Source organism: Mycobacterium botniense (assembly GCF_010723305.1).
In the GTDB taxonomy this organism is placed as follows: Bacteria; Actinomycetota; Actinomycetes; order Mycobacteriales; family Mycobacteriaceae; genus Mycobacterium; species Mycobacterium botniense.
Window position 1 is genome coordinate 1893116 of the sequence record NZ_BLKW01000002.1, and the last position, 187737, is coordinate 2080852.

219 protein-coding genes, 4 tRNA genes and 4 pseudogenes (1 of these 227 running past the window's edge) are annotated in these 187737 nt (G+C 64.3%); 104 read left to right on the forward strand and 123 right to left on the reverse strand.

The features are described from left to right. The 45 genes from G6N08_RS08820 to G6N08_RS09025 form a co-directional block, all read right to left on the reverse strand. On the reverse strand, positions 1-2730 hold the 5' portion of the coding sequence (locus tag G6N08_RS08820; protein WP_163756177.1) for a phage tail tape measure protein. Its footprint begins 2187 nt before the window's first position; only the first 2730 of its 4917 coding nucleotides appear in the window; it begins with the start codon at positions 2728-2730; its stop codon lies beyond the left edge, outside the window. 51 nt (positions 2731-2781) lie between these two features. After that, a complete protein-coding gene (locus tag G6N08_RS08825; protein WP_224112138.1) occupies positions 2782-3288 on the reverse strand; it encodes a hypothetical protein in 507 nt (168 codons plus the stop codon). Further along, positions 3236-3721 carry a hypothetical protein gene (locus tag G6N08_RS08830; protein WP_033711323.1) on the reverse strand — a complete coding sequence of 162 codons (486 nt, stop codon included), beginning with the start codon at positions 3719-3721 and terminating at the stop codon, positions 3236-3238. The genes G6N08_RS08825 and G6N08_RS08830 overlap by 53 nt, the downstream gene beginning before the upstream one ends. A gap of 87 nt (positions 3722-3808) precedes the next feature. Next, the gene (locus G6N08_RS08835; RefSeq protein WP_163756179.1) at positions 3809-4855 is read right to left on the reverse strand and encodes a fibronectin type III domain-containing protein; all 1047 of its coding nucleotides are present in this window, start codon (positions 4853-4855) and stop codon (positions 3809-3811) included. A gap of 72 nt (positions 4856-4927) precedes the next feature. Continuing rightward, a complete protein-coding gene (locus G6N08_RS08840; protein ID WP_011723771.1) occupies positions 4928-5350 on the reverse strand; it encodes a hypothetical protein in 423 nt (140 codons plus the stop codon). After that, positions 5347-5868, reverse strand: a complete 522-nt coding sequence (locus G6N08_RS08845) for a hypothetical protein (protein ID WP_033711325.1) — start codon at positions 5866-5868, stop codon at positions 5347-5349. The genes G6N08_RS08840 and G6N08_RS08845 overlap by 4 nt, the downstream gene beginning before the upstream one ends. 94 nt (positions 5869-5962) lie before the next feature. Continuing rightward, entirely contained in the window at positions 5963-6400 is a 438-nt protein-coding gene (locus tag G6N08_RS08850; protein WP_062893249.1) for a hypothetical protein, read from the reverse strand. Then, complete coding sequence (locus G6N08_RS08855; RefSeq protein WP_011723774.1) at positions 6393-6875, reverse strand: hypothetical protein; 483 nt, start codon at positions 6873-6875, stop codon at positions 6393-6395. The genes G6N08_RS08850 and G6N08_RS08855 overlap by 8 nt, the downstream gene beginning before the upstream one ends. Position 6876: 1 nt before the next feature. Further along, positions 6877-7209: a hypothetical protein gene (locus G6N08_RS08860; RefSeq protein WP_011723775.1), complete on the reverse strand. Its 333-nt coding sequence runs from the start codon at positions 7207-7209 to the stop codon at positions 6877-6879. Then, the gene (locus tag G6N08_RS08865) at positions 7209-8246 is read right to left on the reverse strand and encodes a phage major capsid protein (protein WP_163756182.1); all 1038 of its coding nucleotides are present in this window, start codon (positions 8244-8246) and stop codon (positions 7209-7211) included. The genes G6N08_RS08860 and G6N08_RS08865 overlap by 1 nt, the downstream gene beginning before the upstream one ends. 108 nt (positions 8247-8354) lie before the next feature. Then, positions 8355-8753, reverse strand: coding sequence for a capsid cement protein (locus G6N08_RS08870; RefSeq protein ID WP_033711329.1), 399 nt, complete (start codon positions 8751-8753; stop codon positions 8355-8357). A 1-nt stretch (position 8754) separates the two neighbouring features. After that, positions 8755-10029 carry a DUF6582 domain-containing protein gene (locus tag G6N08_RS08875; protein WP_224112137.1) on the reverse strand — a complete coding sequence of 425 codons (1275 nt, stop codon included), beginning with the start codon at positions 10027-10029 and terminating at the stop codon, positions 8755-8757. Beyond that, entirely contained in the window at positions 10026-11447 is a 1422-nt protein-coding gene (locus G6N08_RS08880) for a phage portal protein family protein (protein ID WP_050593683.1), read from the reverse strand. The genes G6N08_RS08875 and G6N08_RS08880 overlap by 4 nt, the downstream gene beginning before the upstream one ends. A gap of 137 nt (positions 11448-11584) precedes the next feature. Next, positions 11585-13042, reverse strand: a complete 1458-nt coding sequence (locus tag G6N08_RS08885) for a terminase large subunit domain-containing protein (RefSeq protein ID WP_011723780.1) — start codon at positions 13040-13042, stop codon at positions 11585-11587. A 43-nt stretch (positions 13043-13085) separates the two neighbouring features. Further along, positions 13086-13445, reverse strand: a complete 360-nt coding sequence (locus G6N08_RS08890; protein WP_062906489.1) for a hypothetical protein — start codon at positions 13443-13445, stop codon at positions 13086-13088. 559 nt (positions 13446-14004) lie between these two features. After that, positions 14005-14238: a hypothetical protein gene (locus G6N08_RS08895; protein ID WP_104123797.1), complete on the reverse strand. Its 234-nt coding sequence runs from the start codon at positions 14236-14238 to the stop codon at positions 14005-14007. Continuing rightward, a complete protein-coding gene (locus G6N08_RS08900) occupies positions 14235-14645 on the reverse strand; it encodes a hypothetical protein (protein ID WP_011723784.1) in 411 nt (136 codons plus the stop codon). The genes G6N08_RS08895 and G6N08_RS08900 overlap by 4 nt, the downstream gene beginning before the upstream one ends. Then, entirely contained in the window at positions 14635-15045 is a 411-nt protein-coding gene (locus tag G6N08_RS08905) for a hypothetical protein (protein WP_033725626.1), read from the reverse strand. Before G6N08_RS08905 ends, G6N08_RS08900 begins: the two co-directional genes overlap by 11 nt. A 269-nt stretch (positions 15046-15314) precedes the next feature. After that, entirely contained in the window at positions 15315-15911 is a 597-nt protein-coding gene (locus G6N08_RS08910) for a hypothetical protein (RefSeq protein ID WP_163756186.1), read from the reverse strand. Continuing rightward, complete coding sequence (locus tag G6N08_RS08915) at positions 15911-16210, reverse strand: hypothetical protein (protein ID WP_218033353.1); 300 nt, start codon at positions 16208-16210, stop codon at positions 15911-15913. Before G6N08_RS08915 ends, G6N08_RS08910 begins: the two co-directional genes overlap by 1 nt. A 75-nt stretch (positions 16211-16285) precedes the next feature. After that, a complete protein-coding gene (locus tag G6N08_RS08920; RefSeq protein ID WP_163756188.1) occupies positions 16286-16684 on the reverse strand; it encodes a hypothetical protein in 399 nt (132 codons plus the stop codon). Positions 16685-16782: 98 nt separating this feature from the next. Then, positions 16783-17151 carry a hypothetical protein gene (locus tag G6N08_RS08925; RefSeq protein WP_011723789.1) on the reverse strand — a complete coding sequence of 123 codons (369 nt, stop codon included), beginning with the start codon at positions 17149-17151 and terminating at the stop codon, positions 16783-16785. Then, positions 17148-18020: a hypothetical protein gene (locus G6N08_RS08930; RefSeq protein ID WP_142276894.1), complete on the reverse strand. Its 873-nt coding sequence runs from the start codon at positions 18018-18020 to the stop codon at positions 17148-17150. The genes G6N08_RS08925 and G6N08_RS08930 overlap by 4 nt, the downstream gene beginning before the upstream one ends. Next, entirely contained in the window at positions 18020-18208 is a 189-nt protein-coding gene (locus G6N08_RS08935) for a zinc finger domain-containing protein (RefSeq protein ID WP_084037705.1), read from the reverse strand. The genes G6N08_RS08930 and G6N08_RS08935 overlap by 1 nt, the downstream gene beginning before the upstream one ends. After that, positions 18205-18453: a hypothetical protein gene (locus tag G6N08_RS08940; protein ID WP_163756190.1), complete on the reverse strand. Its 249-nt coding sequence runs from the start codon at positions 18451-18453 to the stop codon at positions 18205-18207. The genes G6N08_RS08935 and G6N08_RS08940 overlap by 4 nt, the downstream gene beginning before the upstream one ends. 268 nt (positions 18454-18721) lie before the next feature. After that, positions 18722-18907, reverse strand: coding sequence for a hypothetical protein (locus G6N08_RS08945; RefSeq protein ID WP_033711055.1), 186 nt, complete (start codon positions 18905-18907; stop codon positions 18722-18724). Positions 18908-19198: 291 nt separating this feature from the next. Further along, the gene (locus tag G6N08_RS08950) at positions 19199-19609 is read right to left on the reverse strand and encodes a DUF8820 family protein (RefSeq protein WP_003921296.1); all 411 of its coding nucleotides are present in this window, start codon (positions 19607-19609) and stop codon (positions 19199-19201) included. Positions 19610-19651: 42 nt separating this feature from the next. Beyond that, positions 19652-21076 carry a DUF6745 domain-containing protein gene (locus tag G6N08_RS08955; RefSeq protein WP_163756192.1) on the reverse strand — a complete coding sequence of 475 codons (1425 nt, stop codon included), beginning with the start codon at positions 21074-21076 and terminating at the stop codon, positions 19652-19654. Positions 21077-21255: 179 nt separating this feature from the next. Next, entirely contained in the window at positions 21256-22368 is a 1113-nt protein-coding gene (gene recT, locus G6N08_RS08960; RefSeq protein WP_033725645.1) for a recombination protein RecT, read from the reverse strand. A gap of 15 nt (positions 22369-22383) precedes the next feature. Next, a complete protein-coding gene (locus tag G6N08_RS08965; RefSeq protein WP_163756194.1) occupies positions 22384-23238 on the reverse strand; it encodes a PD-(D/E)XK nuclease-like domain-containing protein in 855 nt (284 codons plus the stop codon). After that, positions 23231-23359 carry a microaggregate invasion protein MIP1 gene (gene mip1 / locus G6N08_RS21055; RefSeq protein ID WP_011723797.1) on the reverse strand — a complete coding sequence of 43 codons (129 nt, stop codon included), beginning with the start codon at positions 23357-23359 and terminating at the stop codon, positions 23231-23233. Before mip1 ends, G6N08_RS08965 begins: the two co-directional genes overlap by 8 nt. After that, on the reverse strand, positions 23356-23616 hold the full coding sequence (locus tag G6N08_RS08970; protein WP_011723798.1) for a hypothetical protein: 261 nt from the start codon (positions 23614-23616) through the stop codon (positions 23356-23358). The genes mip1 and G6N08_RS08970 overlap by 4 nt, the downstream gene beginning before the upstream one ends. Positions 23617-23692: 76 nt before the next feature. Then, positions 23693-24679, reverse strand: a complete 987-nt coding sequence (locus G6N08_RS08975; protein WP_163756196.1) for a DNA-methyltransferase — start codon at positions 24677-24679, stop codon at positions 23693-23695. Further along, the gene (locus tag G6N08_RS08980) at positions 24672-24866 is read right to left on the reverse strand and encodes a hypothetical protein (protein ID WP_141245661.1); all 195 of its coding nucleotides are present in this window, start codon (positions 24864-24866) and stop codon (positions 24672-24674) included. The genes G6N08_RS08975 and G6N08_RS08980 overlap by 8 nt, the downstream gene beginning before the upstream one ends. Next, positions 24863-24997, reverse strand: a complete 135-nt coding sequence (locus G6N08_RS21060) for a hypothetical protein (protein WP_257000164.1) — start codon at positions 24995-24997, stop codon at positions 24863-24865. The genes G6N08_RS08980 and G6N08_RS21060 overlap by 4 nt, the downstream gene beginning before the upstream one ends. After that, positions 24994-25254 carry a hypothetical protein gene (locus G6N08_RS08985; protein ID WP_163756198.1) on the reverse strand — a complete coding sequence of 87 codons (261 nt, stop codon included), beginning with the start codon at positions 25252-25254 and terminating at the stop codon, positions 24994-24996. Before G6N08_RS08985 ends, G6N08_RS21060 begins: the two co-directional genes overlap by 4 nt. Continuing rightward, complete coding sequence (locus G6N08_RS08990) at positions 25251-25901, reverse strand: DNA-methyltransferase (protein ID WP_163756200.1); 651 nt, start codon at positions 25899-25901, stop codon at positions 25251-25253. Before G6N08_RS08990 ends, G6N08_RS08985 begins: the two co-directional genes overlap by 4 nt. Further along, complete coding sequence (locus G6N08_RS21065) at positions 25898-26029, reverse strand: helix-turn-helix domain-containing protein (RefSeq protein ID WP_081262996.1); 132 nt, start codon at positions 26027-26029, stop codon at positions 25898-25900. Before G6N08_RS21065 ends, G6N08_RS08990 begins: the two co-directional genes overlap by 4 nt. Beyond that, positions 26026-26340: a hypothetical protein gene (locus tag G6N08_RS09000; protein ID WP_062899781.1), complete on the reverse strand. Its 315-nt coding sequence runs from the start codon at positions 26338-26340 to the stop codon at positions 26026-26028. Before G6N08_RS09000 ends, G6N08_RS21065 begins: the two co-directional genes overlap by 4 nt. A 62-nt stretch (positions 26341-26402) precedes the next feature. After that, positions 26403-26690, reverse strand: coding sequence for a hypothetical protein (locus G6N08_RS09005; protein ID WP_003921311.1), 288 nt, complete (start codon positions 26688-26690; stop codon positions 26403-26405). Further along, positions 26687-26839, reverse strand: a complete 153-nt coding sequence (locus tag G6N08_RS20155) for a hypothetical protein (RefSeq protein ID WP_170301271.1) — start codon at positions 26837-26839, stop codon at positions 26687-26689. Before G6N08_RS20155 ends, G6N08_RS09005 begins: the two co-directional genes overlap by 4 nt. Beyond that, positions 26836-27627 (reverse strand): phage antirepressor, encoded by a 792-nt coding sequence (locus tag G6N08_RS09010; protein WP_011723803.1) that lies wholly within the window; start codon positions 27625-27627, stop codon positions 26836-26838. The genes G6N08_RS20155 and G6N08_RS09010 overlap by 4 nt, the downstream gene beginning before the upstream one ends. Next, positions 27624-27965: a hypothetical protein gene (locus G6N08_RS09015; protein ID WP_163756202.1), complete on the reverse strand. Its 342-nt coding sequence runs from the start codon at positions 27963-27965 to the stop codon at positions 27624-27626. Before G6N08_RS09015 ends, G6N08_RS09010 begins: the two co-directional genes overlap by 4 nt. After that, positions 27962-28138: a MerR family transcriptional regulator gene (locus tag G6N08_RS09020; protein WP_081215562.1), complete on the reverse strand. Its 177-nt coding sequence runs from the start codon at positions 28136-28138 to the stop codon at positions 27962-27964. Before G6N08_RS09020 ends, G6N08_RS09015 begins: the two co-directional genes overlap by 4 nt. Positions 28139-28524: 386 nt before the next feature. Then, positions 28525-28600: transfer RNA gene (locus G6N08_RS09025), tRNA-Lys, on the reverse strand. A gap of 120 nt (positions 28601-28720) precedes the next feature. On the opposite strand from G6N08_RS09025, the gene G6N08_RS09030 reads away from it, so the two are divergent. The 4 genes and pseudogenes from G6N08_RS09030 to G6N08_RS20625 all read left to right on the forward strand — a co-directional run. After that, positions 28721-28794, forward strand: a tRNA-Glu gene (locus G6N08_RS09030). A gap of 34 nt (positions 28795-28828) precedes the next feature. Further along, positions 28829-28902, forward strand: a tRNA-Asp gene (locus tag G6N08_RS09035). A gap of 29 nt (positions 28903-28931) precedes the next feature. Next, positions 28932-29005: transfer RNA gene (locus G6N08_RS09040), tRNA-Phe, on the forward strand. Between the two features lie 105 nt (positions 29006-29110). Beyond that, a pseudogene (locus tag G6N08_RS20625) lies at positions 29111-29289 on the forward strand (type IV toxin-antitoxin system AbiEi family antitoxin domain-containing protein); the annotation flags it as partial. A gap of 413 nt (positions 29290-29702) precedes the next feature. On the opposite strand, the gene G6N08_RS09045 reads toward G6N08_RS20625, so the two are convergent. Further along, positions 29703-30050: a hypothetical protein gene (locus tag G6N08_RS09045; RefSeq protein WP_163756204.1), complete on the reverse strand. Its 348-nt coding sequence runs from the start codon at positions 30048-30050 to the stop codon at positions 29703-29705. Between the two features lie 306 nt (positions 30051-30356). Here G6N08_RS09045 and G6N08_RS09050 point away from each other — a divergent pair, with 306 nt between their 5' ends. Both G6N08_RS09050 and G6N08_RS09055 read left to right on the forward strand, forming a co-directional pair. Beyond that, positions 30357-30629, forward strand: coding sequence for a DUF433 domain-containing protein (locus G6N08_RS09050; RefSeq protein WP_163756206.1), 273 nt, complete (start codon positions 30357-30359; stop codon positions 30627-30629). Between the two features lie 15 nt (positions 30630-30644). Continuing rightward, positions 30645-31177: pseudogene (locus G6N08_RS09055) on the forward strand (DEAD/DEAH box helicase family protein); the annotation flags it as partial. Positions 31178-32005: 828 nt separating this feature from the next. Here G6N08_RS09055 and G6N08_RS09060 read toward each other — a convergent pair. Both G6N08_RS09060 and G6N08_RS09065 read right to left on the reverse strand, forming a co-directional pair. Next, the gene (locus tag G6N08_RS09060) at positions 32006-33550 is read right to left on the reverse strand and encodes an amidase (protein WP_163756208.1); all 1545 of its coding nucleotides are present in this window, start codon (positions 33548-33550) and stop codon (positions 32006-32008) included. Between the two features lie 49 nt (positions 33551-33599). Next, positions 33600-34187: a DoxX family membrane protein gene (locus G6N08_RS09065; RefSeq protein ID WP_281352718.1), complete on the reverse strand. Its 588-nt coding sequence runs from the start codon at positions 34185-34187 to the stop codon at positions 33600-33602. Positions 34188-34457: 270 nt separating this feature from the next. On the opposite strand from G6N08_RS09065, the gene G6N08_RS09070 reads away from it, so the two are divergent. The 5 genes from G6N08_RS09070 to G6N08_RS09090 are packed head-to-tail and all read left to right on the forward strand — an operon-like array spanning position 34458 to position 38943. Next, positions 34458-36035: a methylmalonyl-CoA mutase family protein gene (locus G6N08_RS09070; RefSeq protein WP_163756865.1), complete on the forward strand. Its 1578-nt coding sequence runs from the start codon at positions 34458-34460 to the stop codon at positions 36033-36035. Beyond that, positions 36036-36473 carry a cobalamin-dependent protein gene (locus G6N08_RS09075; RefSeq protein WP_163756212.1) on the forward strand — a complete coding sequence of 146 codons (438 nt, stop codon included), beginning with the start codon at positions 36036-36038 and terminating at the stop codon, positions 36471-36473. Next, the gene (locus tag G6N08_RS09080) at positions 36458-37414 is read left to right on the forward strand and encodes a TIGR03564 family F420-dependent LLM class oxidoreductase (RefSeq protein WP_163756214.1); all 957 of its coding nucleotides are present in this window, start codon (positions 36458-36460) and stop codon (positions 37412-37414) included. Before G6N08_RS09075 ends, G6N08_RS09080 begins: the two co-directional genes overlap by 16 nt. Then, complete coding sequence (locus G6N08_RS09085; protein ID WP_163756216.1) at positions 37411-38463, forward strand: CaiB/BaiF CoA transferase family protein; 1053 nt, start codon at positions 37411-37413, stop codon at positions 38461-38463. Before G6N08_RS09080 ends, G6N08_RS09085 begins: the two co-directional genes overlap by 4 nt. 6 nt (positions 38464-38469) lie before the next feature. Further along, positions 38470-38943 carry a VOC family protein gene (locus G6N08_RS09090; RefSeq protein ID WP_163756217.1) on the forward strand — a complete coding sequence of 158 codons (474 nt, stop codon included), beginning with the start codon at positions 38470-38472 and terminating at the stop codon, positions 38941-38943. Between the two features lie 50 nt (positions 38944-38993). Here G6N08_RS09090 and G6N08_RS09095 read toward each other — a convergent pair whose 3' ends face one another. Further along, positions 38994-39998 carry a ferredoxin--NADP reductase gene (locus G6N08_RS09095; protein ID WP_163756220.1) on the reverse strand — a complete coding sequence of 335 codons (1005 nt, stop codon included), beginning with the start codon at positions 39996-39998 and terminating at the stop codon, positions 38994-38996. A 112-nt stretch (positions 39999-40110) separates the two neighbouring features. On the opposite strand from G6N08_RS09095, the gene G6N08_RS09100 reads away from it, so the two are divergent. From G6N08_RS09100 to G6N08_RS09115, 4 genes are read left to right on the forward strand one after another with little or no spacing between them, the layout of a single operon-like run. Beyond that, entirely contained in the window at positions 40111-41514 is a 1404-nt protein-coding gene (locus G6N08_RS09100; protein WP_163756222.1) for a class I adenylate-forming enzyme family protein, read from the forward strand. Next, positions 41492-42394: an acyl-CoA dehydrogenase family protein gene (locus G6N08_RS09105; RefSeq protein ID WP_163756224.1), complete on the forward strand. Its 903-nt coding sequence runs from the start codon at positions 41492-41494 to the stop codon at positions 42392-42394. Before G6N08_RS09100 ends, G6N08_RS09105 begins: the two co-directional genes overlap by 23 nt. After that, complete coding sequence (locus G6N08_RS09110) at positions 42381-43469, forward strand: acyl-CoA dehydrogenase family protein (protein WP_163756226.1); 1089 nt, start codon at positions 42381-42383, stop codon at positions 43467-43469. The genes G6N08_RS09105 and G6N08_RS09110 overlap by 14 nt, the downstream gene beginning before the upstream one ends. A 1-nt stretch (position 43470) precedes the next feature. Continuing rightward, complete coding sequence (locus G6N08_RS09115; protein WP_163756228.1) at positions 43471-44238, forward strand: enoyl-CoA hydratase/isomerase family protein; 768 nt, start codon at positions 43471-43473, stop codon at positions 44236-44238. A gap of 113 nt (positions 44239-44351) precedes the next feature. Here G6N08_RS09115 and G6N08_RS09120 read toward each other — a convergent pair whose 3' ends face one another. After that, positions 44352-45113, reverse strand: coding sequence for an SDR family NAD(P)-dependent oxidoreductase (locus G6N08_RS09120; protein ID WP_163756230.1), 762 nt, complete (start codon positions 45111-45113; stop codon positions 44352-44354). 76 nt (positions 45114-45189) lie between these two features. Here G6N08_RS09120 and G6N08_RS09125 point away from each other — a divergent pair, with 76 nt between their 5' ends. From G6N08_RS09125 to G6N08_RS09145, 5 genes are all read left to right on the forward strand, one after another. Further along, positions 45190-46329 carry a thiolase family protein gene (locus tag G6N08_RS09125; protein WP_163756232.1) on the forward strand — a complete coding sequence of 380 codons (1140 nt, stop codon included), beginning with the start codon at positions 45190-45192 and terminating at the stop codon, positions 46327-46329. A gap of 7 nt (positions 46330-46336) precedes the next feature. Then, positions 46337-47224, forward strand: a complete 888-nt coding sequence (gene meaB, locus G6N08_RS09130; RefSeq protein ID WP_163756234.1) for a methylmalonyl Co-A mutase-associated GTPase MeaB — start codon at positions 46337-46339, stop codon at positions 47222-47224. Between the two features lie 119 nt (positions 47225-47343). Then, on the forward strand, positions 47344-47562 hold the full coding sequence (locus G6N08_RS09135; protein WP_246216649.1) for a PIN domain-containing protein: 219 nt from the start codon (positions 47344-47346) through the stop codon (positions 47560-47562). Between the two features lie 156 nt (positions 47563-47718). Then, on the forward strand, positions 47719-48375 hold the full coding sequence (locus G6N08_RS09140) for a TetR/AcrR family transcriptional regulator (RefSeq protein ID WP_246216650.1): 657 nt from the start codon (positions 47719-47721) through the stop codon (positions 48373-48375). A 76-nt stretch (positions 48376-48451) separates the two neighbouring features. Beyond that, complete coding sequence (locus G6N08_RS09145; protein ID WP_163756236.1) at positions 48452-49342, forward strand: SDR family oxidoreductase; 891 nt, start codon at positions 48452-48454, stop codon at positions 49340-49342. Between the two features lie 82 nt (positions 49343-49424). On the opposite strand, the gene G6N08_RS09150 is transcribed toward G6N08_RS09145, so the two are convergent. Further along, positions 49425-50042 carry a TetR/AcrR family transcriptional regulator gene (locus tag G6N08_RS09150; RefSeq protein WP_163756238.1) on the reverse strand — a complete coding sequence of 206 codons (618 nt, stop codon included), beginning with the start codon at positions 50040-50042 and terminating at the stop codon, positions 49425-49427. 450 nt (positions 50043-50492) lie between these two features. Here G6N08_RS09150 and G6N08_RS09155 point away from each other — a divergent pair, with 450 nt between their 5' ends. From G6N08_RS09155 to G6N08_RS09220, 14 genes are all read left to right on the forward strand, one after another. Beyond that, complete coding sequence (locus tag G6N08_RS09155) at positions 50493-51431, forward strand: PucR family transcriptional regulator (RefSeq protein ID WP_218033355.1); 939 nt, start codon at positions 50493-50495, stop codon at positions 51429-51431. Between the two features lie 275 nt (positions 51432-51706). After that, positions 51707-52984 (forward strand): MCE family protein, encoded by a 1278-nt coding sequence (locus tag G6N08_RS09160; protein ID WP_371868975.1) that lies wholly within the window; start codon positions 51707-51709, stop codon positions 52982-52984. Further along, positions 52981-54009, forward strand: coding sequence for an MCE family protein (locus tag G6N08_RS09165; protein ID WP_163756242.1), 1029 nt, complete (start codon positions 52981-52983; stop codon positions 54007-54009). Before G6N08_RS09160 ends, G6N08_RS09165 begins: the two co-directional genes overlap by 4 nt. After that, positions 54002-55093 carry an MCE family protein gene (locus G6N08_RS09170; RefSeq protein ID WP_163756244.1) on the forward strand — a complete coding sequence of 364 codons (1092 nt, stop codon included), beginning with the start codon at positions 54002-54004 and terminating at the stop codon, positions 55091-55093. The genes G6N08_RS09165 and G6N08_RS09170 overlap by 8 nt, the downstream gene beginning before the upstream one ends. Next, positions 55090-56487 (forward strand): MCE family protein, encoded by a 1398-nt coding sequence (locus G6N08_RS09175; protein WP_163756247.1) that lies wholly within the window; start codon positions 55090-55092, stop codon positions 56485-56487. Before G6N08_RS09170 ends, G6N08_RS09175 begins: the two co-directional genes overlap by 4 nt. A gap of 32 nt (positions 56488-56519) precedes the next feature. Then, entirely contained in the window at positions 56520-57674 is a 1155-nt protein-coding gene (locus G6N08_RS09180) for an MCE family protein (protein ID WP_246216719.1), read from the forward strand. Continuing rightward, on the forward strand, positions 57674-59464 hold the full coding sequence (locus G6N08_RS09185) for an MCE family protein (RefSeq protein ID WP_163756251.1): 1791 nt from the start codon (positions 57674-57676) through the stop codon (positions 59462-59464). The genes G6N08_RS09180 and G6N08_RS09185 overlap by 1 nt, the downstream gene beginning before the upstream one ends. A gap of 42 nt (positions 59465-59506) precedes the next feature. Beyond that, the gene (locus G6N08_RS09190; RefSeq protein ID WP_163756252.1) at positions 59507-60280 is read left to right on the forward strand and encodes an Rv1363c family protein; all 774 of its coding nucleotides are present in this window, start codon (positions 59507-59509) and stop codon (positions 60278-60280) included. Then, complete coding sequence (locus G6N08_RS09195) at positions 60277-60924, forward strand: Rv1363c family protein (RefSeq protein ID WP_246216651.1); 648 nt, start codon at positions 60277-60279, stop codon at positions 60922-60924. Before G6N08_RS09190 ends, G6N08_RS09195 begins: the two co-directional genes overlap by 4 nt. Before the next feature lie 29 nt (positions 60925-60953). Next, positions 60954-61439, forward strand: a complete 486-nt coding sequence (locus tag G6N08_RS09200; RefSeq protein WP_163756253.1) for an Rv2253/PknI dimerization domain-containing protein — start codon at positions 60954-60956, stop codon at positions 61437-61439. Positions 61440-61723: 284 nt separating this feature from the next. Then, positions 61724-62437: a hypothetical protein gene (locus G6N08_RS09205; protein WP_163756254.1), complete on the forward strand. Its 714-nt coding sequence runs from the start codon at positions 61724-61726 to the stop codon at positions 62435-62437. Then, positions 62434-63261, forward strand: coding sequence for a hypothetical protein (locus G6N08_RS09210; protein WP_163756255.1), 828 nt, complete (start codon positions 62434-62436; stop codon positions 63259-63261). Before G6N08_RS09205 ends, G6N08_RS09210 begins: the two co-directional genes overlap by 4 nt. Before the next feature lie 95 nt (positions 63262-63356). Then, the gene (locus G6N08_RS09215) at positions 63357-63878 is read left to right on the forward strand and encodes a cytochrome c oxidase subunit 3 (protein ID WP_163756870.1); all 522 of its coding nucleotides are present in this window, start codon (positions 63357-63359) and stop codon (positions 63876-63878) included. Positions 63879-63881: 3 nt separating this feature from the next. Continuing rightward, positions 63882-64175: a cytochrome C oxidase subunit IV family protein gene (locus tag G6N08_RS09220; protein ID WP_163756256.1), complete on the forward strand. Its 294-nt coding sequence runs from the start codon at positions 63882-63884 to the stop codon at positions 64173-64175. Between the two features lie 225 nt (positions 64176-64400). Here the strand turns inward: G6N08_RS09220 and G6N08_RS09225 are convergent, their stop codons facing one another. Beyond that, positions 64401-65063: a TetR family transcriptional regulator gene (locus tag G6N08_RS09225; RefSeq protein WP_163756257.1), complete on the reverse strand. Its 663-nt coding sequence runs from the start codon at positions 65061-65063 to the stop codon at positions 64401-64403. 64 nt (positions 65064-65127) lie between these two features. Between G6N08_RS09225 and G6N08_RS09230 the strand changes: the two genes are divergently transcribed. The 6 genes from G6N08_RS09230 to G6N08_RS09255 all read left to right on the forward strand — a co-directional run bounded on the left by G6N08_RS09230 (position 65128) and on the right by G6N08_RS09255 (position 68985). Further along, on the forward strand, positions 65128-65565 hold the full coding sequence (locus tag G6N08_RS09230; RefSeq protein ID WP_163756258.1) for a nuclear transport factor 2 family protein: 438 nt from the start codon (positions 65128-65130) through the stop codon (positions 65563-65565). After that, complete coding sequence (locus G6N08_RS09235) at positions 65562-66371, forward strand: SDR family NAD(P)-dependent oxidoreductase (protein WP_163756259.1); 810 nt, start codon at positions 65562-65564, stop codon at positions 66369-66371. The genes G6N08_RS09230 and G6N08_RS09235 overlap by 4 nt, the downstream gene beginning before the upstream one ends. Before the next feature lie 2 nt (positions 66372-66373). Continuing rightward, positions 66374-67390, forward strand: a complete 1017-nt coding sequence (locus tag G6N08_RS09240; protein ID WP_163756260.1) for a zinc-binding dehydrogenase — start codon at positions 66374-66376, stop codon at positions 67388-67390. After that, entirely contained in the window at positions 67387-67917 is a 531-nt protein-coding gene (locus G6N08_RS09245) for a VOC family protein (protein ID WP_163756261.1), read from the forward strand. Before G6N08_RS09240 ends, G6N08_RS09245 begins: the two co-directional genes overlap by 4 nt. 225 nt (positions 67918-68142) lie before the next feature. Further along, a complete protein-coding gene (locus G6N08_RS09250) occupies positions 68143-68562 on the forward strand; it encodes a nuclear transport factor 2 family protein (RefSeq protein ID WP_163756262.1) in 420 nt (139 codons plus the stop codon). A 108-nt stretch (positions 68563-68670) separates the two neighbouring features. Continuing rightward, positions 68671-68985: a hypothetical protein gene (locus G6N08_RS09255; RefSeq protein ID WP_163756263.1), complete on the forward strand. Its 315-nt coding sequence runs from the start codon at positions 68671-68673 to the stop codon at positions 68983-68985. Here the strand turns inward: G6N08_RS09255 and G6N08_RS09260 are convergent. Then, positions 68982-70598: an FAD-dependent oxidoreductase gene (locus G6N08_RS09260; protein WP_163756264.1), complete on the reverse strand. Its 1617-nt coding sequence runs from the start codon at positions 70596-70598 to the stop codon at positions 68982-68984. The genes G6N08_RS09255 and G6N08_RS09260 overlap by 4 nt on opposite strands. Positions 70599-70612: 14 nt before the next feature. Then, the gene (locus G6N08_RS09265) at positions 70613-71278 is read right to left on the reverse strand and encodes an IclR family transcriptional regulator (protein ID WP_163756265.1); all 666 of its coding nucleotides are present in this window, start codon (positions 71276-71278) and stop codon (positions 70613-70615) included. 137 nt (positions 71279-71415) lie between these two features. Between G6N08_RS09265 and G6N08_RS09270 the strand changes: the two genes are divergently transcribed. The 19 genes from G6N08_RS09270 (at position 71416) to G6N08_RS09360 (ending at position 91903) form a co-directional block, all read left to right on the forward strand. Beyond that, complete coding sequence (locus G6N08_RS09270; RefSeq protein ID WP_163756266.1) at positions 71416-72279, forward strand: alpha/beta fold hydrolase; 864 nt, start codon at positions 71416-71418, stop codon at positions 72277-72279. After that, positions 72279-73958: a bifunctional 3-(3-hydroxy-phenyl)propionate/3-hydroxycinnamic acid hydroxylase gene (locus G6N08_RS09275; RefSeq protein ID WP_163756267.1), complete on the forward strand. Its 1680-nt coding sequence runs from the start codon at positions 72279-72281 to the stop codon at positions 73956-73958. Before G6N08_RS09270 ends, G6N08_RS09275 begins: the two co-directional genes overlap by 1 nt. Then, positions 73906-74823: a 3-carboxyethylcatechol 2,3-dioxygenase gene (locus G6N08_RS09280; RefSeq protein ID WP_246216653.1), complete on the forward strand. Its 918-nt coding sequence runs from the start codon at positions 73906-73908 to the stop codon at positions 74821-74823. Before G6N08_RS09275 ends, G6N08_RS09280 begins: the two co-directional genes overlap by 53 nt. Continuing rightward, positions 74820-76571, forward strand: coding sequence for an FAD-binding protein (locus G6N08_RS09285; RefSeq protein ID WP_163756271.1), 1752 nt, complete (start codon positions 74820-74822; stop codon positions 76569-76571). Before G6N08_RS09280 ends, G6N08_RS09285 begins: the two co-directional genes overlap by 4 nt. After that, positions 76568-77887 carry an LLM class flavin-dependent oxidoreductase gene (locus tag G6N08_RS09290; protein WP_163756273.1) on the forward strand — a complete coding sequence of 440 codons (1320 nt, stop codon included), beginning with the start codon at positions 76568-76570 and terminating at the stop codon, positions 77885-77887. Before G6N08_RS09285 ends, G6N08_RS09290 begins: the two co-directional genes overlap by 4 nt. A 14-nt stretch (positions 77888-77901) precedes the next feature. Beyond that, positions 77902-78732: a coniferyl-alcohol dehydrogenase gene (locus G6N08_RS09295; protein ID WP_163756276.1), complete on the forward strand. Its 831-nt coding sequence runs from the start codon at positions 77902-77904 to the stop codon at positions 78730-78732. Continuing rightward, a complete protein-coding gene (locus G6N08_RS09300) occupies positions 78729-79709 on the forward strand; it encodes a cyclase family protein (protein WP_163756278.1) in 981 nt (326 codons plus the stop codon). Before G6N08_RS09295 ends, G6N08_RS09300 begins: the two co-directional genes overlap by 4 nt. A gap of 8 nt (positions 79710-79717) precedes the next feature. Then, entirely contained in the window at positions 79718-80290 is a 573-nt protein-coding gene (locus G6N08_RS09305) for an NADPH-dependent FMN reductase (RefSeq protein WP_163756280.1), read from the forward strand. A gap of 11 nt (positions 80291-80301) precedes the next feature. Beyond that, the gene (locus G6N08_RS09310) at positions 80302-81120 is read left to right on the forward strand and encodes an alpha/beta fold hydrolase (protein ID WP_163756282.1); all 819 of its coding nucleotides are present in this window, start codon (positions 80302-80304) and stop codon (positions 81118-81120) included. 331 nt (positions 81121-81451) lie between these two features. Beyond that, on the forward strand, positions 81452-82273 hold the full coding sequence (locus G6N08_RS09315) for an SDR family NAD(P)-dependent oxidoreductase (protein WP_163756284.1): 822 nt from the start codon (positions 81452-81454) through the stop codon (positions 82271-82273). Positions 82274-82495: 222 nt separating this feature from the next. Then, positions 82496-83137 carry a TetR/AcrR family transcriptional regulator gene (locus tag G6N08_RS09320; RefSeq protein WP_163756286.1) on the forward strand — a complete coding sequence of 214 codons (642 nt, stop codon included), beginning with the start codon at positions 82496-82498 and terminating at the stop codon, positions 83135-83137. Positions 83138-83149: 12 nt separating this feature from the next. Then, the gene (locus G6N08_RS09325) at positions 83150-83344 is read left to right on the forward strand and encodes a ferredoxin (RefSeq protein ID WP_163756288.1); all 195 of its coding nucleotides are present in this window, start codon (positions 83150-83152) and stop codon (positions 83342-83344) included. 62 nt (positions 83345-83406) lie between these two features. Further along, positions 83407-84588, forward strand: a complete 1182-nt coding sequence (locus G6N08_RS09330) for a cytochrome P450 (RefSeq protein WP_371869009.1) — start codon at positions 83407-83409, stop codon at positions 84586-84588. A 75-nt stretch (positions 84589-84663) separates the two neighbouring features. Continuing rightward, complete coding sequence (locus tag G6N08_RS09335) at positions 84664-85839, forward strand: amidohydrolase family protein (protein ID WP_163756290.1); 1176 nt, start codon at positions 84664-84666, stop codon at positions 85837-85839. 6 nt (positions 85840-85845) lie between these two features. Next, positions 85846-87087: a M24 family metallopeptidase gene (locus G6N08_RS09340; RefSeq protein ID WP_163756292.1), complete on the forward strand. Its 1242-nt coding sequence runs from the start codon at positions 85846-85848 to the stop codon at positions 87085-87087. Next, positions 87077-88198 carry a M24 family metallopeptidase gene (locus G6N08_RS09345; RefSeq protein WP_163756294.1) on the forward strand — a complete coding sequence of 374 codons (1122 nt, stop codon included), beginning with the start codon at positions 87077-87079 and terminating at the stop codon, positions 88196-88198. The genes G6N08_RS09340 and G6N08_RS09345 overlap by 11 nt, the downstream gene beginning before the upstream one ends. A gap of 4 nt (positions 88199-88202) precedes the next feature. After that, positions 88203-89156 carry an enoyl-CoA hydratase/isomerase family protein gene (locus G6N08_RS09350; RefSeq protein ID WP_163756296.1) on the forward strand — a complete coding sequence of 318 codons (954 nt, stop codon included), beginning with the start codon at positions 88203-88205 and terminating at the stop codon, positions 89154-89156. A 3-nt stretch (positions 89157-89159) separates the two neighbouring features. Beyond that, entirely contained in the window at positions 89160-91565 is a 2406-nt protein-coding gene (locus G6N08_RS09355; RefSeq protein WP_246216654.1) for a CaiB/BaiF CoA-transferase family protein, read from the forward strand. Positions 91566-91732: 167 nt separating this feature from the next. Further along, on the forward strand, positions 91733-91903 hold the full coding sequence (locus G6N08_RS09360) for an SDR family oxidoreductase (RefSeq protein WP_163756298.1): 171 nt from the start codon (positions 91733-91735) through the stop codon (positions 91901-91903). Positions 91904-92012: 109 nt separating this feature from the next. On the opposite strand, the gene G6N08_RS09365 is transcribed toward G6N08_RS09360, so the two are convergent. From G6N08_RS09365 to G6N08_RS09375, 3 genes are all read right to left on the reverse strand, one after another. Next, the gene (locus tag G6N08_RS09365; protein ID WP_163756300.1) at positions 92013-92849 is read right to left on the reverse strand and encodes a mycofactocin-coupled SDR family oxidoreductase; all 837 of its coding nucleotides are present in this window, start codon (positions 92847-92849) and stop codon (positions 92013-92015) included. 21 nt (positions 92850-92870) lie between these two features. Then, on the reverse strand, positions 92871-94073 hold the full coding sequence (locus tag G6N08_RS09370; protein WP_163756302.1) for a cytochrome P450: 1203 nt from the start codon (positions 94071-94073) through the stop codon (positions 92871-92873). A 297-nt stretch (positions 94074-94370) separates the two neighbouring features. Continuing rightward, the gene (locus tag G6N08_RS09375) at positions 94371-95036 is read right to left on the reverse strand and encodes a TetR/AcrR family transcriptional regulator (RefSeq protein ID WP_174813266.1); all 666 of its coding nucleotides are present in this window, start codon (positions 95034-95036) and stop codon (positions 94371-94373) included. A gap of 232 nt (positions 95037-95268) precedes the next feature. On the opposite strand from G6N08_RS09375, the gene G6N08_RS09380 reads away from it, so the two are divergent. Next, the gene (locus G6N08_RS09380) at positions 95269-96453 is read left to right on the forward strand and encodes an acyl-CoA dehydrogenase family protein (RefSeq protein ID WP_163756306.1); all 1185 of its coding nucleotides are present in this window, start codon (positions 95269-95271) and stop codon (positions 96451-96453) included. A 110-nt stretch (positions 96454-96563) separates the two neighbouring features. Here G6N08_RS09380 and G6N08_RS09385 read toward each other — a convergent pair whose 3' ends face one another. The 7 genes from G6N08_RS09385 to G6N08_RS09415 are packed head-to-tail and all read right to left on the reverse strand — an operon-like array spanning position 96564 to position 102225. Next, positions 96564-97361, reverse strand: coding sequence for an acyl-CoA dehydrogenase family protein (locus G6N08_RS09385; RefSeq protein WP_163756308.1), 798 nt, complete (start codon positions 97359-97361; stop codon positions 96564-96566). Continuing rightward, positions 97358-98446 carry an acyl-CoA dehydrogenase family protein gene (locus tag G6N08_RS09390; protein WP_163756309.1) on the reverse strand — a complete coding sequence of 363 codons (1089 nt, stop codon included), beginning with the start codon at positions 98444-98446 and terminating at the stop codon, positions 97358-97360. The genes G6N08_RS09385 and G6N08_RS09390 overlap by 4 nt, the downstream gene beginning before the upstream one ends. Beyond that, on the reverse strand, positions 98443-98862 hold the full coding sequence (locus G6N08_RS09395; protein ID WP_163756311.1) for a nuclear transport factor 2 family protein: 420 nt from the start codon (positions 98860-98862) through the stop codon (positions 98443-98445). The genes G6N08_RS09390 and G6N08_RS09395 overlap by 4 nt, the downstream gene beginning before the upstream one ends. Continuing rightward, a complete protein-coding gene (locus tag G6N08_RS09400) occupies positions 98846-100060 on the reverse strand; it encodes a metal-dependent hydrolase family protein (RefSeq protein ID WP_163756313.1) in 1215 nt (404 codons plus the stop codon). Before G6N08_RS09400 ends, G6N08_RS09395 begins: the two co-directional genes overlap by 17 nt. A 3-nt stretch (positions 100061-100063) precedes the next feature. Continuing rightward, positions 100064-100399 (reverse strand): hypothetical protein, encoded by a 336-nt coding sequence (locus G6N08_RS09405; RefSeq protein WP_163756315.1) that lies wholly within the window; start codon positions 100397-100399, stop codon positions 100064-100066. Continuing rightward, complete coding sequence (locus tag G6N08_RS09410) at positions 100371-101660, reverse strand: aromatic ring-hydroxylating oxygenase subunit alpha (protein ID WP_163756317.1); 1290 nt, start codon at positions 101658-101660, stop codon at positions 100371-100373. The genes G6N08_RS09405 and G6N08_RS09410 overlap by 29 nt, the downstream gene beginning before the upstream one ends. A gap of 22 nt (positions 101661-101682) precedes the next feature. Further along, positions 101683-102225 (reverse strand): carboxymuconolactone decarboxylase family protein, encoded by a 543-nt coding sequence (locus G6N08_RS09415; protein ID WP_163756319.1) that lies wholly within the window; start codon positions 102223-102225, stop codon positions 101683-101685. A gap of 260 nt (positions 102226-102485) precedes the next feature. Between G6N08_RS09415 and G6N08_RS09420 the strand changes: the two genes are divergently transcribed. The 12 genes from G6N08_RS09420 (at position 102486) to G6N08_RS09475 (ending at position 112921) form a co-directional block, all read left to right on the forward strand. Beyond that, entirely contained in the window at positions 102486-103766 is a 1281-nt protein-coding gene (locus G6N08_RS09420) for an amidohydrolase family protein (RefSeq protein WP_163756321.1), read from the forward strand. Positions 103767-103873: 107 nt separating this feature from the next. Next, on the forward strand, positions 103874-105052 hold the full coding sequence (locus G6N08_RS09425) for an acyl-CoA dehydrogenase family protein (protein ID WP_163756877.1): 1179 nt from the start codon (positions 103874-103876) through the stop codon (positions 105050-105052). After that, positions 105052-105819: an SDR family NAD(P)-dependent oxidoreductase gene (locus G6N08_RS09430; protein WP_163756323.1), complete on the forward strand. Its 768-nt coding sequence runs from the start codon at positions 105052-105054 to the stop codon at positions 105817-105819. The genes G6N08_RS09425 and G6N08_RS09430 overlap by 1 nt, the downstream gene beginning before the upstream one ends. 34 nt (positions 105820-105853) lie before the next feature. Continuing rightward, on the forward strand, positions 105854-106423 hold the full coding sequence (locus tag G6N08_RS09435; RefSeq protein ID WP_281352719.1) for a CoA transferase: 570 nt from the start codon (positions 105854-105856) through the stop codon (positions 106421-106423). Continuing rightward, complete coding sequence (locus G6N08_RS09440) at positions 106423-107229, forward strand: enoyl-CoA hydratase/isomerase family protein (protein WP_163756325.1); 807 nt, start codon at positions 106423-106425, stop codon at positions 107227-107229. The genes G6N08_RS09435 and G6N08_RS09440 overlap by 1 nt, the downstream gene beginning before the upstream one ends. Then, a complete protein-coding gene (locus G6N08_RS09445) occupies positions 107222-108367 on the forward strand; it encodes a thiolase family protein (protein ID WP_163756327.1) in 1146 nt (381 codons plus the stop codon). The genes G6N08_RS09440 and G6N08_RS09445 overlap by 8 nt, the downstream gene beginning before the upstream one ends. 18 nt (positions 108368-108385) lie before the next feature. Next, positions 108386-109534: an acyl-CoA dehydrogenase family protein gene (locus tag G6N08_RS09450; protein WP_163756328.1), complete on the forward strand. Its 1149-nt coding sequence runs from the start codon at positions 108386-108388 to the stop codon at positions 109532-109534. A 95-nt stretch (positions 109535-109629) separates the two neighbouring features. Continuing rightward, positions 109630-110244, forward strand: coding sequence for a TetR/AcrR family transcriptional regulator (locus G6N08_RS09455; RefSeq protein WP_163756330.1), 615 nt, complete (start codon positions 109630-109632; stop codon positions 110242-110244). Further along, positions 110241-110747, forward strand: coding sequence for a hypothetical protein (locus G6N08_RS09460; protein WP_163756332.1), 507 nt, complete (start codon positions 110241-110243; stop codon positions 110745-110747). The genes G6N08_RS09455 and G6N08_RS09460 overlap by 4 nt, the downstream gene beginning before the upstream one ends. 379 nt (positions 110748-111126) lie before the next feature. Beyond that, positions 111127-112413 (forward strand): cytochrome P450, encoded by a 1287-nt coding sequence (locus G6N08_RS09465; RefSeq protein WP_371868976.1) that lies wholly within the window; start codon positions 111127-111129, stop codon positions 112411-112413. Next, positions 112410-112598, forward strand: coding sequence for a ferredoxin (locus G6N08_RS09470; protein ID WP_163756334.1), 189 nt, complete (start codon positions 112410-112412; stop codon positions 112596-112598). Before G6N08_RS09465 ends, G6N08_RS09470 begins: the two co-directional genes overlap by 4 nt. 17 nt (positions 112599-112615) lie before the next feature. Beyond that, positions 112616-112921 (forward strand): DUF1330 domain-containing protein, encoded by a 306-nt coding sequence (locus tag G6N08_RS09475; protein ID WP_163756336.1) that lies wholly within the window; start codon positions 112616-112618, stop codon positions 112919-112921. A gap of 111 nt (positions 112922-113032) precedes the next feature. On the opposite strand, the gene G6N08_RS09480 is transcribed toward G6N08_RS09475, so the two are convergent. From G6N08_RS09480 to G6N08_RS09505, 6 genes are read right to left on the reverse strand one after another with little or no spacing between them, the layout of a single operon-like run. Further along, a complete protein-coding gene (locus G6N08_RS09480) occupies positions 113033-113824 on the reverse strand; it encodes an NAD(P)-dependent oxidoreductase (protein WP_163756338.1) in 792 nt (263 codons plus the stop codon). Next, positions 113821-114636: an NAD(P)-dependent oxidoreductase gene (locus G6N08_RS09485; protein WP_163756340.1), complete on the reverse strand. Its 816-nt coding sequence runs from the start codon at positions 114634-114636 to the stop codon at positions 113821-113823. Before G6N08_RS09485 ends, G6N08_RS09480 begins: the two co-directional genes overlap by 4 nt. Further along, the gene (locus tag G6N08_RS09490; protein WP_163756342.1) at positions 114636-115553 is read right to left on the reverse strand and encodes an alpha/beta fold hydrolase; all 918 of its coding nucleotides are present in this window, start codon (positions 115551-115553) and stop codon (positions 114636-114638) included. The genes G6N08_RS09485 and G6N08_RS09490 overlap by 1 nt, the downstream gene beginning before the upstream one ends. Then, entirely contained in the window at positions 115550-117205 is a 1656-nt protein-coding gene (locus G6N08_RS09495; RefSeq protein WP_163756344.1) for a thiolase C-terminal domain-containing protein, read from the reverse strand. The genes G6N08_RS09490 and G6N08_RS09495 overlap by 4 nt, the downstream gene beginning before the upstream one ends. Beyond that, the gene (locus G6N08_RS09500) at positions 117202-117501 is read right to left on the reverse strand and encodes a ferredoxin (RefSeq protein ID WP_163756883.1); all 300 of its coding nucleotides are present in this window, start codon (positions 117499-117501) and stop codon (positions 117202-117204) included. The genes G6N08_RS09495 and G6N08_RS09500 overlap by 4 nt, the downstream gene beginning before the upstream one ends. Positions 117502-117509: 8 nt before the next feature. Next, positions 117510-118817: an NADH-ubiquinone oxidoreductase-F iron-sulfur binding region domain-containing protein gene (locus G6N08_RS09505; RefSeq protein WP_163756346.1), complete on the reverse strand. Its 1308-nt coding sequence runs from the start codon at positions 118815-118817 to the stop codon at positions 117510-117512. Between the two features lie 33 nt (positions 118818-118850). Between G6N08_RS09505 and G6N08_RS09510 the strand changes: the two genes are divergently transcribed. Further along, a complete protein-coding gene (locus G6N08_RS09510; protein ID WP_163756348.1) occupies positions 118851-119324 on the forward strand; it encodes a hypothetical protein in 474 nt (157 codons plus the stop codon). Positions 119325-119329: 5 nt separating this feature from the next. Here the strand turns inward: G6N08_RS09510 and G6N08_RS09515 are convergent, their stop codons facing one another. From G6N08_RS09515 to G6N08_RS09530, 4 genes are read right to left on the reverse strand one after another with little or no spacing between them, the layout of a single operon-like run. Continuing rightward, positions 119330-120196, reverse strand: coding sequence for an alpha/beta fold hydrolase (locus G6N08_RS09515; RefSeq protein ID WP_163756350.1), 867 nt, complete (start codon positions 120194-120196; stop codon positions 119330-119332). 17 nt (positions 120197-120213) lie between these two features. Then, positions 120214-120606, reverse strand: coding sequence for a Rieske (2Fe-2S) protein (locus G6N08_RS09520; protein ID WP_163756352.1), 393 nt, complete (start codon positions 120604-120606; stop codon positions 120214-120216). Continuing rightward, positions 120607-121752: an amidohydrolase family protein gene (locus G6N08_RS09525; RefSeq protein ID WP_163756354.1), complete on the reverse strand. Its 1146-nt coding sequence runs from the start codon at positions 121750-121752 to the stop codon at positions 120607-120609. Positions 121753-121773: 21 nt separating this feature from the next. Then, on the reverse strand, positions 121774-122862 hold the full coding sequence (locus tag G6N08_RS09530; protein WP_163756356.1) for an amidohydrolase family protein: 1089 nt from the start codon (positions 122860-122862) through the stop codon (positions 121774-121776). A gap of 520 nt (positions 122863-123382) precedes the next feature. Between G6N08_RS09530 and G6N08_RS09535 the strand changes: the two genes are divergently transcribed. Both G6N08_RS09535 and G6N08_RS09540 read left to right on the forward strand, forming a co-directional pair. Continuing rightward, complete coding sequence (locus G6N08_RS09535; protein WP_163756885.1) at positions 123383-124381, forward strand: acyl-CoA dehydrogenase family protein; 999 nt, start codon at positions 123383-123385, stop codon at positions 124379-124381. Beyond that, positions 124365-125540, forward strand: a complete 1176-nt coding sequence (locus tag G6N08_RS09540; RefSeq protein WP_163756358.1) for an acyl-CoA dehydrogenase family protein — start codon at positions 124365-124367, stop codon at positions 125538-125540. The genes G6N08_RS09535 and G6N08_RS09540 overlap by 17 nt, the downstream gene beginning before the upstream one ends. A 206-nt stretch (positions 125541-125746) precedes the next feature. Here the strand turns inward: G6N08_RS09540 and G6N08_RS09545 are convergent, their stop codons facing one another. The 4 genes from G6N08_RS09545 to G6N08_RS09560 all read right to left on the reverse strand — a co-directional run bounded on the left by G6N08_RS09545 (position 125747) and on the right by G6N08_RS09560 (position 129023). Next, the gene (locus tag G6N08_RS09545) at positions 125747-127120 is read right to left on the reverse strand and encodes a cytochrome P450 (protein WP_163756360.1); all 1374 of its coding nucleotides are present in this window, start codon (positions 127118-127120) and stop codon (positions 125747-125749) included. Further along, entirely contained in the window at positions 127117-127359 is a 243-nt protein-coding gene (locus G6N08_RS09550; RefSeq protein ID WP_163756362.1) for a ferredoxin, read from the reverse strand. The genes G6N08_RS09545 and G6N08_RS09550 overlap by 4 nt, the downstream gene beginning before the upstream one ends. A gap of 64 nt (positions 127360-127423) precedes the next feature. After that, the gene (locus G6N08_RS09555) at positions 127424-128284 is read right to left on the reverse strand and encodes a mycofactocin-coupled SDR family oxidoreductase (RefSeq protein ID WP_163756364.1); all 861 of its coding nucleotides are present in this window, start codon (positions 128282-128284) and stop codon (positions 127424-127426) included. Between the two features lie 37 nt (positions 128285-128321). Next, positions 128322-129023, reverse strand: coding sequence for an SDR family NAD(P)-dependent oxidoreductase (locus G6N08_RS09560; protein WP_163756366.1), 702 nt, complete (start codon positions 129021-129023; stop codon positions 128322-128324). 255 nt (positions 129024-129278) lie between these two features. Here G6N08_RS09560 and G6N08_RS09565 point away from each other — a divergent pair, with 255 nt between their 5' ends. The 10 genes from G6N08_RS09565 to G6N08_RS09610 all read left to right on the forward strand — a co-directional run bounded on the left by G6N08_RS09565 (position 129279) and on the right by G6N08_RS09610 (position 141800). After that, the gene (locus G6N08_RS09565) at positions 129279-130811 is read left to right on the forward strand and encodes an aldehyde dehydrogenase family protein (protein WP_163756368.1); all 1533 of its coding nucleotides are present in this window, start codon (positions 129279-129281) and stop codon (positions 130809-130811) included. Beyond that, positions 130808-132013: a CaiB/BaiF CoA transferase family protein gene (locus G6N08_RS09570; protein ID WP_163756370.1), complete on the forward strand. Its 1206-nt coding sequence runs from the start codon at positions 130808-130810 to the stop codon at positions 132011-132013. Before G6N08_RS09565 ends, G6N08_RS09570 begins: the two co-directional genes overlap by 4 nt. 257 nt (positions 132014-132270) lie before the next feature. Next, entirely contained in the window at positions 132271-133080 is an 810-nt protein-coding gene (locus tag G6N08_RS09575) for an MlaE family ABC transporter permease (protein WP_163756371.1), read from the forward strand. Positions 133081-133090: 10 nt separating this feature from the next. Next, a complete protein-coding gene (locus G6N08_RS09580) occupies positions 133091-133948 on the forward strand; it encodes an ABC transporter permease (protein ID WP_163756373.1) in 858 nt (285 codons plus the stop codon). Positions 133949-134047: 99 nt separating this feature from the next. Beyond that, a complete protein-coding gene (locus G6N08_RS09585) occupies positions 134048-135220 on the forward strand; it encodes an MCE family protein (RefSeq protein ID WP_246216720.1) in 1173 nt (390 codons plus the stop codon). Continuing rightward, positions 135220-136245 (forward strand): MCE family protein, encoded by a 1026-nt coding sequence (locus G6N08_RS09590; RefSeq protein WP_371869010.1) that lies wholly within the window; start codon positions 135220-135222, stop codon positions 136243-136245. The genes G6N08_RS09585 and G6N08_RS09590 overlap by 1 nt, the downstream gene beginning before the upstream one ends. Continuing rightward, positions 136245-137363, forward strand: coding sequence for an MCE family protein (locus G6N08_RS09595; RefSeq protein WP_163756377.1), 1119 nt, complete (start codon positions 136245-136247; stop codon positions 137361-137363). The genes G6N08_RS09590 and G6N08_RS09595 overlap by 1 nt, the downstream gene beginning before the upstream one ends. Continuing rightward, positions 137360-138763, forward strand: coding sequence for an MCE family protein (locus tag G6N08_RS09600; RefSeq protein WP_163756379.1), 1404 nt, complete (start codon positions 137360-137362; stop codon positions 138761-138763). Before G6N08_RS09595 ends, G6N08_RS09600 begins: the two co-directional genes overlap by 4 nt. Then, positions 138760-140067 (forward strand): MCE family protein, encoded by a 1308-nt coding sequence (locus G6N08_RS09605; RefSeq protein WP_163756382.1) that lies wholly within the window; start codon positions 138760-138762, stop codon positions 140065-140067. The genes G6N08_RS09600 and G6N08_RS09605 overlap by 4 nt, the downstream gene beginning before the upstream one ends. Next, on the forward strand, positions 140067-141800 hold the full coding sequence (locus G6N08_RS09610; RefSeq protein WP_163756384.1) for an MCE family protein: 1734 nt from the start codon (positions 140067-140069) through the stop codon (positions 141798-141800). The genes G6N08_RS09605 and G6N08_RS09610 overlap by 1 nt, the downstream gene beginning before the upstream one ends. A gap of 55 nt (positions 141801-141855) precedes the next feature. On the opposite strand, the gene G6N08_RS09615 is transcribed toward G6N08_RS09610, so the two are convergent. The 3 genes from G6N08_RS09615 to G6N08_RS09625 form a co-directional block, all read right to left on the reverse strand. Continuing rightward, entirely contained in the window at positions 141856-142377 is a 522-nt protein-coding gene (locus tag G6N08_RS09615; protein ID WP_163756386.1) for an Rv2253/PknI dimerization domain-containing protein, read from the reverse strand. 133 nt (positions 142378-142510) lie between these two features. After that, positions 142511-143122, reverse strand: coding sequence for a hypothetical protein (locus G6N08_RS09620; protein WP_163756389.1), 612 nt, complete (start codon positions 143120-143122; stop codon positions 142511-142513). Further along, positions 143119-143979, reverse strand: coding sequence for an Rv1363c family protein (locus tag G6N08_RS09625; protein WP_174813233.1), 861 nt, complete (start codon positions 143977-143979; stop codon positions 143119-143121). The genes G6N08_RS09620 and G6N08_RS09625 overlap by 4 nt, the downstream gene beginning before the upstream one ends. Before the next feature lie 232 nt (positions 143980-144211). On the opposite strand from G6N08_RS09625, the gene G6N08_RS09630 reads away from it, so the two are divergent. Next, positions 144212-144589 (forward strand): hypothetical protein, encoded by a 378-nt coding sequence (locus G6N08_RS09630; protein ID WP_174813267.1) that lies wholly within the window; start codon positions 144212-144214, stop codon positions 144587-144589. Here the strand turns inward: G6N08_RS09630 and G6N08_RS09635 are convergent. From G6N08_RS09635 to G6N08_RS09645, 3 genes are read right to left on the reverse strand one after another with little or no spacing between them, the layout of a single operon-like run. After that, positions 144586-145410: an SDR family NAD(P)-dependent oxidoreductase gene (locus G6N08_RS09635; protein WP_163756391.1), complete on the reverse strand. Its 825-nt coding sequence runs from the start codon at positions 145408-145410 to the stop codon at positions 144586-144588. The two genes, G6N08_RS09630 and G6N08_RS09635, sit on opposite strands and share 4 nt — an antisense overlap. Positions 145411-145420: 10 nt before the next feature. Then, a complete protein-coding gene (locus G6N08_RS09640) occupies positions 145421-146617 on the reverse strand; it encodes a cytochrome P450 (protein WP_163756393.1) in 1197 nt (398 codons plus the stop codon). 2 nt (positions 146618-146619) lie between these two features. Further along, positions 146620-147663 carry an LLM class flavin-dependent oxidoreductase gene (locus G6N08_RS09645; RefSeq protein WP_163756395.1) on the reverse strand — a complete coding sequence of 348 codons (1044 nt, stop codon included), beginning with the start codon at positions 147661-147663 and terminating at the stop codon, positions 146620-146622. Positions 147664-147896: 233 nt separating this feature from the next. Between G6N08_RS09645 and G6N08_RS09650 the strand changes: the two genes are divergently transcribed. Together G6N08_RS09650 and G6N08_RS09655 are read left to right on the forward strand one after the other, a co-directional pair. Further along, entirely contained in the window at positions 147897-148568 is a 672-nt protein-coding gene (locus G6N08_RS09650; RefSeq protein WP_308494704.1) for a TetR/AcrR family transcriptional regulator, read from the forward strand. 197 nt (positions 148569-148765) lie between these two features. Then, positions 148766-149698, forward strand: a complete 933-nt coding sequence (locus G6N08_RS09655) for an LLM class flavin-dependent oxidoreductase (RefSeq protein ID WP_174813268.1) — start codon at positions 148766-148768, stop codon at positions 149696-149698. Positions 149699-149832: 134 nt separating this feature from the next. Here the strand turns inward: G6N08_RS09655 and G6N08_RS09660 are convergent, their stop codons facing one another. After that, positions 149833-151110 carry a cytochrome P450 gene (locus G6N08_RS09660; protein ID WP_163756399.1) on the reverse strand — a complete coding sequence of 426 codons (1278 nt, stop codon included), beginning with the start codon at positions 151108-151110 and terminating at the stop codon, positions 149833-149835. Between the two features lie 175 nt (positions 151111-151285). On the opposite strand from G6N08_RS09660, the gene G6N08_RS09665 reads away from it, so the two are divergent. Then, positions 151286-151876, forward strand: coding sequence for a TetR/AcrR family transcriptional regulator (locus G6N08_RS09665; RefSeq protein ID WP_163756401.1), 591 nt, complete (start codon positions 151286-151288; stop codon positions 151874-151876). Positions 151877-151884: 8 nt separating this feature from the next. Here G6N08_RS09665 and G6N08_RS09670 read toward each other — a convergent pair whose 3' ends face one another. Both G6N08_RS09670 and G6N08_RS09675 read right to left on the reverse strand, forming a co-directional pair. Beyond that, on the reverse strand, positions 151885-152271 hold the full coding sequence (locus tag G6N08_RS09670; RefSeq protein WP_163756893.1) for an Rv2576c family protein: 387 nt from the start codon (positions 152269-152271) through the stop codon (positions 151885-151887). A gap of 49 nt (positions 152272-152320) precedes the next feature. Next, positions 152321-153046 (reverse strand): enoyl-CoA hydratase/isomerase family protein, encoded by a 726-nt coding sequence (locus G6N08_RS09675; RefSeq protein ID WP_163756403.1) that lies wholly within the window; start codon positions 153044-153046, stop codon positions 152321-152323. Positions 153047-153163: 117 nt separating this feature from the next. Here G6N08_RS09675 and G6N08_RS09680 point away from each other — a divergent pair, with 117 nt between their 5' ends. From G6N08_RS09680 to G6N08_RS09695, 4 genes are read left to right on the forward strand one after another with little or no spacing between them, the layout of a single operon-like run. After that, positions 153164-154702 (forward strand): AMP-binding protein, encoded by a 1539-nt coding sequence (locus G6N08_RS09680; RefSeq protein ID WP_163756405.1) that lies wholly within the window; start codon positions 153164-153166, stop codon positions 154700-154702. 36 nt (positions 154703-154738) lie between these two features. Then, positions 154739-155917, forward strand: coding sequence for an amidohydrolase family protein (locus tag G6N08_RS09685; protein ID WP_163756407.1), 1179 nt, complete (start codon positions 154739-154741; stop codon positions 155915-155917). 32 nt (positions 155918-155949) lie between these two features. Then, complete coding sequence (locus G6N08_RS09690) at positions 155950-157353, forward strand: FadD3 family acyl-CoA ligase (RefSeq protein ID WP_218033368.1); 1404 nt, start codon at positions 155950-155952, stop codon at positions 157351-157353. Next, positions 157350-157976 carry a fatty-acid--CoA ligase gene (locus G6N08_RS09695; protein WP_163756411.1) on the forward strand — a complete coding sequence of 209 codons (627 nt, stop codon included), beginning with the start codon at positions 157350-157352 and terminating at the stop codon, positions 157974-157976. The genes G6N08_RS09690 and G6N08_RS09695 overlap by 4 nt, the downstream gene beginning before the upstream one ends. Positions 157977-158064: 88 nt before the next feature. Here G6N08_RS09695 and G6N08_RS09700 read toward each other — a convergent pair whose 3' ends face one another. Continuing rightward, positions 158065-159744, reverse strand: coding sequence for an alpha-keto acid decarboxylase family protein (locus G6N08_RS09700; RefSeq protein ID WP_163756413.1), 1680 nt, complete (start codon positions 159742-159744; stop codon positions 158065-158067). A 188-nt stretch (positions 159745-159932) separates the two neighbouring features. Next, positions 159933-161108, reverse strand: coding sequence for a pyridoxal phosphate-dependent aminotransferase (locus tag G6N08_RS09710; protein WP_163756414.1), 1176 nt, complete (start codon positions 161106-161108; stop codon positions 159933-159935). Positions 161109-161311: 203 nt separating this feature from the next. Here G6N08_RS09710 and G6N08_RS09715 point away from each other — a divergent pair, with 203 nt between their 5' ends. The 8 genes from G6N08_RS09715 to G6N08_RS09745 all read left to right on the forward strand — a co-directional run bounded on the left by G6N08_RS09715 (position 161312) and on the right by G6N08_RS09745 (position 166151). Then, a complete protein-coding gene (locus G6N08_RS09715) occupies positions 161312-162160 on the forward strand; it encodes a tyrosine-type recombinase/integrase (protein WP_246216656.1) in 849 nt (282 codons plus the stop codon). Further along, a complete protein-coding gene (locus G6N08_RS09720) occupies positions 162160-162465 on the forward strand; it encodes a hypothetical protein (protein ID WP_163756416.1) in 306 nt (101 codons plus the stop codon). Before G6N08_RS09715 ends, G6N08_RS09720 begins: the two co-directional genes overlap by 1 nt. A 109-nt stretch (positions 162466-162574) precedes the next feature. Further along, on the forward strand, positions 162575-163231 hold the full coding sequence (locus G6N08_RS09725; protein ID WP_163756418.1) for a DUF6932 family protein: 657 nt from the start codon (positions 162575-162577) through the stop codon (positions 163229-163231). Beyond that, a complete protein-coding gene (locus tag G6N08_RS09730) occupies positions 163224-163958 on the forward strand; it encodes a hypothetical protein (RefSeq protein ID WP_163756420.1) in 735 nt (244 codons plus the stop codon). The genes G6N08_RS09725 and G6N08_RS09730 overlap by 8 nt, the downstream gene beginning before the upstream one ends. 200 nt (positions 163959-164158) lie before the next feature. Continuing rightward, positions 164159-164941 carry a DUF732 domain-containing protein gene (locus G6N08_RS09735; protein ID WP_163756422.1) on the forward strand — a complete coding sequence of 261 codons (783 nt, stop codon included), beginning with the start codon at positions 164159-164161 and terminating at the stop codon, positions 164939-164941. Between the two features lie 37 nt (positions 164942-164978). After that, the gene (locus tag G6N08_RS20160; protein ID WP_170301272.1) at positions 164979-165140 is read left to right on the forward strand and encodes a hypothetical protein; all 162 of its coding nucleotides are present in this window, start codon (positions 164979-164981) and stop codon (positions 165138-165140) included. Between the two features lie 13 nt (positions 165141-165153). After that, positions 165154-165375, forward strand: coding sequence for a hypothetical protein (locus G6N08_RS09740; RefSeq protein WP_163756424.1), 222 nt, complete (start codon positions 165154-165156; stop codon positions 165373-165375). 476 nt (positions 165376-165851) lie between these two features. Next, complete coding sequence (locus G6N08_RS09745) at positions 165852-166151, forward strand: hypothetical protein (protein ID WP_163756426.1); 300 nt, start codon at positions 165852-165854, stop codon at positions 166149-166151. 441 nt (positions 166152-166592) lie between these two features. On the opposite strand, the gene G6N08_RS21430 is transcribed toward G6N08_RS09745, so the two are convergent. The 15 genes and pseudogenes from G6N08_RS21430 to G6N08_RS21320 form a co-directional block, all read right to left on the reverse strand. Then, on the reverse strand, positions 166593-167420 hold the full coding sequence (locus G6N08_RS21430) for a PPE family protein (protein ID WP_443093839.1): 828 nt from the start codon (positions 167418-167420) through the stop codon (positions 166593-166595). Further along, on the reverse strand, positions 167333-167692 hold the full coding sequence (locus G6N08_RS20645; RefSeq protein WP_246216723.1) for a DUF7427 family protein: 360 nt from the start codon (positions 167690-167692) through the stop codon (positions 167333-167335). The genes G6N08_RS21430 and G6N08_RS20645 overlap by 88 nt, the downstream gene beginning before the upstream one ends. Further along, positions 167689-167838 (reverse strand): hypothetical protein, encoded by a 150-nt coding sequence (locus tag G6N08_RS09755; RefSeq protein ID WP_163756431.1) that lies wholly within the window; start codon positions 167836-167838, stop codon positions 167689-167691. The genes G6N08_RS20645 and G6N08_RS09755 overlap by 4 nt, the downstream gene beginning before the upstream one ends. Before the next feature lie 9 nt (positions 167839-167847). Beyond that, the gene (locus tag G6N08_RS09760; protein ID WP_083129664.1) at positions 167848-168183 is read right to left on the reverse strand and encodes a DUF2746 domain-containing protein; all 336 of its coding nucleotides are present in this window, start codon (positions 168181-168183) and stop codon (positions 167848-167850) included. Continuing rightward, positions 168183-168410 (reverse strand): hypothetical protein, encoded by a 228-nt coding sequence (locus G6N08_RS09765; protein WP_083129665.1) that lies wholly within the window; start codon positions 168408-168410, stop codon positions 168183-168185. The genes G6N08_RS09760 and G6N08_RS09765 overlap by 1 nt, the downstream gene beginning before the upstream one ends. Beyond that, positions 168388-169428, reverse strand: coding sequence for a PE-PPE domain-containing protein (locus G6N08_RS09770; RefSeq protein ID WP_163659740.1), 1041 nt, complete (start codon positions 169426-169428; stop codon positions 168388-168390). Before G6N08_RS09770 ends, G6N08_RS09765 begins: the two co-directional genes overlap by 23 nt. Next, positions 169425-169760, reverse strand: a complete 336-nt coding sequence (locus G6N08_RS09775) for a hypothetical protein (RefSeq protein ID WP_083129667.1) — start codon at positions 169758-169760, stop codon at positions 169425-169427. Before G6N08_RS09775 ends, G6N08_RS09770 begins: the two co-directional genes overlap by 4 nt. Continuing rightward, a complete protein-coding gene (locus G6N08_RS09780; protein ID WP_163756433.1) occupies positions 169760-170599 on the reverse strand; it encodes a GH25 family lysozyme in 840 nt (279 codons plus the stop codon). Before G6N08_RS09780 ends, G6N08_RS09775 begins: the two co-directional genes overlap by 1 nt. 13 nt (positions 170600-170612) lie before the next feature. Beyond that, positions 170613-170960: pseudogene (locus tag G6N08_RS09785) on the reverse strand (C40 family peptidase); the annotation flags it as partial. A 71-nt stretch (positions 170961-171031) separates the two neighbouring features. Beyond that, on the reverse strand, positions 171032-171304 hold the full coding sequence (locus G6N08_RS20650) for a hypothetical protein (protein WP_246216657.1): 273 nt from the start codon (positions 171302-171304) through the stop codon (positions 171032-171034). Next, entirely contained in the window at positions 171252-171860 is a 609-nt protein-coding gene (locus G6N08_RS09790; RefSeq protein ID WP_246216658.1) for a hypothetical protein, read from the reverse strand. The genes G6N08_RS20650 and G6N08_RS09790 overlap by 53 nt, the downstream gene beginning before the upstream one ends. Before the next feature lie 9 nt (positions 171861-171869). Continuing rightward, positions 171870-172127, reverse strand: coding sequence for a hypothetical protein (locus G6N08_RS09795; protein WP_003921248.1), 258 nt, complete (start codon positions 172125-172127; stop codon positions 171870-171872). After that, positions 172127-172672 (reverse strand): phospholipase D-like domain-containing protein, encoded by a 546-nt coding sequence (locus tag G6N08_RS09800; RefSeq protein ID WP_163756435.1) that lies wholly within the window; start codon positions 172670-172672, stop codon positions 172127-172129. Before G6N08_RS09800 ends, G6N08_RS09795 begins: the two co-directional genes overlap by 1 nt. A gap of 117 nt (positions 172673-172789) precedes the next feature. Then, positions 172790-173026: a hypothetical protein gene (locus G6N08_RS21315; protein WP_371868978.1), complete on the reverse strand. Its 237-nt coding sequence runs from the start codon at positions 173024-173026 to the stop codon at positions 172790-172792. A 256-nt stretch (positions 173027-173282) separates the two neighbouring features. Beyond that, positions 173283-174086 carry a glycine-rich domain-containing protein gene (locus G6N08_RS21320; RefSeq protein ID WP_371869011.1) on the reverse strand — a complete coding sequence of 268 codons (804 nt, stop codon included), beginning with the start codon at positions 174084-174086 and terminating at the stop codon, positions 173283-173285. On the opposite strand from G6N08_RS21320, the gene G6N08_RS09810 reads away from it, so the two are divergent. Further along, the gene (locus G6N08_RS09810; RefSeq protein WP_163756439.1) at positions 174004-174297 is read left to right on the forward strand and encodes a hypothetical protein; all 294 of its coding nucleotides are present in this window, start codon (positions 174004-174006) and stop codon (positions 174295-174297) included. The genes G6N08_RS21320 and G6N08_RS09810 overlap by 83 nt on opposite strands. A gap of 11 nt (positions 174298-174308) precedes the next feature. Continuing rightward, positions 174309-174452, forward strand: coding sequence for a hypothetical protein (locus tag G6N08_RS09815; RefSeq protein WP_157139267.1), 144 nt, complete (start codon positions 174309-174311; stop codon positions 174450-174452). Here the strand turns inward: G6N08_RS09815 and G6N08_RS09820 are convergent. The 11 genes and pseudogenes from G6N08_RS09820 to G6N08_RS09870 form a co-directional block, all read right to left on the reverse strand. Beyond that, positions 174433-175336: pseudogene (locus G6N08_RS09820) on the reverse strand (glycine-rich domain-containing protein). The gene G6N08_RS09815 and the pseudogene G6N08_RS09820 overlap by 20 nt on opposite strands. Before the next feature lie 123 nt (positions 175337-175459). Beyond that, positions 175460-175945, reverse strand: coding sequence for a hypothetical protein (locus tag G6N08_RS09825; protein ID WP_163756443.1), 486 nt, complete (start codon positions 175943-175945; stop codon positions 175460-175462). Then, on the reverse strand, positions 175905-176639 hold the full coding sequence (locus G6N08_RS09830; RefSeq protein WP_163756445.1) for a hypothetical protein: 735 nt from the start codon (positions 176637-176639) through the stop codon (positions 175905-175907). The genes G6N08_RS09825 and G6N08_RS09830 overlap by 41 nt, the downstream gene beginning before the upstream one ends. Before the next feature lie 147 nt (positions 176640-176786). Further along, complete coding sequence (locus G6N08_RS09835) at positions 176787-177575, reverse strand: hypothetical protein (protein WP_163756447.1); 789 nt, start codon at positions 177573-177575, stop codon at positions 176787-176789. Continuing rightward, a complete protein-coding gene (locus G6N08_RS09840) occupies positions 177563-177781 on the reverse strand; it encodes a hypothetical protein (RefSeq protein ID WP_163756449.1) in 219 nt (72 codons plus the stop codon). Before G6N08_RS09840 ends, G6N08_RS09835 begins: the two co-directional genes overlap by 13 nt. 170 nt (positions 177782-177951) lie before the next feature. After that, a complete protein-coding gene (locus G6N08_RS09845; protein WP_163756451.1) occupies positions 177952-179499 on the reverse strand; it encodes a Gp37-like protein in 1548 nt (515 codons plus the stop codon). Positions 179500-179590: 91 nt separating this feature from the next. Continuing rightward, the gene (locus G6N08_RS09850) at positions 179591-179809 is read right to left on the reverse strand and encodes a hypothetical protein (protein WP_163756453.1); all 219 of its coding nucleotides are present in this window, start codon (positions 179807-179809) and stop codon (positions 179591-179593) included. A gap of 129 nt (positions 179810-179938) precedes the next feature. After that, a complete protein-coding gene (locus G6N08_RS09855; RefSeq protein WP_163756454.1) occupies positions 179939-180349 on the reverse strand; it encodes a hypothetical protein in 411 nt (136 codons plus the stop codon). A 319-nt stretch (positions 180350-180668) separates the two neighbouring features. Then, positions 180669-180971 (reverse strand): hypothetical protein, encoded by a 303-nt coding sequence (locus G6N08_RS09860; protein ID WP_163756457.1) that lies wholly within the window; start codon positions 180969-180971, stop codon positions 180669-180671. 168 nt (positions 180972-181139) lie between these two features. Continuing rightward, positions 181140-181847, reverse strand: coding sequence for a hypothetical protein (locus tag G6N08_RS09865; RefSeq protein WP_163753154.1), 708 nt, complete (start codon positions 181845-181847; stop codon positions 181140-181142). After that, a complete protein-coding gene (locus G6N08_RS09870) occupies positions 181840-183339 on the reverse strand; it encodes a C40 family peptidase (protein WP_163756459.1) in 1500 nt (499 codons plus the stop codon). Before G6N08_RS09870 ends, G6N08_RS09865 begins: the two co-directional genes overlap by 8 nt. A 49-nt stretch (positions 183340-183388) precedes the next feature. On the opposite strand from G6N08_RS09870, the gene G6N08_RS09875 reads away from it, so the two are divergent. Continuing rightward, entirely contained in the window at positions 183389-183643 is a 255-nt protein-coding gene (locus G6N08_RS09875) for a hypothetical protein (RefSeq protein WP_163756461.1), read from the forward strand. A 57-nt stretch (positions 183644-183700) separates the two neighbouring features. Here the strand turns inward: G6N08_RS09875 and G6N08_RS09880 are convergent, their stop codons facing one another. The 8 genes from G6N08_RS09880 to G6N08_RS09910 form a co-directional block, all read right to left on the reverse strand. Beyond that, entirely contained in the window at positions 183701-184042 is a 342-nt protein-coding gene (locus G6N08_RS09880; protein ID WP_163756463.1) for a hypothetical protein, read from the reverse strand. A gap of 85 nt (positions 184043-184127) precedes the next feature. Beyond that, complete coding sequence (locus tag G6N08_RS09885) at positions 184128-184295, reverse strand: hypothetical protein (RefSeq protein ID WP_163756465.1); 168 nt, start codon at positions 184293-184295, stop codon at positions 184128-184130. A gap of 124 nt (positions 184296-184419) precedes the next feature. Then, the gene (locus G6N08_RS09890; protein ID WP_163756467.1) at positions 184420-184977 is read right to left on the reverse strand and encodes a phage tail tape measure protein; all 558 of its coding nucleotides are present in this window, start codon (positions 184975-184977) and stop codon (positions 184420-184422) included. Continuing rightward, positions 184866-185360 (reverse strand): hypothetical protein, encoded by a 495-nt coding sequence (locus G6N08_RS09895; RefSeq protein ID WP_163756469.1) that lies wholly within the window; start codon positions 185358-185360, stop codon positions 184866-184868. Before G6N08_RS09895 ends, G6N08_RS09890 begins: the two co-directional genes overlap by 112 nt. An 88-nt stretch (positions 185361-185448) precedes the next feature. Beyond that, positions 185449-185775 (reverse strand): hypothetical protein, encoded by a 327-nt coding sequence (locus tag G6N08_RS09900; protein WP_246216659.1) that lies wholly within the window; start codon positions 185773-185775, stop codon positions 185449-185451. A gap of 39 nt (positions 185776-185814) precedes the next feature. After that, the gene (locus tag G6N08_RS20660) at positions 185815-186120 is read right to left on the reverse strand and encodes a hypothetical protein (RefSeq protein ID WP_246216660.1); all 306 of its coding nucleotides are present in this window, start codon (positions 186118-186120) and stop codon (positions 185815-185817) included. Between the two features lie 279 nt (positions 186121-186399). Then, complete coding sequence (locus tag G6N08_RS20665) at positions 186400-186657, reverse strand: hypothetical protein (protein ID WP_246216661.1); 258 nt, start codon at positions 186655-186657, stop codon at positions 186400-186402. After that, positions 186654-187412 (reverse strand): hypothetical protein, encoded by a 759-nt coding sequence (locus G6N08_RS09910; protein WP_246216662.1) that lies wholly within the window; start codon positions 187410-187412, stop codon positions 186654-186656. The genes G6N08_RS20665 and G6N08_RS09910 overlap by 4 nt, the downstream gene beginning before the upstream one ends. Positions 187413-187737: the final 325 nt, after the last annotated feature.

Consider the following 187737-nt stretch of genomic DNA (forward strand, 5'->3'; position numbering starts at 1 on the left):
GGTGGCCGCGCCTTCCCCGTACAGGGTGGGCAGGAACATGTGGTGGTCGAACTGGGAGCTGGCCGCGCCGGCCGCGCCGGCGCCGATCACGAAGTTGCCGTGGCTGCCGCCGGCTTCGGCGTTCTCCCCGTTGGACAGGGTCATCGCGGCGTGCCCGTCGTTGGGGTTAGGGCCATGGTCGTACCAGCCCACGCTGATGGAGCCGGGGCCGCCGATGCCGGGCTGGAAACCCAGCGCGGCCAGCCACTGGCCCATGTTCTTCGTCGTCGGCAGGTTCGTCGCCGGCAACCCCATCGCCCCGAGAATGACCCGGCCGACCATCCCCGAGCAGTCGTCCCGGGCGCCCTGGCTGTAGGGGGTTCCGGCCAGCGACGAGGCGACCGCAACGTCGGGGGCCATGCCGCCGTAGCCGAGCGCGCCGCCGCCGGCGCGGCCGAGCACGATGCGGCCGTTCATCAGATCGGAGCGGAACTTGTACACCTCAGAGTGGCCGCCCATCTTCTGCACCTCCTGGTGGGTCAGGACGTGCTCACCGTCGGCGCCCCAAAACAGCGCGGAGTCATGGCCTTTCGGGCCGGGCGCGTGCAGCGGGCCGCCCTCGGCGTGACTGGTCAGCTGGTTATACAGGCCGACAGCGAAACCACCTGCGGCACCAACACCGGCGCCGATCGCGGTGCCGACGCCGGGAATGATCGAACCAGCGGCCGCGCCGAGCGCCGCACCAGTTGCGGTATCGGTGCCGACCACGGCCGCGCTGTGCAAGAAGCTGTTCGGGTCGGTGTGATCCTGGGCCCACTGGCCGCCGAGCTGCGCCCCGATACCGAGGATGCCGGCGGCCTTCAACCCCGACAGCGCGGTGCTGAGTCGGCTCGTGGCCACCTCGGCGCCTTCCTCCTGGGCGATGATCGTGCCCAGTCCGGACGCGATGGGACGAAGGATGGTGCCGACGATGTCGATCGCCTTGAACGTCAACCACGCTCCGCCGAGGCCTTCGAGCGCAGTGATGACGCCGTGCGCTATGCCCGGGTGCTTGGCTAGTTCGTCACCAACCCACTTCGCATCCTTCGCGACCTCGGTCATCACCGGGACGAAAGCGCTGCCGATCTCTGCTTCGGCGGCGCCGAACGCCGCATGGGCGTCACGCATCTTCGCGTTGAGCGTGTCCTGGGACTCGTGGAAGCCCTTTACCGTTCCGTCGGCTTCGGTGTACGTGGTGGCAATCGCCTTGATGCGGTCGTTCGTCTCTTGCGCGTGATCGCCGGAAACCTGCAGTGCCACAGACTGGCCCGCGACCGTGCCGGTCATGTCACGCATCGCCTTGCCGAGCGTCTCAATCGTGTCGCGCCCGATACGCAACGCCTTGCTGTAACCGTCGACTTTGTCGTTGAGCTGCGCAAACTCCATGAGCTTTGCCCGGTCCTCGGCGACGCTGTCCCGCGCGGCCTTGGTGTAATCCTTGACGGTTATCTCGTTGTTCTTCAACGCCGTCGCCAACTGCGCGGCGTGCGGCGACATCTGCGTGATCATCTCGTCGAGATCGGCAGCGGCCTGCGAACTCTTGAAAAGCTCACCCTGATTGAGCTTCATGCCCGGCAGCAACTTCGACTGCACCGTGTCGAACAGGTACTGCATCGTCCCGGCCAGACCGCGCTCCGAAAACTTCTGACTCACCTCGTCGGCGTTGATTCCGAACTGCGCCATAGCATCCCGCGCGGGCTGAGACTGCCCGGTGAACGCGTTGATCGCGTTGCGCATGTTCTCGGTCGCCTGCTCCGGTGATGTACCGGATTGGGTGAGCTGCGCAAGCGTGCCCCACACGTCTTCGAGCTTGAGATGCGCTGCGGCAGCGACAGGTTCGACCGAATGCAACGCGCCAGCGAAATCCTGGAAACTGGTTTTCGCCGATCCGACAGCGGTCACCATCTGCGACATCAGCCGTGCTGCTTGCTCCGGTTTGACGTTGAAGTCGGTCATGGACGTGGTGAGGCCGTTGACCACTTCCATCAGGTCGGCTTGTTCCGAGCCGGCCCCCTGGGCCGCGGCGTCGAGCACCTTCAGGGCGTCGGCCCCCCGGAAACCGGCCTTCTCGATGGTGTACATCGCGTTCATCAGCTCAGTGGTGGTGTAGCCGACCTTGCCGGACATCTGCAGTACGCCGTCAGAAATCGTCTTCAGGTTGCCGCTGAACTGGCCGCCGATCATCTCGCCGGTCTCGCCGGCAGCGGCATGCAGCTTCATCAACTGCTGCTCGAGATCGCCTGCTTTGCGGGTGGTGAGATCCATCGCGATTCCAACGCCGGCCACCGAGCCGATGCCGGCGGCGTTGAAGATCGGGTTCGCCCCGAGCTTCTGCAGCCGGCTGACCGAGTCCGCGGTCTCGTTGCCGGCCTTGGCCAGCCGGCCGTGCGCGGCTTCGGCCGCGATCATCGCGTCGATATGGTCGCGCTGCGAGCGGGCGAGCATCGCCTGCGCCGCCGCGGTGCGGCTGCTGTCGTCCCCGTACTTCACGGTGGCCTCGGCGAGCCGGCGCTGATCGCGGATCATCCGGGCGGCCGCATCCGCTTCCACGTCCGCGGCGCGCCGCCACTCCTGCTGCAGCGCCAGCAATTCCCGCCGGGCGGCGGTGCCGTCCACCGCGGCGAACGCCTTCGACAGCGACCCTCCCAGACCGTGGGAGATGTCGTTGCCGACGCGGGCGAAGTGATCGACCAGCGCCCGGGAGGTCGCCATGAGCGCGCGCTGGTCTATCCGAGATTCAACGTCGAGGTATACAGGCACGGCTCACCGCCTCTCGTATGAGTAAGCGCCTCGGTGGACATGGGCTCTGGCTTTGGCGACCAGGTCGGCGCGTTTCTGGCGCTCCCGCTGCGCGAGCACCTCGTGCAGCGGCTCGTACAGGCCCGCGAGGTCCGGGGTGGTGTCGCGGCCGTCGTTGCGCAGCATCACCAGCTCACGCACGTTGCGGGCCGCGATCTTGCGGTCGAGCGTCCAGTCGACGTATTCGCCCACCACGGCAACGTCTTTCGGCAGTTTGCCGTAGCCGGGGATCAGCAGCAGCTGGTCCTTCAGGTTCGGGTCGGGGCCGCGGTATTCGACGACCCGGAAGGTGCGCTCGGCGGCCTCTTTGAACCGTGAGGTCTCCGGCAGCTCGGCCAGCAGCTCGAGCAGCTCCCGGCTGGACATGCGGCCTTGGTGCCAGTCGCGGATGTGACAGCCGGGGTAGTAGCGGCGAAGGTCAGACGCTATCTGGGTCGGGAACAGCCGCCACAGCTTGATCGCTTCCAGCACTTTTGGAATCGGCGGCCCGCTTGTTCGCGATGACCCGGTTCATCTTGGCCCAGATGAACGACACGTCGTTGGCGCGGCCGCCGGCGGCCTTGAACGCTTCGTAGCGGTCACCGAAGATCGCTTTGGCCAGCTGGATGCTGTAGTTCTCCACCAGCACCGTGTTGCCGTCTGCGTCGGTCTTGCGTGCCGGATCCTTCAACGCGCCACGGGTTTTCACGGTGCCGTCGTCGTTGAGGACGTCGGGGTGGCGGTCCCAGGACTCGACTTCGAGCTGCAGGGCGTCGTAACGCTGCTGCTGGTCGTCGTCGAGCAGGGACGGGTTGGGGATCTCGAACACGTCACCGCGGGGTGTGCGGATCTTCTCGCTGGCGACGTAGCCGAGGTAGTCGGCGGCTTGTTCGCGGGCGGCCTCGAACGAGTCGTATTCGGACACGAGGGTTTCCTTGCTGCGTGGGCGGTTGCGTAGGCATCGCCGGGGCGAGCGGCCCACGCAAGCGGTCGCCCCGGCGATGGATGGGTGTTACGAGGCGGTCGAGGTGAACGCGTTGGACACCGGCGACGTCACCGTGGTCTCACCGCTGGTCGCCGTCACCTGCACACCGCCGTACGCCGTGGAGGCGGTCAGGCCGGTGAGCTGGATCGTGGTGAAGCCGCCGGCGACCGTCGGGGAGGGTGCGACGGTGGCCGCCGCCCAGGTGGTGCCCTGCTGGATCTGCGCGGTGTAGACGGGGCTGGCCACGTCGGTCGGCGTCGGGAACTGCACGTTGGCCGTCAGCCCGGTCACCGGCGTGGCGAGAGGCGCGAAGGTCTCGAACTCGAAGTCACCCGAGGCGTTCCACTGCGACCCGGCGTAGCACGTCCACTCCGCCTGCTTGGAGAACGGGTCGGGCAGCACCTCGTAGGTCAGCTGCGAGCTGTACGGGTTCTTGCGGGCGAGGTCTTCCTTGCCCTTCTTGTCGGTGATCACGTGCGGCAGCACCCGGGCCAGCAGCTGGCCGTCGGTGTCGACGATCATCGCGATGATGATCCGGTCGACCGGCACATCGGTGTTTCCTCGCGGGATGATCAACCCCGGAGTGCCCAGCGCGGGAACACCGTTGACGAGCGGCAGCTCGTACTTGAGGTAGCGGGTCAGCGGCGTCTCCTCGAGCGGCTCGAACACGATCTTGTCGTCGAGCTTGGTCAGCACGTTGCGCGCCGAGCGGACCTGCTGGGCGCTCGGGGTCTGCTGCATCGTCTGATCCGGGGTGATCGACGTCGAGTCCTCTTTCAGCAGCCCGACATGGTGGAAGCCCAGGTTCTCGCCCGGCGCGGTCACCAGCAGGTCGGGCCGGATCGACACACCATCGGCGGCGAACGGCGTGAACAGGTTGACCACCTGGCCGTTGGGCAGCGTGGCCGGGCCGAGGCCCTTGGCCGGGTCGGCGAGGTTGAACACGCTGCCGTCGGCGTTGAAGTAGTCCCGGATGAAGATGTCGGTGATCTGGCCGTAGCGGATCGCCAACGGGTTCAGGCCGGGCTCGATCATCTGAGCCCAGCTGGCACCGGTTGCGGGCAGTCCAGTCATTGCGATGGTTTCCTCTCATGCGAAACTGCCCGCACCTGAAATCAGGTGGGGCTCAACAGGGTTCGTTGCTAATTACGTGGTCGGTGTGAAACGCAGCAGCGCATCGTAGCGCGCCACGTACCGCTTGATGTGGGGGTCGCGGTATTCGGCGAACACCGGCGGCATGTGCGGGCAGATCCACGCCCCGGCCGGCCGGCCGTCGGGCATGATCACCACATCGCCTGGGGTTTGGGACAACAACAGCTCGTCGGCGTTCCAGGCGGCGTCGCTGGCCGCCGCGCGGCCTTCCGCTTGGTTGGTGCCCTTGGCGTAGGTGTGCACCGACACGGTCGCGTCCAGCACGTATTTGTCGGACTTGTTGACCACCGAGGTCACCACGTAGCACGGCAGCGGCGTCTCCTGGTCGCGCTCCGGGCCGACCGGCAGCCCCAGCGGTTCCAGCTTGGCGATGAAAAACGCCTCCGGGGCCGCGGGGCGCCCGTACTTGAGGGTCATCGGCGACCCCGCCGGCCGCGGCCGCGGGCGGCTTTGAACGCCGCCGACCGCGCCGTCCGGGCCTGCTCCACAGCGCGGCGCTGCGCCGCGATGTGATGAGCGCCGGCGCCGGCCGCGGCCAGCTTCTCCAGGCGCTCCAGCTCGCCGCGCAGACGCCCCTGCGCGTGCTGCACGCCCTCGTCGATGATCGGCCCGGTGCCGCCGAAGTACTTGGCGGTCTTGGCGAAGATGGCGTCCTCGGGAAAGTGGCGGGTGCCGACCTCTTGCCACAACGCGATCGGGCTGTTCGACCCGACCCGCAGATGACCGGGCTTGCCGGTCGTGCGGACCTTGATCGACTCGCGGAAGTCCCCCGGCGCGCCCTCCGGCGGGGCGGTGCGGCGATCATCACGGCCGGTCTCACCGAACACCGGCGCCAGGTCGCGGGCGTAGTCGCGGACCTTCTCGGCGAACTTGTGCAGCTCGTGCTCAATCTCCACCGAGTGCAGCCCGGCGGCGATCTCCGCTTCGATGGTCATCGGTAGAGTCCGTCCGTCCACGAGATCCGCGTCCAAGGGCGGCGCCAGCCCATCCACGTCCGTCCTGGACGTCGGCGATCGCGCTTGCTGGTTCTCATCCGGCCTGCCATTCGCACACGATCCACGCGTACGACGGAGAGCCGTCGATGTCGTACTCGATCTCCGGCAGCCCTTGGACCTTGTAATTGCGTTGCGCCAGAGCGTCATTCGGGCGCTGAGGCTGGATCCACATCGAGTTGTCGATCGCCACGGGGATCGGATCGTCGTTGCTGTCGAGAAGCGGGTTGCCGGACTGGTCGAACGTCGGAATGCCGAACCCGGCCACGTACGGCAGGAACGCCCACGCCCGCTCGTGGCTGGTGATGGTGTCGGATTGCTCCTCGACCGGGCCGCGGGTGTAGGGCTCGAACGCGCAACCGAACACCCAGGCCACCACCGTCGGCGCCTTGACTGGCTGGAACAGCGAGTCTGTCGCGCCGGTGGGCTGAAACTGCACGACCGCGAGGGTTTCCCCGCCGGGATAGTCACTCATTGTTGACGTCCCAGTAGTCCCAGCCCTGGTTGCCGAATTGGTCGGACCACCAGGTGGGCCAGCCCTGATCCGGGTCGTCGGCGTCGAAGTCGTTCGGGCAGCACGACGTCATCGGCACCGCTTCGAGGGGAATGCCCAAGAGCTGCTTGTGGACGTTGGTGAACTCCAACGCCCGCATCGGGTCGCTGAAGCTGCCGCCGTCCATGCGGTGGCCGGTGGTGCGGGAGAACGACGCGAGCTTGCTGTACCGCTGATAGCGCACAGCGCTCGATACGACGTCCCACACGACGAACTGCGCCGACGGATCATCGGCCGGAAGGTTGGCGCCCTGCGGCCCGTTGTTGTAGATCCAATTCGACGCCACCTGCAGCAGCAACGTGACGATCGCCCGCTGCTGGACGGTCAGCGGCGGCCCGTCCCACAACGCCGTGAACCCGGCCAGATCGAGAAACGGCGTCGGCGACGGCGCGGTCATCTCACCCGAGCAGGTCGATGAGCTCTTGCTTGTTCTGCTTGCCCAGGGCGAGCAGCTCATCGCGGTCATGGCCGAGCGACGCCCCGTAGTCCGCCCACTTCTCGACCGGGGCGGTCTTGGCGGGCTTGGCCGGCCCGGCGCCCCCGGCCGCGGGGCTGTCGGCGGCGGCCGCAGCGGGGGGCGTGTCGTCGATCTCCTCGACCAGGCCGAGCCGCAGCCAGCGGTCACGCTGCTCGGGGCCGAGCCAGTGAATGATCGCGCCGGCGTAGCAGTGGTGGTTTCGGCCTTCGCGGTCCTTGGCGACGACCAGCGGGGCGGTGACGCGGTAGGCCATCACACACCCTCGATCTGCACGATCGCCTTGGGCTCGATGATGATCGGGGTGGTGACGCGCCGGGCCCGGATGCGCCACCGGTCATTCTTGTCCTCGCGCATCGTCTTGACCTGGATCATCGAGCGGCCGTCGTCGTTGGCTGAGCCGTCGGACTGTGAGCCGACGTATCCGGGGGCGGGCAGCTCCTCGTCGACGAACGCGCCGAAGATCGTGGCGTCGAGGACCGCGGCGAACGGCTCGAACGGGCCGCCGGGAAGGTTCGGCGTGGACAGCCACGTCTTGCCCAGCATCCGCACCGCCAAACCGGTTTCGATGCCCTCGAAGATCGGGTTCTTCGTCACGCCCTGGGCACCCATGTCCTCCCGCGGCAGCGCGGCGGTGATGTTGGGGTCGCCCATGACCGCGGCGAAGGTCTGCAGGTCCAGCACGACGGTGTTGGCGCGGTAGCCCTGCTTGAGGGAGCGCATCAGCTCCTCGGCGAACATGACGTCACGCAGGATCTTCGGCGGGTTGCTGCCCGAACCGTTCCAGTTCGCGCCGCCGGCCGGGCTCGAGCCGCCGATGGTGGATGCGCCGGCGTTCACCGACTGGGTGATCGCGGCGACCATCGCCGACATGACCACCGAGTCGATCTGGGCGACCATGCTGTTGACGATCTTGATGAACGCCCGCGCGACCACGTCGAAGTTCTGCCGGGCGATCGACTCGTCAGTGATCGGCGTGTCCAGGCCCCACTTGACGACGTTGGCCATCTGCGCGGGACCGGTCGGGACCGGGGTCAGCGGGTACTCGTCGCCGGGCTGCACCGCTTGCGGGGTGTTGGCCGCGAAGATCGACTCGATCTGTTCGTAGATGACCGACCCGTCTTTGGTGTAGAACTGCCCGGTCAGCACCTTGTTGCCGATGAAGATTTGGTCGGCGATCAGGCGCAGCGCGCGCAGCACGGTCGTCGGGTCGTTAAGGTAACGACTGATCGAGTAAACGTCTTGCGTGGCAAGGTTTCCGGTGGGAAAGCCAGGAGGCTCGAGAATGGGCATCTCGACCTAGTCCTTTCTGGAAGTGCTGCGGCGCAGCGGGTTTCGGGGTTGAAAAAACCCCGACCCACTACGGGAGTCGGGGTGCGTGTGGCTGGTGCTGGCGGCCGGTCAGAACTCGCCGAGCCGGACGGCGACCTGGCCGTTTGCGGCCGCGCTCCACGCGTGGCCGATCACCTGGTCGTAGGTGGTGCCGTCGCCGAGGTCGGCGACTGCGCCGTTCGCGGCGGCCACGACGGGGTCTCCGGCGTTGATCGCGCCGGCGGCGGCCAGCAGGTGCACGCCGCCGAAGTACACGCTGACCGGGGCGCCGGAGGCGGCGCTGGCCGCGGCCACACCGACCTGGGCTGAGGTCGCCGCTGAAGTCGGTACGACGGTGGGGTTCACCCCGCCGCCGACCAGCGTGCCGCCGGTGATCACGACCAGCTGACCCTGGGTGATCGCCGCACCGGCGATGCAGGATGCCTGGGTGCCGGCGAGATAGAGGGGGACGTAGTCCTGTCCAGCCATGTCAGTTCACGCTGCCTTTCGTGGTGGGGAATCCGAGACGGGCCATGACCCTGCCGTGGGCGTAGTCCTTGGCCTGCTGCTCGGGGTCGGGGGCGCCCTCGAAGCCGATCTGGCCGGCCACGCCCTGGTGGCCGACCTCATTGACGGGGATCAGGCCGGCCGCCAGGCTGGCCAGCACCTGCTTGGTGCCGTCGCGGTCGGCCTTGAGCGCGGCCAGCCAGTGGTCCTTGCGGGCCGGGGCGATCTTGCCCTGGCCGATCGCGGCCATGACGGTGCGCTCGTCTTCCTCGGCGATCTGACGGGCGCGCGCCTCAACACCTTGCGCGGCAGCGGCTTTCAGCTCGTCGAGGGTGGCCTGCTCGATCTGCACCAGCCCGTTGACCACGCCGGCGGCCGCCGCGACCGGCGCGGGCTGCGGCTCGGGTTCAGGTTCGGCCGCGGGCGCCGGAGGCTTGAGCTCGGCGATCTTGGCCAGCACGGTGTCCTCGTCGGCGGATGCGTCGATACCGAGCGCTTCGGCGACCTTTTCGGGTAGAGCCACGATGGCCCCTCCTTCTGTTTCGGAAGCCTCGCCGGCTTCGATCTTGATTCCGAACTTCTTCGCAGCAGCCTTGATGCGGTCCTTGATCTGGGCCAATTCTGCTGCGCTGTAATCCTTTTGGTTCTTCGGCATGTTGATGTACGACCACGCCGCGCGAACATGCTCAGCGGTGTCGATCGGGTACTTGCCGTTCTTCGGGTCCGCATACTTGACGTCCCCGTACGGCTTCGGGGCGTCGGCGGCTTCGATGGTCAGCTCGATCGCCTTGCCGCCGACCTGGCCGGCCGCGGCGATGTCGTACAACCGGGCCACATCCTGCAGGCTCTGCAACGACTCCACACCCGGGCGGGTGGCCCCGAGCAGCGCCAGCCCGGTCAGCACGAACTCGTGCTCGCTGCCATCCGGCGCGGTGTAGTCATACAGGCCTTCGATCGAGCGCGACGGGTACGCCGACGGCAGGATCTCGGCCAGCCACTCCGGGACGCCGACCATGTCACCGATCAGCGCCTGCCCGTCCTCGGAGGCCCGCAGGTTATCCAGCCAGCCCACCGCCGGGTCACCGGAGAAGCGGGGGTCGTTGTGGCCCAACCGGATCACCGGCTTGCGCAGCAGCCCCTTGTCGTGCGCGTCGATCGCCGCGGCGATCTCCTTGGTCGTGCATTCCCACTCGCCGGTCGACAGATTCCACTTGCCCACCCGCATCAGCTCGACGCCGGGCACGGTCACGAGGTTCACCACAGTGTCAGCTCTCCTCTTTCGGCATTGATGGTCAGCCGGCGGCCGCGGCGCCCGGCCGAGGCGTTGGCCGCGCCCTTGTACGGCAGCGCCGGCAACGCGGTATCAACCGGCTCGGTATCGGCCGGCACGTCCGGCTCAACCACCGACGACGGGGGCTTGGGGAACTGGGCCGGGTTCTCGGCCTGCAGATCCGGGTCGGCGGCCGGCAAACCGAGCTGCTGACGCTCGAACGCCTCAAGCTCGGGGTCCGCGGTGAGCAGCCCGGCGTTGACCAGCATCTGCAGCGCCGCCGCGGAGGCGTCTTGGCGGGAACCGATCTCGTCGACCACGAGCATCGGGCAGCCCGCGTCGACACCGAAGTTGATGTCCACCAGATCCTCGACCACGTGGGCCTGGGCGGTGTCGCGGATGTCGTCGGCGACCTGCTGCACACCCTGGGTGAACGTCGACTCCTGCACCGACGCGAGCGCATATGAGCCGCCGCGGTCCAGGTTCAGGAAGTGCGCCAGGGCGCACAACGCCATCTGCTTGTCGTGGTACTCGATGGCCATCCGGATGAACCCCGACGGCAACTGTCCCTGCACGCCCATCAGTTCCATCTCGGCGCCGAACGGCAACGCCACACCGGCCGTGTTGCCGCCCCGGAACTGCCGCGCGATGTTCAGATACGGCTGCAGATCCGAGCTACCGATACTGGCCTCAGAAACCGACTGCGGGGCAATGACTTTCGGGACACCGACACCGTTGCGGCGCGCCGCGGTCGCCTCGATGCGGATCAGCTCGTCCTTGAGCAGCCAGTGCTTGTAGGCCGGCCGGAACAAGCTGTTGCCGATCCACTGCCCCGGGTCCGGGTCACGCACATACACGACGAGCCGCGACACCGGGATCTGCAGCTGCAAACCACTCATGCCGCCCTGCATCGTCCCCATCGGAGCCCCGAACGCCGTCCCGGGCGGGTACTGGGTGATGCCCACCAGGCCCCCGTCGAGGGCGACGTCCCAGTAGGCGATCGTCGAGGACGGCCTGGGCGCCAACTTCCGCAGATAGGCTCGCCCGTCATCACCGATCCGGTACACCTGCTCGAACACCTGATGCCCGAACTGCTGATGCCGCAACGCGAGTTTCAGGTGCTTGGTCCACGAGAACCGGTCCCTGGTGCGCGGTTTCGGCTGGGGGTCGTTGTCGCCGACGATCGGCAACCCCAGGTTCGTCGCGACGAAGTCGACGATCTCGTCCTCGGCACCGTTCGGGTCGATCCGCCACGGCGTGCGCAGGATCGGCAGCGCGATCGCGTAATACACGCTGGCCAGCCGGGAATCCTCACGCCACATCCGGGTGTAGGTGCGAACACTGTTGGGCCACAACAGCTCCGGAACCTGCTCGAACTGGTCCCACTGGCTGAACGCCGACAGCATCCCCGGGAACGGGTTCGCGAACCCTGTCTCGGTGACCGGCGCCGCGGTCTTGGTGTTGTGCCCTGCAACCTTGCGTGGTAGGCGCTGCCTAACGGCCGGTACGCGCGTGTTCGGCGCCACTCAGCCTCCCTAACAGGTCAAAACGGAGCGTTCATGGCGTCGAATTCACGCTCAAAATCGGCTCCGGATGTCTCAATTTCGTTGTCCGCCAACGGCGCAGCCGACCGCGTCGGCGGCGCAGAGAACGTCAGCAGACCCCAATGCGCCAACGTCGCGGCCATCAGCTGCACGATCTGCCCGCCCGGCTTGCGGTCCCACGCGAACCGGTCGCCCGGCAGGTCTCGTTTCGACGCCGAGATCACCGCTTCGTTCAGCACGGCCTGGTTGGAATGGGTGATCTGGGCCGCTTCGACAGCCTCGACGATGCCTTCGCAGGCCAACGCCAGCTCGGAGGTGTTCGTCATCACCGGCTCGATGCCAGCCTCGATCAGATACGGCTTGAGGACCGCCGCCGGCGACCGGGACTCGATCACCAACGCTGCCGGGTCAGCCTGGGTGACGATGTCGACGAGCTTCTCGACCACCTCAGTCGCCGACGCCGCCTGGTTGTAGCCGATCTCGATATGGGCGTGCCCGTCAGCAGTGCGCGTCGCCCCGGCGATCGCCCACAGCTTCGTTACCGGATCGCGGTCCACCGCAATCACCTGCGGATAGATGTTCACCAGATCCGGCGATCCGTCCCCTAGCGCGTCCCACTTCTCGATCGGGAAGATGTGGACGTCGGTGATGTCCTTCGGCCACCGGCCGACTGAGAGCCGCTCGACCTCCCATTTCGCTAGATCACGCCGGAACGCCGCCAACTCATCTTCGATGTACTCCTCGGTCACCAGGTAGTCCATCGACGGATTCGCGGCAGCCCAATTCGCGCGGTCCTCACGCCAAACCCGACGCGCCGCCGGATCTTCCGGCGGCTCTGGCGCCGACCATTCCAGCCACAACAGCTTCGGATCATCACCAGCTAGCGCGCGGGCCCGCAGCGACGCCCACTTGCCGCAATACTCGTGCGTCTCCTCATCAGCCGCGGAACCCAGATACCAGATCTGCGGGTTCTTCGCCGTGGTCAGCAGCGGCATGATCGCCGCCTGCGACGCCGGCGACCAGATCATCGCCTCGTCGATCACCAGCCGGTCCACCGAGAAGCCACGGCCACCGGATTTCGTGCGCGTCCGGAACCGGATGATCGACTCGTTCTTCAGCCGAATCGACTCCCGGCCGTTCCCGCGGCGGATCTGCGCGACCTCGTTCTCCAACAGCGGGTGCGACAAGATCAGCGCTTCGAGCTTGTCCATCGACTCCATGGCCGTCTGGAACTCGTGCGCAGTGTGCAGGATCGACACGCCCGGCTCGTTGATCATCCAACCGAGCTCGACGACCTCGATGCCGCCGTTCTTGCCGTTCTGCCGGGCCACCAGGACGCCGACCTCGAACGCCAGCCACCGGCCCGCGTCGTCGGTGGCCATGCCCTCGCGGACCACCAGCTCTTGCCAGGGAATATTCTCCCGGCCCGCGATCTTGGCGCACTCGAGCGCATCCAAGCCCGCGGTGTAGTCCCGGGCGATCTCCGGGCGCGGAAAGTGACTAACCCGCGGCGTCTGCTTGCCGCGCGGCTCTGCGGGCCGCGATCTCGTCAGCAATCGTGGTGGCCTTACTGGTCTCAGGAGGATCCTCCGCCGCGCCGGCCGACGCTCCATGCGTCTCGTACGACAAACCGTTCAAGATCCGGTGCAACGCCGACGCCGCCAGCCGGGCCTCGCTGCGAACCGGATCCATCGGATCAGCGCGCAGGATCTTGTCGTACTTGTCGAGCCGATCCGTCAGCCGGCAGGCTTCAGCGACGAGCACCTTCGTGTCGATCGGTGTCTCGGGCCGCACCAGATCGCGCCACAGCGCAGCTGCGCGGCGACCAAGCTTCACCGGCCGAATCGGATCAATCGCCATGAGCTGCCAAAATGGTGCGTTTTCCGTCCGGGGGAGAGAAAAAAGCGACCGGGCGGCGGTCGCCGTGGCCCCCCTCCCCCTCGATTTTTTCGGCCGGGGGGTGGTACAACGGGCGGCACATTGTTTGCTGGGAGGGTCGGGGCGGCTGGGGCCGGCCGCGCCATGGTGACCGTGGGACCGGTGACCGGTTGCATGGGTCCATGCAGGTGTTAAGGCCAGGTCATGGCCGTGTGGCCGAGGTCGGGCTGATTGTGTGTCGCGCGTCTGCCGGTGAGTGCTGGGCGTTGGTGGTCGCGGGTTCCGTCGCCGCGTTCGCTGTTGCAGGTGCCGTGGAGTAGGCGGTCGGCGAGGGTGCCTCCGGCTGAGCGTGGGATGGAGTGGTCACCGGAGAGCGCCTTGTGGTCCCAGTTGAGTGTGGGGTCGCGGTACATGGGTTGGCCGCACCACCAGCATGGGGTGCCGTCGATGTGGTGGTGTTTGAGGCGGGCGACTTGCTGTTTGTGCCTGTGGCCGAGGCCGCGTTGTGTGGTGGTGCGGTGATGGGTGCCGGGCACGGGGATCAGGCTGGTGGTGTGGGGAGTTCCGGTGGGCCGTCGATGATGACGGTGAGCACGAAGGTGCGGTCGTCTTGTTGGGTGACGGTCATGGTTGCGGGGAAGCGGGGGTGGCTGGTCATGAGGTGGGCGAATTTGCCGAGCCATGCGCCGATCTGGTTGCGCTGCAGGCGTTTGGTGGCTTCGTGGAAGGGCAGCAGCTGGGCCAGGATGGGCGGCGGCTCGAAGGGGTGGTTCATTCCCAGCACCGGTGGTTGTGGCCGATGGCTTCGATGCCTTGCCGGTAGAGCTTGGCGGTGAAGTGGTCTGGCCGGTTGGGGTCGAGCTGGAGGTTCGTCAGCGTGTGGATGGCGCAGGCGCAGTGTGCGCAGTATGCGGTGGCGACGAGGTAGGGGCCGAGGTTGTCAGTGGGTGCGGGGTCGTTGGGGTGGCTGATGGTGTAGCCGGCGCTGGTGATGTGGTGGACGATGGCGCGGGCGACGTCGAGGGCGCGGCGGTTGATCTTGTCGGCCATTTCGGGTGAGTGTCCGACGGTGGAGTGGGAGAGCAGTCGGTAGCGGACGGGTTGGCCGTCGGGGCCGGGGATGGTGAGGTTGTGCAGGTTGTCGGCGATGAGTTTCGCGACGGCCTCGTTGTTACTGGGCATCGGCGTCTCGCAGCGAGAACTTCCGTCCGGATTGCTGAAGTACGTTGAGCAGTTCTTCGGTGTCTCCGTCGAAGTGGACCTTGTACGACGGCGTGAGTTCGCAGAATTCGGCGTGGCGGCGCTCGGGTGTCACGTAGTCAGCGGGCGGCTCGAATTCGACCGGGTGGATTACCAGGGAGCGCACGAACATGTTGACCGTTGCGGCGAGGCAGTTTTTGCCGTCGATTCGGCTGAGTTCGAGGAGGGGTCGGTCGGCCGGGGCTAGTAGTTCGGCACCGTTGATTTTGATGCGCCGCGGCACGAGGGCGCCGACGTCGTCGTAACCGTGTCCGGCTGGCCAGTCTTCCCAGACTTCGATATCGGCGCCGCGTGGTTGGGTGTTGCCCGGCATGTCGGCCATTTGCGTGGACCTTTGTGAAATGCGAAAAGCCACCCGCGTTTGGGGTGGCTTGGGTGTTTTTGGGCGCGTTGAAGGCCCGTTGGTGTGTCACGGTAGCTGAGGGTGGCCGCAGATGCAATTCCCCGCGCCGCTTTGCGGGTCGCGTTGGTAGGGGTGCATTATGCCGATATTCCTTTGCTCTTCTGTCAAGGTTGGAGGGGCGGGACGACACCGGAGCATCGCCCCGCCCTGAAGGTGCCTTGTCCCGATGTCTAAACGGGGGCCAGCACCTAGTCTGTGGTCTTGGCCGTTTTGGCTTTGCCGGTCTTTCGGTCCATGTGGCGCTTGACTTTTCGGACGTCGGCGAGCCGGTATTCGGGTGTGTCTTCGCTGGAGTGGCGGGTGAAGACTCTGCGGCCGTTGGGGCGTACCCAGATCGCGGGTTTGAGTTGGTGTTCGCGGACCCAGCGGGCGAAGGTGCGCCAGTGCACGAATTCGCCGAGTTCGCCCATGATTCCGGTGGTGTAGCGGTCGGCGTCGGTGCGTTGATTGCCGATCAGCACCTCGCGGGGGAATGTCTTGTTGTCGGCGTTGTTGAGGGTGCGGTTGTAGAGGCGTTCAATGTTGTGGGTGGTGCGGCACAAGTGGTTTGGGCATGTGACTTCGATGGCGTCGCGGGGCGCGTAGAGGGCGAGGCCGCAGATTTTGCGTTCGATCATGGTGTCGCATTGGCCACAGAAGCGGGGTGCTGGTGGGCGGTTGATGACGCGTTCGATGTCGTCGACGATGGCTTTGATTTGGGCGTAGCAGGCGCCGGCGTCTGGGCGGCGGGCGATGGCGTGGACGTTGGCGGCCAGGTGTAGCGCCAGGTCGGCGGCGCTGGTCATCAGTCAGCTCCTCCGACGGCGAGCGTTTCGGTGTTGGCGTTGACGGCGGTGACCCAGTCCAGCAGTGTGGTGTGGAGGTTGTCGAGGATTTCGGATGGGCTTCCGGCCCATTGGGTTTCGGCTGTGGCATTCGCATCGGGCCCGAGGCGGACGAGGAGCGGTGTGGTGCGTTCGTTGGAGCGGCGTGCCGAGCCGCCTTTGCGGGTGCGTCCCCAGGCTTCGTCTTGGAGGTATTCGATGAAGCTGGCGCCGGTATGACCGTTGGGGAGTTCTTGGCCGATGGCGAGGCCTTGGAGCATGTCGTGGAGTTCCTCGGTGCAGTCGTTGCAGAGGTACAGCTGTGAATCAGCCTGGCATTGCTGACATTTGGCCACTCAGCAGAACCTTTCATCCGGGACGTACCAGTCGGGTAGGCAGGATCGGCGTAGGTAGGTGACGTATGGGACGGCGGTGATGTGCATGGTTGCGCCGTCCCAGTGGGCTTGGGTGTAGACAAACGCGAATGCTGGGTGTTCTTCGATGGTGAGTACGCCGTTGAGGCCGGCGACGAGTTTGCATCGGAATTCGGGTGTGAGGCCGGTGATGGTCAGGTGGATGCCGTCGACGAGCTCGGCGGCGCGGATGATGTTGCCGGCGAGGTCGCCGACTGGCAGCAGTGGGATCTGCTGCGGTTCGACGGTGGCGACGGTGCGGGCGATGTGCTCTTTGAAGTCCTGTGACCAGAGGTTGACGAGGGTCATCGTGTCATGCCCATTCCCGGGGCTGTAAGCCACGCTGAGCCACGTTCACCCCGGGCCGGTATGGAACCAACCGGGAACCCATTCCGAATCGCTCACAAGGACTCTCAGGCCCGAACTGCGCACCAACGGGGTCACTCATCGTCGATCGCCTTGGATCGGGCGATGCTGTCGACGAGTTGCGCCAGCTCGTTGCGCCGGTCCAATTCGGCGTCGCGGCGGTCCTCGCGCGCCCGGCGCTCGGCGTCTGATTCACGTTCGGTGCGGTCACGGCGCACCGCGCGGGCCGCGTCGGTCAGATCCTTGGGCAGCGGCCGAAATCCGGATCCGTTCTCGGCGTACATTTTCGCGACGCCGGCCAGCACGTCGGGCGGTTGCAGCTCGTATCGAGCGATCTGCTCGGCCCAGGAATCGACAATGGCATGTGAGGCTTTCGGGAACCACGGGTCATAGGCGGCGCACTTGGCGAGCGCGATCGCGGCGGTCTGGTGGTAGTCGGTCATGGTTCGATCTCCGGTTGTCGTGGCTGGTTGGCGAACGCCAGGTAGCCGTTGACCTTGTCGTCGTGGCCGTTGGTGGCTGGTGATGCGCGGCTGGCTTTGAGCACATCGGACAGCACGGTTGGCAGGTATTCGGGCCGTTCGCAGTTGGGGCGCCGGTCCCAGGCGGTGAGTGCTTGGCGGATGAGCGTGTCGGGCTGGCCTTCACGGGTGAGTCGGTCGACTTGGGTGGCGAGCCGGTCGATGGTGCTGCGCGGGTATCCGGCGTAGCCGAGGGTTTGGCGCACTACGGTGCGGGCAGCGCTGCTGGGATGGTTGCGCGCGGGTTTGGCGGCGTTTTCGACGACGATGGCTTCGACGGTGGTGGCGTTGTGGTGGGTTGCGTTGGTTGGTGAGTCGTCGTCTTTTTCCCCTGTTCCCCTGTTCCCCTGTTCCCCTGTTCCAGCGCCGGAAGTTCCGTCACTGAGCGGCGGAATCTCCGCGGAATTCCTCGGAGATTCCGCGTCTGGCCGTTGAGCTGCGGAAATAGCCGCATTCGCGGCTTCGATGAGAGCCTCGTTCGGTTTGGCGCGCCTCTCGGTACGCTGATGCTTTTCCCACTCAGGAATGACGAAATATCGGCGTCCAGAGTGCTCGAAAAACACCACTCCGTAAGCTCTCGAAACTTCCGAGAGAATCCTCGGATAATCCGACACTGGTATCTCGTCGTTGGGAAACGCGAACCCGATCAGCCGAACCGGGGTCGCATCGCCGATGCCGTAGTCGTCGGCCCAGTTCCACATGGCGATGTACAGCAGCCGCGTCCGCAGGTCGGCTGCTGCGGTGTCGGGCGAATCCCAAAACTCCGGTTTGATCGTGCGAATACGCGGCATTAGGCGCTCTCCCCCACCCGGTAGTGGTGGACGATTCTTCCGGGCAGCGGACCGCCGTCGATGATGCTGTTGCAGTCCTCGCCAACGTTCGCGCCGCACATCCCGCATTTGCGGGACAGGGCATCCTGCACGGCCGCGTTGTCGCGGCCGGTCCAGAATGGGTTTCGTTCGGTGGCGCGCCGGCTCATTCCAGCTCGCTTTCCCGTTTAACCAGCTGCTCCTCAGCAGCAATCGCCGCGGTGTTGAGGATTTCTTTCACCCGGCCACTGAGATTGCCTCGTTTGCGAAGCTCGTTGAGCGTGTGGACGACCTCGCGCAGTTCCTCGTCGGTGAGATCGTCGCGGTGTTCAAGGTCACGCCCGGTTAGGTGGCGCAGCACAATCAGCTGGTCTCCGCGATCATTGCAGTCCACCTCGTGTAGTAGCGCGAACATGCGGTTCAACCATTTGCGGCGGTGCTTCGCGATTCTGGTTTTCGGGTCTGCGGAAACGCCGACGTATGCGAGCGTGTCGCCGGCGTACAGCCGGTACAGCCAAACGGGACCGGCGATGTCATCTCGATAGTTGTGTCTGCGATACATCAGCGGCGGCGGCCTCTCTCGTTGGCGGCGTGGCATGGCTGGCAGATCGGCCGCAGCGCCGGTGTCTTGAACAGGCCGCCGCAGCGGTCGCAGAACAGGGTGAGCAAGATCGGCAGCACCATCACCGGCCCCCTTCGTTGTTGTCGTCTGGCGCCAGTTCTAGGCCGGGGCAGTCGCATTGCACGTAGTCGTTGCGGCCGGGGCCGTAGTAGTTGCGTGCGCGGCATCGGCCGAGGAACCGGTCGCCCTTCTCGTCGGCTTCGTGCTCGGATTCGAAGTCGCCGCAGAGCAGGCATTCACGCGCCATTGCCGGCCCCGATCAACCCGCCCGCGCACGCGGCGCATTGCCACCTGTAGCGGTCCCAGCGCAGCGATTTCACGGGCGTCTTGTCGCCGCAGCAGTCGCAGCGGGCCCGGCCGCTACGGTCGCGTTCACGGCGGGCCAGCTCGGTTGTGCAGTCGGCGCGGTCTGCGTCATGATGTCGATTTCGGCCATCATCGGCCTCCTATTCCGGGCATAGTGAAACCCCTTCTGGGTGTCTGGGCGCGCTCGGTCATGCGTGTGCGCAGCCCAGACACCCGAAAATGGGGGAGGTTCCTAGTCGGCGACCATGCGGATTTCTTCGGCCATCTCCCGCTGCCGACGAATCTCGTAGCTGCCGGGGCCGATGCCCATGTAGCCGTGCTCGGGGTGCCCCAGGTATGCGGTCGAGCCCTCCGGGACGGACAGCACCGCGACGCGCAGGCTTCGCGCCGAAGGCGTGGACACGTCGCAGTAGACGGGTCCGTCGGCGGCATAGACGGCATGGGTGTTGCCCCCGGACTCGCCGCGCACCACGGAAGTGCCCTGGGTTGGCACCGCGGTCTTCGCGGTTACTGGTGCTGGGCGGACGAGGACGTCGCCCTGGCGCTGCACCCCGGCGAGCACTGGGATCTCGACGTCGGCGAAGTCGGCCGCGGTGACGACTTTGACACCGGTGGCCTCGATCAGTTGTGTGGTTGTTGCCATTCTTGTTTCCTTTCCTGTTATTTCGGTGAACGGCTCGGACATCTAGGTGGCGCGGGCCAGCTGGGCGTATTCGCGTTCGGACAGGTCGAACGTCCACGCGGCCGCCGATACTGCGGTGCGGCAGTCGGTGGGCACGGTGAGTCCGAATGTGTGGCGGGAACCGTCGCGTTCGCGGGTGGCGTTGTGTGCGACCAGCACTCGTACGGGCCAGTCGAGGACCTTGCGCGGCACGTCGTACAGCCGCAGGATTTGGCCGGGATTGCCGGGGTCGTCGGCTTCGTCGATGAGCTTCAACCCCGCGGCGAGGACGAATTGGTCCCAGCCCATTTTCTCAATGGCGCAGCGCCGAACCTCTGCGTTCCGTTCGGCCATGATCCGTTCGACGTCCCAGCCGGTTTCGATGAGGTCGCGCGGTACGGATGTGCCGTGCCACGTGTAGAGGCCCCATCCGTCCGACCATGCGACGGACGGTCCGGTTTCGCAGTGCATGCGGTGCTGGCCAGCCGCGGCTTCGACGTGAAGGACGGCGGGGGTGTCGCAGACCATGACGAAGTCGCGGTTGGGCCACCAGTAGCCGGCGGACTCGGCATCTTGGTAGGCGCGCGAGCGGTCCCAGATGTCACTGTCGAGTTGGAGTTCGACGACGTCGCGGAAGTAGGCGATGAACGCGGGCCACCAGCACCACTGGCGGCCGCCAAAAAGCTGGTGCCAGAAGGGTTTAATGGGCGCCGAGTCGACCGCCGAGTCGACCGCCGAGTCGACCGCCGAGTAGACCGCCGAGCGGACCGCCGAGTAGACCGCCGAGTCGACCGCCGAGTCGACCGCCGAGTAGACCGCCGAGTAGACCGCCGAGCCGACCGCCGAGTCGACCGCCGAGTCGACCGCCGAGCGGACCGCCGAGTAGACCGCCGAGCCGACCGCCGAGTCGACCGCCGAGTCGACCGCCGAGCCGACCGCCGAGCCGACCGCCGAGCCGACCGCCGAGTAGACCGCCGAGTAGACCGCCGAGCGGACCGCCGAGCGGACCGCCGAGTCGACCGCCGAGCCGACCGCCGAGTAGACCGCCGAGTCGACCGCCGAGCCGACCGCCGAGCGGACCGCCGAGCCGACCGCCGAGCCGACCGCCGAGCGGACCGCCGAGCGGACCGCCGAGCCGACCGCCGAAGGATCAGTAGGGAGTTCGAGCGTTCCCAACGCGCTCGGAAGCGCGCGGTGCAGAGCGATCGCGATCGCCGCGAACGGCGCCGCCAACGCGCCCACCATCGGCGAGGACACCCGAATCACGACGTTCGGCCATGGGAGCCCGGCGAATTCGTAACACTTGCGGGCGCCGGCTTCCCAAACAGCCCATTCTTCCTCGGTGAGTGGTTGTGTGCGCCAGCCGTGTTGGATCCACTCCTGGGCGAAACTGGCCATCCGGTCCTGTTGGGCTGGTGTGAGTTCGGTGAGACGCTGAGCCTTGTTCATGACTGAGCCGCCGATCGGATAAGTTGATCGACCTGCTCCGGCTGCCGCAGGTAGACGTCGGTGCCGGTTCCGAACAGCTGATCGTCAGGTTTGTCGGTGACGAGCATTCGTGGGTTCCTTTCGGGGCGTGGGCTTTTGAGTTGGGAGGTGAGCGCTTTGACGCGGCCCGAGGTCTCGGGTCACCGCTGCGCGTCTTCGCTGAACACGTCGATGATCTGCTTCGCCTGGGCGAGGGTCAGCGCCTTGTCGGCGGTCACGCGGGCGCCGGTGACGGTGTGCAGGTAGTCGTACCAGCTGGCGTCGTCGTCCAGCTTCTCGGCGGCCCGGATCTGCTTGAGCCGTGCGAGTTCCGATCGGCCGGCCATCTGGACGTCCGCCGCGGGATCGGTCGGCGGTTCGTCCGCCGGCGGGGCATCGTTGACCTGCGAGGTTTCCGGTTCTGGACGATTTTCTGAGGCACCCAGCGCAGGGTCGTCCACCACTTCGCCGTCGACATAGTCGGGCTCGGTGTTGATCGCATCTGGGGTGACGTCGACGCGGACACCGCCGTCGTGGGCGATGGCCTGCTGCTGCTCGGTCGATTTGGGCAGCAGCTTCATCAGGGTGCGGATCATCGTCTTGTCGGCCATCGCGTCGAAGTGATCCACCCACGGGCCCACAACTTTGCCGTTGCGGTCCTTGGCAGTGGCGTGCCGGTCGCGGTAGGCCTGCATGTCGGCGACGGAGACGGGGTCGGTGATGCGGTAGCCGCCGTCGACGGTGCGCCCGACCGCGTAGTACAGCTTGACGTCGCCGCGCGGCCCGTCGAGATAGGGGCGGTGCACCCATTTGTCCTCGGCTGCACCGTATTCGATCTCGAAGTAGTCGTTGGCGTAGACGCGGCGGGCGTGCAGCGACGCGATCCGGCCGGACCGGTAGGCCAGCTCGACGTAGCCCTGGTAGCCGATCACCAGCTGCGCGCGGAAGCCGCCCTTCCCGCCGTTCGGGCGCTCGAGGTTCTTGTCCCAGAAGGGCAACAGGTAGGCCTGCCCGAGCACGCTCACCCCGGGCCGCAGCCCGAGCTGCGCGCATGTCATCAGCGCACCGAGGACTGACTTGTGTTCACACTCAGCCAGTTTCGGGTTCGACTGCAGGCAGGTCAGGGCATCGCGGACCAGCTGGACGGCTTCGACACCGCGAGGCATGGCGAGCTGGAACTGCTGTTCCATCTGCCGGATCTTGTTCTGCAGGCTGTTTTCGGCCTGGGCGACGGTTCGGCGTTGCGCGACAGGCTTATAGTCGGTGGCGGTCATTACGTGGGTCTCCTTCTAGTCGATGTCGACGGGTTCGTTGAAGTCGCGCCGAAATGCCCACGGCGCGTAGCTGATCGGGTGGATGAGCGGCGGATACCCGGGCCAGGTACCGGTCTGCTGGCATTCGACGTATATGTCGATTGCTTCTCGCATCTGCTCAAGGCCAAGCTTGTATTCGTCGAGCCCGAATTCGTTGACCGAGATCAGATGCGGCGGTTCGAGTTCCTGGCAGACGTGCAGGAAGATCGGCGAGTCGTCGAGCCGCAGCGCGCGGGCGAGCGTGACGTACCACGCGAACTGCATGTGGTACCCGAACCGCAGCGCTGCGCGCCACCAAGACTTCGGGTTGGCGTCGGTGGTGGTCTTGTAGTCCACGATCAGCAGCCGGTCGCCAATGTCGATGACGTTGCCGTTGGTCAGCCAGTCCGCCCGGCCCCGCAGCCGAACAGCCGTCTCGGGGTCGTCGGCGTACATAGAGACCTCCGCGCGGCCTTCGGCGAACAGCGGCCCGGCGAGCTCGTGGTCACGCACAGCGGCGCGCATCTGCTCGGCGTTGGCCAGCTCGGATCCCAGCACCGGAACCAGGCCGAGTTCGTGCGCCTGGTCGCGGGCCTCGCGGGCGTCCTTCGTTCGCCAGTCCGGGGCGTCGACCACCACCAGATCAGCGCCCTTGCCGAGGATCAGCTTGTGCGCCAGGTGCCCAAGGTCATACTCGCGCTTGGGTTTCGGCGGGTGATCCTGGGCGCGCCGGAACTTGGCCGGCGAGGACAGCAGCAGCTTCGCCCCGGAGTAGGACAGGCTGGCGCGGTCGGCGTGGTAGACGGCCTCGGGGATGCCGCCGTGCACGCCCACACGCTGGGTGTCACTCATAGCGTGCGTCCTCCCGGTCGCCGCATAAACCCAGCGCGCGCCGGCACTCGTATTCCGTTACCGCGCGGTCCATCTCGGACATGTCGGCCACCGCGGCGCGCCATTCGTCTTCGTCGGTCACGCCGCCCCCCGGGGGACGTCGCCGGTGATGTCGTGCACGCGGGCCCACAACGCCTGCACCGGCACGTCGAGGTCGAACCAGGCGGCGAACGTCATGATCAGCTGCGCGGCCTTCGCGGGATGCCAGCGGCACAGATCCGTCAGCTGGTCGAACAGCAGGCGGGGGTCGTCGTCGCGGATCTTCTCAGCCACACCGACGGCGATCCTGGCGACCTGGTCGAGATCCGGGTCCGGGCTGCGGTCGAGTCGGCGCCTCATGCGTCGCCCTCTCCGATGTCGAGGCTGTGACCGAAAGAAAGGGGAACGCATACACCGAACAAAGCCAACTGCGCGGTCATGCACCCTCCCCGAAATCGAGTGTCGCGTCATGTAAGCGGGTGTTTAGTGCGAGGTCGTGGTATGCGGGGTTGATGTCGATGCCGATGTACTTGCGGCCGGTGCGTTGTGCGGCGAGTCCGGTTGTGCCGGAGCCGCTGAACGGGTCGAGGACGGTGCCGCCGGGTTTACATCCGGCGAGGATGCAGCGTTGCGGCAGCGCGGGCGGGTAGACGGCGAAGTGCGCGCCGGGGAACGGCTGCGTGTTGATCGACCACACATCACCGGGATTGCGGCCACTGGGGTTGCCCTGTTTGTTGCTGGTTGCCGTCTCAGCATCGTTTCGCCCGGTTCCCTTCGCGCTGCGGGGGCCGCTGCCGCGCAACCTGTCACATGAATGTGGTTCACGGATGGGGTCGAGGTCGAACCAGTAGCTCGGCTGCTTGGCGAACAGGAACACGTGCTCGTACCGGCCGGATAGTCGGTCGGTGACCGACTCGGGCATGGCGTTCGGTTTGTGCCAGATGACCGCGTTCCGCAGAATCCAGCCATCATCCTGGAGTGCGAATGCGACGCGCCACGGGATACCAAGCAGATTCTTCTCGGGCAAGTCGGGTTTGCCAATGCGATTCCTGGCGTACCCCATACGCGGAACATTGCGGCCATTCATCGTCCCGGTGGTACCCTTAGCAGGGTTGCGTGCATAGCTGTCACCAATGTTGAGCCACAGCGTTCCGTCATCGACCAGGACGCGACGTAGCTCCGAGAACAACACGCGCAGCTTGTCAACATAATCCGCTGGGGATGATTCGAGACCGTACTGCCCCGCGATGCCGTAGTCTCGCAACCCGTAATACGGCGGGCTGGTGATGATGCAGTCCGCCGCACCGTCCGACAGAGTGCGCGCCACGTCGAGTGCGTCACCCAAGTGCAACGTCACCTGGTCGTCGGAGTAGTAGACGATTTCGCGGAGGAGTTCGTCGATGGTCTGGCCGGCGTCACGCATCGGGTGCTCCTTTGCGGGCCTTCTGTTCTTTCAACCGGTAGTGCGCTGTGCTGAACCAAAGCGCCGAGACGCCAAGCCAACTGGCGCTCAAGACGGCGTTGATGCCGCCTTCATGGGATAGCCACGCGGTCAGGTAGAGCGCCGAAACCGCCACGGCTGCAATGGCGTTGAACAGGGCTGCTTTCATGGTTCGACCTCCGTTGCCGGGGTGACGCATACGCTGCCGTCAGCTGGAACAGACAGGACGAGGGCGGCGCCGAAGATCAGGCCGAAGATGACCATCCACAGCGGCCACGGGCCGAGCCACCGGTCGCTCATGCCGCGGCACCCGCCCACGTACCGAACACCGCGGCCGGTCGATCCCCCCACAATTCGAGGGCCACGTCCCGCGAGATCGTGCTGTCGTCGTTAGCGATCTTGGCGAACCTCTCCGTCGCCTTCCGCTGCCCCGACTGGAACCGCATCCCATAAGGCGGATCGCACACGAGAACGTCGGCCTGCAACCACGCATCGACCTGGATGCAATCCCCCAGATAGAGGGTCACGGCGCCGTCGGTGTAATAAGGCTCGGTCATGCGCCCACCTCGAAGTTGAGGCACTGCTGGTCGAGCCGCCGGGCGATGGTTTCGCAGTAGCGTTCTTCGAATTCCACACCGATGGCTTTGCGGCCTACGTTGCGGGCGGCTATGAGCGTGGAGCCGGAGCCCGCAAACGGGTCGGCCACTGTGCCGCCGGGCGCGGCCATCAGTAAGACTTCGAGTAGGGCAACGGGCTTCCCGTGGGCGTGCCCGTTCTGGTAGGTGGTCGTTCCGACGTTGGTGGCGATCACCGAGCTCTTCAACGGCCGCGCATCGTGGGGCCAGTTGCCCAGCATGTAGATCGCTTCCCAGTCGCGTCGCCAACCACCGATCTGGCCGGTAAGTCCTGCGTCGCCGGGCTTGCGCCATACCAAGGTCTGCTTAGTGCCGTGCGGGGGCGCGAGTAGCGGCGACCCAAACACGTAGGCGGGTTTGATGTGTCCCCATTGGCCGATGACGTAGTCGCGGGCTGCGGTGTCGGAATCGTTGACGATGGCTTTGTGCTTGGCTGTGCCCGTGCGTGGGGTCCAGGCGATCCCGAAGGGTGGGTCGGTTAGCAACAGGTGTGCCGATTCCCACGCGTCCTCGTCGCGGCAATCTCCGTGGATGAGGGTCACGTAGTCGTCTTGGTAGTAGATGCTCACCGGGCCACCCATTTCTTGGCGCGGCGGATGATTCCCGACACGGCGTGCTTGGTGAGCGGCGGCTCATGCAGCGCACCGAGCTCGGCCAGCGAGGCATCCGGGTGGTCGATACGCCACCGGTCGCTCATGCCGCGGCGCCCGTCAGCTCGGCGCGCCACGCGGCGATGTCAGCGGCGGCCTCGTCCGGGAAGTTCTGGGCCACCAGGAACAGCGCGATGTCCAGGGTGGTGGACATGATCGTCGGGAACGCCGCGATCGGGGCCCGCTCATAGATGCTGCGGGTGTGGATCGCCTCGAGCAGGTCACGGAAGTAGTGCAGGTCGGAGTGGAAGTCGACGTCGTCGTCGGTCATCACCGGCTCGAGTTGCAACACCGGCTGGTGGCGTTGCCGCCAACGGGCGAGGATCCGCTTGGGGCCGGTTAGAATCGGGCTGCTCACGGGAAATGGGTTCCTTTCCTGGTTGGGTTGGCCCGTCCCCGCTCTCTTCGGGGACGGGCCGCTTACTTGGCGGGCTGCGGGTAGGGGCTGGCTGGGCAGTCGAAGGTGTGGAAGCCGGGAACCGTCGAATTGCAGTTGCACGGCGGCGGCTGCCGCGCCAGCAGCAGGTTGCGGATGTCTTCGAGCTGCGCGCGGATCACGCCGAGGTGATCGGCCATCTCGTCGAGCAGGATCAGTTCAGCGTCGGGGCGCCGGCGGCGCTCCTCCCAGATCGCGTCAGCGGCCGGGTAGGCGATGTGCGCGAGGGCGTCGAAGGCGGCGGCGGCGAGCCAGCGTAATGCGTTGATCACGACACCGCTCCACTCACGAGCGCGACCGCGCGCTCCACCGGCGGCAGCGCGCCCAGATAGCAGGTCCGGCACAGGCAGTCATTCGGAAACCGCGCGGCGCGGAACGGCTTGAGACAGCGGTCACAGATACCGCCGAACAGCTGCGTCATAGCGCGCTCACCAACGCCAGCTGCCCAGTGCCGCGCAGCCTCTTATGCAGCTCCGCGAGCCCCTTCGGCGTGATCCGCACGGTGGGCTCACCGGCGACCAATTCGCCGCGGCCTTCATGCCAGAACGGGCGCCCGACTTTCTCGGCCAGCCGGCCGCAGTCGACCTGGGCTTGATAGGCGCGCCACCGGCCATCACGTTTGAACAGCCACCGCTCGGCGGACATGAACAGGAACAGCCGGTCACGACCGATGCTGATGCTCGGATCCCGGGACAGCACTTTCGCGGCGTCGGCCACCGAGTAGTCGCCGGTGGATTCAGCGAGCTCGTTCCACGCCGACGCGGGCGCGGCCAGCTCAACCACCTTCGCGGTCAGCGCCTCGACGCGGGCCTGGGTGATGGTCAGCGCCCGGTGAACGATCTCGTCCTCCGTCAGCACCGGGGCGCCGTAGCTGCCGGTCTTACGGATCGACGGCAGGACCTCGCTTGTCACCCAGCGACGGACGTCGCGGGCCCGGTCCTTGTTGCTCTGGAAGATGAGCGCGTACATGCCGGACTCGTTGACGACCGTGATCACCTGGACCTGGGCGGCGATACCCTCGAACAACTGCGGAGTATCTGACCTGTGCAAAAGCCGTTTGTCGTCGTCGTGGACCATCTTCATCGCGGAAGTGGTGTCCCGGAGGCTGAGCATCCGGCAGGCATCCGCGGCCACGAACCACGGCTCGCTTTCGACCAGCACAGTCCGTAGGTGCGCGCCCTCGTAGCGGAACAGCTCGACGGCGCTCATGCGTCGCCGCTTTCCGAGACGGAATCCGGGCCCTCACGAACCACGTTCCGGAGACGATGACGGCGACTCACAGCGTCTTGTATCTGCTTGAGTCCCTGCGTTCCGTCCGTGGTGACGAAGGTGATATATCCATCGAGAAACTCCACCAAGTTGTCAGTAAGTTCGCGGCGACGTTCTCCATCTGCGTCCAGACCTTGGAGAACCGGATCGAGCGACTCGAAGGACGTCCCGGAATCAATGACTCCACCTGGGAGGCGATCATGGTGGAGTTCGGCCTGCTGAGCGGCTAACTCCTCACGGACGATCTCCCGCACCCGAGCCTCGGTCAGCGCGGTCATGCGCTGGCCCGCTCAAACGCTTCGATATCCGCTTCCGCGAACCGGTAGTAACCACCGGGTGTAGTGACGGCTGGCGTCAGTTTGCCCTTTTTGACCCACCGGCGTACGGCGGAACTATCAACGCGAAATCGCTTTGCAACCTCACTAGTCGTGAGTAGCACGACATCTGGCATGCGCAGAAGGTTGCCACCGACGCATAAGTTGTGTCAAGCACGACATGCCGTGAATATTTCCCAGCTAACCTTCAGATACACGACTTGCGCGACATACACGAGAAGTGCAAAATACTGATCATGGACACTCAGGTGACCCACTGGATCCCGGACGTCGACAACTTCGCCGTCAGGCTAGTTCTCGTCCGGCACGAGATGGGATGGAACGCCAAAGAGGCTGCCCTCGCATGCGGGATCAGTCCTCAATCATGGCGCGAATGGGAGATCTCGGGCCGCCGCCCGCGAGACTATGAGGGCATCTGCAAGCAGATCGCGGCGCGCACCGGGTGCGACCTGATCTGGCTTATGGCAGGAACCCCTAACCCGTACGACGACGGTTCCGGTACTGGTGCCCCCACCAGGGCTCGAACCTGGGACCTGCGGATTAAAAGTCCGTAGCTCTACCAACTGAGCTATAGGGGCCGCGAACGTCAGGATACTGCCGCCGCTGCGGTGCTCGTTTGAGGATTCGGTGTGCAGTGACCTAAGCTGGCGTGGCTCCCAACGTGAGGACGTTGCGAGTACCCCGGAGAGATTCGGCTGGCCCCCTTCGTCTAGACGGCCTAGGACGCCGCCCTTTCAAGGCGGTAACGCGGGTTCGAATCCCGTAGGGGGTACTTTTAACGCCCATAATGTGGAGTTGTACAGCAAGGCCCTGTGGCGCAGTTGGTTAGCGCGCCGCCCTGTCACGGCGGAGGTCGCGGGTTCGAGTCCCGTCAGGGTCGCCGTCACGGCCAGGCACGCGGTGTCGTCCGGCCAGGTAGCTCAGTCGGCATGAGCGTCCGCCTGAAAAGCGGAAGGTCGGCGGTTCGATCCCGCCCCTGGCCACCGGGGTTGACCTGCATAGACACGGGTGCGGCACCCTAGGGTTGGTTGGTCTTGTCCGGTCTCGGGGGTGCGCTGGCTCGGTACCGCACAGGAAGGCTTTGAGCGGGTCGGAGCGTGGATCGGGTGACCGTGCTGCCACGGGGTGAGCACGACGATCTTGCCGTCGCCGTCTGGTGGACTTTGGGCCGTCATGTTGTCTCGCGCGAGTCGGCGTTGGCGCTTCAGGCCTCGCTGACGTCCACCCTTCGCGCATTCATCTCACGGTTCCACCGGAATCCGCCGGCGACACGGCGGTCCCGTCATCCTGGCAAATGGCCACACGCGACGTGGTTCGGCTAAGTGGCTATACCGAAGCTGTCCGATCTCCGGCGCGAAGGTCGCGGCACACGGTTATCCTGGGGCCGCGCATCGCTGGCTGATGCCGCCCTCGACCTCACAGCTGATCCCGACAACCTTCACTCGGCCCATGATGCACTGTTGAAATCTGCAGGTGTGGAACTGGTCACATGGGCCGATGACCAGCGATAGCCGCTCTTACAACGCATCTGCGACTTGTGCGCGATGCAACTGAACCGCTGACCTGGCGAGCCCAGAACTGCCCGATGGCCCAGAACCTGCGGTAAACGATAAGTCTACAGTAATGTACTGATCCGCAACGGCTTTCGCGGCCAGAGATGAAGCTGAAGAGCCGAGTTGATTATCGCGGATCGGCGTATCGGCGAGGCTCGTTGACCACCTGCTGGTTTTGATCCTGGTCGCGTGTTGTTGACGAAGTTGTTGGTGGTGATGTGTACCGATACGCGTCAGGAATATCCGAAAGACGCTGGGGGAGGTCGTCTTCAAGCGGACAGCCGCACCAAAGAATAGTGTCTGGTTCGCCTGGCTGACGTAACGAGCCGCCTTCTTCGAGATCGAGGTAGTAGTACCAGCACACCGCCTCGTCTACGTCTGGCCATGAGCCGGGGTCGATGATCGACCGCCTGGTGTCGCGCACGAGCCCCCAGGTGATGTCGGACGGTGGGGCCGTGTACACCAGGTACATCATCGGCCCGTCGGTCCAGGCATGGGAGACCAAGAACCTGTAATGCCCCTTTGCGGGGTCTGCAATTTGGGGGGAATTCGTCGAGGCTCGCGTCCTCGCGGAATTTCGGGAAGAAGTCCCGACGCGCCGGCTTCGGGCCGCAGTCGAAGCGCTACGCGCGACCTACCGCATCGACTACCCGCTGGCACACCTACGCCCCTACCTATCGGCGAAGAATCGTGAGCTGACAATCGGTGGTGCCGAGGTGGGTCTTGAAGAAACGCAGATGATTGTGCGTACGGGTCAGCTGCTCATCAGCGGGGGTGGCCGGTGGTCGAGCGCGCCCAACTGGGCACGGACGAGCGGGGCGAGAAATACGTAGCCGAGTTGGCCGTCGATGCCGATTTTCCTGACATCGTGGTCAACCCACGGCGATACAGCGGGCAACCTACATTCGCCGGGCGCCGCCTCTCAGTCGAAACGATTGCCGGGATGGTCACTGCCGGCGAGCGGGAAGAAGACCTGGCCGCGGATTACGGGCTAAGCATCGCCCAGGTTCGCGAGGCGGTCGGGTACGTCGCGAAACACGGCCGCGCCGCCTGAGCCGGCGCGAGAGCCGGGATGCTGGTGGCGATGGCGACGGCACCGGTAAGACGCTGATGATGGTCAACGAGATCTATCGGCTGATGAAGTCCGGCATCGCCCACCGTGTGCTATTCCTGGTCGATCGCCGCGCACTTGCCGCGCAGACGGTGCGCGCCTTCGCCAGCTTCGAGGCCGAGCCCGGTCTTAAGTTCGACAAGCTCTACCCGGTGTATTCGCAGCGTTTCCAGCAAACCGACTTTGATGAGGGCGAGAAGTTCGATCCAACCGTGAGGCCGAACTCGCTGCTGACCAATCCCAAACTGGGTGATGCGTTCGTTTACGTCAGCACCATCGAGCGGATGAGCATCAACCTGTTTGGTTGTGAAGCCGGGATTCGCTTCGGGGAGGTTGACAGCGGCGACGAGGACGCCAAGAAGCTCGGCATCCCCATCCATGTTTTCGACCTGATCGTTGCCGATGAGTGCCACCGCGGTTACACGGCCAAGGAGCTGTCGGCGTGGCGGGACACGCTGGATTGGTTCGACGCCATTAAAGTCGGGCTAACTCGGTTACGTTGGTGTGCCTCACTGCATCATGTACATGCAGCAGGGGAAGCCCCAGACGGCTTGGGCACCCGACTGACCGATGCGATACACCTGGACTGCCGCCGCTACGGCGGCGGCAGTCAACAGCAGCGCAATCGTCGCCTGCACAACGGGTTTCACCGTGTGGCCGCGCGCCTGGTACACGTGAATCACCGCCAGCAGTATGGCGGCGACCACCAGCGCCGCCGAGAAGTAGATCATAGTGTTGCCGAGTTGCATGTGGGTCTGCAGCGCCGGCGAAGAGTGGACTCGATCCGCTAACCACGCACCCGCGTTGGTGGTCAGCGGAGTTAAGACGAGCGAGACCACGGCGAGCACCACGGTCAGCCAGACCAGCCGCTGGCGCGCCGCAGGCCAGAACGCACAAAAGATCACCAAAATCGTTGTCAGCGGGACGAGAACGATAAGGAAATGGTTCAGCAAGATGTGGGCGGGAAGCCCATGAAATGTCGACAAGAATCCTCCTTAGTCAAGCGCAGCCCAGCTTCCGGCGCGCAACGCGAGTCGACGATGACGAATACGGCACAAACCACCAGAGCGGGTTACCAGTAAATCAACACATCCTGCGTCATCGAAGGCTGGCGTATCGACACCGTTGCGGCTGAAAGAGATGGACACCGGATACAACCGAAAGGAACATACCCGGTATTAAGCAGGTCTGCTGATACTACGCGGAATCTTACGCCGGACTTCTCGTCGCGGTCGTCGGACACGCGTACGGCAGCCGGCCGGCGCGCCTCACCGAAGATGGGAAGGGCCGGCTGGCGGCTACATGGGCGTTAGCGTTGCTCACGCCTGGGATCGTGGCACCGTCCCCGGCGCGGCGGGGAAGCCCCCACACAGCGATTCGAAGGCCTGGGCGGCTCGCAGCACGGTGGCGTCATCGAATCGCTTTCCCATGATGGTCATTCCGACCGGCAGCCCCTCGACCAGCCCGGCCGGCACCGAGATCGCGGGATGACCGGTCACGTCCAGCGGCGCGGTGTTACCGACCATCCCGAGAGCCCGGGCGAGCAGCGTGACAGTGTCTTCCCCGCCCGTCGGGAGGGTGGCTGCGGTGTAAGGGACCGTGGGCATCACCAGTACGTCGTATTTGTCAAGCGCGTCGTCGTAGGCGGCGCGAAGAGAGGGCACCAGATTGCGCGCCTTCGCGTAGGATGCGCCACCGAGCGTTTGCAGGCAGTAGTGGCCGCACAGCGCTGTCGCTTTGACGCTCTCGGAGAGCTGATCGGCCTTCGCCAGTCGCTGAGAGGCGAAGTACGCCATCAGGTCAGGGTCGTAGAGTCCCTCTGCGCCCAGCCCGTACCCGTTGCCGTCAAGCATTTGATAGGTGGCGCCTTCGTTGAAAAGTACCGTGAAAATATGCAGCGCGTGCCGGTGCCACGGCACGCTGATTTCACCGACCGTACAACCGGCCTCGGTGAACCGCTGCGCCGCAGCGCGAACCAGTTCATCGACCTGCGAGGCCGTTTGGCTGAAACCTTCGCTGAGCAGTCCCACCCGCAATCCGGTGACATCTGCGGTGAGCGCGGCTTGATAATCGATCGCGGACAGGGCGTCGGGCTGGCGCGGATCCAGGCCGTCGGATCCGGCAAGCACGGTGAGCATCAGCGCGGCGTCGGCGACCGTGCGTGTTATCGGACCGATGTGATCGAGGGTTCGTTCAATCGGGAACGCTCCGGTGTAGGGCACCAGCCCGTAGGTGGGTTTGTGCCCGACGACACCGCACAGCGAAGCCGGAATCCGCACCGACCCGCCCTGGTCGGCCCCCAAGGCCAGATCGAGCTCACCAGCAGCCACCAGTGCGGCACTCCCACTGGATGATCCACCAGCTTCCCGCGTCCGATCCCACGGATTGCGCACCGGCCCGCATGCTGAAGTGAAGCTGGAAGCAGAGCAGCACAGATCCTCGCAGACGCTCTTGCCGGCGATGACAGCCCCCGCGCCGAGCAGCCGCTCGACGACGGTGGCGTCGCGGGTGGGAACGAACCCCTCCATCGTCCGCGAGCCGTTCATCATCGGGATGCCGGCGACGGCGATGTTGTCCTTGACCACTACCCGCCTGCCTGACAGTGGACCGTCGGCGCCGGAGCTGATCTCCGCGGTGACGTACCAGGCTCCCAGCGGGTTGTCGGCCGGCGCCGGGAATCGGTAGGCGCGCTCGGGGGCTTGCGAGCGCGCCACCTCGTCGTACAACTCGTCGACGGTGTCGTAGGCCGTCAGCATGTAACCGGCGACCGTGGTGAATGCCGCCACAGCATCCCCGTCGAAATGAAAACCGAAATGCCGTGCCGCCGACTCAATGTCCGCTGTTGACGGGCGCGGAATCGCCATGTCGACCTCCGTCGTCATAGTCTGCAAGTACGGGCCCGCGCACAGCAGCTTAAAGCGCGCCATAACGCCCGGAAGGGCCGGCCAGACGCGACCACCAGAGAACGCGGCGGCCGATCGTGGCGTCCAGCGTCAACCGGTCGCCGAGTCTGGCCTCGAGTAGCACCAGCAGGGCGCAGAACACGAGCACATAGATGATGGAGGGCCCAACATCGGTGGAACCCGGGGTGTACGGCCCGCCGAAACCCTCGGCGGTGGACCAGATCATGAGGCTGTAGCAGGCACCGCCGATGTAGACGACGCGTCGGCTGACCCCCAGGAGCAGCGTGATCGCGATCATCGTCTCAACGATTGCGGCGAAATACGCCCACAGCTGTGGTGCGGGACGCTGCAGACGGATCCAGAAATCGAACCACGGCATCAGCCAGTGCGGCTGCCCGGCCGCGGTTGCGAGCATGCTGGGCAGCAAGGTGGCGCGGAACCCGGGCTGCCATTTCAGCCAGGCGTCGATTGCCCAGATCACGCCGAACCCGATCCGCAGGGCCGTGGCTCCCCATTCAAGCCGTGCGGCCCGAGCCGCGATTGACCCCTCAACGGGGCGGTTAACCCCAGCAGAAGTGGCTGCGGACGGACTCGTCACGAGCGCGCTCGCCCGTGACCGCCCCGCTGCTGAACCGGCCGAAGCCGGGTTCTGGCACAACCCCCGATCCGCCGTGTGCGCACTGCTTGTCCGCCTTTCTCGGATGCCGAGCTCGGCACGCTTGATGGTGAGTGATCCGTCGCATCCGGTCAAGAGGGCCAGTGTCGCTCACCGGTGCCCTGCGTTTTCGCCGACCAACCCGAGCGTGGCCGTCCCTGGCGGTATTGGCATTCTCTTTTTTTGCAAGTACGTTATCGTTTGATGGGTAAGATGGATAACGCAGCTCAGACCTCATCCGGTATCCCGCTGGCAGCGGTCTACGGGCCGGACGACCGTCATGCTGACCCACCGCCGCCGGGCACCTACCCCTTCACCCGCGGCAACTTCGCCGCCGGCTATCGCGGCAAACTGTGGACATTCCGGCAATATTCGGGGTTTGGTACCGCTGAGGAGTCCAATCGCCGCTACCGGTACCTGCTGGAACAAGGGGGGACGGGCCTATCGGTAGCGCTGGACCTGCCTACGCAATGCGGTTTCGACTCTGATGACCCGGAAGTCAGCGAGGAAGTGGGCCGGGTCGGCGTGGCGGTCGACACCCTCGCCGACGCCGAGATCCTCTTCGACGGCATTCCGCTGGACACGATCAGCACCAGCATGACGATCAACGGCACCGCGGCAATCCTGTTGGCCTTCTATATCGCGGCCGCCGAGAAGAAGGGCGTGCCCCGGGCCAAGCTGACCGGCACGATCCAGAACGACATTCTCAAGGAGTACGCATCGCGCGGCACCTGGATCTGGCCGCCGGAACCGTCGCTGCGGTTGATCGCCGACACGATCGAGTTCTGTGCCGCCGAGGTGCCGAAATTCAACGCGATCTCGGTGGCCGGGGCGCACTTCCGCGACGCCGGCGCCAACGCCGTGCAGGAAATGGCGTTCACCCTGGCCGACGGTGTGACCTATTGCGATGTCGTGGTGGAGCGTGGCCGGATGAGTATCGACGAGTTCGCGCCACAGATCTCGTTCTTCTTCTACACCCACGGCGACTTCTTCGAAGAGATCGCCAAATACCGGGCGGGCCGCCGCCGCTGGGCCACGATCGTGCGGGAACGCTACGGCGCAAAAACCGACAAAGCGTCAATGTTCCGCTTCGGCTGCGTATGCGGCGGCGCCTCGCTCTACGCCCCGCAGGCACGCAACAACGTGGTGCGGGTGGCCTACGAAGCCATGGCGGCGGTGCTGGGCGGGGTGCAGTCGATGTTCACCGCCGCCTGGGACGAGCCGTTCGCACTGCCCACCGAGGAGTCCACCACATTGGCGTTGCGCACCCAGCAGATCCTGGCCTACGAAAGCGGGGTCGCCCGGGTCGCTGACCCACTGGGCGGCTCATATTTCGTCGAGGCCCTCACCGACGCCACCGAGGCTCGCATTATCGAGATCATGGACGACCTCGAGCGCCACGGCGGGATGGTGCAAGCCATCGAAGACGGTTATCTGCAAGGGTTGATCGCCGATGAGGCCTATCGGATCCATCAGGAGATCGAGGCCGGCACCCGCCCTGTCGTCGGGGTGAACCGGTTCGTCACCGAGGAGCCGCCGCCGGAGATCACCACCTATGAACTCGACGCCGAAGGCCGCGATGTGCAGCTCAAGCGGCTCTCGCAGGTGAAAGCCGAAAGAGATTCCAGCGCGGTGCAATCCAGCCTTGCCGCGTTATCCCGGGCCGCCGAAGGCACTGAGAACCTCATGCCTAAACTCATCGACTGTGCCAACGCCTACTGCACGCTGGGCGAGATGGTATCTGCGCTCAAAGCAGTATGGGGCGAATTCCAGCAGCCGGTGGTGTTCTAGATGACGGTGCGGATCCTGGTCGCCAAACCCGGCCTTGACGGACATGACCGGGGCGCCAAGATCGTCGCCCGCACCCTGCGCGACGCGGGCTTCGAGGTCATCTACACCGGCATCCGCCAGCGCATCGAGGACATCGCATCGATCGCCATCCAGGAAGACGTGGCCGTCGTGGGCCTGAGCATCCTGTCCGGTGCACATGTGGCGCTGACCACCCGCACCATCGAGGCATTGCGGGCCGCCGACGCCGCCGACATCGCCGTCGTCGTCGGCGGCACGATACCCGAAGCCGACATCCCCAAACTGTTGGCGGCCGGGGCTGCCGCGGTGTTTCCCACCGGGACGCCGTTGGAGGTTCTGGTACGCGAGATCCGCAAGCTCACCGACAGCACCCCCGCACCTGACCTGAAGGGAACAGAGCAACCGTGCGTCTCGGAGTGATGATCGGCGCCGAGCGCGGCGATTCGGCACGCAAGGTCACCAAGTTGCTCGCCGACATCGAATGGGCCGAGGCCGCCGGTATGGATACCGCGTGGATCCCGCAGGTGCCCAACGACTTCGACGCGTTGACGGCTGTCGCGCTGATGGCGACCCGAACGACGCGCATCGAGCTCGGCACCGCGGTGGTGCCGTTGCAGGCCCAGCATCCGATTGCGCTGGCGCGTCAGGCATTGTCGGTGCATGCCGCTGCCAACGGCCGACTGGCTCTCGGCGTCGGGCCGTCACATCATTGGATCATCCGCGACATGCTCGGCCTGCCCTACGAGCGCCCGGCCGCGTTCACCCGTGACTACCTGGACGTGCTCGCCGCCGCCCTCAGCGGTCCCGGCCCCGTCGACATCGAGAACCGGACCTTTCGCGTGCACAACCCGCTCGACCTGGCCCCGGTAGCGCCGCTGCCGGTGCTTGTCGCCGCACTCGGGCCGGTGATGCTGGCGCTGGCCGGGGAGCGCGCCGACGGGACCGTGTTGTGGATGGCCGATGAGCGGGCCGTCGCCGAACATGTCGTTCCCCGAATCACCAAAGCCGCGGAGAATGCTGGTCGGCCCGCCCCCCGGATTGTCGCCGGAATACCGGTATGTCTTTGTGCGTCGGCTGAAGTCGACGCCGCTCGAGAGCGTGCCAACCGGATCCTGGGGGAAGCCGAGGTCTCGCCGAACTATCAGCGCCTGCTCGAGTACGGCGACGCGAACGACGTCGGCGATATCTGCGCGGCCGGCGACGAGGACGCCATCCTGGCGCGGTTCCGCCGGTTCGCCGAGGCCGGGGTGACCGACCTGTCGGTGCGGTTGCTGCCGATCGGCGACAACCGCGACGAGCTCGTCGCCTCCAAACGCCGTACCCGCGAAGTCGTCGCCGCGCTCGGCGCCGAAGTCCGATGACGGCACCGCTGGCCGGTATCCGGATTCTCGAAGTCGGCACCATGCTGGCCGGCCCGTACGCGACCATGCTGCTGGCCGACCTCGGCGCGGAGGTCGTCAAGATCGAACCGCCCGGCGGGGAAATCTCGCGCCGGGTCTCAGACAGCTACTTCGCCAGCCTCAACCGCAACAAGGGCAGCATCTGCTTGGACCTGAATTCGCCAGAGGGCCAGGCTACGTTGCGGAAACTCGTCGCGAAATCCCATGCGCTGCTGGTGAATCTGAAACCGTCGGCGATCCGTCGACTGGGGCTGACCTACGAGGCGCTGCGACGGCACAACGAACAAATCGTCTGCGTCGCGATCACCGGCTTCGGTTTGGACGGCGGTGATGATCCGGCGTTCGACTATGTCATCCAGGCGGCGACGGGTGTGGCCGCGCTGACCGGCGAGCCGGACGGGCCGCCGACGCTGCCCGGTTACTCCTCGGCGGACAATTCCACCGGACTCGCCGCTGCGCTGGGACTGCTGGCGCAAATCACCTCGGGCCGTGGTGGCCAGATCGACGTGTCACTGCGCGACGTGATGCTCTCGCAGTTGAACTATCACGCATCCGCCTACCTCAACGACGGTGTCCAGCCGCAGCGCCGGCCCTTCGGAGCCCATTCGTATTACGTTCCGGCGCAAATCTTCCCAACCGCCGACGGCTATCTGGCGCTGTTCATCACTCACGATGGATTCTGGAAATCATTTGCTGGCGAGGCTCATATCGACGGCTTCGACACAATGGCCGAGCGGGTCGCGAAGCGCGACGAGGTGCTGGCGGCAACCACGGCAGCTCTGGCCGCCGACACCGCGACCGGCTGGGAAGCCCGGCTGCGACCGCTGGGCGTGCCGGCAGCAGCAGTGCGCACGTTGGCCGAAGCGCTGGATGCCACGCCGGAAATGATTGTTACCGCAGGCGATTTCCGCCTGGTCGGCAACCCAATCCGGGTCTTTGGTTATCGCCCCGATTACCGTCCGGCGCCGAAACTGGACGAGTCCGGCTCCGCGCGACCAGTACAGGAGTAGTCCACCATGGCACGACCAGGACCCATCGCGATTGCAAACTTCTCCCATGTGTGTGTCGGCGTGTCGGATATCGAGCGGTCGCTGGCCTTTTACACCGGAGTGCTCGGGATGGACGTCGTGTTCGATGTCGAACTCGACGGCGCGGGTCTGGACGCCGTCACCGGGATGGCCGGCGGGAAGGGCCGAATGGTTGGCGGTCTCATTGGGGGAATGATGGTCGAGTTGCTGTCGCTGGGCGATGTTTCCGCCCTCCCGGAGGGCCCGCACCTGGGCTACACCAACATCTCGTTTCGGGTTGAGGATCTTGATGCGACATACACCGCTCTGCAACGCCGTGACGATGTACGCATCACGACGCCGGTCGAGATCGCCGGCTTGCGCATGTTCTTCGTCTACGACCCTGATGCCACGCCGATCGAATTGATCGAGCTTCCGTCGGGGGCACGAACCACCGATCAGCTGTGGCGGCCGCCGGCCTGATCCCGTGGTTTTTCGTGCGGAATTCTGCAGCCGCAGCACAGTACTCACAGTCACTCGTAGTGCACCGTCACCGACGGTGTGTCAGGCACCCCCTGACACGTCAAGATGTAGCCCTCGGCCACCTCGTCGTCGGTGAGCGCCTCATTGGCCCGCATGGTGGCGCTGCCCTCGGTGAGCCGGGCCATGCAGGTCCCGCAGTTACCGGCCTCGCAGCTGAACGGCGGCGACAGGCCGGCCCGCCGCGCGCTTTCCAGCAGCGTCTCGCCGGCCACCCGCGGCACCGAGACCTTCTTGCGTCCCAGATAGATCGTCACCGTGCCGCCCACCTCGGTATCGTCGCCGACGGGCGTTACCGTCTTGATTTGCGGCGGCAGGTCGAAGTTTTCGACGAACACCCGCCCGGGACCGGGCAGCGCTGAGCGCACCACGGCCATGAATCCCTCCGGACCGCACACGTAGTTGTCGGCGTCGACATCGGCGCCCACGAAGTCGCGCACGGCTTCGGTATCGATCAGGCCACGCTCGGCATCGATATGGCGCACCACCGACAGCCGTCCCGGGTAACGCTCCATGAGGCCGTCCAGTACCGCTGCGAAAAGCACCGACGCCCGGTCGCGATCCGCACACAGTAGCCGGACGATGCGATCGGTGGTGGCGAGCGCGCTCTTGGTCAACGAAAGGATCGGTGTGATTCCGCTGCCGCCGGCGAACGCCAGCAACGGCGCCGAGGTCGGGTTCAGGCAAAACGTGCCCGCCGCTCTGGTCATGGTCAGCTGGTCACCTTCCCCCACGTTGTCGAGCATCCAATTGGACACCTTGCCGCCGGGAACCCGCTTGACCGTGGTCATCAGCTCAGCATCGGTCTCCGGCGCGCTTGACATGGAATACGAGCGATAGCATTCCTCGCCATCTACCCGGACCCGGAAGGTGCAGTACTGGCCCGCGCGGTAGGTGAACGGTTGCAGCTCCGGCGCCAGCACGAAGGTGCGCGCATCGGCGGTCTCCTTGATGATCCGGGTCACAGTGGCCCGGTGGAACGCCTGGAGTTCCGCCATAGCACCCTTCCGCACTTGCGTTCTTCACTATAGAGAATAATATTCTCTGAAAGCGATAGGATATTTTCAAATCATTTCCGTTCACCGTGGTCGTTGCCGGGAGGAACCCGACATGAGCCAGCCAACCGCGCTGGTGTTCGAGGAGCGGCAGTACAGCCGGCCCCTGCTCGATGCGCTGGCCGACGGTCTGGCGACCACCCTGTACAAGCGTGGTGTGACGGCCGGCGACCGGGTCGCGCTGATGGCGTCCACCCGGCCCGAATTCGTCATCGCAGTGCACGCGATCTGGCGGTTGGGCGCCGTGGTAGTGCTTTTGAGCCCCGCCTGGAAGCGCGGCGAGGTCGAACACGCGCTGGCGCTGACGAACCCGACGCACGCGGTCGGCGACCATCCGGTGCTGGCCGGTCTGATGCCGATGGTGCATCTCGACGAACCGATCATGCCCGGGGAGTCGTTAGGTGGGCCGCCTCCCGCCGATGGCGACGCGTTGCTGGTGTTCAGTTCCGGCACCACCGGCCCGCCCAAAGCCGTCCGGCATACCCATGCGTCGCTGCGTGCGGCTGTCTGGCACTGGCGTTGCGCGCTGCACTTGACCTGCCGCGATCGCATCCAGGTGGCCACGCCGCCCGCGCACATCCTGGGCCTGCTCAACATCGTCACCGCGCTGCGCACCGGCGCCTGGATGCGGCTGCATCGTCGCTTCGATGTCGAGGCGATGCTGGCGCACATCGAAGCCGATCGCATCACCATCGAGATGGCCGTTGCGCCAATTGCCCTGGCAATCGCGTCGCACCCGCGGCTGGAATCCTACGACCTGTCCTCGCTGCGGTTCATCATGTGGGGCGCGACCCCGGTCAGCGAAAGCGTCGCCGAAACCGTCACCCGGCGAACCGGAGTCGGTTGGGTCCCCGCCTACGGCACCACCGAGTTGCCGGTCATCGCGTGTAACCCGTTGCAAGGCGCCCGGCTGGACTCGGTTGGGCGTCCGGTGGCCGGAGTGGACGTGCGGGTGGTGTCACTGCAGACCGGTGAGCCGCTCGGCCCCGGCGAAGCCGGTGAGATTCAAGCGCGCTCGGATTCGCTGATGGCCGGCTACCTGCCGGCTGAAGCGACACGAGAAGCATTGTGCGACGGCTGGTATCGGACGGGTGATATCGGATGCCTCGACACCGGCGGGTGGCTGCGGATCACCGACCGCTGCAAGGAGATGATCAAGGTGCGCGGATTTCAGGTCGCGCCCGCTGAGATTGAGGCCGTGCTGCACGCTCATCCGGCTGTCAAAGACTGCGCGGTGTTCGGTGTGCCCGACGGGATCGCCGGTGAATCCGTCGTCGCCGCTGTCGCGACCCACGGTGTGGTCGACGCCGGCGAACTCGCTGAGCGGGTGAACCAGCGGTTGGCCTCCTACAAGCGCCTGAGCCGTATCGTGTTCGTCGCCGAGATTCCCCGCTTGCCCTCCGGCAAGGTACTGCGCCGAGAGCTCAAGGAGCGTTATGGACGTCCGCTTCACGGATGAACAGCGGCAACTGCGCGATGCTGCCGCCAAGCTGGCCGACGACCTGGGACCGGGATCCGTCGCTGAGCTCGCCGACGACGACCGGATTGCCCGGCTGGACAAACAGGTTGAGGCGACCGGCTGGCGCTCACTACGCTCCGACGGCGCTTCCGGCGTCGAAGTGGCCGTTGTTGCAGAGGAATTCGGGCGCGGTTTGGTGGACGTCCCCTTTCTGGGTCCGGTGCTGGCCGACGATCTGGCCCGGTGTATCGGCGTTGACGAGCACGCGACGATCGCTGCCGGCGGCCGGGGAATCGACGCGCGCGGATACCGGCGGGCCCTCGAGCTGTGCGAGACCAGAGTTCTAGCAGCCGATCTGGACACCGCCCACACCGTGGTGGATCTGACCCGAGCCGAGGCCGGCTTCCTGGGAGCTCCGGTAGCTGTTGGCGACGTGCCTGCCGAACACGCCGGCCGATGGCAGGCACTCGCGCTGGTTACCACGACAGCGGATCTGGTGGGCGTCGCGCGTGGCGCACACAACCTCGCCTGCGACTACGCGAAAGTTCGTGAGCAGTATGGCAAACCGATCGGCTCCTACCAAGCGATCGCTCATCTGCTGGCCGAAGGTCTGGCCCTGATCGAAGGTTCGGTGAGCGTGCTGCGGCATGCGGCCTGGGCAGTCGACGAGCTGGAGGTAGCCCAAGCGATTCGGGCCGCCCGGGTCGCAAAGATCTACTGTGCGCGGGCCGCCCGCACCGTGTGCGAGACCGCGGTGCAGGTGCACGGGGGGATCGGCAATACGTGGGACTGTCTGGCGCACGTCTTTTTGCGGCGGGCACTGACGTCGGCCGAGCTGTGGCCGGTCAAGCTCAAGGAGATCGACATTGGACTTTCGTGACTCTCCGGAAGAAGCCGCCTTTCGGCAACGTCTACGATCCTGGCTTTCAGAGCATGCCAAGGAGTTTCCCACGTCGGGCGACGAGTACTGGGCTCGGCAGGGCGACTGGCACCGGGCGCTTTACCAGGCCGGGTTTTTCGGGCTGTCCTGGTCGCGCGAATATGGTGGCCAGGAATTGCCGCCGGTCTATGACGTCATCGTCGACGAAGAGCTGGCCCGCGCCGGCGCTCCGCCGCGGCCCAGTCTCGGCTACTTGGTCGTCGGTCTGAGCCGCCACGGCAGCGAGAAGCTGCGGCGGCGCTTCCTGCCGCCCATGATCAACGGCACTGAGCGGTGGTGCCAAGGCTTCAGCGAGCCCGGCGCCGGCTCAGATCTGGCCTCGTTGACCACCACCGCGACCCGCGACGGCGACCACTACGTCGTGCACGGGCAAAAAATCTGGACCAGCTACTCCGACGTCGCCGACTGGTGTCTGCTGCTCGCCCGGACCGACCCCGACGTGCCGAAACACAAAGGCATTTCGGCGTTCATCATCTCGATGAAACAGCCTGGTGTGCGACAACACCCCCTGCGGATGATCAACGGGGTCACCACCGAGTTCGGTCAGGTGTTCTTCGACGGTGCAACGGTGCCCGCGGACCAGATGGTCGGTGCTCCAGGTGAGGGCTGGGCGCTGGCGATGACGGTGGTCGCGCACGAACGTGAACCCTCCACCTTGGGCTACGCCGCCCGATACGGCAAGCTCATCAGGCAACTTGCCGCGCGTACCGGCGGCCGTGTCCCTCCCGAACTTGCTTGGGCTGCAGTGCAGACCGAGATGCTCACCCACCATGTGCGACGGAGGCTGTCCGAACAACTCGACGGTGTCTCGCACGGGCCGCAAGGATCACTGGACAAACTGCTGATGACCTGGGTCGAACAATCGGTCGGGCACGCCGCACTGGCCGTCGGCGGCACCCGCGATCCCGACCTGCTCAGCGCCTATCTATACAGCCGCGCGCAAAGCGTCATGGGCGGCACCGCACAGATCCAAAAGAACATCATCGCCGCACGCATTCTGGGATTGGGAGCCTGACGTGTACGACATGCCGGAAGAAATCGACGTCCAAGCCGACGGGCCGCTGCGGATCATCACGCTGAACCGGCCCGCCGCGCTCAACGCCGTCAACGACAGCCTGCACACCGGACTGGCAAAGCTGTGGTCCCAGTTGAGCGAAGACCGGCAGGCCCGCGCGGCGGTGCTCACCGGCAGCGGCAGGGCGTTCTCGGCGGGCGGCGATTTCCAGTATCTCGCCGAACTGGCCGACGATGCCGAGCTGCGCGCCAAGACCATCGCGCATGGTCGCGAGATCGTGCTGGGCATGGCTCGCTGCCGAATTCCAGTGGTAGCAGCGGTTAATGGCCCGGCCGTGGGTCTGGGGTGCAGCCTGGTCGCGCTGAGCGACATCGTCTACATCGCCGAAGACGCCTATCTCGCCGATCCCCATGTGCAGGTGGGGCTGGTGGCCGCCGATGGCGGGCCAGTCACCTGGCCGCTGCACCTCAGCCTGCTGCTGGCCAAGGAATACGCGCTGACCGGCGCGCGGATTTCGGCCGCGAAGGCCGTCGAACTCGGACTGGCCAACCATGTGGTCGCCGACCCGCTGTCTGAGGCAGTGACCTGCGCCAAACGAATCATCGAGCTGCCCCGGCAAGCGGTCGAGAGCACCAAACGGGTGCTCAACATCCATCTCGAGCGTGCGGTGCTGGCCACCCTGGATTTTGCACTGACGGCCGAAAACCAGTCGTTTCAAACCGAGGACTTCCGCTCGATCATCACCAGGCTGACCGCCGGCAAGAATTGACCCTCGTCGACGGGTCGCACGAGCGTCATGTCAGGGCGGACCATTTGGCGGTCGCCCCGAGTGGGCGCCCGAGACCGGGGCGCCGCGTTGAGACGCGTGCGCTGAGCCCGGTGTCACTTGGGCGGGAACCGCAGTGCACCGTCGAGGCGGATGACTTCGCCGTTGAGGTAGTCGTTTTCGACGATGCTTTGGACCAACGCCGCATACTCGGCGGGCCGGCCCATCCGCTTGGGGAAAGGCACCTGCGGGCCCCAGTATGCCTCCAGCTGGTCTGCCGCCTGACCGTAGGCCGGTGTCAGGAACGTCCCCGGAGCGATGGTGAGAACACGGATGCCCAGCGGTGACAGGTCACGCGCGGCCACCAGCGTCATGCCGACCACCCCGCCTTTCGCCGCCGCGTACGGCAGCTGACCGATCTGGCCCTCGTAGGCGGCGATGGAGGCGGTATTGACGATGACACCCCGGGCCCCGTCGAGCGGTTCGTGTCGCGCCATGGCTGCGGCAACCAGGCGCATCACGTTGAACACCCCAGTCAGGTAGACGTCGATGGTGGTCTTGAACCCGTCCAGGTCCAGCGGTGTGCCGTCCTTGGCGACCAGGCGTCCCCCGCTTGCCGGGCCGCCGTGGGTATCCACCGAAATCCGCAGTGGCCCCAGTGATTCTGCTTCGGCAATGGCAGCCTGGACGTCATCGGTGCTGGTGGCGTCGGTGCGCACATATCGGGCACCGAGCTCACCGGCAAGCTTTTTGCCTTTGGCGTCGGCCAGGTCGGCGACGATCACCTTCGCTCCTGCGCTGTGCAGCCGGCGCACGGTGGCCTCGCCCAGGCCGCCCGCACCGCCGACTACTATCGCAGAGCTCCCGTTGATCTGCATGCAGTTTCCCTTCTTGCAACACATACTCTCGGATTGAGAGAATAATGTTCTCATATCGCCGTGAATGGAGATTGCCGTGCCCGAAGCCGTTATCGTGTCCGCCCTGCGCACCCCCATCGGCACCGCCCGGAAGGGAACACTGCGCGACACCACCGCCTATGAGCTGGCGCATCACGTCGTCGCCGAAGCCGCCGCCAGCCTGGATACCGCGCAGGTCGATGATGTGATCTTGGGGGAGGGTCTTTACGGCGGCGGCGTGCTGGCCCGTCACGCCGCGATCACCGCGGGGCTTACCACGGTGCCCGGCCTGGCCAACAACCGCCACTGCGCGGCCGGTCAGGCAGCGGTGCAGAGCGCGGCCGCCAGCGTGCGCGCGGGCATGGATCAACTGATCATCGCCGGGGGGGTGAACTCGGCGTCCACGTCACCGCGGTCACGGATCCAGGTGGACGGTGAATGGGTCGACTGGTTTCCGCCCACCCATCCCGACCGGCCCGACGCGCCTAATCTCGACATGTCGATCACCGTCGGCTGGAACACCGCGGTTAAGGCGGGCATCAGCCGCGAGGAGATGGATGCCTGGGCGCTGCGGTCCCACCGCAACGCGATCGCCGCGATCGACGAGGGCCGCTTCAAGGAAGAGATCGTCCCCATCGACACCCCCCACGGGCTTTTTGCAGTCGACGAGCATCCGCGCCGCGACACCAGCATGGAGAAGCTGGCCGCGCTCAAACCGCTGCACCCGGAAATCGAGGGCTTCTCCATCACCGCCGGCAATGCCTGCGGCGCCAACGACGGCGCAGCCGTGCTGACCATCGCCAGTGACAGGCTGGGTCTGCCCGCGCTGGCTACCGTGCGGGCCTGGGCCTCGGTCGGGGTCGACCCCGCTGACACCGGTCTGGCGCCAGTGGAGGCAATCCCGAAAGCCCTTGCTCGCGCTAAGCTTTCACTGTCCGACGTGGATCTGTTCGAAATCAACGAGGCGTTCGCGTCGATGTGTGTGGCCACCGTCAAGCTGCTCGACCTGGACCCCGACCGGGTCAACGTCAACGGCAGCGGGTGCTCACTGGGGCACCCGGTGGCCGCGACGGGAGCGCGGATGTTGGTCACCCTGGTGCACGAACTGCGCCGCCGCGGCGGCGGCATCGGGGTCGCGGCGATGTGCGCCGGCGGCGGAATGGGTTCCGCCACCGTCATCGAGGTCCCCTCGCCATGATGAGTTAATGAGCATCGCCGAGCTGGTCGCGGCCGCGCGCAACGGATCGCCGCGCGCCGCGGGCCGGTTGCTCAGCTTGGTCGAGGGCGATCGCCGCGACGAGGTGCTGGCGAGCGTGGGTCCGTCATCGGTGCGCGTCCTCGGGGTCACCGGACCGCCCGGTTCGGGCAAGTCGACGACGATCGGGGCTCTGGTCGGTGCGTACCGGCAGCGGGGGCTGCGCGTCGCGGTGCTGGCCGTCGATCCGTCCTCACCGTTCAGCGGAGGTGCGTTGTTGGGCGACCGGATTCGGATGGCCGCCCATATCAACGACCCCGAGGTGCTGATTCGATCGGTGGCGACCCGCGGTCATCTGGGCGGTCTGGCGGCCGCGGTCCCCGCGGCGATCCGGCTGCTCGGGGCGATTCGTTATGACGTCGTGTTGGTGGAAACCGTGGGTGTCGGGCAGTCCGAGATCGAGGTCGCCGCCGTCGCCGACCCGACCGTGGTCATCCTCAACCCCGGGGCGGGTGACGCTGTGCAAGCCGCCAAAGCGGGTCTGCTGGAGGTGGCCGACATCGTGGCGGTCAACAAGGCCGACCGCGACGGCGCAAACCAGACCATCCGCGAGCTGCGCGCCGAGACCAAGGCCCCGATCGTGAGCCTCATCGCCGCGAGGGGCGAAGGTATCCCGGAGTTGATGGAGGCTATCGATGCTCACCACCGCGCTGATAGCCGGACGCGTCGGGTGGCCCGCGCCCGGGCGCAGATTCTGTCGCTGGCGCAAACCCGGCTGCGCGCCCACCCGGATCTGGAGCGGCTCGCCGAAGCCGTCGCCGACGGATGCGACGATCCTTATTCGGCTGCCGAGCGACTACTGTCGGAGGGATCGGTCGCCGGACGGCAAACCGACTGACCAGCTGTGCAGCGCCTCCACCGCCCGCAAGGCACGGTGTATCCGGCGGACCACTATCGACCTTGGCGAACAGCAGACGGCACGCCTCGGCAGGTTGGCCGAACAATAAGCAGCGCAACGTGATCCTTGTCGACTCCAAGGTGCTGACCGCTCATTTACGAGGTATCGTCGCCGTCCGCGCCTGGCTGGTCAGCGCTTCCCGGAGCGGACCTCTGGCGCTCAGCGCGGTATCGATTGCCGAACTCAACGGCGGTACGCGCAGCATATGCGTCGATATCGCTGTAACCACGATCCAATCGGGCTGGCCGACAATCTCATCGCTGCAACCGTGGATGTGACAGGTCTGCTACCGGCAACGCTCCGGAACTTTCCAATGTGCGAGCATCGACGGGCGCTGTTGGCCGGCTGAGCCGCCGTCGACCGGGACCGCTCATCCGGTTCGCCGCCCGGCCGCCTCAGGCTGTGCGAGCTCGTTGATTGGCTACCCTCAGGGCATGCCTTTCACGGTGGCCGTCAGCCGGTTCGCAGACATCACGCGCAGCGCCGCCCAAACGCGCATCCTCGACGCCGCGCTGAAGCTGATCGGCGAGCACGGCGTGGGCGGGACGTCGCTGCAAATGATTGCCGACGAGATCGGAGTCACGAAAGCGGCTGTCTACCACCAATTCAAGACCAAGGAAGAAATCGTCATCGCGCTCACCGAGCGAGAACTCGGGGGATTGGAGGAGGCACTGGAAGCCGCCGAAGCCGAGGAGCATGCGCCTCGCGCTCGCGAGCTGCTGCTGGACCGGGTCATCGATCTGGCCGTGCAACGCCGCGGTGCGATGAGCACCCTGCAGTTCGATCCTGTCGTCGTCCGACTACTCGCCCAGCATGAACCGTTCCAGCGGTTTATCCAGCGCCTGTACGGTGTGCTGGTCGATGAGGCCGGCGACGACGCCCGGGTGTTTGCGGCGATGCTCTCGGGTGCCATCGCAGTCGGCGTCATGCATCCACTCGTGGCAGACATCGACGACGAGATGCTGCGGGCTCAATTGCTACGTCTGACGCGACGATTCATGAACCCGTCGGAGGGAAGCGGGAAAGCTCAACGGGCTGCCACCATGCGCGCATTGACTCGCCGTGTAGCCAAAGCGAAACCACCCGCCTGAGGCCAGAGCCGGAGCTTGTCGCACCCTAGCCGATCGGCTACTGTTCTCTCGCCACGGTGATCTCTAGGGAGAGCAGATGACAGCACAACCACGCGGCCATGATGTTCTGGTCGTCATCGGGTCGGGTGGAATAGGGTTGGCGATCGCCCGCCGTGTCGGCGCGGGCCGGGTCATCGTGCTGGCCGACATCAGCACAGCACGCCTGCACACCGCCGCTGAGGCACTGCGCACTGATGGTCATCAGGTGCTGACCTGCGAAACCGACGTCACCTCGCGCAGTTCGGTCGCCGCTGCGGCCGAGCTGGCCGAGCGGGCCGGTCGGGTCGCAGCGGTGGTGCACACGGCGGGACTTTCGCCGCAGCAGGCATCCGCGGATAAGGTTCTGGCGGTTGATCTGCTCGGGGTCGCGCTGGTTCTCGACGAGTTCGGCGCGGTCATTGCCCCGGGAGGCGCCGGTGTGGTGATCGCCAGCATGGCCGCCCACATGTACCCGGCCTTGGACGCCGGGGTCGAGCGTCAGCTGGCCACCACGCCTACTGATGAGCTACTCAGCCTTGACGCCTGCGCGTCGATCACCGACAGCCGAATGGCATATCCGTTTGCCAAGCGGGCCAACCAAATTCGGGTAGCTGCTGCGGCAAAAGCCTGGGCGGAGCGCGGTGCACGGGTCAACTGCATCAGCCCGGGCATCATCTCCACGACAATGGGACAGCAGGAGCTGGCGGGCGAGTCCGGTGCGTTCATGCAAGCCATGGTCGACAATGCCGGCCTGCGGCGCATCGGCACACCCGAGGACATCGCCGCCGCTACCGAATTTCTGCTCGGGCCATCGGCCAGCTTCATCACCGGCACCGATCTTCTTGTCGATGGTGGAGTCATCGCGGCGATCCGCACGGGGACAATCGATCTCGGTCTCGACGGTCGCGGCGCCACGCAACCGACCCCGGCCGAGACGTCGAAAGAATAGACCTGGACGCAGATGTCAATGCCGGTGCTCACGCGGCTGCGTCATTTATGGTGAGGCCCGACAAGGCTGACAGTCGCTGGCTTTATGTCAGCGCTCGCGCCGCCCCGCGCGGAGCGGGTTCCGGCAGATTGAGCATGCGCCGTGCCGTGCGCAGCAGGTCGGCGCGCAGCGTGTCATCGTCCAGGTCAGCCACGAGTGGATGCATCACGCCGGCGAAGATCGCGCCGGACAGCATTGCCGCGGGCACGCGCGCCGCGGGGTCGGCGTCACCGAGGAGTACCGCAGTCAGTCGCCGGGTGAATCGCTGGAACGGTTCATGCTCGGCGAGCAACCGCACGACAACGGGATCGAACTGCAGCACACCCATAGTGCTGCGGCGGCGCGCGACGGCCAGCTCGATCACCCGGTTGAGAAGCACCTCACGTGCTCGAGGCGCATGCTCCTCGGCTTCAGCTGCCTCCAGCGCATCCTCCAGCTCAGCAAGCCCGCGCTCGGTGAGCGCGATGACGATGTCGTCTTTGGTCTTGAACTGACGGTACACGGCCGCCTTTGTCACGCCGATCGCATCGGCAATCATCTGTAGCGACGTCCCGCTGACTCCATGCTGCGCGATCAGTGTGAACGCGGCATCGAGCACACGATTTTGCGCAGCGGTGCGCGTGATGCCACCGAATCGAACGGCGGTCGGCCCGGAAATCACAGCACGAGGGTAACCGACGGGTATTGCCCTCCGGTTGCCGATCGGCTACTCTCCTGGTAGCCGATCGGCAACTTAGGCGGAGCCGGCCGAAGCGGAGGAGCCCCGGTGTCGGGTGAACATCTCACTGACAGCGATCAGCAGGTCCTCGAGGTGCCCATGGTGGTTGCGGATCGCGCAAAGCACCGGCGAATCGTGCTCCCCGCCGAGTGAGATTCGGGCGCACTGATGAAGGGTTCATTATTGCGCTTGTCCGCACCCGAAGCCGATGCGCAGCAAGTCCTCCGGGTGGTCGCCTATTTCGACACTCTCGTGGAACGCTGCGTATCCACGGAGGAGTTCGTTCGGGCCACCAGCGTTCTGGCACGGTGTGCGTGTGGGTTGAAATCCGCGGATGGGGAAACCTGGCGGTTCGGGCCGACCGGCGACGCGCTGTCTGGCGACGATTATCGTGTGTCAAGCCAAGCGGATTTCGACATCAACGGAACGCCGGGAAGTTTGTGGCTGGAACGACCGGGGGGCGCCGGGCCGCTGGACGACCTGTTGCTCGACCGCGCATCGGTGGCTGCACGGCTACTACTGGGAAGCGCGCAGACGAAACGTGTGACCGGGGTCAGCGATCCCGCTCTGGTCGAGGTGGTGCTGAGCCGACGTGAGTCGGCGGCCGACCGGCGCCGGGCACTCCGGCGGCTCGGGCTTGCACCGCATTTGCCGCTGCGGGTAGCTGCGGTTTCGGTGGAGCCGGACCGTGACCCGGCCGCCGAGGCGATAGCGTTGCTAACGTGCAAACAACGGGTCCAGTCGGTGTGTGTGGCCGGTCTCGGTGCTGTCGCGGCAGTGCTTTTCCAACATGACAAGCAGACCGATGCGCTAGCCGACTGGCTGCGCACGGCCTTGCGCGACCTGACAGATAATCAGCACCGCAACAGCGGCATCCGGATCGGCGTCGGAAGCAGTGTTGACAGCGGTCAGGCCGAGAAGTCCTGGCGTCAAGCAGTTTTAGCGTTGCGATTCGCGGCTCCCAGCGACCTGGCAGGCCAGACCTGGGATCCCGTCAGCGCCGTAGTTGATTTCGGCACACTGGGGGTGCTCGCGGTGCTTGCCGAAGTACCGTCCGCGCGCCTGCGCGACGACCCTGATGTCGCAGCCCTCGATGCCCTGGGCGAAACGGATCACGGTGATCTGGATATTGCTGCGTTAGAGGCTTTTTGCCGAACCGGTTCGCTGCGCCAGGCGGCGCAGGTGTTGTACCTTCACCATAGCTCGGTGGCCGCTCGATTGGCGCGCATTGAGAGCACGTTCGGCTGGCACCTCGACGACCCAGCAGACCGGTTCAAGGCCCAACTCACGTTATGGGCGCGCAGGATCGCTCATGCACCCGGGTATCGCTGACGTGGTTTAACGCTCGTTGGCCATCGTGGCGCGCGTTCGTCGGCTATTGGCCGCCGTAATCCCGACAGATGTCGGATGACTTGTCACACTCTGCGCTGTCAAACTTTTCCAAACAAACAGGTGCCGGAAGGGTTGCGATTGTGCCGCGGACTCGTGCTTGTTCCGGGACGCGAGTTGCGCAATGACCCCAACAGCAAAACCGCCACCGCCGGTGCCGTTGTTGGCCTGTGGGCGCAACGGCGATGTCAGCCTGTCGGGACAGGAGAGGAGACGCAGTGACCAGTCATCGTGGTCTGGGCTCTGACCTCTTGCCCGAAACTGACAGAGCCGATGAACCGGTCGGGTCGTCGCCGCGGCTGCACTTGGGCGCTCGCGAATACGCACGTCCGCTGGCGGGCCTGGTGACCATTGCGGCGGTGCTCGCAATCGTGGCGGTGGCCGCGGACCTTTTCCAGGGTGGCTTTACCCCGGCAGTGCCGGTAACCGTGATCGCGCCACGGGCTGGTTTGGTGATGAACCCTGACGCCAAGGTGAAGATGCACGGCGTGCAGGTAGGCAAGGTCGCCTCTATTCAGCCGCTGCCCAACGATCAAGCCGCCCTTCACCTGGCGATGGATCCCTCGCAGCTGGACCTGATTCCGGCCAATGTGCTGGTCGACATCGCATCGACAACGGTATTCGGCGCCAAGTTTGTCCGGTTGGTGCCACCTGCGAAGCCCTCACCGCAGCCGCTGCGCGCAGGTCAAGTTCTCGATGGCAAGCACGTCACGGTCGAAATCAATACGGTTTTCCAGCAGCTCACGTCGGTGCTATCCAGGGTTGAACCGGAGAAACTCAACGAAACGCTGGGCGCACTGGCGTCGGCACTGGCCGGCCGGGGCCACAAGATCGGCCAGATGCTCAACGATCTTGACGCGCTTCTTATCAAACTGGATCCGAGCCGCCCCGCGCTCAACCATGATCTTGCGGTCGCCCCAAACGTGCTCAACGCCTACGCCGATGCGGCACCGGGACTGATGAAAACGGCAGACAACACGACGCGGGTGAGCCAAACCATCGTTGACGAGCAACACAACCTGGACGCGCTGCTGATGAGCGCGATTGGTTTGGCCGACATCGGCAACCAGGTGTTGGGCGACAACAAGAAACGGCTAGCCGACGTCGTGCATCTGCTGCTGCCCACAACCGATCTGCTCAACGAGTACCACGAGGCTCTGACCTGCGGTCTCGGGGGTGCCGTGGTGTTGACCAAGCAACCGCCACCGAGAGATCCGGGCATCACCCTATTGCTCGGATTCGATTTCGGCGCAGAGCGTTATCGGTACCCGGGCGATCTGCCCAGGGTGGCGGCCAAAGGCGGCCCACAGTGCACCGACCTTCCGAAACTGCCCTTCGAAGGGCATGCGCCGTTTGTTGTCGCCGACGTGGGCTCCAACCCCTTCAAGTACGGAAACCAGTTCCTGATGTGGAACTCCGACCTCATTAAAGAGTGGCTATTCGGGCCCCTTGACGGGCCGCCGCGCAACACTATGCAGATCGGCCAACCCGGATGAGCAGTTCAACGCAGTCGACAATCATTAAATTCGGGGTCTTCGCAGCCGTCATGGCGGTGCTGACCACTTTCCTGTTCTTTATCTTCGGCCAGTATCAAACCGGCACGACCAATGGATACTCGGCGGTTTTCGCGGACGTGTCACGGCTGAAATCCGGAGATAGTGTTCGAGTGGCAGGGATTCGCGTAGGCACTGTCAACAGCGTCACGCTGCGGCCTGACAAGAAAGTCGTAGTGAAATTCGACGCCGGTCGCAACATCGTGCTCACCGACGGCACCAGGGCGGCGGTTCGCTATCTGAATTTGGTAGGCGATCGGTATCTCGAACTGTTGCAGGGGCCAGGATCAACCAAACGGCTGCCAGTCGGGGCGCAGATTCCCCTTGATCACACTTCACCGGCATTAGATCTAGACCTGCTGCTCGGCGGGCTCAAACCGGTCATCCAGGGCCTGAATGCGCGTGATGTGAATGCGCTCACGTCGTCGCTGATTCAGGTGTTTCAGGGGCAGGGCGGAACTTTGGAGTCGTTGTTGTCTAAAACATCGTCGTTCACCAACGCCTTAGCGGATAACAAGGAAGTGATCCAACACACGATCGACAATGTGAACGCGATGCTCGCGGCGATCGACAAGGAGGGTGGCAGGTTCTCTACCACGGTCGACCGGCTGCAACAGCTGGCCACCGAGCTTGCAGCAGACCGTGATCCGATCGGCGCCGCGATCGACGCCCTGGACAAGGGAACCACGTCGGTTGCCGACTTGCTGACCACGGCGCGGCCACCGTTGTCCGGCACTGTAGCTCAGCTAAACCGGTTGGCGCCGTTGCTCGATCAGGACAAGGCCCGGTTGGATGCTGCACTGCAGAAGGCGCCGGAAAATTACCGGAAACTGATGCGTGCGGGCTCCTACGGCAGCTGGATTAACTGGTACATCTGCGAACTGAGCTGGCGTGCAACAGACATGCAGAACCGCACCGTAGTGGCGCCCTGGTTCCGACAAGAAGGTGGGAGGTGCGCCGATGCTTAGGTATCGCGGCGCTCACCTCGTGCGGGCCGGTTTCATCGGGGTTGTCCTGGCGGTACTGGTCATAGCCGTGGGTCTGCAGCCCTCGCGGCTGCTGTCGTTGGCAACCGCCGTCCGCTACCAGGCAGTGTTTTCCGAAGCGGGTGGCCTGGCCGTGGGCAACGCCGTGACGGTGTCAGGGATCAAGGTCGGATCGGTGACAGGTGTCTCGTTGCACCGCGGTGACGTCTGGGTGACCTTCAGCGTCAAGGGAAATGTCCCGCTGGGCTCGGATACCACCGCGCACATCCGGACCGGCACGCTGCTCGGTGAGCGGGTGCTGACCTTGGAGTCTGCCGGTGCCCGCACACTACATCCGCTGGACGTCATCCCGATCGAGCGCACATCCTCGCCGTATTCGCTAGTCGACGCGGTCAGCGAGTTCACCGCCAGTGCCTCCGGGACCGACACCGCAGCGCTGAACCAGTCGCTCGACACCCTCTCGAAAACAATCGACCAGATCGCACCGCAACTGGGAGCAACGTTCGACGGGCTGACCCGCTTGTCCCAGGCCCTCAATAGCCGCAACGAAAATCTGGGTGATCTTCTCAAGCACGCCAGTGACGTCACGAGCATTCTGTCGCAACGCAGCCAACAGGTGAACGCTCTCATCCTGAACGCCAACGATCTGCTCGCCGTGCTGGTGCAACGACGGAAAGCGATTGTCGATCTGCTGACGCACACTTCAGCGGTCGGTAAACAGTTGAGCGGCTTGGTGCACGACAACGAGGAGAAACTGGCGCCGACTTTGGACAAACTCAACTCAGTGACCGCGGTTTTGGAGAAGAACAGGGACAACATCGCCAAAGCGCTGCCCCGCCTGTCGAAATACCAGATCACCCTTGGCGAGGCAGTTGCCAGCGGCCTGTTCTACCAGGCCTTTGTGCCAAACCAGGAACCCATGCAGCTGTTGCAGCCGTTCCTGGACTACCTGTGGGGCTTCCGCACGTTTGATACTGCGCCCGGTCGCGGTCCCGGGTTTCCGTCGCCGATGCCGCGGGCGTTGTTTCCGTGGCCCTACAACGGTATTCCGGGAGGCTCACGATGATGTCGCGGAAGAAACTCGCGGCCGCAGCCGGAATCGTTTTGGTCGGGCTTATCGCCGCGGCGGCGGCGGTTATCGTGCGTGAGACGTTCTCGCGCCCGACAACGATTACCGCCTATTTCACTACCGCCACCGCGATTTACCCCGGCGACGAGGTACGGGTCGCAGGTGTCAAGGTCGGCCGCGTAGTGGCTATCCAACCGGAGGGGACGCGCGCCAAAATGACTTTGCACGTCAACCGTGACGTGCCCATTCCGGCCGATGCCAAAGCGGTGATCGTCGCCCAGAATCTGGTCGCCGCGCGCTATGTGCAGCTCACTCCGGCCTACCGGTCGAGCGGCCCAAAGATGACCAACGGGGCTGTGATCCCGGTCGACCGGACGGCCGTGCCGGTCGAGTGGGATGAGGTGAAAGCCCAACTAATGCGGCTGGCAACCGATTTGGGTCCCAACAGCACGGTGTCGACCCCTTCGATGGCTCGGTTCATCGACAGTGCTTCCGACGCGCTGGCCGGCAACGGTGACAAGCTGCGCCAGACGCTGGCTCAACTGTCCGGAGTGGGGCGGATTCTGGCCAGCGGCAGCGGCAACATCGTCGACATCGTCAAGAACTTGCAGACCTTCGTTTCCGCACTGCGCGACAGCAACGTCCAGATCGTGCAGTTCCAAGACCGCTTCGCCACGCTCACCAGCGTGCTCAACGAGAGCAGATCCGACCTGGATGCGGCGCTGAGCGACCTTTCGGCGGCCGTCGCCGAGGTGCAGCGCTTCATCGCGGAAACCCGTGACAAGACCAGCGAGCAGATAGTGCGGTTGGCCGATGTCACCCAAAACCTAGTCGAGCACCGGATGGACATCGAAAACATCCTGCACGTCGCACCGAACGCGTTCGCGAACTACTACAACATCTACAACCCCGATACCGGCATGCAAGACGGCGTTTTCGTGATCAACCAACTTTCGAATCCGGTACACCTGATCTGCACGTCGCTTGAGGCTGTCGAAAACGTCACCGCGCCCGAATCGGGAAAGCTGTGCGCTGAATATCTCGGCCCGGGGCTGCGGTTGCTGAACTTCAACTACCTGCCTATGCCGACCAACTATTGGCTGGCAAAAGCGGCAGACCCGCAAAACGTCATCTACACCGACCCGGCGCTCGTCCCTTGCCACCCTCACATGGAGGCCTGTGAAGGCGGGTTGAACGGCACGACCCCAACTCCGCCCGAGACCGCGCCCGCAGTATCGGCGTACACCGGGCTGCCCGGTGACACTCCCGGGGCGAACTGGCCGCCTCCCGTGGCGCCGGGCCCGCCCGCGCCGGCCCCGGCACTACCTGGCGCACCCGCGCCGACGACGGCGCCGGACGTATTGCTGCCCGCGGAAAGGCCATCGCCATGACCATCCCTGGTGTTGCCCGGCGGCTGTTCGTTATGGGGTCGAGTGTGCTGCTCATTACGACAGGATGCGCCTACCATGGTCTTAACTCGTTGCCACTTCCCGGGGCGGTGGGACGAGGAGCGGGGGCTCAAATTTTCCACGTCGAGATCGCCAACGTTGGCACGATGGAGTCAAATTCGCCCGTCATGATCAACGACGTCGTGGTCGGCAGCGTTGGCAAAATGACGGTGCGGGGTTGGCACGCCGATGTCGAAGTCGCAGTGCGGCCTGACGTCGTGGTCCCCGCGAACGCGGTGGCCAGGGTCGCACAGACCAGCCTGCTGGGTTCGATGCATCTGGAGCTCAACCCGCCGCCGGGTCAGCCGCCGACCGGAAGGCTCAAGCCCGGTGCCACCATTCCGCTGAACAAGTCGTCGACCTACCCGTCGACCGAGCAGACCCTGTCGTCATTGTCGGTGGTCGTCAACGCTGGGGGACTCGGGCAAATCGGCGATATTATCCACAATGTCGACGCCGTCTTGTCGGGGCATGAGCGTGAGACCCGGGATCTCCTGACCCGGCTTGACACGTTCGTTGGCACGTTTGATGATCAGCGGGACAACATCATCGCGACCATCAAAGAATTAGACCGCGTTGCAACGACATTCGCGGCGCAGCGGGACGTCATCACCGAAGCCTTACGCAAGATTCCACCCGCGTTGGACGTCCTCCTGAGGGAACGGCCACGGATAATTACCGCATTGGACAAACTGCGCGTGTTCAGCGACACCGCGACGGGTCTTATCAACGATACCCAGGCCGACCTGGTGAAGAACCTGCAAAACTTGGCGCCGACAATTTGCTCGCTCGCCGAGGTTGGCCCCGACCTCGACGCCGCTTTGGCCTACACAACCGTGTTCCCGTATGGCCAAAACCTCATCGATCGAGGCTTCAAGGGCGATTATTTCAACGTCTTCGTCGTCATTGACGTGACCCGCGCCCGGCTCAAGTCACAAACGTTCATGGGAACCCACTGGCAGCAGGAGGACCTCGAGTGGGTACCGGCGCCGGGCGACCCGGGCTATGACGCGTACTACGCGAAGAACGGAAACGGTGACGGCTCCAGCGGACTTCCGCGCACACCGCCCCCTCCGGACCGCTGTAGACCGGAGACTGTCGTGCCGGTGGCGTCCTCCGGAGGTCGCTGATGCTCACACGATTCGTCCGAATCCAGCTGACCATCTTTACGATCACGTCGATCATCGGTGTGCTCGTGATGATCTTCTCCTACCTGCAGGTACCCACCCTGCTGGGCATTGGCCGGGTCACCGTCACGCTTGAGCTACCCGACACAGGGGGACTCTACCGCTTTTCCAACGTCACCTACCGCGGCGTACAGATCGGCAAGGTCACCGCAGTGCAGCTGACCCGTTACGGAGCAAAAGCAACGCTTTCCCTTGCTGACTCGCCGAAGATTCCGGCGGACTTGCAAGCCGAGGTGCACAGCATCTCCGCGGTGGGCGAACAATACGTCGATCTTCGCCCGCGCACTGATTCGCCTCCCTATCTGCGCGACGGTTCGGTGATACCGATGCGAGAGACCACGATTCCACAACAAGTTGGCCCGATGCTGGACCAGGTCAGCGCGTTGATCAACAGCGTCCCCGAGGAAAAGCTGAGCGCGTTAATCGACAGCTCGTTTGCGAGTTTCAGCGGATCCGGATATGACCTGGGGTCGATTTTCGACTCGTCAGCCAGGGTCGCCGCCGACGCTAACAGCGTATCCGACCGCACCCGAGCATTGTTCGACGACACAAAGCCACTGCTGGATTCACAAGCTCAAACCGCCGACTCGATCAGACTGTGGGCGCGCAGCCTCGCCGGCGTGACCGAGCAAGTAGCCACCGACGACACCCAGGTGCGGAGGCTCCTACAGACCGGACCGGGAGCAGCCGACGAAGCGGCGCGACTGCTTGACCAAGTCAAGCCGACCCTTCCGGTGTTGCTGGCCAACCTCACCACCATCGGCCAAATCGGTGTGACCTACCATCCCTCGCTCGAGCAACTTCTGGTGTTGTTGCCGCCGGTTATCGCCGACCTCCAGGTAGCTTCGCCGAGCAACAACTACATCGGCCTGCCGTCAGGCGGTTTCCACTTCGCGATTGCCGACCCGCCAGCGTGCACGGTCGGCTTCCTGCCGCCCAGCCAATGGCGGTCACCGGCCGATACGACTACGGTGGACACCCCGGACGGACTGTACTGCAAACTGCCTCAGGATTCACCGATCGCCGTCCGCGGTGCCCGCAACTACCCCTGCATGGGTCACCCCGGTAAGCGTGCGCCGACCGTCGAAATATGCAACAGCGACAAGCCGTTCGAGCCGTTGGCCATGCGACAGCATGTTTTGGGGCCTTACCCACTGGATCCGAATCTGCTCTCGCAGGGCGTTCCGCCCGATGACCGGATCACCTTCAACGACCGGATTTTCGCGCCGACCCAGGGAACGCCGCTAACCCCACCGCAGAATATACCCTCACCACCGAAATTGCCTCCGCCCCCGTCGATGGAACCCCTGGGACCCGGCCACCCGGCGGGCGCACCTCCGCTGGGAGCGCCCGGTAATCCCGCCGTCCCCCGGTCGCCAGCGGTGCCAGAGAACCACGCGCCGCCATTACTACCATCCGGTAACGAGGCCAGTCTGCCACCGCTGGAGTCGCTGGCGCCGATGGATAGTCCTGACGCCATGACGCCGGTGCCGGTAGCTCCCCGGACGTCCACTAGCGTCCCGCCGCCGAGCGCGGCGCCGTCTGCGGCCCCAAGCTCGTTCGAACCCAGCGGTTCTGGGGATGCCCCCTCGGTGGCCGTCACCGAGTACAATCCCCGCACCGGATCGTATCTCGGATCCGACGGCCATATCTATCGGCAGTCAGATCTGGTTACGCCGGCGGATCACAAAACCAAAACGTGGAAAGACCTGATCTTGCCGCGCCATGCCTGAAGTCAACCCTTTCGAGGTATTAAGCCCAGCAAGGAGATTCCGATGACCGTCGGCGACCGGCCCGTGTCGGCGCCCGGAGCCGGTGACCGTGATGACGCGCCGAAAAGCGCTTCGTTTGTGTTGGCGGAGGCGGCGGAGGCAGAGGCACTGGCCGCTGAGGCGGAAGCACGTGCCGCGGCGGCCCGCGCCCGCGCGGAAAGGCTGCGCCGGCAAGCTGAAGCGGCGTCATCCGACCGACCGGACGGCAGAGACACGGCAACCCCGCATGCAGATGACACGGGCCCCGACGCGCCCGCGGCAGACACCGGCCCACCCCGGCACCGGCGGCTACGTCACCCGGGAATCAAAGTCACCGCTGTCTGTGCTGGGTTGGTGCTGATCTGTGCCTCGCTTGCGGCAAGTGGCTATATGGTCTGGCGCGATCACGCTGCATCGCAGCAAAAACACCGCATTGCCGAGTACGCCGCGGCGGCCCGCCGCGATGTCGCGGCTTTGATGTCGTTGGACTTCAACAAAACCAAGGAGGACCTTCAGCGCATCGAAGATAATTCCACCGGACGGTTCAAGAGCACTTTCCCGGCGTTTGCAGATCAGCTGAGCAAGCGCCTGCAGCAGTCGAAGATGGTCACCACGGTCACCGTGAACGATGTTGCTGTGGAGTCGATGACCGACGACTCGGCGATCGTCTTGGTCGCCGCGACCACACAGGCCACGGGACCCGATGGCCAGCTGCAACCACAACCCTGGCATATCGCCTTGGGCCTTCGTAGAGACGGCGGGCAGCCCAAAATGTCGAGCATAGAGTTCGTCCAATGACCATCCGGCAACGACGACGAGTCGACGACGCCAACGACGTGGCTGTCGACGAGGACCACGATGCTGCCAAGCCGGCGTCGGGCGAGCACTCGGCGCCGGGGCGCGTGATAAGCCGCATAAGGCCCGCAATAGAGTTCAGTCGGCGCTGGGTGCTCAGGTCACTCGCGCACTGGCACGCCATCGTACTGACGACGGCGGTCGTGGCGACAGTGGGACTTGCCGTCGCCCTGTTCTTTTTCCAGTACCGCCCCAATCAGCAGACGGACGGGGCGGCGGCACAGCACGTAATCAAGGCTGCATCTGATGGCACGGTGGCGGTTCTGTCATCCTCGCCGGAGACCATTGACAACGATTTGAAGGTCGCAAATTCACACCTGACCGGAAACTTCTTGCGGTACTTTAACGATTTCGGTCGGCAGTTCTTGGCGCCAGCTGTCCGGCAACACAGAGTGAAGGCGTCCGCGAGCGTGCTGCGCGCCGCAGTGGTGGACTTGCATCCGGACTCGGCCGTCGTTCTGCTGTTTATCCACCAGACCACCACCAGCAGTGACAAACCGGAGCCGGTATTAACCACGAACAGTGTGCGAGTGACACTGAAAAAAGTCAACGGAGACTGGCTGATCTCGAAATTCGAGCCGGAGTAAGGCGCGGCGCGTGATATGAGGAAAAACCGATGCGGGTAGTTGGCACGATAGGATGCGCGACACTGGCGGCAGCAGCGATGGTCCCGGGATTCGGGTCGCTATCCGCTGCGTCGCCGGATTCGATCGCCCTCAACGGAATGTATCGGGCAACCTCTGACGGTCAGTGGGCGAAAACAAACTACGCATACCACAACGAAGCGACCGTCACGAGCGTGTGGACTATCAGCTCCGCGTGCACCGACCCCATGGACTGCTCGGGTCGGGTCACCAGCGACCAAGGATGGAGCGCACCTCTTCGCCTGGTTGGGGGCAATATGTGGTTCGTCACCCACGATGTCGAAAACTGGGAGCAGTGCGGGGATGGCATGCCGCCCGCCCCCGGGCACCAGACATTCAAGTTCTCCGCGGACGAGAACCTATCCGGCTGGGACTACACGGTCGGTCCCAGCGGTGCCTGCGGCGCCAATAAATGGCTCGTTGTCGAGATGCCATTCAAATTGGTCAAGATCGGGTAAGCATTACCGATCCGCCACGGCCAGTCACCTGTCGCCCGCGACGATCTCGGGACTTTGGAACCACAGCGCCGGCGCTCTGGTCTGCCCGCGTGAACCAAGCGTCTGCCGCGGCCCCCGGGTCAAACACAATCCCGAAGGACCGCCGATGAGCGCCTCAGCGAGTGCACCCTTGACCTTGGCTAGCCGATCGGCTAGTTTGCCCGTGGCCGGTAGGCACGCAATTGCGCGGCGTGGCGATGGGAGTCATCGATGCCTGAAAGCGCTCCCGGTGGGGATCCACGACAATGAGACGGACCGATGGTGAGCTGATCCTGTTTTGGACGTTGCCCGCGGTGGCGATCATCTGGATCTCCGCGTTTTTCTTGTTCCCGGGTTTCGTCCATCCCATGCCGCCGACGATGTCGGCAGAGCGAGTCGCTGCCTTCTATCGTGATCCCGCGAACCTCCCACGCATTCGCTACAGCATGATCGTGTTCAACTGGTTTTGCGTGGGTCTGATCCCGATCCTGATGCTGCTGGTGATGCAGATGCGCCGGATGGCGCATCGCACGCCGATATTGTCCTATTGCATGCTGGCCTGTGCCGCCGGTGGTCCCGCGATCTTCCTTATTGCCAACCTGTTTTGGTTGCTGGCCGCGTTCCGGCCGGAACGGCCTCCCGAATTGACCCAACTGTTCAACGATCTGGCATGGGTCACCTTTACCATCCAGGTTCCTTACCTGATCATGCAAAGTGTGCTGCTGGCGCTGGCGATTTACTGGGACCAGCAGCCCCGACCGGTGTTCAAGCCGTGGGTCGCGCATTTCAATCTCCTCGTCGCAGCGGCATTGGCCCCGGCGGCCTTCACCGGTCTTGCGCTGAGCGGGCCCATGTCCTGGAACGGCTTGCTGCCGTTCTGGGTCAAAAACATCGCCATCGCCGTCTGGATCGTCGTGATGGCAGTCGTTCTCGGCCAAGCGATCCGGCGCCAGCGTGTCGAGGATGAGGTTTGCCCATGAGCACGGCGGTGACCGCACTGGAGCGGCCCTGCCGACCGTTGTTTCGCCGGTTCGTCTGGCACTGTCGCTACAACCCGAAGCGCGAGCTGTGGTTCGCGTGGTGGACGACAATCGTCTTCTACAACGTCTTCGCGGTGGCCTTCTTTGTGCTGAGCCGCACGCAGCCGCCGCCGAGCCCCGGCTGGGACCCCCCACGGGTCGTGCAGTGGTTCAACCACAACCACTACGGCATACTCGTCGGGTTCGGAATGATGTTCCTACTCACCGGCATGACAGCGCCGACCAACGCGCTGATCGCCTATTCGATGCGGCGTATGTCGATCAGCCCAGCCTTCGCGTATTCCTACCTTGTCCTGTACTCGTTAAGCGCGATTCCGGGCATGCTGTTGATGTGTATCGTCCTGACCGTGGGCGCGATGCGGCCCGACCGCGATCCCCAACTTGTTTTCTGGCTCTATGACTTCGCATTCTTATCGTTCATCGGAACCATGGGTGTTTTTCTAATCGGCTCTTTGATATGGATGCTCGCGATCCTCATCGACCGCAATCGGGTGCTCCCAAAGTGGTTCGGTTATCTCAACCTCTGTAACGCGCTCACCGAGGTCGTCGTTTCACCGGCGTGGATTTTCAAAAGGGGCGTCTTAGCCTGGAACGGCGTGATTGCATGGTGGATTGACATGGTCGTGTTCGGCTTCTACACCGGTGTGTTCATCCTGCTGCTCAGGCAGATGATTGGGCGTGAGGATTTCGGTACCGGGCCGCTTCCTGATCTGGCACCGACCGAGCATAGCGCCGCTGCTCACATGGCAGAGAAGGCACAGTGACCGAGCCTGTGGAGGATACTGGTTCGCGGCCGTACGACACAGGTGGGCAAACCGCCGCAAAAGGTTCTGTCCGGTTCGTTCCCGGACAGCCCGACATGTGGGCGTTTGTTCTCTTCGAAGCGCTAGTTTTCACTAGCTATTTCATCGTCTATATGATCTGTCGTACCCAAAATCCCGAGCTTTACTTACGATCTCAGGCACAACTCAATCTGCGCGCCGGCGTCTTCGAAACGCTCGTTTTGTTGATGAGTTCTTGGTCAATGGCACGATGCGTTCAGGCCTCCCGTGCCGGGATGTTTCACTCGGCTTTTAGAAACGCTTTGGCCACCATCTTTTTCGGTGCGGTCTTCCTCGTTTCGAAGGTGTCCGAATGGGCCGCATACGTCCGTCGTGGATTCGGGTTCTCCACCAACGAGTTTTTCGTGCACTATTTCTTTCTCACCGGGATCCACCTCCTGCACCTGTTGATCGGCTTCGTCGCTCTGGGTGTTGTCGTGTATCAGCTGCGCAGTTCTGCGCGGAGATCGCAGGAGCTTGTCGAAACGGGTGCCACCTACTGGCACACCGTCGACTTCTTGTGGGTCGTGATCTTCGCATTGCTCTATATCGTGAGGTGACCAGTGGATACCGGGTTCAGAAAAAGGCTGCTCGTGGTCTGGCTTGCTCTTTCGGCGATCACGTTGGCCTATCTGTGGGTGGGTTCAGTGGATCCCGCTCGGGCGGCGCGGCCCAGTGCTGTGGTCACGACCAGTGCGATCCTGATGGCAGTGATTAAGGTACGCATCATCTTCCGGGAGTTCATGGAAGTACGGCACGCCCCGGCCGTGCTCTGCCGGCTCACCGATGCCTGGGTGGTGCTTATGGCCGTGTCCCTGCTGGCGAGCTACTTCACGGGCATGGCGATCTGGCGATGAAGCGTCAAGCGGTATGCCTGCTGAGCGGCAATGACCAGGTGACAGGCGAAACTCGCACGCCGCGAACCACGCAACCGCCCCGGCAACTCCGCGAGGCGTCGATGTAATCGTCGTCGGCGACACCGACATGGCAGAGGGTGTCGATCCACTGCGCCTTCGCTTTCCTACGCCGAAGCTGAATGGTTTGTGCCTTCGCGGTCCTTCCGGCCGAGCGCCTACTTCTAGTCAGCCATCATTGCTGGCTTGGGCGCTGACACCTGCGAGGAATGCGCTAATGTCGCGCGCTACAACGTCGGTGAACGACCGCTCTCCGTATTCACCTGCGGCCCAGTGCCGGGCACCCTCACTGACCAAAGACTGGGCTACATTGGCCAGATGGTGCACGTCGACATGGGCGGGGATTTTGCCGTCGGCCTGGGCTTTTTCGAATAGTTCGGCGAAGATCAGCGCAGTGCCCTCAAGCTGCCGTCCAGCGGCGAGTATCCGGTGCTCCTGGCGATAGCCCTCCAGAATCGTCTCGATGATCAGTTCCCGCGGGTTACGCCGCATTGAGCGTTCCAGGCTGGCGAGGGCGGCCGCGATGACCTGGGGCACCTCGTAGGGTTTTTGCAGCAGTTGGTGGGCCGTGCGGTGGGCGGCCTGGGTGGACAGCACACCAATCTCGAAGAGCACGTCTTCTTTGCGCGGGAAGTAGAAGTAGAACAGCGCTTTGGACACTCCGGCCGCTCGGCAGATATCGGCAACCGTCGTGTGTGCGTAGCCGTTCGCGCGCCACAGTGCGACGGCGGCCTGCAGCAGTGCGCGCTTGGTCTGGCGCGAACGTGCTTGCCGAAGGGAAGCACGCCGCTGACTTGGGTCAGCAACGCCATCTGGTCTAACAGCCAACACAGATCCAGTATATGGTGATCAGTAAAAGTTGACCTAAGTCGAATATCTGCCTACCGTTCCTGTCATGGAGGATGACCGAGCGCACATCGCCACGGTGCTGATCCGCTACGCCACCGGCATCGACCGGCGCGACTGGCCGCTGTTCCGTAGCTGCTGGACTGCCGAGATCGACGCCGACTACGACACCATCGGCCACTTCTCGACCGCCGACGAGATCACCGGCGCCATGAAGAAGATCCACACGAACATGGGACCGACATATCACCGGATGTCGAATTTCGTGATCGCCGCCGACGGGGATCAGGCAACGGTGCGGTCCTATGTGCATGCGGTTCTGATGGTGACGGCCGACGATCCCAACAACTGGGTCGACGCGATCGGGCACTACGACGACGTTTTGGTCCGCACCGCCGAGGGTTGGCGCATCCGCAGCCGGATCTCACGCACCGCCCGGATACTGACCGCAGGCCAGGTGCCCATGCCAATCGCAGGGCAGTCATGACTGACGAATTCGCCGTCAAATACGGTCAGTGGGCGCTGATCGCGGGCGCCTCGGAAGGCATCGGCGCGAGCCTCGCCGACCGATTAGCGGTGCGCGGACTGGACCTGGTGCTCATCGCCCGCAACGGGCCGCGGCTTAATCGGGTCGCCGCGGGTGTGCGCGAACGCCATGGGGTGCAGGTGCGACCTGTGGTGCTCGACCTCACCGACCCGGACGTCGGCGTCCGGGTGGCCGACGCCACCGGCGGGCTCGAGGTGGGGCTGGTGATCTACAACGCCGGCGCGGCCAACCGCACCAATGAATTCCTCGAGGACGATTTGGAGTTCTCGTTGCGGCAGATCAAGCTGGCGTGTATCGGCCCGGTCACGTTGGCACGGCAGTTCGCGCCGGCGATGCGCGATCGGGGCCGAGGCGGCATGGTGCTGGTCGGTTCGCTGGCCTGTCTCTCGGGCGCGGCGCGCCTTGCCGTGTATTCGGCGGTCAAAGCCTTCAATGTGAACTTCGCCGAGGGTCTGTGGGCCGAATTGCGTCCGCACGGTGTCGACGTGTGCTGCATGCCGCTCGGCACGACCTATACCGAGGCACTGCAGCGGATGGGCGTCGTCTACGACCCAACTCGCGACATGATGCCCGAGGACGTCGCATGCGAGATCATCGACAATATCGGCAACGGCCCCACTTACGTTGTCGGGGAGACGAACCGATCCATGGCATCGCAGGTGTGGACCGTTGACCGTCGTGTATTGGTGGAGATGACGAGCGCGGCGACGGCGGACTTCGCCGGCGAGCGGGCGACGGGACGGTAGGTATGCGCGCGGTCGTGTTGCGCGGCGGTCGGTTACAGGTCCGTGAGACTACGGATCCGGTACCAGGTCCCGGCGAGCTGTTGGTACGTCCGCTGGTCGCCGCCCTGTGTGCCTCTGACGTGCATTACCTGGACTATCCGAACTCTTCGGAGCGGTTCGTCTGGGACGAGGACCGTGACGTGGTGATGGGCCACGAGTTTATCGGCGAGGTGGTGGGCCATGGGCCCGCCTGCTCGGCTGATTTCCCGCTGGGTTCTCGCGTGACCAGCATGCCTCTGCTGATCCGCGCCGAAAAGCTCCATGTGATCGGCCATGACCCCGACGCTCCCGGTGCCTTCGGCGACGCGATGCTCGTCTCGGAGGTGCTGGCGCGTACCGTCCCCGACAGCGTGCCGGACGACGCCGTCGCGCTTGTTGACGCGTTCGCGGTGAGGGAGTTCTACGTGCGCTGCTCCGCCATCGCCCCGGGAGAGCTCCCGCTGGTGATCGGTGCCGGGGCGATCGGCCTGTCGACGGTTGCTGCTCTGGACACGCGCGGAATCGGCCCCATCATCGTGTCGGACTACAACACCTCGCGTTTGGACTGCGCGCGGAAGTTCGGTGCCGATGTCGTGGTCAACCCGGCAGAGCGATCGCCCTACCAGGTGTGGCGTGAAGTGGCCCGTGACACGGGGATCACCAAGCCCCAGGTGATCTTCGAGTGCGTGGGCGCACATGGGCTGCTGCAGCGCATCGTGGATTCGTGCGAGTTCGGGGCCCGCGTCTACGCGGCGGGCGGCTGGTATGGCAACGACGCGGTGTCCGTCACCGCCGCCACACACAAGGGCGCCACCATCCAGTTCGGCGGAGGCCCGCATCCGGTTGACTGGTACGGCACGCTGGAAGCGGTCATCCAGGGGCGTCTCGACCCGCGGCCGGCCATCGGGACGTTGATCGGTCTCGATCAGGTCCCCGAGGCGCTCGACCTGGTCCGCAAGGCGCAGGGAGCGCCGCGCATCGTCGTCCGCCACAGCCGATGAGAGATATAGTCCTGCCGGGCCCGATCCGTCAGATCGGCTACGTCGTGCGCGATTTCGACCGGGCGGTGGCAAGTTGGCTGGCGCTGGGGGTGGGGCCCTGGTATGTGATTCGCGGGCAGCACCAGCGGGTGCTGTACCGCGGCCGGCCATCCGAGGTGACGCTGTCGGTCGGGTTTGCCAACTCCGGCGAGCTGCAGATTGAGGTAATCCACCAAGAGGACGACACGCCCAGCATCTTCACCGAGTTCCTTTCGTCCGGCCGTGAGGGTTTTCATCAGTTTGCTTGGTGGGCAGATAATTTCGACGAAGCAGTGCGGAACGCGACCGCCGTCGGCTGGCCGGTGGTCTTCTCCGGCGGCGCGGACGAGGGCACCCGCTTCGCCTATCTCGAGTCTGCGGGCGGGCCGGCCGCGGTGTTCGAAGTCATGGAGCGAACGGACGCCACCGTAGCTATGGCCCAACTGGTGCGTGATGCCGCGGACGGGTGGGACGGAAGTGACCCGGTCCGGGTGCTCCGGGGCGGATAGGGGCTAAACCGAAGACGGTTCGGACCAGGCGGTTTAACGTTGAAAAACACCTGCCGTAGCGGCCGGCCCGCGGCAGACGCGGGCGACACTAGCTCGGCGTTACCATTGCCTCGTGCGTAAAGACGTGGTAGCGATGTCGCGGCGAACAGGAACACCACCCGCAGTGGACGCCGGTATCCCACACTGCGCTCTGCTCTCCATTAATTGAACTCGCACCGTAGAACGATGGATACAAGAAAGACGATCGAGACGTACCTACGCGCGTGGATGACCCAGGATCCCGACCTCATTGTCACCATCTTTACCGACGACGCCACCTACCATGAGCGCGTGTTACAAGAGCCTATCCGCACCCGGGCCGGTATCCGCAACTACTGGCAAACCAAAGTCGTACAGGAACAGGCCAACATCGAAGCGCACCTGATCAATCTTTACTCGGCTGACGACGGCACCACTGTGATCGCTGAGTGGGAAGCCATATTCGACGACCTCGTCCAAGGCCAGCGCAAACGGATGCGGGAAGTAGCCATCCTCGAGTTCGAAGGCGAACAGATCGCAAGCCTGCGCGAATACTGGGCATCTGAGCCGTGGTCACCTGATCGCCCGGCCGTGAGCTCCGCTGTCGAGCGATCGGCAGGAGGTTGAGCCGGCGGTGAGGTTCAGCGGCTTCACGGTCTTACGTAATAATCACAGCAGCTGCATCCTCAGCTCAGAGAGGGATGATCAACCCTGATCGCTGTACTCGTAGTGGCCGTGACCGGCATGATCGTGCTGGCAGTGGCTATCGTGACCGGCAGCACTGTCATCGCTTTGGTCGTCATTGGCTTAGCGATGCTCGGTCTTTTGCTACTGGCCCGCGATTGGTGGAAACATCGCGGGTCCGGCGAAGCGCTCAGCCCGACGTCTTTTCGGCGGGACGGTCACCAGCCAGAAGGGGAAGTCGCGCACGAAGACCGCGCCTTGAACCCGGACATGTTCGAGCCAGACGTTTTGTACGACGAAATTCTGGGGAACATCAGTGACGAGGAAGGTTTCGACGTCGAAAGCGAAGGCGGCGCTGAAACTTAACTGTCAAAGGATCGCCCCGTCGTGGCGGTGTAGCCGGCACGGAATCCGAAAACCATTGCAGGACCGATCGTTCCGCCAGCACCGCCGTAGGCTCGACCGGTTACTCCGGCCATTGCGTTGCCCGCGGCAAACAGTCCTGGTATCGGTGCCCCACTGACATGCTGCACGCGTCCATCACGGTCAGTGCGCGGTCCTCCCTTAGTGCCCATCGCACCGATCGACACCGGCACTGCGTAATACGGCGGTGTGTCGATCGGCCCAAGCGTCTTACCGGCGAGTGTCAACGCGCTGTTGTCGCCCCAATAGCCGTCGTAGGCGCTCGCACCGCGCCCGAAGTCAGGATCCACCCCGGCAGCGACGTTGCGGTTCCACCGCCGCACGGTATCGGCAAGCCCTTCGGCGTCGATGCCGGTCTTAGCCGCGAGCTCCGCCAGGTCGGCTGACGCGCAGAACCAATCGGGGATGGGTTCTCCCGGTGCAACCCCGAGGAATCCATAGCGTTTCACGTGCAGAGAGTCGAAAACGATCCACGCCGGATCGTTGACATACCCGTCTCGGGGATCAAGATAGTGGAAAGCGCCGGCCATCGAGTTGTAGTCGCACGCCTCGTTGACGAACCGGCGGCCGACCCGGTTGACGATGATACTGCGCGGACGTGTCCGCTCAAGGCGCACACTTCGACTCCGTTGTTGACCCTCGATCGTATCGCCAGGAATTTGCACAATCGGCACCCACCACGCTTCACCCATGTTACAAAGGTCAGCACCGTGAGTCATCGCCATGCGCAGACCATCTCCGGTGTTGTTCGGCGGAGATACCGCGCCGTGCATCGGGCCACGGAGAAAGGCATTGACCAACTTGGAATCCCACTCGAATCCGCCGGTACCTAAAATAACACCGCGGCGAGCGTGTACCGCCAGGCGCCGGTCGGGATACTCGATCAGCGCCCCGGTGATGCCCGGGCCGTCGCCGACCAGTTTGATAGCCCTTGCGTTCGTCTCGGGCGTCACGTCTAAGTCCAGCAACCCCTTGAGCAGTCCCGCCACCAGCGCCGTGCCCGCGACGCAAAAGTCTGCCGACCGGTCATCGACATCTGCATGAAGCCGCGCGCGCGTCTCGGCGTCGAATCCGACGTTGGACCAGTCGGCGGGAAACGACGTGATGCGATCGCGCCACTCACTGAGCTGGCTGAGATCGACTGGTGCGGCACTGAACGAACGACCTCCGGCCGGCTTCCCTCCCGGCAGCTCGGGTTTGTAATCCGGGAATCCGGTGGCGATTTCGAAGCGCAGCCCGCTGTGGTCCTCGACGAAGTCGAGCATCGGCTCACCGGTACGCACGAAGGTTTCGACCAGAACCTCGTCCATCGAACCAAAAGACTGGGAGCGCAGGTATGTCAACGCGTCCGCCACCGTCAATTCCCCGTCGGGTGAGCGATGATGCGCGGGAATCCACACGATGCCGCCCGACACCGCGGTGGTCCCCCCGACGGTGGGTGCCTTCTCGAAAACCCGCACCCTTGCGCCGTTGACCGCCGCGGTCAATGCAGCCGTCAGGCCTGCGGCGCCGCTGCCCAATACGACGACGTCGGCTTCCTGATCCCAAGACGGCATGGGGGTGCATCCTTTCAGTTGAGGATCGCCGCCAACTGCGCGGCGGCCTTGATGACCGCGTCCTTGCCGCGCATCACCACGTCTTCGCGATGTGAGATGAGGTTGATACATGTCGGCGGTGACGGCGGCCGGCGGTATACCGGCACAGCGAGACCGTAGGTATTCGGCTCGATCTCCCCGTAGGTGATCACCCAGCCTTGTGTACGCGCGGTTGTGACGAGGTCCCGTTCCCCGGGACGGGGGGGCATGCTCGCCAGCAGTGCGATTCCGGCGGCCCCCCGATTCAGTGGATAGCGGCTGCCCTCGTGGAAGGCGAGTTGATAGGCCACCTGGGTCGGCACGATCACCGCGATCGCTACTTGCTCATTGCCCTCAGCGACCAGCAGCGACACCGTGGTGCCGAGATCGTCGGCCAGAGCGCGCAGTGTCGGCAGGCTCAATTGGCGCAGATTGCGGTCAAACGACGCGCCCAGCACGGCGAGGCCGGCCGCCGGCCGGTAACGGCCGTCCTCGCCCTTGGCCACCAATCGGAAGTGGGCGAGCGTCACCAGCAGGCGATGAGCGATCGTCCGGTGCACACCAACCTGGTCGGCAACCTGTTGTGCGGTCAGCCCCGCGGGGGCGGCAGCCACCAGTTGGAGCGCATGGAGCCCTCGGGCCAGTGTCTGAGAACCGTTCATGAGCTCTGCGCGCCCCTTGACAGCCGATATGACGAGAGTGATGCTCTACTATATAAAGCACATAATTGTGCGATATTAGCACACAGACCGTGTCGTTTGCGAGAACCTCACCTTCGCCTCGAGCTGAGAGGAATCGGGTGCCGGAGCACGAGAGCATCTGGAGCGACCTTCAGGGGGTTGCGTTTTCGCAGGGTTATCTCAGCGCGGGCGGAGTCCGCACCCGGTATCTCTGCGCCGGCGATCCAGACAAGCCGGTGCTGGTCCTGCTGCACGGGTCCGGCGGACACGCCGAGGCCTACGTGCGCAATCTGGAGGCGCACGCTCAGCATTTCTGGACCTGGGCGATCGACATGCTCGGGCACGGATACACCGACAAACCCGGCCACCCGTTAGAAATTCGGCATTACGTCGAACACCTGATGGCGGTTCTGCACACCATCGGTGCCGAGCGGGCCAGCGTGAGCGGCGAATCGCTGGGGGGATGGGTGGCCGCACGGGCCGCCGTGGACCATCCGGACAAGGTGGACCGGCTCGTGCTCAACACAGCGGGCGGCTCGCAAGCCGATCCCGCAGTGATGCAGCGGATCATCACGCTGTCCATGGCAGCTGTGGAGAACCCAACCTGGGAGACTGTGCAAGCCCGTATCAAATGGTTGATGGCCGACAAGTCGAAGGACTATGACGATCTGGTCGCCAGCCGGCAACGGATCTACCGCCAGCCCGGCTTCATCGCGGCGATGCGAGACATCATGGCCCTGCAGGATCCGACGATCCGGGCGCGCAACCTCCTGGGCCCAGCCGAATATGGCGCAATCACCGCCCCAACCCTGGTGCTGTGGACCACTGACGATCCCACCGCCGAGGTGGAGGAAGGTCGTCGTATCGCGTCGATGATCCCCGGTGCACGATTCGAAGTGATAGCCGGTTGTGGGCACTGGCCGCAATATGAGGATCCCAAGACCTTCAATCGGCTGCATCTCGACTTCCTGTTGGGACGCTGATGGCCACCGATGTCGACGTCGTCATCGTCGGGGCCGGTCCGGTCGGGCTGACACTGGCAAACATCCTTGGCCTGCAGGGTGTCCGCACACTGGTGGTCGAGGAACGGGATACCCTGATCGACTATCCCCGCGGGGTTGGGCTGGACGACGAGGCGTTGCGCACCTTCCAGGCGGTCGGGCTGGTCGACCGCATTTTGCCGCACACCGTCCCCAACCAGATTCTGCGATTCTTCGACGCCAAGCGCCGCTTACTCGCCGAGATGGCGCCTCCCGACGCCCGGTTCGGATGGCCCAAACGCAACGGGTTCGTCCAGCCTATGGTTGACGCCGAATTACTTTGCGGGCTAGACAGATTCGATCATGTTCAGGTGCTGTGGGCACACCCGATGAGCTCGTGCACCCAAACCCACGACGACGTTGTGGTCAACCTCGCGTCCAACGGAAACTGCGCGACTGTGCGCGCGCAGTACGTGGTCGGCTGCGACGGCGGTCGCAGCACCACGCGCCGGGAGATGGGGGTGTCGTTTGACGGCACCACCTCACCGACTCGATGGTTGGTCGTCGACGTCGCCAATGACCCTCTGGGGCACCCCAACAGCGAGGTCGGTGCCGATCCCGCTCGGCCATACGCCTCGATCTCGATTGCCCACGGAATCCGGCGGTTCGAGTTCATGATTCACGCAAGCGAGTCCGACGAACAAGCCGAGGATCCGGCCTTCATCACATCCATGATAGGTCTGCTGGTGCCGCGTCCGGAGCGGGTCGACGTAATCCGGCACCGGATTTACACCCACCACTCGCGTATCGCCGGGGCCTTTCGCCGCGGGCGGATGCTGCTGGCGGGAGACGCCGCACACCTGATGCCGGTGTGGCAGGGACAGGGCTACAACAGCGGTATCCGCGACGCGGCCAATCTGGGGTGGAAACTTGCTGCAGTCGTCAACGGGCAGGCCAGCGATACGCTGCTGGACACCTACGACGTTGAGCGGCGCAGACATGCCAGGGCGATGATCGACCTGTCCACGATGGTGGGACGCGTCATCTCTCCGACCAACCGCAATGTCGCCGCCGTCCGTGACATTGCAGTGCGGGCAGCGTCGTTCGTACCGCCACTGAAGCGATACGTGCTGGAGATGCGGTTCAAGCCGATGCCCCGCTATGAGCAGGGAGCGGTCGTTCACAGTGAGCCGCGCCGGCGCGACACCCCGGTGGGCACGCTGTTCATCCAGCCGCGCGTCGACACCCGAGAGCAGCAGAATGTGCTCTTAGACGACGTGCTGGGCCCCTGGTTCGCCGTTCTGTGTTGGAACAACAGTCCGCGCCGCCTTCTTGGCCCCGAGGAATCTTCGAAATGGAAAGCGCTCGGGGCGCGGCTGGTTGCAGCCCGCCCCCTCAGTCAGCTGCACTGGGACGGACATGACGACCCCGATGTCGTCGTCGTCGGTGATCGGACCGGTGATCTCAAGTCCTGGTTCGACGTTCACACTGAATCTGTGTTATTCCTGCGCCCTGATCGGTGCATCGCCGGAGCCTGCATCGCCCAGCTTGCACCCGAATTGAGCGTCTCGCTTTTCCAGGCCCTCACCTTGACTCCGGGAGGAAACCGTGCCACTGGCCCTGTGCTGTATGTCCCACAGCCCGCTGCTGAATCTGCCCGGGCCACCACAGGACCTCCTTGACGACATCGATGCCGCACTCACGCAGGCTCGTGAGTTCGTCTTCCGCTACGACCCTGAGCTCGTTGTCATTTTCGCGCCCGACCACTTCAACGGATTCTTCTACAAGGTGATGCCACCGTTTTGTATCGGCACGCACGCCCGGGGTGTCGGCGACTACGGCACCCGGGCTGGGGACCTCAATGTTGACCGCCGCATTGCCGCGGGCTGCGCCGAAGCGGTGCTTGCCGCTGGTGTAGACGTCGCCATCTCGGAATGCATGGATGTCGATCACGGGACCGTCCAACCCCTGGAGAAACTGTTCGGTGACGCTGTCACACCCGCGGTGGTACCGATCTTCATCAACTGCGTCGCCAATCCGCTAGGACCCCTGCATCGTTCGAAAGCACTGGGCACGGCAGTGGGTGATTATCTGACCGGGCTGGACAAAAGGATCCTGGTGATCGGGTCCGGTGGGCTGTCGCATGACCCGCCCATCCCCGCACTGCCCGCCGCCAGTGGCGCTGTCCTGGAACGCATTGTGCACGGGCGGCCCATGACATCTGAGCAGCGGCGGGCCCGCGAGAACACAGTGATTGAGGCCGCGCAGGATTTGGCCCGGGGTTGCAGCGACCGCCGGCCGCTTAACCCGAAATGGGATCATCGCTTCCTCGACATCGTCGACTCTGGTCAGCTCACTGCGTTCGATGACTGGTCCAATTCCTTCATTACCTACGAGGGGGGGAACTCTGGACACGAAATCCGAACGTGGGTAGCGGCTTTCGCTGCGCTGGCCGCCGCAGGAGCGTACCGGGTGACAGTGCGCTACTACAGGGCGGCTGCCGAGCTGATCGCCGGGTTTGCCATCAGAACGGCGGCACCGGCATGAGCGAGAGGTTCGATCATGTTGTCGACGTCCTCGTGGTCGGCTCCGGCGGTGGCGGAATGACGGCAGCACTCACCGCCAACGCGCATGGTCTGGCAACGCTAGTCGTGGAGAAATCGCCGCATTTCGGAGGTTCCACCGCACTGTCGGGTGGCGGTATCTGGGTACCCGGAGCGCCGGCGCAGCGCCGGGAAGGCTACGCCCCCGACCCGCGCGGCGTCGTCGAATACCTGCGGCACATCACCGGCGGGCTCGTCAACGAGGCGCGTATCCGGCAATACGTCGAGGCGGCGCCGAAAATGATGGAATTCCTCGAGCAGCTCAGCTCGTGGTTCGAGTTCGTCTGGAAGCCCGGCTACGCCGATTACTATCCGGAATTGCCGGGTGGCTCGGCGCTCGGCAACACCATCAACGTCCCGCCGATCGATTTACGGAAGCTGGGGGAGCACGAGCACGAACTTCTGCCACCGCACGCGCTAGCTCCGAAGGGAATCTGGCTGGGCCCCAAAGAGCTTCGCTTTTTCTACCAGATTCGTCAATCCTGGGCGGGAAAAGCCGTCCTGGCGAAATTGATGTGGCGCATGGTGCGGGCACGGGTATTCGGCGAGCGAATGGCAGCAATCGGGCAGTCGCTTGCTGCCCGGCTGCGGCTGGCTATGAAAGACCGCGGCATTCCCCTGTGGCTCGGCGCACCGATGACGGAGTTGATCACTGATGTTGAGGGTTCGGTGATCGGCGCGGTCGTTGACCAAGACGGGCAGCCACAGCGGATCAGGGCTTGGCGTGGGGTCATCTTGGCTACCGGGGGTTTCGACCACGACCTGTCCTGGCGAAAACAGCACCAGCCCGTCCTTGACGAGGACTGGAGCTTCGGCAACCCCGCCGCCGTCGGTGACGGTATCCGCGCTGGTCAAAACGTCGGTGCAGCAACCGAAATGCTCGATGAAGCGTGGTGGTTCCCGGCTATGCGATGGCCGGATGGCCGTCTCCAGTTCATGCTCAATGAGCGCATGATGCCCTCGCAGTTCATTGTCAACGGCGAGGGAAAACGCTTCATCAATGAAGCGGCGCCGTATATGGACTTCGGCCACGCCATGATCGAGGGGCAGAAGCAAAACATCACCCACATACCCTGCTGGCTCATCACCGACCATCGATCCTGGAATCGCTACGTCATCGCTGGCCATCTTCCGCTTCCGAAGATCCCGGGCGCGCCGGTGCCCACCGGACGCAAAGTTCCTTTGGCCTGGTTGGAGTCTGGTGTGGTGCGGAGCGCCATGAGCTGGGATGAACTGGCCGCCAAGATCGGTGTACCGGCTCGCCAGCTGAGCGAGACGGCTGCGCGGTTCAACGAGTTGGCGCGCAAAGGCCATGACGACGACTTCAACCGTGGTGACAGCGCCTATGACAACTATTACGGAGATCCAACCCTGCCCAATCCGAATCTGCATCCACTGGGGAAACCGCCTTACTACGCCTTCCAAATCGTGCTCGGTGACCTGGGCACATCGGGAGGTCTGTGCACCGACGAGTACGCCCGTGTGCTGCGCGTCGACGGTAGTGTGCTGCGCGGGCTGTACGCGGTCGGCAATGCCGCGGCGCCGGTGATGGGACGCAGTTACGCCGGCGCCGGAGCAACGATCGGTCCTGCTATGACGTTTGGCTACGTCGCGGCTAAACACATTGCCGGTCAGGCCACGGCTGGGCCCGTCCATGACTCAACGCTCGACCACATCGGAGGTAGTACATGAAGATTTCGCTGTTCTACGAGTTCGCTTTACCACGCCCGTGGGCACCCGATGACGAGCGGATCCTGCTGCACGACTGCCTGGACGAAGTTGAAGCCGCCGACAAGGCCGGCTTCTCAACGGTGTGGCTGACTGAGCACCACTTTCTGGAAGAATACTGTCATTCCACCGCTCCGGAGATCTTCCTGGCTGCGGCCAGCCAGCGCACGAAGAACATCCGGCTCGGGTTCGGCATCATGCATTTGCCGCCGGCCGTCAACCACCCGGCTCGGGTCGCCGAGCGGATCGCTACTCTCGACCTCATCTCTGACGGACGGGTGGAGTTCGGCACTGGAGAATCCTCGTCTGTAGGCGAACTCGGTGGATTCGGCATTGATCCGGCCGACAAGCGAGCCCAATGGGAGGAGGCGCTGGAGGTCGCGATCCGTTGTATGACCGAGGAACCCTTCGCGGGGTTCCAAGGCCGGCACATCGAGATGCCCCCCAGGAATGTGATTCCCAAGCCGATGCAGAAACCTCACCCACCGGTCTGGGTTGCCTGCACCCGCCCGTCTACGGTCCAGATGGCCGCTCAGAAATGCATCGGGGCGCTGAGTTTCGCCTATACCGGTCCTGGTCCGCTGACTGAGCGAGTCAATGGCTACTACAAGGAGTTCGAGGAGAACGGAGCGCCGCTCACCCCGGCGATCAACCCGAACATTCTGGCCATTGGCGGGGACCTGTCGATGATGGTGGCCAAAACCGACGAGCAGGCACTGCAACGCCTCGGCAAAGGGGGTGGCTTCTTTTCGTTCGGGATTATGCACTACTACATGACCGGAGTACACACACCCGGAAGGACTGGGGTCTGGAAGCGTTATCTCGAAGAGGTCGAGAAGGATCCGACGCTGGCCTATGGGCCTGGACGTGGGGCGATTGGCTCGCCGGCCACGGTGCGAGAGTTTTTGCGCGGCTACGAGGAAAGCGGGGTCGATGAGATCATTTTGCTGCTCAATCCGCGCAGCCATGAAGGCACAATGGAGTCAATCGAGATCATGGGCAAAGAGGTGCTTCCCGAGTTCATCGAGCGGGATGCCAAGGCGGTGGCTGACAAGGCGAAAAAGCTTGCCCCGGTGATTGAAAAAGTGGAGGCGCGCCGCCCGAAATCCACTGCGCCAACGTTTGACGAAAACTACTCGTTTGGTGGGCTGCCCACCGGCCGCGGCGGCACGTTCACGGCCAGTGAGATTCCCGAGGCGATGGCCGAAATCAACGAAGGCCGTGTCATCGCCGCACAGCGCGCCAAAGAGGAGCGCGCGAAACAACAGAGGTCCTCTTAGTGGAAGCGTGAGCGTTGGGACAGATCGATGAACTATGGCGCTACGACGGCCGCCGGGCTGTGGTGACCGGATGCGCCTCGGGCATTGGCGCGCATGTCGTGCAACAGCTCACCGAACTCGGTGCGGCAGTCGTCGGCCTGGACAAACATCAGCCCACCGTCGGCATCGGGGAATTTCACCACATCGATCTCGCCGACAGCACGTCGATAGACCGTGCCGTTGCCGCCATCGGCGGCCAGGTGGATTCGCTGTTCAACATCGCTGGGGTGTCCTCGGGCATCGGCGATCCCGTGCGCGTCGTCACCATCAACTTCCTTGGCCTGCGGCATCTCACCGATGCGTTGATTCCGAAAATGCCGGCCGGCTCGGCTGTGGCAAGCGTGTCGTCGCTCGCGGCGGCCGGCTACCGCGAGCACCAGCAGGCCGTGGCCGGACTGCTCGATACCCAGACGATGCAGGAGGGTATCGACTGGTGTCAGCGCCATCCTGAGGCGCTGGCCGACGGAGGCTACCGGTTGTCGAAAGAAGCGGTCATCCTCTACAGCATGAGAAACACCGCTGTCCTCGGCGCCCGCGGCATCCGCATCAACTGCACCGGACCCGGAGTCACCGAAACTCCCATCCTGGACCAGTTGCGGATGGCGTACGGTCAAGCCTACCTCGACACGATACCCAAGCCCTTGGGCCGCATTGCTCACCCAGCCGAACAGGCCGCAGTGCTGGTGTTCTTGAATAGTGCAGCGGCCAGCTATATCTCGGGCCAAGTTGTGTGGGTCGACGGCGGTACCGTGGGCGCCGCGATCGCATGTGAACTTGACCAAGGACGGTCGCCGTGGTCAGCATGAGCGAATTCAGGCGGGTCGCTCGCGATGTCTGCAACTGGGGACGGTGGGGCGAGGCCGACGAACTCGGCACGCTGAATTTCATCACCGCAGAGAAGATCCAGCAGGCAGCGAGCTTGGTGAAGCACGGAAGAGTCTTTCCGCTCGGGGTGGACTTCGGGTCAGCAGGGCCTCAGGGTGCGTTCCAGTTCCGCCACAACCCGGTGCATGTGATGACCGTGGACGGGGGTGATGCCAGCACGCTGGCACAGTATGCTCCCGATTGGGTCCGGAACTCGGTCGCGCAGCAATTGAGCGGCTTTTTCGTCGACAACCCATTTCGCTTTAGCGACGATTTGATCATAATGCCGCTGCAGGCCGCTACGCACTGGGATGCCCTCTCGCATGTCTACTATGACGACAAGCTGTACAACGGCTTTCCGGCAAACTCGATAACCAGCCTCGGCGCCTACCGTTGTGGGATCGACAAGGTCGACGGTAAGGGCATCACCTCCCGCGGAGTGTTGCTGGATCTCGTCCGCCACCGCGGCGCTGATATATTCCTCGAACACGGTAATCCGATCACCCCGGAAGAACTCGACGAGGTCGCCCGGGCGCAAGGCGTTGCAGTGGGACGCGGCGACATCGTAGTGATCCGGACCGGTTGGTGGGCCAGGTTTCTCACGACCGGCGACGGCAGCGAGCCCTACTCCGGGCTGGACTGGCGGTGTGCCTGCTGGCTGCACGACCACGAGATCGCGGCAGTGGCCGCCGACAACCTCATGGTCGAAGATCCGGTCTCCGGGGTCGAGGGAACGTTTTTGCCGATGCACATGCTGTGCCTCCGGGACATGGGCATGATGCTTGGGGAATACTGGGATCTCACCGCGCTGGCAGACGATTGCGCAGCCGACGGGGTCTATGAGTTTCAGTTAATAGCTCCACCTTTGAGAGTTGTTGGTGCCGTGGGCTCACCGGTCAATCCCATCGCAATCAAGTAGGTGTGAACATGAACGAAGACGCTCGGCCACTCATCGTCGGGGTAGGTGGCACATTGCGGCCGAACTCGTCGACCGAACGCGCCCTTCGACACTGCCTGGCATCAGTCGAACGGCAAGGTGGGCACACTCAGCTCTACTGCGGAGAGGACATCAACCTGCCGATGTACAACCCGGATGACCCGGCCCGAACCCCGCAGGCAACGCAGCTGATCAGCGCTTTACGCCGAGCTGACGCCGTCATCGTCGGCTCACCGGGTTATCACGGCGGTGTGTCCGGATTGGTGAAGAACGCGCTCGATTACATCGAGGATATGCGCGAGGACTCCCGGGTTTACCTGGACAACAAGCCATGGGGCTGTATTAGCTGCGCCTACGGGTGGCAAGCCGCGGTCGGCACCCTCGAGCAGTTGCGGGCCATCGGCCACGCTTTGCGGGCCTGGCCCACTCCGCTGGGTGTCGCGATCAACTCGGCAGAGCAGATCTGGGACGGTAACGGCGAACTGGGGGATCCGGGCGTGCGTAACCAACTCGAGTTGCTGGCCTCGCAGGTGCTGGCGTTCGTCCGTTCTAGTGTCCGCTGACGGGGAAGTCCTTGGAGATCCATCGCCGCACCGTTGTGATCGACGGCCTGGCCACCAGCTATCTGGAGGCGGGCGAGGGTGAGCCAGTGGTCTTGTTGCACGGCGGCGAGTTCGGTGCCAGCGCAGAGCTGGGTTGGGAGCGCAACATCGGCGCGCTCGCGGCGCATTACCGGGTGCTGGCACCAGACATGCTGGGCTTCGGGCAGTCCGCCAAGGTCATCGACTTCAACGATGGTCGCGGCATGCGGATACGGCATGTTGCGCGATTTTGTGCCGTACTTGGTGTGGAATCAGCTCATTTCGTTGGCAACTCGATGGGTGCCATCATGCTGCTCACGGACGCTACCTGCCAATCACCGGTTTTGCCGGTGCGCAGCATGGTTGTCATCTGTGGCGGCGGCGAGATTCAGCGCAACCGTTACATGGACGCGCTCTACGATTACGACGCGACGCTGCCCGGGATGCGCAAGATCGTCGAAGCGCTCTTTTATGACCCCGCCTATCCGGCCGACGAGCGCTACGTGCGGCGCCGCTATGAGTCCAGCATTACGCCCGGAGCTTGGGAGGCGGTGGCCGCGGCCCGGTTCCGCCGCCCCGGAGCACCGCCCCCGCCGGCGCCGTCGAGCGAACGCGCATACGGACGCATCTCGGTTCCCACTCTCATCGTCGAAGGAGCGTGCGACAAGCTGCTTCCACCGGGGTGGGCGAAGCAGATTGCCGGCCAGATTCACGGCAGTCGCGCGGCTGTGGTCGACGCGGCCGGTCACTGCCCGCAGATCGAAAAGCCAGAAGAGGTCAATGAACTCCTGCTCGAATTCTTTCACCAGTGACGACGGCGCAGCGGCACCGGTGTCGACATCGACACGTAATGCTCAGTCAGCGAGACATCCACCTGGTGCGCCGACCACCTTCGTTGGCGAGCCGGTCGGCTGGCGGCACGCAACCGGCTGCGATGGCATCGTGCTGATGAGTCAGTGCAGCAAGGTTATTGGCTCAAAGTGGTGAAGGCTGCGCGCCCCACACCATCACCGTGATGTCGCGTGCACGGTGCCCGATGATCCCTTGTTCGTGGTGGTTGTTTTCGCACAACCCGGGGACGCCAACAGGTGCACAAAATCAGCCGCTTGACTTAACAGAAACCGTGTCGATTAACTCGTCGGTGTGGATAACGAACTAGCGGGCAAAGTCGCCATCGTCACCGGTGGCGCTTCCGGTATCGGACGTGCGACCGTGGAGCGCTTCGTCAGCGAGGGCGCGAAAGTTGTCATCGCCGATGTCGATCGTGATCGGGGTGAAGACCTGGCGGCCACGCTCGGCGTCGACGTCTCATTCCAGTCAACCGACGTCGCGCAGCCCACGGAAGTCAGCGCGCTGGTCGCGGTGACGGTCGAGAAATTCGGCGGATTGCACATCATGGTGAACAATGCCGGTGTCTCGGGCACCATGCACCGCCGATTCCTCGATGATGACCTCGCCGACTTCGACAGGGTCATGGCGGTCAACGTGCTGGGCGTGATGGCCGGCACCCGCGATGCCGCCCGGCACATGGTGGCGAGCGGTGGTGGATCCATCATCAACGTGACGTCGATTGGGGGGATTCAGGCTGGCGGCGGCGTAATGACGTACCGTGCGTCGAAAGCGGCAGTCATCCAGTTCACTAAATCCGCTGCGATTGAGTTGGCGCAATATGACATTCGGGTCAATGCCGTCGCACCAGGAAACGTACCGACACCGTTGCTGGCCTCCTCGGCGGCCAAGTTGGGCGCCGACGCGATCGAGCGCTTCACCGCGACGATCCGCGAGACGATGCGCGCCGATCGGCCGCTGAAGCGCGAGGGCACACCTGACGATGTCGCGGAAGCCATCCTGTATTTCGCCGGCGAACGGTCTCGTTACGTCACCGGCACAGTGCTACCGGTCGACGGTGGCATCGTTGCAGGCAAACCGATCAGACGCCGAAGCGATGCCCGCGAAAACAAATGACAGCGCTCCTGCGGTGAGGCGGGGTTGCAGGGCAACATCCTCACGTTGATATCGCATGGACGACCGTGTGGGCGCCGGGAAGTTGCCATCCGTGCCGGCACGGGTGTGTCGCGGTGAGCTGCGAGATGCCGCGGCGGCAGTGCCGGGGTAGGGGCGGTGTTTTGCCCGAACGGAATAATTCAATCGCTTGACTTAAATCCATCAGCACGGTTGACTAACCTCATGACCACAGCCACCAAGCCGGTGCGCCGGGCCGGTACCACGCGGGAAGCGATCCTGACGGCGGCGGAGCGCCTGTTTGCTGAGCACGGTGTGTTCGCGGTGTCCAACAGACAGGTCAGCGAGGCTGCCGGTCAGGGCAACAATGCAGCGGTGGGTTACCACTTCGGCACCAAGACCGATCTGGTGCGTGCGATCGAGCAGAAACATCGACAGCCCATCGAACAGCTGCGCGAGCAGATGGTCGCCGAGCTTGGCGACTCCGCTGACATGCGCGACTGGGTGGCATGCCTGGTGTGTCCGCTCACCGAGCACCTGGCAGAACTTGGTAATCCAAGTTGGTATGCCCGATTCGCGGCACAGGTGATGGCCGATCCGGCTTACCACAACATCGTCGTCAAAGATGCATTGAGCTCGCCGTCACTGGTCGAGGTAATCGGCGGAATAAATCGCTGCCTTCCCGATCTGCCGCGCTACGTCCGGGCGGAACGCAACGTCATGGCCCGCAACCTGCTCATGCACACCTGCGCCGATCGTGAACGAGCGCTCGCCGCGGGCGCATCCGTACCCCGACCTTCGTGGCAGGCCGCCGCCTCCGGGCTGATCGACGCGATCGTGGGGCTGTGGTTGGCGCCGGTCAGTTGAAAGAAAATTGCAATGAAAGTCACTGTCGACCAAGATAAATGCGCCTCATCCGGAAATTGCGTCATGCAGGCTCCGGCGATTTTCGACCAGCGTGACGAGGATGGCGTCGTAGTGTTGCTCAACGCGAATCCACCGAGCGAGCAGGAGAACAACGCCCGTAGGGCTGCCGTGTCCTGCCCTGCACTGGCCATCAGCATCGAGGAGTGACCTTGTCCGAGACCTTGTCCGGTGCCGCGACCCAAACATCTTCGGAGCTACCGGAATACCCGATGCCACGGTCGGCGCGCTGCCCATTTGCGCCGCCTCCCCAGGTGCTGGCGCTCAATTCCCGGAAGCCGTTGAGCAGGGTGCGCATCTGGGACGGCAGCACGCCCTGGTTGGTGACGGGCTACGAAGAGGTGCGCACGCTGTTCTCCGATCCCCGAGTCAGTGTCGACGACCGCCGCCCGGGTTTCCCGCACTGGAATGAGGGCATGCTGGCGACGGTGCACAAACGTCCGCGGTCGGTGTTCACGTCCGACGCCGAGGAACACACTCGTTTCCGACGAATGTTGTCACGTCCGTTCACTTTTCGCCGTGTTGAGGCCCTGCGACCGGCAATCCAGAAAATCACCGACGAGCACATCGACACGATGCTCGCCGGCGCGCAGCCCGCCGACCTCGTCACCGCCCTCGCACTGCCCGTTCCGTCCCTGGTGATCAGCACGCTGCTCGGCGTCCCCTATGAGGACGCCGAGATGTTTCAGCACCACGCCACCATCGGGCTTGCCCGCTATGCGACCGCCGAGGACACCGCTAAGGGCGCCGCCGGGCTGCACAAATACCTGGCCCGGCTGGTCGAGGCCAAAATGCAGAACCCGGCCGAAGACGCAGTGTCGGATTTGGCCGAGCGCGTCAACGCCGGCGAGATCAGCGTCCGGGAAGCAGCGCAGCTGGGCACCGGGCTGTTGATCGCCGGGCACGAGACCACCGCGAACATGATCGGTCTGGGCGTGCTCGCCCTGTTGGAAAACCCCGAACAATTGGCCATCCTGCGTGACAGCGACGATCCGGCGATCATCGCCAACGCGGTCGAGGAGTTGCTGCGATACTTATCCATCATCCAAAACGGTCAGCGGCGAATCGCCATCGACGACATCGCAATCGGTGGTGAGGTGATCCGCGCGGGTGAAGGCATCATCATCGACTTGGCTCCGGCCAACTGGGATCCTAAAGTCTTCCCCGAACCGGAACGGCTCTACCTGCATCGGTCGGCCGCCCCGAATGTCGCGTTCGGCTACGGCAGGCATCAATGCGTCGGCCAACAACTGGCCCGTGCCGAGTTGCAGATCGTCTACCACACCTTGTTCCGCCGCATTCCCACGCTAAGACTGGCGGTCCCGATCGATGAGATTCCGTTCAAACACGACCGGCTCGCGTACGGCGTCTACGAACTACCGGTGACCTGGTGACCGAATTTGCAAACAGCGCTGGCCTCGCCACCGACCGCATGTGGTGGTGAGCCGAATCCGAATGGAGGGACAATGATGTCGACTCGAACAAGCAGCCTTGCCCTCTACCCGCCCGAAGGGTTTGGCGCTCCGAAGGATCGGCGCGGGCACGCCAGTGGTGACGTCGGATTGCCGCCGGGAACCGAGGTGTTCTCCGCGGACAATCATATTTCGCTTGCCGAAGATATTTTCTACGAGCGTTTCCCGGACGACCTCAAGGACAAGGCCCCCCGGATTTGGTACCAGGACGGCGCTTACCTGGTCGGACGCCAGGGACAAACGTTTTTGCCGGGTGACTTCAGCGCAGTGCTGATGCAGTACGATGATCTGGCCGGGGCTGCGACCACCAACATCGAGGCGCGGATCCAAGAGCTTCATGAGGATGGAGTCGACAAAGAACTGGCCTTTCCCAACGCGGTTCTGGCACTTTTCCATTTTCCGGACAAAGACCTGCGTGAGCGAGTGTTCCGCATTTACAACGAGCACATGGCGGATCTGCAAGAGCGCTCACGCGGGCATTTCTATGGTGTGGGTCTGATCAACTGGTGGGACCCCAAAGGCACTCGGCGCACGTTGGAAGAGCTGAAAGCGCTGGGACTCAAGACATTTTTGCTGCCATTGAACCCGGGAAAGGGGGAAGACGGCAACGTGATCGACTACTCGAGCACGGCGATGAGCCCGGTCTGGGATGAGATCGAAGAGTCGGGCCTTCCGATCTCGCACCACATCGGGGAGACCCCGCCGAAAAGCCCCTGCGAGTTCAACAGCGTGGTCGTCGGCATGATGATCAATATCGACGGATTCCGGGAGATGTTCTCCAAGTACATCTTCGGTGGTATCCTCGACCGCCATCCGCGGTTGCGCATCGGGTGGTTCGAGGGCGGAATCTCCTGGGTGCCGTGGGCCCTGCAAGACGCCGAGCACTTGGTGGCGTCGTATCGACACATGTTCAACCGACAGCTCGAACACGACATCCGGTACTACTGGAACACCCACATGAGTGCATCGTTCATGGTCGACCCACTGGGGCTGCAGCTGATCGACGAGATCGGGATCGACAAGGTGATGTGGTCAAGCGACTATCCGCACAATGAAAGCACGTTCGGCTATTCGGAGAAATCGCTGGCGGCGGTCGTCGCTGCCGTTGGGCCAGAAGCTGCCGCGCGCATCGTGAGCGGCAACGTCAAAGAGTTCCTTGGCCTCCAGAGCTGACCGATGATGACATTTATGCAAACGTCGGCCGCGGGCGCCACCAGTTTGGTGATTCCGGAAGAACCGGACCTGAGCCGGATGCGCCGGCAAACCGGCTCGCGTCTGCGGGCGGCAATGACTGATCGCGGCGTTGACGCGCTAATCCTGCTCGGCAATAGCGCGGTGGTCTACGCCACGGGCACGAGCTGGCCATTAGGTGATGCCGGGTTGTCCCATGTCGAACGGCCGGTCGCGGTAATCCTCGTGGACGATGAGTGGCCGCACCTGTTCGTGCCGTTTCGTGAGGGCGCCGCCCGGGAATCGGAGCTTCCTGCCGACCACCTCCACGGACCCGCCTACCTCGAATTCGACGAAGGTGTCGAGAACTTTGCGCGTTTGCTTGCGGAGCTGATTCCACCCGGCGCCGTTGTGGCGGTCGATGAGTGCACCGGCGCCATGTCGCGCGCGCACGACTCACTGTTTCCCGGCGGACGGCCTGCTGACGCCGCGCAAGTGGTCAGCGCGGCCAAGGTCGTCAAAACCCCTGACGAGCTTTGCTGTATCCGCGCCGCGTGCCGGATCACCGATGAAGCCATGGTCGATGTCCAGGCAGCGCTGGTTCCAGGTGTGCGCCAGATCGACCTGTCAGCGGGATTCGTGCGCCGGGCATTCGAGTTGGGCGCGACAGCCAGCATGCTGGAGCCGATTTGGCAGGTGATGCCAAAACGCAAGGCCGACGGCGTGTGGACGACCCACGGTGACTTGGCGCTGCCGCTGCTGACAACCGAACGAGAACTGATCCGCGGTGATGTGTTGTGGACGGACGTCAGCATCACCTACCGCGGTTACTGTTCGGACTTCGGCCGCACGTGGATCGTCGGGCAGCAGCCCACCGCCCGCCAGCAGGCACAGTTTGACAAATGGCGGGAGATCATGAACGCCGTTTTGGGCGTCACCCGCGCTGGAGCCACCGCGGCGGACCTCTGCCGGGCGGCGACCAAGGCCAACGGCGGCAGCCGGCCCTGGCTGCCGCACTTCTACCTGGGACATGGAATCGGTGTGAACGCTGCTGAAACACCGATGATCGGAACAGATCTCGGAGATGAGTTCGATGAGAACTTCATTTTCGAGCCGGGCATGGTGCTGGTATTGGAGCCGGTGGTCTGGGAAGACGGCACCGGCGGCTATCGCAGTGAAGAGATTGTGGTGATCACCGAAGAAGGGTGGTTGCCGTTGACCAACTATCCCTACGATCCCTATGGCAACTGAAGTTCTGCCCGACGATCGGGCTCTGCGTTGTGGGCGGCGCGAGCGGGCGCTGGCCCAGATGGAAGCACATGACCTTGACGTGCTGGTCCTTGGACGGCAGGCCAATGTCCGTTACGTTGCGGGTGCGCCCCAGCTGTGGGTTGCCGGGACCCGGCCATTCGGGCCGACCTGCGTACTGGTGCGGGCAACCGGTGCCATTCACCTGATGAGTACCTGGGATGAGGGTGTTCCCGACGACATCCCGCGCGAGAACCTGTATGGGCTGGCATGGAATCCGCTGAACACAGTCGCGGCGCTGAAGCGAATCGAAGCTGCGTCCAGCGCCCAACGGGTCGGCACCGACGCGCTGTCGCCGACGTTCGCCGAACTGTTGCCAATGGCCTTCCCCAACGCGCAGTTGATTGACGCCGAACCAGCTATGCGAGCGGCGCGGCGAATCAAGACATCCGAAGAAGTAATGATGCTGCGCCAATCGGTTCAGGTGGCTGAGTCAGCACTCGCGGCTGCGGTGGCCGAATTACGGCCGGGTGTCAGCGAACAGAAACTGACTGGGGTGTTGTTGGAGGCGATGACGGCGGCGGGAGTGAGCACGCCGGCGAACCAAGACGCCGTCTGGGTGACATCTCGGGAGCACCCGTGGCGGAGGGTGAACGGTGACGGTTGCGCCCGATCGGGCGATCTGGTGGCGTTTTCCGCAAGCGCTCTCGCCGACGGCTATATCGGTGAAGTGGGAAGAACGTGGCCGGCGGGCCGGCCAGTCGGTGTGGCGAATTTGTATCAGAGGTGGAACACGTTGTGGAACTGTTTGTTCGCCGCGTGCCGACCAGGCGCGTCGGCGGACGACTTGTTGGGTGCCTATCGGGCCGCCGGAGAACCTTTGCCGCCGATGCCGGTGGCGCGCGGCCTGGGGATGGGTTTTGACCCGCCCGTGGTCTCCTCGCACTTACCGCAGACGGCAGCGGGCGAACGGCTGGAACCCGGGATGGTGTTGGCTGTCACCGGGTATGTCTGGGAGCACGCTGTCGGGGCGGTCTTCGGGCGTGAGGCGGTGTTGATTACCTCCGATGGCGCCGAAGTGCTCACGAAAAGCCCATTCTGGGAGGAGCATTAGCGAGATGACTTTCTCATCGCGCCCATCACCGGAAGAAATCATCCTCTACGCTAAGAATCCGAAGACCAAGATCGCAACCATCACGTTCAACCGGCCTGAGTATCTGAATGCGCCAACGGCCGCGGCACGGTTGCGTTATGCCGACTTGCTGCGCGCGGCCACGGTCGACAACGACGTGAAGGTGGTCGTGATCCGCGGCGTCGGTGACGACTTCGGCAGCGGCGCCGATCTTCCGGAATTCATGGAGGGCCAGGATTCGCCCGAATTCCGTCTCGCCGAGCTGCGGCTGGAACCCGACGGCATCGTGTACCCCCCGAAGAGCTCCTTCCGACACGGGGCGACGATCAGCCAGTGGTACGCCAATTCGCAAGCCGGCAACCGGCCATTGCAGGAGCTAAAGAAGATCAGCATTGTCGAGGCCAAAGGCTATTGCTACGGGTGGCATTTCTACCAGGCGGCTGACGCTGATTTGGTGATCGCCAGCGATGACACGCTGTTCGGCCATCCCTCGTTCCGGTACTACGGGTGGGGTCCGCGGATGTGGACGTGGGTGCAGACCATGGGCTTGCGAAAGTTTCAGGAAATGGTGTTTACCGGCAGGCCGTTCACCGCCGACGAAATGTACCAGTGCAATTTTCTCAACAAGGTCGTACCGCGCGATCAGTTGGAAGCCGAGGTGCAGAAGTACGCGCTTGCGTGCGCCCGCAACCGCCCGACCGACACGGTGTTCATGCAGAAGGTGTTCTTTGAAGTCGTCAAACAGTATCAGGGCGAGTACCTGGGCAGCTTGTTGTCGGCGTTCTTCGAGTCTATGGGCAGCCACATCCACCACGACGCCGATGATTTGGAGATGGGAACTGCAATCGATCGGGGGTTAAGCGACGCTGTGAAGGAGAACGACAGCAAGTTCCCGCCGGAATTTCGCCTCAGTAAATCCAGCCGTAAACGGAACGGCTAGCTCGTGGAGCCCCTCAACGGCTATGTCGTGGTCGATTTGTCCACCGGCATCGCCGGGGCATATTGCACAAAGCTGCTTGCCGACGGTGGTGCCCGAGTCATTAAAGTCGAACCTCCGCAGGGAGATCCGCTGCGCCGGTGGTCGGCATCAGGAGCGGCGATAGAACCCGGTGACGATGCGGCGCTGTTCAAGTTTCTGTCCTGCTCGAAGCACAGCGTCGTCGTCGACGCCGCGGCGGACGGCGATATCGAGTTCGTCGACGCGCTCCTGGCGTCAGCCGACTCGGTGGTGTGGTCACGCGGCTCGACGGTAGCCGAGCACCCGGCGTTCTGCCCGGACAGGATCCATGACCGCCATCCCCATCTGACCGTCACGGCGATAACACCGTTCGGGCTACACGGGCCGTGGGCGGCCCGGCCGGCCACCGAGTTCACGCTCCAGGCGTGGTCGGGTGGGATTGTGGGGCTTGGGCGTGGGTCAGCTGATCGGGCACCGGTTTACGTTGGCGGTCAGGTTGGTGAGTATGTTGCCGGCGCATACGCCAGCGCGGTGACGCTGGCATTTCGCCGGTGCGGTGGCCGGCTCATCGACCTGTCGATGCTGGAAACCCAGATTTTGTCGCTGACCTACTATCCGGTGACCTATTTCGAGATGCTGGGCCGGCCGTGGCGGGATGCACGGAACCTCACCGTTCCGGGCATCGCAAGGGCGAAGGATGGCCTTGTCGACATCGGCTGCGGCACTGCGCAACAGTGGTTCGACCTGTGCGCGATGATCGGCCACGAGGAGTGGATCGACGAGCATTCACCGCTGTCGATCACCGAGCAGGCCAACGAGAAGGCTGACGAGCTCTACACCTGGTTGCGCGAGCACACGGTTGAGGAGATCCGCGAACTAGCTAGCGCATTCCGGATTCCCAACGCACCAGTGGCCAACGGCGCCAACATCGAACACCTTGACCATTTCCGGTTTCGTGGATCTTTCATCGACAATCCGCGCGGCGGTTTCCGCCAACCCGCTCCACCATACCGCATGGCGCCCGCACAGCTGCGCCCGCCGCAGCCGCCGCCGCGTCTGGGGGAGCAGACCACACTGTACCGTCAGTTACCCCTCGTCGCGCGAGCCGCTGCTGACCACAACTCGGACAGCTTGCCTTTCAAAGGGTTACGTGTACTAGATATGACAACGTTTTGGGCCGGGCCTTACTGCACGCATCTGCTGGCAATGCTCGGCGCCGATGTCATTCACGTCGAGTCCACCCGCAGACCGGACGGTACTCGTCTCATCGCGGGCATACCGGTCACCGATGAGCAATGGTGGGAGAAGTCGCCGATCTTTTCTGCGCTGAACACCAACAAGAAGGGCCTGACACTAGACCTGCAACGTCCGCGCGGACGGGATCTGCTGAGGCGGTTCATCCAATCTTGCGATGTTATCGTCGAAAACTTTACTCCGCGTGTGCTTGACCAGCTCGGCGTCGACTTTGCGGCCATCCAGGCTATGCGACCCGGCACGATCCTGGTCCGGATGCCGGGTTTTGGCCTGGACGGGCCATGGCGCGACAATCCGGCCTTTGCCTATGTCATCGAGGCGGCGGCCGGCCTGAGTTGGCTTACCGGATATCCTGACCGAAACCCCTATGAGCCCTACACAATTGGCGATCCCAATGCCAGCATTCATGCGCTCAATGCGCTGCTGCTCGCGCTGGAACATAGACGGCGCACCGGGCAGGGGGTGCTGGTGGAAGCCGCTATGGTCGACGCTGCGTTAAACGTAGCCGCCGAGCAGGTCATTGAATACTCCGCCTATGGGGCATTGCTACAACGCACTGGAAATCGGGGCCCGGCGGCGGCACCGCAGAACCTCTACCGAACCGCCGACATCGATGAGTTCGGTCGCGCCGACTGCTGGGTCGCGGTAGCGGTGGCGACCGACGAACAGTGGGAGGCACTCCGCGATGCGCTGGGACGGCCTTCCTGGGCAATGGATCCGAAGCTATGCGCCGTAGCGGGGCGACGGGAACAGCACGACCTGATCGACGAGCGTCTCGCTGCCTGGTGTGCGGACCGTGCCGCTGACGAGATCGTTCGGGTACTCTGGGATGCCGGTGTTCCGGTGGGCAAAGTGATGCAGCCGCATCGTCAAGCCGAGCTGGCGCAGTTGGTGTTTCGTGGCTTCTTCGAAGAGGTGAGACACCCGGTTAACCCTGCGGTTAAGCACAGCACAGTTCCGATTCGGTTCTGCTGTGGACCGGGAGAGTTTCACCGTCGCTCTGCACCCCTGCTCGGCCAGCACAACCATGAGCTGCTATCGGAGCTGGGGTTGACCGAGGCGGAGATCGCTGAGCTGGAAGCCGAGGGCATCATCGGCCGGGCGCCGACCTTGTCCGATTCCGGCACGGCCGGTTGATTCTGGCACTATGGCAATCGATCCCTCAAAAATCGAACTTACCTGCCGGGTCGCGATCGTGACCCACGGCGGAGCTGGGATCGGCGCTTCGGTCGAAAGTGTCGGTATTGCACCGGGTTACGCCGCATACGCACCGCTAAGTTGTCGACTTCCCGGTCGTCGTTCCGATGGGCCGTGCAGGAGGTGCCGCCGAGATTGCCAGTACCGCAGTGTTGCTCGCCTGGAACATGGGAAGCTACATTACCGGGGAGACGATCCGTGTCGATGGCGGCGCTTATGCTGCGAGCGGCTGGTACCGCCAACCGCAGCCTGGGGAGTTCCAGCTGGAACCGCGATAACGGCCACCTCCGGCGAATCGAATCCCGCGAGCCGCACTGCGGCCGCACAGCGCGACGTCGACCCACTGCTGGTTTTGGGCACCGCGTCCCGCGGCGAGTGTCTGTTCCTTTACTTCAAGCAGCTTCCCGCGTCGATAGGCAACGTTACTCCGGTGATATAGCGAGACTCTTCAGATGCCAGGAACAACACGGCGTTGCTGATGTCTTCTGGTTCTACCCACGGGATTGGCAACGTGTGGAACATCTGGCAGATCGGGGCGATGTCGTCTGGACCCGGATTCTCCAGATCCGGGCGGAACATTCGATAGGTTCCTTCGTTCATCACCATCGGGGTGTTCACATGGGTTGGGTGCACCGAATTGACCCGAATCATATGTTGACCCAACTCCACCGCGAAGGTCCGCATCAGCCCAACGACACCGTGTTTAGCGGCGACGTAGTGGCCGGTGTGCGGATAAGCCTTTAGTCCGCCGACCGAGCTGGTCAAGATGATCGACCCGCCCCGGCCGCCCGCCACCAAGTGCGGTACACCGGCCTTCACGGTCTTCCACACCCCCGACAGGTTCACGTCGATCATGTCTTGCCAGTCACGTTCTTTGGTGTTCGCCAGGGTGTCCCCGCCGTTACCGATACCCGCGTTGGCTACGATGATGTCCAGCCTGCCCAGCTGCTCCACTCCGTCGTCTACGGCTGCCTTGAGGGCTTCGTAATCGCGCACGTCGACTTCGGCGGTGACGACTCGCCGATTGTGGCTTTTAACCAGATCCGCGGTTTCAGCCAGATCTTGGGGTGTGGACGGCGGAATGAGAACTCCCTCGATCGGCTTGCAGATGTCGACGGCGATGATGTCGGCACCCTCTTGCGCTAGCCGCACCGCATGCGAGCGGCCCTGACCGCGCGCTGCGCCGGTGATGAACGCGACCTTACCTTCGACTCGCCCAGCCATCGTTACCTCGTTTCTTGCATCTCAAGGGAGTACGGCCACCATCGATTCCCAGCCGCGCACGGTCGACGTCGGCGAAAGCTTGGCGTTGCTCATGTCGACGTCCCATTCCGGGAACCGTTTCAAGATCTCTTCGAGCGCGATACGTCCCTCAAGGCGGGCCAACGCCGAGCCGAGGCAGTAATGGGTTCCGACACTGAAGGCGAGATGTTGCCGTGGCTCTCGGTGGATGTCGAAAACGTCACCGTCGGGCGGGAATTGACGGTGGTCGCGGTTAGCGGCTCCGATGAGCATCATCATGACGCTGCCGGCTGGCACTGTCTGGCCGTAGTATTCGACGTCTCGGGTGACATATCGAGCGACATGGGGCGCCGGGGACTCATAGCGGAGCAATTCTTCGACGGCCTGTGGGATCAACGCAGGGTTTTCGACCAGCTGACGGCGCTGTTCAGGATGCTCGGCCAGCACCTTGCCCGCCCAGCCGATCAGCCGGGTGGTGGTCTCGTTACCCGCGCCCGACACAACGCTGACGTAGGTGAGCAGTTCCTCGCGACTGAGCCGCCGCCACGTACCGGTCTCATCCTCGAACTCGACGTTGAGCAGTTCGGTCATGATGTCGTCTGACGGATGCTCGGCGCGCCAGTCGATGTAGCGGGCAAAAAATTCCCCGCCCGCCATGCCCTCCGCGGCCGCCTTCATCGGCTTGCCGGCTTCGGTGCGCATCTGCGCGTTCGCGAAATCGCGGGCGGCTTCTTGGTCTTCTTCGGGAACGCCAAGCAGCATCCCGATGACGCGCATTGGCATCTGCGCCCCCAGATCAGCGACGAAATCGAACCGGTCTGCCCCGATCAACGGATCCAGACAGCGCGCGCAGAATTGGCGAATCTGGGGTTCCAGGTCGCTGACCTTGCGCGGCGTGAACATGCGGGCCAGCAATTTGCGATGGACGTCATGAATCGGCGGGTCCTCGAAGATGAGCACACCGGGAGGGATGTCGATGTTGGCCTTGATCAGTTCCAGGATTGCTCCGCGCGCTGAGCTGAACGTCTCGTAGTCGACCAGCGCGCGGTCGACGTCGATAAACCGGCTCAGTGCGAAAAAGTCGTGCTGCTCGTTGTAATACAGTGGCGCGTCTTCACGAAGTCGCCGAAAGGCCGGGTAAGGGTCGGTGTTGATCTCGACGTCATAGGGGTCGTAGTAGATGTCGCTGGCAGCGCTGAGTGTCACGGTGTCTCGCCTCTCGCCGGAACGCCGTAGTCGGAGGTGCTGAGCATCTGCTCAACTCTGGCATCAGCCACGGCGGGTGTCAACGACGAATTCGTTTGTGCTAATTCGTGTTCTAGATTTGAGAGAATAATGTTCTCGGAGTTCGCGGTACCGTGCGATATGCGAACTACGGGGCGGCTGTGACAGGAGCGGCACCGTCGACGGGGGTGAGGGTGTTCGGATGGGCAACCGACACGGGTGCGGGCAGGCGCCCGGGGGAGGTGGCGACCAGCTACTGAAATACGCGAGCCGCGTTGTCTACTCGCTGGTGGCGTCGCCGGCGAACCCGCGCGAGCAGAATTCCCACACTTCATCCGCCGTGATGGGATGAATCGTTGCGTCGTCGGTCCCGCCACTGGATTGTGCGATGAACATCACGGTTTGCATCGTCATGGCAGCCATCCGCTTCGGGTTGATACCGGGACGTAGCTGTCCGGCTTCGGCGGCGCCTTCCATCAGTTCGGTGAGCAACGCCAAAAGCGGGGCATGGGCAACTTTGACCTCGGCAGGGTGCGAAACCAGCAAACGCGGCGCGAAGTCAGTGAACAGCGGCCGTTTCGCGTTGGGGTCTGGTCGTGAGGCCTCGAAGAGCAGCTGAACGGCGACCTTCAACCGCTCGAGCGGATCGGAATGGCTTTCGGTAGCGGCACGGATCTGGTCGGCGGAGCGGCTCAGGGCGTCTTCGAACAGGGCCAACAGCAGCTCGTGTTTGCCATCGAACTGCAGGTAGAAGCTACGCAGCGACTGCCGGGAGCGGTCGACGACTTCTTGAACGGTAAAGTCCGTGCTGCCTTTTTCAATGATGATGGCCTGGGCCGCGTCGAGGAAGCGCTGAACACGCTGCGCTGCCCGCAGTTTTGCCGTCTTAATCGAGCGCTCGACCGCACGCTGTTTCCAGGCCGGCTCCTCGCTGGGGCTGGTCACGACCGGCTCGGACGATTGCCGTGAAGGGAGAACATGATTGAACTGTACCGGAGAACGGCGTGACATCGCTGCGCTCGACCCCCTCACGGTCGCCGTGTTGGAGATTGTAACTTTCCCGACACGAGAATACTATTCTCTTAGACGTATTAATGGAAGCACATTCGACATCTGGACCTGCCGCTGCAGGTCGAGCGGGAGTTCGCCCGCCGGACGCTGAGTGACAAGGAGAACCGTGCAGCTGACATTTGACTCCGATGTCGAGGAGTTCCGCGCTGAATTCGCGGCTTTCCTTGATCAGCACCTGCCCGACGAGGCGATGGCGGTTGAGCGACCGCGCTCATGCTCAGATATCCCCGAATGGGCTCGATGCTGGCAGCGGTTGCTGTTCGACCACGGATGGCTGCTGCCCGGCAATCCGCCCGAGTACGGCGGTCGGAATGCCACCATCCTGCAGCAGTACGTGCACGCCGACGAGCTCTCCCGGCGCCGGATCCATTTGAGTTTCAATCCGCAAGGGGTGGGCATCGTGGCGGCCTCGCTGCTCTCGTTCGGCTCCGAGGAACAGAAGCGTCGGTGGGCGGCGCCGATCTTGCGGGCGGAGATGACCGCGTCGCTGGGGATGAGCGAACCCGGTGCGGGCTCAGATCTGGCGTCGCTGCGCACCCGGGCCGTGCTGCGCTCTGATTCGGAAGGCGAGCATTTCGTGGTCAACGGGCAAAAGGTGTGGACGTCGGGCGCCCATGACGCCGATGTGTTGCTGACATTCGTACGCACCGACCCGGACTCCCCGAAACATAAGGGAATCAGCGCGCTGTTGATCCCGACTGACGCCCCGGGCGTGGTACGCCGTCCATTCGCGTCGGCATGTAGCCGCGATGACATCGATTTCAATGAGGTGTTTTTCACCGATGTGCGGGTGCCGGCGGAAAACCTGGTGGGTCCGCTGAATCAAGGGTGGCGTGTGGCGACCGGTTCGTTGGGACATGAACGCACCATGCTGTGGATGGGATATGCCGATCGGCTGCGTGAACTACTCATCGATTTCCGGCCGAAGACAGCGCATAACAGAGATCACTACGCCACTTTGGCGATGGATGCTCAGGCGTTGCGGCTGCTGGGGTCTGTGGCCCTCGCGCGTGCCGATCGGGGGGAGGAGGACGTGCCGGGTTTGTCGGTGCTCAAACTGCTCGGATCGGAAGCGGTACAGCGCGCCTCCGAACACGCGCTGGCCGCCGCGGGACTCGACGGTCTGCTCCACCCCGCTGTCACGGGACCGTTCGCGCCGCTGAACCTCGATGCCCACTACGGTAGCTGGTTCGATCGCTACGTCCGAAGCTTTGCTGGCACCATCGCGGGCGGTACATCGGAAATCCAGCGCAACATCGTCGCCCAACGAATCCTCGGATTGCCCCGCTGAGCATTTGTGGGCATTCGCTCACAGGTGCAAAGGTGTCCGCGCGATAAGCGCACCATGTTTCGCCGCACGGGCCACCGACGCCTGTAGTGGTGCGACAGCGGGCACACCGTTCAGAGGTTCGCCAGTCGAGGCGCACATCCCTCTGTCCGCAATAGCGCTCCGGCTTCCCGCGTCAATTCTCTTGTGCCGCCGAGCAGTCCGTCGAGAACCAGCGACCGCTTCACGTGGCGATGCAGCTCATGTTCTGCGGTGAAGCCGATACCGCCGAGCACCTGCTGGCAGTTGCGTGCGGCCATCAGCGCCGCCTGGCCGGCGGCTGCCTTGGCCAGCAGGAACCCGAACTCGCCCTGTTCGGCTGCGGCCGCGTGCAACGTCGCCTCTGCGCCTTCAACAGCAACGAGGGTTTCGGCCAGCCGATGCCGGACCGCTTGGAAGGAGGCGATAGGACGGCCGAACTGGACGCGGTTGAGCGCATGCTGGCGCGCCAGCGAGAGCATCGCGCGGCTGGTGCCTACCAGCCACCATCCCAGTGCTTGCCGGCCTGCGGTTAAAGGCAGCGGTTTTCCCTCAGAAACACGGTGGATGGGGAGCTCGCTGTCCAGCGCCGAAGTGGGCTTATCGGTTCGCTCCCAGACAACCCAGCAGCCGCCGGTAAACGGCAGCGCTACGGTGCCGCCGCCGGCGTGGCCGGCGGCACGCAGGACCACGTCGTTGAGCACCGGCGCATGAGCCCCGGTCTCACCAAGCAGGCGGAACACCAACGGAATCGCCACATCGGGCATTTCCTCGACCATATCCAGCCAGCCCAGTTCTGTCAGAGCCGCATCGAGCTGGTGGCCTGACACCGCGCTCATGGCTTTGCGTAACGCCTGTTCCAGAAGGCGCAAGGATTCGGTATCCACGATCATTCGTTGCCCAGCTCCAAGAGACGGCGGGCGATGATATTGCGCTGGATCTCTGCCGTCCCTCCGTAGATAGTTGCCGCCCGCGAGTAGAGGTATTCGGGCCGCCATGACGTGTCGTCGAGCTCAACCATTCCTGGCAGCAGGTCGCGCACCGTGTCGAAGAGCCGTTGTTCGGCGGTGGCCAGCAGCACCTTGTCGATCGAGGTTTCCGGTCCCAGCCGTTCACCGTTGGTCAGGCGCTGCAGCGTGGCGCGGGAGCGGCAGCGCAGGATGTGTAGCGCCAAATAGGCCGATCCGAGTTCGAGATCGTCAGGACAGTCTGCCTGCGCGATGAGTCGGTCGAACCGTGAGTACAAATAGGCGATCCGCTGCCAAAAGCAGGTGGAGCGCTCGTAGGGCAGCAAGTCCATCGCGAGGCGCCAGCCGTCACCGGGCCGACCGAGGATCCGGCTTTCAGGGACCGCTACGTCGTCGAAGTACACTTCGCAGAACTCGTCGACACCGTGCATGGTGCGCAGCGGCCGCACTGTGATACCGGGCGAATCCATGTCCACGAAGAAGGCGGTAAGTCCATCGCGTCCGGACGCCGTGCGGGTGAGCAGCACACACCGCGTGGCATACTGCGCGAAGCTAGTCCAGACTTTCTGCCCGTTGATGATCCAGTGATCGCCCTGAGCAACCGCGCGGGTGGAAAGCGAAGCCAGGTCACTGCCCGATCCCGGCTCGGAAAAGCCTTGACACCATTGCTCACGTCCACTGAGCAGACGCGGGATCATCTCGGCGGCGAGTTCGGTGGGCGCGTAATCGATCATTGTGGGCGCGAGCACCTCGATCATCGAGTAAGGGCCGGGCTCGGCGAGACCGCGGCCGACGACCTCTTCTCCGACGATCGCGCGCAGCACCGCCGGCCCGCCCAATCCACCTACCTCGGTCGGCCAGCCGTAGCGCATCCAGCCGGCGTCGTAGAGCGCCCGATGTACCCGGGCAAGCTGCCGTAGCTGGCCCTCCAGCGAATGATCTGGACCTGGAGTCAGATCATTGTCGTCGAGCCACGCACGCAGCTCCGCCCGGAACCGCTCGACACTCATGGGGTGGGGCGGCCGGCGGCGTGCGGACGGCCCGAATCGTGCGCGCCACTGCGTCGAATGAAGGTCATCGCCCGGCTTTTCAGCCGCCAGCCCTCGGGGGTGCGGACATATGCGTCGCGGTAGTAACCGATCCGCATATCGTGGGTCGCGTGCTCGATGAAGCACAGCGGCTGAGTGCCGGTCGCGGTGTCACCGTCGAGATCCACTAACGCGGTCCCGGTCAGGAACAGGCCCTTCGGTGCGGCAGCGACGAGCTCCGGGAACCTGTCTAGACGGTAGGTGTCCCCGAAAGCGCTATAGGTGCCGTCAGGTGTGAAAACGCTTAGCAGACCCTCGATGTCCTGCTGGGTAATGGTAACCGCGTAGCGTGCAAGCAACTGCTGGATTTCGACCAGATCGTCAGTCCTTGTTGACATAAACCTTGCCGCCCTTCATCACGAACCCGACGTTTTGAGTCACCGTTATGTCCTGCAACGGATTTCCCGGCACCGCAATCACGTCGGCAAGCATGCCCTCCGCCAGCCGGCCGCGGTCGGTGGCGAGGATGAGCTCGGCGGCGGTGACGGTCGCGGCGCGGAGCACCGCGGCCGGCGGTATACCGAGCTCGACCAGGGTGACCAACTCGTCAGCGTTGCGCCCGTGCGGAATTGCGGGCGCGTCGGTGCCGACAGCGATCTTGACCCCGGCCTGGTACGCACTTACCACCGATTTGCGCGCACGCGGAAACATTTCGGCAGCCTTGGCCTGGAGTTCCGGCGGGGCGCTCGAGACGTCCATCGCGTCGGTCAGGCGCCGAGTGGTCACCAGGAATGTTCCGTGTTTGACCATCGCGGCGATTGCATCGTCATCGACCAGAAAGCCGTGCTCGATACAGTCGATGCCCGCTGCGACCGCGTGCCGAACGGCGTCGGCGCCATGCGTGTGCGCGGCGACACGGAGCCCACGCCGATGCGCTTCGTCGACGATCGCACGCAACTCGTCATCTGAATAGTGTTGTGCCCCAGGAGGGCCAGTCAATGACATCACCCCGCCGGAGGCACAGACCTTGATCAGTTGCGCACCGTGTTTGATCTGGTACCGCACCGCCCGGCGGACCTCGTCGACACCGTTGGCGATGCCTTCTTCCACTGTGAGCGGCAGCACGCCCGGTGCGAGCGGCTGAAACATGCTCGGGTCCAAGTGTCCGCCCGTCGGGGTGATCGCATGCCCGGCCGGCACGACCCGCGGGCCCTCGATCCAGCCCGCGTCGATCGCTTTGCTCAGAGCGACGTCGAGCAGATAGCCGCCGGTTTTCACGAAAAGCCCAAGGTTGCGCACAGTGGTGAACCCGGCACGTAACGTGCGGCGGGCATTGCCGACTGCGCGCAGTACCCGGGTGGGCGGGTCGTCTTGCACCTGCGACAGTGCGGGCTTCTCGCCGCGCCCGCCCATCAGGAGGTTGACCTCCATGTCCATCAGGCCGGGCAGCAGGGTCTGGTCGCCGAGGTCGATCACCTCACCCTCGACGGGGCCGCCGACGCCGACAATGTGTTCGCCGTCAATGCGAACGACGCCCGGCTGGATGATCTTGCCGGCGTCGACGTCAAGCAGCCCAGCGGCTTTGAGGGTCAGCACTTTTTAAACCACCGGCTCCCTGACCAGGTTCAGGTAGGTTGCGCCACTGTCGGGCACCTTTGGCTGTTTCCATGCCTCGACCGGGAACGACACCATAATCAATGACTGCATCATATGAAGCAGGGTGCGAGCATCGTCGGGCAGGTCATCGAGCGGAAATTTGTTGAGGTAGGTGATCGCATCCTCCAAGCGGGGAAACGCGGCGTCATAAAACGCTTGCATCTCGGCCATGGAGGAAGCCAGCCGCTTGGCGTAGCGTTCGGGCTCAGTTGCCAAGTCCCAGTCAGTAAAAGGCTCCAAGTCTGCAAATTCAGCTGGCAATACTGGCTTTTCGGCCATTTTGGTACTCCCTGACATAATCGTGCGCCACTTTGTGCAGGTGGCGCAGCAAAATTTCCTGATCGCAAAGCGGGAACTCTTTGACGACGCCGGTGCCGATCATGGTCTGGGTCGCCTCCAAGGTGTTGGAATCTTGCAGCGCATACTCCTTGAAGGTCACCGCTGCCAATTCCTGAGCCAGTCGTTCCCGGGCGTTCTTCGGTGGAACGAAATAGATGGTCCCTTCGAAGATGTGCCTGTCGACGGCAGTCGGCCAGTAGTGGTAGGTGAGATACCAGCCCGGGGCCCAGATCAGCAGCATGAAGTTCGGGAAGAAGTGGAACGAATCTATTCCCCACTGGGATGCGCGGGTGGGGTTGATACCGGGGGGCAGCTGCTCGAGCTTCTGGATGACATCGGGCCGGTCCCAGGGGCCGAACAGCCCGCTGCGCAGTACCCGGTCCATGGGCTTGACCATGTTCAGGTCCGCGGGCGGGGACTGTCCTCCCCACACGGAGATCATCGCGTGGGGGCTTGCGATCTCGTAGTGCAGCGCCTCGAAGCCGTACTTCATGATCTTGGCTGCTTCTTCTTTGGTGTACTGCCCCTGGTGCAGTACGGGCGCGTGGTAGAACTCGGCGAATGCATCGATGAACAGCTTCCAGTTGGCTCCCACCTCGGCCTTGTATTGGTAGACCTCAGTCATCTCGTGGAAGGGGTAGCCCTCGAGACCTTTGGCCAGCGGGCCCAGGTACTCGCGCAGCGGTTGCGCATCCGGATCGAGGTTGACGAAGATAAACCCCTCCCAGACGTCGCAGCGAACCGGCTTGAGCCCGTATTGGTTTTTGTCGACGTCGAAGAACTCATCTTCTTGCTGGATGAAGGTCAACTCGCCGTCGAGGCTGTACCGCCAGGCGTGGTACTTGCAGGTGAATTGCCGACAGGTGCCTGACGTCTCCTCGTGCGGATAGTCATTCCACACCAGCTTGTTGCCGCGGTGACGGCAGATGTTGTGGAATGCCTTGATTGACCCGTCCTTGGTCTTGACCACGATCACCGACATGCCGGGGCCGGCCGAGGGCAGCTCCTTGGTGAAGTAGCTGCCAACGCGGGGCAGCCGCTCGGTGCGGCCGACGTTGAGCCAGGTCCGCTTGAAGATCGCCTCGCGTTCGGCTTCGAAGAATGCGGGGTCGATGGAATCGGTGTAATCGACCGGCGCGGTGCCCAGTTCGGGATAATGCTGTGTCCAGCTTCCGGCTGCTGGTTTGGGAAAATGCGCCACGATCTACCTCTCTTGCTACCTGCTATCTCAGTTGCTCGGAATCGTCTTCGATCTCGACACCGAAGGTGTTGAACGCCATGGCCAGCAGGGTGTAGCACCCGACCGTGAAAACCAGGTCCATCCGCTGGCGGTCATTGAGGCGCTCACCCAGCGTGGCCCAGGTCTGGTCGGAGATCTGGGATTTCTCGTCGAGCTCATCGACCGCGGTGAGCACTGCGCCCTCAAGTCTGTTGGCGGCATCGCCGCGGCGAACCGCGGTGATCTCGTCCTCCGACAGGCCTGCCTCCTTAGCAAGCGCCACATGGTGCACCCATTCGTAGGTGCAGTCCCGCCGGTGCGCGACCCGCAGGATGGCCAGTTCGCGCAGCCGCGCCGGTAGGGTCGACGCGAACAGCAGATGGGTGTTGAAGCGCAGGAATGCCCGGGTCAGCGCGGGATGGTGCGCCAGTGTCGCCAGCGCGTTACCAGCGTCACGGGGATTGCGTCGCTCCGCCGGCAGCATGTCGGCGAGCGAGCGCTGCACGGCGTCGTCCCACTGGTCTGCCGGCAACGGCTGCAAGCGCATCCAGCCGACTCCTCTCGTATATCGAGAATCAGATTCTCATTTCTAACTAATAGACTTGCACGGTTCGACCAAGAGGTCAATGGCGGTCTTCGGACTGGTCGCGAGAAATCGGGGCAGGCCACGGTGGGCGTCGTCGAGCGACCCGGCCTCAGACGTTGATTCTCGGGAACTGAGAAGATAGTTTCCGAAGGTAGAGAACTGCATGGAAGGGCACATGCGGCTCGCCGCAACCGCAGTAGGCGGGATCGAAAGGAACGGCCATGAACAAAGACGACATGATTCTGATCAGCGTCGACGACCACACCGTCGAGCCGCCGGACATGTTCAAGAACCATCTGCCCAAAAAGTACCTGGACGATGCTCCCCGGCTGGTCCACAACCCCGATGGCTCGGACATGTGGAAGTTTCGCGACACGGTCATCCCCAACGTGGCGCTTAACGCGGTAGCCGGCCGGCCCAAAGAAGAGTACGGACTCGAACCCCAGGGTCTGGACGAGATCCGGCCGGGTTGCTACAACGTCGACGAGCGGGTCAAGGACATGAATGCGGGCGGCATCCTCGCCTCGATCTGCTTCCCATCCTTCCCGGGGTTTGCCGGGCGCCTGTTCGCCACTGACGACCCGGAGTTCTCGGTCGCTCTCGTGCAGGCCTATAACGACTGGCACATCGAGGATTGGTGCGGCGCGTACCCGGCCCGGTTCATCCCAATGGCGTTACCGGTGATCTGGGATGCTGAGGCGTGCGCTGCGGAGGTGCGGCGCGTCTCGAAGAAAGGCGTGCACGCGCTGACGTTCACCGAAAACCCCGCAGCGATGGGTTACCCGAGCTTCCACGACCCCTACTGGAACCCGCTGTGGAAGGCATTGTGTGACACCAACACCGTGCTGAACGTACACATCGGATCCTCGGGCAAATTGGCGATTACCGCGCCCGACGCACCGATGGACGTGATGATCACCCTGCAGCCGATGAACATTGTGCAAGCGGCTGCGGATCTGCTGTGGTCTAAACCGATCAAGGAGTACCCGGACCTGAAGATCGCTTTGAGCGAAGGCGGAACCGGATGGATTCCCTACTTCCTGGAGCGGGTGGACCGGACGTTCGAAATGCATTCAACGTGGACGCATCAGGACTTCGGCGGCAAGCTGCCGTCAGAGGTGTTCCGCGAGCATTTCCTGACATGTTTCATCAGCGATCCCGTGGGTGTGAAGCTACGCCATGAGATCGGCGTCGACAACATCGCATGGGAGGCCGATTACCCGCACAGTGACTCGATGTGGCCGGGCGCACCCGAGGAGCTGTGGGATGTTCTGAGCGCCAACAACGTTCCCGACGACGAGATCAACAAGATCACCCACGAAAACGCGATGCGCTGGTACTCGTTCGACCCGTTCGCGCACATCTCCAAGGAGCAGGCGACAGTCGGCGCGCTGCGTAAAGCGGCCGAGGGCCACGATGTGTCGATTCGGGCACTTAGCCACCACAAGGCGGGTGAGCGGACGATGAACGCGCTGACCCAGGCAGCTCAGGCCACCAGCTAGGTTCAACGCGCCTCAAAGACGCAGAATCGCACGGCTGAGTGCAGCAACCGTGTGGATCTGTGCTTGCCCGGATTGGGACGTAAAGGATCTCCATGCCCAGCAGCGGAATGAATTTCGAACTTACCGAAGATCAGCAACTGATCCGGCGGTCGGTTGCTGAGCTCGCGCAGAAGTTCGACGACCACTACTGGATGCAAAAAGACCAGGCACACGAGTTTCCCACCGAGTTCTACCGCGCCATCGCCGATGGCGGCTGGCTGGGTATGACGATCCCCGTCGAGTACGGTGGTCACGGACTGGGCATCACCGAAGCCACCCTGCTGGCCGAGGAGGTTGCCAAATCCGGTGGAGGCATGAACGCCGCCAGCTCGATTCACCTTTCTATCTTCGGTATGCAGCCCGTGGTGGTGCACGGCTCCGAAGACCTCAAGTGCCGCACCCTGCCCCGCGTCGTCACCGGTGATCTGCATGTGTGTTTCGGGGTGACCGAACCCGGTGCCGGGCTGGACACCTCACGCATCACCACGTTCGCCAAGCGGCAGGGCGATCATTATGTCGTCAACGGCCGTAAGGTGTGGATCTCCAAAGCCCTGGAGTCCGAAAAGATCCTGCTGTTGACGCGCACCGAGACCTACGACCAACTGGCGAAGAGAGGTGCCAAGAAGACCGACGGGATGACGCTGTTTCTCACCGACCTGGATCGCAGCCGGGTCGACATCCGGCCTATTCGCAAGATGGGCCGTAACGCCGTGTCCTCTAACGAGCTTTTCATCGACAACCTGAAGGTGCCGGTTGAGGATCGTGTCGGGGAGGAAGGCAAGGGATTCGAGTACATTCTCGACGGGCTAAACCCGGAACGGATGCTGATCGCCGCCGAGGCCCTGGGCATCGGCCGGGTTGCACTGGATCGAGCGGTCAAATACGCCGGCGAGCGTGAGGTGTTCGGCCGCCCGATCGGCATGAACCAGGGTATCCAGTTTCCGCTCGCCGACTCGCTAGCTCGGCTGGACGCCGCCGAGCTGATGTTGCGGAAGGCGACCTGGCTCTACGACAACGGGAAACCCTGTGGACGCGAGGCGAACACTGCGAAGTACTTGTGCGCCGACGCCGGCTTCACCGCAGCTGACCGGGCGCTTCAAACCCATGGCGGAATGGGCTATGCCGAGGAATACCACGTGGCTCGTTACTTTCGCGAAGCCAGGCTGATGAAGATCGCCCCGGTCAGCCAGGAGATGATCCTCAACTACCTGGGATCGCACACACTGAAACTGCCGAGGAGCTACTGATGGCCCGCAACAATGCGATGTTCGATCTCACCGGACGCTCAGCGCTGGTGACCGGCGCGGGCGGGGGCATCGGTGCAGCGGTGGCGGTGGCGTTTGCAGCCGCGGGTGCCGCAGTGCTCGTGAGCGACATCAACGGGGACGCGGCAGCTGCGGTCGCCGAAGGTATTTGCGCCAGCGGCGGGAAGGCGGACAGCACTCCACTGGATGTGCGTGATCGTGCGGCTGCTGACGCGGCAGCCGCGCAGGCCGCCGGACTCGGGGAGGGCGTGCTGCACATCGTGGTCAACAACGCCGGAGTGACAGCACCGGCGATGTTCGCCGAGGTGACCGACGAGACCTTTCGCCGACTGCTCGACATTCACGTGCTGGGTGCTTTTCATTGCGCACAGGCCGCGCTGCCATTTCTTCCCACTGACGGCACTGGCCGTATCATCAACGTCACGTCGTCCGCCGGGATCATCGGAACACTCGGTCAAGTCAACTATTCGGCCGCTAAGGCGGGCATCATCGGTTTCACGAAGTCGCTGGCGCGTGAGATGGCGCGCAAGAACATTTTGGTCAATGCAGTGGCGCCACTGGCGGCGACACGCATGACGGAGACGATCCGCACCAATGAAAAGTTCGCGACCGCCATGATGGCGCGCATCCCGTTGCAGCGCTGGGCAGAGCCCGAGGAGATTGCCGGGGCATTTGTCTTTCTCGCTTCTGACGCCGCGTCGTACATCACGGGCCAGGTGCTTGCCGTGGACGGTGGCATGGTGATGTGATGGCCGATCCCGGGGTGCCGCAGGCGGATTCACCGTGGCGTCGTTAGAGCAGGCGGTGTCCGCGCCGATGTGTACACGTGTGCTCGCCGACTCCGGTGCGCGGGTCATCAAGATTGGAAACCCGAACGGCGGCGACTTCGTCCGCTACGACGACGCCGTCAATGGCCTTGCGGCGCACTTGTGCATTGCCCGGGCAGAGCTGTCGCAGCGCCGCCCGCGAGTGATCGGCCTCGAAATCGGGGGCTACGGGCCCGGCGGCCCGCTATCGCACCAACGTGCCTACGATGCACTCGCACAGGCGGAATCGGGCGCGCAAAATACCGCTGATGCTGCCGGGATCGACAATGCTCGGTACAACCGGCCCAGCGAGGTGCTCACCCCTTCTCAGCTGGCAGCCCGGAATCGTTGGCGCCAGATCGATATCCCGGCCGGCCCGATCCCATCGTTGCTGCCGCCATCGGTGATCAGCGGCTACCAGCCGCCGATGGGCGCTGTGCCCGGGCTGAGGCAGCACACCGACTCGGTGCTCGCAGAGTTGGGTATGACGTCAGCCGACATTGCTGCGTTGCACGTTCAGGGTGTCGCCGGGCCGGTCTGCCGCTGATGTCCGACGAGCCGGTGCTGCTATCCGATGACCGCAACGGCGTGCGGACACTGACTCTCAACCGTCCGGCCCGCAAGAACGCCATCAACCGCGAACTGTGGATTGCGTTGGCAGAAGCGCTCACTGCGGCGGGCAAAGACCGTGGGGTGCGTGTGCTGGTGATTACCGGAGCCGGCGGTGCGTTCTGCTCTGGCGCCGACATCGCTTCCCCAGACGACGCTCATCCGGTCGATAAGATGCGAAGGCTCACCGACGTGGCGCTGGCCTTGCACGAGCTGGCGATACCCACTATCGCGAAGGTGACCGGGGTGGCAGTCGGCGCCGGCTGGAACCTCGCGCTGGGGTGTGACCTGGTGGTGGCCACCCCAGAATCGACGTTTTGCCAGGTCTTCTCCAAGCGAGGACTATCCTTGGACCTTGGAGGTTCATGGCTGCTTCCCAAGCTGGTGGGTTTGCAACAAGCAAAACGGCTCACCCTGCTGGCCGAGACCATCGACGCCGAGGAAGCCTTGGCGTTGAACTTGGTGACCTGGGTGGTGTCGGCCGACGAAATCGACAGTTTTGTCGCTGAACTGGCCGCGCGGCTGGCCGCAGGACCGCCAATCGCGCTGGCCCAGAGCAAGGCGCTGCTGAACGAAGGCGCCGACCGGACACTGCGCGGCGCACTCGCAAACGAGGCCCGCGCGCAGGCGGTCAATTTCGCGACCGCCGATGTCGCCGAAGCCTATGCCGCGTTCACTGCGAAACGAGAGCCGTCGTTTACTGGACGCTGGGCGGTGTCGAGATCGGAGCGGACAGATGCGTGAAGCGGTAATCGTCGAAGCGGTGCGCACCCCAGTCGGCAAGCGCGACGGCGTGCTGTCGACCATGCACGCCGCTGACCTATCGGCGGTCGTGCTCAACGAATTGGTGGATCGCGCGGGCATCGGTCCCGGGATCGTCGACGACGTGATCTGGGGTTGCGTCTCACAAGTCGGTGACCAATCGAGCAATATCGGCCGCTATGCGGTGCTGGCGGCCGGCTGGCCCGAGACGGTGCCCGGCACCACCATCAACCGGGCATGCGGCTCCAGCCAGCAAGCCCTCGACTTCGCGGTGCACGCGGTGATGTCTGGTCAGCAGGACCTCGTCATAGCCGGCGGTGTCGAGGTCATGAGCCGGGTGCCCCTGGGCGCCGCGCGGACCACGGGTATGCCCTACGGGCCGAAAGTCCTCGCCCGCTATCATGATTTCTCGTTTAACCAGGGGGTCTCCGCTGAGCTGATCGCCGCGAAGTGGGGGTTTTCCCGCACCCAGCTCGACGAGTACGCAGTGCGTTCCCACGAGCGTGCCGCGGCCGCACAGGACAGCGGCGCTTTCGACACCCAGATCGTGCCGGTCTGGGTCGACGGGCAACGCGTCGCCGCGGACGAAGGCGTTCGCCGCGGAACCAGCGTCGAGAAACTGGCCGCATTAAAGCCCGCGTTCGTTGAGGACGGGATGATCCACGCGGGCAACTCATCTCAGATCTCCGACGGAGCTGCGGCCCTGCTGGTGACGACACCTGCCGTGGCGCTCGAACTTGGGTTGACGCCGATGGTGCGCTACCGCGCCGGCGCGGTCACCGGCGCAGACCCGGTGCTCATGCTTACCGGCCCGATTCCGGCGACCGAGAAGGTCCTTCGCAAGGCCGGCGTTTCGCTGGCCGAAGTCGGCGTCTTCGAGGTGAACGAGGCGTTCGCGCCGGTGCCGCTGGCCTGGCTCGCCGAAACCGGCGCTGACCCGCAGCGGCTCAATCCGCTTGGCGGCGCTATCGCACTAGGACATCCCCTCGGCGCGTCCGGTGCGGTGCTGATGACCCGCATGGTGCATCACATGCGCGACAACGGGATTCGTTACGGGTTGCAGACCATGTGCGAGGGCGGCGGCACCGCCAACGCCACGCTGGTCGAACTTGTTTCATAGAGAGTCAGAGGAGAGGCCGTGCGGCGAGATCTGTTCACCGAGGACCACGAGGCGTTCCGCCGGCTGGTCCGAGATGTCGTCGAAAAGGAAATCGAGCCGCATTACGCCGAGTGGGAGAAGGCCGGCCGGATGCCGCGTGAAATCTTCGAGAAGCTCGGTTCGCTGGGGATGCTGGGCATGGCCATCCCCGAGGAATACGGTGGTTCGGGGCTGCCCGACTACCGCTACAACGTTGTCCTGCAGGAGGAGGCTGCCCGTGCCCTGGTTACGCTGGGTACCGTCCGCACCCAGCTCGAGGTGATCCTGCCGTACTTTCTGCACTACACCAACGCCACGCAACGGCGACGCTGGTTTCCCGGGCTGGCTGCCGGCACGCTGCTGACCGCGATCGCGATGACCGAGCCCGGCACCGGCTCCGATCTTGCGGGGATCCGCACGACGGCGGTGCGCCGCGGCGACGACTATGTGCTGAACGGCGCTAAGACCTTCATCACCGGCGGCCTGCTCGCCGACCTGGTCATCGTGGTGGCACGAACGTCGACCGATCCGGACAACCGTCGGCACGGGCTGACGCTTCTGGTGGTCGAAGACGGTATGCCCGGCTTCGTCAAGGGGCGTGCCCTGGACAAGATGGGCTGCAAAGTACAAGACACCGCCGAACTGTCCTTCACCGATGTTCGGGTCCCGGTGGCCAACCGGCTGGGCGAGGAGGGTCGGGCCTTCGAATACCTCACGCACAACCTGCCCCAGGAGCGGATGACGGTAGCCGTCGGTTCGGTGGCACAAGCTCGGGCAGCGGTGGACACGACCATCGAATATGTCAAGGGGCGCAAGGCATTCGGGACAACCGTCGCGTCTTTTCAGAACACCAAGTTCGAGCTGGCGGCAATGGCGGCAGAGGTCGAAGCGGCCCAGGCCATGCTTGACCGTGCGATCATCGAGCTCGTCGCCGGTCAACTCTCGGGTGCCGACGCGGCGAAGGTGAAGTTGTTCTGCACCGAAATGCAGGGTCGTGTCGTGGACCGCTGTCTGCAACTTTTCGGCGGCTACGGCTACATGATGGAGTACCCGATCGCCCGGCTGTACACCGATGCCCGGGTCGCCCGGATCTACGCGGGGACGAGCGAGGTGATGAAGGTGATCATCGCCAAGTCGCTGGGACTGTGACGGGCGACCGGGAAAACCTTCGGTGAGACTCTTGTCACAGGGATCAAACCAACCTACTGTGTGTTCACTAGGTTGGTTATCCGCAGAGGAGTTCCGTGCCCGGCGCACCCAGTTCGCGGCGCTATGACACGCTGCTCGCCAAGGGCGAGGACCGCAAGCAGCGTATCCTTGAGGTCGCTCAGCGGCTTTTGACCCGCAAGGGCTGGCGCAACACCACGCTGGCCCAGATCGCACGCGAAGCCGGGGTCAGCCCCGCGGGCCTTCTGCATCATTTCGAGTCCAAAGAGCAGCTGCTGCACGCGGTGCTCGACATCCGCGATGCCGACGACGACGCCCACGCTAACCGCGCGGGCGACCTTATCGCCGAGATTGCGCGGGTGCCCGAGCGGTTCGACCGGACGCCCGAGCTCATGGGTGCGTTCACCGTGCTGTTGGTGGAGAACCTTCTCCCGGATGCTCCGCTGCATGATCGTCTGCTCAACCGGTATCGGGACGCGGTCGGCATTGTCGCTGAGCTCATCCGGCGCGGCCAGGAGTCGGGCCGCTATCGCGCGGACATGGACCCCGCCACCAAGGCAGTGGAAATTATCGCCTTCGTTAACGGAATGGAGACCACATGGTTGCTCGATCCCTCGATACCGCTGACCGAGGTGTTCAAGGGGTACGCCGAGTCGCTGGCTCGCGATTTTGCCCGGCCGAGCCGGACATGAGATACCGGCTCGACGTTGTCGCGCCCACTGTCGCCGACGTGGTGCGGTTCGCCGGTGGATGGCTGTTCGACCGGGCGATGGCCGGATGGGACGTGACGGTTCTTGTCGCCGGGCACCCCGACGGGCGGCCGTTGCAGATTTTGGGCGCCCAGACACGTGACCTCGAACACGTGCTGGCGGCGGGCGAGCAGTGGCCGCGTCCGCAGACGTTGGCGGTGGCCGCAGATCTATTCAGATGCGACTCGCGGGTGCGACGCGGCGTGCTACAGGCGCTCGACCACGGGATCACTGAAGTGACGCTGTGGGGGGAGACATGGCCGGCCGAGCTTGATGCCAGCGTCGGGTGGGTGCGGCATCAGCTGAGCGCGGCCGCGCAAGCTTTCAAGGCTCAGGCCCTCGCGGCTGCCGCGATGTCCGAGACCCCGGTCGGGTCCACCGAAACTTTTCGCACCGGGATCATGGCATCCCCTTCGGTGGCCGCTGATCTGGTTCCAGCCAGCTGAGTTGCCGGCCAAATGCTGCCGGCATCTTCGCATCACCGCCGTGCGCCCGTGCCGTGACAGCGGGGTGGAACTTCACGGACACAGTCCGTGGCGGCGTGTCGGCAAGAACCCCGATCACCGTCAGTGCGTCATCGGTGCCGGCAGGCGCGGTCATCAGGCCGCGACGCGCGACGTCGTGATCATCACCCCGAAAGACCAGTGCCCGTCGGCCCACGCCCGTGGGCAGCAGCAAGCTCGCCGTCGTCGTCGAGCGTGCCCGGATGCGCGCGTTGCGCGGGCATCAACGCATCGCGGTCAGCCGTCGTTGACGGCGACAAGCAGGTATGGAAACCTAATATTCATTGATGAGAGGACAATTCTCATCAGTGGAGATTGCTGAATGGAGCAATGGATAGTGAACGATCTCACCGAGTTGGACTTCTTCCGCGACGACCGGCTAGTGGAGAACCCCTACCCGTACTTCGAGGCCTTGCGGCGGCAGTGCCCGGTGCTGCGTGAACCGCACCACGGTGTGACGATGGTGACCGGCTGGGACGAGGCGGTAGAGGTGTTCAACGATGCCTCGACGTTCTCGTCGTGCATCTCGGTGACCGGTCCGTTCCCGGGGTTCCCGGTTCCCCTCGAGGGCGATGATGTGACGGACCTCATCGAGCAGCATCGTGATGAGCTGCCTTTCAGCGATCAGCTGCCGACGCTTGACCCGCCGACCCACACCAATCACCGCGCGCTGCTGATGCGGTTGATCACTCCCAAGCGCCTCAAAGAGAATGAGGACGCGATGTGGATGCTGGCCGATCGCGTGCTGGATACTTTCCTGGCCGGCGGCGAGGGCGAGTTCATCAAGGGGTTTGCCGCTCCTTTCACACTTTTCGTGATAGCCGATCTGCTCGGTGTCCCCGACGATGATCGCGACGACTTCGTTAAAAACTTGCACCGCAACGTCGGTGGCGGCCTCGGCAGTACCGAGGGTGAGTCCCTGGCACACAGTCCCCTGGAATTCATTTACGGGCGCTTTGCCAACTACATCGAGGATCGGCGCCGCGAACCGCGCGATGATGTGCTAACCGGCCTGGCGACCGCAACGTTCCCTGACGGTTCGACACCGGATGTCACCGATGTCGCCCGCGTCGCCACCAACGTCTTCTCGGCGGGGCAGGAGACCACGGTGCGCCTGCTCGGTGCCGCGCTGCAGGTGCTCGGCGAGCGCCCGGATATTCAGCAGCTGCTCCGCAAAGATCGCAGCTGCATTCCTAACTTCATCGAAGAGACGTTGCGGATAGAAAGCCCGGTCAAAGGCGATTTTCGGCTATCGCGTGTGCCGACTGTCGTGGGCGGCGTCGATATCGCGGCCGGTTCCACTGTGATGGTGCTGCAAGGCGCCGCCAACCGCGATCCGCGCCGATTCGAGGATCCGGACACATTCGATCCCGCCCGCAAGAACGCCCGCCAGCATTTGGCGTTCGGACGCGGGATCCACAGTTGTCCGGGAGCACCGCTGGCGCGCGCCGAAAGCCGGGTGGCAATCGAACGATTGCTGGATCGGACGAGCGAGATCAGAATCTCTGAGCGTATGCACGGTTCAGCCGATGACCGCCGCTATAACTATGTCCCGACCTACATCCTGCGCGGCCTGACCGAACTGCACCTGGAGTTCGACCCGGCATGAAAGTCACAGTTGATGACCAGCTCTGCCGCGGTCACGGTGTGTGCGTTTCCGTTTGCCCGGAAGTATTCAGGCTGACCGACGACGGCTATTCGGAGGTATATCTGTCCGAGGTTCCCGCCGACCGCGAGGCCGCGGCCAGAGACGCTATCGAAAACTGTCCCGAGCAAGCCATCAGCGAGACCTGAGCCCGATCGGAGATCGAATGCCTAAGGGATACATCATTTTGACCGAAGCCATCAAAGATCCGGAAGGAATGAAGGCTTACGCCCGGGCGGCGGGTGCAGCGATGGGCGGTGTGAACATTCTTGCGGTGGATACCGCGCCGCAGGTCATCGAGGGCGACTGGCATGGCGACCAGACGGTCGTGCTCGAATTCGAGTCGGTGGACGCAGCCCGCACATGGTATGAGTCCGAGGGCTACCAAAAAGCGGCAAAACTGCGGCAGGCCGCTGCTGACTGCAACGCCGTCATCGTCAGTGGATTTGAGCCTGCCCCGGCGGGTGGTTGATTCGCTCGTCGGGTGCGCACCGCGGCGCGGATCAACCTGACACGGTTGTTCGGTTGTGCGCTCACCCTCGCGGCGGTTGACCGGACTGCGTTCGGTGATCTCCCCGATGCGCTAGGGCATCTCGGCGATGACGCTGTCCAGGGCGCCGAGATCGGTACCAAGTTCAGCAGTGAACGCGCGGACAACGGCCACATCCTTACCGAGGAATTCGGCTGCTGTTTGGACAAACGACGCGACCGACCCCCGCGCCGCAACAATGTCGAGCACCCGGCTTCCGGCGCTGCCGTGAGGCAGCGCAGCCAGCAACGCCGACTCGGGCACACCAAGCCGGGCACCCAGCCGCACGGATTCTGCGAGCAGCCCGATGTGGGCGGCAAAGAGCGCGTTGTTGATCAGCTTGACCTTCTGTCCGACACCGAGCGGCCCCACGTGAAGCACCGGATCGCCGTAGCAGCCCAGCACTTTCCGCAAGCGCGCCACCGGGCCGTCGTCACCGCCCACGAATAGGGTCAACCTGCCCGACGCCGCGTCGTGCGGACCTCCACTCACCGGGGCGTCGACGACGTCGACCTGATACGGCGCCGCACGGTCGGCGATGGCCTCGAGCGTGCGCGGACTTGCGGTGGTGTGCACCGCCAGCGCTGAGCCGGGCGGCATGCTGGCCAGCAGGTCGCTGCCTAGAGCGACCTGCCGCAGTTGCTCGTCACTGAAAACGCACACCACGACGACGTCGGCGCGCATACCGACACCGGCCAAGCCGGACGCCGGATAGGCACCCATGTCCGCGATGTCACGAAGCTTTTCGGGGGACCGCCCGAACACCCGGACATCGTGGCCGGCGCCGACTAGCCGCGCGACCATGGGCCGGCCCATTCGGCCCATTCCGATGAATCCGACCTTCACCGGGGATGGCCCATCAGCACCAGTGCTGCGTCGGCCGCGTCGAGCACGACCGCCGGTGCGGCTGCTGCGTGTTCGGCAAGGTCGGCGATCAGCCGAACATCTTTACGCAGCAGCGAGCCCGCGTAACCAGCAAGGCGTTCGAGACCACCGGTTCCGCCAAGCGCATTGAGCGCGAAACTGTTTCCGCTACCGCGCGAAAGGACCTCGGTGAGACCACCCGCGGAGACACCCAGCGCCTGTCCCAGTGACAACGTCGTCGCGGCCGCGCCCAGGTTAGCGGTGAACAACAGGTTGTTGAGCAGCTTGGTAGTTTGTCCGCTGCCCAGCCCGCCGAGATGGATGACGGCGTCGGCGTAGCTTTCGAACACTGGCCGGCACCGTTCGACCACGCCGGGATCGCCACCTGCCATCACCAGCAGGCGGCCTTCCGCAGCTGCGGGACCACCGCCGCTCACCGGAGCATCGACAACTGAGACATCCTGTGCACCAGCTTTTTCCGCTAGCTCTAAACACGTATTGGGATGTACTGTGCTGTGGACGGCGATCACACTTCCCGGTTTGACGCCGGCGAGCACGCCGTGCTCACCGCCGACAACGTCCTCGACATCGGCGTCGCCGACGACACAAAGGCAGATCAAGTCGCTGGCCGCGGCGAGTTCGGCCGGTGATCGGGCAACCCTGGCTGCGGTGTTGGCGAACGGTTCGACTGACGCCGGCCGGCGCGCCCACAGTGTCATCGGATAGCCGGCGTCGATGATTCGCCGCGCCATAGGGCCGCCCTGACTGCCCAGCCCGATGAATCCGACACGCATCAACCGTCCTCCACATCGGTGGTAAGCCCGACGGCAGCGGGGTGCTGGCGGGCCAAGAGACATTCCTCGACGAACGAAAACACCTTCAAGTGATAGGCGGCAGCCGCGTGACCGAGGCTGAGATTGTGGCCCGCTCCCAGTTGCCTGTTGATGACAAAACGAGGCGACGCCGAGAACATCGCGGCAATCTCGGCCAGTGCCGGCGGATCGGACCGCCACACCTTTTCGTGTTCGGCATAACTGAACTGCACCGGAACCCGTACCTTTGCAGCCAGTGCCGGAAAGTCGTGGCGAGGCCAGTCGCTGACCATTGTTTGCTCATACGGCGCGCCCGGGGATGCGTTGGTGATGCCGGTGAGGACGTTCGCCGGGTACAGCTGAGGCGGATACCACAACAGCTCGCGCAGTCCCGGGGGCCGGTGGTCAAGGCGCGCCGCCGCCAGGATGTCGTGGACCGGCTCGCAGTAGTGCCTGCCGGTCCCGGCCAGCTCGATGCCCAACACACGTTCTGATCGGCGAGGGCGCCGGCCATCGGTCGCCATCCGCAGCGCCAGTTCGCACCCGTTTGAGTGAGCCACGACGAACAACCCCGCCCCGCGCGGCTGTTCGCCAAGAATCCGCTCCACTGCCCCGTAGGCAAGATCGACCCGTTGCCCGGGATGCGCCATCGCCTCCGGGTAGAGGGCAGAACTGCCGTAGCCGGGCCGGTCAAGCGCGATCACCGTGAACCCCAGGGCCGCACCCGTGCGCAGCAGCGACAACGGCGGGTGACCCGGGCAGTCGAAATACTGCGACGTCGTGCCCCCGCCATGCAGCGCTAGCACCACCGCGCGCGGGTGCGGCACCGCGGCGACCAACGCGGACATCGGCACACCGTCGACATTGACAACCCGGGGCCGGGGGGCGGCCACACTCATGTGTCGGCCCGCAGCAGGAGCACGCCACTGGGGGTGAGCCCGCCGCTGCTGACCACTGCGACACTGGCATCGGCGACCTGGCGCTCACCGGCCTCGCCGCGCAACTGGCTGACGGCTTCATGCAAAAGCCCCATGCCGTGGGTGCGGCCATGGGAGAGCTGGCCACCGTGCGTGTTGAGCGGCAGCAGCCCGTCGCGGGCGATGTTCTTACCGCCGTCGAGAAAATCTTTGGCCTCACCGATCCCGCAGAAGCCCAGCGCTTCGATCCAGGACAGGCAGTTCATGGTGAACCCGTCGTACAGCTCGGCGACATCGACGTCCTCGGGCCTCAGCGGGGTGCGCGACCACAGGTGCGCGGATTGGCCCAATACCTGCGGTTCGTGGGTCAGTGTGCTTTGGTCCCAGTCGATGCGCTCGATGATCTGTGTTCCCACCGCCTCCACCAGCACCGGGGGTTTGGCCAGGTCGCGGGCAGCGTCGCGAGCGGAGACGATGACCGCGATCGCCCCGTCGCACGGCACGTCACAGTCATACAGTCCGAACGGCGTGGTGATCGGGCGCGCGTTCAGGTAGTCGTCCATGGTCATCGGGGTGCGGTAGATGGCCGTCGGGTTGAGTTCGGCATTGGCGCGCTGGTTCAACGCGATCCAGCCCAGCGTCTCTTTCGTCGTCCCGTATCGATGCATGTGCCGCTGCGCGTTCTGCGCCAACGTATGAGCAGCCGAGGTGGCGCCGAACGGGATCAGCCAGCTGGTGGTGCGGCCGGTGGGCGGAGCGAACCTGCCCTGCCTCACCAGCTCGTTGTAGGTGGCCTCCCACAGTGTCCGGAAGCACAGCACGTGACGGGCCAGGCCGCCGGCGACCGCAAGCATCGCGGCGATCACCGAACCGCCCGGGCCGAAGGTCTCGATGCCGCCGTTGTGCCAGGTGGGCCGGATGCCCAGCGCCGCTTCCAGCGCGGTGACCCCGCCCTCACCGAAACCTCCGAGATTGCCTCCGCCGGGATACGTTGAGAGGCCGTCGATGTCGTCGATCGTCAGGCCGGCATCGGCGATCGCCGCCTCGCAGGCCTGCACGGTCAGTGACAGCGGCGGCACCATCAGCCGACGCCCGATCTGCGACATGCCGATTCCGGTGAGCGCCACCTTGTCTTCGAACTTCTCTCGAGTGAGCATGGGGCGCACATACTCACCGAAACGTTCCGGGGGGATCTCGTCGATCGGCAGCGCTGCGGGCGTCGGGTCGGCGACCGGGCGAAACAGGGGCAGCCACACGTCGTCGGCGCGTTCGAAAACGACTTCCACCTGCTGACCGAGCTGAAGCTGATCGGGGTCGCACTCGATGATGTTGGTGGTCAACCGGACCCGGGGATCTTCGGCGATCGCCACCTGCGCCACCACATAGGGTGCGGGCAGCCCCGGCAAGCTGAACCGGTGATTCACAGTGAACCCGGCCAGTGTCGCCCTGCCTGACACCGTCCGCACCCCCAGGTTGTGGGAGCGGCAATAGCGGCAGAGCGGCGCTGGCGGATGAATCAGCGCCCGGCAGTCCTGACATTCTTGCAGTCGCAGTCTGCCGTCGGCGCCCGAGGACCAGAAGAACTCGTTCTCGGCGGTCACCAGCGGCAGCGGACGTCCGGTCTCGCTGCTCACCGGGTGAAACCCCACTCGGCTTCATTCGCCTCGATTTTGAGGTTTTCCGCGGGAGCGCCGTCCGCGGTGCCCGACGGCGGTGACGCGAGATGCGGGCTGCGCTCACCGATCTCGGTGATAGCGTGCACCGGACAGTCCAGCAGCGCGTTCATAACCGCGTCGCGGTCCGGTTCGGCCACGGTGCCGTCCCCGGTCAGCGATGCATAACCCCAGTCGTCAAGCGAGAAATACCCGGGTGCGTGCTTGGCACAGATGCCGAAGCCGTCACAGACCGTACGGTCCAGCCGGATTCGCATGCCTTCGCTCATGCCCGCATCACCGCCTCGACCTCGAAGGGCCGCTCGGCGCGGAACGCGCCGTCACGGCATGACCGGCAGCTGCGGTCGAGATGGTGTTGGACACTGCGCGGAAACTGGTTGAGCAGGCTTGCCGCCGCATTGGTGGCCGCGTCCAGGGTCGCGCAGGCGCCGCGGCCGCGCAGTACTACCGACCAGCGTCTCAGCCGGTCGAGGTCTGCTGTCGTCGCGACTCCGTCGCGCAACGCCCCGCCGACCGCCGACATCGCCGCTGTTCCGTTGAAGCACGATCCGCACTGCCCGGCGTTTTCCCGATCGAAATACGCCAGCACCGACGCCGCGACCGCAACCGGACACTCGTCGGTAAGCACCGAGATCGCACCGCAGCCCAGTGCACTGCCGAATCGGCGCATCGTCTCGTGATCCAAGGTGGCGTCCAGGACATCCCGATTGAGCAGGCCGGCGAAATAGCCGCTCATCAGCACGCCCTGCACCGAGTCAGACGAGACCCCGTGCAGCGTCAGCAGTTGTGTGAACGGCAGGCCGTGCGGGATCTCGTATAGACCCGGGGAGCGTCCGGCTCCGGTGAGCGTCACCAGACAGCTGCCCGGCGAGTCGGCGGTGCCCAGCGACCGGAATGCCGCCGCGCCGTGTTGATGGAGGTAGGGCAGATTGGCCAGGGTCTCCACATTGCTGACCAGGGTGGGGCGTCCGCCGACCCCCGACTCGAACGGGCGCGGCGGCTTGTCGGTGGGCTTGACCGGGCCGCCGTTGAGTGCGCGGACGGCGGCGGTCTCTTCGCCGGCGACATATCCGGGATCGACCTTGTGCACCCGGACCGCAACCTCGCCGAATGCATCGGAGTCAGCCTCGGCGAGTGCTGTTTCAGCGCTGCGGGCCGCGTCGGGGTCGGAGACGTAGACGTACACCCGCTTTGCCCCCACCATTGCCGCCGCCAGCCGCAGCCCGTCGAGCACCAGATGGGGCCGGTTGCGCAGCAGCCAGCGATCCTTGATCGAGGCCGGCTCGCCCTCCTCGCCGTTGGCGATGACGACGGCGCCGCCGACAGCACGGCCGTTGTCGCGCACTGCGCGCAGCTTCACCGCCAGTGGGAAGGCCGCGCCCCCGCGGCCCAGCAGCCCACTGTGTTGGACTTCCGCGAGCAACTCGTCGGCGTCCGCCAGCGGTCGGTAGCCCCCACGGTTCCGATACGCCGCGCAGTCCTCCCTCTCGTGCCCGGGTTGCTCGGGCAACAGGCGTGGCGCGCAGCCGGGCCAGGCGGCGACAGTGAGCTGTGGTGCGGCGGTGGTTTCCATCAGTCCTCGATCACCGCGGTTAGGCTGGCATGCATGCGGACTGCTGTGGTGCGGGTCAGAGTCGACCCGTCCGGTGCGCTTACGCGGACGCAGCTAAGCCAGGGCATGGCCACACTCCTCAAACTCGCTGGCGAGGCCGGTGCCGACGTGATCGAGCGCAACCTGGCCGCCATGCCGGTCGCCCGTCGCGAGGTGCAATTGCTCATCGCCGGTGACGACGCCGACACCCTCAAGCAGACCGCACTTGACCTGTGCGCCAAGGCGTTCGGCACCACTCCGGTGGCCGGGGTCGTCACCTATATCAGCAGGGGAACCGACGACGACGCCCGCGGCGTGCTGGCCGGATTCGGGCTTACCGGCGAAATCACCCGGACCCCGGGCGACGAAGGCTTCGACGTCGTCTACGTGACGCTGCGCAAATCCGACCTCGAGCGGATTCCGGAAAGCCGCATTCACACCGCTCTCGAGGCCTCGCTCAACTGTGAGGTCCGCATCCTGACCCGCTGACCGCATCAGCGTTCCAAAAATTCCAGGATGGGGGGCGCTGCCAGCACCCAGGTGTCGAACATGTTGAAGTGGTCCACCTTTCCCGCGGCGCGTGCTTCGGCCGCACGTTCCCATGCGTCCTCCGGCCAGGGCGGATCGATGAGATGCGATCCCTTGATCAGGCAACTCACCTCCAGGGATGTCCGCTTGGGGTGGTCCCAATCGTTCTCACCGCCCCGGATGATCAAGGTGGGAACCCTGATGCGGTCAAACATTTCGTCATCGACACCGGGAATCGTCTGCCCCGGCTTGGGGACGAACGCATTCAGCCAGCGCAGCATCACCTTGAGGAACGCGTCGGCGTCCAGGCTGAGTATCCGCTGCTTGTTGTTGGGGTTCTGCTCGATTCGCTCACGCCATTCCGGCACCTTGAGCAGCCCCTCAATACCCGACCAGCGCACCGCCTGAATGCTCGGCAACACGTAGAAGGCGCCAAGCTGGTACATGCCGTACACGCCGCCGACGATGTTCCACACCACCAGCTTGGTGACCAGTTCGGGGTAGAGCATCGTCGTGAGCATCGAGTCGCGGGCCCCGCCTGAGCCTCCCGCGATGATGCACGGCCCCGCGCCGAGCACCGTCAGCAGGCCGTGCAGGGTCTCGGCGCGCATGTGTGACTCGCTTTGCCCGTAGAACTGCACGTCCGAGGCGCCGCAATTGGGCCGGTCCCACAACAGCACCCGGTAGCCGCCGCCGACCAGTGCTTCCGCCAAAGGGCGCAGGCCCGGCACATCCTTGCTGAACCGGCCACCCGGGGTCAGGACGATCAGATCGCCTGATTCACCAAGGATTTCGTAGACGACGTTCCCGCCATTGACCTCGACAACAGGCACGTGCCTTCCTCCCAACCTCAGGCCGTCACCAGGACGTCTTTACCGACCACCCGTACCGGGTAGGTGCGAATGCTCCACTCCGGCTTAACCGCGGTTGTTCCCGTCGCCAGCTCGAAACCCCATTGGTGCCAGGGACAGTAGATGTACTCCAGATCCCGGACCATCACCGCATCCCCTGGAACGCTCTCGTCGACGACCGTCCGTCCCCGCAGACGCCCGGAACACAGCGGCCCACCCTGGTGCGGGCAATAATTCGCGATGGCGTAGAACGTGCCGTTGATGTTGTAGACGCCCACACCGTGTCGCCCAATCGGCACCAGTTTGTGTGTGCCGGGCGGAATCTCGTCCACTGTCGCGACAACATGCTCGCGGCCCTGGGCCAGCCGGGGCCGCATGGTTTCTGGTGGCATTCAGAACACCCGGGTTTGGCCCTCAAGCACCGGGACAGTCTCCGGCAGATGATAGGTCGCGATACCGTTACGGAACATCACTGCCTCGCGGGCGGCCTTGGGCAGGTGTTTGACCAGCCAGCGTGGGTCATCGAAGGTCCAGTGCGGGTAGTCGGAGGAATACAGCAAGATCTTGTCGCACTCCATCCACTCCAGCGCTCGGGTGAGCTCGGTCTTGTCCTCGGGGTAATCCAGCGGCTGGGTGGTGAACTTGATGTGCTCCTTGACGTACTCGCTTGGCTTGCGCTTGATCTCCACCCACGACTTACGGGCCTCGTAGATCGCGTCCATCCGCCACATCAGGGGCAGAATCCAGGTGAACGCGTGCTCGACGAGCACGATCCGCAGCGTCGGGAAGCGGTCGAAGACGCCGTCGAAGATCAGGCTCATCACCTGGTTGGCGGCCAGCAGCGAGTAGGTCACCATGAAGTCGTGGTTATAGCTGGGGAAGCCCACCGGCGGCATTGGCAGCATCTCGTAATTGCTGCGGGATAGGTGACAGCTGACCACGATGTCGTGTTTAGTGGCGGCTGCCCACACCGGGTCGTACATGGGGTGCCCCCACGACGGCCGCGGCTCGGCCTTGAGCAGGATTTGCGCCATATACGGGTGGCCGGCCCATCGTTCGATCTCGCGGGCGGCGCCCTGCGGGTCTTCGACCGCCACGCAGATCGAACCGCGCCAACGCTGATGCCAGTTGTTGTGGCTGTCCAGCCAGTGGTTGGCCTGCCAGTCATTAAGTGCGCAGGAGAACGCCTGGTGAGCTTCGGGTAGCCGGGGGGTGCGGCCACCGGGCTCCAGGATCGCGATATCCGAGCCGGCTGCCATGATCAACTGGCGGAATGCCATATCCGGGTCGCTGCCGGGGAATTCGCCGTCGGGTGGAAAGGTGTCGGCGCGCATCGCGAAGGTGTGCGCATAGTCCGGAGCATCGTAGTAGATGAGCTCGCCGACCTTGTGGTTGAGGAAGAACTTGCTCCGCCACGGCTCGGGAATGTACTGGGTCAGCTCGCCGCGTTTAGGCACCGGGTGGACATCCGAGTCGACGCACCGGACGGCGATGCGCTCGGCGGCGGGAACCCGCTCTTGCGTCTGTGTCAGCGTCATTGTGGTTCTCCTTGCTCACTTCTACTGTGCGCCCAAGCTGACCGGGATGTCTATGCCGTAGAGGTTTGCCGCGTTGCGCCAGCTCAGCTTCTCCCGCTGCTCGCTGGTCAGTGCCCTGGGCAGTGCCGTGACGTCCCCGCAGTGCCAGTGCGGGTAGCTGGAGCCAAACATCACCATGTCGTCTTTGCCCGTGAAGCTCAGCCATTCGCCGGCGAACTCCGCGTCCCCGGGACCGTCGAGGCTGCCCTGCACGAAGTAGACGTGTCCGGGCAGGTAGTCGCTGGGTATCCGGGGCGCCCACGGGGTCTGTTCCAGGTGGGGCCGACCGAACACATCCATCCGCCAGATGAACGGGGTGACGAAGTCCGCGGCGCCGTCGGCCCAGACGAACTTCACACTGAACCGCTCGAACACGCCCTCGGCGATCATGTTCATCAAGTGGTAGAGGTAATTCAGCGCCATGAAACTGACGTATTGCTCGTACGTTCGGGTGTGTCCGGACGGTGTGGGCGGAAAACCGATACCCTCACCTGTCTCGATGTGCACCGCCACCGGAAGGTTGGCTGCGGCTGCCGCTTCCCACAGCGGCCAGAACTGCGGCTTGCCGTAGAGTTCGCGCGACTGCAGCGGGACACCGATCTGCACCACCCGCGGGTGGTCTTTATATGTCTCGATCTCGCGCAGCGCCCCGGGGATGTCGTCGGGGTTGACTCGGATAGTGCCGCGGAAGCGTTCACCGAACTCGCTATGTTCCAACCACCGTGACACCATCATCTCGTTATGCGCGGCGTGCAGCGCGGTGCCCAGGTGCCGATCGGGCATGATGCCGCGTCCCATCGGGTGCAAGACCGCCACGTCAATACCCCGCTCGGAGAACAGGTAATGGCCGACGAAATCCGGGTCCGAGCCGGGGTAGCCCCGATCCGGCCCGTCGGTGCCCGGGGCATATTCGCCGCCCGGCGCGCCATACCAGTCCATCTCGTAGTCGGGGAAACCGCGGCTTTTGAAGGGCTCCCGCAAGAAACTGCGCAAGTCCGTATTGGACGCGAAAAAGATGTGGACGCTGGCGTCAATGACGGGCGTTCGGGTTCCGTCCGGGTGTTGTATCACCTTAACCACCGTCCGCGGCTCCGACCTCGGTGTCGAGCCTGCTGCTCGTCCGCTAGGTAATCTAACATTTTCCGTCAGCGCCTATCAACGGCTTTCCGGTAAGCATTTCGATTAGCCGTTATCCCTGGTAGTGGCCGGTATTGCCGGTCCAGTATGTGAGCGTAGTTCTTCAAGACGGATAATATCATTCTCCGATCGGCGTGCGCAGCACCCGGACCCGGGCACTGGCGGAACTGGCCCACCACAACACCCGAGGGCTGCGACGCGCTTGCTGGCCGGCTGCGCGTGCGATGACGCGGGAGTCTGCCGGTGCCAGGTGTGGGTCGTGGGAAAGCCCATGTTGGCCAAGCCGATAAACCTCATCGTCACAACGCCCCCGGTTGGAGGCCCGGCGCTGCCCCGCAGCCTTGGTCTGCTGGCGCAGTCGGGCGCAGCGCACCGCCCACTATGCGAGATTGTGACTGTGCTAATTAGAGAATGCTATTCTCACCATGGTGGTGACGGTGAGGAGGCGGCCCGGATGCTTTTGGAATTCAATGCCGATCAGCGGCTCTGGCAGCACACGGTGCGTGATGTTGTGGCCAAACAGTGCCCGCCAACGCTGGTGCGCAGCGTGGCAGAGGACGGCGTTGACACCAGCCCGCTCTGGAAGTCGTATGTCGATTTGGGCTGGACGGAGTTGAATGACCCGGCCGGTGCGGTGGAGTTGGCGATCGTGTTGGAAGAGCTGGGCCGTGCCACCGATCCCACCCCGTTCTTGGCGACGATGAGCCAGTTCGCGCCGCTGGCGACGGACCGGTTCGACCCGAACCAGTCGGGAACCGCCGTGTACAGCGGGGTGGCGGCGCACCGCGCGGCGGAGGGGTGGGTGCTGGAGGGCACGGCGCGTTACGTCCTCGACGGGGATCGTGCCGACCGGTTGGCCGTGGTGACCCCGGCCGGGGTGTTCGTGGTCGACGGCCAGGAATTGCCGAAGCGGCGGCTCCCGGTGTTCGACCCGGTGCTGCACATCGCCGACGTGTCGTTCCCGGGGATCCGGGTACCCCATGATGCCCGAGTGCACGTGGACGCCGAGCGCGCTCATCATGTGGCGCTGACCGGGATGGCCCTCACGATGGTCGGTGCCTGTCAGCGCATCCTCGATCTGGTCCTCGACCATGTGCGCACCCGCCATCAATTCGGCGTTCCGATCGGCTCTTTTCAAGCTGTACAGCACAAGGCCGTGGATATGCATGTCGCAATCGAACGGGCGCGGGCCTTGGCGTATTTCGCCGCGTTGACGATCGCCGCCGACGACCCGCGGCGGCGGCTGGCGGCGGCGATGGCCAAAGCATCCGCGGGGGAATGCCAGGCGCTGGTATTTCGCCACGGTCTGCAGTTGTTCGGCGCGATGGGATTCACCTGGGAGAACGACCTGCAGTTTGCGCTGAAACGCGCCAAGGTGGGCGAGCTCATGCTCGGCGGCGCCGCCGAGCATCGGGCGAGGATCGCGGAGGAATACCGTGCAGCTGACTTTTGACCCCGATGTCGAGGCGTTCCGCGCCGAGTTCGTGGCTTTTCTCGAGCAACATCTGCCGCCCGCAAGCGAAACGGTGGAGCGGCCGCGCTCGGTGTCGCATATGCCGGACTGGGCCCGCCGCTGGCAGCGGCTGCTGTTCGACAACGGTTGGCTCTTGCCCGGTCAACCCCCGGAATTCGGCGGGCGCAACGCCACTGTGCTGCAGCAATTTGTGCACCTTGAGGAGCTGTGCCGGCGACGGATCTATCACAGCTTCAACCCGCAAGGCGTGAACATTGTTGCGGCGTCGTTGTTGACGTTCGGCACTGACGAACAGAAACGCCGGTGGGCAGTGCCGATCCTGCGCGCCGAGATCACCGCTTCGCTGGGGATGAGCGAGCCGAGCGCCGGCTCCGATCTCGCGTCGCTGCGCACCCGTGCCGTTTTGCGGGGCGATCATTTCATGGTCAACGGACAGAAGGTGTGGACCTCAGGGGCCCATCATGCCGATGTGCTGCTGACATTTGTGCGCACCGACCCCGATGCGCCAAAACACAAGGGTATCAGCGCATTGCTGATCCCCACCGACACCCCGGGTGTGGTGCGCCGGCCGTTCCCGTCGATCTGTGGCCGTGACGATCTGGATTTTAACGAGGTGTTCTTCACCGATGTGCGGGTGCCGGCCGAAAACCTGGTCGGCCAACTCAACCAGGGCTGGCGGGTAGCCAACGGGTCACTCGGGCACGAACGCACCATGATGTGGCTGGGTTTCGCGGACCGACTGCACAACCTGATCACGGATTTTCACCCCGGCACGCAGCTCGAGCGCGACCAGTACGCCACCTTGGTGATGGACCATCATGCCCTGCGCCTGCTCGGCTCGGTGGCCCTGGCGCGCGCAGCCCGTGGCGAAGATGATGTGCCCGCCCTCTCGGTGCTTAAGCTGCTGGGCTCCGAAGCCGAACGCCAAGCCTGTGAAAATGCACTGTCCGCAGCCGGATCCGACGGGCTGATCCACCCCGCGTTGACCGGCCCCTATGCGCCGATGAACCTGGATCACTACTTCGCCAGCTGGTTCGAGCGCTACGCCCGCAGTTTCGCCGGCACCATTGCCGGCGGCACCTCGGAGATCCAGCGCAACATCATTGCCCAACGCGTGCTTGGACTACCCAGGGGCTGACTCGATTCGACCGCCGAGCGCCGGGCTGGTGTCCGGTGCAGCGCTTCGGCAACGGGCGGCCGAGTGCGGGCGTGCGCACAAACCCGGTGATCGACCAGCAGCTCACTTGCCTGTGGAGCGGGCTTGTGTGCAACGGTGTGGTTGGCTGTCTTGGGTAACGCCGCGTCTGATCGAATTCGCCGACCGAGTTCAGGGATGGTTCGTGGTCAGTCGATGACCGCGGCTTCTTTGCGCTCGGTGATGGGCCGGGCGAGTTCCTCCCGGTCGCAGATGCGCTGGAGTTTCTCAAGGGTTTCGTCCAGGCCCGCGCCGAGCCTGCGAGCCGGGGTGAAAGTGGCCGGCAGGTGGCGCATGCCCTGGATGACGCCGATGGTGTCGTAGTGCACAGTGCCCGCGGGGTCGCAGCGGTAGTCGGGCATGCGGTCCAGTACCGCAGTCAGCATCGACTTGAACACGACCCGCGCGACGTTGGATCCAGCGCAGCGATGAACACCCAGACCGAAGCTGAAGTGTCGATTTCCCTTGCGGTCCAATATGATCCGGTTCGGATCGGGAAACACCGAGGGATCCCGGTTGGCCATCGCCCACGAGATCCACAGTCGTTCACCCTCTTTGAACCGCGTGCCGAAGAGCTCACAATCCTGCGAGAACGTGCGTCCGTCACCGGGTGCCGGGGTGAAGTAACGCAGGAACTCCTCGGTCGCGGAGTCCAGTACGGTGTCGCGCTCGCGGCTGAGCAGCTCACGCTGGTCGGGATTCTGCGACAGCCACTCCAGCGCGTGCGCGGTTAACGCGGTCGTGGTGTCGAACCCGCCGCCGATGATCAGCCCAAGCATCCCGAAAAGTTCGAGGTCGGGTGGCGGCTGGCCGTCAATCCGGAGCTGAAGAAGCGCGTGGATCATGCCGGGGCGCGGATTCTCACGGATTTCCACCAGGTTGTCGAATAAGTCGACGCCCATCTTCCGGTGTTGCTCGGCCACCCGCTCGGCATCGGGAGAGTGTTCGGGTGTGTACACCGCGGCGTGCACCGGCTCGCTGTACATCTTCCACTTCTTCAGTGGAATCCCCATCATCGCCAGCGTGAGCACTGCCGGCACGATGTTAGCGAGGTCATCGACGAAGTCGATATGGCCCTCTTCGATCTTTTCGTCAAGGCTAGCGCGGACCACCTCGTCGATGAACGGAATCCAGCGCTTCACAGCGGCCGGAGACAGATACGGGTTGAGGACGTTGCGATAAATCCGGTGCTCGGGATCGTCCATCTCCAGCATGCCGCCCCGGATGCCGCTCGCCCGGCGTGCCGGGGGAATGCTAATGCCCTGGTATGCCGGACGTTTTCCGGTGAGGTCGTGATCGTTTGAGACATAAGGGCATCGGGCGAGCTCGAAGACCTCGCGATTGCCGGCGGCGACCCAATGTCCCCCATAGGTCTCGGTCCACGCGATCGGGCACTTGGCGAGCATTTCCTCGGTAATCGCCTCGAACTGTTCCCGATACTCGGGCGTGTGCCGGTCGAAGTGGTAGCGGGGTTGCCGACGGTCATCGTGCGCGTCGGCGTACGTCCGATCTGCAACGGTCACGACGTTGTCTCCCTCGATTTTTCCTGGCCAGTAGTGCTCTGTTGGTCGACGTCGATAAAGATCGCGCATTCCGGACAAGACTGGGCGGCTTCACGCACCTTGTCTTCCAGTTCCGGGGGCACCTCCTCGAACACAGCCGTCGAGTGGCCGTCGATATCGTCCAGCTCGAATGCCTCCGGAGCGATCATCGAACACAGTGTGTGTCCCTGGCAGCGCTCGGGATCGACCCAAACCTTCACGAGCGTCCTCCCTGTTGTGGGGTCAAGTAGCCTGTGCCTCAACAGTTTTCGCCACAGCTCTAGCTCAGATGTGGTAGTCGTACCATTTCAGGTAGCCGCCCGCGTCAACGCGCAGCTGCATGCCCGTGACGTATCTCGCCTCATCAGAGGCCAGCCACAACACGGCGTTGCTGATGTCCTCCGGCTCAACATAGGGAATTGTCATCGCCTGTTGTACCGCAAAAACTGGCTCGGCGTCTGCCCGGGTCGGATGCTCCAGGTCTGGTCGGAAGGACCGGTACATCGGCTGGCTCTGCAGCATCGGGGTGTTGGTGTTGGTCGGGTGAATCACGTTCGCGCGGATCCCGCGCGGTGCCAGCTCGGTGGCCAGCACGTGGACATATTCGGCGATCAGCCGCTTGGAATACAGGTAGGCCATGCCGCCGGGGTCCGCTCCGGGATTGTCCTTCTTGGCGACGTCCATCAGGGCGGCGGTGGAAGCGGTAGCGATGATCGAGGCGCCCTCATCCAGGTGCGGCAGCGCCACCTGGATGGCGTTGAGAGTGCCGATCAGATTGGTGTCCATCACATCGCACCAGGCCTGCAGCGGCGGCTGGCCGAACATGCCGGCTACGCCGGCTTGCGCGACGACGATGTCGAGCTTGCCGAACTCGGCCAGACCGTTATCCAGCGCTGCGCGCAGTTGCGTGGCCTCGCGCACGTCGGCCTGCGCAGTTACCACGTTCCGGCCGGTCTTTTCGATCAGCCGCGCGGTCTCGTCGAGATCTTCCGGCCGCGCCATCGGGTATCCGATCGACTCGATGTCCCGGCAAATGTCGACGGCGATAATGTCAGCGCCCTCTTCGGCCAACCGCACCGCGTGGCTGCGGCCTTGGCCCCGGCCGGCCCCGGTAACGAATGCGACCTTGCCTTCAACACGTCCCACGGGTTTTCCTTTCACGTGCTCGCCAATTGCCCGGAACTTAGGTATTCCGGCCGCCGTTGACGCCCAGGATCTGGCCGGTGATGTAGCCCGCCTCCTCGGACACCAGGAAGGCACACGCGGCGGCGATGTCTTCGGGTTTGCCGATCCGCCGGACCGGGGTCGCCTGGATGTTCTTCTCAATATCGCCGAGATAGCCGCGTTCGGCGGCCGCGCGCAGCATCGGGGTGTCGATGAAACCCGGCGGCACCGCGTTCACCGTGATGCCGCTGGGACCGTACTCGAGCGCCAGCGATTTGGTGAGCCCGTTGACCGCCGATTTCGCCGCCACGTAGTGCGCCATATAGGGGACACCGGAGTGCGTGCTCGACGATGAGATGTTGACGATCCGGCCCCAGCCAGCTTCCACCATGTCAGGCAGCACCGCCTGAATCGTGTGGAAGACGCCGTTGAGGTTGACGTCGATGATCCGCTGCCAGTCCTCGAAGGTGATGTGGGCGAACCTTTTGAACCCGTCCAGGCCGGCGGCGTTGACAAGTATCGTCACCGGTCCCAGCTGCGCGCGGATCGCCGAGAGCGCCGCGTCCACCTGGGATCGGTCGGTCACATCGGCGGTGTAGGCGAACTCCGTCTCAGCCGGCTTGAGGTCGATGGTGGCGACGCGGTGACCGTCGGCGTGCAGCCGACGCGCGACGGCGCGGCCGATGCCGGAGCTGCCCCCGGTGACGACCGCGGTTCTCACGGCTTTGCCTGCACTACCGTCTCAACCACAAAGAATCTCCCTTCCAATTATGAGAACCATACTCTCACATCGGAGCAGCCCGCAAGGAGCCGGGAAAGGCCGCCCGGCCTGCACAGACGCGTTGGCGCCAGGTCGTGTCGATGGATATGAGCATGGCAGTCTCATTTCTTGTGTTTGCTTGAATTCTCGTTGCCCGAATGTAAGATTCGCCGAGAACGAGAATGAAATTATCCAACGTGCGTCGAGGAGGCCGGAATGCAACAGCAGGATACGGCGGCGGTCCTCGCGGGGGAGGCGCAGTCAACCGGGGGGGACATCGCCCAGGTCGGGCGGCGGCTGCTGATCGACGGCCGGCTGGTCGCCGCCGATCGGAGGTTCCCGTCGATTAATCCTGCCAGCGGTGTGTTGTTGGGGTACGCCCCGGATGCCGGGGTCACCGAGGCCCGGGCGGCAATTGCGGCGGCGCGGCGCGCCTTCGACACCACGGCCTGGCCCACCGACATCGAGCTGCGAATACGCTGCCTGGGTCAGCTGCACCAGGCTTTGCTCGACCACGCCGATGAGCTGCGCGAGCTCACCATCGCCGAGGTCGGTGCCACCCGGGCGCTCACCCACGGGCCGCAACTGGATGAGCCGATCGCAATCGTGCGCTACTACGCCGACCTGCTGCGCACCTATCCGATGACCGAGGATCTCGGAGAGGCCGAATCCCGCGGCATGCGCCATCACCGGTGGGTCGAAAAGGAAGCCGCCGGAGTGGTCGGGGCGATCATCGCCTACAACTACCCGAACCAGCTCGCGCTGGCCAAGCTGTCCCCGGCGCTGGCTGCCGGCTGTACCGTGGTGCTCAAAGGTGCACCGGACACCCCGCTGGTGACATTGGCGCTGGGGGAGCTGATCGCCAACCACACCGACATCCCGCCGGGCGTGGTCAACGTACTGAGTTCGTCGGATCCAGCCGTTGGAGAAGCGCTGACCACCAGTCCTGATGTCGACGTCATCACCTTCACCGGGTCCACCGCGACCGGCCGGCGGATCATGGCCGCGGCCAGCGACACCGTCAAGCGGGTCTTCCTCGAGCTCGGCGGCAAATCGGCGGTCATCCTGCTCGACGACGCCGACTTCACCGCCGCCAGTATGTTTGCGGCGTTTTCGATGGTCACCCATGCCGGCCAGGGCTGCGCGCTGACATCGCGGTTGCTGGTTCCCAAAACGAAGCATGACGAAATCGTGGAACTGATCGCGGCCAATTTCGCCAAGGTGCGCCACGGCGACCCAGCCGACCCGAAAACCTTGATGGGACCGCTGATCAGCGAGCGTCAGCGCGACAAGGTCGACGGTATGGTCCAGCGCGCGATAGCCGCCGGGGCGACCTTGGTCACCGGCGGCAAGAAAGTGGACCCCGGCTTCTTCTATGCACCGACCCTGCTCACCAACGTCGATCCGAACAGCGAAATCGCACAAGAGGAGATCTTCGGGCCCGTGCTCGTCGTCATCGCCTTCGACAATGACGACGATGCCGTGCGCATCGCCAATAACTCGATCTACGGTCTCGCCGGTGCGGTCTTCAGCCGCGATCAGGATCGGGCCTTGGCGGTGGCGCGCCGGATCCGCACCGGATCGTTTTCTATCAACGGCGGCAACTACTTCGCGCCGGACTGCCCGTTCGGCGGTTTCAAGCAATCGGGTGTGGGCCGGGAGATGGGCGTGGCCGGGCTCGAGGAGTTCTTGGAGCGCAAGACGTTTGCTGTGCCGGTGTCTGAGCCTATGTCCGGGACGGCCCGATGAGACCACTGGACGGCATCCGCGTGGTGGAAGTTGCGATGTACGGGTTCGTCCCGTCGGCGGGCGCGGTGCTGGCCGAGTGGGGCGCCGATGTCATCAAAGTCGAGCACGCGGTCACCGGCGATCCGCAGCGCGGGCTGCGGCAGACCGGCAACTTGCGCGTCGAAGGGGACCCCAACCCCAACATCGAGCACGCCAACCGCGGCAAGCGCAGCATCGGCCTGGACATCTCGGTGCCCCAAGGCAAGGAAGTGCTCTATGAGCTGGCGCGCCGCTCGGATGTCTTTTTGACGAGTTTCCTGCCGGGACATCGGCAAAAGTTCGGTATCGACGTCGACGATATTCGCGGGGTGAACCCGAAGATCATCTACGCGCGCGGCAGCGCGTTCGGGCCGCGCGGGGCAGAGGCGGGCAAAGGTGGCTACGACATGACCGCCTTTTGGTGCCGGGCCGGAACCGCCGCCACCATCACCCCGCCCGGGATGGAAGGCATGATCGGGCCGCCCGGGCCGGCGTACGGCGACACCATCTCCGGCACCAACCTCGCCGGTGGTATCGCGGCTGCGCTGCTCAAACGCGAACGCACCGGTGAACCCTCGATCGTGGACGTCTCGTTGCTCGGCAGTGGTCTGTGGTCGATGGGGCACACGGTGGCGTTGACGGTGCACCTTGGCCGGCGGTTGGAGGCGCCCCCACCGGGCGTGCACGGGTCGCCCGTCAATCCCCTGGTGGGGGTGTACGCCACCTCGGACGGCCGGTACATCTCTTTTGTGATGATGCAGCCCGGAAAGTACTGGGCCGACGTGTGCCGCCACATCGAGCGGCCGGAACTCGCCGACGATCCCCGGTTTGCCAGCGACGAGCAGCTCGCCGCCAATACCGGCGAGGCGGTGGCGATTCTCAGCGAAGTCATCGGGAAGCGGACACTCGCCGAGTGGACGGAGCGTTTCGCGACGCTGGCAGGGCAGTGGGCGCCGGTGCAGGACACGTTGCAGGCGGCTCACGATCCACAGATCCGGGCGAACGAATACATCGTGCAGGCCGGTGAACTCGAACTGGTCGCCAACCCCGTGCAATTCGAAGTCACCGCGCCACAGAGCGGGCCGGCGCCGAAATTCGCCGAGCACACCGATGAAATCCTGGCTGAACTCGGGCTGGACTGGGACCGCATCATCGAACTCAAGACAGCCGGTGCGGTCACCTAGGACAGGGGATTTCGATGCCTTACCTCGCTTCCGTCGCCGGTAACGACGAGCAGGTTTGCGGCGAAATGTTTTGGCCGCCGGAAAAACCCTTGTGCGAGCACCGGGGACGCGGTAGGCAATACGTCGATGTGCGGTCGCATCTGATGCATTCGGTGCCGTACCGGTCCGCGGTGCGGATAAGCTCCGCGCAACCGGTTCGAAAGACCCGCGGGTCGGAGGTGTGTCGACTGTGAAGCTGCTGGGAAGGCCAGGTGGCGATGGCGACTAACGGGCCGGACCGGTGGTCTCCGGGTGTGACGTTCGGGCGCGATCTCGCGGCGCCGATGCAAGCCGTCGGTGGTCTGTTCGCAATGGCCGCGGACGCAGTCAAGTTCGCATTTCGCCGGCCGTTTTATTGGCGGGAATTCCTCGAGCAGGCCTGGTTCGTCGCTCGGGTCTCCCTGGCGCCAACATTGTTGGTGGCCATCCCGTTCACCGTGCTGGTCAGCTTCACACTCAACATTTTGTTGCGCGAACTGGGTGCGGCCGACCTGTCCGGGGCAGGTGCTGCGTTCGGCGCGGTTACCCAGGTCGGCCCCCTGGTGACCGTCTTGATCGTGGCCGGTGCCGGTGCCACCGCGATGTGCGCGGACATGGGCTCACGAACCATTCGCGAAGAGATCGACGCCATGGAGGTGCTGGGCATCAACCCAGTACAGCGGTTGGTGACCCCGCGCATGCTGGCAGCGGGGCTGGTCGCGCTGCTGCTGAACAGTCTGGTGGTCATCATCGGGATTTTGGGCGGCTACACCTTCTCGGTGTTCGTCCAAGATGTCAACCCCGGCGCGTTCGCCGCCGGTATCACCTTGCTGACCGGAGTGCCCGAGGTGATCATTTCCTGCGTCAAGGCGGCACTGTTCGGCCTGATCGCCGGATTAGTCGCCTGTTATCGGGGGTTGACGATCACGGGCGGGGGCGCCAAAGCAGTCGGTAACGCGGTCAACGAAACCGTGGTGTATGCGTTCATGGCATTGTTCGTCGTCAACGTAGTGGTCACCGCTATCGGTATCCAGATGACGGCCAAATAGGGGACTGTCCGTGACGCTTCGAGCCACCTATCCGCGACTGACCCGCGAACTTGAGCGGCCGTTCACCACCGTGCTGACCACGCTGAACCGCATCGGCGACCACACCCTGTTTTACGGCAAGGCGCTGGCCGGGGCGCCGTTCGCCACCGCCCACTATCGGCGGGAAGTGGTGCGGCTGATCGCCGAAATCAGCATGGGCGCAGGCACGTTGGCGATGATCGGCGGAACCGTGGTGATCGTCGGCTTCTTGACGCTGGCTGCCGGCGGGACGTTGGCGGTCCAGGGCTACAGCTCGCTGGGCAATATCGGTATCGAGGCGTTGACCGGGTTTTTGGCGGCTTTTATCAACGTGCGTATCTCCGCCCCGGTGGTCGCCGGCATCGGCCTGGCAGCCACCTTCGGCGCCGGCGTGACCGCCCAGTTGGGCGCCATGCGGATCAACGAGGAAATCGACGCGCTGGAGTCCATGGCAATTCGCCCGATTTCGTATCTGGTGTCCACCCGCCTGGTGGCGGGGATGATCGCAATCACCCCCCTCTATTCCATCGCGGTCATCTTGTCATTCGTGGCGAGCCGGGGGGTGACGGTGTTTTTGTTCGGGCAATCCGCCGGCCTCTACGACCACTACTTCAACACCTTCCTCAATCCGATCGATTTGTTGTGGTCGTTTCTGCAGGCCGTCCTGATGGCACTGACGATTCTGCTGATCCATACCTACTACGGTTATTTCGCCTCGGGTGGACCCAGTGGTGTCGGTGTCGCGGTAGGTAACGCGGTGCGCACCTCGCTGGTCGTGGTGGTATCGGTGACCTTGCTAGTCTCGCTGTCCATCTATGGCGCCAACGGCAACTTCAACCTGTCCGGGTGAGGAGGCTGGGTGACTGGAACGATCGGGCTGAATCCAAGGCCAGTCGGGGGCCAGCAGCGGCCGGCGGCTGTCAGCCCGCGCAGAGGCGCTCCAGCCTACCTGCGTCCTCTGGCGGGTCTGGCAACGATCGCCGTGATCGCCGGGATTTTCGCCGTGGCCGCGACCCTCTTTCGCGGCGGCTTCACCTCCACCGTGCCGGTGACTGTGCTGTCGCCGCGCGCCGGCCTGGTGATGAACCCGGACGCCAAGGTGAAGATGCGCGGTGTGCAGGTGGGCAAGGTTGCCTCGATCGAGCCGCTACCCAACGGCCAAGCAGCTCTTCGCCTGGCGATCTATCCGTCGCAGCTGCGTTTCATTCCGGCAAATGTGCTGGTCGACATCACATCGTCGACGGTTTTCGGAGCCAAGTTTGTCGACCTGGTGCCGCCGGCCGAGCCCTCACCGCAGCATCTGCGCGCCGGAGAGGTGCTCGACACCAAACACGTCATGGTTGAAATCAACACTGTTTTTCAGCAGTTGACATCCGTACTGTCCAAGATCGAGCCGGAAAAACTGAACGAGACCCTGGGCGCGTTGGCGAAAGCGTTCAGCGGCCGGGGCGCCAAACTGGGCCAGGCGCTAAGCGACCTGGATTCTTTTCTGGCCACGGTGGATCCCAGCCTTCCCGCCCTCAACCGCGACATCGCGATGTCACCGCCGGTGTTCAATGCGTACGCCGACGCGGCACCGGATCTGGTCAAAACTGCCGCCAATGCGACCAAGATCAGCAAGACCATCGTCGATGAGCAACGCAACCTGGATGCGTTGCTGGTCAGCGCGATCGGTTTGGCCGACATCGGAAACGACGTGGTGGGCAGCAACCGCAAACCGCTCACCGAGGTCCTGCACCTGCTGGTGCCCACCACCGATCTGACCAACCAGTACAACAAGGCCCTGAACTGCGGCCTTGCCGGGGTCGGGGTGTTGGCGAAGGGTTTCCCGTTGTATGAACCAGGAATCGCGATATCGGCCAGCCTCACGTGGGGCGCCGAGCGCTACCGGTATCCGACGCATTTACCGAAAGTCGCCGCGACGGGCGGCCCACAATGCCTGGACCTGCCGAGGATTCCGTTCGGCTCCTATGAGCCGTACGTGGTCGCCGATGTCGGCGCGAACCCTTGGGAATACGGGAACCAGCAGCTGCTGATCAACTCTGACCTTCTCAAACAGCTGCTCTACGGTCCGATCGCTGGTCCACCGCGCAACTCCGCCCAGATCGGAGAGCCCGGATGATGGGCTCAATGCGCGCGACGCTGATCAAGTTCGGAGTCTTCGCCATCGTGATGGCGGTACTGACCGCGTTTTTGTTCTTCATCTTCGGCCAGTACCGCACCGGTGCGACAACCGGGTATTCCGCGGTTTTCAATGATGTTTCGCGGCTTAAGTCTGGAGATTCGGTGCGGGTCGCGGGCATCCGGGTGGGAACCGTCAACGGTGTCTCGCTGCGCCCCGACAAAAAGGTTGTGGTCAAATTCGACGCCGACCGCAGCATCGTGCTCACTGATGGCACCAGGGCGGCAGTTCGCTACCTCAACCTGGTCGGGGATCGCTACCTTGAACTCCTCGACGGCCCGGGATCAACCAAGCGGCTGTCGGCCGGGGGGCAGATTCCGGTGGACCACACCTCCCCGGCGCTCGACCTCGACCTGTTGCTCGGCGGGCTGAAACCTGTGATCCAGGGCCTGAATGCGCACGATGTCAATGCGCTCTCATCAGCGCTGCTGCAGGTCTTCCAGGGCCAGGGCGGAACTCTCGAGTCGTTGTTCGCCAAAACAGCATCGTTCTCGAACGCGTTGGCCGACAACGACCAAACCGTACAACAACTCATCGACAACCTGAACGCCGTAGTGGCCACACTGTCGAAGGACGGTGAGAAGTTCTCGGGTGCGATCGATCGCCTCGAGCGGCTTATCGGCGGGTTATCGGAAGACCGCGATTCTATCGGCGCTGCTATCGACGCGCTGAGCCGGGGAGCAGCGTCACTGGCGGATCTGCTGTCTAGCGCACGGCCGCCGCTGGCGGGCACGGTCGAGCAGCTGAGCCGGTTGGCCCCGCTGCTCGATCAGGATAAAGACCGCCTCGACGCCGCTGTCCAAAAAGCGCCGAAGAACTACCGCAAACTGGTCCGGCTGGGTGTATTCGGCGCCACCATCCCCTACTACGTCTGCGGGTTGTGGATCCGGGGCACGGATCTGCAAGGCAAGACAGTGGTTGCGCCGTGGTTCAAGTCAGAGGCCGGAAGGTGCAAGGAACCCTGATGTTGAAGTATCGCGGAGCTGGTCTGATCAAGGCGGGGTTCATCGGCGCTGTGCTGGCCGTGTTGATCATCTTGGTCGGACTGTCGCCCCAGCAACTGATTTCGTGGGCGACAGCGGTGCGCTACCAGGCGTTGTTCACCGAAGCCGGCGGACTCGCGGCGGGCAACGACGTCACGGTCTCGGGGATCAAGGTTGGCACGGTGTCGAAGGTATCGCTTCGCAACGGCGACGCTTTGGTGACGTTCAGCCTCAACGGAAAAGTGCAGCTCGGCTCTGACACCACCGCGCACATCCGCACCGGCACGCTGTTGGGCGAGCGGGTGCTGACCTTGGAGTCGGCCGGCGGCGGGACCATGCATCCGATGGAGGTCATTCCGATCTCACGGACCTCCTCGCCGTATTCCCTGACCGAGGCGGTCAGCGATTTCACCACCTACGCCGCCGATACCAACACCGCGACGCTCAACCAGTCGCTGGACACGCTGTCGGCGACGCTCAACCAGATCGCACCGCAACTGGGGCCGACCTTTGACGCGCTGACACGGTTATCGCGAACCCTCAACGGCCGCAACAAGACGCTGGGCGACTTGTTCAAAAGCGCAGCCGATGTCAGCGGAGTTCTCTCCGAACGCAGCCAGCAAGTCAACAAGCTGATCCTCAACTCCGACGACCTGCTGCAGGTCCTGGTGGCGCGCCGCCAGGAGATCGTCGCGCTGCTGGCCAGCACGTCGGCAGTGGCTAAGCAGCTGTCGGGGTTGGTGCACGACAACGAAAGCAAACTCGCGCCGACGCTGGAGAAGCTGAATTCGGTGATCGCGATGCTGGAGAAGAACCGCGACAATATCGGCCAAGCGCTGCCGGCACTTGCGAAATATGAGATCACGGTGGGCGAGGCCGTCGCCAGCGGCTTCTACTACCAAGCATTCGTGCCCAACTTCCTCATCCCGCAACTTTTTCAGCCGTTCCTGGACTACCTGTGGGGTTTCCGCACCTTCGACACAGCTCGCGGACCCGGCTTCCCCTCGCCGGTACCACGGGAATTGGTCCCCTGGCCGTACAACGCTATTCCGCCGTGTCCTGGCTGTACGTTGGGCGGAAGGATCGGAGGATCACAATGATCCCGCGCACCAGGCTGGCGGCCGTGCTGGCGATCACGTTGGCGGGCCTCGTCGTTGCCGGCGCGGTATTGACCATCCGGGACGTGTTTTTGCGCCCGCAGACCATCACCGCCTACTTCACCACAGCGACCGCGATCTACCCCGGCGATGAGGTGCGGGTCTCCGGTGTCAAGGTCGGCACGATCAAGTCGATTCAGCCGCAGGGTACGCAGGCCAAGGTGACCCTCGAGGTCGAACGCGGCGTGCCCATTCCGGCGGACGCGAAAGCAGTGATCGTCGCCCAGAATCTGGTGGCGGCGCGTTATGTCCAGCTTACTCCCGCCTATCGGTCGAGCGGCCCCATCATGCCCGACGGCGCGGTGATACCGGTGGAACGCACGGCCGTGCCCGTCGAGTGGGATGAAGTGAAAACCCAGTTGATGCGGTTGGCAACGGATCTGGGGCCCAACAGTCAGGTGTCGACGCCCTCGGTGGCGCGGTTCATCGACACGGCCGCAAACGCACTCGAAGGCAACGGCGACAAACTCCGGCAGACGCTGGCCCAACTGTCCGGGGTGGGAAGGATTCTCGCCGAGGGCAGTGGCAACGTCGTCGACATCATCAAAAACCTGCAAACCTTTGTCACCGCGCTGCGCGACAGCAACGTTGAGATCGTGCGGTTCAACGACCGGCTGGCCACCCTCACCAGCGTGGTCAATGACAGCCGATCCGAGCTGGACGCGGCGCTGAACGAGCTGTCCACGGCCGTCGGCGAAGTGCAGCGATTCATCGCCGGCACCCGCGACCGGACCAGCGAGCAGATCCAGCGGTTGGCCAATGTCACCCAGACGCTGGCCGATCAGCACATGGCATTGGAAAACGTTCTGCACGTCGCACCGAATGCGCTCGCGAACTTCTACAGCGACTACAACCCCGATACCGGGACCGTCGTGGGCGGCTTCGGGATAATAGATTTCGCCAATCCAGTGGCCTCGGGTTTAATGGTGCCGCTGCCCATTCCCGGCTGCACGCAAGTCGCCACCGTCGAAAACGTGACCGCGGTCGAAACGGGCAAACTGTGCGCCCTGTTCCTCGGTCCCGGGTTGCGGCTGCTCAACTTCAACAATCTGCCGTTCCCCATCAGCCCGTTTCTGCAGCCGTCGGCCCACCCGGAAAACATCATCTACACCGAGCCGCGGCTGGCGCCCGGTGGTGAGGGCCCCAAACCCGGACCGCCCGAGATGCCGCCCGCGGTGTCGGCATATACCGGACTGCCGGGTGATCCGGTGGGACCGCCGGGGGCGGTGCCGCCGGCGCGGATACCGGGCGCAGCGATGCCGCTGCCGCCGCCGCCGACCACGCCCGCGCCGCCGCCGAGTTTGCCGGGCATGCTGCTGCCGGCCGAAGGACCGCAACCATGACCGCCCGGGCCGCCGTTCGGCGGGCGCTGGCCATCGGCGCCTGCGTCGTGCTCGGCACGAGTGGATGCGCTTTCCACGGTCTGAACTCGCTACCGTTGCCCGGCGCGGTCGGACGCGGGCCCGGAGCTGACATCTACCATGTCGAGATCGCGAACGTCGGCACGCTGGAATCGAATTCACCGGTCCTGATGGATGACGTCGTGGTCGGCAGCGTCGGCCCGATGAGGGTGAAAGGCTGGCACGCCGACGTCGAGATTTCGGTGAAGCATAACGTCGTTGTCCCCGCTAATGCGGTGGCCAGCGTCGGCCAGACCAGCCTGTTGGGGTCGATGCATCTGGAGCTGAATCCGCCGCTGGGCCAGCCCGCGCGCGGACGGCTGCGACCGGGTGCCACCATCCCGCTGAACCGCTCATCGACTTATCCGTCAACAGAGCAAACGCTGTCGTCGCTGGCGGTCGTGATCAACGGCGGAGGACTGGGCCAGATCGGCGAAATCATCCACAACTTCAACGCCGCCTTGTCCGGGCGGGAGGGTGCCGTGCGTGACCTGATTACCCGCCTGGACACGTTCGTGGGCACCCTCGACCAGCAGCGCGACAACATCGTCGCGTCCATCCAAGCGCTGAACCGGCTTTCGGCCACATTCGCCGGACAGCGCGACGTCCTCGCGCAGGCGCTGCGCAAGATCCCACCCGCGTTGGACGTGCTGATTAGAGAGCGGCCGCGCCTGACGACGGCCCTGGACAAACTTCGCGTCTTCAGCGACACCGCCACCAAGCTTGTCAACGACACCCAGGCCGACTTGGTGCGGAACCTGAAGAATCTGGAGCCGACTATCCGTGCGCTGGCTGATCTCGGGCCGGATATCGACGCCGAACTGGCGTACTTGCCGACATTTCCATTCCCCCAGAGTTTCATCGACCGCGGGGTTCGCGGCGACTACTTCAACCTGTTTGCGCATTTGGACCTGACAATTCCGCGGCTCAAGCGAGGGCTGCTCTTGGGGACCCACTGGGGGCAAATACGTGCCGAGGAGCCGCCGGCACCCGGAGACCCGTATTGGTTGAACTACACACTGGATCCGCTGCATGCGGGCGTGACACCGCAGCTCCCCGGGCCGCCACCCGCGAGTGCCCAGCCGCCGCCGCCCGGGGCTGCGCCGTCGCTACCTGGTCCGCCGCCGGCCGGAGCAGTACCGCCGCTGCCCGGTGCGGGTCTGGCTGAAACGCCTTCGCCACCAGCCGATCACGGCCCGCCGCCCGGTCCGCCACCGGCGGCCCCTCTCAACGGAGGGGGTGGCTGATGCTGAGCCGCTTTGTCCGGATTCAGCTGGCGATCTTCACGTTCGTGGGGATCGTTGGTGTGATCGCGATGGCCCTCGTCTATATCCAGGTACCGACCTTGCTGGGCATCGGGCGCATGACAGTGACCCTTGAGCTACCGGCCTCAGGGGGCCTGTACCGGTTTTCCAACGTAACCTACCGGGGTGTGCCGGTGGGGAAAGTCACTGCGGTGGGGCTGACACCCCACGGCACGAAAGCCACGCTGTCCCTGGCCACCTCACCCAAGATTCCGGCGGACTTGCGAGCAGAGGTGCGCAGTATCTCGGCGGTCGGCGAACAGTACGTCGACTTGCGGCCGCGAACCGACGGCCCGCCTTACCTGCGCGACGGTTCGGTCATACCCATGCGCGACGCCACGATCCCGCAACCGGTCGGGCCCATGCTCGATCAGGTCAGCGCCTTGATCAACAGCATTCCCGGGAACAAACTCAACCGATTGCTTGATGAGTCGTTCCACGGCTTCAACGGGTCCGGTTTCGACCTGGGATCACTGTTCGACTCGTCGGCCACCGTCTCCCGCGACGCCAACAGTGTCGCCAACCGGACCCGTGGCCTCGTCGACGACACCGGCCCGCTGCTGGATTCACAAGCACGCACCACCGACGCGATCAGAACCTGGGCGCGCAGCCTCGCCGGGATCTCGGATGTGCTGGTGACCGACGATTCGCGGGTGCGCACCCTGTTGCAGAACGGACCCGAAGCCGCCAACGAGGCGTCGCGGCTGCTCGAGCAGGTCAAACCGACGCTGCCGGTGCTGCTGGCCAACCTCACCACCATCGGCCAGATCGGCGTGACATATCACCCCTCGTTGGAGCAGTTGCTGGTGCTGCTGCCACCGATTGTTGCCGCACTGCAAACAGCCAATCCGCCCAATCATTCGGACGGTTTGGCTGAAGGTGACTTCGCCCTCACGATCGACGACCCGCCGATCTGCACGGTCGGCTTCCTGCCGCCCAGCCAATGGCGATCCCCGGCCGACGAAAGTGATATCGATACACCCGACGGGCTGTACTGCAAACTGCCGCAGGATTCGCCGATCGCCGTTCGCGGCGCCCGCAACTATCCGTGCATGGGCCATCCCGGCAAACGCGCTCCCACGGTCGAAATCTGCAATAGCGACAAGCCATACGAGCCGCTGGCGATGAGGCAGCACACGCTGGGCCCCTACCCGTTGGATCCAAACCTGCTCGCCCAGGGCATCCCGCCCGATGACCGGGTCACCTTCGGTGACAGGATCTTCGCCCCGAAGGAGGGAACGCCGCTGCCGCCGGGGGCGGTCCCACGGGGAACACCGCCGGGGCCCAGAGGAGAATACGGGCCGCCGGGACCGGGGCACGCCGCACCGCCGGCGCCGTCGTCCACACCGCCACCGGCGGCCACCATGTCACCGCTGTCGGCCGACCTTGCGTCCATCGCGCCACTCGACGTACCCGCCCCAGGTGAGATTCCGTCACCGCCACCGGTGCCCGCACCGCCGCCGGTTGCCACGGCACCCGACACGGTCACTGGTGCACGGCCGCAGGCGGCTCCAAGCTCGTTCGGGACCAAGGCATCCGGACCGTTGGTTGCGATCGCCCAGTACGACCCGCGCACTGGGCGATACGTCGGCCCCGATGGCCGCTTATACCAGCAGTCAGACCTGGCGCACCCGGGGTCGGCCAAAAGATGGCAAGACCTGATGCTGCCCGCCTGAACCCGATTGGGAGCGCCGGCGCCCAGCTGGATCCGGGGGAGCTACGAGCGGCCGATCACCCGATCTTGTCTAGACGGAACGGGAGCTCGACGGTGAGCCACTTGTTTTGCCCGCAGGCACCGCTCGGTCCAACCGTCTTGTCCTTACCCGCGAGCGTCGGCGAGCCGATCTGCGCTTCAGCGTTGGAGTTCACCGGAATGAAGTAGAACGTCTGCTTCCCGGTGTAACTGGTGCCGTCCGGGCACGTTTCCCAGTTGGGCACATCGCGTTTCACATACCAGAGGGCTCCGTCATGCGTATATATCGGAGCGCTCCAACCCTGGTCGCTGGTCACCGTGCCGGTGCATTCCTCGAATGTTGTGCATGAGGAACTGATCGTCCATATGCTGGTGACTGTTGCTTCGTTGTGGAATTGGTCATTGGTCTTGGCCCAATCGCCGATGGATGTGGCGCGGTACGTGCCGTTGAGCGCCACGTCCTCCTTGGTGGTCGCCCGGGCCGTCGACGCCATGCCGAAGACGCCGAAGACAGTGCCAACCAACACCATTGCGGTGGCGACCGTTCCCGTCGAACGCATCACGAGCTCCTCGGCGCACGTCGATCCGACCGTGCCGATGCGGTTGCCCGCATCCGGTAGCGGCACTCTCGCGCGATGAGAATAACACCGGCCGCCGCGACCGGGTGCGGATTCAAAACAAAGACCGCAGCGCTCATAGCAGGGGGTCGAATTTCGCGATGAGCCAAGAACCATTGACCTTCGTCAACGTCACCCGGACGCTACTGGCAGTCACCAGTGGTTCCGGCTTGTCTTTGGTTGTGGTGGTCTGGTCGAGGAACACCAACACGACGGCCGAATCCGGGTGTAACTCCGAAACCGCCGCCCGAACCACTTTGGCGGTTGTGGCGATGTGCTTGTCTCGGGCCGTCGGCGCGACAACCTGTTCGGTGAACTTGCTGTAGTAGGCCAGGAAATCGCCGGTGAGGTGTGTCTTCGCCTTGGCGAAATCACGGTCCAGGTGTTCGGGGGAGTACGACAGTGTTGCCACAGCACCGTCTGAAGCCGCTCGAATCGCCTGGCGGGCTACCGCGTCGTCGACCCGCTGATCCGGACGGTACTGGAAGAAATACACCCCGGCTGCAAGTCCCAGCGCGGCGACCACCGCCGCCGTCAGCACAATCGGGCGCCAGGCGGCCAGACAGCGTCGGGCCCAGCGCACGATCACGCTGACGAAACGGGTGGGCTCTTTCCGGCCGCGTGGAGTTTCCGTGCTGTCCTGCCGCGGCTCAGCGCTGTGCACCGGCGATTCTTGGTCGACCGTCACGGCACGAATTCGACTTTCGACATCTTGAGCTGGCCGCCGTCGCGGGTGATGTTCAGGCTCAGCCGCCACGGGGGCGGTGGCTGTTTCGTCTTGTCGGGATTAGTGATCTCGGACTTTGCAGCCACCAGGACGACTGCGGAATTGTCGGTCATGGACTCGACGGCAACTGCGTCCACGCTGGCTTTGGTGCTGATCTTCGAATTCGTCACACCTGCGACCAGGTACGCCGAGGTCACCTCCAGTTGGTCTTTGAGCTGGCCGGTGGAGTTGTCAATGATGCGCTGGAAGTCCTCCTTGGCGTGGTTGGCGTCAATCGACATCAGCGTCACAGCGCCTTGGCGGGCGGCGGCAGCGAACTCCGCAGCGAGCCGTCGTTGGTGCACGGCGGTCTGATGCTGCCAGGCCATGTAGCCGCTCGCCCCGAGCGCGAGGCAGATCAGCGCCATCGCGACGCCGACAAGCACTGTTTTTCGCCCCGGAGCATGCAGCCTGGCGGTGATGCGGTTGGCGCGGAGCCGCGCAGAACCCGGGTCAGTGGAATGCAGCTGCAGCTGCGGCCTAGCGGGCGTCTCGGCGGCGGGCTCGCTGCCTTCCGCGTCTGCGTTGTCGGGCATGTCGGGCTGATTGCCCGACGCTGCCTCGGCCTGGCGACGTAGCCGCAGCGCACGTGCCCGGGCTGCTTGAGCGCGCGCTTCCGCCCGCGCGGCCTCTGCCTCCGCTTCCGCGACTGCAGTGAGTCCGTCGGCGTCGGAACCGTTCGGCGGGCACGGTCGCTCGGTGCGGGAGTTGGCCCCCGTCCGGGAGCTGTCACCACGGTCGGCCTCACGCGCCTCCGGTGGACGCTGCCGCGGCGGCATGGTGACCTCCTCATCGGTGCGGGTCGTGCACGGAGAACCACATTATCACTAGATGGGCGCTGGCCAGATTGGCGAATCTCCACCATGGATGGCTCTAAGCTGCGTAAACACTGACTAGACCGAGGGCACAGCGAGGATGGCACCGGTGAGCCAGGAGGGCGCAGCGGCCCTCGGGACAGGTGATCTTCTCCAAATAGGAGAATTTTGTTTTCGGTTGTGCCACAGTATTGGCGTGCGCATCACTGTGGCAGCGTACGCAGCATTCGTCGGCGCTGGTGTGTTGACCGCACCACCGGCCACCGCGGGGCCGACCGTCTGCGACTACCCCAGCTGTACTCCGGGTATCGCGCCGGGCGTCGTCCTCGGCGCGCCGTGCGACAATACCACCTATTACGTGTTCGGGGTCACCGATTGGGGTCGGCTGGTGTTCTGCGGCTCGCCGCGTCGATATCAGCCCAGGTGGTTCCGCTCACCGCCGATGGCGGGAATCAAGGAAGAGAACGCGGACTGCACCCAGTACCAGAACTACGTCGCGCAGGCGCCCGACGGGCTGTTTCTGGTCTGTATAGCGCAGGACGGCCGAACGTTCTGGACGCGCGGCGACACCTAACCTGCGACCACGGCTAGGCTACGGTCCCACAGCTCGCGGGCGAGCTCTGAATCCGCTGCTGCACGGTGCGGTTTGGCGATCTTGTGCCGTGAGTAGTATTCGCCTGGTTGCCAGTCAAAACCGGGGGTGCCCGAAGCCAGCCAGACCAGTTGATCAGCTCCTTCGTCTGCGGTCGCAACCAGACGCGTGGTGGGCAGGTGCCGCATGAAAGCCAAGACCCGTGACCCCGATGCAGGACCGAAGTTGGAGTCGACATAGCCGGGGTGAAACGTCACCGCGGACACCCCCACACCATGGTATCGACGATGTAATTCCTTGGTGAACAAGATGATTGCCAGCTTGGTGAGGGCGTATGCGGTGCTGGGGCGATGGCGGTGCGTGTTGTGAAGGTCGTCGATGCTGACCTTGCCCAGCAGCTTTTGCGACGAACTGGTGGTGTTGACGATCGACGCGCGCGACTCGACCAGGACCTCCATCAACTGCGTGGTGAGCAGAAACGGGGCCAGGTAGTTGACCTGGTAGGTGTGCTCATACCCGTCGTTGGTGATCCGGATCGTGCGTGTCATGCCGCCGGCGTTGTTGGCCAACACATCGATCCGTGGGTAGCGCGTACGCAACTTCTCGGCCAATGCTCGCACCTGGGCCAGGTCGGCGAAGTCGGCCACGAAACAGTCGGCATCCAGTTCTGCGGCCACCGCGTGGGTCTTGGTCTCCGATCGGCCGATCACCACCACATGTTCCCCGGCTCGCCGCAAGCGGCGCGCCGCCGCAGCACCGATCCCGTCACTGGCGCCGGTGATGACAATAGTCTTGGCGGTCATGGCCGCGCGGTCAGCCGGTGATCACCGGTAATCGCGCCCAACCGCGCACACTGGCCGTGTGGGCGCGAACCGCGTTGTCATAATCCACCTGCCAATCGGGCCAGCGATTGAGCACTTCGTCAAGCGCGACCCGGGCTTCCATGCGCGCCAGGGCCGAACCCAGGCAGAAATGCAGACCGTGCCCGAAGCTTAGATGCGAGCCGGTGTGATGGATATCGAAGCGCTCGGCGTCGGCGAAACGCCGCTCATCGCGGTTGGCGGATCCGTTCAACAACAACATGATGGAGCCCTCCGGGACGGTGCGCCCGTAGTACTCGACGTCGGTGGCGACATACCGGGCCTGTACCGGCGATGGCGCCTCATACCGCAGCACCTCTTCGATCGCCTGGGGAATCAGCGAACGGTCAGCCGCGATCTCGCGGCGCTGATCGGGATGATCGGAGAACAGTTGGCCAATGAAACCGATCAGCCGCGTGGTCGTCTCGTTACCTGCGCCGGCGATGGTGCTGGTGTAGGTCAGGACCTCGGTTCGCGTCAGGCGTCGCCGGGTACCGTCCGGTTCTTCCACTTCGGCGTTGAGCAGCTCGGTCATCAGATCATCGGATGGATGATCGGCCCGCCAATCGATGTAGTCGGCGAAGATCTCGTAGGACTGCTCGAAACTGGTGGCGTCGAAGGCGGGCTTGCCTTCTGTCAAGGTCAGGAGACTATCGGTGCGTTTGCGGATCATCTCCTGGTCGGCCTCGGGGATACCCACCAGGTACCCGATCACCCGCATCGGCATCTGCGCCCCAAGGTCTTCGATGAAATCGAAACGGCCAGAACCAACGTGGGGGTCCAGTGCTCGCACGCAATACTGGCGCGCCAGCCCCTCGACCGCTTCCATCCGCCGGGGAGTAAACACCCGCGACAGCAGCCGACGGTGCAGATCATGAATTGGGGGATCTTCCCATAAAATGATGCCCGGCGGGATTTCGAAACCGCTGAGCATGATGTCAGCGGTGGTGCCCCGGCCGGAGCGGAAGCGCTCCCAGTCGTTAAGGGCGGGAGCCACATCCGCGTAGCGGCTCAGCGCGAAAAAGTTGAATTTCTCGTTGTAGTACAGCGGCGCCTCGTCGCGAAGTCGTTTCCACACCGGATAAGGATCATCATCGATTTCGAAATCGAATGGGTCGTAATACACGTCGACAACGCTGGCGTCGGTCATTGCTAAGCCTCTTGTTTCTCGCGGGTCTGCCCGGGTTCGGTGGGATCGTTGTGCATCCCGTCGCCGGCGGGATCGAGGGCCAGCGCCGGAACGACGGCCTCGGTGACGCGCTTCAGGTACGGCCAGGCGATATCGGGTGGAAGTCCGCCGCACAGCGGTGCCAGGGTGAGCATGCCGCCACCGCGGACGTGGGCGATGGCCTCCGGCACGGTGAAGATGCGATATGTGCGTGATAGCGCGCGCAACTCCTCGATGGTATGCACGTCCGCGATTCCGGCCGAGGTGTCGTTTCCCGGGTTCCAGTCGGCGTAAGCGCGCGCGTCATGCAGCAGGTAGGGGCCGAGTTCTGCCCAGGCGTGATCGACGTCATCGGCGACAAAACACACCGATGCGGTCTCGCGGTCCGGCAACAACGTCATACCCGGCTGGTGCCCGTGCGCGCGGCAGGCCGCCTCATAGGCTTCCCGGCAGCCGGGAACGTTGGCTTGCGCGAGAAAGGACAGCCCATATTTTCCGGCACGCCGGGCGGCTGCCAGACTGCCACCGCCCCACATGATCATCGGGCCACCGCCGGTGCACGGCGCCGGCGTCACCGTGATCTGCCGCCCATGGTGCAGGACCGTCTCACCGCTGAGCAACCGGCGCAGCATCGCCAGATTCTCGTCGGCGATGCGCCCGCGCGCACCCATATCCACGCCGAAGTGTTGGTACTCTTCAGGCCGATACCCCAACCCGAATATGTACGAGACCCGGCCCCGGCTGATGATATCGAGCACCGCCATCTCTTCGGCGAGCCGAACCGGGTCATATAGCGGCAGGATTACCACCGAGGTCAGCGCCAGCTGCTCGGTGCGTGCCGCGATAGCCGAAGCGAGGATCAGTGGCGTCGGCAGATAACCGTCCGGGGAGCCGTGGTGCTCACAGAGCACGACGCCGGAGCAACCACGTGTCTCGGCCCAGGCGCACATGTCGATAGCGGTCGCATACAGCTGTGTCGCCGGCGCGCCCGAGTCTGGGGCACGCATGTCGAAGCGCATCGAGAACACCGCTGGCCCCTGTTAATCGGGCCGGGCCAGCGGTTGCACCGGCCCGGCGCAAGCCTGAAAAGTCATTGCGGAGTCGCCATCAATTCACCGGATTCCCACCACTGATTACCCCGCCTTTCTGAATCCTCGGATCCGCGGCACCAGGCCTGCGGGTAGGCGTGATATTCCCGCCGACGTAGGATTTAAGCGCCCGCCCAACACGGTTGAGCACATGCTTAACATGCGGGCTGCGCATGGTCAAGACTCAGGAGGCCGACACCGGCGATGTTGTTCAAGCCCGGCCGGGCTGCCCACGAGTGCGGGTAACGATGGTATCGGCCCGCAGATTCGGGGCACCGGACGCGAAGACCCGCGCCACGCTGCTGGACGCCGCCGAGCAGCTGATGCTCGAGGAGGGCTGGGCAGCCGTCACCGGGCGGCGGGTGGCGGAGAAGGCGGGTCTGCGATCTCAGCTCGTGCACTATTACTTTCGCAGCATGGACGATCTGCTGCTGGCAGTGTTCCGTCGCCGCGCCGAGCAGAGCTTCAAGGCGAACGCCAAAGCGTTGAGTTCGCCGCAGCCGTTATGGGCGCTGTGGCGGATGTTCAACAATCCGCCGTTCAGTGTTTTCACCATGGAACTCTTCGCGTTGGCCAACCACCGCGCGGAGCTCAGGACGGAGCTCGCCCATTACGCTGAGCGGTTCCGCAACGAGCAGACACGGACATTGGCCCGCGTCCTGAAAGGCTACGGGGTTGACACACAGCGATTCCCGCCGGCCGCGGTGGCCTTCCTGATGACGGGCGTGCCCGGTGTGCTGTTCATGGAAGAAGCTCTCGGTATCTCGGCCGGTCACGCCGAAATCGTCGCGCTCGTGGAGCGCTACCTCCGGCGGCTCGAAGGTGATCCGGTGACGTCGTCATGAGCGCGATCCAGGTCGTTCGTATCAGGCGAGATGGTCCGTTTCCGGGTGGGTTAGACGGGTGGCTGCGCACTTTGCCGTCCCGACGCCCCACGCAGCCGAGTTAACCGTGGACGTGTATGGCACCGACGGTCGGTCGCGTTCGAGGCCACCTGCGCGGGTGCAATCAGGATCAGCCACCGACGATTGGAGTTGCGCACGTGAAGGATCTGGACATCGGCGTGTACGTGCCCCAGATAGGCTTTTCCTATGACGATGTCCTGCACCGGGCTCGGCGCTGCGAGGAACTGGGCATCGGGTCACTGTGGCTTTACGACCACCTGTATGGCCCCGGAGCCCCCGGCGTCGCCTCGCTCGAAGCATGGACGCTGGCGACCGCGCTGTTGAGCAGCACCGAGCGCTTGCGGGTGGGGCATATGGTGTTATGCAACCAGTTTCGCCACCCAGTCGTGCTGGCCAAAATGGCGACCACCCTCGACCAGATCGCGGCGGGCCGCCTGCAGCTCGGCATCGGTAGCGGCTCCATCGAAGACGAGCACACTCGAACGGGTTTGCCCTGGGGAAACTTCGCCGAACGAAGCGAGCGCCTGGCCGAGACGCTGGAGATCTTGAGCCAGGCTTTCAGCAAAGGGGTCATCGATTTCGCGGGCAAGCATTACACGGTGCGCAACATGCCGATCGTGCCGGGCCCGGCGCAGCAGCCCCGGCCTCCTATCGTCGTTGGGGGCGTGGGCGAAAAGTACACTCTGCCCTTGGTGGCGCGCTACGCCGATGTGTGGAACGTGCCCACTTACGGGCTAAACGAACTTGAACGCAAAATCTCTATTCTGCAGTCGATTTGCGGCGATATAGGCCGCGACCCGACCAGCATTGTCCTGTCGATCGAAGCCGTCATGGCGCTTGCCCCAGACGAGTCGTCGCTGCCAAAGGTCCGTCAGATCGCCGAAAGACGCTTCGGTGCACCGGGTTTCGGTTTACACGAAGGCGGTCTTATCGGCACCCCGCAGGTCATCGTGGATCGGCTCAATGAACTTCACGCGCTTGGTTTTCGGCAGGTGGTGCTTTTCACCCATGACCGAGCGTCGGATGAGACGCTGGAACTGCTCGCTTCGAGCGTGATTGCCCAGATCTGAGATGGCTGTTCAGCCGATAGCTGCGTTCGGTCACGCTGGATACCTGCTGACGATGTGCGGGGCTGCGGTTTCATACCGCTCATGGGTGTGGAAGGAGAACCGCCCGGATCGGCAAACTCGCCGGTAAGGCGAGCTTAACTGGCTGTGGTGAAAGTGAGATGCAATTCGCTGAGTCCCCGCAAGATGTACGTGGGCTCGTAGGTGTAGCGGCGGTTATCCGCCGGGCCGTGTTTGGCTTCGTTGATCCGGATGTCGCTCATCCGGTCCAGGATTCGCTCGATCGAGACCCGCCCCTCCACTCGGGCCAGCGGCCCGCCGGGGCAGGTATGCACCCCGCGGGCGAATGCCATGTGCTCGCGGACGTTCTTGCGGTCGAGGCGGAACTCATGCGGGTTCTCGAACCGGCGGGGATCGCGGTTGACCGCTCCCGGTAACACCATCACGATCGCACCGGCGGGAATGTCGACACCGCCCACCGTGGTGGCCCTGCGGGCCAGCCGCGAGTCGCTTTTGACCGGGCTCTCCATCCGCAGGGATTCCTCGATGAAGGCGGGAATCAGGCTGCGATCCTTCCGCAGCTGGTGCTGGATGTCGGGCCGGTCGCCGAGCACTTGCAGAGCAGCGGAGAGCAGCTTTGCGGTCGTTTCCTGTCCGGCCGCGAAAAGGAAGGTTGCTGAACGCACTACCTCGATGACCTCGGGTGTGGATCCATCCGGGTATCTCGCCGTCGCCAGCGCAGTCAGCACATCGTCACGCGGTGTGCGCCGACGGTCCTCGATATAGGAGCAGAACTTGTCATCGAGCCATTCCAGTGGATTGACACCCACCGATTCGTGGTTAAGTGCACCCACCCGCGCGCCCGGACGATCGGCACCAAGGACGGTGCGGAACTGCTTGTGGTCGTCTTCAGGCACACCGAGTAAATCGGCGATCACCAAAGTGGCGAACGGTTTTGAGTATTCGCTGATGAACTCGCACTCACCGTTGTCGAGGAATTCTTCGAGCTGACGATCAGCCAGGCGCCACATGAAATCCTCGTTTTCCTTCAGTCGGCTCGGGGTCAGCAGCCGACTCAACAACGAGCGTGCCCGGGTATGATCCGGTGGGTCCATGGTGACCATGTGCTCGAACATCGGAAACTGGTCGCGGTGTGCTTCGATTTGGGCGCTGATGTCATCGCCGTGGGGTTGGAAGGGCAGCGGTGGGAACGGCCCGCCCAGTGCGACGCAGTTGGAGAAGGTGTCGGTGTCCTTGTAGACGGCGGTGGCTTCCTCATAGCCGGTGACGGCAAAAACACCGTAGTGCGGAAGCTGCAACACCGGGTTTTTGCTCCGCAGGTAATCGAAGTAGGGGTGCGGATCAGGAATCAGCGACGCGTCGGTGAAGAAATCCACCGTGTCGAAGTTGCTCATGGTGTGTGCGCGCCTCCCGGGCTGCGGTTTGCTTATCGGCAGCGAGGTTGAGTCGCCTGAGCCGGATATCGATAACGTGCTGAGCACTTGCTTAGCATGGCGCTAAGGTCGTGGTCAAGGCGACAGCGCCGTCCGGCATACGATCGGCATGTCTATGAGCGAACGGAGTCAAGCGATGACGTCGGCCCGCAGGATCGGTGCACCGGACGCGAAGAATCGAACCCTACTGCTCGAGGCGGCCGAGCAGTTGATGCTCGAAGCAGGCTATGCCGCGGTGACGTCGCGCCGCCTGGCCAGCAAGGCGGGACTGAAGCCCCAGCTGGTGCACTACTACTTCCGTACCATGGACGACCTGTTCCTGGCGCTTTTCCGGCGCCAGGCGGAAGCGGGTCTTCGGGCGCAGGCTCGGGCACTGGAGTCGCCGCAACCGTTGTGGGCGCTGTGGCGACTTGGTACAGATCCCGGATTCACACGCATCACAATGGAATTCATGGCTCTTGCGAATCATCGCAAAGAGATGAGAGCCGAAATAGCTTACTACGCAGAACGTTTCCGCGACGAGCAATGTAAGGCAGTGTCTGCAGCACTCGGTCGCTACGGCGCTGCCGGCAAGGACGTGCCGCCGGTAGTGTGGACGGTCCTGATGACAAGTGTCTCACGGGTTCTGGTGCTCGAGCAGGCTCTTGGCATGTCTACCGGACACGCCGAAACGGTGGCGCTGGTCGAACACTACCTGCGTCGGCTGGAAGGCGACCCGCTGCCGTAGATACGCAATCACCAATGACGTATCGAGCAAAGTACTCCTTTGGGTCCGTCATTCGATACCACGACTTTGCCGTCCACCGTGAGATCGCAGTGAAACATCGGTGTGCCCGGCTCGGTGCCGGTGCTGGCCGTGACCAATGCCCACTGATCGGGTTTGGCCAGGTTGAGCTCGTAGGTCCACGGTTTGCCCGGGGCGATGTCGACTTTCACGTTCGGAACGAACTGATAGGGGTTGTGGCTGTAATCGGCAAAGATCGCGGGCTCCTGATCCAAGTAGTAGATGTCCGCATAGATAGGCTTTGCCACGCTGACGGTGTATTTGACGTGGTGCATGACCGGGTCGTCAGCATGTGCGGGCGCCACCGGAAAAATTACCGTGGCCGCCGCTAATACCATGCCCGGCAACAACAGTCGCGTACTCATAACCACCTCGGTCCTCCGCTCTTTATCGCGGATTGCTACTGGGGTTCAGCGCCCGGTCTGCGGCCCGCCAGTGCGCATCGTCAACCCATAGCTGCGCAAAGGCTTTCACCGCTTCCTCGGCGGACACCCCGCCGATGACGCGCTTGATCTCCATCGCCGGGCGCTTGGCAAGCTTTTTGGCAATCTGCCGCCACCCCTGCTCGAAGGACGAGCGGGGCAGGATTTCGTCGATCAGCCCGATGCGTTGGGCCTCGGTGGCCTCGAGCACCGTGCCGGTGCCCGCTAGCAGCAGTGCCCGGTTCTTGCCGACCAAAGCCGCCAGCCGTTCGGCTCCGCCCCACGCCGGCATGATCTCCAGGGCCACCTGGTTGAAACCGATCTTGATGTCGTCGGCCGCCAGGCGGATGTCGGCGGCCACCGCGACCTCGGCGCCCCCGCCGAGTGCGTGACCATTCAGCGCGGCGATCACCGGGGCGGGAAAGCTTGCGATCCGGTCGCATATCGCCCGCATCCGCCACGCCATCGCGGCGGCGTCGTCCGCTGTTCTGATGGCGCTGAGTTCCTTGAGGTCGCCGCCCGAAACGAATGCTCGGTCACCGGCGCCCCGGATGACCAGAGTGTGCGCTCCCGCGGCGGCATCGAGGGCTTGCTCCAGCTGTGCCATGGTATCCAGCGCAATGGCATTGCGGGCATGCGGGCGGTCAATGGTGAGCACCGCGAGCCCGTGGTCGAGTTCCAAGTCCACCATCGCGCCGCTCCTGCGATATTGGCATTCTCCTCAGCGGAGAATAGCATCACCTTACTGTCTTGAGACTGTCTTGAGACTGTCTCGAGGACATGACATTGTGCCCGGCGGAGCCTCACGATGCGTGATATTCCGGTGGAACTGGCCATGCACTATGCCGCAGCAGGCTGGTGGACCCACGACACCCTTGGCCAGTTGCTGGCCCGCGGCCTAGCCGCCGCCCCGAGCAGCCAGTTTCGGGTGCACTCCGCAGTGCGCCCCTGGTCCGGAACGTTCGGCGACGTCGAGCGGATCGCGCGCCGGCTGGCTGCGGGATTGTCTGCGCGCGGCGTCGGTCCGGGTGACGTGGTGGCATTCCAGCTGCCGAACTGGATGGAAGCTGCTGCGACATTCTGGGCGTCGGCGTTTCTGGGCGCGGTCGTGGTTCCCATCGTGCATTTCTACGGCCGCAAAGAACTGGCACACATTCTGCGCACTGCGCAACCGCGCGTGTTCATCACCGCCGAACGGTTCGACCGCATGACCTATCACCCCGACCTGTGTGCGGACATTCCCATCGTCGGCCTGGTCGGACGCGATTTCGAAGGGTTGCTCGCCGACGAGCCCATGCCGGGCACTATCCCCACCGATCCCGGCCACCCGGCGCTGATCGCCTTCACCTCTGGCACCACGGCCGATCCCAAAGGCGTCATTCACAGTCACCAGACGCTGGGCTGCGAGACCCGGCAACTCTACGACGGGTACCCGCCGAATCGGGGGCGGGAGCTCACCGCGACTCCGGTGGGGCACTTCATCGGAATGCTCAGCGCCTTGTTGGTGCCCGTGCTCGAGGGTGGGGCGATCAACCTGTGCGACACCTGGGATCCGGCCCGGGTCCTCGAGCTGATGAGGACTGACGGTTTGGCCATCGGAGGTGGTCCTCCCTACTTCTTCACCAGCCTGCTCGACCATCCCGACTTCGCCGAAGACCACCTGCGCAGCATTCGGGCCGTCGGTCTGGGCGGAGCACCGGTACCGGCTGCAGTCACCCGCCGGCTCGATGAGCTCGGTATTCATGTCTTCCGCTCCTATGGCAGCAGCGAACACCCGTCGATCACCTTGACGCCGCACGACGCTCCGGCGGAAAAGCGCCTGTTTACCGACGGGGTTCCCCGGCCGGGGGTGGAGGTTCGGCTCTCACCCGACGGCGAGGTTCTCAGCCGCGGCCCAGACCTGTTCCTGGGCTATACCGATGACGCGCTGACCGCGGCGGCGTTCGACGATGACGGCTGGTATCACACCGGCGATATCGGCGTCATCGACGCTGATGGGTACCTCACCATCACGGATCGCAAGGCCGACGTGATCATCCGTGGCGGCGAAAATATCAGTGCCGCTGAAGTCGAAGAAGTGCTGTTGGCATTGCCGGGGGTGGCCGAGGCGGTGGTGGTCGGTGCGCCCGACGCCGGGTTTGGTGAACGAGTCGCCGCCGTGTTGCGTCGCAGACCGGGACACACTCTGCCGACCCTCGACCAGGTTCGCGCTCATTTCGCCGGGGTGGGAGTGGCACGGCAGAAGTGGCCGGAAATCCTGCTGGAGGTCGATGACTATCCGCGCACGGCGAGTGGCAAGGTGCAAAAGCGGCTGGTCCGTGAGGGGATTGCAGTACGCACTAAATGAGAATATGATTCTCATAAATTGCAATGGAGGATCTTTATGCCTGCTGCTGAACTGACCTATCCGCTGTTCGACGCCGACAACCATCTGTACGAGACCCAGGATTCCCTGACCAAGTACCTGCCCACCCAGTACCGGGACGCGATCCAGTACGTGCAGGTGAATGGCCGCACCAAGATTGCGGTGCGCGGGGTGATCAGTGATTACATTCCCAATCCCACCTTCGAGGTGGTGGCGCGGCCGGGAGCGATGGAAGAGTATTTCAAGCACGGCAATCCGGAGGGCAAGAGTCGCCGGGAGATTTTCGGTGAGCCGATGCGTTCGATCCCGGCATTCCGCGAACCGGGCCCGCGGCTGGAACTGATGAACGAGCTGGGTGTCGACCGCTCGCTGATGTTCCCGACGCTGGCGAGCCTGGTCGAGGAGCGTCTGCGCGACGACCCCCTGCTGATCCATGTGGTGGTGCATGCGCTTAATCAATGGCTGGATGAGGTCTGGGGTTTCAACTACAAGGACCGCATCTTCACCGTGCCGGTGATCAGCCTGCCGATCGTGGAGAAGGCAATCGAGGAGCTGGATTGGGTGGTTGAACGCGGAGCGCGCGCCATCCTGGTGCGTCCGGCTCCAGTGCCCGGGTACCGCGGTCCGCGGTCGTTTGCGCTGCCGGAGTTCGACCCCTTCTGGCAGCGGGTGGTCGACCATGACGTACTGGTGGCCATGCATTCGTCAGATAGCGGTTATGCCCGCTACACCGCGGAATGGGACGGCACTGACAAAGAGATGCTGCCGTTCCAGACCAATGCGTTCGCCATGCTCAATGAGTGGCGGCCGGTGCAGGATGCGGTGGCGTCGTGGGTGATCCACGGCGCATTGTTCCGGTTTCCCAAGCTGAAGGTTGCCGTTATCGAGAACGGGTCCCGATGGCTGGCGCCGCTGTTGGATCAGATGGCTGACGTGTACAAAAAGACTCCGGAGAGTTTTTTGGGCAACCCTGTCGAGGAGATTAAAAACCGCATCCACATCAGCCCCTTTTACGAGGACGGCGTGGCTGACCTGATTGACCTGATCGGTGTGGATCGGGTGTTGTTCGGCTCGGACTACCCGCACCCTGAAGGCTTGGCACAGCCGCGTCACTTCGCCGACGCACTGCAACACCTGGCGCTCGGGGATCAGGCCAAGATCATGGGCGGCAATCTCGCCAGACTGATGGCGGTGTGACCGCGAATCGATCATGGCAGACCATCCCCGAGATGGTCTTGAGTGCAGCGGATCGCTTCGGCGACGCTGAAGCGGTCGTCGACGGCCCGCTGCGGCTGACCTTCACCGAACTTGTCGATCGGATTCGTTGCGCGGCCGGCGCGTTTGTCAAAGCGGGAATAGCCAAAGGTGACCGGGTGGCGATCTGGGCGCCTAACTCTGCCGAATGGATTATCGCCGCCTTCGGTGTCCTGACGGCCGGTGGTGTGCTGGTCCCAGTCAACACCCGGTTCCAGGCAGCTGAGGCTGCCGACATCATCCACCGCAGTGGCGTGAAGGCGGTGCTGGTGGAAAAGGGTTTCCTCGGACGCAATTTCACGGTGCCCGCCGACGTGCCCGCATACGACCTGAAGTCGGATTTCCTGGCCGCCGGCTCGCCATATGAGCGACCGGTCAGCGGAGAGGACATCGCCGATATTCTTTACACCTCGGGCACCACCGGTCGTCCCAAGGGCGTCATGATGAACCACCTGCAGACGCTGCGGAATTACACGGACTGGTGCGAGCTGGCGGACTTGCGCGAAGGTGACCGCTATCTGATTGTCAACCCGTTCTTCCACACCTTTGGCTACAAGGCGGGCTGCATCGCGTCGTTGATCCGTGGCGCCACCATTATTCCAGTCGCGGTCTTCCAGATAGATCAGGTACTGGAACTCATTGAACGCGAACGGGTTACCATGCTGCCCGGCCCTCCTACACTGTATCAATCATTGCTTGCGGCCCAAAGTGGCCACGATCTGTCGTCATTGCGGGCAGCGGTGACCGGAGCCGCGGACATCCCGGTCGAACTTGTCCGCCGGATACGCAGCGAACTACCCTTTCAGTCCATCATGACCGGTTACGGCTTGACCGAAGCGGGGACCGTCACGGCGTCGCGGCCGGGAGACTCCTTCGAGGACATCGCGACCACTGCGGGTACTGCCTGCGACGGAATCGAGGTGCGTATCGCCGGGGACGGCGAGGTGCTGGTCCGCGGTTACAGCGTGATGCAGGGCTATCTCGACGACTCCAAAGCCACCGCCGAAGCGATTGACGAGGATGGCTGGTTGCACACCGGCGACCTGGGCAGCCTGGACGCGGCCGGACGGCTTCGGATCAGCGGACGTAAGAAGGACATGTTCATTGTCGGCGGCTTCAACGCCTACCCGGCGGAGATCGAGGGCTTTCTGCTGGAACACCCCGCGGTCGTGCAGGCGGCGGTGATCGGCGTTCCCGACGAACGGCTCGGCGAAGTGGGCAAGGCGTTCGTGGTGGTGAAAACCCCTGTGCCCGAAAATGAGTTGATCGGCTGGTGTCGACAACGGATGGCCGGATTCAAGGTGCCGCGCTCCATCCAGTTCGTTGATCGGCTACCGCTCAACGCGGCGGGAAAAGTGATGAAAGACCAGCTGCGGTGAAAACCGGCGAAACTCACTCGATGGTGCTCGCGTCCGATTACCGTGTCCCCAATCCCGACCGGGTGTGGCCGTTGCTGCAGCGCCGCAAGTCCGGTCTTGCCGGTATCGGTGCCCACCACGTGCTGGTCTACAAATCGACGCATGACTACGGGCGGGTGTTGGTGATGATCGGCGTGCGCAGCCGAGAGCCGATCGTGGAACTGCTTCGATCGCGGGTCTTCTTCGACTGGTTCGATGCGGTTGGTGTCGAAGATATCCCGGCTGTCTTCGCCGGCGAAATCATCGACCGCTTCGATTCCACACCATCGTCTGCTCCGACCGCGCCCGGTGTCATGGTGGCTGCGATCGCATCCGTCGACGACGTTTGTGCTCTGACCTCAGAAATCCATTCCGCACTGAGCGCATTCAAAGCCGCAGGTATCTGCAAGACGTGGGTTTTTCGAGCTTTCGACGATATACACGAAGTCCTGATCCTGCAGGAGACCAATGGCGAGAGCGAGGCGCTCCGCTGGATCGAGCATCCCGCCACGGTGACGCAGTGGATGACTCGGGATGAGGGTGTGGGCGTGTATCCGCCGCTGTTCGTTGGCGAATTCGTGAACATAATGCGTATCGATCAGTGAGGTCGAGTCAGATGTTCGCGGCCACTGCACCGGGTGCTCCCTCCTCAGCGCTTCGCGCAACCAGCGACCGGCACACCGACGTGCAAACTCAGCGGCGCCTGCCACCGTCCGGTGCAGTGGGCTGGGTCAACTCCGCGAGCAAATCGGGGATGTCCAGGCGCGGGACGATGGCTTCGATCAGCACCATGCGGTCCTGATACTCGGCTGCGGCAGCGCACGCATCATCGAGCTCCCCGTAAGTGTGCGCGCGGAAAACCAGATGATTCTTTACCCCCAGGGCGTTGGGTATTTCCGGCCAATTCCAGCGCACAATGTCGTTGTAGGGGGCACTCTGTCCGTGGATCATCCGTTCGATGGTGTAACCGTCGTTGTTGACCACCACGATCACCGGGGACAGCCCTTCGCGAGAGAAGACGCCGAGCTCCTGCACCGTCAGCTGTGCCGCCCCGTCGCCGATCAGCAGCACCGTTCTGCGGTCCGGATGCGCGAGCGCTGCTCCAAGCGCAGCGGGCAGGGTGTAACCGATTGATCCCCATAGCGGTTGGCCGAGGAAGGTGACACCCCGGGGAAGCCGGTGAGCCGCCATACCATAGAACGAAGTCCCCTGATCGGCGAGTACCACGTTGCCGGGAGTCAATGCCTCGGAAACCCTGTCCCACAGTATCTGCTGGGTAAGACGCTGATTGCGGGAGGGCTTCTGCGGGGGTGGGGCATCAGATTTCGACGCGACAGGCGGCGACACCTTCCGGCGCCGGGCCAGGATCGTGGCCAGGGCATCGAGCGCCGCGTCCATCTCCAATGGCGCGAACACCTGACCCGCCACGGTGCTCTGATACTGCCCGACATCGATTGTGCGGGCCGGATCGATGCGCTGGGTGAAGAAACCGCTGACCATGTCGGTGAATACCACCCCCGCCGTCACTAGCACCGGTGCCTGCTCGATCGCCCGGCGCACTGGTTCGGCACTGGACGCCCCGGCGTAGATTCCCAAAAAGTTAGGCGAGCTCTCATCGACCAGACTCTTACCCCACATCAGCGTGGCGTGGGGCACCTCGTCAGCCGCCAGCAGCGCTTCGAGCTGTTTGACCGCTTGCAGCCGATGAACCAAGAAGTCGGCCAGAACCGTCAGCTGGTGGTCGGCGATGAGCTCGGTTGCGGCGTCGATGAACAACGACAACGCCCGTGGGCTGGTGCCCCCGGTGTAACGGGGCAGTGGCGCACTGGGCGGCTCGACCGGGAAGCGCGCCACATCCGTGGCCATCAGCAGGTATCCCGGTCGTTTTTGCTCGCGCACCTCGCATAGCACCCGGTCGATCTCCCTGGTTGCCGTGGCTGGCATGAGATTAGCTTGGGCACAAGTTATTTCGCGACTTATCCGCAGGAAATGCTCGAAATCACCGTCGCCGAGCGAATGATGCAGCGCTCGGCGCGCGCCCTGAGCGTCTTTAGACGGACCTCCGACGATATGCACCACAGGCACATGCTCGGCGTAGCTGCCCGCTATCGCATTTGCTGCAGACAGCTCACCCACGCCGAATGTTGTGACCACGGCTGACATTCCACGCAGCCGCCCGTAGCCGTCGGCCGCATAACCGGCGTTCAGTTCATTGGTGTTGCCTACCCAGCGGATGTCCGGGTGGGCGACGATGTGATCGAGGAATTCCAGATTGTAGTCGCCGGGAACCCCGAAGACTTCGGAAACCCCGAGCTCCGCGAGACGATCGAGCAGATAGTCGCCAACGGTATAGGTGTCGCGGATAGCAGTCACGTGACCACGGTACGCTCGGCTGAAAACGACCTCCGGCCAGCCGCCGGCCCGCTGTCGTGCGGGCCGTGGCAATCAGGGAATCCCGCGAAGTCGTGATCGAAGCAACTCCGGAGGCGATCCTCGACGCGCTGGCTGACATCAGCCCTGTGCCGGTCCGCGGTGCACAAACGGGATGACGTCATCGACACTTATCCCTCGCCCCGCAGCATCGTCAATCGCCTGATCGCCTCATCGAGGGTGTCCTCACGTTTGCAGAAGGTGAACCGCACCAGATGATTCCACACTTCTGGATGCCGACCCGCGGGATCGCAGAACGCCGACATCGGGATTGCGGCGACACCGACCTGCTCGGGCAGAGCCGCGCAAAACGCCGTGCTGTCGTCGTAGCCGAGCGGGCGCGGGTCCGCGCACAGAAAGTAGGTCCCGGAACTGTCATGGACCTCGAAGCCGATCTGGGTCAACCCGGCCGCCAGCCGGTCGCGGCGCTCCTGCAGCGACGTTCGTAGCGCAGCCACCCAGGACTCTTCGGTGTTCAGCGCCAAGGCCACCGCCGGCTGAAAAGGTGCGCCGCCTACATAGCTCAGGTACTGCTTGGCGGCCCGCACACCGCTGATGAGTTCCGCCGGACCGCAAGCCCATCCGATCTTCCAGCCGGTGCAGTTGAACATCTTGGACGCGCTGGAAATCGTGATGGTCCGTTCGGCCATGCCCGGGTAGCCGGCCAGCGGCAGGTGGCGATGCCCGTCATAGACCAGGTGCTCGTATACCTCGTCGGTGATCACCAGCAGATCCGCGGCCACCGCAATTTCGGCAATGGCCGCCAACTCGGTGGTACTGAGCACCATCCCGGTCGGATTGTGCGGAGAGTTGACGATCAGCGCACGGGTGCGGGGCGTCACCGCACGCCGCAGCGCGTCGGCGTCCAGGGCGAACCCCCGCCCGTCGGGCACCAGCGGCACGGTTACCCGTCGCGCGCCGGCCAGGGCCACCACCGGCGAGTACGAGTCGTAGAACGGCTCGATCAGGATCACTTCCTCGAGAGGTTCGACCAGCCCGAGCACCGCTGCCGCGATGGCTTCGGTCGCCCCGACCGTCACCAGCACCTCGGTGTCCGGGTCGTAGTCGATGCCGAAATGTCGTTTGCGCTGCGCGGCAATCGCGTGCCGCAGCGCCGCGATCCCCGTTCCGGGCGGGTACTGATTAGCGCCGGCGGAGATAGCGTCCTGCGCGGCTTTCAGCATGGCCGGTGGCCCGTCCTCGTCAGGGAAACCTTGGCCCAGGTTCACCGCGCCGAGGCGCGCAGCCAGCGCCGACATCTCGGCGAACACCGTGGTCGCATAGGGCCGCAGCCGCGACACCGTCATGGATGTTGAGGGTAGGCGCCACGGTTGCCGTGCACGCCCTGGCATCCCGGAGCTCCGCGGGCGGGGCTCCCAACCAACAGGTGAGTCCAGTGGTGCCCCGCGAGCAGCGTAGACCCGAAAGTGCGCCGACTAACGTACTTTCGAGTAGTGATTTGCGCAACGATATTGCTACAACTCTACAGTTGTCGATTTATAGTTTGCGTGTGCGTAAGCGGGAGACGCCGCTTCCAGCACCGTGGGAAGAGGCGCTATCTGGTTGGGAGACCTGGATGCGCGTCGCCGGCCGCCGCGAATCGACGGTGCGACTGCGCAGCGACCTGGTGCGCTCGATCGCACGGCGTTCGCGCACAGGACATCCCCGTGACCTGACGCTCAACGACATCGTGCGGCTGTGCTCCGAGCGGCCCTGGTCAGCAGAGCATCGCCGAGCTGTGCGCACGTCACTGATCGGCTTCTACGACTGGGCGATGAAATCCGGCATCGCCGACGAGAATCCCGCCGCGATGCTGCCGAAGATCGCCGCACCCGCGCCAGCCCCTCGACCCGCCCCCGATGAGGTGTGGCACGATTTGCTCGCTGCCGCACCGCCGCGGGAAAGGTTGATGGCCCTGTTGGCCGGCGAGGCCGGGCTGCGGCGCGGCGAGGTCGCGGTCGCCCATTCCAACGACTTGATCCAGGATGTGCACGGCTGGTCGCTGCTCGTTCGCGGCAAAGGTGGCAAGCAGCGCGTGGTACCGCTCACCGATCGGCTCGTCGCCGAGATCCGTTCCTACTGCAAGAAGGCGGGCTATCTGTTTCCTGGCCAGATCGACGGGCACATCAGCCCCAAACAGGTCGGCACCGTCATCAGCCGACTGATGCCGCCCGGCTGGACGATGCACAAACTGCGGCACCGATTCGCGACCCGCGGCTACGCCGGGACCGGTAATCTGCGCGCCGTGCAGGAAGCGCTCGGTCACGCGTCGGTGGCGACCACGCAACGCTACACCGCCGTGTCAGCGCGAGACATCCGTGCCGTCGCCGAAGCCGCCGCACGCAAGGTGGCCTCGTAATGACAACGGCGCTGTTTCGTCACGTGACACTAGCCGGGGTCGCGGCGCTCGTTGCCGTTTGCCCGGCAGCCTGCACCTCAACGTCCACCGCGCCGCCTGTCACGGTCACGGTAACGAAGTCGACTACCAGCAGCTCGGCGACGGCGGCGGCCCAGGTGGAAATTCCCGACGTCATCAACCAGAACGCCGAGATCGCGCGTGAACAGCTCGAGCAGATCGGATTGACCAATATCCAGTTGGTGCCCGCGAACCCTAAATATCAGCTAGTGCTGCCGCGCCGCCAACTGGACAGTCGTCGATGTTGATCCGCCGCCGGGCACGCTCATCACCGCAGACGCGCCGGTGATCGTGAAAGTCACCAAACCGTAAAACCTGGGACAGAGATCAAAGGGGAAAGAAGGAGGGAGCGACAGCATGGAGCGCATCATCCTGACCGTGATAGCTGCGACGCTAGCCTTGGGTGGCCTGGTGTCTGCGTCGCCGTCGGCCCACGCGCTGCCGCGCTGTCGTCGATGCGGCCGACCACCGGGCCTTCGCAATTCCAGTCGCCCTCGAACAGACGAGCTAGGCCTGCTTCCCCCCAGCCCCAACCCGTATCCGGCGACGCTTAATGAGATTCACCAGCGGTTCGTCTTGGAGGCTCCCGAACAGACTCGCGAGCGCCGTAGCCTGATTTTCGAGGCTCTTCGCCTCCATGTCGCAATGATGCGACGGTTGTTCAAACACTGCCGGATATGGCTCGCCGGCGGATTCGTCACCCACAAGGCCGATCCTCCACGCGATGCTGACCTGGCTTTCCTTCTGCCCGCACGGCTGATGTCACACGCTCTTAGCCAAACCGCGCTACCGTTGTGGACGTTGGCTGACGTGACAGGCCGCATCGGCGCGGGAGGGCCGCTGGGTCTCACACCTAGGTTGCAGCCTTGCCTGGGCTTGACGGACTCTTTCCTAGTTAATTCGGAGTCGCTGGCCAACGTGGAATACTGGAGAAGGCTTTGGTCCAGTGTCATCGATCGCAGCGGTGCCGCCACCGTGAGGACCAAAGGCTTCGTGGAGGTTGTCGATGACTGAGCTGGCTTCGATGACTGATGAGGAGCTGCTGCGTCAGTCAATCCGCGAAATCCTCGCCGGCTTTCCCCCGCGCGAGGCTGGGCTGCTGCTAAACAACATGTACGCCGGCGGGGCGATCGCCGACCGGCCGTCAATGTTGGCGGTGTGGAATGAGGAGCTTTCACCCGAGCAGGCTGAGCTGGACTTGCATCTGACCGGTGAGGGCATCAGGGACCACAGTGCTCGCGCGGACCAGCTAGCCCGGCTGGTTTCGGGGATCAACGATGCGACGAAGGCGATCGTCCGGGACAAACTGGGCCTGCGCAGCCTCAACCGGAACCTGCTTGTCGAAGGTGTTGCACCTGGGTCTGTGCATGTGGTTTTGCGTGCTGACGCTCCGATCGAAGCCTCTGGAACGGAGCCGATGCGCGATGTTGACGCTTCGAGCCCGGATTCGGTGGCATTGCGCACGGTGGCGCGCGTGTTCACGGTCGCTTCCTCCGATGAGCCTTCGGTATCCGGCGATTTGCGGTCGATGCCTGCGCGGGCTCGCGCCGCGTTGCGGCGCGCGGTGGTGACTGTCAGCAAAGCCAATTGGGAGATCGACGGCGAGATCAGGCAGCGCACCTACGGCGCGGATCCGGTGCGTTTGTCTCGGCGAGGCGCGGTGGAGCTGCTGCACCAGCTTGCAGCACACAACTACACGACCGAAACGAACCCCCGCCCCAATGGAATGGTCCGGGACTAAACACGTGGGATGTGCCCGGCACGTACGGCGGGTGGACTACCAACCAGCTGATCTGCGACCCGATCACCTACCGGTGCCGCCAATACGTGACACCGTAACCAAAAGGCTAGGTGCTGGATTATGGGACGGATATTCGAACCCCTTCGTTATTCCGATGAAAACCGGCTTCTAGCTGCGAAAACGGCAAGGAATGAGCTGACATGGAGACACGAACCGACATCACGCGACCTGCGGAAACACGAGACAGCATTGACGGTGTCAATGGGGCCGGAAACGCCCCCACGGTCGCCGCGCAGGAATGCCTGCGGACTGAGCTGATCGAGACGGCGGTCGTCGATCGGCCGCCGCTGGCCTACAGCGACGCCGACGTGACTGCGACTGATTTCACCGAGCAATCCGGCGATGACCCGTGGGACGACGACGCGTGGGAGGACGAGTACCGCGCCTACGCATGGGGCACCGTCAAGATTTTCGTGGGCCTGATGGCGGTCGTCGTTGTCGCAGCGGGATGGATCGTCGCGATCGCGTTGATGTCAAAAGGTCACTCTCCAGCGACTGATGCGGCGACGCCCGAGTCAACACCAGCGACGGAGGCGCAAGCACCGCCTGCGCCGCCGACGACAGTAACCTCACCGCCGACGACAGTAACCTCACCGCCGACGACAGTGACGGCGCCGCCGACGACAGTGACGGTCACGCAAACATCCACACCCGTCGCAGCGCCACTGGTGCCTACTGCGCAAGCGCCGCCCAGCCGTACTCCCGATCAGATATTCCTCAGCGAAGCGCGTGCGGGCGGCCTGGTCATCCTGGACGACTCGGTGGCGGCCGCTGATGCCCGGCAAGGCTGCGAATATCTCGCGGCGGGCCACACCGCGCGGGAAACGCAGGAGCTCGCCATGCGCAATAATCCGTCGCTGACGTGGCGGGACGCGGAAGTCTACGTGCGCGCCGCCATCGACGCCTACTGCCCTCAATACTGATCACGGCGCGTGCCGCATGTACGGGGAGGATGGCTGAGTGGGCCGGTGGGATTTTACGCGAGAAGAGATCTGGGCGATGATGGCGGTCGAGCAGGCGGAGAAGTATGCCGCGCTAGCGGCAACGTTCGGCGCGGATGCCGTTGACGCGATGCTCATGTTTCCGTGGTCTCCCGAAGTTCCAGGGGAACGACTTTGCTAGCAAAGGTGTTTTGATGCCCAACCTTACTAACCGGACCCTTGAGGACAAGGTTAAACGTCCGTTCCGGGAGCGGTGCCGGCAACAGAATGCCGCGTTCGACGACTACCGCGCCAGCCACCGGCCCGTCGTCGACGCAGTGCGGCGGCTCGTGCACGACGGGCAGCTCGCCGCGCCGACCGTGGCCGGCGGCCGCCTGGCCGTTTGCCAGCGCGCCCAGCGCGACCTGGGGGAGTAGCCCCCCGGCGGCGCGCCGCACCCCGAACAGATCGAGGCGATGACCGCAAAAGCGGTCGACGAGCTGGTCGACGTGCTCAACGCGGCGCGCGACCCCGCTGTATACGTGTACAGGCGCGACGAGGACATGCATGCATGCTGCCCGGCCAGATACGGCACATTTGCCGGCGCGGTGGTGGCGCCACGTGGTCGCCCGTGCCTGCCAGGAAGTGCCCGGCGTGGTCATCACGTCGTGAGCTATGCAAACCGGGCCGTATCCTGATCCGAACGCATAGAAGGAGGGCCCATGAAGCTTGCGGCGCGCGCGAAAATGATGGTCACACCAGCCTGGCAGGCGTACTATGATGCGATCTAAAACCGCACAGCCGCCTCGTTCATGCGCTCAACCAGATTTACGGCACCCTAGCTAGTAGCCCGCTGTGCCCGTTATCGCCTTTGTGTACAGCTGTCTGTACAGTGGAGGAGGCACCAAAAGTCATGGACCCCAGCGCGATCGAAGCGGGCGACGTTATTGAGGCGACCTTCAACCCGCAGCGGACCGACGATCTCACGCCAGCAGCGGCGGCGATCGTCGGGCAGCGATTCCAGTGGACGTGCGTGCGACGCGTCGAGGACAACGGCCCCGACTATGACGGCCAGTGGCGTCTCGAGCTCGGCAAAGACGACTGCGAGCGAACCGGCCTGTGGTGGGTGGCGTTATGCGACCTGAGTGACATCGTCTATGTCGGCCGCGATCAACGGGCAGCCGACGAGTACAGAATCCTCAACGGCCTCTGATGCCGCGCCGACGTAGCCCCGGCGCGCCCTGCAGGAGGCCTTGCGGCGGTGTAAAAGAGTTCGGACGTAGGTTCCGTCGAAGACGAGCAAGTCTGAAGGAAGGAGCCTACGTCCGTGTCGAAGAGGATATCGCCTGATCAGATATTCCTCAGCGAAGCGCGAGGTAGTCGCCGCCGCGTGGCCTATCCAGCTGAGGGGTGTCGCGTCGGCACCACTTTCGACACATGCCCGTATTCGGGGTCTTCGCGGATCTTGCGTTGTGCGCTGCGGCCGGCGGTGGTGACCGGGACTGCGGGCGGCACAGGATTCCGGTCTGGTAGCGCTGTGTGGTCGGAGTCGCCACCGAGACGGTTGGCGCCCGGCCTTCAAGGTTCCAGGGCTGTGTGGTCCAGGTGGGCGCCGAGAAGCGGCCAAGCCGCCCCGCGCCGCCCATGTTGGCGGTCACGTGGGTCGACACGTACGGTGTCGCGCCGCTGACGCTGAACGTCTGCGGTGCGCCGCCGCCGTGACCGTCGCCGCTGGACGCGGCTGCCGTAGCGATGAGTTGGCTTTCGGCGGCCACCTCGGTGTAGCCGATGAAATCGACGAACAGCTGCGCGAGGTTGACCGGGTAGCCGCCGCCCAGCGACTGCTCGATGTACTGGCCGAGGATGGTGCCGCCGTCGAGGCCCAGGACAGGCACACCGTTAGGGTTGAGTCCGAGGCTGTTGAGCAGTTGTTCGAGGATGGATTCAATGGACTCAACGCCGCCGGTGGTGGCCGCGGGTTGGATCGCCGGCGCCCCGGGTTGGTGGTTTGCGGCGCCGGCGCGAACGGCGTAATCGGCGCCGTCGCAGCCAATGACTGCGCCTGGTACCGCGCCATCGCGGCCACGTCTTGTGCCCACATCTCGACGTACTGCGCCTCGGTCTCCATGATGGCCGGTGTGTTCTGGCCGAGCAGGTTCGTCGCCACCAGCGCGGCCAGCTGCGCCCTGTTAGCGGCGATAACGGGCGGCGGTACGGTCGCGGCGAGCGCGGCCTGGTAGGCTTGCGCCGCGGCGTTGGCTTGCGCGCCGATGCGGCTGCATTGCGCCGCGGACGCTTCCAGCCACGCGATGTACGTGGCGGCTGCTCGCGCCATCGCGGCAGACGACGGCCCGTGCCACGCGTCGGCGAGCCCTGAGATGACCGATCGGTACGCTACGGCAGCGGCGTCCAGATCGCCGGCCAGCCGCTGCCAGGCCAGCGCCGCGGTCTGGAGCGGCGCCGCTCCCGCACCGGTGTACATGCGGGCCGAGTTGATCTCCGGTGGAAGCGCCGGGTAATCCATCTAATCCCTGCCCCGGTGAGATGTATTGGGTCCACAGCTGGATGCAGCCAGCCGGCCAGATGCCCCACCACTGTGCCGATCACCCCATAGGTGAGCAGCGGATGGGTTTGGGTGTAACGGCGGCTAGCGTCAGACAGCGTTTCGCCGCGCGGGCACAGTGCGTCCCACGCGCCGACGCCGGCCACCAGTGCGACGCCGAGCGCGATCCACGCCTTGTCGGATGGCCTCACCGGGATCCCTGGCTATAACGATCGAGCAGCCGGTCCAGCATGGACTGCCACGTGAGCTCGCGCTCGATCTCGCCCTGATCCCGCGCGGCGCGTAGTTGCGCCAGCGCGGTGGTGATCTGCTCAGTCAGCGGCGACCGCGCCTGCATGAGGTCACGTCACATCTGTTCGGGGTGGCGGCGTTTCGCCGTTTCGATGCGCCGCTCGAGGTCGAGCCGTGCTTCGCGCTCGTCACGCAGCTCGCCGCGGACACCGCCGATGTCCTGGCGGATGCCGCGCATATCGCGGCGCACGTCATCGAAACCGGCGCGGACCTCGGCCCGGAACTCGTCCAGATCTTCCCGCAGGTTCGAGTCGTGACCGTTGACGAGCTGGTCGCGGATGCCGCCGACTGCGCGTGCATGGTTGCGACTGTCGATCCATGCTTTTCCCCAGCCGCCGACCGTGATGACGACGAGCCCGGCCAGCCCGATCAGGGTGGTCGGCTCGCCCATCAGGAGGCGAACTGGTCGAGGTCGTCGATCAGCGGCTCTGCGGTCTTGATGAAGCCCGCCACAGCGGCAATCACCGCCAAGCCGCTGCTGATCGCGCCGGCCCACGTCTCGGGAAGGATGCCGGCGAACTCATGCAGCGCGTAGGTACCGACAGAGCCAGTGGCGGCCAGGACCGCGACCGCGGCCTGCGCTGCCTTGGACGGCTTAAACGGGAGTTTGATACTCATCTTCGATGACCTTTCGGGGTTTAGGCCGCCGCGCTGTGAGTGTTGCGATGTTGTGCAGGAAACCCACGGCGTTGGCGACAAGGTTTGAGTAGCCGCCGATCTCGCCGACGTAGCTGATGTGCGGTGCGGTTGGGCCGCCGGGCGCAGCCAGGAAGTCGATGCCCTGCAGCGCGGCCTCGACGGCGGCCTGGGTGCCGGTGGCGTTGGCCTGCGGCCCGCTGATCAACCCGATCAGCAGTCCCTCGAGCGCGCCCAGTCCGGCGGCCGCCAGCCCGGCGATGCCGCCGGTGAACGCCGGGATCAGACCGAGATCTTTGACGGCCATGACCAGTGCGTTGACAATGTCGGTGGTCAGTGCGCCGAGGTCGTTGAACTGCAGGCCGGTGGCCACGGTGTAGACGTCGGTCATGTCCTGCCCGACTTGGCCGTTGGGGACGCTCGCGTACATGTCGAGGCCGGCGTCGCCATTGGCCGGGCTATGCACGTAGTCGGCCCACACGACCTGCCCGTCGCGCATCGGCAGCTCGGTCATGTTCAGCGACGAGATGCCGTGCCCCCCTGGGTCGGCGATACCTGGGGCGTAGAAACCGGCTCCGCGGCACGGGTTTCCGAACGTGTAGCCGCCCACGAAATTCGGGGCGTACTGCGCGAGAGGGCCGTCCATGATGTCGATCGCGACGCGTGACACCACCTCGGCGCCTTGGCTGTAGCCTCCGAGGACGAACGTCTGCAACGGGTTGGCGGCGAGCCATTCCGCGATCCAGTTGTAGCCGTCAGCGACCGACTGCTGGTAGCTCGGCGACGAGGCCGAACCGCCCACCGGGCCGAACGACGCCGGGTAGGGCACCGCAACCTCGTAGCACAACCCGTCATCGACGTAGGTGTTTAGCCCGGCGACCACCATCGACGGGTACTGGGTGCCCGGCGCCGACTCCCACGTGCCGCCCACGGTGAGCACAGCGTGCCGGACCTTCACAACACCGGAGATGCCGGCCTGCAGGTCCGCCCACCCGGTCATTTCGCGCTCGTCGGAAGACCGTTGGCTTTGCGCCACTGGATCGCGAATTCCATCAACTCGATCAGCACGTCCCCGGAGTCGCGTTCGATGCCGTCGGAGAAGACGTGCGTCCACGCGATCTGCTCGGCGACGGTGACCTGCTGCTCGAACGCGTCATAGGTGCCCTGATAGCTCTGACCGTTGTGGGTAGAGTTCCAGGGGCCGCGCGCCGGGTCGTTGACGATATCGCCGATGTTGCGAGGATGCCGCGCCAGCACGTTGCGCCACGGCATCGGTGTCCCATCGACTTTCACCCCAGAGACGTCGGCCTGCAAGCTGTTGGCGTCACTCATCATTGCTTCCCTTCGATAGAGTTCTTGACCGACGCGAGCGCGTCGACCGGCGTGAGGTTTTGGCCTTGCGCGTTCTGGCCGAGCTGCGGCCAGCCCTGCCCGCCTGGTCCGCGCAGCTGGTCCCAGACCTCTCGTACCTTTTGCAGCAGCTCTTGCTGCTCAGCGTCGGTCAACGCCATAAATAGTCCTCCTATACCTAGTAGTGATCTCAGATCATCAACAGAGCCACGAAACGCGTTGGCGTCCACGGACATTCCCGCAACCAGCGCGGCGTCGGTGAATTGCCAAATGACGGGGGTGGCGCCGCCGTAGCCGGTCCAGCCTTGGCCGTTGTCGCCGCCCGCGTCGGCGTATTCGGTGCTGGCGTAGTTGCCCTCTTCGTAGTAGGCCGACGACACCAGCCCGACCACACCGGACAGGTCGGGGGAGCCGATCTGTTGCCAATACCAGTGCGGTATATAGGACAGCCGCATGTTGACACCCGCCGCGACGAACGCGTTCCACACGGCCCAAAAGTTGGTGATGTCACCGGAGTTGGCTTCGAAGTCGAGCATGCACGGCGCCGCCCCGTTACTCGGGTCGTTGGCCAGATAGGTTTGCGCCTGCTGCGCCGGGTCGTCGGTGGTGACATAGTGGTAGCCGACAACCAGGTTTCCGGTCTGCTGCGCCCACTGCCACACGGTGGGCCAGTACGGGTCTCGGTAGTAGTTTCCTTCCGATACTTTGTGCTCGATCCACGTGAAACCTTCGGAGATGATCTCGTTGAGGGCCGAAACGATGGCCGCCGCTGGCTGGCCACCCCAGTTGTTATTGGATAAATCCACTCCGTACAGCGTCACCTGTTTTTCCTCCTTAGACGTATCTGCGTGCGTTGTGGAACGGGCCGCCTTGGACTATCGGCACTTCTTCTACTGGCACCCCGTAGGTGGCGGCTTGGATGATGTTGCCGTCGCCGCTGTAGATCGCGGCGTGGCTGGCGTCGGGGTAGAAGGTGACCACGTCGCCGGGCTGCAGGTCGGGGCGGTCGACCGGCTGGCCGCCGACCGCGAGCGCCTGACTCGAATGCGGCAGCGTGATGCCGACTTGCGCGTACGCCCACACGACCAGCCCGGAGCAGTCGAACGCATCCGGACCCGCCGCGCCCCACTGGTAGGGTCTGCCGATCGCGGTACGGGCCACCGCCACAACAGTGGCAGCGTCAGCCTTCGATTGCGGGGACATCGCGCTGAGCAACAACAGATGCGCGGCGAGCACGGTCGCGCCAGTTCGGATCACGGTCCAGGACGCGGCGCCAGCTCGTCGCTGTCTTTGCGCGGACGCCGTCGCGGCGTCGGGGCTAGCACGGGTCCGGTGTCCAGCTTGCGAAGATCACTGGACAGCTTGTCGAAGTCGACACCCGCGGGGCTCTTGCCGCCGGTGAACATTTCCTCGGTGAGCGCGACGACAGCGACGGTGTTGAAGGCGCTGAAGAACGGCGCGGTGATGGCGCCGTCACCGCCCCATGTGGGCAGCTGCGCGGTGTGGCGGTCGGAGGCGCCCCACACCGGAATGTAATGTCCGCCTTCGACCCGGTGACGGCCGGGGATGAGATGCCACGCTTGCCCGGATTCGAACTGGGCTTCCGCGTAGTCGGGAACTAGGATTCCCACACCCTTCAAACAGGCTCAACGCGATCAGCATTTCGTCCCAGTCCCCCGGTGTCAGCCCGGCGTAGGCGACGATCTTGTGCCGGTTGCCGTCCGCGTCCACGATGCCAGTGTTCTGCCGGAATTCGTAGAGTTCGTGGACGTCGGTGCCTTGGTCGCTGCCGGGATCGGCGGGGTTGTATCCGGTGATCTCCGAGTAGTTCTGCACCGCGGTGTCGTCGGTGAAATTGACGGTGACGCCGCGCAGCGCGTTCGCCAGGCGGATCTCCTCGATGCTGCCCGCGATTGCGCAGTCACCGATCCGGTCGTTGAGGTACATTCGCGGCTTGACCAGACCGGCGTGCCCGAGCGGGAACTTCAGCGAATCAACGCTTGGCAGGTCGCTGGTGTAGTAGTCGCACAGCCGGATTCGCGGATGGGTGTGGACGGGCTTCAATCCGAGCTTGTATTTCACGGCGGTCTCCTATGCTTGCTCGAGTGCTTCGCCGAGCTCGGCGAGCGCTTTGTTGTGGCGGTTGTGGGCCAGGACGTGCCCGGCGGCGACGATGGCGGCGATCGGCCACTCGATCAGCTCGAGCGCTGCCAGCGCAGCCACACCGCCGTAGTAGGCCAGCTGGTCGAGCTCCGGCACCGGCACCGTGCCGAACAGCGGAAGCGCAATAGTGGGGCGGTGTTTGGCGGCCACCTGTTTGACCGCGGTTGCTTTCTTGGGTGCGGGCATCAGGAACCTTTCTGTTTGCCGAGCATGTTGGCGTGGATGGCGTCGATGCGGCCCCGGGCCTCGGCGGCGACGTAGGGGTCGGCGGTGACGCTCATTTCGTTGTCCTGCAAGCGTTCGCCCGCGTCGCTCCAGTTGGTTGAGCCCTGAACCACCCAAAGGTTGTCGACCACAACCATTTTCATGTGCATGATGCGGCCGTGTTCGCTTCGTCCGATAGCGATCGACGACGCCGGATAGTCCTGCTGGGCGAGCAGCTGGCGTTCGTGGACGCCGCCGGCCTGCGAGCTGTCCAGGGTGAGCTGCACGTAGCAGTGCTCTTGAACGAGCTTGCTGCGCAGTATTTCTGCGAGCTGCGGGTCGTCAAATCCGTACATGGCGACAACCAGGGAGTGCTGGGCGCTGTTGAGCAGATAGCACAATGCGCCGTGCACGTCGACCGGGGCGTAGAGGGTGCGCCGGTGCTCGGGATAGCCGGGCGGCAGCGGTTGGGTGCGGTATTTGTCGAGCACCGACAGGCTGTAGAGAGGGTGAGCGCGGGTGCTCATTTGTTGTCCTTGTGGCCGTGATGGATGGCGTGGCCGACGTATTCGAGGATGGCGCCGATGGCAGCTGAGGCGAGGCCGCCGGTCGCGAAGGCGGTCAGCCAGCCGGTTGCGCTCATGTCAGGCGGGTGTGATGACGCCGATGCCGTCTGCCGACCAGTTCACCGCGAACACGCCGTTGGACGGGGACTGCACCCCGAAGTCGACCCAGCCGATCAGCGGATCGGTTGCGGCTGAGCCGGTTTTGGCGTCGTAGAGCACTGCCTTGTACGCGGAGAATGTGGCGTTGGACCATTGCGCGTTGGCGCCGGTGAAATCCCAACCTGCTGGGGTGATTGCGATCGACCCGATCACCACACCCCCGGCGGTGTAGCCGGGGCCGCTGATCTCATACGCCTGCGGCGTCGACCAGAACTGGTCGGCGGCTTGTTGGGTGTAGCCGGAGCCGACGAGCGCCAGCAGAGTGTGTCCGATGTCGGGTTGATCTTTCCCTGCGCCAGCGCAGTGAAGAAGCTGTTGTAGAAGTGAGCGGTTACGGCCATGCTGATGAAGCCTCCTTTCTGCGGACGTGTTGTGCGGGAGGGGTTTTCGTTTGAGAGCCGCTGTCAGCGGGCTAGTTCCATTCGATGAGCGTGTATCCGGCTCCGCCGTTGCCTCCGTTCGCGCTTTGACCGCCGCCACCCCCGCCACCGCCGTAGAGTCCGCCGTTGCCGCCGACGTATCCGTTTCCTGAGCCGCCGCCGCCCCCTGCGCCGCCGTTTCCGGCAGCGGCATCGATTGGCGCGGAGCCGTCCGAGTTATTTCCACCTGCGCCGCCGGTGCGCGTCGTGGAATCGCCGCCAGCGCCAGCTCCGCCTCCAGAGCTGACGAGGGCCCCACCACCGCCGCCAGCGCCAACGTTGTCGGTGGTATCGCTGACGCCGGGGAAGCCGTAGCTTACGTACCCGTTACCACCCGCTTTGCCGGTATGTGTGGAAGCGGTTATGCCGGAGGCTGAGCTTGTGCCGCCAGCACCGCCAGGCGGATTCGGGGTACTGCCGACGCCGTTAGCTCCGGGTTGGCCACCGCCAGCGGATAGCGAGACGCTGCCAGATGAGAATGTGGACGCGCCGCCAGCGGTCGGGGATGAACCTGCCACCCCGCCTGCGCCGCGAGTGACCGAATACGTCGCGCCGAGCGATGCAACAGGTATGAACACGCGGTCTACGCGGCCTCCGCCGCCGCCTCCGCCACCACCGTAGAAGCCATTGTCGTCGCTGCCAGACCCGCCTGCACCGCCGCCGCCGATCAGCGTGACCCAGCAACCGCTTGTGCCAGCGGGCACAGGCTGATTCGTGCGGTTGACGTTCTCTTCGGCGAACGGCGTGAACGACGAGACGGTCGCGGTGGGCGCCGGCATGGAGGCGGCCGCGGCCATCGCTGGGGCGGCGAGGTTGACGCCGCTCGATACCGCCGGTGCGGGCATGGAGGCGGCCGCCGACATCGCGGGTGGTGTGATCGTGCCGCTCGTTGAGAGGGCCGGCGCAGGCATGGTTGCGGTGGCGGCCATCGCCGGGGCCGGCACGATGACCTCCACCGTGGGTGCGGGCATCGTTGCGACGGCCTGCATTCCGGAACCACCATCATGATGGAGTCCTGAATGCTGGGCGCGGGCATCTTCGCGATCGCCGACATGGCCGGGACGGTGACTGCTGCGTCGATCACCGGCCACCAGCCCGTCGACGAGGGCGGTGCAGACCAAACACTGTCCCCGAACGGCAGCGTCATGACTGGTACGCCCTAATCCATGCTTGGCCATCAGCGCCCGCGCCGCCGAACAAATACGGCGCCGCACCGCCGCCACCACCCCCGGGCGCGCTGCCGGCGAAGCTGTCGAACACCGTGCCCCCGCCGTAATAGATGACGCCGTTGTAGGTTTCGTTTCCGGGTGAGGCGCCGTATTGACTGGTTGGGAGGAAGCCCGATCCCCCTGCGCCGCCGGGACAGGTCAGTGTGTGCTGGTGCCCCAGGGTCGGTCCACTGGAATGTGGTCGCGGTGCCTGGAAGTCCGGCGGTGAACCATTGAATCTGCTGCGGCCCACCGGCACCCACGGTGACGGTGATCGTGCCGCCGGGCGCAATATCGGTTCCGACAACCAGGGTTCCCACGTTCCAGCTGCCGGCCGAACCGCCCTGCCCTCCGATGAAGACTTCCGCGCCCTGGCCGGCGCCGCCGCCGCCGACGCCGACAAGGTCGAGCTTGTTGCCCGCAACCATCCAAGGCGGCAGCGTGAAGGTGTATTGGCCGGCCGCGGCGTAGGTGCTCGTTACGGGTGGCTGGTAGTTCGGCGGTACGTTGCTCACCCCGAGCCCGACGTATGGGGTGTTGCCGGTGTAGGTGATGCCGCTCGATAGCGCGGTGGGCCCGCTGGATCCGGTGTTGCGGGTGAAGCCGGTCTGTTTCGTGTTCGCGCTCGGGTGGTCGGTTTGCCAAGATTGGCCCAGCCCGGCGATGTACACGGTGCCGGAGCCGACGACCTGGTATTCGACCAGGATGACATCGCCTGGGTTGACCGGGATTTCGTCTGCGTAGGGGAAGGTGTAGACGTTCCACTGCCCGGTCTTCGACAGGTTGGTGTGCAGGTCGCCGGAGCTGAACAGCGGCGTGATGTTGCCGGAGCTGTCCATCTTGGCGAAGTTCAGGTAGAACGCTGTGACGGTGCCGGAGTAGTAGCCCCACCACTGGTGAAAGCCGAGGGTTTTCGCCTGGCTGGCGCGCAGAAAGCCGCCGGCCGACGCGGATTGTCGCCGTCACCGTCGAGGGAGCCGAACCGAGCCCAGCGATTGCAGGCTCATGTTGGACTCGACGGTTTCCTCAAGGCCGGCCGAGACCGCCCGGTTGTCCTGAATGCCGAGCGTGTTGGTGGCGTTCTGCGCCAACGTCATCGCGTTGACGGTGACGTGCGCGGCGCTCTGCACCGCCTGCGTCACCGTCGACAGCGGGTTGCCGCTGCTCGACACCCCCGACAGATTGAGCGCGTTCGCCAGTGTGGTGGCGAGGTTGTCCCACATGTTTTGGATCGTCGAGCCGATGTCTTCGATGCCCTGAATCCCTGGATGGCGGACGCGGGAACGCCGGACAGCAGACTCGAGGGGATCGTGTTGACCTTCTTCACCGAGCCGTCGTCGAACCACACCTGCCCCGCAGTCGCAATCGCGTCCACCAGGGCGCAGAAAGACCGTGTCAACGCTGCCGTCAATCGGGACGGTGAAGGTTTGCGAAAGCTGCTGCCACACCGACTGGCTCGCTGGCGGGTTGGTGAACTCGGCCAGCACGACCGATGACACGCGTTGCGGCACCTGCATACCGGCGAACTTGTACTGCAGCACCTCCAGCCGGATTGGGTTGGTTCCGGTGTAGACGAGACCGGCCCACTTCGCCCAGATCGACATGGCGAGCTGCTCGCCGGGCGTGACCGGGATCGGGTTGCCGACATCGGTAGAGGTATGCGCCGTCGGGTTGGATCAGCAGCGAACCGGGGTTGGTGCGCCCGGTGGTGCCGTCCCAGGTGATCTGCGGGGCGCGCGCCGACACCGACGCCGCGGTGTCGAAGCCGGGCGCCCACAGCAGTTCGGGGTTGATGTCGACGATGTGCGCGCCCGCGAGCACAACACCGGTTGCGGGGCGCAGCTGGCCGGCGATGTTCAATCCGGGGATGGCCTGCAGCGCGTTAGCGAAGTCCCCGAACGGGTTTCCGGTCAACAAGCCTTGCAGCGAGTTGACCAGCTGGTTGATCGCGTCTTTGCCTTGCGACAGGATCTGCGACACCGGGTTGTTGGTGCCGGAGCCGCCGAACAACTGGACCACGTTGTCGATGGCCTGCTGCACATCGGTTGCGGCGTCGTTGATGTCGGACTGCAAGGTGTTCGACCACGACGACAGCTGCGCGAGCACACCGCTGAGGTTTTGGCCGGTGACCACGCCGATCAACGCTTGGACAACCCAGCGCAGGAATCCCTCTATGAGCTGCTGGCCGATCGCCTCAATCTGCTGCGCAGTGAACGGGCGCGCGCAGCGAGCTGCCTGGCGGGTAGTGTACGGACGGGTCCGGTGTCGTCCAATTCGGCGCTGGACTGGTCATGACGACAGCGGCGCCCCTACCACGGTGAACACGCAGCGGCCGGTGGAGTATTCGTCAGTTGTCGCCGCTTGCTGCTCGGCGTTCAAATACACGGTGGCGGACGTTCCGGCGCCGACTTGACCGACCGAGCCCCCGTTGAGCAAAGCCCCGAACTCGGGGATGATCACAGGCGCCGGGGGCGCCGCGCCCAGCGTGCCGAATCCGCGGCCGATCTCGGCGCCTCCCTGTGTGTTTGGTGCGCCGCCTAGCCGGGCCACCAAATCCACCTTCGTGTTCACGGTGCCCGCGACCTCAACGGAGGCGAACACCAGCGGAAGATACGGCTGGGTCTGGGCAGGTATCGTCAGCGATGACAACGTGCGCACTTGGCCGCCCGAGGTTCCGGTGGTGGGTATCCCGGTGACGTTGTAGGCGAACAGGAATGGCAGCGGAGCCGGGTTGAATTTTCCGGTCGCCGAGTTGAACAGCAGCGTCGCGCCGTTGACTAGGGTTCCCACCAGGTCTTCGGCGCTGGCGATGAGGAAGCTGCCGACGGTGCCCGGTGAACCTTGCGGCAGCCCGAGGTCCAGCACGTACGCGGACGGGATCCCGGGGCCACCCGGCGCTGTTTCGCGCAGGTCGGCGGTAGCGCTGCTGCCCGCGGCTAGCGTGTTGACGTTGCCGATGGCCAACTGTGGTGGGGACCGCTGGCCGGCGGCCAGCGGAGGTATCCCGTTTGCTTGTGCGCCGCCCGGCCCGAACACCATGACAGCGGTTTTCGTCGAACCGGGGTCTATCCCCGCCACAGGACCGGCCCGTAATACAGCACCGAACCGGCGGGGTAACCCTCAGGGTTCCAATTCCATTGACCTAGCGGATAATTCGCACCCTGCGCGGTGATGTCATAGTCAACCAGGATCACAGCCCCGTTCGCCGGCGGTTGCGCGAATGTCAGAGTTGACGGCGGATCCTCGCTGTAGTCAACGCCGTCGTGTTGGCGTTCACCGTTCACATAGACCCGAGTGCTGCCAGGGTAGAACGGCTGCGACGTAGTGAAAACGGTGTTGGTTCCGTTACAGCCCCGGACGGGGCTTCGCCGTAAATACTCACACCCGCTGCCCTTTTCCTGTTTTTTAGCCGTTGGGGGAAGCGCCGAGCGCAAGCATCAACCCCTGCTCAACGTCAACTATTTTGCGTTGGATCAATGTCATAGGCGCTTCTTCGGCGCCCGTCGCCAACTGGACATCGATACGGCACCGTATCTCTGCGTTGTCGATGACTTTGATCTCGTCGAGATAATCGGTGTAGAGGACGCCGCGGCGGATGAGCGACGCCAGTTGGCCGGGGAAAACGTCTTTGAACAGCCGCCACGGCATGCCGTGGTAGAACGTTAACTGCGCCGCCGGGTATCCGTTGGTGTCCCAACCCGCCGAAATGGCCGCGAACATCGTGTCGATGTCGTATGTGGATTGGGTGGGGAAACCGCTCAGGAAACCCGTACGGCCCCAGCGCAACTCTGCGGTCGAACCACTCGAAAAGCTCGAACGCCAGAAACGCGTTGTCGAGCAGCCCGTCAAAAATGCTGTTCGAGATGCCGGTGATCCCGATGGTCATCATCAGAATGTCCACCAGGTATTCCAGGCTCGCGTTTATGAAATCGTTGAGCCACTTGGGTGACTTGCCGCCCAGAATGACCTGCCAGCACACCGGATGGTGGTGGGCGACATCCATCGACACTATTCCCGAGTCGTCAGCGTCAGCGTTGAACACCACCCACGGTGGAACGAAATTCACCCCGAGCGTGGGCGCGATAACGATGTCGGAACCCGGTGGCACGTACTCGTTGTCGGGGTTCAGGAAGGGGTTGAGAACGCCGCCCAGCAGCGAGCCTTCGAGGTCCACCAAATCCTGGACAGCGCCGTCCACCACAGTGCCCGTCGGACCCGTAACTCCAAGGTAGTTGCGCAAGTTGAAGCACAGGGTGGGCACCTGTAAATCCCACAGCAGTCCTTCGGGTTGCGGCTCGCCGGGCATCCACAAATCCATGCTGGGATAGATACCGTTGTCGGCGAGCTGTTGTCGCATCAGCTGCCACAGCGTGTCCATGCGACCGTTGACCTCGATCCATGGCGATGTGTCTGTCAGCGGGTCGGTGGGTATCACGCACACCGGAGTGGTGACCATTTGCATGAACTCGCTGAGGGAGATGCTGTTTTGCATGAGGATGGTGCCGAACCAGGTGCGCCAATCTAAGTCGAGGGAGCCGAGCGTGTTGAACAGCTCCCAGAGGCCGAGTTGCAGCCGCATACAGTTCTCGGCCACCAGCGTTTTGAACACTGTGATCGCCGGTCCGATGAGGACCGCTTCGGATGGCTGCACTTCGATAGGCAGGAATGGCTGTGGCCATGCGACAATCCGGTCCAGCATCGTTAAGTCGCCGACCAGTTCGCACTCTACGGTCTCGGCGCCGTCGGGGTTGATTTTGTCGTGCGCGACGTCGATGCGCCCCGACCAGCGGCCGGCTCCCCCTTCGAAATCGATCACCACGGGAACGACCGTTGTCTGACAAGTGATCGCAAGCTCGGCCAGCGGGTCTTGTCCTTTGAGCGTCAATGTGCCGTCGGGCAGTTTCAGACGCGGGAAGGTGCAGGTGACTTCGATGTAGTCGCCGCACTGGTATTCGGTGCGGTAATAGTTGTCGAACAGCCGCACATCCATGTTGATCGGCACGGATTCGTGCGGCGGGCCAATTGCAGCGCACTCGACATCGCCGCGACGGGATCGGGCCCGGTCAGCGTAACCTGTTGCTGGTCAAGGCTGCTCATTCCGGCCACACCCTCATCGGTGTGATAGAGGCGACCATTTTCGATGCCGGGTTGCCGCCGGTGATCGAGCACGCGATAGCCGCTGGCTGCGCGTATTGTGGCTGCGCCACACCGGGAATCGGGTTGGTGTAGTTGCCGGTGATCAGCGACGCCAGCGGGGCGGTCTGCGGCAGCGCCCCAAACGCCGACTCGAACTGCTGCAGCAGCGGCGGCACGTTGTTGCCGCTGACAAAGTTGATGAGCGTGTCGAGCAGCGACGGCGACGCCGACTGCGGCGCCTGCGACCGTGGCGGGTGAGGTCGACGACGCGCGGCAGCCGGGATAAAGTGTTGATCAGCGCAATGTCACCGGCGTTCAGTGGTCCGAACGTGATCATCGTTGTCGAGCCGGGGCCGTTGGCGAAACTGAACGGCCCCGTCTTCGGTTCCCGCGTAGCACAGGATGGCGGGCCAGCCGTCCTGGTCACCGATGTTGCCCAACTGCAACCAGCCGGAGCCCGAGCCGGTCCACCCCGACGTGTCACGCGGGAAGGTGTCTGTCCACGGCACACCGAGCCAGAACGCGAGATCGTTGCGGATCTTCTGCGTGAACTCCTGATGCAGCACGAGCCGCGGCAGCTGCTTGATCTGATCCGCCCACGGCTCGCCCCAGCGGGCCGGGAACCACCAATAGCCGCGGTCAACCGTCCAATATTCCAGCGAGCCTTGCAGATTCGGGTTCCACGCACCGATCCACTCCGACACCAGGCGCGACATGCCGGGGTGGTGGCATGCGCCTGCAAACGCATCGTCAAGTTGCAGGTGTCATACATGGTGTAGGTCCAGGTGACGCCGGGCTGCCGCGCTCCTTTGAGGTCGATGTGCTTGAAACCTGGTGTGACACCGGATAATCCGTCCACCAAGAGGATGCCGTCTTGGATTCCGGGCCACGGCGCCTCCGGCCCGCACAGCGTGAACTTCGAGTTTCCGTCGGGGCTGGTGAACTTGATAGTGGGCATTGCGCCGTCCAGCAGATCGGCTGCGCCCTGGGGCAGAATCGTGGCGTCGTTGGTGGCGTAAATCAGAGGGTAGGTCGTCATCGCGGCAATCCGTACGGCCTTGGGAATTGGCGTCCGGCAGTGTTGGACTGCGCGGTTTGCTCGGTCATTAACCGTTGACGGAACTCGTCGGGGTTGTTGGCTTGCACGACGATCGGCGCGTTGAACTGCGAGCCGATCCGGTCCCCGTTGTGCACGTCGCCGCCGCTGGCCGGGGTGAGCGGCTGCTGGGTCTGTCCCGCGGTGTTCGGCGTTGATGGGCGCACACCCGCGATACCTGTCAACAGGCGGCCAGGCAGTGTTTTGCCCCACTGCGACAGCGGGCTATCGGACGGGATCAAGGTGCTGAGAACGCCTTCGGCGGCGATGCCGCCCAGCTGCCCGAGGTATCCCGGTGCGGTTCAAATCCTGGAACACCACCTGCATCGCTCCCCGGCCGCTCCCCGGCCTGAATGTGCCCATGTCTGCGCCCATCGACGCCGCCGACGCTGCTGATTCGGCGGCGCCGATCAGGCCGCCGCCGAAGCCGAGCCCCGGTGATGGTGGCAGCCCTTCGTCGGGCAACCGCTGCGAGGCGCCGGGCTTAGCCACACCTTCCGGGTGTGCGCTGAGCGGTCCTCGGCCGACACTTCGCTGGCCTGGGTGCCTTTGTTGCCCGGGCCCGGCGATTTCGGCGCGCCGACCGGCAAATGAGGCTGCCCGCCTGACTTCTGTTGCGGCGCGGCCGGTGGTTTCGGCGTCGGCGGCGGCTGCGTCGGGTCACCGCCGCCGACCAAATAGACCGCACCACCGTGATTGCGATGCAGGGCATTACGGAACGCATAGACCGCGTCCTGGCCGCCCATCGCGCGCACGTCGTCGGCGGTGAGCACGTGTTCGCCCGGCGACAGCCACGCTGGGATGATGTCGGTGCCGGCCGGGCCGCCGGCAGCGAAGCGCGGCGCATCCATCGGCGCGAGATTCACCGCCCCGGATGGGGGCCCCATCGGGTGCGGTGGCATCGGTATCGGCGCGTGTGCCGTGGGCGGGCTGGCGCCCAACACGTTTGACAGATCGAGCTGTTGCCGATTCGGCGGGGCTGTCGCTGGGCCGCCGAGCATTCCCGGCAGACTCAAGCGTGGCCCAGACGCCCGGCCGGTAATAACTCCGAGATATGTCTCGATTGCCGGAGGTACCGGCTGCTGAGGCGCCGGGATCCCGGCGGCCTTGTCAACCACGCCGGGCAGCGTTGGGAACGGCCCGAGCTGAGGCAGGGGACCGTCGGCTGGGCTGGAACATCGCCGGCGCCGGTGACGCTGGCCCCGGCGGTGCTGGCGTCGGTGGTGCTGGCGTCGGCGGTGCGGAAGATGCTTCGGGCGCAGCCGACGCGGCGCCTGTGCCGGTCGGCGAACCATCGGCCGGTGGGGCCGTATCGCCGCCGGCTCGCCATCCGGCCGTGGCGGCGCTGCTAGGCGGCAGCGGTGTGCCGTAGTCGCCGAGGTCTGCGTAACCGCCGGGAGCGCCGAAGTCCAATCCAGCGTCCAAGCCGTAGTCGGCGCCCACTGCGCTGGAGCGGATGGCGTTGCCCAGCATGGCGCCCTCTATCGGGCCGATCGCCAGGTCGGCGAGGAAGGTGACAAGCCACTCCCCTAAGCCTTTGACCCCGCCGGAGAGGCCGAAGCCTTCCGCGAGCGGTGCGCCGAACCGCAACCCGCCGAAACTGTTCGCGCCACCGCGCAGCGGGTGAAAAGCGCCCCGCTCGGCGTCTTCGAGCTTGCGCTGCGCCAGATCGCGCTCGGTGTGCAGGTGCTCGATCTCGTGGTCGAGCCGATCCCCTCGGACTGCTTGGCGGTTGCTTTGAGTTCGTTGCGGCGTTCTTCGGCGTCGTGAATCTCGTTGTCGAGATGTCGCAGCCGTTCCCGCGCGGCCGCGACTTTCTCGTCGTCGCGTAGCCCGGCTGGCCGCGGGCCTGGTCCGGCGTTGCGCCGGCCGGGATGCCGGCCCCGCCGATGCCGCCGCCGCCGAAACCTCCGGCGCCCCCGCCGAAGCCGCCGCCTGCGCTGTAGCCGGTGGGCCTTGCAGGTCGCCGATCGGCAAAAACATGTGATGGTCGAACTGAGGGCTGTTCGCGCCCGCAGCGCCCGCTCCGACAACGAAGTTCCCGTGCGAGCCGCCGGCTTCGGCGTTCTCGCCGTCCGACAGCGTCATGGCGGCGTGCCCGGCGTTGCCGCCGCCGTGGTCGTACCAGCCGACGCTGATCGTGCCAGGGCCGCCGATGCCGGGCCGGAACCCCAGCGACGCCAGCCATTGGCCCATGTTGACGGTGGTGGGCAATCCGACGTTAGGGATGCCGAGCGCGCCGGCGATGACGCGGCCCACCATCCCCGAGCAGTCGTGGCGTGTGGCTTGACTGTAGGGCGTGCCGATCATCGAGTAAGCGGCCTGCACGTCGGGTCCGATGGCTCCCCCGCCTTGACGGTGCAGCGCGCGCCGGAACGCGTACACCGCGCCGTGACCGCCCATCGCGTCCACGTCGTCAGCGGTGAGGACGTGCTCGCCGTCTGCGCCCCAAAACAGCGCCGAGTCTTTGCCTTTCGGCCCAGGAGCGCGCAGGCCACCGCCGGAGTGGCCGGCGAGCTGATGGTAGAGCCCTACGCCCGCGCCGCCTATGCCGCCGATGGCGGTTCCCAGGCCCGAACACCGATCCGAGGGCGGCACCGGTCGCGGCATCGGTGCCGACCACGGCCGCGCCGTGCCAGAACCCGCTGGGACCCGTCGCGTGTTGCAGCGCGTCACCGCCAAGCTGCGCGCCGAGAGCCAAGGCGCCCCCCTTGGCGAGACGTCCCAAAGCGCCGCTGAGGCGCCCCGTCGAGGCGGTGGCCGCGTCCTCCTCGGCGACGATCGTGCCGAGCCCGCTGGCGATTGGCGCGAGAACGGTTTCGGCGATCTTGGCGGCCTTGAATATCGCCCACGCGCCGCCCAGCGCGCCGAGCGCGTCGATGACGCCATGCATGATGCCTGGATGCTGCGCTAGGGCGTTAGCTACGTCCTGACGACGTTCAGGGCGGTCGTCGCGGCGGGCAGGAAGTCGTTACCGATCGCAATCGCGGCCGCCCCGAACGCGGCCTTCCCGCATTTTCGCGTTGAGAGTTCCCTGGGATTCGTGGAATCCCTTGACCGTTCCGTCCGCCTCCTGGGTGCTCTCGGCGATCCCTTTGATCCTGCCGTTGACCTCGTCGGTGTGCTCTCCGGTGATTTGCAGCGCGACCGCGGCGGCGGACATTGTTCCGGTCACTTCGTTGAGTGCCTGGTTCAGCGTCTCCAGGGTCTGGCCGCCGGTTAGCCGCTTGCTGAAGCCTTCGACCTTGTCGTCGAGCGCCTGGTATTGCTTGAGCTGCGTCGCGTCCTGCTCGTTCGACTTACGAACAACCATCTGGTATTCGCGGTGCCCAATTGTGTGGTTGTGCAACGCCTCAGCGGCTGCCTCGCGGCCGGCGACATCTTGGTCAGCATCTCGTTCATGTCGTTGACCGCTTGCGCGCCTTGAGCACATCGCCGGTGTTGAGCAGCTTTGTCGACGGGTCTACCTTCTGTGCGAGCGTTGTAGGAGGCATTGGTGCCCGCCAGGCCGCGCGCCCGTTCGGGCCGCCGAGCTTCTGCGACACGTCGTCTGCGTCAATCCCCACTGCTGCATCGCCTGCCGCGCGGAGCGTCCGCCCCGGACAGGGCGCGCATCGCGTTGTTCATTTGCTCGGCGCCCTGAGCCGCCGACGTACCAGACTGGGTGATCTGCGCCAGCGTCCCCACACATCAGCCAATGAGGTGCAGTTGTGCGGCGGTCGGCTCAATCGTGTGCGCCCGCGAATTCCTGCAAGGGAACCTTGATTCGCCGACCGCGGTCACCAGCTGCGACATGACTTTCGCCGCCTGGTCGGCCGGGATGTGGAAGTCCTGAAGCGACGTCGTCAGCACGTTGACGACCTCGGGCAGCGGCGCCTGCTCCGCGTTGGCGCCCTGCGCCGCGGCCTGCAACACCTTGAACCCGTCGGCGGCCGAGTATCCGGCCTTGGTGATGGTGTACATGCCCTCGGCCAGCTCACCGGCGGTGTAGCCGACTTGGCCGGCCAGCTTCAGAATGCCGTCGGAGGCGGTTTTCAAGTCCTGTGCTGGAAGGCCGGCCGAGGCATGCAGTTTCATCATGCGCTGGAAATCGCCGGCCTTCTTAGTGGTTTCGACGAACGCCACACCGAGGCCAGCTACGGAGGCGACACCGATCGCGTTGAACACCTGGCCGGCGCGGCTGGCCGAGGTCGCGCTCTTGTCCATCGCGCTGCCGAGCCGGCTGTGCGCGGCCTCGGCGGCGACCATCGCATCGACGTGATCACGTTGTGCTTTCGATGCGCGGGCATGTCGGCTAACGCCACGTTGGCTGCAGCGGCCTTGCTGCTGTCGGCGCCGTATTTCGCGGTGGTCTCGTTGAGCCGCTTTTGGGCCACCTCGACTTGGCCCATCGACCGCATCCGCGCGGCTTCTTCCTCGGCGGCTGCCGCAGCACGGTATTCGTCTTGCAGTCCGCGCAGCGCGGCGCGCGCGGCGCTGCCGTCGATCGCCGACAACGCTCGTGTCAGCGCGCCGCCGAGGCCGCGTCCGATGTCGTCACCGGCGCGGCTGAAAATCGCTTTCGCTTCGCGGGCGGCCAGTTGGGCGGCCGCGACATCGAGCCGTGACTTGACATCTAAATAGACCGGCACGGCTCACTCACCGCCTTTCATACCGTAGAGGCCGCTTATGTGGCTTTTAGCGCGCCGCACTAACTCAGCGCGCTCTAACTCCTTGCGCTCAAGCAAGATCGCGTCCAATGGCTCCAACAGCGCCGCGATGTCTGGTTGCGGAGCGCCACGGTCCGCGCGCCGCCAACTCACGGGTCATGCGCGCCAACAGTTTCCTGTCGTACGTCCAGTCGATGTAGGTGGCGATCACCTTCACGTCTTTGGGAGGAGCCCCGGCGGCCGGAATTCTTAGCAACTTGCCGGTGAGCTGCTTGTCCTCGCCGACATATTCAGCGACACGGAAGGTGCGCTCGGATGCTTCTTTAAATTTGAGTTCTCTGGCAGCCCGTCGAGCAGCGCGAGCATTTCTCGGCTGCTCATCGTGCCCTGATGCCACTCCGCTATCCGCCTCCGGCAATGAATCTGTAGGTCGGCCTCAATCTGTGTCGGAAACAGCCTCCACAATTTGATCGCCTCGGTCACTTTGGGGTCGGCTTTGCCGCTCCGCAAGCTCCCGGCCCATCTTCTGCCAGATCAGGGTCACGTCGACAGCGCGACCGCCCGCCGCCCGGAAAGCCTCGTAACGGTCCCCGAAAATCGCCCGCGCTAACTGAATGTTGTAGTTTTCCACGAGCACACCGTTTTTGCGGTTCGGTTCCTTGAGTTCGCCGCGGCGGATAACTTTCCCGTTCTCGTCGATTTCGTCGTCCTCGCGGTCCCACGATTCCACTTCGAGCTGCAAAGCGTCAGTGGGCCAGCTGCTCGTCGTCGAGCAAAGAAGGGTTGGGTATCTCGAATACCTCGCCTTTGGGGGTGATGATGCGCTCGCTGGCGGTGAATCCCATGTATTCGGCGGCCTGCGCGCGCCGCCTCGAACGAATCGTGACTGTGGGAAACCTGCTCCTGCATAAATGTGTCTCCTGCCTGTTTGTCCTCTGCGCGGGTCTGCGTGGATCGCCGCGGCGGCCCGGCCACGGAGACAAACCGGCCGCCGCGGCGCGAATGTTCGTGTTGCGTTGTGTCAGGACGCGGTGAACGGAGCCGACTGCGGGCCGGTCACTGTGGCGTTGGCCCCTGTCGCGGTCACCTGAATCGCGTTATACGTGGTCGATGCGGTCAGGCCCGAAATCGTCAACGTCGTCAGGCCGCCCGACACCGACGGCGAACCGGACAGGGTTGCCGCCGACCACGCGCCGGTCGGTGTCTGCTGAATCTGCACCGAGTACACCGGGGACGTGATGTCGATCGGTGTCGGGAACGTGATCGTCGCGCCGGTCACCGGCGTGACCGTGGGAACCGCGGTCTCAAACTGCAGATTGCCCGCTGCCAGCGCGGCGGCAACCCACATCGTCTGCTTGGTGAACGGGTCCGGCAGCACTTCGTAGGTGAGCTCCGAGGAATCGGGTTCTTGCGGGCAAGCTCGTTCTTGCCCTTCTTGTCGGTGATGATGCGCGGGAACACGCGCGCCACCAGGTTCGCGTCGGTGTCAACACCGATCAGCACCAGCGTGCGCTCGCGTGGCACATCGGTGTTGCCGCGAGCCACACCGTAGCCAGGTGTGCCAAGCGCCGGGATCCCCGTCAGCGGGAGCTCGAACTTCAGGTAGTCGATCAGCGGGTTCGACTCGAGCGGAGTGAAGTTCACCTTGTCGTCGAGCTTGGTCAGCACGTTACGCACCGAGCGCACCAGCTGCGCTGATGGCGTCTGCTGCAGCGTTTGGTCCGGGGTCCAGTCGGTGGCGTCCTCTTTCAGCAGGCCGAGGTCGTAGAAGTTCACAGCACTGTTCGGTGACGTGACCAACAGGTCGCCACGGATCGACACGTTGTCGGCGGCGAACGGTGTGAACAGCTGCGCGGGTCCGCTGGCGGTTTGGACGGTGCCGAGCCCGACAGCCGGTGACGCCAGGTTGAACGTGCCGGTCGGATCGTAGTCGCGGATCAGCCCGTGGGTGATCTGCCAGTACCGAACATTCAGCGGGTTCAGGTTGTCTTCGAGGACTTCGGCCCAAGTGCCGCCGGTTGCGGGAAGTGTCATGATATTTCCTTTCGGGGCGCGATAGCGTCAAAGCCGAAAAACAGCAAGACGCAGCGGGTTTTGCGCAAACTATGCGGAGAAGCGCAAAGGCAGAAAGTATCTCGCGTAGTACCGTTTGATGAACGGGTCTTCGTAGGGTTGGTAGACCGGCATCTGATGTGTTCGCGGCCCAAGACCGCTCACCGTCGCGGTTTCGCCGCTAGGGAAGCCAATAATGTCCCCATTGTGAGGCTAATGATCTGGTGGTGGGCTTTCCACGCCCACTCGTCACACTCGGCTATCCGGCGGCCAGCCGCATGCACGCTGATGATCGCGTTGCACCAGT

Bases quoted from the DNA above. Each gene is read 5' to 3' on its own strand.
- G6N08_RS09365 (WP_163756300.1), bottom strand. From the start codon at position 92,849: ATGGCTGGGCGAGTCGAAGGTAAGGTCGCGTTCATCACCGGCGCAGCG.
- G6N08_RS08980 (WP_141245661.1), bottom strand. From the start codon at position 24,866: ATGAAAGCAGCCCTGTTCAACGCCATTGCAGCCGTGGCGGTTTCGGCG.
- G6N08_RS08865 (WP_163756182.1), bottom strand. From the start codon at position 8,246: ATGCCCATTCTCGAGCCTCCTGGCTTTCCCACCGGAAACCTTGCCACG.
- G6N08_RS09305 (WP_163756280.1), top strand. From the start codon at position 79,718: ATGAACGAAGACGCTCGGCCACTCATCGTCGGGGTAGGTGGCACATTG.
- G6N08_RS08925 (WP_011723789.1), bottom strand. From the start codon at position 17,151: ATGACCGACTACCACCAGACCGCCGCGATCGCGCTCGCCAAGTGCGCC.
- G6N08_RS08855 (WP_011723774.1), bottom strand. From the start codon at position 6,875: ATGACCGCGCCGTCGCCGACGCCGTTTCTCGATCTGGCCGGGTTCACG.
- G6N08_RS09710 (WP_163756414.1), bottom strand. From the start codon at position 161,108: ATGACGGTGTCGCGGCTGCGGCCCTATGCGACCACGGTGTTCGCCGAG.
- G6N08_RS09440 (WP_163756325.1), top strand. From the start codon at position 106,423: ATGTCCGACGAGCCGGTGCTGCTATCCGATGACCGCAACGGCGTGCGG.
- G6N08_RS09385 (WP_163756308.1), bottom strand. From the start codon at position 97,361: ATGATCGTGGATACCGAATCCTTGCGCCTTCTGGAACAGGCGTTACGC.
- G6N08_RS08870 (WP_033711329.1), bottom strand. From the start codon at position 8,753: ATGGCTGGACAGGACTACGTCCCCCTCTATCTCGCCGGCACCCAGGCA.
- G6N08_RS09795 (WP_003921248.1), bottom strand. From the start codon at position 172,127: ATGCCCGCACCCAAGAAAGCAACCGCGGTCAAACAGGTGGCCGCCAAA.
- G6N08_RS08975 (WP_163756196.1), bottom strand. From the start codon at position 24,679: ATGCGTGACGCCGGCCAGACCATCGACGAACTCCTCCGCGAAATCGTC.
- G6N08_RS09800 (WP_163756435.1), bottom strand. From the start codon at position 172,672: ATGAGCACCCGCGCTCACCCTCTCTACAGCCTGTCGGTGCTCGACAAA.
- G6N08_RS09210 (WP_163756255.1), top strand. From the start codon at position 62,434: ATGAGCACGGCGGTGACCGCACTGGAGCGGCCCTGCCGACCGTTGTTT.
- G6N08_RS09740 (WP_163756424.1), top strand. From the start codon at position 165,154: ATGCCCAACCTTACTAACCGGACCCTTGAGGACAAGGTTAAACGTCCG.
- G6N08_RS09265 (WP_163756265.1), bottom strand. From the start codon at position 71,278: ATGAACGGTTCTCAGACACTGGCCCGAGGGCTCCATGCGCTCCAACTG.
- G6N08_RS09445 (WP_163756327.1), top strand. From the start codon at position 107,222: ATGCGTGAAGCGGTAATCGTCGAAGCGGTGCGCACCCCAGTCGGCAAG.
- G6N08_RS09670 (WP_163756893.1), bottom strand. From the start codon at position 152,271: ATGGTATTAGCGGCGGCCACGGTAATTTTTCCGGTGGCGCCCGCACAT.
- G6N08_RS09690 (WP_218033368.1), top strand. From the start codon at position 155,950: ATGGTCTTGAGTGCAGCGGATCGCTTCGGCGACGCTGAAGCGGTCGTC.
- G6N08_RS09405 (WP_163756315.1), bottom strand. From the start codon at position 100,399: ATGGCCGAAAAGCCAGTATTGCCAGCTGAATTTGCAGACTTGGAGCCT.
- G6N08_RS09460 (WP_163756332.1), top strand. From the start codon at position 110,241: ATGAGATACCGGCTCGACGTTGTCGCGCCCACTGTCGCCGACGTGGTG.
- G6N08_RS09175 (WP_163756247.1), top strand. From the start codon at position 55,090: ATGATGTCGCGGAAGAAACTCGCGGCCGCAGCCGGAATCGTTTTGGTC.
- G6N08_RS09140 (WP_246216650.1), top strand. From the start codon at position 47,719: ATGCCTTTCACGGTGGCCGTCAGCCGGTTCGCAGACATCACGCGCAGC.
- G6N08_RS09360 (WP_163756298.1), top strand. From the start codon at position 91,733: ATGGGCCGTGCAGGAGGTGCCGCCGAGATTGCCAGTACCGCAGTGTTG.
- G6N08_RS09420 (WP_163756321.1), top strand. From the start codon at position 102,486: ATGAACAAAGACGACATGATTCTGATCAGCGTCGACGACCACACCGTC.
- G6N08_RS09425 (WP_163756877.1), top strand. From the start codon at position 103,874: ATGAATTTCGAACTTACCGAAGATCAGCAACTGATCCGGCGGTCGGTT.
- G6N08_RS08845 (WP_033711325.1), bottom strand. From the start codon at position 5,868: ATGACCATCGAAGCGGAGATCGCCGCCGGGCTGCACTCGGTGGAGATT.
- G6N08_RS09890 (WP_163756467.1), bottom strand. From the start codon at position 184,977: ATGGTCGCCGCCGAGGCCGCGCACAGCCGGCTCGGCAGCGCGATGGAC.
- G6N08_RS09675 (WP_163756403.1), bottom strand. From the start codon at position 153,046: ATGGTGGACTTGGAACTCGACCACGGGCTCGCGGTGCTCACCATTGAC.
- G6N08_RS09205 (WP_163756254.1), top strand. From the start codon at position 61,724: ATGAGACGGACCGATGGTGAGCTGATCCTGTTTTGGACGTTGCCCGCG.
- G6N08_RS09570 (WP_163756370.1), top strand. From the start codon at position 130,808: ATGAGACCACTGGACGGCATCCGCGTGGTGGAAGTTGCGATGTACGGG.
- G6N08_RS09760 (WP_083129664.1), bottom strand. From the start codon at position 168,183: ATGGGCGAGCCGACCACCCTGATCGGGCTGGCCGGGCTCGTCGTCATC.
- G6N08_RS09575 (WP_163756371.1), top strand. From the start codon at position 132,271: ATGGCGACTAACGGGCCGGACCGGTGGTCTCCGGGTGTGACGTTCGGG.
- G6N08_RS09525 (WP_163756354.1), bottom strand. From the start codon at position 121,752: ATGACGCTGACACAGACGCAAGAGCGGGTTCCCGCCGCCGAGCGCATC.
- G6N08_RS09745 (WP_163756426.1), top strand. From the start codon at position 165,852: ATGGACCCCAGCGCGATCGAAGCGGGCGACGTTATTGAGGCGACCTTC.
- G6N08_RS09075 (WP_163756212.1), top strand. From the start codon at position 36,036: ATGACGGTGCGGATCCTGGTCGCCAAACCCGGCCTTGACGGACATGAC.
- G6N08_RS21060 (WP_257000164.1), bottom strand. From the start codon at position 24,997: ATGAGCGACCGGTGGCTCGGCCCGTGGCCGCTGTGGATGGTCATCTTC.
- G6N08_RS08890 (WP_062906489.1), bottom strand. From the start codon at position 13,445: ATGGCGATTGATCCGATTCGGCCGGTGAAGCTTGGTCGCCGCGCAGCT.
- G6N08_RS09085 (WP_163756216.1), top strand. From the start codon at position 37,411: ATGACGGCACCGCTGGCCGGTATCCGGATTCTCGAAGTCGGCACCATG.
- G6N08_RS09060 (WP_163756208.1), bottom strand. From the start codon at position 33,550: ATGGCGATTCCGCGCCCGTCAACAGCGGACATTGAGTCGGCGGCACGG.
- G6N08_RS09870 (WP_163756459.1), bottom strand. From the start codon at position 183,339: ATGCCGCGACCGGTGCCGCCCTCGGATCGGTGTTCGGGCCTGGGAACC.
- G6N08_RS09720 (WP_163756416.1), top strand. From the start codon at position 162,160: ATGACAACGGCGCTGTTTCGTCACGTGACACTAGCCGGGGTCGCGGCG.
- G6N08_RS21430 (WP_443093839.1), bottom strand. From the start codon at position 167,420: ATGTACACCGGTGCGGGAGCGGCGCCGCTCCAGACCGCGGCGCTGGCC.
- G6N08_RS09610 (WP_163756384.1), top strand. From the start codon at position 140,067: ATGCTGAGCCGCTTTGTCCGGATTCAGCTGGCGATCTTCACGTTCGTG.
- G6N08_RS09120 (WP_163756230.1), bottom strand. From the start codon at position 45,113: ATGCAGATCAACGGGAGCTCTGCGATAGTAGTCGGCGGTGCGGGCGGC.
- G6N08_RS09185 (WP_163756251.1), top strand. From the start codon at position 57,674: ATGCTCACACGATTCGTCCGAATCCAGCTGACCATCTTTACGATCACG.
- G6N08_RS09200 (WP_163756253.1), top strand. From the start codon at position 60,954: ATGCGGGTAGTTGGCACGATAGGATGCGCGACACTGGCGGCAGCAGCG.
- G6N08_RS08955 (WP_163756192.1), bottom strand. From the start codon at position 21,076: ATGAACAAGGCTCAGCGTCTCACCGAACTCACACCAGCCCAACAGGAC.
- G6N08_RS09070 (WP_163756865.1), top strand. From the start codon at position 34,458: ATGGATAACGCAGCTCAGACCTCATCCGGTATCCCGCTGGCAGCGGTC.
- G6N08_RS09505 (WP_163756346.1), bottom strand. From the start codon at position 118,817: ATGGAAACCACCGCCGCACCACAGCTCACTGTCGCCGCCTGGCCCGGC.
- G6N08_RS09470 (WP_163756334.1), top strand. From the start codon at position 112,410: ATGAAAGTCACAGTTGATGACCAGCTCTGCCGCGGTCACGGTGTGTGC.
- G6N08_RS09395 (WP_163756311.1), bottom strand. From the start codon at position 98,862: ATGTCAACAAGGACTGACGATCTGGTCGAAATCCAGCAGTTGCTTGCA.
- G6N08_RS08940 (WP_163756190.1), bottom strand. From the start codon at position 18,453: ATGTTCGCGCTACTACACGAGGTGGACTGCAATGATCGCGGAGACCAG.
- G6N08_RS09680 (WP_163756405.1), top strand. From the start codon at position 153,164: ATGCGTGATATTCCGGTGGAACTGGCCATGCACTATGCCGCAGCAGGC.
- G6N08_RS20155 (WP_170301271.1), bottom strand. From the start codon at position 26,839: ATGACGCAGCTGTTCGGCGGTATCTGTGACCGCTGTCTCAAGCCGTTC.
- G6N08_RS09280 (WP_246216653.1), top strand. From the start codon at position 73,906: ATGTCCCACAGCCCGCTGCTGAATCTGCCCGGGCCACCACAGGACCTC.
- G6N08_RS09340 (WP_163756292.1), top strand. From the start codon at position 85,846: ATGACATTTATGCAAACGTCGGCCGCGGGCGCCACCAGTTTGGTGATT.
- recT (WP_033725645.1), bottom strand. From the start codon at position 22,368: ATGACCGCCACCGACTATAAGCCTGTCGCGCAACGCCGAACCGTCGCC.
- G6N08_RS09165 (WP_163756242.1), top strand. From the start codon at position 52,981: ATGAGCAGTTCAACGCAGTCGACAATCATTAAATTCGGGGTCTTCGCA.
- G6N08_RS09815 (WP_157139267.1), top strand. From the start codon at position 174,309: ATGCTGGGCGCGGGCATCTTCGCGATCGCCGACATGGCCGGGACGGTG.
- G6N08_RS08915 (WP_218033353.1), bottom strand. From the start codon at position 16,210: ATGCTCCAAGGCCTCGCCATCGGCCAAGAACTCCCCAACGGTCATACC.
- G6N08_RS08910 (WP_163756186.1), bottom strand. From the start codon at position 15,911: ATGACCAGCGCCGCCGACCTGGCGCTACACCTGGCCGCCAACGTCCAC.
- G6N08_RS09325 (WP_163756288.1), top strand. From the start codon at position 83,150: ATGAAAGTCACTGTCGACCAAGATAAATGCGCCTCATCCGGAAATTGC.
- G6N08_RS09290 (WP_163756273.1), top strand. From the start codon at position 76,568: ATGAAGATTTCGCTGTTCTACGAGTTCGCTTTACCACGCCCGTGGGCA.
- G6N08_RS09755 (WP_163756431.1), bottom strand. From the start codon at position 167,838: ATGCAGGCGCGGTCGCCGCTGACTGAGCAGATCACCACCGCGCTGGCG.
- G6N08_RS09300 (WP_163756278.1), top strand. From the start codon at position 78,729: ATGAGCGAATTCAGGCGGGTCGCTCGCGATGTCTGCAACTGGGGACGG.
- G6N08_RS09320 (WP_163756286.1), top strand. From the start codon at position 82,496: ATGACCACAGCCACCAAGCCGGTGCGCCGGGCCGGTACCACGCGGGAA.
- G6N08_RS09245 (WP_163756261.1), top strand. From the start codon at position 67,387: ATGAGAGATATAGTCCTGCCGGGCCCGATCCGTCAGATCGGCTACGTC.
- G6N08_RS09015 (WP_163756202.1), bottom strand. From the start codon at position 27,965: ATGACCGCGCTGACCGAGGCTCGGGTGCGGGAGATCGTCCGTGAGGAG.
- G6N08_RS09010 (WP_011723803.1), bottom strand. From the start codon at position 27,627: ATGAGCGCCGTCGAGCTGTTCCGCTACGAGGGCGCGCACCTACGGACT.
- G6N08_RS09735 (WP_163756422.1), top strand. From the start codon at position 164,159: ATGGAGACACGAACCGACATCACGCGACCTGCGGAAACACGAGACAGC.
- G6N08_RS09510 (WP_163756348.1), top strand. From the start codon at position 118,851: ATGCGGACTGCTGTGGTGCGGGTCAGAGTCGACCCGTCCGGTGCGCTT.
- G6N08_RS08895 (WP_104123797.1), bottom strand. From the start codon at position 14,238: ATGAACCACCCCTTCGAGCCGCCGCCCATCCTGGCCCAGCTGCTGCCC.
- G6N08_RS08860 (WP_011723775.1), bottom strand. From the start codon at position 7,209: ATGGCCTACCGCGTCACCGCCCCGCTGGTCGTCGCCAAGGACCGCGAA.
- G6N08_RS08905 (WP_033725626.1), bottom strand. From the start codon at position 15,045: ATGGCCGACATGCCGGGCAACACCCAACCACGCGGCGCCGATATCGAA.
- G6N08_RS09855 (WP_163756454.1), bottom strand. From the start codon at position 180,349: ATGTCGCGCCTGGTGTCGGAGTGGATCGGTGCGTGGAACCCGAATCTG.
- G6N08_RS21320 (WP_371869011.1), bottom strand. From the start codon at position 174,086: ATGGCCGCGGCCGCCTCCATGCCGGCGCCCACCGCGACCGTCTCGTCG.
- G6N08_RS09190 (WP_163756252.1), top strand. From the start codon at position 59,507: ATGACCGTCGGCGACCGGCCCGTGTCGGCGCCCGGAGCCGGTGACCGT.
- G6N08_RS08965 (WP_163756194.1), bottom strand. From the start codon at position 23,238: ATGAGTGACACCCAGCGTGTGGGCGTGCACGGCGGCATCCCCGAGGCC.
- G6N08_RS09020 (WP_081215562.1), bottom strand. From the start codon at position 28,138: ATGCCAGATGTCGTGCTACTCACGACTAGTGAGGTTGCAAAGCGATTT.
- G6N08_RS09145 (WP_163756236.1), top strand. From the start codon at position 48,452: ATGACAGCACAACCACGCGGCCATGATGTTCTGGTCGTCATCGGGTCG.
- G6N08_RS09250 (WP_163756262.1), top strand. From the start codon at position 68,143: ATGGATACAAGAAAGACGATCGAGACGTACCTACGCGCGTGGATGACC.
- G6N08_RS09100 (WP_163756222.1), top strand. From the start codon at position 40,111: ATGAGCCAGCCAACCGCGCTGGTGTTCGAGGAGCGGCAGTACAGCCGG.
- G6N08_RS09665 (WP_163756401.1), top strand. From the start codon at position 151,286: ATGACGTCGGCCCGCAGGATCGGTGCACCGGACGCGAAGAATCGAACC.
- G6N08_RS09275 (WP_163756267.1), top strand. From the start codon at position 72,279: ATGGCCACCGATGTCGACGTCGTCATCGTCGGGGCCGGTCCGGTCGGG.
- G6N08_RS09490 (WP_163756342.1), bottom strand. From the start codon at position 115,553: ATGAGTGTGGCCGCCCCCCGGCCCCGGGTTGTCAATGTCGACGGTGTG.
- G6N08_RS09725 (WP_163756418.1), top strand. From the start codon at position 162,575: ATGGAGCGCATCATCCTGACCGTGATAGCTGCGACGCTAGCCTTGGGT.
- meaB (WP_163756234.1), top strand. From the start codon at position 46,337: ATGAGCATCGCCGAGCTGGTCGCGGCCGCGCGCAACGGATCGCCGCGC.
- G6N08_RS09880 (WP_163756463.1), bottom strand. From the start codon at position 184,042: ATGGTTGTTCGTAAGTCGAACGAGCAGGACGCGACGCAGCTCAAGCAA.
- G6N08_RS09775 (WP_083129667.1), bottom strand. From the start codon at position 169,760: ATGAGTGACGCCAACAGCTTGCAGGCCGACGTCTCTGGGGTGAAAGTC.
- G6N08_RS09635 (WP_163756391.1), bottom strand. From the start codon at position 145,410: ATGACCGCCAAGACTATTGTCATCACCGGCGCCAGTGACGGGATCGGT.
- G6N08_RS08945 (WP_033711055.1), bottom strand. From the start codon at position 18,907: ATGGCGCGTGAATGCCTGCTCTGCGGCGACTTCGAATCCGAGCACGAA.
- G6N08_RS09240 (WP_163756260.1), top strand. From the start codon at position 66,374: ATGCGCGCGGTCGTGTTGCGCGGCGGTCGGTTACAGGTCCGTGAGACT.
- G6N08_RS09660 (WP_163756399.1), bottom strand. From the start codon at position 151,110: ATGAGCAACTTCGACACGGTGGATTTCTTCACCGACGCGTCGCTGATT.
- G6N08_RS09615 (WP_163756386.1), bottom strand. From the start codon at position 142,377: ATGCGTTCGACGGGAACGGTCGCCACCGCAATGGTGTTGGTTGGCACT.
- G6N08_RS08985 (WP_163756198.1), bottom strand. From the start codon at position 25,254: ATGACCGAGCCTTATTACACCGACGGCGCCGTGACCCTCTATCTGGGG.
- G6N08_RS09500 (WP_163756883.1), bottom strand. From the start codon at position 117,501: ATGCGAATCCGGCTGGACCGTACGGTCTGTGACGGCTTCGGCATCTGT.
- G6N08_RS08900 (WP_011723784.1), bottom strand. From the start codon at position 14,645: ATGCCCAGTAACAACGAGGCCGTCGCGAAACTCATCGCCGACAACCTG.
- G6N08_RS09235 (WP_163756259.1), top strand. From the start codon at position 65,562: ATGACTGACGAATTCGCCGTCAAATACGGTCAGTGGGCGCTGATCGCG.
- G6N08_RS08840 (WP_011723771.1), bottom strand. From the start codon at position 5,350: ATGACCCTCAAGTACGGGCGCCCCGCGGCCCCGGAGGCGTTTTTCATC.
- G6N08_RS09765 (WP_083129665.1), bottom strand. From the start codon at position 168,410: ATGAGTATCAAACTCCCGTTTAAGCCGTCCAAGGCAGCGCAGGCCGCG.
- G6N08_RS09520 (WP_163756352.1), bottom strand. From the start codon at position 120,606: ATGCCACCAGAAACCATGCGGCCCCGGCTGGCCCAGGGCCGCGAGCAT.
- G6N08_RS09105 (WP_163756224.1), top strand. From the start codon at position 41,492: ATGGACGTCCGCTTCACGGATGAACAGCGGCAACTGCGCGATGCTGCC.
- G6N08_RS09640 (WP_163756393.1), bottom strand. From the start codon at position 146,617: ATGACCGACGCCAGCGTTGTCGACGTGTATTACGACCCATTCGATTTC.
- G6N08_RS09605 (WP_163756382.1), top strand. From the start codon at position 138,760: ATGACCGCCCGGGCCGCCGTTCGGCGGGCGCTGGCCATCGGCGCCTGC.
- G6N08_RS08835 (WP_163756179.1), bottom strand. From the start codon at position 4,855: ATGACTGGACTGCCCGCAACCGGTGCCAGCTGGGCTCAGATGATCGAG.
- G6N08_RS09260 (WP_163756264.1), bottom strand. From the start codon at position 70,598: ATGCCGTCTTGGGATCAGGAAGCCGACGTCGTCGTATTGGGCAGCGGC.
- G6N08_RS08930 (WP_142276894.1), bottom strand. From the start codon at position 18,020: ATGCCGCGTATTCGCACGATCAAACCGGAGTTTTGGGATTCGCCCGAC.
- G6N08_RS09770 (WP_163659740.1), bottom strand. From the start codon at position 169,428: ATGACCGGGTGGGCGGACCTGCAGGCCGGCATCTCCGGTGTTGTGAAG.
- G6N08_RS09095 (WP_163756220.1), bottom strand. From the start codon at position 39,998: ATGGCGGAACTCCAGGCGTTCCACCGGGCCACTGTGACCCGGATCATC.
- G6N08_RS09390 (WP_163756309.1), bottom strand. From the start codon at position 98,446: ATGAGTGTCGAGCGGTTCCGGGCGGAGCTGCGTGCGTGGCTCGACGAC.
- G6N08_RS09195 (WP_246216651.1), top strand. From the start codon at position 60,277: ATGACCATCCGGCAACGACGACGAGTCGACGACGCCAACGACGTGGCT.
- G6N08_RS09475 (WP_163756336.1), top strand. From the start codon at position 112,616: ATGCCTAAGGGATACATCATTTTGACCGAAGCCATCAAAGATCCGGAA.
- G6N08_RS09285 (WP_163756271.1), top strand. From the start codon at position 74,820: ATGAGCGAGAGGTTCGATCATGTTGTCGACGTCCTCGTGGTCGGCTCC.
- G6N08_RS08950 (WP_003921296.1), bottom strand. From the start codon at position 19,609: ATGGCAACAACCACACAACTGATCGAGGCCACCGGTGTCAAAGTCGTC.
- G6N08_RS09685 (WP_163756407.1), top strand. From the start codon at position 154,739: ATGCCTGCTGCTGAACTGACCTATCCGCTGTTCGACGCCGACAACCAT.
- G6N08_RS09535 (WP_163756885.1), top strand. From the start codon at position 123,383: ATGCTTTTGGAATTCAATGCCGATCAGCGGCTCTGGCAGCACACGGTG.
- G6N08_RS21065 (WP_081262996.1), bottom strand. From the start codon at position 26,029: ATGAGCGACCGGTGGCGTATCGACCACCCGGATGCCTCGCTGGCCGAG.
- G6N08_RS09730 (WP_163756420.1), top strand. From the start codon at position 163,224: ATGACTGAGCTGGCTTCGATGACTGATGAGGAGCTGCTGCGTCAGTCA.
- G6N08_RS09180 (WP_246216719.1), top strand. From the start codon at position 56,520: ATGGGGTCGAGTGTGCTGCTCATTACGACAGGATGCGCCTACCATGGT.
- G6N08_RS08970 (WP_011723798.1), bottom strand. From the start codon at position 23,616: ATGAGGCGCCGACTCGACCGCAGCCCGGACCCGGATCTCGACCAGGTC.
- G6N08_RS09430 (WP_163756323.1), top strand. From the start codon at position 105,052: ATGGCCCGCAACAATGCGATGTTCGATCTCACCGGACGCTCAGCGCTG.
- G6N08_RS08935 (WP_084037705.1), bottom strand. From the start codon at position 18,208: ATGAGCCGGCGCGCCACCGAACGAAACCCATTCTGGACCGGCCGCGAC.
- G6N08_RS09230 (WP_163756258.1), top strand. From the start codon at position 65,128: ATGGAGGATGACCGAGCGCACATCGCCACGGTGCTGATCCGCTACGCC.
- G6N08_RS09565 (WP_163756368.1), top strand. From the start codon at position 129,279: ATGCAACAGCAGGATACGGCGGCGGTCCTCGCGGGGGAGGCGCAGTCA.
- G6N08_RS09650 (WP_308494704.1), top strand. From the start codon at position 147,897: ATGGTCAAGACTCAGGAGGCCGACACCGGCGATGTTGTTCAAGCCCGG.
- G6N08_RS08880 (WP_050593683.1), bottom strand. From the start codon at position 11,447: ATGCTGTCGGCGTTCAGCCAGTGGGACCAGTTCGAGCAGGTTCCGGAG.
- G6N08_RS09625 (WP_174813233.1), bottom strand. From the start codon at position 143,979: ATGCCGCCGCGGCAGCGTCCACCGGAGGCGCGTGAGGCCGACCGTGGT.
- G6N08_RS09345 (WP_163756294.1), top strand. From the start codon at position 87,077: ATGGCAACTGAAGTTCTGCCCGACGATCGGGCTCTGCGTTGTGGGCGG.
- G6N08_RS09465 (WP_371868976.1), top strand. From the start codon at position 111,127: ATGGAGCAATGGATAGTGAACGATCTCACCGAGTTGGACTTCTTCCGC.
- G6N08_RS08850 (WP_062893249.1), bottom strand. From the start codon at position 6,400: ATGAGTGACTATCCCGGCGGGGAAACCCTCGCGGTCGTGCAGTTTCAG.
- G6N08_RS09215 (WP_163756870.1), top strand. From the start codon at position 63,357: ATGTGGGCGTTTGTTCTCTTCGAAGCGCTAGTTTTCACTAGCTATTTC.
- G6N08_RS09600 (WP_163756379.1), top strand. From the start codon at position 137,360: ATGATCCCGCGCACCAGGCTGGCGGCCGTGCTGGCGATCACGTTGGCG.
- G6N08_RS09045 (WP_163756204.1), bottom strand. From the start codon at position 30,050: ATGATGTACCTGGTGTACACGGCCCCACCGTCCGACATCACCTGGGGG.
- G6N08_RS09910 (WP_246216662.1), bottom strand. From the start codon at position 187,412: ATGACACTTCCCGCAACCGGCGGCACTTGGGCCGAAGTCCTCGAAGAC.
- G6N08_RS09170 (WP_163756244.1), top strand. From the start codon at position 54,002: ATGCTTAGGTATCGCGGCGCTCACCTCGTGCGGGCCGGTTTCATCGGG.
- G6N08_RS09350 (WP_163756296.1), top strand. From the start codon at position 88,203: ATGACTTTCTCATCGCGCCCATCACCGGAAGAAATCATCCTCTACGCT.
- G6N08_RS09485 (WP_163756340.1), bottom strand. From the start codon at position 114,636: ATGCGTGTCGGATTCATCGGGCTGGGCAGTCAGGGCGGCCCTATGGCG.
- G6N08_RS09330 (WP_371869009.1), top strand. From the start codon at position 83,407: ATGCCACGGTCGGCGCGCTGCCCATTTGCGCCGCCTCCCCAGGTGCTG.
- G6N08_RS09090 (WP_163756217.1), top strand. From the start codon at position 38,470: ATGGCACGACCAGGACCCATCGCGATTGCAAACTTCTCCCATGTGTGT.
- G6N08_RS09335 (WP_163756290.1), top strand. From the start codon at position 84,664: ATGTCGACTCGAACAAGCAGCCTTGCCCTCTACCCGCCCGAAGGGTTT.
- G6N08_RS09590 (WP_371869010.1), top strand. From the start codon at position 135,220: ATGGGCTCAATGCGCGCGACGCTGATCAAGTTCGGAGTCTTCGCCATC.
- G6N08_RS09595 (WP_163756377.1), top strand. From the start codon at position 136,245: ATGTTGAAGTATCGCGGAGCTGGTCTGATCAAGGCGGGGTTCATCGGC.
- G6N08_RS09415 (WP_163756319.1), bottom strand. From the start codon at position 102,225: ATGCGCTTGCAGCCGTTGCCGGCAGACCAGTGGGACGACGCCGTGCAG.